The organism is Bombilactobacillus apium (assembly GCF_013385145.1).
Taxonomy (GTDB): domain Bacteria; phylum Bacillota; class Bacilli; order Lactobacillales; family Lactobacillaceae; genus Bombilactobacillus; species Bombilactobacillus apium.
This window is the reverse complement of record NZ_JABZEC010000003.1, coordinates 1-230686: the sequence shown is the minus strand read 5'-3', so window position 1 is coordinate 230686 and position 230686 is coordinate 1. Positions and strand designations below refer to the sequence as shown.

General features: G+C 41.2%; 208 protein-coding genes, 7 tRNA genes, 6 pseudogenes, 2 riboswitches and 2 other annotated features (1 of these 225 cut by a window edge). Of the genes and pseudogenes, 165 read left to right on the top strand and 56 right to left on the bottom strand.

Translation table 11 applies throughout. From position 1 onward, the window contains the following. Positions 1-991, bottom strand: the 5' portion of a protein-coding gene (locus HU830_RS04560) for a glycoside hydrolase family 32 protein (RefSeq protein WP_176942602.1). It extends 395 nt beyond the left edge of the window; only the first 991 of its 1386 coding nucleotides appear in the window; it begins with the start codon at positions 989-991; the stop codon falls past the left edge of the window. 216 nt (positions 992-1207) lie between these two features. Here HU830_RS04560 and HU830_RS04555 point away from each other — a divergent pair, with 216 nt between their 5' ends. The 7 genes from HU830_RS04555 (at position 1208) to trpX (ending at position 5312) form a co-directional block, all read left to right on the top strand. Beyond that, positions 1208-1453: a hypothetical protein gene (locus tag HU830_RS04555; protein ID WP_176942601.1), complete on the top strand. Its 246-nt coding sequence runs from the start codon at positions 1208-1210 to the stop codon at positions 1451-1453. A 274-nt stretch (positions 1454-1727) separates the two neighbouring features. Further along, on the top strand, positions 1728-2012 hold the full coding sequence (locus tag HU830_RS04550) for a hypothetical protein (RefSeq protein ID WP_176942600.1): 285 nt from the start codon (positions 1728-1730) through the stop codon (positions 2010-2012). A gap of 53 nt (positions 2013-2065) precedes the next feature. Then, positions 2066-2449: a hypothetical protein gene (locus HU830_RS04545; protein ID WP_176942599.1), complete on the top strand. Its 384-nt coding sequence runs from the start codon at positions 2066-2068 to the stop codon at positions 2447-2449. 578 nt (positions 2450-3027) lie between these two features. Then, on the top strand, positions 3028-3186 hold the full coding sequence (locus tag HU830_RS04540) for a helix-turn-helix domain-containing protein (protein ID WP_176942598.1): 159 nt from the start codon (positions 3028-3030) through the stop codon (positions 3184-3186). Between the two features lie 57 nt (positions 3187-3243). Further along, a complete protein-coding gene (locus HU830_RS04535; protein WP_176942597.1) occupies positions 3244-3390 on the top strand; it encodes a hypothetical protein in 147 nt (48 codons plus the stop codon). A 98-nt stretch (positions 3391-3488) separates the two neighbouring features. Then, positions 3489-3776, top strand: a complete 288-nt coding sequence (locus HU830_RS04530) for a hypothetical protein (RefSeq protein WP_176942596.1) — start codon at positions 3489-3491, stop codon at positions 3774-3776. 540 nt (positions 3777-4316) lie between these two features. Further along, positions 4317-5312 (top strand): tryptophan ABC transporter substrate-binding protein, encoded by a 996-nt coding sequence (gene trpX / locus HU830_RS04525; RefSeq protein WP_176942595.1) that lies wholly within the window; start codon positions 4317-4319, stop codon positions 5310-5312. A 162-nt stretch (positions 5313-5474) separates the two neighbouring features. Here trpX and HU830_RS04520 read toward each other — a convergent pair whose 3' ends face one another. Further along, a complete protein-coding gene (locus HU830_RS04520; protein WP_176942594.1) occupies positions 5475-7799 on the bottom strand; it encodes an HAD-IC family P-type ATPase in 2325 nt (774 codons plus the stop codon). Positions 7800-7874: 75 nt separating this feature from the next. Here HU830_RS04520 and HU830_RS04515 point away from each other — a divergent pair, with 75 nt between their 5' ends. The 4 genes from HU830_RS04515 to fba all read left to right on the top strand — a co-directional run bounded on the left by HU830_RS04515 (position 7875) and on the right by fba (position 10805). Continuing rightward, positions 7875-8522, top strand: a complete 648-nt coding sequence (locus HU830_RS04515) for an HAD hydrolase-like protein (protein WP_176942593.1) — start codon at positions 7875-7877, stop codon at positions 8520-8522. A 6-nt stretch (positions 8523-8528) separates the two neighbouring features. Further along, a complete protein-coding gene (locus tag HU830_RS04510) occupies positions 8529-9473 on the top strand; it encodes an alpha/beta hydrolase (protein ID WP_176942592.1) in 945 nt (314 codons plus the stop codon). Continuing rightward, positions 9460-9819: an iron-sulfur cluster biosynthesis family protein gene (locus tag HU830_RS04505; RefSeq protein WP_176942591.1), complete on the top strand. Its 360-nt coding sequence runs from the start codon at positions 9460-9462 to the stop codon at positions 9817-9819. The genes HU830_RS04510 and HU830_RS04505 overlap by 14 nt, the downstream gene beginning before the upstream one ends. Positions 9820-9938: 119 nt before the next feature. Then, positions 9939-10805 (top strand): class II fructose-1,6-bisphosphate aldolase, encoded by an 867-nt coding sequence (fba, locus tag HU830_RS04500; protein ID WP_176942590.1) that lies wholly within the window; start codon positions 9939-9941, stop codon positions 10803-10805. A 158-nt stretch (positions 10806-10963) separates the two neighbouring features. On the opposite strand, the gene HU830_RS04495 is transcribed toward fba, so the two are convergent. Further along, a complete protein-coding gene (locus HU830_RS04495) occupies positions 10964-11494 on the bottom strand; it encodes a hypothetical protein (protein ID WP_176942589.1) in 531 nt (176 codons plus the stop codon). 300 nt (positions 11495-11794) lie between these two features. Beyond that, positions 11795-11895: riboswitch (TPP riboswitch) on the top strand. Between the two features lie 77 nt (positions 11896-11972). Between HU830_RS04495 and cytX the strand changes: the two genes are divergently transcribed. Then, positions 11973-13166 carry a putative hydroxymethylpyrimidine transporter CytX gene (gene cytX / locus HU830_RS04490; RefSeq protein WP_176942588.1) on the top strand — a complete coding sequence of 398 codons (1194 nt, stop codon included), beginning with the start codon at positions 11973-11975 and terminating at the stop codon, positions 13164-13166. Between the two features lie 207 nt (positions 13167-13373). Beyond that, positions 13374-13616 (top strand) — a binding site (T-box leader). 54 nt (positions 13617-13670) lie between these two features. Beyond that, positions 13671-14678 carry an aspartate--ammonia ligase gene (gene asnA, locus HU830_RS04485; RefSeq protein ID WP_176942587.1) on the top strand — a complete coding sequence of 336 codons (1008 nt, stop codon included), beginning with the start codon at positions 13671-13673 and terminating at the stop codon, positions 14676-14678. A gap of 158 nt (positions 14679-14836) precedes the next feature. On the opposite strand, the pseudogene HU830_RS09185 reads toward asnA, so the two are convergent. Further along, positions 14837-15028: pseudogene (locus tag HU830_RS09185) on the bottom strand (C40 family peptidase). Next, positions 15004-15171 carry a hypothetical protein gene (locus HU830_RS08870; RefSeq protein WP_228765790.1) on the bottom strand — a complete coding sequence of 56 codons (168 nt, stop codon included), beginning with the start codon at positions 15169-15171 and terminating at the stop codon, positions 15004-15006. Before HU830_RS08870 ends, HU830_RS09185 begins: the two are co-directional and overlap by 25 nt. 5 nt (positions 15172-15176) lie before the next feature. Between HU830_RS08870 and HU830_RS04470 the strand changes: the two genes are divergently transcribed. Both HU830_RS04470 and HU830_RS04465 read left to right on the top strand, forming a co-directional pair. Next, positions 15177-15533: a hypothetical protein gene (locus HU830_RS04470; RefSeq protein WP_176942585.1), complete on the top strand. Its 357-nt coding sequence runs from the start codon at positions 15177-15179 to the stop codon at positions 15531-15533. Between the two features lie 340 nt (positions 15534-15873). Beyond that, positions 15874-16431, top strand: a complete 558-nt coding sequence (locus HU830_RS04465) for a hypothetical protein (protein WP_176942584.1) — start codon at positions 15874-15876, stop codon at positions 16429-16431. An 86-nt stretch (positions 16432-16517) separates the two neighbouring features. Here HU830_RS04465 and HU830_RS04460 read toward each other — a convergent pair whose 3' ends face one another. After that, on the bottom strand, positions 16518-17267 hold the full coding sequence (locus HU830_RS04460) for a LytR/AlgR family response regulator transcription factor (RefSeq protein WP_176942583.1): 750 nt from the start codon (positions 17265-17267) through the stop codon (positions 16518-16520). A gap of 255 nt (positions 17268-17522) precedes the next feature. Here HU830_RS04460 and HU830_RS04455 point away from each other — a divergent pair, with 255 nt between their 5' ends. Further along, positions 17523-18359 carry a helix-turn-helix domain-containing protein gene (locus HU830_RS04455; protein WP_176942582.1) on the top strand — a complete coding sequence of 279 codons (837 nt, stop codon included), beginning with the start codon at positions 17523-17525 and terminating at the stop codon, positions 18357-18359. 89 nt (positions 18360-18448) lie between these two features. Here HU830_RS04455 and HU830_RS04450 read toward each other — a convergent pair whose 3' ends face one another. Continuing rightward, positions 18449-19825, bottom strand: a complete 1377-nt coding sequence (locus HU830_RS04450) for a hemolysin family protein (RefSeq protein ID WP_176942581.1) — start codon at positions 19823-19825, stop codon at positions 18449-18451. A gap of 176 nt (positions 19826-20001) precedes the next feature. Here HU830_RS04450 and HU830_RS04445 point away from each other — a divergent pair, with 176 nt between their 5' ends. Beyond that, positions 20002-20724 carry a GntR family transcriptional regulator gene (locus HU830_RS04445; protein WP_176942580.1) on the top strand — a complete coding sequence of 241 codons (723 nt, stop codon included), beginning with the start codon at positions 20002-20004 and terminating at the stop codon, positions 20722-20724. Positions 20725-20821: 97 nt separating this feature from the next. Next, entirely contained in the window at positions 20822-23188 is a 2367-nt protein-coding gene (locus HU830_RS04440) for a phosphoketolase family protein (protein ID WP_176942579.1), read from the top strand. A gap of 154 nt (positions 23189-23342) precedes the next feature. On the opposite strand, the gene HU830_RS04435 is transcribed toward HU830_RS04440, so the two are convergent. Further along, entirely contained in the window at positions 23343-24167 is an 825-nt protein-coding gene (locus tag HU830_RS04435; protein ID WP_176942578.1) for a tyrosine-protein phosphatase, read from the bottom strand. A 134-nt stretch (positions 24168-24301) separates the two neighbouring features. Here HU830_RS04435 and HU830_RS04430 point away from each other — a divergent pair, with 134 nt between their 5' ends. From HU830_RS04430 to HU830_RS04375, 12 genes are all read left to right on the top strand, one after another. After that, positions 24302-24763, top strand: a complete 462-nt coding sequence (locus HU830_RS04430) for a universal stress protein (RefSeq protein WP_176942649.1) — start codon at positions 24302-24304, stop codon at positions 24761-24763. A gap of 63 nt (positions 24764-24826) precedes the next feature. Next, positions 24827-25879, top strand: a complete 1053-nt coding sequence (locus HU830_RS04425; protein WP_176942577.1) for a lipoate--protein ligase — start codon at positions 24827-24829, stop codon at positions 25877-25879. Between the two features lies 1 nt (position 25880). Continuing rightward, complete coding sequence (locus HU830_RS04420; RefSeq protein ID WP_176942576.1) at positions 25881-27269, top strand: lyase family protein; 1389 nt, start codon at positions 25881-25883, stop codon at positions 27267-27269. Next, positions 27269-27592, top strand: coding sequence for a glycine cleavage system protein H (locus tag HU830_RS04415; protein ID WP_176942575.1), 324 nt, complete (start codon positions 27269-27271; stop codon positions 27590-27592). Before HU830_RS04420 ends, HU830_RS04415 begins: the two co-directional genes overlap by 1 nt. Positions 27593-27885: 293 nt before the next feature. Continuing rightward, positions 27886-28380 (top strand): hypothetical protein, encoded by a 495-nt coding sequence (locus HU830_RS04410; RefSeq protein ID WP_176942574.1) that lies wholly within the window; start codon positions 27886-27888, stop codon positions 28378-28380. Positions 28381-28455: 75 nt separating this feature from the next. Continuing rightward, positions 28456-28974, top strand: coding sequence for a GNAT family N-acetyltransferase (locus tag HU830_RS04405; protein ID WP_176942573.1), 519 nt, complete (start codon positions 28456-28458; stop codon positions 28972-28974). A gap of 65 nt (positions 28975-29039) precedes the next feature. Next, a complete protein-coding gene (locus tag HU830_RS04400; RefSeq protein ID WP_176942572.1) occupies positions 29040-30317 on the top strand; it encodes a metallophosphoesterase family protein in 1278 nt (425 codons plus the stop codon). A gap of 73 nt (positions 30318-30390) precedes the next feature. After that, complete coding sequence (locus HU830_RS04395) at positions 30391-31662, top strand: carboxylate--amine ligase (protein ID WP_407647480.1); 1272 nt, start codon at positions 30391-30393, stop codon at positions 31660-31662. A gap of 20 nt (positions 31663-31682) precedes the next feature. Further along, entirely contained in the window at positions 31683-32159 is a 477-nt protein-coding gene (locus HU830_RS04390) for a universal stress protein (protein ID WP_176942571.1), read from the top strand. Between the two features lie 23 nt (positions 32160-32182). Then, complete coding sequence (locus tag HU830_RS04385; RefSeq protein WP_176942570.1) at positions 32183-34126, top strand: M13 family metallopeptidase; 1944 nt, start codon at positions 32183-32185, stop codon at positions 34124-34126. Between the two features lie 135 nt (positions 34127-34261). Next, the gene (locus tag HU830_RS04380; protein ID WP_176942569.1) at positions 34262-35659 is read left to right on the top strand and encodes a glycoside hydrolase family 1 protein; all 1398 of its coding nucleotides are present in this window, start codon (positions 34262-34264) and stop codon (positions 35657-35659) included. Beyond that, positions 35643-36992 carry a PTS transporter subunit EIIC gene (locus tag HU830_RS04375; protein WP_176942568.1) on the top strand — a complete coding sequence of 450 codons (1350 nt, stop codon included), beginning with the start codon at positions 35643-35645 and terminating at the stop codon, positions 36990-36992. The genes HU830_RS04380 and HU830_RS04375 overlap by 17 nt, the downstream gene beginning before the upstream one ends. Before the next feature lie 60 nt (positions 36993-37052). Here the strand turns inward: HU830_RS04375 and HU830_RS04370 are convergent, their stop codons facing one another. Genes HU830_RS04370 through menB form a run of 3 tightly spaced genes read right to left on the bottom strand, consistent with a single transcriptional unit; the run spans position 37053 to position 39915 of the window. After that, complete coding sequence (locus HU830_RS04370; RefSeq protein WP_176942567.1) at positions 37053-37580, bottom strand: DUF308 domain-containing protein; 528 nt, start codon at positions 37578-37580, stop codon at positions 37053-37055. A 41-nt stretch (positions 37581-37621) separates the two neighbouring features. Further along, entirely contained in the window at positions 37622-39076 is a 1455-nt protein-coding gene (locus HU830_RS04365; RefSeq protein ID WP_176942566.1) for an o-succinylbenzoate--CoA ligase, read from the bottom strand. Positions 39077-39096: 20 nt separating this feature from the next. After that, positions 39097-39915 (bottom strand): 1,4-dihydroxy-2-naphthoyl-CoA synthase, encoded by an 819-nt coding sequence (menB, locus tag HU830_RS04360; protein ID WP_176942565.1) that lies wholly within the window; start codon positions 39913-39915, stop codon positions 39097-39099. Positions 39916-39947: 32 nt separating this feature from the next. On the opposite strand from menB, the gene HU830_RS04355 reads away from it, so the two are divergent. Then, on the top strand, positions 39948-40319 hold the full coding sequence (locus HU830_RS04355) for a PaaI family thioesterase (RefSeq protein WP_176942564.1): 372 nt from the start codon (positions 39948-39950) through the stop codon (positions 40317-40319). 108 nt (positions 40320-40427) lie between these two features. Here the strand turns inward: HU830_RS04355 and HU830_RS04350 are convergent, their stop codons facing one another. From HU830_RS04350 to HU830_RS04325, 8 genes and pseudogenes are all read right to left on the bottom strand, one after another. Further along, positions 40428-40757 carry a hypothetical protein gene (locus HU830_RS04350; protein ID WP_176942563.1) on the bottom strand — a complete coding sequence of 110 codons (330 nt, stop codon included), beginning with the start codon at positions 40755-40757 and terminating at the stop codon, positions 40428-40430. Positions 40758-40872: 115 nt separating this feature from the next. Beyond that, positions 40873-41750 (bottom strand): annotated as a pseudogene (locus HU830_RS04345) (shikimate dehydrogenase). A 53-nt stretch (positions 41751-41803) separates the two neighbouring features. Beyond that, positions 41804-42313: a hypothetical protein gene (locus HU830_RS08865; RefSeq protein ID WP_324196304.1), complete on the bottom strand. Its 510-nt coding sequence runs from the start codon at positions 42311-42313 to the stop codon at positions 41804-41806. Next, complete coding sequence (locus tag HU830_RS08860) at positions 42277-42903, bottom strand: FAD-dependent oxidoreductase (RefSeq protein WP_228765788.1); 627 nt, start codon at positions 42901-42903, stop codon at positions 42277-42279. The genes HU830_RS08865 and HU830_RS08860 overlap by 37 nt, the downstream gene beginning before the upstream one ends. Positions 42904-43103: 200 nt before the next feature. Then, the gene (locus HU830_RS08855) at positions 43104-43481 is read right to left on the bottom strand and encodes an FMN-binding protein (RefSeq protein WP_228765786.1); all 378 of its coding nucleotides are present in this window, start codon (positions 43479-43481) and stop codon (positions 43104-43106) included. A 15-nt stretch (positions 43482-43496) separates the two neighbouring features. After that, positions 43497-44261 (bottom strand): type I 3-dehydroquinate dehydratase, encoded by a 765-nt coding sequence (aroD, locus tag HU830_RS04335; protein ID WP_176942562.1) that lies wholly within the window; start codon positions 44259-44261, stop codon positions 43497-43499. Positions 44262-44513: 252 nt separating this feature from the next. Beyond that, complete coding sequence (locus HU830_RS04330; RefSeq protein WP_176942561.1) at positions 44514-45086, bottom strand: SH3 domain-containing protein; 573 nt, start codon at positions 45084-45086, stop codon at positions 44514-44516. A 114-nt stretch (positions 45087-45200) separates the two neighbouring features. Further along, positions 45201-45641 (bottom strand): Fur family transcriptional regulator, encoded by a 441-nt coding sequence (locus HU830_RS04325; protein WP_176942560.1) that lies wholly within the window; start codon positions 45639-45641, stop codon positions 45201-45203. Between the two features lie 163 nt (positions 45642-45804). On the opposite strand from HU830_RS04325, the gene HU830_RS04320 reads away from it, so the two are divergent. From HU830_RS04320 to HU830_RS04310, 3 genes are read left to right on the top strand one after another with little or no spacing between them, the layout of a single operon-like run. Next, positions 45805-46641: a metal ABC transporter solute-binding protein, Zn/Mn family gene (locus tag HU830_RS04320; RefSeq protein ID WP_176942559.1), complete on the top strand. Its 837-nt coding sequence runs from the start codon at positions 45805-45807 to the stop codon at positions 46639-46641. Then, complete coding sequence (locus HU830_RS04315; protein WP_176942558.1) at positions 46641-47270, top strand: metal ABC transporter ATP-binding protein; 630 nt, start codon at positions 46641-46643, stop codon at positions 47268-47270. Before HU830_RS04320 ends, HU830_RS04315 begins: the two co-directional genes overlap by 1 nt. Continuing rightward, on the top strand, positions 47270-48058 hold the full coding sequence (locus HU830_RS04310) for a metal ABC transporter permease (RefSeq protein WP_176942557.1): 789 nt from the start codon (positions 47270-47272) through the stop codon (positions 48056-48058). Before HU830_RS04315 ends, HU830_RS04310 begins: the two co-directional genes overlap by 1 nt. Before the next feature lie 248 nt (positions 48059-48306). On the opposite strand, the gene HU830_RS09180 is transcribed toward HU830_RS04310, so the two are convergent. From HU830_RS09180 to HU830_RS04295, 3 genes are all read right to left on the bottom strand, one after another. After that, a complete protein-coding gene (locus HU830_RS09180; protein ID WP_407647479.1) occupies positions 48307-48741 on the bottom strand; it encodes an HAD hydrolase-like protein in 435 nt (144 codons plus the stop codon). 306 nt (positions 48742-49047) lie between these two features. Beyond that, positions 49048-50046, bottom strand: coding sequence for a D-2-hydroxyacid dehydrogenase (locus tag HU830_RS04300; RefSeq protein ID WP_176942556.1), 999 nt, complete (start codon positions 50044-50046; stop codon positions 49048-49050). Between the two features lie 19 nt (positions 50047-50065). Then, positions 50066-51241: an aminotransferase class I/II-fold pyridoxal phosphate-dependent enzyme gene (locus HU830_RS04295; RefSeq protein WP_176942555.1), complete on the bottom strand. Its 1176-nt coding sequence runs from the start codon at positions 51239-51241 to the stop codon at positions 50066-50068. Positions 51242-51723: 482 nt separating this feature from the next. Between HU830_RS04295 and HU830_RS04290 the strand changes: the two genes are divergently transcribed. The 26 genes and pseudogenes from HU830_RS04290 (at position 51724) to HU830_RS04165 (ending at position 77392) form a co-directional block, all read left to right on the top strand. Continuing rightward, complete coding sequence (locus HU830_RS04290) at positions 51724-53115, top strand: amino acid permease (RefSeq protein ID WP_176942554.1); 1392 nt, start codon at positions 51724-51726, stop codon at positions 53113-53115. Between the two features lie 25 nt (positions 53116-53140). Continuing rightward, positions 53141-54226, top strand: coding sequence for a S66 family peptidase (locus HU830_RS04285; protein ID WP_176942553.1), 1086 nt, complete (start codon positions 53141-53143; stop codon positions 54224-54226). A 459-nt stretch (positions 54227-54685) separates the two neighbouring features. Next, positions 54686-55387, top strand: coding sequence for a MerR family transcriptional regulator (locus HU830_RS04280; protein ID WP_176942552.1), 702 nt, complete (start codon positions 54686-54688; stop codon positions 55385-55387). A 328-nt stretch (positions 55388-55715) separates the two neighbouring features. Then, positions 55716-56405, top strand: coding sequence for an ABC transporter ATP-binding protein (locus HU830_RS04275; RefSeq protein WP_176942551.1), 690 nt, complete (start codon positions 55716-55718; stop codon positions 56403-56405). Next, the gene (locus HU830_RS04270) at positions 56395-57663 is read left to right on the top strand and encodes an ABC transporter permease (protein ID WP_176942550.1); all 1269 of its coding nucleotides are present in this window, start codon (positions 56395-56397) and stop codon (positions 57661-57663) included. The genes HU830_RS04275 and HU830_RS04270 overlap by 11 nt, the downstream gene beginning before the upstream one ends. A gap of 477 nt (positions 57664-58140) precedes the next feature. Continuing rightward, positions 58141-59193, top strand: a complete 1053-nt coding sequence (locus tag HU830_RS04265) for an SIS domain-containing protein (protein ID WP_176942549.1) — start codon at positions 58141-58143, stop codon at positions 59191-59193. A gap of 12 nt (positions 59194-59205) precedes the next feature. Further along, positions 59206-59652 carry a PTS sugar transporter subunit IIA gene (locus HU830_RS04260; RefSeq protein WP_176942548.1) on the top strand — a complete coding sequence of 149 codons (447 nt, stop codon included), beginning with the start codon at positions 59206-59208 and terminating at the stop codon, positions 59650-59652. Then, a complete protein-coding gene (locus HU830_RS04255; RefSeq protein WP_176942547.1) occupies positions 59630-60103 on the top strand; it encodes a PTS sugar transporter subunit IIB in 474 nt (157 codons plus the stop codon). Before HU830_RS04260 ends, HU830_RS04255 begins: the two co-directional genes overlap by 23 nt. A 15-nt stretch (positions 60104-60118) precedes the next feature. Next, complete coding sequence (locus tag HU830_RS04250; protein ID WP_176942546.1) at positions 60119-60919, top strand: PTS mannose/fructose/sorbose/N-acetylgalactosamine transporter subunit IIC; 801 nt, start codon at positions 60119-60121, stop codon at positions 60917-60919. Further along, positions 60912-61730 (top strand): PTS system mannose/fructose/sorbose family transporter subunit IID, encoded by an 819-nt coding sequence (locus HU830_RS04245; RefSeq protein WP_176942545.1) that lies wholly within the window; start codon positions 60912-60914, stop codon positions 61728-61730. Before HU830_RS04250 ends, HU830_RS04245 begins: the two co-directional genes overlap by 8 nt. 186 nt (positions 61731-61916) lie before the next feature. After that, positions 61917-63686 carry a BglG family transcription antiterminator gene (locus HU830_RS04240; protein ID WP_176942544.1) on the top strand — a complete coding sequence of 590 codons (1770 nt, stop codon included), beginning with the start codon at positions 61917-61919 and terminating at the stop codon, positions 63684-63686. Positions 63687-64046: 360 nt separating this feature from the next. Beyond that, positions 64047-64889, top strand: coding sequence for an aldo/keto reductase (locus HU830_RS04235; protein ID WP_176942543.1), 843 nt, complete (start codon positions 64047-64049; stop codon positions 64887-64889). 22 nt (positions 64890-64911) lie between these two features. Next, positions 64912-65319, top strand: a complete 408-nt coding sequence (locus HU830_RS04230; protein ID WP_176942542.1) for a MerR family transcriptional regulator — start codon at positions 64912-64914, stop codon at positions 65317-65319. A gap of 384 nt (positions 65320-65703) precedes the next feature. After that, positions 65704-66303, top strand: a complete 600-nt coding sequence (locus HU830_RS04225; RefSeq protein ID WP_176942541.1) for a TetR/AcrR family transcriptional regulator — start codon at positions 65704-65706, stop codon at positions 66301-66303. A gap of 56 nt (positions 66304-66359) precedes the next feature. After that, the gene (locus HU830_RS04220; RefSeq protein WP_176942540.1) at positions 66360-66590 is read left to right on the top strand and encodes a flavodoxin family protein; all 231 of its coding nucleotides are present in this window, start codon (positions 66360-66362) and stop codon (positions 66588-66590) included. Between the two features lie 182 nt (positions 66591-66772). After that, on the top strand, positions 66773-67282 hold the full coding sequence (locus tag HU830_RS04215; RefSeq protein ID WP_176942539.1) for an MFS transporter: 510 nt from the start codon (positions 66773-66775) through the stop codon (positions 67280-67282). A 33-nt stretch (positions 67283-67315) separates the two neighbouring features. Continuing rightward, on the top strand, positions 67316-67801 hold the full coding sequence (locus HU830_RS04210) for a hypothetical protein (RefSeq protein ID WP_176942538.1): 486 nt from the start codon (positions 67316-67318) through the stop codon (positions 67799-67801). A 187-nt stretch (positions 67802-67988) separates the two neighbouring features. Continuing rightward, positions 67989-68696 (top strand): MgtC/SapB family protein, encoded by a 708-nt coding sequence (locus tag HU830_RS04205; protein ID WP_176942537.1) that lies wholly within the window; start codon positions 67989-67991, stop codon positions 68694-68696. Between the two features lie 232 nt (positions 68697-68928). After that, the gene (locus tag HU830_RS04200; protein WP_176942536.1) at positions 68929-69939 is read left to right on the top strand and encodes an AI-2E family transporter; all 1011 of its coding nucleotides are present in this window, start codon (positions 68929-68931) and stop codon (positions 69937-69939) included. A gap of 86 nt (positions 69940-70025) precedes the next feature. After that, positions 70026-71417, top strand: a complete 1392-nt coding sequence (locus HU830_RS04195; RefSeq protein WP_176942535.1) for a hypothetical protein — start codon at positions 70026-70028, stop codon at positions 71415-71417. A gap of 89 nt (positions 71418-71506) precedes the next feature. Continuing rightward, a complete protein-coding gene (locus tag HU830_RS04190; RefSeq protein WP_176942534.1) occupies positions 71507-72196 on the top strand; it encodes a 2,3-diphosphoglycerate-dependent phosphoglycerate mutase in 690 nt (229 codons plus the stop codon). A gap of 348 nt (positions 72197-72544) precedes the next feature. Then, a pseudogene (locus HU830_RS04185) lies at positions 72545-74362 on the top strand (glycosyl hydrolase family 18 protein); the annotation flags it as partial. A 416-nt stretch (positions 74363-74778) separates the two neighbouring features. After that, positions 74779-75342 (top strand): elongation factor P, encoded by a 564-nt coding sequence (efp, locus tag HU830_RS04180; RefSeq protein ID WP_176942532.1) that lies wholly within the window; start codon positions 74779-74781, stop codon positions 75340-75342. Continuing rightward, positions 75320-76156 (top strand): PfkB family carbohydrate kinase, encoded by an 837-nt coding sequence (locus tag HU830_RS04175; protein ID WP_176942531.1) that lies wholly within the window; start codon positions 75320-75322, stop codon positions 76154-76156. The genes efp and HU830_RS04175 overlap by 23 nt, the downstream gene beginning before the upstream one ends. Beyond that, a complete protein-coding gene (locus tag HU830_RS04170; protein WP_324196296.1) occupies positions 76149-76700 on the top strand; it encodes an ECF transporter S component in 552 nt (183 codons plus the stop codon). The genes HU830_RS04175 and HU830_RS04170 overlap by 8 nt, the downstream gene beginning before the upstream one ends. After that, entirely contained in the window at positions 76700-77392 is a 693-nt protein-coding gene (locus HU830_RS04165) for a hypothetical protein (protein WP_176942530.1), read from the top strand. The genes HU830_RS04170 and HU830_RS04165 overlap by 1 nt, the downstream gene beginning before the upstream one ends. A 527-nt stretch (positions 77393-77919) precedes the next feature. Beyond that, positions 77920-78010: riboswitch (TPP riboswitch) on the bottom strand. A gap of 56 nt (positions 78011-78066) precedes the next feature. Here the strand turns inward: HU830_RS04165 and HU830_RS04160 are convergent. Further along, the gene (locus HU830_RS04160) at positions 78067-78573 is read right to left on the bottom strand and encodes a DNA-3-methyladenine glycosylase I (RefSeq protein ID WP_176942529.1); all 507 of its coding nucleotides are present in this window, start codon (positions 78571-78573) and stop codon (positions 78067-78069) included. 91 nt (positions 78574-78664) lie between these two features. Between HU830_RS04160 and HU830_RS04155 the strand changes: the two genes are divergently transcribed. The 3 genes from HU830_RS04155 (at position 78665) to HU830_RS04145 (ending at position 81859) form a co-directional block, all read left to right on the top strand. Next, the gene (locus HU830_RS04155) at positions 78665-79825 is read left to right on the top strand and encodes an aminotransferase class I/II-fold pyridoxal phosphate-dependent enzyme (RefSeq protein WP_176942528.1); all 1161 of its coding nucleotides are present in this window, start codon (positions 78665-78667) and stop codon (positions 79823-79825) included. Between the two features lie 15 nt (positions 79826-79840). Continuing rightward, complete coding sequence (tyrS, locus tag HU830_RS04150; RefSeq protein WP_176942527.1) at positions 79841-81100, top strand: tyrosine--tRNA ligase; 1260 nt, start codon at positions 79841-79843, stop codon at positions 81098-81100. Positions 81101-81262: 162 nt separating this feature from the next. Then, complete coding sequence (locus HU830_RS04145) at positions 81263-81859, top strand: DUF975 family protein (RefSeq protein ID WP_176942526.1); 597 nt, start codon at positions 81263-81265, stop codon at positions 81857-81859. Between the two features lie 110 nt (positions 81860-81969). Here HU830_RS04145 and HU830_RS04140 read toward each other — a convergent pair whose 3' ends face one another. Continuing rightward, entirely contained in the window at positions 81970-82623 is a 654-nt protein-coding gene (locus tag HU830_RS04140) for a metal-dependent transcriptional regulator (protein ID WP_176942525.1), read from the bottom strand. A gap of 173 nt (positions 82624-82796) precedes the next feature. On the opposite strand from HU830_RS04140, the gene HU830_RS04135 reads away from it, so the two are divergent. Beyond that, positions 82797-82869: transfer RNA gene (locus HU830_RS04135), tRNA-Thr, on the top strand. A gap of 140 nt (positions 82870-83009) precedes the next feature. Then, positions 83010-83681 carry a hypothetical protein gene (locus HU830_RS04130; RefSeq protein WP_176942524.1) on the top strand — a complete coding sequence of 224 codons (672 nt, stop codon included), beginning with the start codon at positions 83010-83012 and terminating at the stop codon, positions 83679-83681. Positions 83682-83755: 74 nt separating this feature from the next. On the opposite strand, the gene helD is transcribed toward HU830_RS04130, so the two are convergent. Next, entirely contained in the window at positions 83756-86038 is a 2283-nt protein-coding gene (gene helD / locus HU830_RS04125; RefSeq protein WP_176942523.1) for an RNA polymerase recycling motor HelD, read from the bottom strand. Between the two features lie 490 nt (positions 86039-86528). On the opposite strand from helD, the gene HU830_RS04120 reads away from it, so the two are divergent. The 17 genes from HU830_RS04120 to HU830_RS04040 all read left to right on the top strand — a co-directional run bounded on the left by HU830_RS04120 (position 86529) and on the right by HU830_RS04040 (position 105499). Further along, complete coding sequence (locus tag HU830_RS04120) at positions 86529-86744, top strand: hypothetical protein (RefSeq protein WP_176942522.1); 216 nt, start codon at positions 86529-86531, stop codon at positions 86742-86744. 323 nt (positions 86745-87067) lie between these two features. Further along, positions 87068-88087, top strand: a complete 1020-nt coding sequence (trpS, locus tag HU830_RS04115; protein WP_176942521.1) for a tryptophan--tRNA ligase — start codon at positions 87068-87070, stop codon at positions 88085-88087. 103 nt (positions 88088-88190) lie between these two features. Continuing rightward, positions 88191-89381 carry an exonuclease SbcCD subunit D gene (locus tag HU830_RS04110; protein WP_176942520.1) on the top strand — a complete coding sequence of 397 codons (1191 nt, stop codon included), beginning with the start codon at positions 88191-88193 and terminating at the stop codon, positions 89379-89381. After that, entirely contained in the window at positions 89378-92545 is a 3168-nt protein-coding gene (locus HU830_RS04105) for an AAA family ATPase (protein ID WP_176942519.1), read from the top strand. Before HU830_RS04110 ends, HU830_RS04105 begins: the two co-directional genes overlap by 4 nt. A gap of 155 nt (positions 92546-92700) precedes the next feature. Beyond that, complete coding sequence (locus HU830_RS04100) at positions 92701-93186, top strand: MarR family winged helix-turn-helix transcriptional regulator (protein WP_176942518.1); 486 nt, start codon at positions 92701-92703, stop codon at positions 93184-93186. Beyond that, positions 93183-94649, top strand: coding sequence for an MDR family MFS transporter (locus tag HU830_RS04095; protein ID WP_176942517.1), 1467 nt, complete (start codon positions 93183-93185; stop codon positions 94647-94649). Before HU830_RS04100 ends, HU830_RS04095 begins: the two co-directional genes overlap by 4 nt. A gap of 2 nt (positions 94650-94651) precedes the next feature. After that, positions 94652-95239: a DUF4811 domain-containing protein gene (locus tag HU830_RS04090; RefSeq protein WP_176942516.1), complete on the top strand. Its 588-nt coding sequence runs from the start codon at positions 94652-94654 to the stop codon at positions 95237-95239. 286 nt (positions 95240-95525) lie between these two features. Further along, a complete protein-coding gene (locus HU830_RS04085) occupies positions 95526-96419 on the top strand; it encodes a Ppx/GppA phosphatase family protein (protein ID WP_176942515.1) in 894 nt (297 codons plus the stop codon). 53 nt (positions 96420-96472) lie between these two features. Continuing rightward, complete coding sequence (locus tag HU830_RS04080; RefSeq protein WP_176942514.1) at positions 96473-97408, top strand: hypothetical protein; 936 nt, start codon at positions 96473-96475, stop codon at positions 97406-97408. Positions 97409-97503: 95 nt separating this feature from the next. Continuing rightward, positions 97504-99510: a methionine--tRNA ligase gene (gene metG, locus HU830_RS04075; protein ID WP_176942513.1), complete on the top strand. Its 2007-nt coding sequence runs from the start codon at positions 97504-97506 to the stop codon at positions 99508-99510. A gap of 10 nt (positions 99511-99520) precedes the next feature. Further along, positions 99521-100300: a TatD family hydrolase gene (locus HU830_RS04070; protein WP_176942512.1), complete on the top strand. Its 780-nt coding sequence runs from the start codon at positions 99521-99523 to the stop codon at positions 100298-100300. Further along, positions 100287-100856 carry a ribonuclease M5 gene (gene rnmV / locus HU830_RS04065; RefSeq protein WP_176942511.1) on the top strand — a complete coding sequence of 190 codons (570 nt, stop codon included), beginning with the start codon at positions 100287-100289 and terminating at the stop codon, positions 100854-100856. Before HU830_RS04070 ends, rnmV begins: the two co-directional genes overlap by 14 nt. Beyond that, positions 100846-101736, top strand: coding sequence for a 16S rRNA (adenine(1518)-N(6)/adenine(1519)-N(6))-dimethyltransferase RsmA (rsmA, locus tag HU830_RS04060; protein WP_176942510.1), 891 nt, complete (start codon positions 100846-100848; stop codon positions 101734-101736). Before rnmV ends, rsmA begins: the two co-directional genes overlap by 11 nt. Before the next feature lie 74 nt (positions 101737-101810). Further along, positions 101811-102044 (top strand): Veg family protein, encoded by a 234-nt coding sequence (locus HU830_RS04055; RefSeq protein WP_176942509.1) that lies wholly within the window; start codon positions 101811-101813, stop codon positions 102042-102044. 108 nt (positions 102045-102152) lie between these two features. Then, the gene (purR, locus tag HU830_RS04050) at positions 102153-103013 is read left to right on the top strand and encodes a pur operon repressor (RefSeq protein ID WP_176942508.1); all 861 of its coding nucleotides are present in this window, start codon (positions 102153-102155) and stop codon (positions 103011-103013) included. A 72-nt stretch (positions 103014-103085) separates the two neighbouring features. Then, positions 103086-104474, top strand: coding sequence for a bifunctional UDP-N-acetylglucosamine diphosphorylase/glucosamine-1-phosphate N-acetyltransferase GlmU (gene glmU / locus HU830_RS04045; RefSeq protein WP_176942507.1), 1389 nt, complete (start codon positions 103086-103088; stop codon positions 104472-104474). Between the two features lie 47 nt (positions 104475-104521). Next, entirely contained in the window at positions 104522-105499 is a 978-nt protein-coding gene (locus HU830_RS04040) for a ribose-phosphate diphosphokinase (RefSeq protein ID WP_176942506.1), read from the top strand. A gap of 264 nt (positions 105500-105763) precedes the next feature. Here HU830_RS04040 and HU830_RS04035 read toward each other — a convergent pair whose 3' ends face one another. The 4 genes from HU830_RS04035 to HU830_RS04020 form a co-directional block, all read right to left on the bottom strand. Further along, a complete protein-coding gene (locus HU830_RS04035; protein ID WP_176942505.1) occupies positions 105764-110899 on the bottom strand; it encodes a mucin-binding protein in 5136 nt (1711 codons plus the stop codon). An 874-nt stretch (positions 110900-111773) separates the two neighbouring features. Further along, a complete protein-coding gene (gene mscL, locus HU830_RS04030; RefSeq protein ID WP_176942504.1) occupies positions 111774-112130 on the bottom strand; it encodes a large conductance mechanosensitive channel protein MscL in 357 nt (118 codons plus the stop codon). A 24-nt stretch (positions 112131-112154) separates the two neighbouring features. Further along, positions 112155-113492: an HD domain-containing protein gene (locus HU830_RS04025; protein WP_176942503.1), complete on the bottom strand. Its 1338-nt coding sequence runs from the start codon at positions 113490-113492 to the stop codon at positions 112155-112157. A 12-nt stretch (positions 113493-113504) separates the two neighbouring features. After that, on the bottom strand, positions 113505-114308 hold the full coding sequence (locus HU830_RS04020; RefSeq protein ID WP_176942502.1) for a lipoate--protein ligase family protein: 804 nt from the start codon (positions 114306-114308) through the stop codon (positions 113505-113507). A 76-nt stretch (positions 114309-114384) separates the two neighbouring features. Between HU830_RS04020 and HU830_RS04015 the strand changes: the two genes are divergently transcribed. The 7 genes from HU830_RS04015 (at position 114385) to HU830_RS03985 (ending at position 119954) form a co-directional block, all read left to right on the top strand. Continuing rightward, positions 114385-114816, top strand: coding sequence for a DUF1934 domain-containing protein (locus HU830_RS04015; RefSeq protein WP_176942501.1), 432 nt, complete (start codon positions 114385-114387; stop codon positions 114814-114816). Between the two features lie 95 nt (positions 114817-114911). Next, entirely contained in the window at positions 114912-115430 is a 519-nt protein-coding gene (rpoE, locus tag HU830_RS04010) for a DNA-directed RNA polymerase subunit delta (protein WP_176942645.1), read from the top strand. A gap of 188 nt (positions 115431-115618) precedes the next feature. Beyond that, positions 115619-117232, top strand: coding sequence for a CTP synthase (locus HU830_RS04005; protein ID WP_176942500.1), 1614 nt, complete (start codon positions 115619-115621; stop codon positions 117230-117232). Between the two features lie 73 nt (positions 117233-117305). Then, the gene (locus HU830_RS04000; RefSeq protein WP_176942499.1) at positions 117306-118574 is read left to right on the top strand and encodes a UDP-N-acetylglucosamine 1-carboxyvinyltransferase; all 1269 of its coding nucleotides are present in this window, start codon (positions 117306-117308) and stop codon (positions 118572-118574) included. 97 nt (positions 118575-118671) lie between these two features. Further along, complete coding sequence (locus HU830_RS03995) at positions 118672-118920, top strand: type B 50S ribosomal protein L31 (protein ID WP_176942498.1); 249 nt, start codon at positions 118672-118674, stop codon at positions 118918-118920. A 154-nt stretch (positions 118921-119074) separates the two neighbouring features. Next, positions 119075-119326, top strand: a complete 252-nt coding sequence (locus HU830_RS03990; RefSeq protein WP_176942497.1) for a LacI family DNA-binding transcriptional regulator — start codon at positions 119075-119077, stop codon at positions 119324-119326. A gap of 172 nt (positions 119327-119498) precedes the next feature. After that, positions 119499-119954: a substrate-binding domain-containing protein gene (locus tag HU830_RS03985; RefSeq protein ID WP_176942496.1), complete on the top strand. Its 456-nt coding sequence runs from the start codon at positions 119499-119501 to the stop codon at positions 119952-119954. Positions 119955-120114: 160 nt separating this feature from the next. On the opposite strand, the gene HU830_RS03980 is transcribed toward HU830_RS03985, so the two are convergent. After that, positions 120115-120750 carry a DUF389 domain-containing protein gene (locus tag HU830_RS03980; protein WP_176942495.1) on the bottom strand — a complete coding sequence of 212 codons (636 nt, stop codon included), beginning with the start codon at positions 120748-120750 and terminating at the stop codon, positions 120115-120117. A 251-nt stretch (positions 120751-121001) separates the two neighbouring features. After that, positions 121002-122195, bottom strand: a complete 1194-nt coding sequence (locus HU830_RS03975; protein WP_176942494.1) for a multidrug efflux MFS transporter — start codon at positions 122193-122195, stop codon at positions 121002-121004. Between the two features lie 95 nt (positions 122196-122290). Between HU830_RS03975 and HU830_RS03970 the strand changes: the two genes are divergently transcribed. The 14 genes and pseudogenes from HU830_RS03970 (at position 122291) to HU830_RS03910 (ending at position 136093) form a co-directional block, all read left to right on the top strand. After that, entirely contained in the window at positions 122291-123664 is a 1374-nt protein-coding gene (locus HU830_RS03970; RefSeq protein WP_176942493.1) for a UDP-N-acetylmuramoyl-tripeptide--D-alanyl-D-alanine ligase, read from the top strand. A 160-nt stretch (positions 123665-123824) separates the two neighbouring features. Next, a complete protein-coding gene (locus tag HU830_RS03965; protein ID WP_176942492.1) occupies positions 123825-125321 on the top strand; it encodes a DEAD/DEAH box helicase in 1497 nt (498 codons plus the stop codon). Positions 125322-125377: 56 nt separating this feature from the next. Next, positions 125378-125740: a holo-ACP synthase gene (acpS, locus tag HU830_RS03960; RefSeq protein WP_176942491.1), complete on the top strand. Its 363-nt coding sequence runs from the start codon at positions 125378-125380 to the stop codon at positions 125738-125740. Positions 125741-125745: 5 nt separating this feature from the next. Next, positions 125746-126855: an alanine racemase gene (alr, locus tag HU830_RS03955; RefSeq protein WP_176942490.1), complete on the top strand. Its 1110-nt coding sequence runs from the start codon at positions 125746-125748 to the stop codon at positions 126853-126855. Between the two features lie 55 nt (positions 126856-126910). Next, the gene (locus HU830_RS03950; RefSeq protein WP_176942489.1) at positions 126911-127174 is read left to right on the top strand and encodes a hypothetical protein; all 264 of its coding nucleotides are present in this window, start codon (positions 126911-126913) and stop codon (positions 127172-127174) included. Further along, positions 127158-127502, top strand: a complete 345-nt coding sequence (locus HU830_RS03945) for a type II toxin-antitoxin system PemK/MazF family toxin (RefSeq protein WP_176942488.1) — start codon at positions 127158-127160, stop codon at positions 127500-127502. Before HU830_RS03950 ends, HU830_RS03945 begins: the two co-directional genes overlap by 17 nt. Before the next feature lie 195 nt (positions 127503-127697). Continuing rightward, positions 127698-128405: an ABC transporter ATP-binding protein gene (locus HU830_RS03940; RefSeq protein ID WP_176942644.1), complete on the top strand. Its 708-nt coding sequence runs from the start codon at positions 127698-127700 to the stop codon at positions 128403-128405. A gap of 6 nt (positions 128406-128411) precedes the next feature. Then, the gene (locus HU830_RS03935) at positions 128412-130946 is read left to right on the top strand and encodes an ABC transporter permease (RefSeq protein ID WP_176942487.1); all 2535 of its coding nucleotides are present in this window, start codon (positions 128412-128414) and stop codon (positions 130944-130946) included. Between the two features lie 304 nt (positions 130947-131250). Beyond that, positions 131251-132738 carry an aminotransferase class I/II-fold pyridoxal phosphate-dependent enzyme gene (locus HU830_RS03930; protein WP_176942486.1) on the top strand — a complete coding sequence of 496 codons (1488 nt, stop codon included), beginning with the start codon at positions 131251-131253 and terminating at the stop codon, positions 132736-132738. Next, complete coding sequence (locus tag HU830_RS03925; protein ID WP_176942485.1) at positions 132739-133962, top strand: beta-ketoacyl-[acyl-carrier-protein] synthase family protein; 1224 nt, start codon at positions 132739-132741, stop codon at positions 133960-133962. Between the two features lie 29 nt (positions 133963-133991). After that, the gene (locus HU830_RS03920) at positions 133992-134552 is read left to right on the top strand and encodes an NAD(P)H-dependent oxidoreductase (protein ID WP_176942484.1); all 561 of its coding nucleotides are present in this window, start codon (positions 133992-133994) and stop codon (positions 134550-134552) included. A 477-nt stretch (positions 134553-135029) separates the two neighbouring features. Further along, positions 135030-135338 (top strand): annotated as a pseudogene (locus tag HU830_RS09175) (BspA family leucine-rich repeat surface protein); the annotation flags it as partial. Between the two features lie 114 nt (positions 135339-135452). After that, a complete protein-coding gene (locus HU830_RS08845) occupies positions 135453-135833 on the top strand; it encodes a hypothetical protein (protein ID WP_228765784.1) in 381 nt (126 codons plus the stop codon). Beyond that, positions 135806-136093 carry a hypothetical protein gene (locus tag HU830_RS03910; protein ID WP_176942483.1) on the top strand — a complete coding sequence of 96 codons (288 nt, stop codon included), beginning with the start codon at positions 135806-135808 and terminating at the stop codon, positions 136091-136093. Before HU830_RS08845 ends, HU830_RS03910 begins: the two co-directional genes overlap by 28 nt. A 243-nt stretch (positions 136094-136336) precedes the next feature. Here HU830_RS03910 and cbpA read toward each other — a convergent pair whose 3' ends face one another. The 3 genes from cbpA to HU830_RS03895 form a co-directional block, all read right to left on the bottom strand. Then, positions 136337-137002 (bottom strand): cyclic di-AMP binding protein CbpA, encoded by a 666-nt coding sequence (gene cbpA / locus HU830_RS03905; RefSeq protein WP_176942482.1) that lies wholly within the window; start codon positions 137000-137002, stop codon positions 136337-136339. Positions 137003-137115: 113 nt separating this feature from the next. Continuing rightward, on the bottom strand, positions 137116-137256 hold the full coding sequence (locus HU830_RS03900) for a hypothetical protein (protein ID WP_176942481.1): 141 nt from the start codon (positions 137254-137256) through the stop codon (positions 137116-137118). Between the two features lie 121 nt (positions 137257-137377). After that, positions 137378-138346 (bottom strand): L-lactate dehydrogenase, encoded by a 969-nt coding sequence (locus HU830_RS03895; RefSeq protein WP_176942480.1) that lies wholly within the window; start codon positions 138344-138346, stop codon positions 137378-137380. 154 nt (positions 138347-138500) lie between these two features. Here HU830_RS03895 and pth point away from each other — a divergent pair, with 154 nt between their 5' ends. From pth to msrA, 22 genes are all read left to right on the top strand, one after another. Beyond that, positions 138501-139058 carry an aminoacyl-tRNA hydrolase gene (pth, locus tag HU830_RS03890; RefSeq protein WP_176942479.1) on the top strand — a complete coding sequence of 186 codons (558 nt, stop codon included), beginning with the start codon at positions 138501-138503 and terminating at the stop codon, positions 139056-139058. 10 nt (positions 139059-139068) lie between these two features. Continuing rightward, complete coding sequence (gene mfd, locus HU830_RS03885; protein WP_176942478.1) at positions 139069-142575, top strand: transcription-repair coupling factor; 3507 nt, start codon at positions 139069-139071, stop codon at positions 142573-142575. 1 nt (position 142576) lies between these two features. Then, positions 142577-144130 (top strand): polysaccharide biosynthesis protein, encoded by a 1554-nt coding sequence (locus HU830_RS03880; RefSeq protein WP_176942477.1) that lies wholly within the window; start codon positions 142577-142579, stop codon positions 144128-144130. Next, complete coding sequence (locus tag HU830_RS03875; RefSeq protein WP_176942476.1) at positions 144117-144359, top strand: RNA-binding S4 domain-containing protein; 243 nt, start codon at positions 144117-144119, stop codon at positions 144357-144359. The genes HU830_RS03880 and HU830_RS03875 overlap by 14 nt, the downstream gene beginning before the upstream one ends. A gap of 78 nt (positions 144360-144437) precedes the next feature. Continuing rightward, positions 144438-144830, top strand: coding sequence for an FtsB family cell division protein (locus HU830_RS03870; RefSeq protein ID WP_176942475.1), 393 nt, complete (start codon positions 144438-144440; stop codon positions 144828-144830). Between the two features lie 16 nt (positions 144831-144846). Further along, positions 144847-145281 carry a S1 domain-containing RNA-binding protein gene (locus HU830_RS03865; RefSeq protein WP_176942474.1) on the top strand — a complete coding sequence of 145 codons (435 nt, stop codon included), beginning with the start codon at positions 144847-144849 and terminating at the stop codon, positions 145279-145281. After that, a complete protein-coding gene (gene tilS, locus HU830_RS03860; RefSeq protein WP_176942473.1) occupies positions 145256-146635 on the top strand; it encodes a tRNA lysidine(34) synthetase TilS in 1380 nt (459 codons plus the stop codon). Before HU830_RS03865 ends, tilS begins: the two co-directional genes overlap by 26 nt. Positions 146636-146645: 10 nt before the next feature. Continuing rightward, positions 146646-147182 (top strand): hypoxanthine phosphoribosyltransferase, encoded by a 537-nt coding sequence (gene hpt, locus HU830_RS03855; RefSeq protein ID WP_176942642.1) that lies wholly within the window; start codon positions 146646-146648, stop codon positions 147180-147182. Between the two features lie 61 nt (positions 147183-147243). Next, on the top strand, positions 147244-149337 hold the full coding sequence (gene ftsH / locus HU830_RS03850; RefSeq protein ID WP_176942472.1) for an ATP-dependent zinc metalloprotease FtsH: 2094 nt from the start codon (positions 147244-147246) through the stop codon (positions 149335-149337). Between the two features lie 77 nt (positions 149338-149414). Continuing rightward, positions 149415-150242: an Hsp33 family molecular chaperone HslO gene (locus HU830_RS03845; RefSeq protein ID WP_176942471.1), complete on the top strand. Its 828-nt coding sequence runs from the start codon at positions 149415-149417 to the stop codon at positions 150240-150242. Positions 150243-150308: 66 nt separating this feature from the next. Further along, positions 150309-151313 carry a tRNA dihydrouridine synthase DusB gene (dusB, locus tag HU830_RS03840; RefSeq protein ID WP_176942470.1) on the top strand — a complete coding sequence of 335 codons (1005 nt, stop codon included), beginning with the start codon at positions 150309-150311 and terminating at the stop codon, positions 151311-151313. 12 nt (positions 151314-151325) lie between these two features. Then, on the top strand, positions 151326-152855 hold the full coding sequence (gene lysS, locus HU830_RS03835; RefSeq protein ID WP_176942469.1) for a lysine--tRNA ligase: 1530 nt from the start codon (positions 151326-151328) through the stop codon (positions 152853-152855). 225 nt (positions 152856-153080) lie between these two features. Further along, positions 153081-153153, top strand: a tRNA-Lys gene (locus HU830_RS03830). Positions 153154-153198: 45 nt separating this feature from the next. Further along, positions 153199-153270 (top strand) — tRNA-Gly (locus HU830_RS03825). Between the two features lie 12 nt (positions 153271-153282). Then, positions 153283-153368: transfer RNA gene (locus HU830_RS03820), tRNA-Leu, on the top strand. A 3-nt stretch (positions 153369-153371) separates the two neighbouring features. Beyond that, positions 153372-153445, top strand: a tRNA-Arg gene (locus tag HU830_RS03815). Positions 153446-153474: 29 nt separating this feature from the next. Next, a tRNA-Gly gene (locus HU830_RS03810) sits at positions 153475-153546 on the top strand. A 7-nt stretch (positions 153547-153553) separates the two neighbouring features. After that, a tRNA-Pro gene (locus HU830_RS03805) sits at positions 153554-153627 on the top strand. A gap of 125 nt (positions 153628-153752) precedes the next feature. Further along, entirely contained in the window at positions 153753-156227 is a 2475-nt protein-coding gene (locus HU830_RS03800) for an ATP-dependent Clp protease ATP-binding subunit (RefSeq protein WP_176942468.1), read from the top strand. A gap of 210 nt (positions 156228-156437) precedes the next feature. Continuing rightward, positions 156438-160082, top strand: a complete 3645-nt coding sequence (gene rpoB, locus HU830_RS03795) for a DNA-directed RNA polymerase subunit beta (RefSeq protein ID WP_176942467.1) — start codon at positions 156438-156440, stop codon at positions 160080-160082. Positions 160083-160096: 14 nt separating this feature from the next. After that, the gene (rpoC, locus tag HU830_RS03790) at positions 160097-163741 is read left to right on the top strand and encodes a DNA-directed RNA polymerase subunit beta' (RefSeq protein ID WP_176942466.1); all 3645 of its coding nucleotides are present in this window, start codon (positions 160097-160099) and stop codon (positions 163739-163741) included. A gap of 97 nt (positions 163742-163838) precedes the next feature. After that, positions 163839-164360: a peptide-methionine (S)-S-oxide reductase MsrA gene (msrA, locus tag HU830_RS03785; RefSeq protein ID WP_176942465.1), complete on the top strand. Its 522-nt coding sequence runs from the start codon at positions 163839-163841 to the stop codon at positions 164358-164360. Here the strand turns inward: msrA and HU830_RS03780 are convergent. Then, the gene (locus HU830_RS03780) at positions 164338-165042 is read right to left on the bottom strand and encodes a prepilin peptidase (protein ID WP_176942464.1); all 705 of its coding nucleotides are present in this window, start codon (positions 165040-165042) and stop codon (positions 164338-164340) included. The genes msrA and HU830_RS03780 overlap by 23 nt on opposite strands. 210 nt (positions 165043-165252) lie before the next feature. Further along, positions 165253-166065: a 2-keto-4-pentenoate hydratase gene (locus tag HU830_RS03775; RefSeq protein ID WP_228765782.1), complete on the bottom strand. Its 813-nt coding sequence runs from the start codon at positions 166063-166065 to the stop codon at positions 165253-165255. A gap of 214 nt (positions 166066-166279) precedes the next feature. Next, positions 166280-166516: a binding site (T-box leader), on the bottom strand. A 318-nt stretch (positions 166517-166834) separates the two neighbouring features. Between HU830_RS03775 and rpsL the strand changes: the two genes are divergently transcribed. The 5 genes from rpsL to HU830_RS03750 all read left to right on the top strand — a co-directional run bounded on the left by rpsL (position 166835) and on the right by HU830_RS03750 (position 173093). Next, a complete protein-coding gene (gene rpsL, locus HU830_RS03770) occupies positions 166835-167248 on the top strand; it encodes a 30S ribosomal protein S12 (protein ID WP_176942462.1) in 414 nt (137 codons plus the stop codon). A gap of 47 nt (positions 167249-167295) precedes the next feature. Further along, positions 167296-167766, top strand: coding sequence for a 30S ribosomal protein S7 (gene rpsG, locus HU830_RS03765; RefSeq protein ID WP_176942461.1), 471 nt, complete (start codon positions 167296-167298; stop codon positions 167764-167766). 33 nt (positions 167767-167799) lie between these two features. After that, complete coding sequence (fusA, locus tag HU830_RS03760) at positions 167800-169890, top strand: elongation factor G (RefSeq protein WP_176942460.1); 2091 nt, start codon at positions 167800-167802, stop codon at positions 169888-169890. Between the two features lie 144 nt (positions 169891-170034). Continuing rightward, positions 170035-171570, top strand: a complete 1536-nt coding sequence (locus tag HU830_RS03755) for a BspA family leucine-rich repeat surface protein (protein ID WP_176942459.1) — start codon at positions 170035-170037, stop codon at positions 171568-171570. A gap of 170 nt (positions 171571-171740) precedes the next feature. Continuing rightward, on the top strand, positions 171741-173093 hold the full coding sequence (locus tag HU830_RS03750) for a cytosine permease (RefSeq protein ID WP_176942458.1): 1353 nt from the start codon (positions 171741-171743) through the stop codon (positions 173091-173093). Between the two features lie 62 nt (positions 173094-173155). On the opposite strand, the gene HU830_RS03745 is transcribed toward HU830_RS03750, so the two are convergent. The 4 genes from HU830_RS03745 to asnB all read right to left on the bottom strand — a co-directional run bounded on the left by HU830_RS03745 (position 173156) and on the right by asnB (position 176844). After that, positions 173156-173608 (bottom strand): HIT family protein, encoded by a 453-nt coding sequence (locus HU830_RS03745; RefSeq protein WP_176942457.1) that lies wholly within the window; start codon positions 173606-173608, stop codon positions 173156-173158. Positions 173609-173755: 147 nt separating this feature from the next. Further along, complete coding sequence (locus HU830_RS03740; RefSeq protein ID WP_176942456.1) at positions 173756-174094, bottom strand: hypothetical protein; 339 nt, start codon at positions 174092-174094, stop codon at positions 173756-173758. 131 nt (positions 174095-174225) lie between these two features. Beyond that, entirely contained in the window at positions 174226-174627 is a 402-nt protein-coding gene (locus HU830_RS03735; RefSeq protein ID WP_176942455.1) for a hypothetical protein, read from the bottom strand. Positions 174628-174885: 258 nt separating this feature from the next. Further along, positions 174886-176844, bottom strand: coding sequence for an asparagine synthase (glutamine-hydrolyzing) (asnB, locus tag HU830_RS03730; protein WP_176942454.1), 1959 nt, complete (start codon positions 176842-176844; stop codon positions 174886-174888). Between the two features lie 667 nt (positions 176845-177511). Here asnB and HU830_RS09020 point away from each other — a divergent pair. The 4 genes from HU830_RS09020 to HU830_RS03715 all read left to right on the top strand — a co-directional run bounded on the left by HU830_RS09020 (position 177512) and on the right by HU830_RS03715 (position 180179). After that, positions 177512-177646, top strand: a complete 135-nt coding sequence (locus HU830_RS09020) for a hypothetical protein (RefSeq protein ID WP_267463537.1) — start codon at positions 177512-177514, stop codon at positions 177644-177646. A 153-nt stretch (positions 177647-177799) separates the two neighbouring features. Continuing rightward, complete coding sequence (locus tag HU830_RS08840) at positions 177800-177997, top strand: PTS transporter subunit EIIC (RefSeq protein ID WP_228765780.1); 198 nt, start codon at positions 177800-177802, stop codon at positions 177995-177997. A 28-nt stretch (positions 177998-178025) separates the two neighbouring features. Then, on the top strand, positions 178026-178445 hold the full coding sequence (locus HU830_RS03720) for a sterol carrier protein domain-containing protein (protein ID WP_176942453.1): 420 nt from the start codon (positions 178026-178028) through the stop codon (positions 178443-178445). A 69-nt stretch (positions 178446-178514) separates the two neighbouring features. Continuing rightward, positions 178515-180179 carry a peptide ABC transporter substrate-binding protein gene (locus HU830_RS03715; RefSeq protein WP_228765778.1) on the top strand — a complete coding sequence of 555 codons (1665 nt, stop codon included), beginning with the start codon at positions 178515-178517 and terminating at the stop codon, positions 180177-180179. Positions 180180-180248: 69 nt separating this feature from the next. On the opposite strand, the gene HU830_RS03710 is transcribed toward HU830_RS03715, so the two are convergent. Both HU830_RS03710 and HU830_RS03705 read right to left on the bottom strand, forming a co-directional pair. Further along, positions 180249-181100, bottom strand: coding sequence for an aldo/keto reductase (locus HU830_RS03710; protein WP_176942452.1), 852 nt, complete (start codon positions 181098-181100; stop codon positions 180249-180251). 21 nt (positions 181101-181121) lie between these two features. Continuing rightward, complete coding sequence (locus HU830_RS03705) at positions 181122-181592, bottom strand: nucleoside 2-deoxyribosyltransferase (protein WP_176942451.1); 471 nt, start codon at positions 181590-181592, stop codon at positions 181122-181124. Between the two features lie 45 nt (positions 181593-181637). Between HU830_RS03705 and HU830_RS03700 the strand changes: the two genes are divergently transcribed. From HU830_RS03700 to HU830_RS03690, 3 genes are all read left to right on the top strand, one after another. Then, positions 181638-182495 carry an RluA family pseudouridine synthase gene (locus HU830_RS03700; RefSeq protein ID WP_176942450.1) on the top strand — a complete coding sequence of 286 codons (858 nt, stop codon included), beginning with the start codon at positions 181638-181640 and terminating at the stop codon, positions 182493-182495. A 340-nt stretch (positions 182496-182835) separates the two neighbouring features. Beyond that, positions 182836-184197 carry a PTS sugar transporter subunit IIC gene (locus HU830_RS03695; RefSeq protein WP_176942449.1) on the top strand — a complete coding sequence of 454 codons (1362 nt, stop codon included), beginning with the start codon at positions 182836-182838 and terminating at the stop codon, positions 184195-184197. Between the two features lie 201 nt (positions 184198-184398). Beyond that, entirely contained in the window at positions 184399-184833 is a 435-nt protein-coding gene (locus tag HU830_RS03690; protein ID WP_176942448.1) for a DUF3284 domain-containing protein, read from the top strand. A 78-nt stretch (positions 184834-184911) separates the two neighbouring features. On the opposite strand, the gene HU830_RS03685 is transcribed toward HU830_RS03690, so the two are convergent. Continuing rightward, positions 184912-185535 carry a phosphatase PAP2 family protein gene (locus HU830_RS03685; protein ID WP_176942447.1) on the bottom strand — a complete coding sequence of 208 codons (624 nt, stop codon included), beginning with the start codon at positions 185533-185535 and terminating at the stop codon, positions 184912-184914. A gap of 241 nt (positions 185536-185776) precedes the next feature. Here HU830_RS03685 and HU830_RS03680 point away from each other — a divergent pair, with 241 nt between their 5' ends. Both HU830_RS03680 and HU830_RS03675 read left to right on the top strand, forming a co-directional pair. Further along, the gene (locus tag HU830_RS03680) at positions 185777-186313 is read left to right on the top strand and encodes an ABC transporter ATP-binding protein (protein ID WP_228765776.1); all 537 of its coding nucleotides are present in this window, start codon (positions 185777-185779) and stop codon (positions 186311-186313) included. Between the two features lie 3 nt (positions 186314-186316). Beyond that, a pseudogene (locus HU830_RS03675) lies at positions 186317-187027 on the top strand (ABC transporter permease). A gap of 410 nt (positions 187028-187437) precedes the next feature. Here HU830_RS03675 and HU830_RS03670 read toward each other — a convergent pair. The 5 genes from HU830_RS03670 to HU830_RS03650 all read right to left on the bottom strand — a co-directional run bounded on the left by HU830_RS03670 (position 187438) and on the right by HU830_RS03650 (position 192405). Beyond that, positions 187438-187668 (bottom strand): hypothetical protein, encoded by a 231-nt coding sequence (locus tag HU830_RS03670; RefSeq protein ID WP_176942446.1) that lies wholly within the window; start codon positions 187666-187668, stop codon positions 187438-187440. A 303-nt stretch (positions 187669-187971) separates the two neighbouring features. Then, positions 187972-189897, bottom strand: a complete 1926-nt coding sequence (locus HU830_RS03665) for an FtsX-like permease family protein (RefSeq protein ID WP_176942445.1) — start codon at positions 189895-189897, stop codon at positions 187972-187974. After that, on the bottom strand, positions 189897-190658 hold the full coding sequence (locus HU830_RS03660; RefSeq protein WP_176942444.1) for an ABC transporter ATP-binding protein: 762 nt from the start codon (positions 190656-190658) through the stop codon (positions 189897-189899). Before HU830_RS03660 ends, HU830_RS03665 begins: the two co-directional genes overlap by 1 nt. A gap of 72 nt (positions 190659-190730) precedes the next feature. Continuing rightward, positions 190731-191732, bottom strand: coding sequence for a sensor histidine kinase (locus tag HU830_RS03655; RefSeq protein ID WP_176942443.1), 1002 nt, complete (start codon positions 191730-191732; stop codon positions 190731-190733). Further along, a complete protein-coding gene (locus HU830_RS03650) occupies positions 191722-192405 on the bottom strand; it encodes a response regulator transcription factor (RefSeq protein ID WP_176942442.1) in 684 nt (227 codons plus the stop codon). The genes HU830_RS03655 and HU830_RS03650 overlap by 11 nt, the downstream gene beginning before the upstream one ends. Before the next feature lie 833 nt (positions 192406-193238). On the opposite strand from HU830_RS03650, the gene HU830_RS03645 reads away from it, so the two are divergent. Beyond that, a complete protein-coding gene (locus tag HU830_RS03645) occupies positions 193239-195602 on the top strand; it encodes an SdrD B-like domain-containing protein (protein ID WP_176942441.1) in 2364 nt (787 codons plus the stop codon). 232 nt (positions 195603-195834) lie between these two features. Here the strand turns inward: HU830_RS03645 and HU830_RS03640 are convergent, their stop codons facing one another. Then, positions 195835-196944, bottom strand: a complete 1110-nt coding sequence (locus tag HU830_RS03640; protein WP_176942440.1) for an SLC13 family permease — start codon at positions 196942-196944, stop codon at positions 195835-195837. A 206-nt stretch (positions 196945-197150) separates the two neighbouring features. Here HU830_RS03640 and alsS point away from each other — a divergent pair, with 206 nt between their 5' ends. From alsS to HU830_RS09010, 8 genes and pseudogenes are all read left to right on the top strand, one after another. Continuing rightward, positions 197151-198830 carry an acetolactate synthase AlsS gene (alsS, locus tag HU830_RS03635; protein ID WP_176942439.1) on the top strand — a complete coding sequence of 560 codons (1680 nt, stop codon included), beginning with the start codon at positions 197151-197153 and terminating at the stop codon, positions 198828-198830. Positions 198831-198841: 11 nt separating this feature from the next. Beyond that, entirely contained in the window at positions 198842-199552 is a 711-nt protein-coding gene (gene budA, locus HU830_RS03630; protein ID WP_176942438.1) for an acetolactate decarboxylase, read from the top strand. A 70-nt stretch (positions 199553-199622) separates the two neighbouring features. Further along, positions 199623-200171 (top strand): LemA family protein, encoded by a 549-nt coding sequence (locus HU830_RS03625; protein ID WP_176942437.1) that lies wholly within the window; start codon positions 199623-199625, stop codon positions 200169-200171. 13 nt (positions 200172-200184) lie between these two features. Continuing rightward, positions 200185-201093 (top strand): zinc metalloprotease HtpX, encoded by a 909-nt coding sequence (gene htpX, locus HU830_RS03620; protein WP_176942436.1) that lies wholly within the window; start codon positions 200185-200187, stop codon positions 201091-201093. A gap of 78 nt (positions 201094-201171) precedes the next feature. Beyond that, positions 201172-202356 (top strand): NupC/NupG family nucleoside CNT transporter, encoded by a 1185-nt coding sequence (locus tag HU830_RS03615; RefSeq protein ID WP_176942435.1) that lies wholly within the window; start codon positions 201172-201174, stop codon positions 202354-202356. A gap of 516 nt (positions 202357-202872) precedes the next feature. After that, positions 202873-203304 (top strand): annotated as a pseudogene (locus HU830_RS08835) (family 1 glycosylhydrolase). Positions 203305-203374: 70 nt separating this feature from the next. Next, complete coding sequence (locus HU830_RS09015; protein ID WP_176942433.1) at positions 203375-203743, top strand: family 1 glycosylhydrolase; 369 nt, start codon at positions 203375-203377, stop codon at positions 203741-203743. A 28-nt stretch (positions 203744-203771) separates the two neighbouring features. After that, a complete protein-coding gene (locus HU830_RS09010) occupies positions 203772-204017 on the top strand; it encodes a family 1 glycosylhydrolase (protein WP_176942432.1) in 246 nt (81 codons plus the stop codon). A gap of 607 nt (positions 204018-204624) precedes the next feature. Here HU830_RS09010 and HU830_RS03590 read toward each other — a convergent pair. Further along, entirely contained in the window at positions 204625-205254 is a 630-nt protein-coding gene (locus HU830_RS03590; RefSeq protein ID WP_176942431.1) for an HAD family hydrolase, read from the bottom strand. 80 nt (positions 205255-205334) lie between these two features. On the opposite strand from HU830_RS03590, the gene HU830_RS03585 reads away from it, so the two are divergent. The 5 genes from HU830_RS03585 (at position 205335) to HU830_RS03565 (ending at position 210642) form a co-directional block, all read left to right on the top strand. Next, a complete protein-coding gene (locus HU830_RS03585) occupies positions 205335-206291 on the top strand; it encodes a GDSL-type esterase/lipase family protein (protein ID WP_176942430.1) in 957 nt (318 codons plus the stop codon). A gap of 242 nt (positions 206292-206533) precedes the next feature. Next, entirely contained in the window at positions 206534-207034 is a 501-nt protein-coding gene (locus tag HU830_RS03580) for a PTS cellobiose transporter subunit IIC (protein ID WP_176942429.1), read from the top strand. Beyond that, positions 207031-208389, top strand: coding sequence for a PTS cellobiose transporter subunit IIC (celB, locus tag HU830_RS03575; RefSeq protein WP_176942428.1), 1359 nt, complete (start codon positions 207031-207033; stop codon positions 208387-208389). Before HU830_RS03580 ends, celB begins: the two co-directional genes overlap by 4 nt. 21 nt (positions 208390-208410) lie before the next feature. Next, positions 208411-209841, top strand: a complete 1431-nt coding sequence (locus tag HU830_RS03570; protein ID WP_176942427.1) for a 6-phospho-beta-glucosidase — start codon at positions 208411-208413, stop codon at positions 209839-209841. A 63-nt stretch (positions 209842-209904) separates the two neighbouring features. Continuing rightward, positions 209905-210642: a GntR family transcriptional regulator gene (locus tag HU830_RS03565; RefSeq protein ID WP_176942426.1), complete on the top strand. Its 738-nt coding sequence runs from the start codon at positions 209905-209907 to the stop codon at positions 210640-210642. A 260-nt stretch (positions 210643-210902) separates the two neighbouring features. Here HU830_RS03565 and galE read toward each other — a convergent pair whose 3' ends face one another. Next, entirely contained in the window at positions 210903-211898 is a 996-nt protein-coding gene (gene galE, locus HU830_RS03560) for a UDP-glucose 4-epimerase GalE (protein WP_176942425.1), read from the bottom strand. A gap of 213 nt (positions 211899-212111) precedes the next feature. On the opposite strand from galE, the gene HU830_RS03555 reads away from it, so the two are divergent. Beyond that, the gene (locus HU830_RS03555) at positions 212112-213461 is read left to right on the top strand and encodes an NCS2 family permease (protein ID WP_176942424.1); all 1350 of its coding nucleotides are present in this window, start codon (positions 212112-212114) and stop codon (positions 213459-213461) included. A gap of 75 nt (positions 213462-213536) precedes the next feature. Here HU830_RS03555 and HU830_RS03550 read toward each other — a convergent pair whose 3' ends face one another. Further along, entirely contained in the window at positions 213537-213899 is a 363-nt protein-coding gene (locus HU830_RS03550) for a hypothetical protein (protein WP_176942423.1), read from the bottom strand. An 83-nt stretch (positions 213900-213982) separates the two neighbouring features. On the opposite strand from HU830_RS03550, the gene HU830_RS03545 reads away from it, so the two are divergent. The 4 genes from HU830_RS03545 to HU830_RS03530 all read left to right on the top strand — a co-directional run bounded on the left by HU830_RS03545 (position 213983) and on the right by HU830_RS03530 (position 218431). After that, entirely contained in the window at positions 213983-215149 is a 1167-nt protein-coding gene (locus tag HU830_RS03545) for an MFS transporter (protein WP_176942422.1), read from the top strand. After that, entirely contained in the window at positions 215150-215911 is a 762-nt protein-coding gene (locus tag HU830_RS03540; RefSeq protein WP_176942421.1) for a flavodoxin family protein, read from the top strand. Between the two features lie 197 nt (positions 215912-216108). After that, entirely contained in the window at positions 216109-217689 is a 1581-nt protein-coding gene (locus tag HU830_RS03535) for an alpha-glucoside-specific PTS transporter subunit IIBC (protein WP_176942420.1), read from the top strand. A gap of 19 nt (positions 217690-217708) precedes the next feature. Next, a complete protein-coding gene (locus tag HU830_RS03530) occupies positions 217709-218431 on the top strand; it encodes a phosphatase (protein WP_176942419.1) in 723 nt (240 codons plus the stop codon). 1 nt (position 218432) lies between these two features. Here the strand turns inward: HU830_RS03530 and HU830_RS03525 are convergent, their stop codons facing one another. The 4 genes from HU830_RS03525 to ahpC form a co-directional block, all read right to left on the bottom strand. Beyond that, on the bottom strand, positions 218433-219173 hold the full coding sequence (locus tag HU830_RS03525) for a MurR/RpiR family transcriptional regulator (protein ID WP_176942418.1): 741 nt from the start codon (positions 219171-219173) through the stop codon (positions 218433-218435). 214 nt (positions 219174-219387) lie between these two features. Further along, on the bottom strand, positions 219388-220086 hold the full coding sequence (locus HU830_RS03520; RefSeq protein ID WP_176942417.1) for a CPBP family intramembrane glutamic endopeptidase: 699 nt from the start codon (positions 220084-220086) through the stop codon (positions 219388-219390). A 177-nt stretch (positions 220087-220263) separates the two neighbouring features. After that, positions 220264-221802 (bottom strand): alkyl hydroperoxide reductase subunit F, encoded by a 1539-nt coding sequence (gene ahpF, locus HU830_RS03515; protein WP_176942416.1) that lies wholly within the window; start codon positions 221800-221802, stop codon positions 220264-220266. A 10-nt stretch (positions 221803-221812) separates the two neighbouring features. Then, positions 221813-222376, bottom strand: a complete 564-nt coding sequence (gene ahpC, locus HU830_RS03510; protein ID WP_176942415.1) for an alkyl hydroperoxide reductase subunit C — start codon at positions 222374-222376, stop codon at positions 221813-221815. Between the two features lie 228 nt (positions 222377-222604). Here ahpC and HU830_RS03505 point away from each other — a divergent pair, with 228 nt between their 5' ends. From HU830_RS03505 to serS, 7 genes are all read left to right on the top strand, one after another. Next, a complete protein-coding gene (locus HU830_RS03505) occupies positions 222605-222961 on the top strand; it encodes a DUF5839 family protein (protein ID WP_176942414.1) in 357 nt (118 codons plus the stop codon). Positions 222962-223167: 206 nt separating this feature from the next. Then, complete coding sequence (locus tag HU830_RS03500) at positions 223168-223851, top strand: WxL domain-containing protein (RefSeq protein ID WP_176942413.1); 684 nt, start codon at positions 223168-223170, stop codon at positions 223849-223851. Between the two features lie 115 nt (positions 223852-223966). Then, positions 223967-225025: a DUF3324 domain-containing protein gene (locus tag HU830_RS03495; protein WP_228765796.1), complete on the top strand. Its 1059-nt coding sequence runs from the start codon at positions 223967-223969 to the stop codon at positions 225023-225025. A 70-nt stretch (positions 225026-225095) separates the two neighbouring features. Next, complete coding sequence (locus HU830_RS03490; protein ID WP_176942411.1) at positions 225096-226106, top strand: WxL protein host-binding domain-containing protein; 1011 nt, start codon at positions 225096-225098, stop codon at positions 226104-226106. A 34-nt stretch (positions 226107-226140) separates the two neighbouring features. Then, the gene (locus HU830_RS03485; protein WP_176942410.1) at positions 226141-227130 is read left to right on the top strand and encodes a DUF916 domain-containing protein; all 990 of its coding nucleotides are present in this window, start codon (positions 226141-226143) and stop codon (positions 227128-227130) included. Between the two features lie 323 nt (positions 227131-227453). Then, positions 227454-228941, top strand: a complete 1488-nt coding sequence (locus tag HU830_RS03480) for a helix-turn-helix domain-containing protein (protein ID WP_176942409.1) — start codon at positions 227454-227456, stop codon at positions 228939-228941. Between the two features lie 296 nt (positions 228942-229237). After that, the gene (gene serS, locus HU830_RS03475; RefSeq protein ID WP_176942408.1) at positions 229238-230515 is read left to right on the top strand and encodes a serine--tRNA ligase; all 1278 of its coding nucleotides are present in this window, start codon (positions 229238-229240) and stop codon (positions 230513-230515) included. Positions 230516-230686 lie beyond the last annotated feature (171 nt).

Here is a 230686-nt window from a genome sequence, read left to right as displayed (position 1 = left end):
TTAGTTGGCAATCTTGCAAAAGTTCTTGCCGCAAATCTTGTAATTCCGCTATTGGGTGCATGAACAGGTGACCCTCCTCAAAGGTTAACTCTCGAGGCAACATTAAAGACCGGGTCGTTTCACAGGCTTGGTTAGAAGTCGGATCATTGTCTAGCCAGCCCATGATTAGGTAACGCCCATCAGGTGCAAGTAAAGTTTGGGTAATCCCTGAGTTGTGACCGAAATCTAAGCGCTGCCACTCTGGTTTTTGGAAGCTGACTTGTTGGTAATTTAAATTGCCGTAACAATAGTAACTCTGGGTATGATGCTGGCCGTGTTGATCTTTGGCCCCGAGATAAGAAACAAGTAGAATATCTTTACCGTTAAGGTGGAGCAGATTAAGATATTCAACCTGGGCCTTAGCCTTGAGGGGCAGAGGTAAAATGGCACCTAAATAAAGCCAGTGGTGTAAGTTATTAGCGGTGTAAATTAGAGCCTGTTGCTGCTGGTGATCGTCGACTCCTTTTAAGAGGAGAAAATATTTACCATCGTGCTCCCAAATTTGTGGATTACTCAGTTTTCGCCAGTGAAGTTGATCTGCTGAGCTAAGTACTGGATTATGATAGTCAGGGGTGAAGGTCACTGCGTCCCGGCTAAAAGCGATATTTTGATTATAGGTTAAGCTATAGTTACTATTTTGTTGGGTACTAGTATAAATTAAGTAGAGAACATCTTTTTTAATCAGGACACTGCCCGCAAAGTATTGTCCAGTAAAGGATTGATTCTTGACGGGTAAATCAATCGGAACTGTTTGCCAGTAAACTAGGTCCCGGCTACGCAAATGTCCCCAAACTAATTGATGGAGGTCACCGGGAAGAAGACGGTATTGATAAAATAAATGGTAATAACCTTCATAATAACAAAAACCGTTGGGACTATTAAAAATACCGCGCATTGATTTGACATGGTAACTGGACCCCGGAAAGGGAATCATGTTTTCGTTAGTTAGCATCGCCATTTTCTTCCTCAATTTAAATAATATGTCAGTTATTAATTAATCACTTAGTTAATACTTGCTAAAGGTAATTGTTGCATAGAGTCTGTCAAAAACATTCTATGTTTCTATATAGAATAATGTTATCTGTAAGCGATAATGTCATAGATATCCAGTAAGGAAAAGTGTCACTTAATCTAGTATCCTCTGAAGTATATTTGAGAGGGGTCTTTTATGAAAAAGGTGGAATTATCTATAGATCAAGAACAACATTATCGTTTGATTAAACGCATAGCCAATCAACCAACTGCAATCTTAACGGCAGCAGTTAAACTTGACTGCTTGTCACGAACCATCTATCGTCTCCGCAATAAATATTGGCAACAAGGTAAAGCTGCTTTTGTTCATGGCAATACCAATCATTCTCCCGCAAATAAACTTCCGCCGGCTTTGACGCGAAAGTTTATCTCAGGGCTTTAACTTTGATCACTTTCGTGAATTTCTCTTAGAACGAGAACAGATTTCCATCTCTGAATTAACTCTCCGAAAACTCTTTCGCCAACACCAGATTCTAGCTCCCAAGGCTTGAAAAGCTACTCGTAGTCATGTTCGTTCCGAATTACGAGCTAAAGAAAAAAGAAACCATAACTTATCTCAACAAGCTCACATTACCTTAGCTGCAATTTCTGAAATTGAATCGGTTAAAGCTCATCCAGAACGTCCACGGAAGAAATATGCAGGTGAACTAGTTCAAATGGATGCCTCCAAGGAAATTTGGTTTGGATCCCACAAAGCTACCTTACATCTAGTGATTGATGATCATTCAAGAATGGTTGTCGGAGCCCACTTTGCAGCTGAAGAAACCCTTCAAGGTTATTACCACGTCCTTGTCCAAATCTTACATGATTTTGGCGCTCCGGCAAAATTTCTCACCGACAATCGGCTCACCTTTAATTATGTTAAAAAACGGGTGCTCCCGCAAAGGATCACCCGCTCACACGTTTTAGTTATGTCTGAAAAACTCTCGGTACTGAACTAAAGACGACTAGTATCTCCCAAGCCAAAGGGCGAGTAGCACGTTTAGTCCAAACGATGCAAGATCGTCTCCTAAGTGAACTACGTTTAACCACAATTAAAACTATTAGCGCTGCGAACAACTTCTTACCCAAGTTTATTCAACGTTTTAATCAACGCTTCGCAGAGCCCATTGACCCTAGCACGCCTGTTTTTGAGAAGCAACTAATTCCGCGTGAAATTGATCAAATTTTAATTATTGCCAATGAACCAATCATTAATTCAGGTCATTGGCTCAGTTTTGAAAATAAACGTTACTTGCCAATCCGTAATGGAGAATACGTTTATCTCAAACCACATACTAAAGTGCTCGTAATCAAGAGTTTCACTGGAAAGTTATATTTAACCACTGATCAAGACGAAGTTTATGATCTTTTCTGCATATCCACATATCAATTTTAATCAGCGTTATTTGATTCCGAATCAACCGTTAAATCCCCAGTAAAACGATCTCGAGTTCCGAAAATCACCCATCCTTGGCGATGTTTAAATTACCAAGACTATCTAGCTTCATTGAACTTTAATCGACTAGAAGCAGAAATTTTAGCCGAACAGCGATATCCATACCGCAGAACCTATGCTTAATCAAAATATGCGTCCTTCAACAGGACGCATATTTTGGAAAATCAGTGACAAAACCTAATTTAGGTCTGAGGTGCTTTCTTAGAGAAAAGATTGAATTCAATCTTATAATTACTTTAAAAGTGACAAACGATAGCTTTATTATAGCATGGAGGTTCTCTAATTACACGAATAAATTAAAAAATAACGGTAAAAGAGTTCATTTTGAATTTTAAGTAAAAGGAAATTCAAGTAAAAAGAATTTTAATTTAAATTACATTTTATTAGTAAATTGGCGAGCGATAAACTATTATAATATTAAGTAAAGGTTGGCTTGGGGAAGACAACCGGAGTTTGTGGAGAGGTAAAGGTGACCCAAAAGATGGTGACAATTGGACAACTACTGAAGAAAGGCTGCAGTGGGAGTTAACTCAAAAGCAGATGGTTCAGGGGGGATTTCAACTTCTTTTTATTCAAAAGTTGAGACCAGTAAGACGGATATTAACGCCGATGATTTATTACGAATTTTAAACCTTAATGGGATTAATAAAGTGGCCAGCGAATTGATGGATCCCTAGTCCCAATTAGCATCTTTGCGTGACTTGGGCTATTGTTGTTGGTGTGATCAGGATGTGATGCGATTACGCGAGTTACAATATAAAATCCAGCTCTTACCGCAGGATAAACCATTTGTCCAAGAATTAGCTTTGGATTGTGTTTGGGCACAAGCTGTTTTGCAACATAATCCGTTGCCCCATCACAACAGCAGCGAACGCTTTTAAGAGGGCGCTTACTTCAAGAGACAACCTATTACAGCTCTTGAGTCGTTCTTTAAAATTATTTAATTTAACGACCGCAGAAAGAATTATGAATCAAGTTAATGTGTGTGCGTTATAAACCTGATCGTAGTCTAAGTTATCAACTTGATTTTGTAGCGGTCTTAGCTAATTTTGTTCATCATTGTTATCAAGAGGATCACCTGATTTCGGCGACGACAGAAGTTCATTATTTATGTCAGTTGAGAGCACAACCCGAATTTTTCTTCTATCGCTTGGTGGGGTATTACTATGAGGCACTTTTACAACAAGATTTTGATTTCTCTAAGCAAATTGTTCAAATATTAGCAGATACAAAAGCAGAAAAATTAGCAGTAAGTTTTTTTAAATAACATTAATTAACTCTTCATCTAAATTTTCTTTGATAAATTAAGTTTCAAATTGGAAATTCGAATTTTTCTGGATAAATAAAAGTCTAGAATCGAATTAGTTGATGATTTTCCGAGGGAAATTGAAAACTAAAATTATTTTGCTTTTAAATTGTCACATTTCGTCAGATGTGAACTTGCTTCTTGAGGGGAATAATTGTTAATCAGAAGCTAATAATTTAAAGTCAACTAAAAAATCGTCTTCCAAGAGGCGTTTTTTTAGTTGACTTTTTCTCATAATCGGGCGTAAAATTCTAACAATAAATTAAAGGAGTTTGATTCAATGCGAGATTATCGGATCTTTCAACTAAATAAAAGCTGGCAAAGCTGGTAACTCGGATTGACCGCAAGCGCGGATTCGGTCTGAGACTTTTTCAGATTGGATCTGTGCCGGCTAACCCAGTAATCATGGAAGCTCGTACGGATTTAACGTACGGGTTTTTTTTTCTTGGCTTAAATAGTTTTTGATGGACAGAATTTTTGAAGAAAAGAGGTCATTTAATAATGAAAAGAATGTATACCGTAATTGCACTTTTACTTTTGTGTTTAGGAATAGGTTACTTCCAAAAGGGTAATCAACCCGCAAATAAAATTTCGAAACCGCGAGTAGGTGTCTTAACTTTAATGCATCATCCAGCTCTGGATCAGATTTACGCCGGTTTTCGTAAACAGATGGCTCGTGAAGGCTATCGTGATGGTAAGAATGTAACGATTGCCTACCAGAACGCGCAAGGTGATCAAAGCAACCTGCAAATGATGGCCCATAAATTAGTCAGTGATCGAGCAGATGTTTTATTCGGGATTACGACCCCGGCTTCACAAGCCTTAGCTAACTCCACAACCAAGATTCCGGTAGTTTTGGGGGCAGTAACTAATCCTCAAGGAGCTGGCTTAGTGAAAAATAATCAGCGTCCCGGAGCTAATATTACGGGAGTGAGTGATCGGGCCCCGATTAAAGAACAGTTTCGGCTGATTTTGAAGTTTTTACCGCATGTTAAAACGCTAGGAATTATCTATACTTCTAATGATAATTCTGCAGTTACTGAAGAAGCGGAATTTGTTAAAGAAGCTAAACGTCATAATGTGGAATTAAAAGCATATTCAATTGCTAATAGTAATGATTTGAATCAGGTTTCCCAACAAATGCTAACCGAAGTGGAAGGAGTCATCGTGACTACCGATAATACGGTCGCGGGGGCGATGCAGACTTTGGTAAAAAATGCCGATGCCGTTCACAAACCGATTTTTCCAGCGGTCGATACGATGGTTAAACAAGGTGGCGTCGCGGCCTATAGTATTAATCAATATCGGTTGGGTGAAGAAAGTGGTAAATTAACAGCCGCCATTTTACGGGGCGACAAAAAGCCAGCCACCACAGCGATTAGATATCTTAAACATGGTGAACCAGTCTTGAATCTCAAGCAGGCCCAAAAGTTAGGCTTAAAAATTCCGGCAGACTTTCAAAAAGAAGCCGAAACATCCGGAAAGGTTTTTCACTGAAAAAAATTAATCACCGAAAAAAGTTCCCTGAATAAAATTAAAAAGAGCGCCTCATTTCTTCGTTATTAAGTGTCCTGATCTCAAAGTTAGATTTTGGGTCTAGTTTTTGGGAGTTACTACAAGGACAGCGAGAAAGTTGAGGAGCTCTTTTATTGATTTAAGCTAGCGTTTTACTCGTAAAACATAGCGAACAATTAGCTCGCGGACAATTAAAAAGATTGGATAAAAAGCTAGGAGTAAGATTAAAATCGGTTCTCGCAGTTGAGGGGAGAAGATGGCGCTAATTTTGAAGAACCGCCCCCACCAACTAAAGATAGTTAGGTTGAGCAAGAAGAGCCCGAGAAATAAAGAGACATTGGCTCGATTCCAAGGACGAGAAGTTGTCCATAAAGCCGCAAAACTGACCAAGCTAATGACCCAGACTGATAAAGTTGAGGTTTGGCTAAAGGACCAATTGAATCCGCGCCCACAAGCGATGATTCCCATGACTAAAGCCGTAATTTCTAGAGCTGCGGGCAAGGCGACTTGCAAAACGTTACGAAAGAAGCGGCCCTCAGGAGGACGAAAATCTGGTTGCAAAGCTAGGAAGAGAGTCGGGATGCCCACGGTAATAGCATTAACCGGCGTCATTTGCGCCGGATAAAAAGGATAACTGGTATGAATCAAAATAAAGAAAATCGTTAAAGCAGCTGAATACATGGTTTTGATTAAATATAGGGCAGCGACACGTTCAATATTATTGATCACCCGTCGTCCTTCTTTAAGAACCTCAATCAAGGAATCAAAGTCCTGATTGAGCAAGACAAAATCGGCGGCACTTTCGGCAGCATCACTGTTGCCGGCAATCGCAATCCCACAGTCTGATTGGCGCATCGCCAAGACGTCGTTAACGCCATCTCCAGTCATTGCGACCTTGTGCTTTTGGTTTTGCAGAGCGGTAATTAGTTCTTGTTTTTGGTTGGGGAGAGTCCGGCCAAAAATTGTATACTTTTCGACGAGATCATTAAAGTCAGTGGTGGCACCGATTTCTGACATATCGACATACTGCTCAGCTTGGGGTAACTTAACTTGTTGCGCTACCTTGGATACAGTTTGAGGATCATCACCAGAAATAACTTTGAGGGTAATTCCCTGCGTCCGTAGATAGCTAAAGGTATTTTGGGCAGTGGGTCGGACCTCATCGTTAATCAGGAGGAAACCTTGAAGTTGCCCGGAAGTTAAATGACTCTGAATTTCTTGACTGGCTTGCACGAGGGCCAAAACCCGAAAGCCTTGTTGCGCGTATTGCTGAGCTTGTGCTAATTCTTGGGGATCAGTTAAGAGGAAAGTTGGCGCCCCTAAGGCCCAGTAATTTTGATCAACAAAGTTAGCTGCCAACCATTTTCGTTCCGAGGAAAAAGGCACCACACTCAAGATCTGTTGGAGATCAAGCTGGAAGGAACAATTCTTTAAAATAGCTTGGGCGGTCTCATTTTGTTCCTGAGTTGCTAACATAATTTTCTGTGCCCGAATCAGTAATTGATCTGAAGAAATAGCTGCGGTGGAGATAACTTCATGCAGCCGTAAATCACCCGTGGTGATCGTGCCAGTCTTGTCGAGGCAAAGGGTATCGACGCGTGCTAAAGATTCTAGAGCAGTCATCGATTTAACGAGCACTTGGTGTTTGCTCAAGTGCATTGTCCCGACGGCTAAAGCCACCGAAGTTAAAAGAACTAATCCTTGGGGAATCATGCCAAGCATCGAAGCTGAAGTGCCAAGGATAGCAGAATTTAGTTGATGGTGGCGGCCATAGACGGTTAAAAATAAAATTAAGCCCAAAGGAATAATAGTATAGGTAACTAATTGGATAATGCGGTTGATGATCTGCAGTAGTTGGGAAACTTCGTGTTTTTGATCGCGAGCATTGGCGGCTAATTGGTTGGCAAAACTTTCAGAGCCAACTGCGGTCAATTGCAGCCAAGCTTGGCCACCGGTGATAATGCTTCCAGAAAGAAGTTGCTCGCCAACTTGCTTGGCAATTGCTCGCGATTCGCCCGTTAAGTTAGATTCGTCAACTTCAATTTGTTGAGTTTGGCGTACTAAAGCATCTGCTGGAACTTGATCACCGCGTTTTAAGTAAACTAAGTCGCCGCGAACCAGTTCGTCTTGAAAAATCGGGACTTCCTGGCGGTTACGACGGGTAGTAACTTGTTGGCGATTGAGAAAAGTCATTTGGTCGAGTTCTTTTTTGGCTTTGACTTCTTGGTAGGTTCCGATTAAAAAATTGGCAACAACGGGGCCTAAAAAGAGCAGATTAGCGTAACTACCGGTTGTAAAAATTAAGACTGCCAAAACTAGGTTAATCAAGTTGAATAATGTGCAGAGATTTTTTGATATAATCATAGTTACTGGCGTGGAATTGTTCGGAGTTTGGTTTAACTGTCCCGCTTGCTTTTGCGCTTGCACTTGAGCGGTAGTTAAACCAGTTGTGAGATTAGTTTCTTCCATGATTACACCTCAATATTTTCACTGTCAGAATCACTAATATTATATAATAAAATAATTGATGAAAGAGGAATAAGATTGACTCAAAATTTGTTTTTTGATTTAGATGGCACCATTATTAATAGCGCCCAAGGGATTATGAATACCTTGCGTAAGATTTATCAACAAGAGAATTTAACGGTTCCTTTAGATAATGTTTTGCGAAAGTTTATTGGGCCGCCCTTGACGGAAAGTTTTGAAAAATACAGTCAAATTAAGGCACAAAGTCCCTTGGCGCATAAATTAATTAAAGATTTTCAAGTAGAATATGGTCGTCAGGGTTGGCAGGAAATGGAGCTTTACCCGCAAGTTGTCCCTATGTTACAGCAGTTGCAAGAACGGGGCAAGAACTTGTATATCGCTACCGCTAAGCCGGAATCTTTCGCACACCAAATTATTGATTACTTAGAGTTGAATGTTTATTTTACCGGAGTTTATGGTTCCGATTTATCGGAGACAATGCATAAAGCAGATGTGATTGCTCACGCAATGCAAGCGGAAAAATTAACAGATCCGCAAGATATTTTGATGGTTGGCGATCGTGATACCGATGTTTTAGGTGCCCGAGAAAATCAAATTGCGACCATTGGTGTTTTGTATGGCTTTGGCTCAGCTGAAGAGTTAACAAATGCTGGTGTAGTCAGCTTAGCCCAGACACCATTGGATGTTGTAGAACAGGTTAAGTGATAATTAATGAAAAAGAAATTTTGGAAAATTACTTTGGGAACCTTGATTGTTTTACTAGTTGGAGCTGACTTGGGTGGAGCCTACTACTTGTTTAACTTTGCTTTCAAAAAGGGCGGCTATAGTTCTCGGGGCTCTGATGCGTCGGAAACGAGTACTCAACGCTGGGCCCGTCAACAAAAACAGGAAAGATGGACCCAAACTAGTTTTGATGGTTTGAAAATGAAGGCCCGTTATTATCCGGCCCCGCAGCCGACTAAGAAAACGATTGTCGTTGTCCATGGTTATGGAGATAATAGTTTAACCGTGGGTCAGTATAGTCAATTATTCCATGAGGCTGGTTATAATGTTTTAACACCTGATGGTCGGGCCGCAGGGATGAGTCAAGGCAAGTATCTTGGTTACGGCTGGCAAGATCGGGACGATTTGGCCTGGTGGATTAAACAAGTCCAAAAAAGACAAGGTCCGCAGGGAGAAATTGGTTTGTATGGCTTAAGTATGGGCGCCGCTGAGGTTATGTATTATCTGGGCTTGAAGGTGCCTAAACAAGTGAAGTTCGCGATTACAGATTGTGGTTATGCCTCCATCAAGGGCGAATTGCAACATGAATTACAATCTTTATTCCATCTGCCGAGTTTCCCTTTATTGCCGACCGCTAATCTCTTCGCGAAAACGATCGCTCATTATGACTTTTATGCCGCTGATACTAAAAAAACCTTGCGCCAGAACCGAATTCCCCTCTTTATTATTCACGGGACCAAAGATGACTTTGTTCCTACCAAACATGCCCGTATAAATTATGATAATAATCACGGACCAAAGAAACTCTGGTTAGTTTCTGGAGCCAAACATGCCCAGTCCTACCAAATGCAGCCCCAAAAGTATCGCCAAAAAGTTATCCAATGGACACAAAAATATTTTCAAAATGAGGTCAAAAATCATGGTACAAATTAATTTTCAACCCGAAGTAGTCGCTAAGTTAGAGCAAAAAGATTTAAGCAAGTATCATATTTTACTGGATTTGGAGGACGGGACCGCTTTTGATGAACGGCATGCCCTCAGTTGTTCCTTCGATGTTAATTTCCGCCTTCTTTTAGTACCCAAGGAAGTCTCCTTACCCGATTTTTATTTAATGGTCGATTCTAATTTGGGGCCGATCGGGGTCAAGAAGAATTCCCAGATGTATCTGGATTCGAATTTAAAATTAACGCAAAAAGCCGGTTCATCAGCAATTATTTTACAAAATGATTCGGGGATTATTGATAGTAATGTTCCTGTGAAAATCGTCTCTGGAGAATAAGTTTCGACTTTCTGAAAGTAGAAATCGATTACATCTCTTGAATTGGTGTTCAGGGTTTTACTTTTGCGGTAAAATAGCTTTGTACGTTAAATCTATGATTCTTTTTTAGGAGGATTAACATGGCTTTAGTAAATGGAACCGAAATTTTTGACAAAGCTCGTGCTGGTAAATATGCTGTCGGTGCTTTCAATACCAATAACTTGGAATGGACCCGGGCAATTTTAGGTGCTGCTCAAGAAACTAAGACCCCAATCTTGATTCAAACATCAATGGGTGCTGCTAAGTACATGGGTGGCTATGAACTTTGCTTACATTTGGTTCAAGACACTATCAAGTCAATGGGAATTACCGTTCCTGTTGTTATGCACTTGGATCACGGAAACTACGAAGCTGCCAAAGAATGTATCGAAGTTGGTTACAACTCTGTAATGTTCGATGGTCATGACTTACCATTCGAAGAAAACTTAGAAAAAACTAAAGAAATTGTTAAATTAGCTCATGCTAAGGGAATTTCTGTTGAAGCCGAAGTTGGTTCCATTGGGGGAACTGAAGACGGAATTACCGGTGATGGTGAATTAGCTAGCGTTGAAGAAGCTGAAACTTTAGCTGCTACTGGCGTTGACTACTTGGCTTGTGGAATTGGTAACATCCACGGTGTTTATCCAGATGACTGGACCGGTTTGAACTTTGACCGTTTGCAAGAAATTGCTGCTGCTGTGAAGACTCCATTAGTCTTGCATGGTGGTTCCGGTATTCCTAAGGAACAAATCGTGAAAGCTGTTTCCATGGGTATTTCCAAGGTTAACGTGAACACTGAATGTCAATTGGCCTTTGCTAAAGCAACCCGCGAATACATCGAAGGTGGTCATGACCAAGATGTTGACGCTAAAGGTTACGATCCTCGTAAATTATTGGCTCCAGGAACTGAAGCAATCAAGGATTGTGTCAAAGAACGGATTGCTTGGTTCAACACACCTTCTATCTAAATTACAATTTAAATTAATTAAAAAATGGCGCCGATTAAATTCGGCACCATTTTTTTGTTTAATTAGGGATGATTTTAAGCGGATCCCTAGTTGGACTTATTGTCTTAGGGTTGAGGGCCCGTTCCTTTGGCTTTGGATTTGTTTCTCAGAAAATATTTTTAGGGATCTTGTAAAAGGGTTGCAATCTGAGTTTTCCAAAAATTCCAAGGATTTACCCGGTGATTTTGAATTGCTTGGCTAATTAGGAAATTCTTTAAATTTTCTTTTTCGGGACGATCAAGAAAAAAGTAACTTTGGGGGATGGTCAGTGGCGGATAGTATTCTTGTAAAGTGGAACGAGCAATTGGCGCCAGCTGGCTGACTTCTAAAATTGGTAACGCATAACCTTGCAGGTGGCCAGCAAAATAACTTTCAATTTCGTCTAGTGGATCTTGCTGAAGAAGAGTTCCGATCTGCTTTAGTTTAGTGATTGAAGTTTTGATAGGGGGAGCAGTATGTAGGAAAAGAGAGACAGCGCCTTGTTTTCCAGTTGTATAAGTGAAGATTTGACTTTCCCGGCGCGAGAATCGTTTGCGATATTCGATAATTTTCTTTCCACTACTGATGGTCGTGCTTGCTTGCGGATGAAGGGCTAGAAAAAGGGTGGGCAATTGAGGATTATAAAGATTTTGGATGGTTTCTAAAGTCATTATTTTCTCCCCCTAGTTTTAGCAACCAATTTAAAGTTAGAGTAGAAAAATTCTTAATTAATTTCAAAAGAATAAGGACCGACTAAAAGTCGGCCCTTATTTCCACCCAAATACGACAACTAACTTTAGGAATTTCCTCTTAAAATTAGTATGGTTATAAGCTAGCACATAAATTAGCAATTGACAAGAAATTTGACTCAAATTCTTTTTCAAATTAATAATTGGAGAAAAATGCTTTTTGGAAAAGAAGAAATTTTCACTTGTTTTTAGAAGAAAGAGTTGCTAAACTGAATTTGATAACGCATACACTAGGGGTGCTCAAAAGAGCTGAGATGGCAAAAAGCCAATCCCTTTGAACCTGTTAAGTTAAGACTTGCGAAGGAAAGTGTAGTTCTCCATTAATTTTTAAAATTCGGGGACTTTCTGGGCTCAGGTCGGGAAAGTTCTTTTTTTGAGAAAAATGGAGGCAATGAGGATCATGGGTGAAAGTAAATCTGGGAGTTTATTCTTACTTTGGCTAGGGGCGGCAATTTCAATTGCCGAAATTGTAACCGGAACTTTAATAGCCCCTTTAGGATTTGGGCGCGCGTTGGGGGCGATCTTTCTAGGACATTTTATCGGCTGTTTTCTTTTTCTCTGGCCGGCCGGCTATCTATCGGCCCGCTACCATCGGACGGCAATTCAAGCTACAGGGCTAGCCTTTGGAAAGACGGGGATCCGTTTGTTTTCGGTTTTAAATGTCCTCCAACTTTTGGGCTGGACAGCGGTAATGATTGTTAATGCTCAATTGGCGATGAATAGTCTATCCCAATCATTATTTAACTACCAATCGGTGTTGATGATGTCGGTTATTGCCGCGGTTTTGATCATTTTGATCTTGTCTTTGAAACAAAATTGGTTATTAAAAGTTAATAATTGGCTTGTGCTCTTACTAGCCGGTGCGATGCTTGTTTTTCTGGGAACTCTGCTTCTTCGTAGTCCGCAGACCAGCCAGGGAGCACTGCCGAAAATCACTTTTGGCAATGCCGTGGAGTTAAATGTAACCATGGCTTTATCTTGGTTACCGTTGATTGGTGACTATACCCAACAAACGCGTCAGCCCCGCAAGATCAGCCTAGTTAGTGTTAGTGGCTACTGTTTGGGTAGTTTGGTGATGTTTATTTTAGGATTAGTGATCGTTCAATTCACGGGGCAAAGTGATTTAAGTCGAGCTCTGGCTCAATCCCAATTAGGATTAGGCGCACTTTTGATTGTCGTCTTTTCAACGGTCACAACCACTTTTATTGATGCCTATTCGGCGGGCGTAAATCTGCGGAACTTGTTTCCCCGGATCAATCCCCATTGGGCAGCGATTGGGATTACTCTTCTCGGACTATTAATTGCGCTCTTAGTTTCGATGAAGTATTATGAGAGTTTCTTGTACGCTATCGGGGCCGTTTTTGCACCGCTGTTTGCGATTGTCTTCGTTAGTGTTTTTGTTCTTCACCAACGCTTATCGTGGACGGTTAACTTTATTTGGTGGCTAATTGGCGTGGTCGGCTATTATGGTTTACAAAAAATTAACTTCTTCTTGGGCCCAACCTGTTTATTATTGATCTTATTAGGATTGGGGATTTACTTGTCCAGTTTAATAACTCCCAAGTATCCTCTGGGGTCAAACCAGAATAGTTAGGTGATAACAGCTGTTGTTTTTGCCAGCTAATAGCGTACTGATACCTATTTATTACTAGATTTCGGCGGAAACTCTAAATTTAGCGAAGATCGTCAGCAGTCGGAAAAAAGACAGTTTTAAAAATTTTCAGTTATTAATCTAAAACCAATCTTTTTAATAAAAAGCTTGCTTTTTGGATTCGACTCGTTATAATGAGTCCATAGTTAAATGAAAGCTAATCGGAAAGACGAGTAAGATAGGGCAATACTGATAGTGAATTGGTGCTAGTGGAAAACCAAACAGTGATTGATATCTGAATAACACTTTCTGGAGTTGCTCAGTTGTGTCGTTAATTAATGCAAAATTGAGTCGGTACCAGCCCGTTATCTTTGGTCGCAGATGTTAGTCTGTGAAATAAGTTGGCTACGTGCGTAGCAACTAGGGTGGTACCGCGAGTTCTTCGTCCCTTGAGAGGGAAGAAGGGCTCTTTTTTTCGTTAATGATTTGCTCAGAGGAGGATTTTTCATGCAGTTAGTAATTCCTAAGGACTATGATCCCAAGCTCTCCTTGCGGGAAACTGAAGCCGCAATTCGTTATATTCGGGAAACTTTTCAAACCGAAATTGGTCAAAAATTAAATTTAGAACGTTTATCGGCACCAATGTTTGTTGATCGAGCTACGGGTTTGAATGACAACTTGAATGGGATCGAACGTCCGGTATCCTTTACCATGCCGGAATTACCGGGAGCAACTTTAGAAATTGTCCATTCCTTAGCGAAGTGGAAACGCTATGCTCTCCAGAAATATGACTTTCAAGTTCATGAAGGTTTGTATACGAACATGAATGCCATCCGAAAAGATGAAGAATTGGATAACCTCCACTCAGTCTACGTTGACCAGTGGGATTGGGAGAAGGTAATCACTAAAGAAGAACGGACCTTGACCACTTTGAAACAAACTGTTAAACAGATTTTTGCAGTAATTAAGCATTTGGAACACGAAGTTTGGTATCGGTACCCGAATGCAATTTATCGTCTACCTGAAGAAATTCATTTTGTGACCACCCAAGAATTGGCTGATCAATATCCTGAGTTAACGGCTAAGCAAAGAGAAGATCGAATTTGTCAGGAATATGGTGCTGTCTTTGTCATGCAAATTGGGGGCAAGTTGACCACGGGAGAACGTCATGATGGTCGAGCACCGGACTATGATGACTGGCAATTAAATGGCGATATTTTGTTCTGGTATGAACCACTTCAACGAGCTTTGGAAATTTCCAGTATGGGAATTCGAGTCGATGAAGATGCCTTAGTGCGTCAATTGGCCGACTTAGATGCCCAAGAACGGCTCCAGTTGCCTTTCCACCAAATGATCTTGCATCAGCAGTTGCCATATACGATTGGTGGGGGAATTGGGCAATCTCGTTTATGTATGTTGTTATTAGGTAAAGCGCACATCGGAGAAGTCCAAGCTAGTGTTTGGCCGGAAGAAATGTTGGCGGAATGCGAACAACACCAGATTCATATCCTGTAAGATAATTTAAAATTAGCAATAAAAAATCCGACTAGGGAATTAGTCGGATTTTTCTTTGGATTAAGGTTTATTTAAATAACACGACGAGCAAAACTAGGATACCAAGCATAGATACTTTGAATCGTTACTGTTTGTCCTGGCTGCGGAGCATGAATATATTAATTATAGCCTAAATAGATAGCGACATGATAGGCACTGCCTTGACCATCCCAGAAGAGGAGGTCACCGGGTTGCAGACTGGAAAGAGAGACACCCTAACCAGCATTACTTTGTTGCTGAGAAGTCCGAGGAACCCAAACGCCAGCTTGACCAAAGACGTATTGAACTAAACCGGAGCAATCAAAACCAATTGAGGGACTTGCTCCACCCCAAGCATAGCCGTAACCGGCATCGCACCGCGCAATGTTCGCAATTTGTTGTCCTTTGTTGCTAGGATTGGCACTGCCAGAGTTGCTACCACTGCTAGAACTACCGCCGTTGACGACAGCAACATAGCAGGTGCGTCCCGATCCAGCGGCCGATTCTAAACAGCAGTCGCCTGTAGCTGAAGGTGATTCACAAGCACCAGCTAATAAGACCACTGATTCTACCGCTCCGGCAACGCCTAATGCTCCGGCTAATAATAAGCAACAACAGCCAGCTCAACAGCAAGGAGAAACGCAAACCGGGGCAACTGCAAGTAATGCTAACTGGAAGGCTAATTTTGAAAAAAGTCTCAAAGATAACTACAATGTAACTCCAAGTAAGTATGTCAATATTGGAAATGGTTACTGGCAAGTTTGGGTTAAAGAAGCCGATACGGGTGCTTATCCATACATAACAGTCAACCAGAATACGGGTAATTGTCACGGCTAAAGTTGGCTTAGAAAACTACAGCTAGGTTAACTTACCTAATTAAAGTAAATAGCTAGAAGAAAATAATTATTGTACCGACCCTCAAAAGTTAGATTTTTGGTCCAACTTTTGAGGATCACTACATATTTTCTTCTAGCTATTTGTGACGGGCAGTCTATTTTTAATGAAAGTTTTCCTAAAATCCTAAGGATTAGTTATCAATAAAAGATTAATTTTTTGAAGACTAAGGGTAATTTGAAACCCTCATAAAAGATGGTACAATTTGAACAGGGGGAGAAAGACCCCAGATATCTTAAAAATCAGGGATCAGCTATAATATCAACTAAAGGAGATCAGTACAATGAAAAAATTAATGACTTTTTTAGCAACTTTAAGTGTCCTAGGATTGCTTACAGGCTGTAATTTTCCAGGACATTCTGATTCGGAAAAATCCCAGGTTTCTACAACTAAGGTAAAAACAAAACAGCATCACAAGAAGAAAAAGTCTAGTTCTAAGAAGAAGGAAGCCATCCAAAAACAGACTGAACAACAAGCTAGTTCTCAGTCTTCAACACAGTCTCAGTCAGCGGCTAATTCATCACCAGCTGCAGATAATTCGGCGGCTAATCAGCAAGAACCGGCCAACAATAATGGAACGACAACAAATAAGACGAACAATGACTCCCCTAAGGCTCCGGCTCAAGGACAGCAGGACTCGGCTAGTCAACCGAAAAATAATGTTCCAGCTAATTGGCGCGTGAATTTTGAACAAGACCTTAAAGCAACCTACCATGTAACTCCTAAGGAATACGTCAACGTAGGTAATGGTAAATGGGGCGTGTGGGTAAATGAGGTTGATACCGGAACTGTACCCTATGTGACGGTAGATGAAAATACGGGTAGTTATTATCGTCAATAAGCGTCCGGTAAAAAAGTGAAAATAATTCTTTCTAGAACCACCGAATGAACTTAAAATCATTCGGTGGTTCATTAATCTGAACAGTCTTACCTAGGGGTAAGTGCTAAGACTTGTTTGAGAGCCTTAATTTTTTTGCGAGGTAGGTAACATTCCTTTTGGTCCGCAAAAATAATTTTGGCAGCATGAGCATCAATGATTCGAATATTATGCAGATTGACCACTAAACTTTTACTAACCCGATAAAGTTCCGCGGCTTGCTGGACAACATCACTAAGATTTCCTCGGAATTCTTGGCGTTGCTGATTGGTAACGAGAATGATTTTATGCGGGTTCGGTGAGGTTTCTAAAAAGTCAACTTGCTCTAAGGATAAGACATGAGTCTGTGCCCCTGTCTGGTAAATGAAATGAGTTTGCGGGTCCTTTTCAAATTGTGAAGCCAAGGCAATCCGAATATCTTGAATAACTTGTTCATGAATATGCTCCCAAGTTTGATCTTTTAATATGTAATCGAGCGGTTCTACTTTGGCTTCAATACTGCGGTAAGCGAATTCCTTGTGTTTGGTGATGAAGACGATCTTAGCTCGATGATCATTACAGCGAATAGTTTCAGCAAGTTGTAATCCTCGAGTTGGAGCAGGGGAGAAGCCCAGATCCAGAAAATAAAGTCCTGCTAAATGCGGGTTAGCGGCGATAAAAGTTTCTAAGCGCTGCGGATTATTGAGCGCTAAAATTATCTGCATATTCTTTTCTGGGTACGAGCTAGCATAATCTTTAATTAACATTTTGTATAAAGTCAAAACCTGTGGGTTTTGGGCACATAAAAAAATATTTAGCAATAGAATCCTTCCTTAATGGTTTTAGGAATTAGAAATTAAAAAAAGTGCGAGGCAAACAAACCATAAATCCTATGGGGTTTATTTGGGTGGCACACTCGGATAACCTTTTAAAATGCTTACAAGATGTCTTTAAAGTAACATACTTCATAAAGTTTGTGATAAATCCGTCGCGAAAATAACATTTCTAATCCCAAAAATATAATATAGAATATGGTAATATGTAATAAAACTATAAATTAATCGGAGTTGAAGAAAATGTTTCAAAGCCAAGTGATCTATGAAACCCGGCGAGCCAAAAATTTAACCCAAGTTGAGTTAGCTGCTGGGATCTGTACGCAAAATACAATTTCTAAGTTGGAGAATCATAATATTGCTCCTACGGTGAATATTTTAACCAAGATTTGTAGCCGTTTGGAGCTCACCTTGAACGATGTTTTTACTGAATTTTCCCAAGATCCCCAAGATGATTTGGAGCTGACCTTAAATGATCTTGAAGAAAGTTATTATAACGGAGAATTGGCCGAAGTAAAGACCAAATTACGGGCCCTTAACAAAGTGAAAGCGGCGAAGACCAATCCCCGAACTTTCTTATTGAAAGCTTATCTCCTACTGGACCAAGGAGAATTAGATAACGCCTCCTTCCAAGTTGATTTATTATTGAATCAGATCCAGGCGCAAGAAGACGAAGATTTGGCTTTGATGTTGGCTTATGCTTTAAAAGGTTATATTTATAGCCAAAAGCAGTTGTTAGATCCTGCTGAATACTATTTTAACGAAATTATCAAAAAAGTTAATGCCGCTCAGCATGAAACTTACTCTGATTTAGATATTAAACGTCTTTTATTCTTGTGTAAGAAGTGTAGTGGCCATTATTGTAAGATTGATAATAAAAATAAGGGCTTAAAGATTGCGCAACGCGGATTACAAATTAGTCAAAGTCATCGTAGTAGTCTGTTTGTAGAAGATTTCTATCTGACTTTAGCTCATTTCCAACCAGAGACTAAAGGTCAATTCTTAAAAACGGCCCAAGTCTTTGCTGAATATAATCAAGATCAGATGGTTGTGGAGAAGATTAACGCCCAACTTCAGTAAAATAAAAATAAATGAGTAATTAAAAAATGTGGACTAGAACTTTCTTGATTGAGATCGGAAAGTTCTAGTCCATATTTTTATTTAATTAACTATTGTTCGGTGTTGTCTTTCAAAGCCACTAGATTTTGGTTGTTAGAACTCTTGGCAGCGGCCGGAATAGTTACTAAGAGTTTGTCGGCATAAGAATGTTCAAACTCGGTCACCTTCAGGCTAAATTGATCGAGTTTGATTTGACTATTGAGATGTAATTCAGGATACTTGTCAATCAAATAACCCGCTAAAGTTACACTATCAGATTCCTTGAATTCTTGAATATCGGTTTTAAAATAACGTTGAAAATCATAGAGAGTTGTTTTTCCACTAACCGTATAGGATAAATCACTATTTTTAATAATATACTCTTCGGAAACATTGTCGACTTCGTCTTTGACAGTTCCAAATAGTTCTTCGTAAATATCCTTGTCGGTAACAATCCCACTTGTTCCGCCGTATTCATCAACAACGACGACAATTGGTGTTTGTTTAGCAATCATTTGTTTTAAGATATTTTGAATGGGCATACTTTCGGGAACAGTTACAATAGATCTTAAGATATGACTAATGGATAATTGATCATTAACTTGGCTTTGACGCACAAAGTCATAAGCGTAAACATAGCCGAGAATTTTATCTTTATCGTTTTCAGCTACAACCGGAAAACGAGAGAAACCTTGTTGCAAGTAATCTTTGATGACATCCTTAATAGTATCGGTGATATCGACCACATAGAGACGGGTCCGGTCGATCATAATATCTTTGGCCACCTTGTCATTGAGGTCAAAAGCCCGTTGCATGTAAAGAAGGTCATTTTTATCTAACTGCCCACTGGTTACGGAAGCCTGAGACAAACGGAGAATTTCCGATTGGGTGAAGACTTCACTCTCCGTGTCCGCTGGTTTCATCCCTAACATTTTCACGATCCCGGTAGCGGAGATATTGAGTAACCAGACGAAAGGATAGGCAATGGTATGAAAGACGTGTAGAGGGGTAACGGTCAGATTGAGCATTTTCAGGGGTAAATCAATACTAATATTTTTGGGGACGATTTCAGTCAAAACAACTTGTAAATAGGTGAGTAGTAATAAGGCCACGACCGAACTAACCGCCTTCAAGCTGGTTGAATTTTGGAGAGAAATCCCTAAAATATGGTTAAAAAAAGACCGCAACGTATCTTCGCCAATCCAACCAAGAATTAGGCTGGTAGCGGTCGTTCCGACTTGAGTCGTGGATAAATATTCATTAAGGTTGTTCACCATATGCAAAGCTAATTTAAGTCGCTTCGGATTTCCCTTCTTTTGCGCCAGAGCATCTTCAATTTGGCTGGATCGCGTTGAAACTAGCGCAAATTCCGCTAAAATAAAGAAGAAAGCTAAAACGAAAATAATGACAATCCAAACTAAATTAAATAGTATCTGCGAATCAGACAACTGTTATTCCTCATTTCTAAAACTTTTTCAAGTTAAATTATACCAGTGATAATTGAAGAATCCCAATTTTAATCGGAATTAATCCCTATTAATTGCCAACTAGCTTTAGACTACTAACTAAAGTTATTCAAGTCCAAGAAAGATAAAGTTTTAATTTTTAATGTGGAGACTAAAAGATGAAGAAACCAATTTATGTCCAAATTGCCCAAACTATTCGCGACAATATTATTCATGAACATTATCCAGAACTGAAGTTACCGGATGAAAGGACGCTGACCCAGACTTTTGCGGTGAGTCGGAGCTCGATCAAACGGGCCCTGCAATTATTGGCCGATCAGGGAATCGTTTTTAAAAAGCAGGGGTCAGGAAACTTCATTAATCCCTTATTTTTAAAACAGCAGACGGCCTTGAATTACAATGGTGATAATGTGGGTTTGACTACTTCGATGGTGACCCCCGGCCATGAACAACATATTGAAGTTTTATCCTTGGATGTTGTTTTACCGACCCCTGAAATTCAGCAGAATCTTTTCTTAACTGCCGATGATTTTGTTTACAGCTTTCAGCGCTTGCGAAGCATTGACACAACCCCCATTCTAATTGAACAAAGTTATATTCCCGTTCGTTTATTCCCTAATCTATCCCGCCAATTGTTAAAGCAATCCTTGTTTAACTACTTGGAAAATCAGGAAAATCGGCTTATCAAACGAGCCTATTTAAATTTTCAAGCTGAACCTTCGACACAAAACGATCAAGAACGCTTGCGCCTAGAAAACTGGGAACCCGTGGGAGTAATTACCGGGATTTTTCTGCAAGATGATGGGACGCCGTTCGAATATTCTAGTATGCGTTTGCATTATCAATATTTAAATTTTGCCACTTTAGTCGATTTATCTTGAAAAATTGGAGCGTACCAATTATTATATTGGTTGAAGGCAAGTTGAAATGAAAGTTAAGAATAACTTTCAGGTAGAGAAAAAAGGAGATTTTTGAGCAATGACAGACTACAATAGCTCCGCCTACTTCAAGTTAATGCAGCGCTATTTTGAAGCCGCTAATTATATTTCTGTAGGTCAATTATATTTAAAAGCTAATCCTTTATTAAAGCATCCTCTCACCGCTAGTGATGTTAAAGTCCATCCGATCGGTCACTGGGGCACAATCGCCGGACAAAACTTTATTTATACCCATTTGAACCGGTTAATTAAGAAAAATAATTTAAATATGTTCTACATCGAAGGTCCTGGACATGGTGGCCAAGTGATGGTCTCTAATTCCTATTTAGATGGCAGTTACAGCGAAATTTATCCCGAAATTAGTTCTGATGAAGCCGGAATGGCTCGCTTGTTTAAGCAATTTTCTTTTCCTGGTGGCGTAGCTTCTCATGCCGCACCCGAAACTCCCGGTTCAATTCATGAAGGTGGGGAATTAGGTTATTCCTTATCCCATGGAGTAGGGGCTATTTTGGATAATCCCGACGTTATTGCCGCCGTAGTTGTCGGTGATGGTGAAGCGGAAACCGGTCCTTTAGCCACTTCTTGGTTCTCGAATGTTTTTATCAATCCAGTAAACGATGGCGCGGTACTCCCCATCTTGAATCTCAATGGTTTCAAGATTTCTAATCCGACAATCTTGTCGCGCAAGACTGACCAAGAATTGAGTGAATACTTCCGGGGAATGGGTTGGGAACCATTCTTTGTTGAAGGTGATGATCCAACCGTCATGCATCCGCAAATGGCGCAAGTTATGGATCAGGCTCTGGCACGAATTCAAGAAATTCAAACTCAGGCTCGAAAAGCTGGTGCTGATCAAGCTCAACGTCCAGTTTGGCCAGTAATTATTCTCCGAGCTCCTAAAGGTTGGACGGGTCCGAAAACTTGGGATGGCGCACCGATTGAAGGTTCCTTTAGAGCCCATCAGATTCCAATTCCCGTTGATCAAAAGCATCTCGAACACGTTGGAGCTTTAACTGCCTGGTTGAAATCTTATCATCCCGAAACGGCATTTGATGCTCAAGGTCACTTAGTTCCCGAATTAAAGGCCTTGACGCCAGAGGGTAAGCAACGGATGGCCATGAACCCGATTACCAATGGGGGCCTAGATCCGCAGCCTTTGCAGCTCCCAGATTATCGGAAGTACCAGTTAGCGATTGACCAACCGGGAACTAGAACGGCACAAGATATGATTGAATTCGGTAGTTACTTGCGAGATTTGATTAAATTAAATCCGCATAATTTCCGTCTCTTTGGTCCTGATGAAACGATGTCCAATCGTTTGCAACATATTTTTGAAGCCACTGATCGTCAATGGCTAGAGCCAATTCATGAACCTAATGATCAATTTGAAGCTCCGGCAGGTCGGGTTTTGGATGCTCAGTTATCTGAACATCAGGCTGAAGGTTGGCTGGAAGGCTATACTTTAACTGGTCGACACGGGATCTTTACCAGTTACGAAGCTTTCTTGCGGGTGGTAGATTCGATGTTAACCCAGCATTTCAAATGGCTCCGCAAAGCTGATGAACAAGCTTGGCGGCAGAAGTATCCAGCTTTGAATGTAATTGCCACCTCGACTTCTTTCCAACAAGATCACAATGGCTATACGCACCAAGATCCAGGAATTTTAACTCATTTAGCAGAAAAGAAATCGCAGTATATTCGCGAATATTTACCAGCAGATGCCAATACTTTACTAGCTGTCGCTGATCGGGTCTTGAATGATCAGGAAGTAATTAACTTGATCGTAGCTTCCAAGCAGCCACGTTTACAATTTTATTCCATGGCTGAAGCGGAAAAATTAGTTGATCAAGGCTTGAAGGTTATTGATTGGGCTTCTAATGATCAAGGGCAAAAGCCAGATTTGATTTTTGCGGCTGCCGGTACGGAACCGAACTTAGAAGCTTTAGCAGCGATTGATCTTTTACACGCCCAATTCCCTGATTTGAAGCTGCGTTTTGTTAATGTCGTGGACTTATTGAAATTACAAATTCCAAGTCAAAATCCTCGGGGATTAACTAAAGATCAATTTGAAACGATCTTTACGCCCGAAGTGCCAATTATCTTTGCTTTCCATGGTTATGAGGGCTTGCTTCGCGATATCTTCTATGACCGGCAACGACCACAAATGTACGCTCATGGTTACCGGGAGAATGGGGATATTACGACCCCATTTGATATGCGGGTGGTTAACGAAATGGATCGTTTCCACTTGGCTCGCCATGCAGCTCAATTGGTTTATGGTAGTCAAGCTCAAGACTTTGTGACCACAATGGATCAAAAACTCCAAGCGCATCACGATTATATTCGCACTTACGGTGATGATTTACCGGAAGTGGAAGCCTGGCAATTTCACGGCTTTCAAGATTAATTCTTTTAATAGTTGTAATTAAAAAGGAATCAGTTGGAAAACTTTCGTTTTCGACTGATTCTTTTTTGTGGTCTCTAGAAGAGAATTATTGCTATTAATTTAAGACAAATTAGGCATAGATTATTGACAGACCAATCGGGATAAATAATTATCCTTATTTGGCTTCTAAATAGATGGATCGCAATTGGGCAATTTGCGCATCATCAACTTTGAGGACCTTTTGGAGATAATTAAACCAACTGCCGGACATTTTTTGAACCTCTTCGTCAGCAGCCTGTAAATATTCTTCGTGGACGGTCAAAAGAGATTTGACTGAATCATACATTTGATCGCTGACATTATTGACAGTACTTAACTTTTGGAGGGTTTCATTGATAAAAGGCTTGGAAGTCGTATTAGTTAGTAGGTAATCTTGGACGATGGTTTCACGATCAACGCCTAAAGCTGTCAAAATAAAGATGGCTCCCATTCCGGTCCGGTCTTTACCAGCAGTACAGTGGAACAAAAGGGCGTGGCCTTCTTGGTCATTGGCTAGGAGTTTATCGAAGAAAGTTCGGTAAGCCTTTTGTGCTGAGCTATTAGTAATTAATTCCCGATAAGTTTGAATCATTTGGCGGTGACCATTCAAAGGAACTTTAGACATTCCTTCGATATCGTGTTCCGGTTGTTCTTCCGGCTGATCATCCGCAAATTTTGAAGCCTGAGTTAAATCTTCCCGAAAGACGGGGTTGAAGACATATTCAGCTGAATCTGGAACCCGATCGGGAACTTGTTGACTTTCTTCACTGGAACGAAAATCAATATCATAGGCGATTTGATAATTGTTTAAAAAATCTAAGTCAGCCGGGGATAGATGACCCAGACTGGCCGAACGAACTAACTTATGACTTTTAATCTTTTGACCAGTTTGGGTTTGGTAACCGCCTAATTCCCGAAAATTGATCCCAGCTTCTAATTTTAAAGTTTGCTTAGATTCCATTTTAAAATACCTCCGCAATTTATTCTCCTTATTCTAGCAAAAAAATTCCGAAAAAAATATCCTAAATATTTAGAAAGAATATTTGAAATTCCTCATCGGGAGACGTATTCTGTAATAAAGTAGAGAGGGTGAAGATAATGCATGAATATCAGAGAATTTTAGTTCCTGTTGATGGTTCCAAAGAAGCAGATTTAGCGGTCACTCGCGCCGTCCAAATTGTCCAGCAGAATCAGGCGACACTTGATATTTTAAACGTTTTAGATACCCGGCAATTTTCTGGATCCTATGGTAATTTGTTGACTCATGATGTGATTTACCGGATTGCAGAAGATTCCAAATCTTATTTAGATGAAATGCAAAAAAAGGCTTTGGCTGCGGGTCTCAAAGAAGACCAAGTGAAGATTCATAGTCGTTTTGGCGATCCCAAGACCGTAATTGCCTTAGATTTTTTGAAAGATTATCATGAAGACTTGATTGTTATTGGTTCAACTGGTCTCAATGCGGTGGAACGTTTATTAGTCGGTTCAGTTTCCGCCTATGTGACGCGAAACGCATTGACTGATGTCATGGTTGTGCGTCCAAGTCGAGAAGAATAGCTGGGGTAACCCAGTTTTATTTTGGTAATTGTTGGAAACGATTTGGAAGATGGGGAAGAATTTATGTTATATATTGATTTATCAAACGGGGCGGAGTACTTAAAGTACCCCTATATCAGTCAAGCAATGTCGGAATTTTTTGAAAGTGAGACTCAGTTTGGCGATCAAACTTTACTGTACTTCTTTCATCCGATTCAAAAATTTGTAATTTGTGGAGTTAATCAGGATTTAGAGGCCGAATTAAATTTAGATTATATTCATGAGCATGATATTACGGTAATGCGTCGCGGAGCTGGTGGTGGAGCTGTCTATGTCGATCCGGGTAATTTGACCTATTGTTTTGTCGACACGGATCGGGGAAATAATTATCAAAATTTTGCTTACTATGCGCAGACTGCGCTAGCACTTTTACAGGAATTAGGAGTTCCCGCAGAAATGGGAGGTCGCAATGATTTAACGGTGGACGGGAAAAAGTTTTCAGGGATGTCCTCTGCGCGAGTCGGGGATCGTTTCTCTTGCGGGGGAACCTTGATGGTCGATGTTGATTTGGACGCTGCCTCTTTGGCCTTACATCCCCTGAAAGCCAAGTTACGCTCGAAGGGTGTCAAATCGGTCCATAGTCGGGTCACCAATTTGCGGCAGTATTTTGCCCCGCAATATCAAGATATTACCCTAGAGGAGTTACAAACTTTATTCATCAAAAAAGCTTTTGGGGTTACTGATTTAGCCCAAGTTCCTACCTATCGTATGCAGACTGCTGATTGGGAACGGATGTTAGCTCTAGCTAAAAAGAAATATGGTTCCCCAGCTTGGATCCAAGGACCAAAACGCCCGGGAACCCAGTTTCATGCCCGTCATTTTGCGGGACTGGGAACAGTCGAAGCTAGTTTTTCGGTCGAAAAAGGGATCTTAACTCAGTTGAAACTATATGGGGACTTTTCTTTAGCCTCTGGGAATCTGCAGCTAGTCGAAGCCCAATTGTTGGGGGTTCCTTTCCACAAAGAAAATTTAGTTGAAGCCTTGCAACAAGCCGACTTAAAGCATAATTTAGGCGCTTTTCAACCAGCAGAATTAGCAGAAATGTTGCTCGAAACTCAATATGATGAGGAGGTCTAAGATGGCTGGCGGAGAAATGCTCAGTTCAATTTTTAACCAAAATGAATATTCGACAGCAGCAATGCGGGCAGTTTGGACTGATGAGAGCCGTTTGCGATGTATTTGTCGCTGTGAAACAGCTTTGGCTCAGGCTATGGCTTCCCAGCAATTGATTCCCGCAGCTGCGGCCCAAGAAATCGCTCAAGTTCTGCAGCCGAAAACCTTTAATCTGCGAAAATTGCGGCTGTCAGTTGCTCGTCGAGGCCACTATTTAGCCGGCTTAATGGCTTATGTGCAACCGCGTTTTCAAAATGGAGGTGAACAATATCTCCACCAAGGAGCAGCCAGTGAAGATATTGAAGATACGGCCTACGTTTTACAATTGCAGGCGGCCCACCCCATTTTAATCCGTTATTTAGAGATTGTGATTAAACGGTTGGCACAATTGACTCGGCGTTATCAATCTTCCTTGACGGCTTGTGTAACTCACCGGATTTATGGTTCTTATACAACTTTGGGCTTCAAACTGGGAATTTTTTTAAACGAGTATGAGCATCTTTTAACGGCTTTGGAAAAGCAGACACAGCAGACTTTTTGTGGGAGTTTAGCCAATGCGGATGGTTTGTCGCAGATGATTGGTCCCCAATATCAAGCGGTGGAAGCTAAATTTTGCGAATTACTGGGGCTTGGTGTTCCGGAAATGTACTGGCATACTCAACGCGAGCGTTTTGTTGATTATACTCATTTAGTCACGGAAATTGCGCAGGTGGGAGGCCGTTTGGGGCAAGAGTTGCTTTATATGAGTCAGACTTTGGTGCGGGAGTTTCAAGAACCTTACGCGCCCGAGCGGCAGGGTTCAACCGTTATTCCCACCTCCCGTTGCCCGTATTTATGTGAATCGGTAGTTAACTTAAGTAAGGTGATTCGCAATGAAATGACTTTGATGTATGAACAAATGCAAGTTCATGGCGATAAAGATACCACGGTTTGGCGTAATTTATATGTAGCCCTTCCAGAAATTATGATGTACCTTTCCGGACAGCTGAATTACCTAGGAACTTTATTAAACAAGGGTCAGTTTAACTTAGAGCAGATGCGAGCTAATTTGGATCGCGATGATGGAACCATGTATTCGGGAGCGATTATGAACGCTTTGACACCTCATGTCGGACGTCGACAAGCTCATGCTTATTTGTATCAAGCTCGCTTAACGGCTGAAGCTCAAGGGATTTCCTTGCGAACTAGTATTTTACAAAGTCCGGAGATTACGCAAGTTTTATCAGCGGAGCAATTAACGGATATTATGACTCCCCAAGTAGAACGAATTCCCAATGCGGTCACTAAAGTAGACCAAATTTTACAATTATTTCAAGAGCATCATCAGCAATTATTCCAGGAGGTTTTTAACTAATGCAAACAAATTTAGATTCCACGACGACAACTGATGCCCAATATTTTTGGCAAGAAAAGCAAGCGAACGGCCATTTGCGCCTCGGCTTGAATGCTCAAGGTCAAGATGAAGTTGGAGAGGTCTCCTTTGTTGACTATCCGGATGATTTGACTAGTTTACAAGTTGGTGATGTCCTGGCTTCCGTGGAAAGTTCCAAGTCTGTCTTGGATTTGTATACCCCAATAGCGGGAAAAGTAGCAAAACTCAATGTTGCCTTGTTGGAACATCCCGAGCAACTTAATGCAACTGATCAAAAATTGAATTGGCTAGTTGAATTGTACTAAGATTAAAAGATAAAGATTTAAGATAAAATCAAGACAGGAAAATTACACGGCCAAGGTAAAGGAAACTTAAATAGAGCAAGCAGACGAAGATTCGAATAAAAATAATTTTTGTTCGAATTTTCGTCTGCTTTGAAGTAGATTAGTCTTTTTTCGGTGGTCTTTGATCGAAGACCTTCGAGAGAGATTTTTCTAACGAAGTTTTTGGAGATCAATTAAGCAGGGTAACTAGTCAGCGCTGGGGGAAAAAGCTATAATTGATTTGATTATGGAAAAGCTCCATGGAGGATTCTAAAATGAAAACAGAAGTTTTAAGCCAAGTCGCTGATTGGCTAGAAGAACACAGCACCGCCGTAGCTGATCGAGAAGTACAGCTAGATTGTAACTCAATTTATGCGGCCTTAAATCAACTCCAAGTTCTAAAACGGCCGCTCACGGAATATTGGAAAATGACGGAAGCTAATTATGACCAAACGGAATCTGATCACCGTTTAACTTTACAAAATGATCAGCAAGCATTGGAAGAACTGGCTGATCGAGTTTTAGTCAACCATGTTGATGGTAGTTTAGCCCCCGTCCAATTGAATTTTAGTTATAATCATGAAAATCCGTTTGTAGATGGAGAATATTTGGTGACGACTGATTTACACGTTGTCGAATATGCCTTGTCGGTTTTGGGAGCAGTTGCTGCCAATACTGATGGAACCGTGATTGCCCAGACTTTATCAGCAGATGCGGTCCTTTCGATCGGTTTAGCGGTTCACGCAATTGAAGCTTGGCAACAAGACTAAATAAAGGTTATTTGCAATTTCTGACTAAATTATTTAAGATGATTATTTAAATTAAAATTATTTCGGAGGGTTATCATGGCGATCACTTATGTACGTAAAGTGCGAGCTGCCGAATTAAAGACTGTGGTTCGGATCATTAATGAAGCTAAGCAGGTTCTCCAAAGTCGAAATGTTGATCTATGGCAAAAGGGTTATCCTGATCAAACCGTTTTAAAAGATGATATTGCTCGCCAAATTGCTTACTTTTTAATTTGTGATGAACAAATTGTCGGAGTCGCTGCTTTGGAAGATCAAGGTGAGGCTCATTATGAACAGTTAATTGAAGGGTCTTGGTCCAAAGACTCCAAAGAGCAGTATGCGGTTATTCATCGGGTAGCTATTTGTCAGGGACATCAGGGAGAAGGTCTAGCCTCCACTTTTATTCAACATTTACTCTCGGTCGCCGCCGTGGCGGACTTTAAAGATATTCGGATTGATACCCATGTTGATAATGTACCGATGCAACATGTGATTTTAAAGAATGGTTTTCAACAGTGTGGCCGTTTAGAAGATAGTTTACACACACCTTGTTTTGCTTATCAGAAGTTTATTTGATAAAGTTGGATTGCATAACTCGGGCAGTAGTTAGTTAATTAGTGAGAGGAAGGAGTGATGAATCCGTGCCGATTCGTCTTTGGTCGAAACGAATTTTTCATGATCGTCAACAAGCGCGTTCCGGAGTGGTGCCTGTTACTCATCAGGGACAGGCTTACCAATTACAAAATGCGCGGAATTTTCAAATCCTCTGGCCACTAACTTCGGGGCCGATTTATTACCGTTCACCGTGGCATTGGCGTTGGCAAAAGGTTCCCGCAAATTTACGGAGCTATGTAGCTGATTATTTTCAAGAAGTTACAGCGACTATTGCGCCTCAGTTAGCGCCGGAGTCAGCTACTTTAGCGGTGATCACGGATACCCATATTAAATTTACTCCGAGTCGGAGTTATTACGGCTTTAATGGTTGGCAACATTTACAAGAATTTTTTACTTTAAGTCAAAAATTGCCCAGCGATTTGTTGCTTCATTTGGGGGATGTGATCGATGGTAGTGATAATCCGACCACTGATCGCCAGTTTTTACAACAAGTCGGCCAAAGCTTTGACCAACAAAAAAAGCCCTTCTGGATCTTGAAGGGCAATCACGATGATCATGATAAGTTTGATGAACATCAGCCGGGGCATCGGGCGACCTTCACCGCGGATACTTTTGAACATTATATTGGGAATTTGCAACTTCAACAAACAGCTGTTCAGACAGTTGAGCAAGTTCCGGGTTTTGGCTACTGGGATCATGGATCAGTCCGAGTGATTTTTCTAAATACTTCAGATGTGCCTTTTACGCTAACCCCACAGGGGCGGCGAATTTACGATCATAAATTAGTTTTAGGAATGCAACAGCGCCAGATTCAAGCGCTAATTAAAGTCTTGGAAGACTCTGCCAATCGCACGATTTTAATTTGTAGTCACGCTAATCTAGTGACCGCTAAGGGTCGAAATGGTTTGCAACATAATGGTAAATTAGTCCATGATTTGTTACGAGCTTTTAATCAAGGATTAAGCGGGCGAGTCGATCATCATGAGGCAGAATCAAAGTTTGATGTGCAAGCAAGCTTTGATTTTCGGACGAACCAAACGGGGCGAATTCGAGCTTGTTTAGCCGGACATCGCCATTTAGAAACCAATTTTCAAGTTGATCAGATTAATTATATTATTTTAAATAATTCTGCTTTAATGGGTCGTCGGCATGGTTTGACGACACGTTATAACCGGGCTTGGGATCGCAAGCTAGGGGAAGTATCCGAGTTTGCCGGTTATGTGGTTAATTTGAATCCGCAGACGGGTTGGCTATATGTCTGGGGATATGGGGCTGCCAGCCCTGTGCGAAAATTTAAAGTCTAAATTTAAGTTTAACTTAGATTGAGTACATTTGCTATAATGCAAGTACGTAGACTAACACAAAGGAACGTGAACTATTATCGATAATCAGAGTTTACCTCAATTTACACCTCTCATTTTAGGCAGTGATATTAATGCTTATGGATTTGCGCGTTCATTTTATGAGATTACACATCAACCGGTGCAAGCTTATGCGGAAGAAGCCCTAGCACCCACTAAGTATTCCAAAATCATTGATCTTCATTTACAAGCGGGATTTAAAGAAGATCCCGGTTTTATGACTAAGATGCGGGAATTAATGCGGCAGTATGCAGATCATTTAGAACCAGTTATTTTACTGGCCATGGGTGATGGTTACGCAGAATTAATTGCGAAACATAAGGCAGAACTTGCGCAGGTTTTTATTTGCCCATATGTCGACTATGACTTATTACGAAAATTAAATAATAAAGAATCTTTTTATGAAATTTGTCAACAATATGAATTGCCACATCCAAAGACAAAAATTATCACGAAAGAAATGTATTTAACGCAAACGGATCTTGAAGTGCCATTTGCTTTTCCAGTAGCTTTGAAGCCGACTAATAGTGTTGAATGGCTCTCAATTCGTTTTGAAGGGCGCAAGAAGGCCTTTACAATTCATTCACTGGCAGAGTATCAAGATATTGTGGCCAAGATTTATGACCACGGTTATACTTCCGACTTGATCTTACAGGAATTTATTCCGGGTGATGATTCGCACATGCGAGTGGTTAATGCTTATGTTGACCAGTACCATCATGTGAAAATGATGTGTTTGGGTCATCCCTTATTAGAGGATCCTACCCCGCAATCAATTGGTAATTATGTGGCGATTTTACCGGAATATAATCAAAAATTATACGATCGTCTGCAGCGTTTTTTAGAGGAAATCAATTATACTGGTTTTGCTAATTTTGACATGAAGTACGATGATCGTGATCAAGAATTTAAACTTTTTGAAATTAATCTCCGGCAAGGACGGAGTAGTTTTTACGTTACTTTAAATGGTTATAATTTAGCTCAAATGGTGGTTGAAGATTATGTAACCCAAACTTTAGATCCGGCACCAACGATCTATGGAAATAAAAATAAGGCGCAACACCAACTTTGGTTAGGGGTTCCCGCGGGCGTCTTTAAAAAGTATGCTTTAGAAAATAAATATAAAGAATATGCTTTAGAGCTGTTGCGGCAAGATCGTTATGGAACAACCGTCTTTTTTAAAGGTGATTTAAGCTTCAAGCGCTGGTTGCTGATGAATTATATGTTTTATCGCTATCATGGTCGCTTCCGGCGTTATTTTGCGGAAAACAAGGGACAAGATTTATAAAATAATGGGGGGTATCAACAATGGCTAAGGACGAACAACAACTCAAGGAATATCGGGTTCAGGCCCGGCACTATCACAAGATCTTACTAGCAATTGATGTCGATGATTTTACTTCTTCGCAGCCTGCATTTGATTATGGCTGTAGTTTGGCATTACAAGAACAGGCTGAAGTAGGAATTACAACAGTTGTGGAAAGTCATGATATTAGTGTTTTTGACAGTTTATCACCTGCCAAAATGGATGATAAGCGTTTGGAAGCAGCCCATATTTTGTTGGAGTATGTTAAAAAAGCGCAAGCCTTTGGTTTGGAAGGCGTCCATCCCCTTTTGGCAGAAGGAGTTCCTGAGAAAGCCATTTTGGAAGAGGTTATTCCTGCCTTTAAACCCGACTTGGTAGTTGTTGGTTCGGAAGCTAAGAAGATTAATGGCAAAACCATTGGTTTGCAGGCTGAAAGAATTGCTGAAAAAGCACCGATTAGTGTGCTCGTTGTCCGTTAATAAAGTAAAGCGAGGAATTGAAGATGCAAAAAGCGCAAGTTGCCGGGGGTGTGGGGGATAATGCCCAAGCTCAAGTAAAGAGTTATCAAGATAATTTATACTTAGCCGTGAATGGAAAATGGTTGGAAACAGCCGAAATTCCGGCGGATCGTTCCAGTATTGGGAGCTTTCGAACTTTGGATCTCGGGGTTGAGAAGCAATTGATGGCTGATTTTGCCGCCTTTGCCAGCGGAGACAAAGAAATTCCCAATGCTTTATTAGCGCAAGCGGTAGCTTTGTATCGAATTGCGAGTGACATTTCTCGCCGAGATCAAGCCGGTTTTACCCCAGCGCAGAAGCAGTATGATGTAATTAAACAGACCAACACTTGGGAGCAGTATTTGACCCAATTGCCACAGTGGTTAGCTAGTGCTTATCCGCTTCCTTTCGGAGTCAATGTTGAAGCAGATATGAAAGACACACAACATCATAAATTGTATTTATCTGCTCCCAGTTTGATTTTACCGGATACCACTTACTATGCTGCTGATAATGAACAAGGTCCCCAATTATTAGCTTTGTATCGCAAACTAGGAATCCAATTATTACAAAAAGCAGGTGAAACAGCTACTCAAGCAACCCAATTGCTGGACTTAGCCCTGCAATTTGACCAATCGTTAGTTAAGTATGTCAAAAGTGCGGAAGAACACGCGGACTATGTCAAAGAGTATAATCCACAAACAATGACCGATTTTGCCGCTCAAGGTGGCGAAATTGACTTTGCCACGCTCTTAGATGGTTTAGTTCAGACTTCTGTAGAAGAGGTTATTGTTACTGAACCCCGCTATTATGCGGCCTTTAAGCAACTAGTTAATAAACAAACTTACCCGCAAGTTCAAGCCTGGACTTTAGTTCAATATGTCTTTAGCGTTAGTTCTTACTTGAGTCAAGAACTTCGCCAAATTGCCGGACAGTATAGCCTTGCCTTGAGTGGAGTTCAGGAATTACGCAGTCCAATTAAGCAAGCTTATAGTATTACCAACCAAATGTTTTCCGAACCAATTGGTCAGTATTATGGGCAAACTTATTTTGGAGCGCAAGCTAAAGCCGATGTTGAACGAATGATTCATAAGATGATCGCGGTTTATGAACAACGGATTGAAAATAATACTTGGTTGGGAACGGCGACCAAGCAAGAAGCAATCAAGAAATTGCAGCATATCATTCTGAAAATTGGTTATCCCGAAGAAGTGGAAGCTGTTTATCACCAGCTAAAGGTTGATCCCCAGGCTGATCTATTAACTAATATTCAACAACTCCAGCAAGTCCTTTTGGATGATCGTTGGGCCAGCTATCAGAAACCAGTTGATCGCAAGCGTTGGGATATGCCGGGACACTTAGTCAATGCTTGTTATGATTCTTTGTGTAACGATGTCACTTTTCCGGCCGCAATTTTACAGGCTCCGTTTTACAGTCTGGAACAATCTTCTAGTGAAAACTACGGCGGAATTGGTGCCGTTATTGCTCATGAGATTTCTCACGGCTTTGATAATAACGGCTCGCATTTTGATGAATACGGCAATTTAAATGACTGGTGGACCCCGGAAGACTATGCAACCTTTGAAAAGTTAACCCAAGCGATGGTTGATGAATTTGATGGCTTATCTGTCCATGGTGGTCAAGTAAACGGCAAGTTAACAGTTAGTGAAAATGTTGCTGATGCTGGTGGTTTGAGTTGTGCCTTAGAAGCCGTTAAGAGTGAGGCTGATGTTGATTTGCGAGCCTTCTTCATCAACTGGGCTCGGGTCTGGCAAGTCAAGATGCAGCCAAAATACGGGCAAATGTTACTCAAGATTGATGTTCATGCACCGGATTGTTTCCGGGCTAATGTCCAAGCCCAAAATATGGATGATTTTTATCCGACCTTCAAGGTAACAGAAAACGATGGCATGTGGTTGGCTCCTGAAAAGCGGGTCAATATTTGGTAATAAAATAGGATTTCTTTCCCCTCAAACTAGCAGAAAACTGGTGTGAGGGGCTTATTTTTTTGATGATCCTCGCAGCAAAATTTAAAAATTTGAGTTATAATTTTAATAAAGCGTTAACAATGGAGGTTAAAATTTATGTTTCCAAGCAACTTTCTCTGGGGGGCTTCTTTGTCAGCCCATCAAACCGAGGGGGCAGTCAACGAAGATGGTAAATCACCTTCAGTGCAAGATACCAGACCTCGGAGTAATTCTCAAATTGCCGATTTTACTGTCGCCAGTGATCATTATCACCGTTATCGGGAAGATATTAAATTATTAGCCCAAATGGGAGCCAAGGCTTTAAGGATATCCTTACCTTGGACGCGAATTATTCCTGATGGAGTAAGCGAGGTTAACCAAAAGGCTGTGGCCCACTACCGGAATGTTTTTCAAACGATGCAAGAATATCAAATTCAACCCCTGGTAACGACTTATCATTTTGATCTCCCCCAAGTTCTCCAAGATCAAGGGGGCTGGACTAATCGGGCCACGGTTGACGCCTATGAAAATTATGTGCGCGTCTTATTTCAGGAATTTGGCGATCAAGTTTCCCACTGGCTCACGATTAACGAACCCAATATTATGTTGTTAGCGGATCAGAAGATTTTGGGCTTTCATTACACTCACCAAGAACGTTATCAAGCTTTCTATAATTTAATGATTGCTGAAAAAAAGGCTTTTCAAGCTTGTCACCAATTGGTTCCTGGTGGGCAAATCGGTCCCGTCCCAAATATTTCTTATGTTTATCCCGGAAGTTGTCGGCCGCAAGATATTCGGGCGGCGGCAACCTTTAACGCAGTGCGGAATTGGGGCTATCTAGATTTTTCGGTGCGCGGATTGATCAATCCCTTGTTGCAAGCTTACTTACGAAAAACTGGCGTCGATTTGCAGATTTTACCCGAAGATCAAGAATTAGTGACCCATAATTTCCCGGACTTTTTGGGGATTAATTATTATACAAGTGTCACCGTCGAATATCCGCAAGCTGGGCAAGATCGTCAAAATGGAATTAGTGATCAACAGTCGGAAGATGTTTATGAAAAAGACTTTTACAAGGGTTTGACCAATCCCTATTTGGAAAAAAATGATTTCAACTGGACTGTTGATCCCCTTGGTTTACAAACTACTTTAGAATTAATTAACGATCGTTATCATCGGCCAATTTATATCACGGAAAATGGTCTCGGAGCTTATGATGAATTGACTCCGGACCACAAAATTCATGATCAATATCGGATTGATTATCTCCAAAGTCATTTGGAAAGCATTCAAGAGGCCATGGTTAATGGGGTAGATGTCCAAGGTTACTTGCCCTGGTCGGCAATTGATTTAGTCAGTGTGCATGAAGGAATGAAAAAACGTTACGGTCTAATTTATGTTGACCGAACGGAGGAAGATTTAAAGACTTTAAACCGTTATCCTAAAGATAGTTATTACTGGTATCAAGGAGTGATTGAGCACGGTGAGGTGAACGGAAATGCAACTACTTTTTAAGTTTTTAAACCAATATTTATTTCCCCCGTTAAATAAACTCGCTAATACCAAAGCGATCCGGGGAATTATGAACGCCAGCTTAGCGGCGGTGCCCTTTACGATTGTGGCCTCGATTTTCTTGATCTTGAATAATCTTCCCCAGATTTTGCCTTTTTGGGCGGCCAGTATCCAACCGTTTTTGAATCGTTTTAGTAGCTTTTATATGTTAGGAAATACGATGGCTTTAGGCTCGATTGCCATCTACTATGCTCTAGCTTTAGGCTACTACTATGTTGAAGAATATCGGCGTGCCGGCGAAGAAGAGTTAAATTCATTCACCGGTGCCTTATTAGCCTTATTTGGCTTTCTCTTGACGATTCCCGCTATTACTTGGACTAATCAGGGGGGCCAAGGATTAACCAAGCAATTAGGTCCGCAAAATCAATTAATTGCCGGAATTAATTTTGCCAATGGCTGGTTGACACGTTTTGGTGGTGTCGGAATCTTTATTGCGATTGTCACCGGAATTTTGGTGGTGCAATTGTACCGCGTCTGTATCAATCGTCATTGGACAATTAAGATGCCTGCTGGAGTGCCAGAAGGGGTCAGCCGTTCCTTTGCTTCCTTAGTGCCAGCAATGGTTGTTGCTTTTGTAATGATTAGCTTAAATATTATTTTAAGTTGGTGTCACACCGACCTCCATCAGTTGCTGGCAGCACCCTTTGGCTTCGTCAAAAACCTGACTGGTTCTTGGCTGGGGATGTTGTTGATCTTATTATTGATCCATCTCTTGTGGGTTGTTGGAGTCCACGGGACCGCAATTATCAAAAACAGTTTTATTAATCCAATTTTGTTAGTTGCTTTGACTGAAAATATTAACGGTCACCATAATGTTTTTGCCGGTGATTTTATCAATATATGGGTCTTTATTGGGGGTGCCGGCGGGACCTTAGGGCTAGTAATTTTAATGACTTGGTTCGCGCAATCCCAGCAATTAAAGACTCTCGGCAAAACGGCCTTACTCCCGGCTATTTTTAATATTAATGAACCCGTTATCTTTGGGGCGCCGATTGTTTATAACCCTTATTTGATGGTACCTTTTATTATCAATCCGCTAGTTTTGGCCTCGGTGGCCTATGCTGCCGTTAAATTTCATTTAGTCGGCGTGGTCAATAGTTCGATTGCTTGGATTTTACCCGTCGGGATGGGAGCCTTCTTAGGAACTAGCGGCAATTTAATGGCCGCAGTCGTGGCCTTTGTCAACTTAGCTCTTTCCGTTGTGATTTACTATCCTTTCTTTAAATTATATGATCGCAAGTTAGTTCAACAAGAACAGGCAGAAACAGCCGCATAAGCAAGAGAAAAGACGCCGGTCAACTGCACCAGCGTCTTTTTTAGAAGAAATAATTTAAAGTTATTTATAAATTTTGGTATTGATAAATTCCAGAACGGCTAAAGTAATTAAACCGCAACCCAAAATTCGGAAGAAGAAGCGCAACATATCAAAAGGATTAAAGATTAGAGTGAAACCGACGAAAATCAAGAGAAAAGAATACAGATAATCGAGCCAAGGATTGATGTTAATAAACTTCCGGTCGCTCCAAGCATTGAAGAATTGGTTAACCCCGTTGATTAGGAGAAGCACTCCTAAAATTAAAGGTAAAAGAGGCAAGAGCAGGTGAGCCACGGGAAAGATCAGGAAGGCCAAAATTAGAGAAATTACCGCGGTTGCGTAAGGAGTTGTATTATTACTGTGACTGCGGGTTAGAAGCCAGCCGTCGTGCAGGGCGATTAAGGCTAAGCCCGTTAAATAAAAAGAAATTAAATATAAAATTAGATTTAAACTTCGATCAGGATTAATAACAATAATTGTACCGGCCAAGAATAAAAATAAGATCCGCAACCAACGATACCAATGGAATTGGCGGGTATAACGTTTCATGGATTCACCTGTCTTTAAATTAATTTGATAACGCAACTATTTTAATGAGAAAGAACCTGAAAAGCAAGTTCTTTTAAGTGCGATTTTTGTAACTTACCACTGGCAGTGTGCGGTAAATGCTGCACATGACGAAATTCAACTGGAACTTGGTAATGGGCCAAGTGTTGGCGACCAAATTCACGCAACTGAATGTCAGTTAAAGTAGCTTCTCCGACATAATAGGCAATTGGAACAGCTCCCCATTTGGAATCTGTTTGGTCAGTAACGGCAATTTCTTGGATTCCGGGATAAGTTTGATAGACATTTTCAATTTGATTAGGAAAAATATTTTCTCCGCCGGAAATAAACATTTCATCTAAACGTCCTTGAACATACAAAAATCCTTCTGGGTCAAGATAACCCACGTCCCCCGTTTTGAACCAACCATCGGCAGTCAGCTGCCGGACAAAAAGCTCGGGCTGTTGCCAGTAACCGGGAGTGAGGGCCGGCGATTGAACTTGAATTTCTCCTTGTCCCTGGACGTTGGCTTGAGCAATACGGATTTGGTTGCTGAAAAGAGCCTGCCCACTGGAACCCAATTTCCGCGCGGCGTCTTGGGGCTTAAGGGCAACCACATTAGAGCAAGTTTCCGTCATTCCATAGGATTGGATAGTGGGAATTCCTTGTTGTTGGCACTGTTTTAGGGTTCCGGCATCTAAAGGTCCGCCACCCAAAAACATCAGCCGAAATTGTGAATTGTAAGTTTGTTTTTGGGGATTAACTCGCAAAAGTTCCTTGAGCATGGTCGGAACGACCGACATAATCGTAATTGCTTCTTGAACTAAGAGCTTGTGGCAGCGTTGGGGATCAAATTGTTTTTCTAGATAGATGGGAATCCCGTAGATCAACGACCGCAGCAGAATGGAAAAACCAGAAATATGAAATAAAGGGACGACGCAAAGCCAGGCATCGGCTTGCGTGACTTGAAAGTTCAATAAAGTATTCATGGCTGAAGCCCAGTGATTTCCGTAAGTTTGGAGCACCCCTTTGGGCTTGCCGGTACTGCCAGAAGTATACATCAGGCTAGCGACAGCTTCGAGTTGGACGTCGGCCGGAGTGTAGGCTTGAACCGGTAATTGTGCAAGCATCGCCGAGGTAACCAAGGTTAGTTGCGAACTAGTCGACACTAAGCTGGCCAATTCTGGGCGGTCAACTAAACACCACTTAGCTTGGGACTGTTGAACTTGAGTTTGTAAAGTGGTTTGATCAAGGCGCGGGTTGAGAAAAATAAGGCGGGCCCCCAGCTGTTGCAGAGCTAAGAGGTTAAAATAAGTAGTCCGACTATTAAAACCCAAAATAGCCACGGGAGAATCCTGAGTAATGCCCAAGGAAACTAAGCGCTTGGCTAACTGCCGCGCCTTTTGAGCGACTTCTTGAAAAGTATATTTTTGCCCTTGATAGACGAGAGCAGTCTGCTTAGGTGACAGACGGGCTCGTTTGGTGAGCCAATTTTCCACAGCTGATTCACACTCCTTTTTTAAGGAAACTTAGGAAATTGATCAAAATCGGGATGTCTTTTTTCTAGAAAAGCATCACGACCTTCTTTGGCTTCATCAGATTCATAAAATAACATCGTCGAGTCGCCCGCCATTTGTTGCAGTCCGGCCAAGCCATCAGTATCAGCATTCATGGCGGCTTTAATGAACCGCAGAGCCGTCGGGGATTTCTGGAGGATTTCTTGACACCAAGAAATAGTTTCGGTTTCGACTTGGTCAAGCGGAACGACTTTATTGACCCAACCCATTTGGAAAGCTTCTTGAGCGGTATAAGGATGGCAGAGGAACCAAACTTCTTTGGCCCGTTTGTGACCAATGACCCGGGCTAGATACGCAGAACCATAGCCGGCGTCAAAACTACCTACCTTCGGGCCAGTTTGCATGAATTTGGCATTGTCGGCAGCAATTGTCAGGTCACAGACTAACTGGAGAATATTCCCTCCGCCAACGGACCAGCCGCGCACCATGGCGATTACCGGCTTGGGGATAATTCGAATTAAGTGTTGCAAGTCTAAGACATTGAGGCGGGCAATATGATCTTTGCCGACGTAACCCCCGTTTCCGCGCACCTTTTGATCGCCTCCCGAACAAAAAGCTTCATCACCTTGTCCAGTTAAAATAATGACGCCAATCGTCGCATCATCGCGACAATAGTTAAAAGCGGCAATCAATTCTTGAATTGTGTCGGGAGTGAAGGCGTTGCGGACTTGTGGTCGATTAATCGTGATTTTCGCGATCTTTTCGTGCCGTTCAAAGAGGATTTCTGAATAAGTAGTAATTGTTTGCCAGTAAGTGGACATAAAAAAACTTCCTTTCTCAAATGAGGTGCAAAATGGATTTAATTAAATATCTCGGAATTGAAACAATCGAACTAACTGCCCAAAAGGTCCGTTTACGTTTGGCAGTTACTCCCCAAGTTAGCCAACCAGCGGGGCTAGTTCATGGCGGAATCAACTGTGTGCTTGCCGAAACGGCTGCTAGTTTGGGCGCCAGTTACCAGCTAGACAAAAATCAACAAGCTGTGGGTAGTCAAATTAATACATCCCACTTGTGCGCCGTTCGCCAAGGTTGGTTGTGGGTGCAAGCTACTCCCGTTCGGCAAGGTCGCCGCCAAGAAGTCTGGATAGCTCGAACCTACCAAAAAAGTCCAGCAGAAACGACTAGCTTGAGTACCGTCACTTTGAGCATTATCAACTCAACTTAATTATTATTATACTCAAAAAGTTTAATTTAGGGTTGCTTTTTAAGCTGATTTTCTCTACCAAAAAAGCAGATCACGCGACGTAATTGCGGCATAATCTGCTTTTTTTAATTAACGATCGGGATCGGTGAGCGCTTGTTTTTGATCGCGGTACCACTGTTCCCAAGCAGTGTCGTCTGGGAATTGTTCCAAGTCGATTTGGGCATTAGTAATCACGTCATCTAACAAAGCGGTAATAATTTGCGGATGCTTCTTGACTAATACGGGAACGATATCTTTCATCCGAAAATTTCGATCCTGATTGATAAAGAAATTCAATTCGGTATCGTGATTATCGGTATCGTATTGGGAAACCACCTCTAAATCGTTATCCTGAAAATGATGCACATAAAATTTCAGAAAAGCGGCCATTTCTGTTTCGCTGTATTTCGCTGTCGCCATTATTTTAACCTCTATTCCTTGCGTACTGCCTTTAATCATCTCACGACTTAGAAATATTGTAAAATAAATCGTAAAATTACGCCAAACTTCCTGCGGGATTAAAGAAATGACCCAGTTAATCTTTGTCAGAGAAGAGCAATTGGCGCAAGTAATCGACCGGCATTTCTTGCTTGGTCCAAAGTTTGAAACAAGCTGCTCCTTGTTCAAGCATCATTTCCAAACCATTGAAAATATGGTGCACGCCCGCGGCTTGGACGACTTGCATCAGTTTCGTGGTCCGCGGAGCATAAACGGTATCAAAAACAATCATTTCCGGACGAAAGACTTGGGGATCATTGACCAAAGTCTCGTTTTCTAAAGGTTTCATCTCCACGCCCGTGGCATCGCAGTAGATGGTGCTAGCTTGAATTTCCGTGTGAAAAGTAGTCTGATCTTGCAGATCGAAGAGTTGAGCATGACACTGGGTTTGACTATTAATAACATCGACGGTTCGGACGGCATTGTTCCAAAAACGATCTTTTAAGTTGAAAACAGAAATTTCTCGAACTCCAGCGAGGGCCGACTGGATGGCAATCGCGGTTCCGGCGCCACCGACTCCGGCGAGAGTTATTTTTTCGCCTCGGAGATCAATATTTTCGGCGACCAGAGCTTGAATAAAGCCAATCCATCAGTCGTGTAGCCGGTCAAGACCCCGTGATCATTAACAATCGTGTTAACGGCCCCAATTATTTCGGCAGTCGGATTTAATCTGTCTAAAAGAGGAATAACTGCTTGTTTGTTGGGCATGGAGATATTGGCCCCGCGCATCTCTAGAGTCCGAATGGCTTGCACTGCTTGCGGCAGTTGTTTATTACCAACTTCAAAAGCCAAGTAAGCATAATTAAGTCCCAGTTTATGAGAAGCAGCATTGTGCATTGTAGGGGACATTGAATGGCGAATGGGGATCGCCAAGAGACCAATTAAAATCGTATACCCGTTGAGTTCTTCTAACATGAGTCAAGTCTCTTTTGAATTTAATTTTGGCTAGCTAAATACCTACTAGCAGCTTACCCCGCAACATAAGCAGAAGCGATTGCCCAAGTATTAATCATGCTGGGCATGGAATCGTTACCGTTGACACCCCCGATAATTTCTCCGGCTCCGAAGTAATTGGGAATCAAGGTCTGATCCTTAGTTTGCAGATTTAAATGTTGGGGATCGATAAAATAACCTCCTAAAGTTGTCGCGAAACGATCGCCTTGTTCCATCAAGTAGTAAGTATCACCTTGATAGGCTTGGAGATACTGCGGGTCCCGGTGAAATTCAGGATCGTTTTTTTGAGCCGCATAGTTTTGATAATTAGTAAGAGTTGTTTGGAGCTGACCAGCAGGAATCCGGGCAATCTGCGCGACAGTGGCTAAGGAACCTCGAGCAAAGATTGGTCGTTGATCAGGATGGTCAAAGTAAGCTTGGATTTCACTCGCCGAAAAGTCATGTAAGACTAAAAGCTGGTAAACTACTTCCCAAGTCCGTTGATCCATCAAAAGATAGGCGCGCCGATTGGGCTCTTGCAAGATAGCGCCGCGTAAAGGGGCATAAACATCAGATTCGTTAATGAGCCGTTGGCCCCGCTTGGTTGACGTAAATTGTCCCCCAAATCAGTCGCTTTTTTGGAAGCATAGGTGGTTAATTTGGCCACGCCGGGTTCGACTTCCACACCATGGGGATAAATTTTATACCAATCTAAGTTATGCGTCGCCAAGTTTAGGGGCCTGTTGAAACTATAGGCGTCACTAGTGGAGGTTAAAGGACCATAGTAGTTCAAACCTTGACTTTCTGGTCCTCGCATTTTTTGATTGGCTCCGTGCCCACCCGCCGCTAGAACGACGGTTGTTGCAAATAAGTCATAACTAATATTTTTCCCAAGAGCTTGGACTCCTTGGACTTGTTTTTGATCATCTAACAATAATTTTTCAACCCGGGCTCCGCAAATAAGTTGGCCGCCGTGGTCTTGGAAAGCTTGCGCGACTTTTTGAATAAATTCATAACTGCTGGCGGTTGGAAGTTCAATTTGCCGGGCTAGCGAGTGTTCTGGCGTTTGGGTTTGCGAGGGCAATTGGGCAAAGTCAGCAATAAAGTCCATGGCTGGGCCAATACTTTGGACCATCAAGTGGGTCAAGGCCGGTAGATTAGTGTTCTTACTTTCTCGGGCGACATCTTGGGCTAACTTTTCGGGAGTATCTTCTTGCTGACCAAAAATTTGCTGGGCTAAGCGTTATCTGGTAGCGGTTACATCAGAGCCGTTTAAAATAGTCGCGCCCCCTAGGTAGCTGTTCTTTTCCATTAAGATTACTTGGTGTCCTTGAGCTAAAGCTTGACAATCGCGACCAGACCAGCCTCTCCGCCACCGATAATTAAAACTTCGGTGGTGATCTTTTTGTTTTCTGGAACTGCCGGAGCTGTGGTTCGGGGAGTTATTTGCAGATTATTGTGGGCGAGTTGTTCTTGCGCCGAATCGAGGAGGGTTTGGCTCATGACGGTGGCGCTGCTAATCGTATCGACGGCAAAAGTTTGTTGGTTGAGAACCTCGGCTTTAATTTGGTCAATGACCTGATCAAAGATCCCTTTAGTTTCGGAGTGGTGGGTAATTTTAAAGTCGGTAATCTTCTGATCTTGAACTTCAATTTGATAGTCGATTTCACCGTTATGTGCTTGCGCCTGGCCAGTGATCTTTTGTTTGGTCATCTAATTGCTCCTTTTCTAGCTAGTTAAAGCTAAATCTGCTAAGTCATTTTTCAAACGAGAAAGGCTCATTTGTCCGGGAGCTGAGACGGTTTGGACGGCAGCAAAGGTTAAACAAGAACCGAAAACTTCACCACTAATACGGCTCACCTTACCTAAATCGCCCATCGCCATTGTGATCAACGGAAGTTTTAAAATTTGATGCATATTGTTAGTTGCATTTAGGAGGGTTAAGACTTCCGTTGAATTGTGGGGGGTAACGGCAATTTTGACAATATCGGCTTGCATTTGCGCCATTGTTTGCATCCGCTGTTCTAATTGTTGCTGGTCAGGAGTTCCCTGAAAATCGTGGCTACTCAAGATAACAATTAAATCATGTTGGTGAGCGCGCTGAATCAGTTCTTGAATGATCGTGGGACTTCGAAAGAGTTCTAGATCAATCGCGTCCGCAAAATCATTTTTTAAAAGATCATGATAGATATTCTGGTAAGATAAGTCGCCCAGTTCAACTTTTCCTCCTTCTGGACCGGAGCGTAAGGTAACGATCAAGGGAATATCTCCCAGTAACTGGCGTAACTTGTGCCCATTTGCCGCTAATTGTTCAGCTTTTTGGAGCGCAGAATAAAAATCAAGCCGCCATTCTAAAATATCTGGTTGCTGTTCTAGAGCAGCTTGGGCTTGGTCTAAGAGATCATCATCAGTCGCTCCCGTTAAAGGAACGGCAATTTTAGGTCGACCCGAACCAAGTTGAAGTCGGCGGAGGGTGACGATTTTCTTTTCCATTGAAAAAACACCTTTCTAAAGTATTTGTTAATATTGCTCAATATTTCACTATGAATTATAGCACTTTAAAAATCGAGGAGAAATAAAAATGAATCCGCTTTCTTAAAAGAATTATTGTACAAATCACTAAAAGAGTGGGGTTGAAAGAAGCTTCCTAAAGTGGATGAATATTTCCAATATATAAAAAGCCCAAGAGAATTAGCTTTTTCCTTGGACTTGTGAGCGATGCTTATTATGATGATTTTTTAAATATTACTCCAACGCAATTTCTACATAACAATTTTGCCCCAGAGGGGTAGAATATTTGAGCCAAGTGGAACCATTAGCTTGTAATTGTTCTTGGTAAAAAACCTGCTCCCCTGGATGGTAATATCCGACAATTTTACCTTGGAGACTCGGAGCCAAGCGAATCGCTGCTGGTTCAAGGAATTGGTAACTGCCCGCTGCGGGAAGTCGAGAAGCTGAGGCCACAAGGGATCTGGGAGCAGGAACTTGCGTGGTCATGATCAAGTGATCGCGCAAAGCCACATAGCTAAACTTACCGAGAACATTATAATATTTGAGCCAAGTTTGTCCCCGAGCGTAAATTCGCGCTTGGTAATAAAGAGTTTCTCCCGTTTGAAATTGCCCCACAATAGCGGCATTTAAGTGGGGCTCCGAATAAATATTAGCGGGATAGACGAAACGATAGCTCTTATTATGATTCATGGTGGTCAGAAAAGTATGTTCTGGATGAAAGTCGGTAGCTTTGCTAGTGTTAAATTTTGTTGCGGTCAGGGGTTTGAATTTTCCGCTGACGTTTTTAGATAGTGAATAACTGCCCATGTTATTTTGCTTCCCCAATTTTAAAAAATAAGTATTATTTAACAAAAAAGTGCTTAATTGACGGTAAATTAATTGCAATTATCATAGCTAAAGGGGGGCTAGTTGGCAAGTAAATTAATTTCTGGTGGCTGATTTTATTTGACATTGCTCACAAAGTCCCCAAATTTCTAGATTGTAAGAGTTAATTTGGTAATTTTGTAGTTGGGGCTGCTGAATAAAGTGATCTGGGAGATTGATTGCCAAGGTCCGACCACATTCTTGGCAGATAAAGTGGCTATGTTTTTCGGCTTGAAAGTCACACTGGAATTTAACCCATAAGCCAGAGGGAAACATCTTGGTTTCGACAACCCCCAGAGGTTGCATTTCTTTAATATTGCGGTAGACAGTATCATGACTCATTTTAGGAAATTGTTGCCGCAAGTGGTCGTCTAAGGCGGTCAAGGAGAGATAGTGATCAGCATGCTGGGCTAAGTAAGTTAATAAACAACGACGTTGTTTAGTGATTTTATAATGGTGTTCAGTTAGGACGACTAAGGCAGGATCAATAGTAGTCATTGAATTTCCTCTCTGATGAATAGACATCTGTGCTAAATTATGCTAAGGTTTAAAACGTAATTATTACGATTTAGATTATAAAAGAAAGATGAGGTTTCGTCAATTGCAACGAATAAAGTATTATTTCCTCGCTAGTTTTACATTAATAATAAGTTTTTTAGCATTGGGATGTCAAAGTCAGACACCCAAAAATCCAGCCGCCGCCGCCAAAATTAAGATCGTGGCTTCAACTCCTACTTATGGGCAAATGGCCCAAGCAGTTGGAGGTAAGTATGCTAAAGTAACGACAATTATGAAGCAAGCTGATGCCAACCCGCATGATTTTGAACCCAATGTTCAGCAAGCTAAATTGGCCAGTCAAGCGCAAATTGCCGTCTACAATGGTCTAAATTATGATTCTTGGATGCAGAAGTTACTAGCCAATAATCAAGAGGTTAAAAAATTAAATGTCGGTCGACTGCTGGGACAAAAAACGGGTGCTAATCCCCATATTTGGTATCAGCCGCAGGCTTTAAGCAAGGCTGCCCAAAGTTTAGCGCAACAATTGGGTCAACAGAAACCGAAACAACGCCAGTATTTCCGGAAACAGGCTCAAAAATATCAAGCCCAAGTTCAGCCGGCTCAAGCCACGCTTGCTAAAATTAAAGCCCAGCGAACAAGCAAAATGGTGGCGGTCAGTGAACCGGTTTTTGATTATTCCTTAAAAGCCATGGGTTATCAGATCGCTAATCCCCAATTTGCGGAGGCAATCGAAGCCGGAAACGATCCTTCCCCGCAACAAATTGCCCAATTACAAGCGCAAATTAAGCAGCACCAACTGACTTTTTTCGTTTGGAATCGGCAAGCAAGCAGTAAAACGATTGATAATTTAGTGCGGCAAGCTCGTAAAGAAGGCATTCCCATTGTCCAAGTTCGGGAAACCCAACCGGCCAACCAGACTTATGGTCAGTGGCTCGAAGAAACGTATCAACAAGTCTTAAAAATCGAGGCGAAGCGGTAGTGAAGCCCAACATTTTAATTCAAGCCAATCAGCTTCAAATGAAGTTTGGCAATCAATTAGTTTTTCAACAGGTCTCTTTTCAAGTCCAAAGAGGCGATTTCTTCTCGATTGTGGGGCCTAATGGAGCGGGAAAAACAACTTTGTTGCGTCTCATCTTAGGTCAATTGAAACCTACTCAAGGACATTTACATTTGAACTTAGCCTTACAGAAGATGGGCTATGTTCCGCAATTTCGTAATTTGGATAGCGAATATCCTTTGTCAGCTCAGGCTTTTGTGGAGTTGAAATTAACCCATTCTTACTGGCCGTGGTTGACCGCGAGTGAAAAAAAACAAGTTGCCCAAGCTTTAACCGCGGTTCATTTACAAAATCAAGTTCGTGCAAGAGTTGGGCGCATGTCCGGTGGGGAAAAGCAACGCGTTTATTTGGCCCAGGCTTTAGTCGCTGAACCCGAGTTATTGATTTTAGATGAACCGACGGCCAGTTTAGATACTCAAGCCAAGCTAGAAGTTATGGATGTGGTGGCGGAGTTAAATCAGCGGGGGACCACGGTGATCTTGATTACTCATGATGAAGCTTTGTTAGCACGATACAGCACTAAAAAATTAGTTTTGGGGGCCACTGTCTGATGTTCAAGTTAGCTTTTATGCAAAATGCTTTTTTAGTGGCCACGGTTATTTCCATCCTCTGTGGGGTAATTGGGGTCTTTATTATTGCTCGACAACTGTCATTTTTAACGCATACTTTATCGGAAATTGGGTTCTCGGGGGCTAGCTTTGGTCTTTGGCTGGGCTGGACACCCTTAAATGGGATGTTGAGCTTCACGATCATTAGTGCCTTGGTTGCTGGCTGCTTGGGCCGCGACAAACCGCTTAAAGGAACCGTAATTAGTGTCATCTCAGCTTTCTTTATGGGACTTGGAGTCTTATTTTTGACAACTGCTAAATCTGGCAGTAGTTATGCCACGAATATTTTATTTGGGAGTATTGTCGGAATTAGCTCCCAAGATGTACAACAGATTGTAGTGATTGCGGGATTGGAACTAGTCGTGATGTTCTTTTTGTATCGGCAACTGAAATTTGATTTCTTTGATCCGATCGGAGCGCAAACTAGTTTTCGTCATAGTTGGATCTTAAATCTGATTTTTCTGGTGATGATGTCCTTGAGTGTCAGTGTCGTTTCCCAGATTGTAGGGGCTTTGTTAGTCTTTGCCCTCTTAACTTTACCAGCAGCTTCGGCACAATTTTGGGGCCGTTCAGTGCATGCTTTGACTTTGTGGAGTGTCGGTTTTGCCTTGGTAGGAACTTGGCTGGGTCTAGTTTTGGGCTATTGGACTAACCTGCCGGTAACTTTCTTTATTACCACAATTGAAACGCTGATTTATTTGGTTTCTGCTGGCCTTGGGCGTTTGCGCTAATTACTAATAGGAAGAAACTATTTTTTAAGAAGTAGAAACGAGCATTAAAGTAGAAGATTATTGATTTAAATTAAAAAGGCCCAATTGAAAATCGCTTTTTCAACTGGGCCTTTTTGGCAACTTATCGTTAGTTTTCTTCCTTATCGGTCAGCCGATTTGGGGTGCAAGCAACACTTGTTGTAACTGGGAATAATTTTGAACTTCAAAAGTTGCTTGGTAATTAAAAGGATTACTTTGACCCTGGGGGTTTACCAGACACTGGAAAGACTAACCCTGCAAGCCCCTAAAATATCGAATGGGAGACGATCACCGATCAGAATCGCGTTTTTGGAACTTAAGTGCGGATAGGATTGATAAAGCGGTGTAAAGAAACGGGGACCAGGTTTGGCAAAGCCACTGTTTTCGGAAATGAAAACTTGGTCAAAATATTGTCTGAGACCAGATCCGACTAATCTTTGAATTTGAGTGGTTTGGACACCATTGCTGGCGGCGATGAGAGTTTTATGGTTTTTTCGTAAATTTTTTAGAAGTCGGTCTGCTCCGGGAAGAATTCGAAAATTATGATCGAGTAATTGGCGATACTGTTTTTCTAACTGGGGACCATCCCAAGTAAAGCCTAGCTTTTGTCCGGTGAGCGCAAAACGTCGTTCAAATAGAGGAGTTCGGGGGGAACCGTGTTCGATTTTTTGCCAAAGTTTTTGATTAATTTTTTGATAAGTAGCTAATCCTTGGTCCAGATTACAGATGCCTTGTTCTTAGAGAATCTTTTGGACACCCGCTTTTTCACCAGCTTGAAAATCAAGTAGTGTATCATCTAAATCAAAAATTAAATATTGGAACATAAAGTTAGCTCCTTTCTTTGGTCCGTATAAGATTAGGAAGGATAATCAGCTCTATTTTAAGGCTAAGTACTAGTTAACAAAAGATCAAAAAACAGCTAAAAAGTTAATTTTAGCTGTCTTTTTTGGATGAATAAAAAGGGAGTAAGCTTAAGGATTAACGATATGCTGGCTCGTTTTTCCTTCCATTAAAGCTTTAATATCATCGAGACTGATATCAATCATGTTTTCCACGGCAGTATCAGTATAGAAAGCCATGTGGGGGGTTAAGATGACATTGTCGAGATCTAAGAGATGTTGAAATTGCGGGTCGTTAATCGGTTGATTGCGCATATCGTGAGCAAAGAAGTCGGTTTCTTGCGGCAAAGTATCTATGGCGGCACCGGCGATCTTCTTTTGATCAAGAGCATCGATTAAAGCCTGGGTATCAACAACAGCTCCCCGAGAAGCATTGACCAAGTAGGCGGTTGGTTTCATCTGGCTAAGGGCCTGGGCGTCCAGTAAATTGATGGAAGTGGGGTTTAAGTCGACGTGCAGACTGATAACGTCACTTTCTTGGAGAACTTCTGACAGCGATTTAAAGGTTAAAATATCCTCTAGCTCAGGATTAGGCTTGGTATCATAGGCGATTACGGTTGCCCCCAAGGCGTGGAAGAGACTTGCGGCAAGGCCACCAATCCGTCCAGCGCCGATAATTCCAATGGTCAAGTTGTGAATCTCACGGGCTTGGAGACCAATGTAGCGGAAGTCATGAGCCGCCATCCGCTTGTCAACGAGTTCTAATTGACGAATCAAACGGAAAGTTTGAGTAACTGCCATTTCGGCAACAGAGTGGGGAGAGTAAGCTGGCACGTTGGTAATCACGACGCCGTTGTCTTTAGCGGCTTTTAAGGCGATATTGTCAACCCCAGCAGTTCGGCTGGACATGGTCATAATTCCAGCAGCTTTTAATTGAGGAAAGATTTCAGCGTCTACGGGTTCATTTTGTTGGATATTCAAGGCATCACAGTTCGCAGCGATTTGAGCGACATTTTGCGGATTGAGTTCCTCGGCAACTGTAGCGATTTGATATTCAGGATTTCTTTGGCCCCAAGCCTTAATAGCGGGCATTTCGTCGTCGCGAACTGAAGTTAAAATAATTTTTTTCATTGTTAGTTCCTCCTAATAATTATTGAGCGGCTCGTTGTTTTTGGACATACTCTTGTAAGAGTTTCATTCCGCGTTCAACATTGTCTTGGCTGGTAGCATAGCTGAAGCGCAAGCAGCCTTCTCCACCGGGGCCAAAGTAAGATCCCGGAACAGCTGCCACCTTACCTTCTTGCAAAAGGTCTTGGGCAAAAGCGACATCATCTTGATTTAGGTCTTGGGGAATTTGGGTGAAGATGTAGAAGGCTCCACGAGGTTGTGGTCCGGTGAAACCGAGGTTTGTTAAAACTTGCATAATGTAATCCCGCCGTTTTTGATATTCAGCTTTCATCGGCTGGCAATCATCAGGACCATTTTCCAAGGCTTCACGCGCGGCATCTTGGGTGACCGTTGCGGCAGTTGTGATCGTGAATTGGTGAATCTTACCTAATTCTTGGGTAATGGCTTTCGGGGCACATAACAAACCGATTCTCCAGCCGGTCATCGCGTGAGACTTGGAGACCCCGGTGACTAGAATTGTCTGTTCTGGGAGAGTTTTAGCCAGTGAAGCGTGTTTTTGATCATAGTTTAATTCGCTGTAAATTTCGTCACACATCAAGAAGATATCCCGCCCGCGGACGACATCAGCCAAGGCATTCAATTCTTCTTGGCTGTAGGTGACGCCAGTTGGGTTAACTGGGTAATTCAAAACTAATAAGCGCACACTGTCACTTTCGCGGTCCAAAGTTTCTTGGAGTAAGTCAGGAGTCAATTTGAAGTCGGTAGCTGAAGTGTCAATTAAGACTGGTTGACCACCGGCAATCATCGTATCAGCAATGTATAAGGGGAAGCAAGGAGTGGGAATCAAGACCTTTTCGCCCGCATTCAGGACCGACAAGATAATTGTATAGATGGCTTCGCTCGCACCACAGGTGACGATAATTTCTTCAGGACTGTAATCTTGGTCATACTTTTGTTTCAAGAAGTTACTAGCAGCTTCTTTTAATTCGGAAATTCCATTGGAAGGAGCATAGTGGGAACGATTGGCTTGGATACTAGTAATTGCCGCCTCTTTGACATGTTCCGGAGTTGCAAAATCAGGTTCACCGACGGTGAAATTAACGGCACCGGGAGTTTGGTCTGCCAAAACGGAGAAGCTGAGAATGGGGGAAGGTTTAACTAGTTTAAGCTTTTGATTCATGTGGTCGACAAGGTTCATCTAAAAAACTCCTTTCAAAAATAAAAATCTCCAGATAAGAGAACTCATCTGGAGGTAAACATTGCTAGATTGGGAGCCTCACAGATTAAGTTTTAACCTGCGAGGCGTTAGTTGCAACACGAAACAAACTTTCGTCGTCTCTGGCAGGTGCAAATTAGATTCGTGTTTGCACCTATTAAGAATTAATAGCCACAAACACTAGCTAAAGAAACGAAAGTAATAATGCCAAGTATTCAACTGTCGATTATGTCTGGCTTGCATCATAATTCTCCTTGTGGTTGAATAGCTTTAATGTAATATAACTTAGGGAAACTGTCAACTTTTTTTAATCTTAGTCTCATAGAATTTTTGCTTTTTTTCAAAATTGCCCAATTAAGAAAGAAATTCAGAGACTGTGGCTGAAAAAAACAACTGTTGACAGGCTATAAATTATCATCTATTCTAAAAATTAATTTTTGATTAAAGTAAAAGGAATTGATAATATGTCAGTCTGGAAAAAGATGACGCAAAAGGCGAGTGCGCAACAGTACTTGCAAGAAGACGTCAAGTTCAATAAAACTTTGCGGGCCAAAGATTTAATGGCCTTGGGAATTGGGGCGGTAATCGGCGCCGGAATCTTTATTTTACCCGGAACAGTTGCCGCGACTAAGAGTGGTCCCAGTGTGATCATTAGTTTCTTATTGGCTGCCTTAGTCTGTGCAACGGCCGCGATGTGTTACGCAGAATTTGCTTCCACTCTTCCGGTTGCCGGAAGTGCTTATTCTTATGGAAATATTGTTTTTGGTCAATTCATCGGTTGGGTGATTGGTTGGGCTTTAATCTTGGAGTATATGTTAGCAGTCGCCACGGTTTCGGTTGGTTTTTCAGCTTACTTTAGTTCCTTCTTACAAGGTTTTGGTCTCCATTTACCGCAAGCGATTTCGGGACCCTTTAATCCGGGACAACATACTTATATCAACTTAGTTGGAGTAATTGTCATTTGGTTAATCGCTTTTATGTTATCTAAAGGAATGAGTACTTCCGTTAAAGTCAACGATGCAATGGTGATCGTTAAGATTTTGATTATTATTGTCTTCATTGTTGTCGGCCTCTTCTACGTGAAGCCCAAAAACTGGACTCCTTTTGCGCCCTTCGGTGCTAGCGGGGTCTTCAATGGAGCGGCGACAGTCTTCTTTGCTTATTTAGGTTTTGACGCGGTCTCTTCTTCGGCACCTGAAGTTAAAAATCCGCAACGAAATTTACCCATCGGAATTATTGGAACTTTAGTTGTGGCGACAATTCTCTATATGATTGTTTCTATCGTCTTAACCGGAATGGTTCCTTACAAACAATTAAATGTGGCGGACCCGGTGGCCTTAGCTTTACAACTATCCCACTTAGACTTTGTTTCGGGAATTATTTCCATCGGGGCAATGGCGGGGATGTTAACGATGATGGTGACGATGATTTATAGTAGTTCGCGGCTCGTTTATGCAATTGGTCGGGATGGCTTGTTACCCAAGAGCTTAGGTTCTTTGAATGCCAAACATTTACCCAACCACAGTTTATTAGTCGTAACCATCATCATTTCTTTGATGGGTGGTTTAATTGACCTTGATAAGTTAGCCGAATTAGTAAATATTGGAACTTTAATTGCTTTCGCCTTTGTTTCCTTGGGGATTATTCCTTTACGGAAGCGGACCGATCTAGTTAATGATGGCTTCAAAGTTCCGGGTTATCCAGTTCTACCAATTATTTCCTTGTTACTCTGCTTAGCCTTAATGACGCGCCTTCAAGCAATTACTTGGATTGCTTCTGTCGTTTGGTTTGGTCTAGGAGTCATTATCTATCTGACCTACGGAATTCATCACAGTAACTTGAAAATGGAGGAGTAATTTTTAATTTGGGAAGGTGAGCGTCATGCAAAAGTTAGTGAAACCGAGAAAGTTAGTCGCTGGTGATCGAGTGGCGATTGTTAGTTTATCCAGCGGGATTTTGGGTGAAAAATCCAGTCAGCATCAACTTTGGCTCGGCCTGAATCGTTTACGCAATGAATGGCAACTAAATCCGGTTTTCATGCCGCATACTTTAAAGGGCGTCGCTTATCTGGCCGATCATCCCGAAAAAAGAGCCGCTGATCTTAAACAAGCCTTTTTGGACCCCCAGGTGAAGGCAATTGTCACGGCAATTGGGGGTGAAGATACTTTTCGTTTAGTTCCTTACTTGGCCGAAGATCCAGAATTTCAGCAGGCGGTTCGCACGCAACCGAAAATCTTTACTGGTTTTTCAGATACGACGGTTGATCACTTATTGTTATATCAGCTGGGGTTAGAAACTTTTTATGGACCTAATTTTTTGAATGATTTGGCGGAATTGGATACCCAGATGTTGCCCTATACGAAAGCTGCCTGGCAACATTTCTTTGAAAATCCGCCCCAGACGCAGATCGCGGCCAGTCAAACTTGGTACGAGGAGCGAACGGACTTTTCCCCGATTGCTCTAAATACTCCCAGACAAGCTTATCCAGATACGGGTTATCAGGTTTTGCGTGGTCAAGGAAAGAGTCAGGGACGGTTGTTGGGTGGCTGTCTAGAAAGCCTGTATTCACTTTTAGTTCCCGAGAATTTTACGCAAGAACCCGAGGTGAATTCCCGTTATCAATTATTACCGTTGGCGGCAACTTGGGATGATAAAATCTTATTCTTGGAAACTAGTGAAGAACAAATTCCACCACTGCAATATCAACGGATGATTCAAAAGTTGATTAGGGTGGGAATTATTCCCCGGGTGCGGGCTTTGGTGATTGGTAAACCCCAAAACAAAGTTTATTATGACGAATATCAGCAGATCTTGTTGACCGAAACGGCTCCCTATCAGACGCCAATTTTGTATAATTTCAATATTGGACATGCCTATCCGCGAACGGTTCTTCCTTATGGAGTTCAGGCGGAGATTGACTGGGACCAAGGAACTTTTATTATTTTAGAAAAATATTTTGCAGAATAAAATTAATTAGAAATGACGTCTTTTCCGAAAGGAGAAGGCGTCATTTTTTGATATCAGGCCAAAGGGGATTATGAGGGCTGAATTAGTTTAAGCGAAAAAATTAGTAGTGGAGTGTTTGTTGAAAGTTATTTTTGTTTTAGAAAGTTTTGGATTTAAGTTAAGAAAGTCAGAAAAAAATTAAAATAACCGTGATTTTTTAGGGATTTTTAGGAAGCAGAAGATGGTATAATGAAAATTAATTAATGCTTACAATTTGCTTGCTGGAGGAAGAAAGAATGTCAAGACAAGGATTAAGTTTCAAAAAAATTAAAATAATATTATCATTTTAGCTTATTTATCTGGGGGGTAGTATCCTTTGGAAATCCTAAAAAATTGGGAGCGAGATAATTATTTTGTAATTGGGCTTGACCCTTACCTTAGGTCAGGGCTTATCTTAAAGTTACACGAGGAGGAATGATGATGAAAACCGTAAAGGATGTCAGTGAATTAATGGGAATTAGTGTGCGCACACTTCGTTATTATGATCAAATTGGTTTACTGCTTCCCAGCAAGTATACGGCGGCGGGGTATCGCTTATATGATGCGGCGGCTTTGCGGCGTTTGCAGCAAATCTTATTGTGGCGCGAGTTAGACTTTTCTTTAACCGAAATTAAAGCAATTTTGGCTCAACCTGACAAGGTTCAAAATCAAGCCTTAACCCAGCAAATTGACCGTCTACGCTGCCGTCGCGATCGGTTGAATAATCTTCTAAACTTCGCTCGTGTGATGCAAACTTTAGGAGGCCAAGAAATGACTTTTGATCAAGAAAAAATTAAGACACAAGCTGCTCAAGCCCGGCAAGCCTGGGAGCAAACGAAGATCTATCAAGAATACGAACAGAAAGTTCAAGCTCAAGGTCCCCAGCAACAACAAGTTTGGGGACAGAAATTATTACAACTCTTAGGCCAATTTGGGAAGCTCCAAAAGCTGTCTCCCCAAGATGCGCAGGTTCAAAAGCAAGTAGCAACGGTCCAAACTTTTATTAATGACCAGTTTTTCACTTGTTCTCGGGAAATCTTGGGGCAATTAGGACAGATGTATCAAGTTAACCCTGACTTTCGAGCAAATTTGGAGGAAGCTGGAGGCCCAGGAACGGTGGACTTTATTGCCCAAACTTTTTAAGTTTATTGCCAGCCTAACTAAAAAGAGCTCCAATCCGTAGCTTCTAGTTGCCAGAGTGAAAAAAGTAAAAAGTAATCACGTAAAGCCTGCAGGAAAATTATGCAGGTTTTTGTGTCTCAGTATAGAAGAATTTACCTTTTGGCAGACCTTTTGCGGCCATCGAAGGGCAGCCTAAAATTAAAGCTAATTTGCTTGGGACTGCGTTTTACACAGCACTAGTTTTCTTTAAAAAGAGATTAAAAACCACCTTTTTTCTAATTTTAACTTGCATGTTATTGCATGTCAGTGTACTATATAGCTATTACATGAATACAAGGGAGGACGTACGATGAGTTTACTAACAGCAGAACAAGTTGTTCGAAGCTATGGTAAAGGTGCGACCGAGTTTCAAGCTTTACGAGGTGTCAGTCTGCAAATTGAAACTGGGGAATCTGTTGCCATTGTTGGAAAAAGCGGTTCTGGTAAATCAACGTTAATGCACATTTTAGCTTTACTAGATAAGCCGACTTCGGGCACGATTACTCTGAATGGTCAGCCAACCCATAGTATTAAAGCTAAGGCCTTAAATAAATTAAGAAATGAAACCTTTGGATTTGTCTTTCAGCAATTCTTTTTAAACGCCCAAGATACGGTTTTGGAAAATGTCATGCTACCGCTCAAAATTGCCGGTTTGAAAGGAAGTCAGCGTAAACAACGAGCTTTGGCGGCGATTAAGTCGGTGGGCTTGGAGAGTAAAGCCGATAACAAAGCCAATGACTTATCCGGAGGCCAAAAGCAGCGGGTTTGTATCGCGCGAGCTCTAGTCAATCACCCAAAAATTATTTTTGCAGATGAGCCCACCGGAAATTTGGATTCACGAACTGGAGAAATGATTGAAGATATGTTGTTTAAGTTACATAAAGAACAACAAATTACTTTGATCGTGGTGACGCATGATCCCGAATTAGCGCAAAAGTGTGAGCGGCAAATTGAGATCAAAGATGGGCAAGTAATAGCGGAGGTCAACGATGAAAATTAGTGATATTTTAAATTCAGCTGTCGGGAACCTTTGGCACAATAAGGGACGGACCATTTTGACTGTAATCGCTGTGGTCATCGGGGCTTTAACCTTGGGCTTTACCCTGGGGATCAGAAATGGGGTCAACGATTATGTTAATAAACAAGTCGGAAATATTGGTAATAAGGACCAACTGATGATTTATATGAAATATGATCAGGCGGCAGCTAGTGGTAGCAAACCCCAGAAGTATGATCCAGAAAAAAATACCGCCCAAGACAATACTTTGAAGGCCAAAGATGTGGCGGTAATTAAGAAACAAAAAGAATTAAAAAATATTCAGCCCTTAAAAGATGCTGGTGTTGATTATATTCAAGGGAAAAACCACAGCAAGTATGTTTTTAACGCCACGCCACCTTTAGGAATTGAATACGATCTTAAGGTTGGACGACAGGTAGCGACAAAAGGAACAGCTAAGGAAGTTTTAATTTCCGAAGGCTATGTTAAGGCTTTAGGTTACAAGAATAGTAAACAGGCTTTGGGCAAGACGGTGTCTCTAACGGCGACCGGAAAGGCGACCCAAAAGCATGTTACTTTTAAAGCCAAGATTGTCGGCGTGCGCAATCCTAGTTTGATTGGCGGCAGTCAGTCGGTCTTCAGTCAAGGCTTAACCGATGTGATCGTCAAGGTTAACCAAGAAGGTCTACCAGAAAAATTACAAGAATCTTATATGGATGTTACCGCGGAAGTTAAAAATCCGACCGATGCTCGAATTAATCGAGTAAAAGCCAACTTGGCGAAAAAAGGATACACTGCCGAAACTTTCCAAGATTCAGTCAATCAATTACGGCAAGTGGTTAATTCAGTAACTGGCGTGTTGATGGTCTTTGGGGCAATTGCCTTAATTGCGGCTAGTTTTGGAATTATCAATACCTTGTTCATGTCTGTGCGCGATCGGACCCGCGAAATCGGATTGATGAAAGCCTTAGGCTTGAGCAGGACGAAAGTCTTCCTAATTTTCAGTTTTGAATCGATTTTAATTGGCTTTATTGGTTCGGTTGTGGGCTTATTAGCCGCGATTGGTTTAGGAAAAATTGCCAATCCGATGGCTGCTAAGACTTTCTTAAAAGGCTTAGACGGCTTTACCCTCGTCCAATTTAACTGGAGTTCCCTAATTTTAATCACCGTCATTATCTGTTTGATCGCTTTCTTAGCCGGAACTTTGCCAGCGCGCAGAGCTGCTAAACTAGATCCAATCACTGCTTTACGTTACGAATAATTAAACTTTTCAAAGGTGACCTGCCAGCAAGAAACTCGAGCGGTCGCCTTTTTTGTTATTTTTAAAAATAATTTAGATTGTTTTCTGTTAAGAAGAGATATTATTTGATAAATATCAATAATATCTCTTTTTGTTTTCTGTTATTTATCTGTGATTAATTAAAAATTATTGAAAATAAGATTTGCAAATGATTACGTATAAAAAGATAATTTTAATAAATAATTGACAGTATGAACCTTTAGTTCTTATAATACTTTTAATAGTTGAAATTAACTGCTATTTAGATGATCAATGGCAAGTAATAATAATGCTTAATAATGATCTGAATTTACTTTAACTAATAATTATATATATTTTTTGTTGTATTAATAGCTTTACAGCTACAAAGTGTATTTAATTCCTTAGAGATAAGGAAAATTTTGCAGTGGATATGATTTATTAAGCTGTTAATATAAAAATATAAAGAGGTGATAATTAATGCGGACTATGTTAGAAGTAATCAATAGCATTCCTAAGTTATTAAAAGCCCAAGTTGCCCAGGCGCCGGCCTTAAAAGCAGAATTTTCTGATCTAAAAATGACCCATGTAGTCATGATTGCTTCAGGATCTTCCTATAATGCGGCATTGGGAGCTAAACTCTTTGCTGAAGAAAAGCTTAATTTAAATATTGAATTGTTCTATCCTAATTATTTCTTGCATCATGTTTTCCCACATCGAATTCAAAAAGATGCCTTGTATCTTTTTATTTCCCAAACCGGAAGAACTAAGACGGTTTTGCATATCATTGAACAATTGAATCAAAAGGCGGTGCCCACCGCGGCGCTGACTGAATCCTTGGCTAGTCCGATTGCCCAAGCTGCTCGTTATAGTTTCCCCATTGGATCGCAAAATGAACCTTATTTGTTTCGGACTTCAGGGTATACCCTTTCTTTAGTGACTTTATACATGCTTTTATTGCAATTGTCTGTAAATAACCAACAGTTGACTCAGCCCTATCAAGATTATTATTTAGAGGAATTGAGGATTGTGGGGCGCCGTCTCCCCAAAGTCATTCGGAAGTCGCAAAGATGGTACCACCAACATCGGCAAACCATGCAAAATAGCCAGGCCTTTATTTTCGCGGGCGGCGGAGAACTTTGGGCCACGGCGCAAGAAGCAGAAATCAAATTTATGGAAATGGTCCCGATTATTACGAATAGCTATGAAATTGAAGAACTGATTCATGGTCCGCAGAATTGTTTTCATGCGGGAATGACCTTCTTCTTATTGTCGGAATCTTGGGCTGATGTCAATAAAGCTAATAAAATCCAGGCCTTTATTGAATCCGAAATAACCCCCAATGTGTTCTTGCTTTCAAGACCGATCAAGACTAATTGTTTGGAACCTCATTTTCTGGGGCAAAATTTTACAAACTTAGAATATATTACTTTTTTACAAGTTTTGAGTTATTTAACGGCGCAAGATCACAAACGGGATTTAACGAAGACCATGTTTCCGCGGTTAACTAAGTATTTGAATAAAACAGTTTAAGAAAGGAATCAGATGAATTTTTTAATTGTGACGCACGGCCATTTGGCCAGTGGCTTGCTTTCGGCTGTAGAAGTAATTTTGGGCCCACAAAAACAGGCTCAAGCCCTTGACTTGTATTTAGATCAAGAATCGCTGACCCAAAAATTTGCGCAAGCTCAAAAACAGTGGCTTTATCCAGATCAACCACTCTTAGTATTAACCGATTTATTTGGAGGTAGCGTTAATCAGGCCTTACTTAAATTAGTCGATCTCAAGCAAACTTTGATTTTGACCGGGGTTAATCTACCTTTGGTCTTGGAATTATTAACAACGCCCGCAGAGCAATTAACTTCCGATCAGATTCGGACCATTGTGGCGACCAATCACCAACAAATTATGGTAGTTAATGATCTTTTACAAGTAGCTTCAGCGGGAGATGATTTTGGGGAGGACGAAGATGATTCAATTAGTACGAATTGACGATCGTTTGTTACATGGTCAAGTTGCCTATAGTTGGAAAGGCTACTTGGACTACGAAGCGATTGTGATCGCCAGTGAAGTGGCAGTCAAAGATTCACTGCGGCAGGCGGCCATGAAAATGGCTAAGCCCGATGGAGTTCGCCTAGCGATCCGTGATATACCCGAGGCGATAAAGTTACTGCAAAATCCGCGGATTGCTCACCTAAAGACTTTTGTAGTCACTGACACGGTGGCGGGAGCGGTGGAACTACTAAGGCAATTACCGGCGGGAATTGCCCTAAATATTGGGGGGGTTCAAAAGCAGGAATTTAAGGAAAAGGTAACACCATTTACTTATTTAACTACTGCTGAAAAAATTCAATTGCAGCAGTTAGAAGCGGCAGGGACCGCAATTGATTTTCGCTTAGTCCCTACGGATACACCGCAAAAATTGGGGAATTTAATTAACTAGGGGAGATGAAAGAAGATGACCAACGCCTTCTTGGTAGGTTTAGTAGCAGCATTAATTTGGTTTGTGGAAAAAATGGGCGGCACACCCATGGTCAATCGTCCATTGGTGATTTCAACGGTTGTAGGTTTAGTTTTAGGTGATGTCCGCTCCGGAATTATGATTGGGGCTAGTTTGGAATTAGTCTTTATGGGCGCCATTCAAGTGGGGGCAGCTGTCCCACCAGACGTTTTAGTCGGTGCTAGTTTAGGAACGGCCTTTGCGATTTTATCAGGAAAAGGTTCGGCCGTGGCTTTGACCTTGGCTTTACCAATTGCCTTGCTTGCTCAATCGCTCAAAGTTATTATCTTTATCGTGCGGAGCTGGTTTATGAATTATGCCGTGACTTTGGCTAAACGGACCAATGTCAAAGGTCTTTGGTGGTTGAATATGGGAGGACTGTTATTACAATCTTTGATGTATTTTGTGGTCGTCTTTGTCGCGCTCTTATTTGGATCGCACGCAGTTGATAGTTTTGTTCAAGCAGTACCGAAAGTTATTATGAATGGACTGACAGTGGCCGGAAACTTATTGCCAGCAGTTGGTTTTGGTTTACTATTACTGCCGATGATGAATCGGAAAAATTTCCTCTATTTCTTGCTAGGTTTCTTAATGATTGCTTATGGCAAATTACCAATCGTGGCCGTAACTTTACTCGGGGTCATTTTAGCCTTTGTGATTGTCTTCGAAAAAAAGCCTCGGGAAACTAACAATACCCCGGCTAAAACAGCTGCAAATACCAATCAAGATGATAATATGGAGGATTTATTTGATGCCTAAGTCTAAGTATAGTAAAGAAGAAAAGAAATTTTTTCATGAAATCTTTTGGAATTCCTTTATTTTAGAAAACTCTTATAATTACGAAAGTCAACAATCCTTGGGTTTTGCCTTGGGGATGTGGCCGGCGATTAAACGCTTTTATCAGACAAAAGAAGAACAGGCCCAGGCCTTAGTCCGACATCTAGAAATTTTTAATACGACGCCCCATTTAGTACCGGCAATTACTGGGGTTACGGCAGCTTTGGAGAAAAAAGCCAGTACAGATCCTGATTTTCAAGTCGAGACTATCAACAATATTAAAGTTAGTTTGATGGGGCCTTTCGCGGGGATTGGAGATTCCTTCTTCTGGGGAACTTTACGGATTATCGCGACCGCTTTAGCTCTCCCACTAGCTAAACAAGGTAATATTTTGGGTCCCATCCTCTTCCTCTTGGCCTTTAATATTCCCCATCTGATTATCCGTTACTACGCGGGAGTTTGGGGCTATAGCTTAGGGACTAATTTACTGACCAGCATTTCTTCTTCAGGCTTGTTTGCTAAAATTTCGAAAGCTGCGACGATTGTCGGCTTGATGGTGATTGGAGCAATGAGTGCCCAGATGGTGCTGTTGAAAACCCCGTTAGCTTTCCATTTTGGAAAAACGAGTTTTAAATTACAGACTTATTTGGATCAAATCTTTCCCTTATTACTACCTTTGGGTTACACTTTATTGATGTTTTGGTTATTGAAGAGCAAAAAGAAGAGTCCACTCTTTGTCTTATTGTTAACAGTGGCCATTGGCTTGATGGGTTCCTTCATTGGGATTTTTTAAATAAGTGGATCATAAATTAGGGAGACCACGGATTTTTCCGAGGTCTTTTTTGGCGTAATCTTAACTTAAAAAAGGGGAAGCACGTGATACAAAAAAGATTTTCCAACCGGGAATTATTAACTTTGGAATATTTAAAAAAGAATCCTGGATATGTGACGACAGCCAAATTGGCGGCCTATTTGGGGGGTGACCTCAAAAACAGTTCAAAAAGATTTAAGTCACTTGCGGAGTCAATTAAATCAGAAACATAATTACTTGCAAGCTAAACGCGGACAGGGGTTTCATTTAGCTGATGAATATCAGTTGGCGGCCAGTTCTTTAGAATTGAGTCGGAATAAAGATGTGATTTTAAATAATTATGATCGCCTAGCCTATCTAATCCAGCGTTTGTTACTCCAGCCGCATTATTTGCGGTATGAGGATCTCGCTCAGGAAATTTTTGTGAGCTATTCGACTCTGTCACGCTGTATGAAAAAGGTGCAAGTTCTTTTGCAACAGTATCAATTACAGTTGGTCCAAAAACCTAATCGAGGAACTTGTGTTGTGGGTTCAGAAATTCAGTTTCGCTGTGCAATTGCTGCTTATTTTTACCAAAATTTCTTGAGCTCATTGTCAAATTATCAGCAAGACATCTATGATGCCCATTCCGCCTTATTGGAGCCTATTCGACAAATAATTACGACGCAATCCTTGAAAAGTAAAGTTCATTTTAGTGATCCAATGGTTGCTGATTTGGCAATCCATGTTTTAATTGCGGCCCAAAGATTAGACTTGGAAGAAGATTTGGAATATCCAACTAATTGGATCAGTGATCCTCAGCTTGAAGCGCTCGCGTTGAATATTTTGAGCGCTAGCCAGGCTCTTTTTCCTGGGAAATTGTTTACTCCCCAGACGGTTAATTACTTAGCTTACCATCTAGACTTAAAACAGATCCTCGATACTAAAGTAACCGATTTAACCGGAAAAGTAGACGCAACTTTAGATCATATTTTGGCGGAAATTGCCGATAACTTTGGGATCGATTTTACGGCTCAAAGACGTTTGTTGTCTTTTTTACAACGCCATCTTTACCAATTGCAAAGGCGGGTACAACGGCAGTTATCGGTCCAAAATCTCCGGACGCTAGTCTACTTTCGCAAGTATTTATTTGCCGCGAAGATGGTTATTTCGGTTGCACCTATTATTTCGCGAGAATTATTGGATTATCCTTTGCCTGCCAGTGAATACGGCGCCCTAATTCTTTATTTCCAAAGTGGTCTGGAGGAATTGCGGTTACAACATAAGCAGATAATTGGTCTCTACGCCGAAAACGATTGTGCCAAGGAGTTACTTTTTCAAGCCAAAATCGCTCGGATTACGCCGCCAGCACTGGATTTTCAAATTCTCCATTCGTTGACGACCGAGATTCCACCGGAGATCACCACGATAATTTCTACGCGCGCTTTAAAGCGACCGGTTGCTTTAAAGCGCTTAATTGTTTTGGATGATCTAGAAGAATTAAATTCACAAAAATTATTGCACCAAATTCAAACGATTGCTGACCCCCAGCAAGTCTTGAAGAAGTATTTACGTCCAGAAAGTTTTCTCCAGCTGACGGCACAAACGAAGGATGAAGTCCAATTAGAAATTGGTCGTTACCTTTGTCAGCAAGGTTTTTTCAAAGAAAATCTTGCCGCGCCTTTAGAATATGAGGAAATTGGTAATGGTCTCGTGCATATTCAAGACCTCAATCGAATTATCAAAGTGAATCTGTGCTTGATTGTTTCCCTAACTAAGCCAATTTTATGGGATGATACGGTTATCAAGTTGTTGTTTTTGATTAAAACTAAACGTGATGGCGATCAAGATTTGGAATTCTTGTGCCAAACTTTTTCTCAATTTGCCAATAGCATTCCTAGAATTGAACAAGCTTATCATGCCAAAAATAGTGACGAGCTCCTCCAAGCACTTAATTAAGTGTCTAAAAAGCAGCTTGAAGGAAATCTTATTTAGCTTTCAGGGCTGTTTTTTTGAACTTCGGAGAATGAGACGCTACAATAATGTTCATAAAAGATTGAGTTATGAGGAGGTACCTCGATAACTTTCAATGCCTGCAAATCTTTTAGTTAAGCTAGCTTAGAAGCTAGTTTTTTTATTTGGCTCCTGCTGATCGTTGTTCTAATAAGTACTGTAACTTATTTAAAATCGAATTTTGCCGGAATTAAAAAACAGATCTAGGAAAAAAACTATAGAAATTAAAAAAAGCTTGCCTTGGAGTGCGGACCAGGGTTTAAACTCCAAATTGTTTTCTAATTAGATCTAAAGGTGGGAGTTAAAATGTTACAGGTTCGGTTAAATGATGGTGTAAAAATGCCCCAGTTGGGTTTTGGAGTTTTCCAAATGGACGACCCCAAGGTGGCTGAGCAAGCGGTGGTGGATGCTTTACAAGCCGGCTATCGCTTATTAGATATTGCCAGTTTTTATGGCAATGAAGCCGCTGTCGGTCGAGGAATTGCCCGTAGCAGTCTTGCTCGAGAAAACTTATTTGTGACCAGTAAACTTTGGGTAACTGATACGGGTTATGAGGCTACTAAAAGGGCAATTGATAAGTCTTTGCAATTGTTAGCTTTAGATTATTTAGATTTATATTTAATTCATCAACCTTATGGGGATATTTTTGGTTCTTGGCGGGCAATGGCTGAAGCTCAAGCAGCCGGCAAGATTCGCTCTCTAGGAGTTTCTAATTTTTCACCGGATCGAGTCTTAGATTTGACCTTGTATAGTCAGATAAAACCAGCAATTAATCAAATCGAAATCAATCCCTGGCAGCAACAAGTAACAGCTGTTAATTGGCTCCAAAAATGGCAAATTCAGGCTGAAGCTTGGGCGCCGTTTGCGGAAGGTAAACAGGGAATCTTTCGAGATTCACAATTAGCCCAAATTGGGGACCAGTATGGCAAATCAAATGGACAAGTAATTTTACGATGGTTAATTCAACGGGGAATCGTGGTTTTGGCGAAGTCTGTTCATCCCCAAAGGATGGCGGAAAATTTAGCAGTCACAGATTTTCAATTGACCGCCAAACAAATGCAGGCAATCAGTCAACTAGACCAAAATAAAAGTCAATTCTTCGATCATCGAGATCCTGAATCTGTAGCTAGGATTTTTAAATTACATTAATTAGAGTTGGGAAAGGAAAATTATGAGAATTGAGGCTGTTGCCCAGCAATTTACTTTGACCAAGGATACTTTGCGTTATTGGGAACGAATTGGTCTTTTGCCGGCGATTCAACGCGATGAGCATGGTTATCGAAACTATACCCCGCACGATCTTAACTGGGTTTTTTATATTCAATCCTTACGTAAAGCCGGAATGACGATTGAAAAGTTAATTGAGTTTGTCCAGTTGTACCGGCAAGGATCGACTACCGTGCAGGTTAGAAAGCAACTTTTAGAGGATCAACGCACAGAATTAATCCAGCAAGTAGCAACTCTACAAAAAACAATTAACTATTTAACTTATAAAGTCGATCACTTTGCAGATCATACTCTAACTTATGAACAAGAAAAATTAGCCTATGATCATTTTGATTCTCGAGGAGATTCTTAGAAATGAAGTTCTTAATTTTAGACGCTTGCGGGCGGATCTCCTAAATTGTTGAACAAAACATTTTAAAAGAAGCATCTTTTGCAGACGTTCGCTTAACTTTGAGTTTATATCAGTCGGAACGCTTAGCCACGTTGGACGTTAAATTGTTCGAGAAGTTGCTGCAACTGCTCCTGCAGCTGTGAAAATAGCTTTATTAGGCCAAGATTTGGCCTGGCTGCGTTCGTAGATCCTAGTAAGGCCGGAAGTGAGAGTCTAGAAATTGCTGACCTCAAGACACAAGGATTAACTCGGCTGGTCTTTTGAAAATAGTTTTCTTTAAAAATGACCGTCAGTCATTGTTTTTGAAAGTGTAAACCATTATTATGGAATTGAGGTGATTGGTTGATGGGGAGACGTGAAGATAAAGCTCGGCTTACGCGAGCTAAGTTATTGCAGGCGGCGGAACGTTTAATTGTAGAACATGGTTACGAAAAAGTTACGGTGACTGATTTAGTGGAAGCTAGTGGAATTGCAAAAGGGACTTTTTATAATTATTTTTCTCGTAAGGAAGACTTAATTTTGGAACTCAGTAAACAACATTTTGCTTCAATAGCTCACCAAGAGATTGATTTGGGGCAGACAGCAACCGAAAATATTCAACAATATTTGGTGAATTTTATGACGGTGATTGCTCAAGCTCAAGTGGAATTAGCTCGGCAGTGGCTGCGCTATGTCGCAGTAGCTGAACAACAAGCTAAATGGCAATTTGATACCCGATCTTTAAAGCGACTGTTTCAGCAATTAGAACAAGCGGGAAAATTAACGGCAACCAGTGTGAATTCTGACTTGGCAGATGCTTTATTAACCCAGATGTACGGGCTAATTTTACTGTGGTGTATGTCACCGACAGAACATGATTTGGTAACGGCAACTCAACAATTTTGTATGCAACACTTAGAAGATTTAATAGCCCCTTATCAATTAGCAGCAGGATCAACAAAATGATCCTTTATTTATAAAAAATATGACCGATAGTCATATTTTTAGAAAGAGACTTAGAGATGCGACTCTCCAAAGGACGTGGAGCTCAATCTGATGGCTCTGATACCAACGCACAACAGCCAGCAACTCGGCGGTTAACTTCGACAGCACAAATTTTAATTATTTATTTTTCGCGAACGGGTAATACAGAGTGGCAGGCTCAAAAAGCCCAAAAAAGATTAATGGCCGACAGTTATTACCAGCGACGATTCGGCTTGCTCCCAATTATCCGGTCAATGATCGAGAGTTAGAGAATCACCAGGGCCAATTTCATCAGTGGTTGCAACAATTTAAGTTGAACTAGAAGGAGTTAAAAATGAAATTTTCGATTTTATCAGCGTAAGTAATTACCGCTTCAGCACCAGCTATTAATGCTAATATTCCTATATTCGCCAAGTTTTTTCCCCAAGTACCTTTAGCTCAAGTCTAGTTATTGACGACTATTCCCTCACTCTTCTTGATTGTGGGGTTAATTGGAAGTAATTGGTTAGCTGATAAGTGGGGCTTAAAGCCAATAATTTTGGCAGGAGTAAGTTTAACTGCTCTAGCGGAATTATTACCGCTAGTAGTTAATAATTTTGTAGTTTTAATGATCACGCGAGCTTTATTTGGCTTAGGGGTTGGCTTTTTCAATTCTTTGTTAGTTGTTTTGATTAGTTATTTTTTCACTGGTCAGGAACGGTTGCAAATGCTGGGTTTGCAAAGTAGTTTTGAAGTTTTGGGTGGTGTGTTGAGTACTTTTATTGCTGGGCAATTAGTCCAGTTTAATTGGCACTTGTCTTTTCTAGCCTATGCGATTACTTTGCCAACTTTAATCTTATTTGCTTGCTTCGTACCTGCAGTTCCTTTAACCATCTCCCAAAGAAGACTTAAAGCCAATAGGATAAACCCGCTGGTACTAGTCGTTGTTGGCGTATTTGTTGTTAACCTTTGTCGTGATTAGTTTGTATATGATTATGGGAATTAAATCCCAACTTTGATGGTGCAAGCTGGTTATGGAACGGCAACTAGTGCTAGTTATGTAATCTTGGCGTTAAGTTTGGGGGCAATGCTTGGCAGGGTTCTTTTCGGACCTTTATTCCAAAAATTACAAAATTGGCTCTTACCGTTAGCCTTATTTTTGCTGGCGCTAGCGATGGGGATTATTGTTGGATCACAAAGAATCCTAATCACCGTATTCGCTGGCTTTCTTACCGGTTTAGCGGTCCGACAATTTTTCCTTTGGATTTTAAATGCGATTAATCGTCAGGGAGCTGGAAACACTATTCAAAATTCACTCATTTTGATCGCTTATAACTTGGCCGGAGTCCTATCACCATATACCAGTTTAATCCTACAAAAATATTTTCAGATTCAAGATTTACATTTTTTATTTGTAGTCAATATGCTGGGTTTTCTTATTCTGGTTATCTTAGTAGGGGGAATCTTATGGGGAACAAGGAAAATTATGAAGGGTATTTAAAGAAGGGTGTCATCTATTAAGTTTTTGATTACTTTAGACTTTTATTTTGGAGTTTAGTGGCTGGATTACTGCCACTTAATCTCCGTTTAAATTTTTAATTTAAAGTTAATTTTGCAACTAACCTTTTATTTTACACAAAAAAGTGTATAATCACTGATTTAAAAGTGCTTTTAAAGAAGGTTGTAGTTTGAATTATCATTTATCTTTGTGGGAAATTGTTTTGCGCTTACTCTTGGCTGTTGTTTGTGCAGGTTTAATTGGTTATAACCGCCAGCAGCGTAATCATTCCGCCGGAGTCAGAACGCACGTTTTAGTTTGTGTGGGCGCTTGTATTATCGCTTTGATTCAAAAAGAAATTGGTTTTAATGCTTTGGATGTTGCCACTAAGTATCCTCATTATGCTGGAGTTTTACGGGCCGATGATGCGCGTTTGATTGCTCAAGTTGTTAGCGGAGTTGGTTTTTTAGGTGCCGGGACGATTTTAGTTCATCATCACGAAGTACGAGGCTTAACGACCGCTGCTAGTTTGTGGACGGTGGCTGGACTTGGTTTGGCAGTGGGAATGGGAAACTATGATGTCGCCATTGCCGGAACAATCGTCGTCTTCCTAGTCTTGGGAGCTTTGAAGAGAGTTTTCCATACGTCGCCGGTGAAAAAAATTATGATTCAGTACCAACATAAGAAAGAGACCAAGGGTTTTATTCAAGAATATTTTGATCAAAAAAAAATTACGGTGCGGGATGTTAACTTTAATGTAACCCAAGAGCCGGATAACTTACGTTTATATACCAATGTCTACGAGATTGAAATTCCGACTCAACTTAATACCTCTGATATTATTGAAGATTTATCAATGAATGAAAATGTTGTGGCCATTAAAATGATTACTGTTTAATTAGCAATAGACAAACTAAAAACAAAGGAAAAGCCAGTGCCTTTCATTTGTCTTTTTTTAAAGATTATCAACTGTCTAAAAATTGCTGGATATTTGGTCTGGTCATTTTGCTGCAAAAGAGGTAATTTGAAAATAGAAACTCCAGTTAGTAGATGGTACTGGTTTATTCAGCGGACGGGAGAAGTTTTTTCTGGTAAGATAGCTGTAAAACTGAAAATAGATGGGGGCTCCAATGAATATCTATCGAAATTTTGTGAAGAATGTTTCTTTACGCCGTGTAGTAGTCTTAGCCTTTTGTATTTTTGTCATTTGGTTATTACGAAGTATAATGAGTACAGTTTTATTGACCTTCGTGTTTACCTTTTTATCAATTAGTTTTATTCGTTGGGTTCAAAGACGGATCAAGATCAATCCAATTTGGATTATTACCCCATTGTATATTGTAATTATTGCTTTACTGTATTTGTTCGCGACCCACTACATTCCAGGAATTATCGGTTCTTCGATGCAATTATTTAAGAAGGTTGTTCATTTTTATAATAGTAATCAAGGAAGCCGAAACCCCTTTATCTCTTTCGTGGTGGAAATTTCTCAAAGTATGCAACTTACCTCGCAGTTAAAGACTGGGATTGGAGAAGTCTTCAAGTATATCACGAGTGTTGGGGCGATGGGAGTCACAATTTTTGTTTCTTTTCTGCTGAGTTATTTTTATAGTTTTGAAGTTGATCGTTTGAATGAATTCGGTCGCCTTTTTATGCAGGGGCGGGTTAGTTGGTTCTTCCAAGATATTCGTTATTTTGCCAAAAAATTTGTTAATACCTTTGGGGTAGTCTTAGAAGCTCAAGTTATTATTGCGATTATTAATACGATTTTGACTTCGATAGTCTTAATGCTCTTAAAAATGCCCAGCGTTCCTAGTTTAGCAATTATGATTTTTATCTTGTCGATGATTCCGGTTGCGGGCGTGATTATTTCCCTAGTTCCTTTATCAATTATTGCTTACACAGTTAGTGGATTACAGACCATGTTGTATATTTGGCTAGCAATTGCTTTAATTCATGCTCTAGAAACCTATGTTTTGAATCCTAAATTAATGTCTAGTCGAACCCACTTGCCAATTTTTGTTACTTTTGTAGTGTTATTGGTATCGGAACGTCTCTTTGGGAGCTGGGGACTAATCGTGGGAATTCCGATTTTTACTTTTTTCTTAGATGTTTTGGAAATTCGAGCAATTAAATCCTAAAAAATAAGCTTTTTGTGATTTTGAATTTGCTTGAAAGTGTTATGATACTATTATTAGATTAAACGCAGAGATAGTGAGGATTGGATATGCCGTCATTTAAACGTAAGAAGACCAAATCAGCTCCCACATCGGAAGCTACTCAATCGACCTTTTTTCAAGATATTCCCGATTATAATGCGCCTCAAAAAGCGGCGCCATCTCCAAGCAATTCGGATGAATTTTCTCATTCAAGCTCGGTTGCGCCAGCTCCCTCGACTGATAATTCGGCCGCTGAAAAGGCTCCTTTACCGGCAGAATTAGATGAATGGAAAGTTACGGAACGTAAATTAGAAACTTTGAATTTGCAACAGACCGAATTGAAACAACAATTGCGGAGTCAATTGTTAAGTAGCCGGACTTTTTATAACCATATCTTGAAGATGAAACAACCGGTTGGCGACACTAACGATCTAGCTAGTGAAACTGAGAACATCGAACAGATCAATGAGACCTTACGAAAGTGGTTTGGCACCGACCAAATGTCTAACGAGGTTCTCTTTGATTCACAAAGAAAGTATTTTATTTTACAAAGCAATTTAGACCATGTGGCTGATGCCAAACGACAAGCTTTGGCTAATTTGAATTACTACTTAGATGACTATCAAATTATTCCAGCCGTTGTGAGCTTAAATTATGACTTACATTTATTTGATCGCTGGCAAGAATATCTGGATGATAGTATTGTCAATCCAGAAGCCATGTTATATAACCTTTATCAAAGTTTTCAAATTGACCTGAATAACAATGGTCCGGAAGAAAAAATAGCGATAGATGGCTTAATTGAAATTAGTGCCCAGGCTCATGTTGAAACTGATGAAGAGCACCATGTTGACCAGATTTTTGAACAGGGTCAATTAATTATGCGGGTTGTTAAAGATGAAAATGAGCAACCAATTAATATTTACCATTATCATAATCAAGTCTTATTGCGAGTTGATTTCTTAGATAAGATGGGCTTCAATATGATGACGCAAGTTATGAATCCGAAGAATCCTCAAGCAGTCCAACGAGCTATTTTCTACCGGCGGGATCATTCTTTAGCTCTTTTACAAAGTAATGTTCCGGGTGAACCTTATATCCAAGTCTTCAGCCGAACCAATATTTTGACGCGGATTTTTGACAATCGTTCGGAATTCGTTTCTTGGTGGTTAGATAATAAACTCTTAGATGATTTTTCAACACTAATTATTCCTGCTAGTTCTGACTTAGCAATTCAGTTATTAGAGCAGACTGATTTTGAGCATGATATTTTGGTCGCTGTTGATAATTGGGAACAAGAATCTAATCAGGTTGCTAGTCTATTACAAAAAGAACATAAACATCTAGTAGGTATTTTGGTTCCTGATGAAGAAATCCAACAAAAAGTCGATCAGTTAAGTAATTGTGAAGTTAATGTTTCGGTAGTTTCAGCGGAAGATGATGATGAGGAAGAAGCTTAAACCCGAAATATTAAAGCGCGTTGACACTGTTTTAGGGAACCCATATAATTGGATTGTTGAAAAATAATGAAAAAGAGGTAATTATTGTTATGGCAAAACTGGTTTTCATTCGCCATGGTCAAAGTCAATGGAACTTATCCAATCAATTCACAGGCTGGGTTGACGTCGATTTAAGTGAAGAAGGCGTCAAGCAAGCTCAAAATGCAGGTCATTTGTTGCAAGAAGAAGGAATTGATTTTGATCAAGCCTATACTTCTGTCTTAACCCGGGCAATCAAGACTCTCCACTATGCTCTAGAGGGCTGTGGGCAACTTTGGGTTCCAGAAGAAAAGACTTGGCGTTTGAATGAACGTCACTATGGCGCTCTTCAAGGCTTGAATAAGGAAGAAACTGCTGATAAGTATGGCGAAGAACAAGTCCATATTTGGCGTCGTTCTTACGATACTTTACCACCATTATTGAGTGCTGATGATGAAGGTTCAGCAGCCCAAGATCGGCGTTATGCTGACTTAGACCCGCGGGCTATTCCAGGCGGCGAAAACTTGAAGGTCACCTTAGAAAGAGTTATTCCTTTCTGGGAAGACAAGATTGCTCCTGATTTAATTGCCGGCAAGAATGTAATTATTGCAGCACATGGGAACTCCTTGCGGGCTTTGACTAAGTACATTGAAGACATTTCTGATGCTGATATTATGGATGTTGAAATGGCAACCGGTCAACCAGTGGTCTATGATCTAGATAGTCAATTAAAGATTGTTAACAAGAAAAAATTAGGCTAATAATTATTAGCTAGATTAGGAAAAAAGTATCTCCTTGGGGAGATACTTTTTTTGTGTGGTCAGATCCAAATTAATACTAAAGATTAAATTTGTTAGAAGGCTAAGGGTTAATAAAACTTTAAACTAACTTTTTATGCATAACTAACAGCTATACTATAAAAAGATTAATTTTTTTTTAATTGTAAAAGCGTATTACTGAACTTTTAGATTGAGATGATATATTATTTATATTAGTGAGAGAATGCATTAAAGGAGGGTGTCGCTGAAGAAGGGTAACAAGTACTTATTGGAACTAAATTATCAGATAACACTAGAATTAAATTTAGAAAAGGAGTGGAAACAAAGCTAATGTTGAAATCAAAGAGTAAAGCCTTGTGGACCGGATTACTAATTATTTCGAGCTTAATTGTCGCTTGGATGTGTTCGCAAAACGTGCAAACAGTCCAAGCCACTAGTTCCCCTTATCGAAATGTGATGTACTATGGTGACTGGTCAATTTGGGGCGGACAAGGTAATTTTTATCCCAAGGATATTCCTGCGGATCAATTGACCCATTTAAATTATGCCTTTTTAGACTTTGATAGTCAGGGCAATTTGAAGTTTACCGATAAAGATGCTGCTACCGGTGCTCCGGTTGGACAAGAGGGAGTCCAATGGAATAGCGCCAGTGCTGGCTTATTTAATGCTTTCCAGGATTTGCGAGCTAAGAATCCTAATTTAAAAATTGGGGTTTCCATTGGTGGTTGGTCTAAATCAGGTGATTTTTCAACCGTTGCCGCTGATCCAGCAATTCGCGCCAAATTTGTTAAAAATATTGCCAGTTTTATTAAATATACCGATTTAGATTTTGTGGATATTGACTGGGAATATCCGGCTGCAGTTCGCCAACCTGATAAGGTTGATAATACCAATGATGAAGGAACTCCCAACGCTAAAGCAGCGGATAAACAAAATTATATTAAACTATTGCAAGAAATCCGAAAAGAAATCGATAGCCAAGGTCAAAAATTAGGTAAAACTTACGAATTATCAGTAGCTTTACCAGCAGCGCAATCGAAATTAAAGAACGGAATTGATGTTCCCCAATTGTTTAAGGTAATCGATTTTGCCAATGTTATGACCTATGATTTGAATGGTGCTTGGACACCAAACAGTGCTCATCAAACTGCTTTATACGGTAATCCGAAAGATCCTGATTATGCTAGTGGATTATCGATTGATCAGACTGTAAAATACTTGGAAAAACAAGGAGCTCCGTCGCAGAAGTTAGTTATTGGAGCTGCCTTTTATAGCCGGGGTTGGAATAAAGTCGCTGCCGGGACTGATGCCAGTCATCCAGGACTTTTCCAACCGGCGACAAAGAACAATAAAGATGCTGACCAGACTTTGACTTACGGTGCTGAAAACTACAGTCCTAAAAAAGCCGGTGATGGTGGTCGGGCCGGCGGTGTTTGGCCATATCGCAACTTTGCTGATTTAAAGACGAAGACGCCCGATTTGAAAGAATACTGGGATGATGTCGCCAAAGCTCCGTATATGTATAGTCAAAAAACTGGTGAATTCTACACTTACGATAACCCTCGTTCAGTTGGCTATAAGGCCGCTTATGTTAAGGAACATCACTTAGGCGGAGTTATTTCTTGGATGCAATCGCAAGATAAAGAAACCACTTCTACTAAGCGGGATGCTTTGACGAAAGCCATTAAGAACGGACTCTTTGGTACGAGTGCTTTACCAGCCCGGAAATTAGCTGCACCGCAAGCTAAGATTACCGCGACTGTCGTGCCGTACAAAGAAAATGGTGCTGGTTATGAAATCACGATTCATAATCAAGCTCAAGTTCAAGAAACTGACGAAGTTTTGAAGATGGTTGAAACAGCTGCCGCAACGGTGAAATTGCCGAAGTTGTATCTGCCAGTTAATGGCAGTGAAACCTTGAGTAAGGGCGATTACCGTGCTGGTGATGTGACCGTGAAGGATGGTCAGGTCGTCGTTGACTTAGCTTCCGTTTACGATGCTCATGAAATTGAACCAGGAGCCACTTATACCTTCCGGTTGAAATCCAGTGCTAAAGAAGTTGATGTCAAGCGGATTAGTAAAATTACCTTGGCGCAACGTTTTGCGAAAAATGGTGCTGAACAACAGCAGCAAACCATTTATGGCAAATAATTAAATAAGCTTCTCCTTTGATCCTTGTAATTGGTTACCCTCTAAATCAGTTACAAGGTTTTTTTGTCTCGGCAAAGAAACCATTAATCGGCACTTGAGCAAGTTACCTAATGAATAGTCTCTAGCAGCTTATCAATGAATGTTATTATTTATTTTCCCATCATAATGCTAAGTTATATTTAGATTGGATGAACTTTTTTAAAAGGGATGGACTCCAATCGAGGAGATTAACCCCTAGTTGAAGACTTTTAAATCACTTCTTGAATTCCTTTTAGGATTTGAAGAAGTGATTTTGGTCTCTTTGTGATTAAAAACCGTCTAAAAAGCGGTTTTTCCGGTAATTAGAACTAAAAACTTCCCTACTTTTCTGCTACAATGAAACTACATTTTAATTTTTTAGAGGAGCGTTTATTATGATTTCAGCAGTTGAATTACGGGCTGGTATGACTTTTGTCCAAAACGATAAATTAATTAAGGTCGTCCAGGCCGATCACCACAAACCGGGTAAAGGAAATACAGTGATGCGTTTGAAGTTGAAAAACTTGCGAACTGGCGCGATTACCGATACTACCATGCATCCCGATGTGAAATTGGAACGAGCAATTATCGAGACTAAAGATGTCCAATATTTGTATAGTCAAGATACTAGTGCTGTCTTCATGGATTTGAAAAATTATGAACAGTATGAAGTACCAACAGAATTGATCCAAAATGAAATGTTGTATTTGGTTGAAAATATGAACGTGAAAATCGACTTTTACGGCAATGAAGTAGTCGGAATTAGTTTACCAACCACAGTGGTCTTAGAAGTTACCGAGACGCAGCCATCAATTAAAGGGGCAACCGTTTCAGGATCTGGTAAACCAGCTACTTTAAATACGGGGCTTGTCGTAAATGTTCCCGACTTTATCAATGTTGGGGATAAATTAGAAGTCAATACCCAAGATGGTTCCTATGTCAAAAGAGCCTCCAAGTAGGCCTCTTCCCTCCCAGTTTCTGGTCGCCGAGGATTGGTCTTGTCTAGGAAGAATTTCTTTACAAACCGCGACGACAATTTTTCAAATCTGGGGGCTTCCAACCACGTATTTTCCGGTGCACCTATTAGCAGCGCATCCGGGATGGGATCCCAACGCCCCGCAGTTGGATCTAACTGCGTGGTTAGAAGAAACTTTAACTTATTGGCACAACCGGGTTTTTAAGGGTGCTTATTTGGGTTATTTAGGTAGTATTGCCGTGACTCACTTATGGCAACAATTCTTAGAAGATTGTTCGGGATTGGTTTTACTGGATCCGGCAATGGCTGATCATGGTCAGTTATATCCGGGCTTTGATGAAGATTACGTGCAAGCGCAACGTGAACTTTTGACGGTGGCCGATGTCTTAACTCCTAATCTGAGTGAAGCTGAACTTTTGTTAAAACAATCAATTACAACCGATACTGATTTGACCGCCGCTTTGGTAAGCTTGACCCGGCAAATTCGGGGCGATAAAGTCATCATTACTAGCGTCCATGAAGGTCAACAAATCGGTTGCGCTTACTTAGAGCACCAACAGTTACGCAAAGTTTTGCATCCGCGAAATCCGCATAACTTCACGGGAACGGGTGATTTGTTTAGTAGTCTTTTGGCCTGCTTGCTATTTAGTGGCTGGCAGTGGCAGCAGGCGATTGTCCAAGCTACCGCTTTGACTGCTGAAGCCGTAAATTTGACTCCAGCAACAGCGGTGGATGTTGATTTAACGGCAATCATTCCACGTTTTTGGCGGCTAAAGGAAGTGCGAGAAAGTGACTAAGAAAACTTTAGAAAAAACGATTATGGCTGGTTTATGTGCCGCAATTATTTTTATCGGGATCAGTCTATTTCGAATTAATTTACCGGCGGTCGTGGGAAAACCTTTTATTCATTTTGGAAACACCTTCGCAGTTGTCGGAACCTTAATTTTAGGGGGTCGCTATGGCTCGGGAGCCGCGATGATTGGCTTAGGTTTATTTGATATTTTGAACGGTTATGCCGCTACTGCTTGGTTAACAATTATCGAAGCTTTGGTTTTATGTCTAGTTGTTGCGGGGGTCTTTCGGGTGGTTCAATATCGTCCTGGCCAAATTAAGAAGTTATATTTAGTTTCGGCAGCCGCCGGTTTAATTAAATTGGTAACTTCCTGGATGACGGGGATTGTCGAAAGTATGATGGTCGGAACCAATTTCTTCGTGGCCGCGGTGAATTCCTTTTTGAGTCTGCCCGCAACCGCCATTAATTCGGTAGCAACTTTCATTTTAGTTCCCATTGTTTATATTGCTTTAGAAAAAACGATTTTAAGACGCGTCCACTTGAATTAATGATTGAAGTTAACGGACGTTTACGTCATTTAAAAGCGCGAGAAACGCTGGGTTATCTTTTTCTGTCAATTTGTCTCAATTCTTTAAGCAATGGTTTAACTATTGCGACGAAGATGGGAAGTGCTGTCTGGACGGCCTCAGCGGTTAATCTTCATGGAATCTTGCCCTGGAGTTTAGGAACCATCTTATTTGTTTATGCCATCTTGGTCCAAATTATTAATTTCTTTTTAGAGCAACACTTTTCTGCCGGAATGATTATTAAGAACCTGCTCTTTGCCTTTTGTTTTAGTTATCTGGTTGAGTTAGGAACTCAATTATTTACTTGGTTGCAGGTGCCCCAATTGCCGCTAATGGTCCGAATTTTTTTGGATATCCTCGGGATTTTTGGAATTGCCTTAGCAATTTCCATTTATCAGCGAATTAGTGTTGTGATGCATCCCAATGACGAATTTAGCTATTTAGCCCGAATCCGTTTATTTCATAACCGAGCTTGGTTAGGGCAGTATTTTAGTTATTTGATCCCGGTGCTTTTGGCGGGAATCTGTTATTGGCAAACCGGTCGATTATTGGCAGTTGGCTTTGGCACTATTTTCGCTCTGCTCTTCCAGGGCGGACTAATTGGCTACTTTGACCAGCATATTTTTAAAAGCTTGCATCATCGAATCGCTTATCGGCGAGCAGATAAAGCTTAAAAAAGTAGAAATTTTAAAGCCTCCCGGATTGTTAACTTAATAATTCAGGAGGTTTTTTATGGCTAAATCTTGGCGTTGGTTATCAGAAATAAGGCCGTAATTAATTAGTAAACTACTTTTTTTCAAATTTGGGGTCTGAATAAACGTTGGATTTGACGAAACTTTTCGAGTTTTAAAAAGCGGTAGCAGAGAAAATAAGCCACAGCGCCACCCATGATTGCGGTCCCAATTACATTCACGATGCTGGACGGGGGCTATGCCTTCAATTCGGAACAAGGGTGACAAAATGAAATCTAAAGCAATCATCATCGTTAAAATGGTTAATTTTTTGAGGAGAATACTAGCTAAACTTATCGATTTTTCTTCCTTTCAGAGCAGCTTCTTGGCTCCTAAACAATCGCTAGACAACAAAAAAATTCCTCAATCAAAAATTGACTGGGGAAATTAAAACGAAGCTGATTTTTTTGGGGACTGCAAGAAATCGCTGAACACAAACTAAAAGTCCGCGTAAAATTGATTCCTAAAAGGAGGTTAAGCGGCTACTTTCCCTGCGGCAGTCCTAACTGTATCAGGTTCAATGGGTGTAATCTCAGCCCGTAGGCACCCCCAGTAACTAAATATTTGATTGTCTTAATCATAGTACTTCTGAGAAAATGATGACCAAGAATTATTTTTTACTCGTTGCGGTTGTTAATCATTCCCGCGGCTTCAAGAAAAGAATAAATTGTCGTGGGACCGACAAACTGGAAGCCTCTTTTTTTAAGATTTTGGGTTAATTCTTGGGAGAGAGTTGATTGCGTGGGCCGCTGTTGGTCTTGGTAATAGTGATTAACTTGCGGAGTAAATTGAACCCAAGACCAGAGATAATAGTCAAAGGATTGCTCCTTTTCTAGATTTAAAATAGCTTGGGCATTTTTGATCGTAGCTTTGATTTTGCGTTGATTACGAATGATAGCGGGATTTTGTTGTAAAGTTGCGACTTCGGGAGTCCCCCAACTAGCGACGAGGGGAATTTGAAAATTCGCGAAGGCTTGGCGAAAAGCCGGTCGTTTTTTCAAAACCGTGATCCAGCTTAAACCGGCCTGAAAAATTTCTAAAGATAATAATTCAAATAATTTTTGATCACCGTGAGTGGCCAGCCCCCATTCAGCTTGTAAATAGTCTTGATAAATTTCTTCCATGATTGTTCTCCTATGAAGTTTTGCGGTATAATTAATAATCAAACTCGCGTCTTAATTATGATTACATTAGGCCTGAAGGGAAGCTAAAGCAATGGCAAATTTAGAAAGTAGAATGAATCCTGCCGCAGTGCAGATTAAGCCCCAAGATATTTTCTTATGTAATACGCAAGATCCGCGAATTGTTAATCTGACCGTGGGCGAACCTAGTTTTTCCACGCCGGAACATATTCGGACCGCAGTTCAGCAAGCTCTCGACGAGATGCCGATGCGTTATACCAATCCTCAAGGTGATGCGCGCTTGACCGAGGCAATTGCCAATTATCTCCAGCAAAAATACAATTTAAATTATGATCCTGAAACAGAAATTATTTCGACAATTGGGGTGACTGAAGGGGCCTACACTACTTTACGGGCCATTTTGTGCCCGGGTGATGAGGTTATTTTGCCTACACCTTGTTTTACAATTTATGATCCTGATATTCGCTTAAATAAAGCTCAGCCGGTAATTATGGATACTTCAAAGACTGCTTTCAAGGTAACACCAGCGTCTTTAGAAAAGATGCTGGTCGAGCATCCGCAAGCCAAAGCAATTATCTTTAATTATCCCAATAATCCAACCGGTGTGACCTACGATCGGGCAGAATTAACTGCCTTGGCTGATATTTTACGGCAATATGATATTTTTGTCATCAGTGATGAAATTTATAGTGAATTGGTTTATGACCAAAAACATGTCAGCTTCGCGGAAATTTTACCCGAACAAACAATTTTGTTGAATGGTCTTTCCAAATCTTATTCAATGACCGGTTGGCGTTTGGGCTATATTTGTGCACCTCAAAAGATTGCCAAACATATTTTAGATGTTCATGAGTTAGTCACGACCTCGATTCCGGCTCCTGCCCAAGTTGCTGCGGTAGAAGCTTTGACTCACGGACAAGACGATTCAAAGGCCATGAAGGCCCAATATCAAGAACGGCGGGATGTTTTATACCAGGGTCTTTTGGACTTAGGTTTTGAAATTGCCAAACCTCAAGGAGCCTTTTATATTTTTGCAAAGATTCCGGCGGGGTTAAACCAAGATGATATTCAATTAGCTCAAGAATTATCCGATCAAGCTAAAGTTGCTCTGTTACCCGGAACTTATTTTGGGGCTGGCGGTCAAGGTTATTTGCGCTTAAGTTATGCTTCAAGTTTAGAACAAATTAAGCTAGCTTTAGAACGCTTAAAGACTTTTATTGATCACCAGAAATAAGAAGGAGGAACTTCGATGACAAATATTATTGATGAATTAGCTTGGCGTGGGGTAATTAATCAGCAAACGGATGCTGAGGGTTTAAAAGATTACGTAGATGAGCATAAGATTGCTTTATATTGTGGGGTTGATCCGACCGGGGATTCGCTTCATGTTGGTCATTTAATCACTTTCATGGTGCTTAAGCGTTTCCAACTTTTGGGCCATCAACCAGTGATTTTAATTGGCAGTGGAACAGGTTCAATTGGCGATCCCTCGGGAAAGAAATCTGAACGAGTTTTGCAATCCATGGATCAAGTCCACAAAAACGAAAAAGCAATTACTAAGCAGATGATTAATTTGTTTGGGACGGAAAACTTTGCCGTCGTTAATAACTACGACTGGCTTTCTCAAATTGATTTATTAGGATTCTTGCGCGATTACGGTAAATTATTCAATGTTAATAAGATGTTGAATAAAGAAATCGTTTCTTCTCGTTTACAAGTGGGAATTTCTTACACTGAATTTACCTACCAGATTTTACAGTCGTTGGACTTCTTGACTCTCTACCGACAAAAGCAAGTTCGCTTACAGATTGGTGGTGGTGATCAATGGGGCAATATCACCAGTGGAATTGACTTGATTCACCGCTTGGAAGGTCCCCAAACTAAAGTCTTTGGTTTGACGATTCCGCTCTTGTTGAAGGCCGATGGCACCAAGTTTGGCAAGACCGAAGGTGGAGCTATCTGGCTTGATCCCGAAAAGACCAGTCCTTACGAATTCTACCAATTCTGGTTCAATACTGATGACCAGGATGTTATTAAATACTTGAAATTCTTTACTTTCTTGACCAAAGAAGAAATTGCTAGTTTAGAAGAAACGGTTCAAGATGCTCCAGAAAAACGGCAAGCTCAACGAACTTTGGCCCAAGAAGTGACCCGTTTTGTCCACGGACAAGCGACCGTAGATGAAGCCGAGAAGATCTCTGCGGCTTTATTTAGTGGTGATTTACAAAGTCTAACTGCTGACGAAATTGAACAAGGTTTTCAAAGTGTTCCTTCAGTTGAATACACTGGCGAAGTGTGTGACCTGGTGAAATTCTTAGTTGATGCCACCCAGATTGAACCTTCTCGACGCCAAGCTCGGGAAGATATTCAAAACGGGGCCATTTACGTTAATGGTCAGCGCCAGACAGAGGTCACTTACCAAGTTGATCCTCAACAAGACTTCGACGGTCGTTTCGTAATTATTCGCAAAGGAAAGAAAAAGTATACTTTAGTTCGAGTTACGAACTAGTTTTTTCAGGACGAAAGGAGCTGAATTTTCATTACGGTTGCTAATCGGCAGTTGAAAGAAGCTGCGCGGAGATTAATTCTTTTAAAACCCAAACAGATTTTTCAATTAGGTCTTATTCCAATGCTCTTGGTAATGGGGGCTTTTTGGTTCCTGAGTAATTTTGTGAGTCAAGTTGTGGGTGATGATAGTTCTTTGGCTAATAGTGCCAACTTTGATCAAATCTATGCTCAAGTTTTAAGGGCCGTGACCAATAATCCGCAGTTTAATCTGAATGTCGCCCAATTTTCTTTGGCCTATTTACTAGTGACAACAGGGGTTAGCTTTGCTGTTTTAAGTTGGTTACGTCGCAGTCGTCTAGAACGCCCCTTACAAGCTAGTCTACAAGTGTTTTCCGGCTTGTTTTTCTGGCGGGTGCTTTTTTTAGCCCTAGTTTACTTGGCTATCGAACAAATTGGCTTTGCTTTAATTTACATTGTGGTCTTTTATTTCACCTATAGTTTCCGTCTAACTTTCTTTGTTTTATATGATGCTTCGGCTAAAGGAAAATTAGCTTGGCGGCAGATTTTTAAACCGTTGATGCAAAGTTGGCAGCTAATGCGCGGACAGAGATGGCAACTTTTCTGCTTAGATATCAGTTTTCTGGGCTGGGAATTGTTGAATTTCTTTACCTTAGGCTTGTTGACAATTTTTATTGCACCTTATCGCGTCCTCACTTATGCCTTGTTTTATGAAAATACGGTAACTCGCGGAAAAGATTAGTTGAAAATAATCACAAAAAATCCTCCTAGAACTGCTATGGGCAGTTTTTAGGGGGATCTTTTTATATCAGCTGTCACAAATGTTTACTTGATTTATTGAGAAAAAGTTTTCTATTTAGCTGGTTCGACAAAGATAAAATCGGCTGATTTGCGACTGACGGAAACTTCTTTGCCCGTGCTGGTTTGGATTAAAACTGAGTCATCAAACTGGGAGTGTTGTAAGACAGTAATGATTTGGTTAATTTTTAGGCCAGACATCGTAAAATAATCTAAAAATTCGCGGTCATCAATGACCCGAACAATCTGGACTTTAGTTTGGGGGGCGACCAGGCTTAGGACTAGGTCGTCATCGTCCGTTTCTCCTTGGCCATTGTCGGGAATAACTCCTCCATGGGGGCATTTCTGAGGATAGGCGAGAAATTCATTCAAAGAATTGACTAATTTTTGATCAGTAAAATGTTCTAGATCACCGGCAATTTGGTCCACTTCGTTGATTTGATAGTGGAGTTTATCCACTAAAAAAACTTCCCATAAGCGGTGCTTTTTGACTAAAGCTTCGGCGGTAGTCCGGCCTTTAGAGGTGAGCGAAATAGCAGTATAGGGATTGTACTTTAGATAGCCGGCTTTTTTCAAAGTAAGTAACATTTCGGTCACTGAGGGAGCACTGACATGCATCATTTCTGCAAGGCGTTTATTGGTGACTTTTTGAAAACTATGTTGCAATTCAAAGATACTTTTTAAATAATTCTCTTTACTAGGTGACAAGCTTCGTTTGCTCCCTTCGCTTTTATTAAGTTTATTATACGGTCTGCTTCAGAAACACGCAATTTATTATTGACAACTTAAATGGCAATTCTCCCAGGAAATTTTACAAAAAAAGGTAATTATAGTTGGCAAACATTAGAAGTTCTGTTATACTATCTAAGTGCTTTTGAGTTGCCATCTTAGCTCAGCAGGTAGAGCGCCACCATGGTAAGGTGGAGGTCGTCGGTTCGAACCCGATAGATGGCTTACAGGAAGGAGTTTGAGTCTACGGATTCAAGCTCCTTTTTCTTGCTAAGTTGATTTTGAATTTCCACGAGTCTTAGTTTGAAGCTGATTTTGAGCTAATGTTATAATCAGATTTTAGTAATTTGGATTAGGTGAAGACAATGCGAACATTAAGATCTCCAAAGATTAATATGACTTGGTACCTAATTTGGTTGGGCCTCGTATTTATTTCCCAAAGGTGGGAACAAGCTTGCTTGCGAGCTTCCAGTTTACATTCTTGGAAGACGGCCTGTTTTTTGATTTTTGCAGCCTTAATCAGCTGGTTTATGTTTTCCCGCTATCAACGCGAACAAGGCCATTTTGAACAGCTTGATCGCGGTTGGTCATTGGGGGTAACCCAATTTTTTGGCGTGGTTTTCGGAACTATTTTCGTTTTGGGCCTCTTTATGATTATGATTAGTTACTTAAAGGCGCAAGGCCATTTTACAGGCCTCGTGAATCGAACTGATTATTCAGAAGTAGTTAATTCCAAATTATTTTTCGATCTCTTGGCTACGGGAATTATCATTGGAATGCAACAACAATTTGTGAGCATCGGTTTCTTCTTCAATTATTTCTTTTTAAATAATAGTTTGGGCCAAGCCCTAGGGGGAATCTTCTTTAGTGGGTTAATTTTTGGCTTATTAAATATTGAAAACTTCCATTTGATAAGTTTCTTCTCTTACTGTACGATTGGTTGGTTATTAGCCACCGTTTACTTGGCCACCCAAAACTTTCATTTGAGTTTGACCTTGGGAATTTTTGTCAGTTTATTAAAAGTTATTCTAATTTAAGTCCCAAAAAAAGTTGCTAGTTTCTTCGTCTGCCTGGCAGGTGAAGAAGTTGGCGGCTTTTTATGTTGGTTAATTTATTGAGCAATCCGCGCTTGATAAGTTTTTTGATCAAGTTCTTTTGCCCAGCGAGGTTTATGGGGAGCAGAAATTAATTGTAAGTCATGAAGGGCTCGGGTCGCCAGCGTATAAAGAATCGCTTGGTCACTTTTACTTTGGTAAAAGGGAGCTTGAATCGCGTAACCAATCACGGCATCAAATTCCAAACCCTTAGCCAAGTAAATTGGGACCAGGACAATCCCGGTTGGGATCTGGTGGTCATTTTCTTGGAGAACAGAAACTTTATCTTGGCTGGCCCATAATTTCTGAAGTTCTTGAACTTGAGCGTTAGTTTTAGTAATTACTGCCACGGTTTCGTATTTTTCCCGGGCTTCTTGCGCACAGTGCAAGGTCCAAGCGGCTAGTTGTTCACTAGAAGTTTGCCACCAAGTGGGCAGCACGCCGGGGCGGTTGAAGGCTTGAATTTGTTCTCCTTGAGGAATCAACTGTTTGGCAAAATTAGTGATCGCCGCGGTCGAACGATAGCTTTGCTGCAGGCTAATCACCTTGGTCTTGCGGGCGGTAAAAAGCTCTTCTAGGACCGCAAGTTGGGACTGATCCTGCGATCCTTGATAAAGGTTTTGAGCTAAATCTCCCAAGAGGGTTAATTTTGCTTGGGGAAAAGAATGTTGAATATAAGCCAGTTGCAAGGGAGAGTAGTCTTGCATTTCATCCAAGAATAATTGTTTGATTTGTTGCTGCCGGCCAGTTCCGGTCAAAAGCTGCTGGAGATATAAGACGGCCGTGGCATGGGCGAGAGAAATTTTATGAGTCTCCATAGCCAGTTGATAAGCGGTGATCATGGCCTGCCAAACTTGCGGCTGGGGATAAAGGACTTCTTGAAGAAATTGTTTGTAGAGTTGATAAGGATTATAAAAATAATTATTATAGATGGCCTCATAAACCGGATAATACTTCTGGTGGACTAAGGCTTGAGCTAAGTGTTGTTGTTGGGTGTTAAAATCAGCGGCCCGCAATTTTGGAGTGTTGATAATTTCGGCATATTGCCGCTCGCTGAGATCATCAATGGCAGTTAAAACCCAGTCTTGGTGGGCTTCTTCTTGAAGAAAAGCTTGTAAACGCCGAATTAAAGTATTTTTGAGGCGGACTAACTTATCCGTGGTTAAGAGATTGGTCGGAAATTCTTGATAGATAGCAATCATTTCCGCGGCACTGAAAAAGACTTGTCCTTCAAAAAGGAGAGACTGAAAAGCGCTTGTCAGATCGGCCTTTTTGGCAAAGGCTTCCAGTTGGCGTACAAATTCCAAACTTTCTTGAAATTGCCGTAAAGCTTGGGTCTCTGGATTAGTGGGGGTTTGTTCTTGTTCGAAACGTTCAAAGAGACTTTGGACTTGGAGACCATGGAGTCTTTGGGCAAGAAAGGCTTGTAAGGTTACTTGGCGAAGATTCTTCTCGCCTAAGCTTGGAAGAACGGCGGCAATATAGTTAGAGAAGAGATTATTCGGTGAAAAAAGGAGCATTTGATCGGCATTGACTTGCCGGCGACTGTGGTAGAGGAGAAAAGCAATTCGTTGCATGATTGTCGAAGTTTTTCCTGAACCGGCAGCTCCTTGAACAATGAGAACTTTTGTCTTCACATCGCGGATAATCTGGTTTTGCGCTTGTTGAATGGTGGCGACAATATTGTGCATTTGTGGACTGCTAGCTTGTCCCAGGACTGACTTGAGAATGTTATCACCAATTGTTTCATTAGTATCAAACATATTCTTGATCTTTCCCGCTTGAATAGAAAATTGTCGCTTGCGTTGCAGCTCAACAGTTTGTGGACCGACCGGAGTAGTGTATTGGACTCGACCCAAGGTTCCGTTATAGTAAATTGCGGCGATTGGAGACCGCCAATCATAAACCCAGAAATTTTGGTCATGATCGTTGAGAGAAGCCATGCCGATGTACAAGGTATCGGGTTCACCGTCTTCTTGGATATCAATGCGGCCAAAGTAAGGAGAACCCGCCAAAAGATGAAGTTCTTTTTCCTTAGTAGTCAAGATATCTTCATTGGTCGTTGCTCCAGCTAGGAGTTGCTTTTGTTGTTGCAAGGTAGCATTAGTTTCAATAATATCGTCAGTTTCAATATAGTTAGCTCGAGTATTGGAACTGAAATTGACTTCAACTTTGCGCCGTTCTTGTTGAGCCTTGCTAAGATTTTGGGCAGTAGTAATGAGTTGTTGTTGAATCATAGTTTCAACATGATCGACGCGGGTTTGTTCTGCGGCGCGTGATTCATTGGGAAAGGATGACATGAAAACCTCCTTATTTACAATATAAATTATTTTACAGCCCCTAAGGAAAATGAACAATATAAACTCTTGGAAGAAGCGCGAAAAATAATTTTCCAAAACAGCGGAGATAATGTTTGAGGATTAAGTAAGAAAAGGTCAATTGGAAAACACAACTTGCTAATAATTTTTTAGAAATGGAGAAAATGAAAAGAGCAAGCAAATCAAGATAAAAAATGATTTTTAATGTAAGAAAAAGTTAGACTAGACCTGCTTTTTTAGGGATTTTTAGTAAGCAGAAGATGGTATAATCAAAATTAATTAATGCTTATGATTTGCTTGCTGGAGGAAGAAAGAATGGCAAGATAAGGATTAAGTTTCAAAATAGTTAAAATAATATTATCATTTTCGCTCATTTATCCGGGGTGGGAGTAGTATCTTTAATCTGAACCACCCGGTTCAGGCCAGCGCCAAAGCGGCCCAGCCTAAATTTGCCAAGTTGCCCTTGGACACTTTGGCCCAAACAATTTACCAAGGGTTAGCCCCGGTTCTTAAATATGATCTGAAGAATTCCAATTATTCAAGTAATTTACCAACTAATTCTTTGCAGATAGAAATTGCCAAGGGCGTTACCAAGTTAGGCGCTTATCAGACAACGCTTCACCATACTCTGCAAAATCGGCCAGCTTCACCATCAACCACGGCTCCAGCAATTAAAGTTGGCCACTAAAAAGTCGCCTGCGAAATATTTTTTTGCGAACTGGGAATCCGAATTTGATTGACTTTGGCTAAGCTTTTTTGTAGTATGATGACAATTACAACCTAGTTAAGAGTATTTAAACCGAGGGAAAACAGAGACTAATTGGTAATTGTGAAATTAGCCCGCCGGTTTGAAAAAGTGGGGCTGGGTGAAATGGTTTTGGCGCCTTAAGTCAAGTTAAGCGGTAGATTAATCTACAAAACAGGTGGTACCACGGGAAATCGTCCTATTGTTCTGAGGAACAGTAGGGCTTTTTTATTAGTGGTTAAAGATTATTTCGGAGGAAGATTATTATGACTCAACATACAATTTTGACAGCTGACCGGCCAACCGGAAAGCTACACATCGGCCATTATCTGGGTTCTTTAAAGAATCGGGTTAAGTTACAAAATAGTGGTGATTACAAGACCTTTGTGATGATTGCGGATATTCAAGCTCTAACAGATAATGCGCGTAATCCTGAAAAAGTGCGCAAGAGCTTATTAGAAGTTGCCTTGGATTACTTAGCCGTGGGTATCGATCCTGAAAAAACCACTATTCTGGTCCAATCGCAAATTCCGGCTTTGAATGAACTAACGATGTATTATCTGGACTTGGTTAGTTTGGCTCGTTTGGAACGCAATCCAACGGTTAAGAGTGAGATTCAACAAAAGAAATTTGGCGAGAGTGTTCCGGCTGGTTTCGTGGTTTATCCAGTCAGTGAAACCGCTGATATTACGGCTTTTAAGGCCGATACAGTACCTGTTGGTGATGATCAAGAACCGATGATGGAACAAGCTCGAGAAATTGTTCGGACTTTCAATAATACCTATCAACAAGATGTTTTGGTGGAGCCGCACGGTTATTTCCCACCTAAGGGTCAAGGTCGCTTGCCAGGGATTGATGGTAATGCCAAAATGAGTAAATCTTTGAACAATGCCATCTATTTATCGGATACTGCCGACGAATTACATGCCAAAGTAATGCAAATGTATACCGATCCGAACCATGTTCACGTTAGCGACCCTGGACAAATCGCCGGAAATACAGTTTTTCAGTATTTGGATGCTTTTGGTGATGATCAAGCCAAGATTGCGGAATTGAAAGCCCAATATCAACATGGTGGTTTGGGTGATGTCAAGGTTAAGCAGTACTTGGAAGAAGTTTTGAGTGCCACTTTGACCCCAATTCGTGAGCGGCGGCAAGAATATGCCCAAGATCCTGGTGAAGTTTTGCGGATTCTCGAAAAAGGGAGCCAGAAGGCTAATCTAGTTGCGGAGCAAACCTTGCAAGAGGTTCGGAACGCCATCGGACTGAACTATTTTCAAAAATAAAATTTAAACGATGATCGCCACCGGCGGAAAAGTAATTTTTTCGACCGGTGGTTTGTGCTTGCAGGCCGAATTACAAGTTGCTTTTCGTTAATTGAGGTAAAAAATGAAATTATTACACACGGCAGATTGGCATATTGGACGAACCCTGAATGGCTATTCTTTGTTGGCGGAACAAAAGGCTGTCTTCGCGCAAATTGTCCAAATTGCCCAAGACGAAGAAGTTGATGGGATTGTGATTGCCGGTGATCTATACGATCGGGCGATTCCCAGCCCTGAAGCGGTCACGACTTTGGATCAGATGTTTCGAACTTTGAATTTAGAAAAAAAGATCCCAATTTATGCAATCTCGGGGAATCATGATAGTGCTCGCCGCCTGAACTACGGTCGCAAGTGGCTGGAAGAGACGAATTTTTATTTACATACGCTCTTGGAAGAAGCCTTTACCCCGATTGAAACCCCCACGCTGCAGATTTTCCTGCTCCCCTTTTTTGACCCGCTGGATGCTCGAGTTTATTACCAAAAAAAGGACCTTCCAGCAGAAGATGTCGCCCAGATTAAGACAATTGCGGATGCTTTGGAACTAGTGATCGCTGATCTAGTAGAACTTTTTGATCCCACGAAGAAGCATCTCTTAGTAACGCATTTTGCGGTAACTGCCCACCAAGAGGATTCCCTGGATCTTACGAGTGAAACAACTTCCCAAGTGGGGGGCTTGGCGACAGTGACCACCAAGCAATTTGCGGCTTTTGATTATGTCATGTTGGGGCACATTCATACCCGCCACGCTTCGCCCGCGCCCACGGTACGCTATGCCGGCAGCCCCGTGAAATTTAATGTTAAAGAAGCCCGAGCTAAAAATAACCAAAAATCAGTCGAAATCGTTGATTTTACCGCTCAAAAAATTCAACAAAAAGTCTGCAAGCTGATTCCCCAAACCGATTTAGTGGTTTTAGAAGCCGACTGGGAAACTCTCTGTGATCCTAGCTTTTATCAACAGCAGCCGGTAGGGCAAGCTTGGTTTGCGATTACGATTCAAAATTTTGAACGCAGCGCGCATTTACAGACCAATCTGCGCTCAGAGTTAGAAAAACGCTACGGGACGATCGTGGAACTCGATTATCAAACCAATTCGACTTCGACCTTTGCGCCGCAAGAGTCCACGGATCTCAGAGAGATCAGCCCGGAAAAGATTGTGAATAACTTTTTCCAGACGATTACCGCTTACGAACTTTCTCCTGCACAAAAAGACCTGGTGGCGAAGATTTTTAATGAAGTTGAAAGGGAGCAAAAATGAGACCCTTATATTTAGAGATGAATTATTTTGGACCCCACGAGCATTCGATTGTTGACTTTCAAAAATTAGATGAAGCGCCAATCTTTTTGATCAGTGGGGATACGGGAGCGGGAAAATCAACGATCTTCGATGCCATGACCTACGCTCTGTTCAACGCGACGACGGGAGAGCGAGAAGCCCGGGAAATGCGGAGCCAATTTGCCACTCTTACTCAGACCACGGCAGTTTATTTTTATTTTGAAGAAAATGCTAAGATCTACCGGGTCAAGCGCACTCCGGAACAATTTCAAGCCCGCAAAAAAGGTTCCGGCCAGACTAAGAGAAAAGCCACGGCCAGCCTTGCTCTCGTGGATGAAGTCGGTGGTTTAGAAAAAGCCAGTTTGGCTACTAAACCGGGTGACGTCGCTGCAGCGATTACCGAAATCTTGAATCTGACTGCCGATCAATTTAAGAAAATTGTTCTTCTGCCGCAAAATGATTTCTCGGAGTTTCTGAAATCAAAGACGGTGGATAAAGAAAAGATTCTCAAGAAAATCTTTGGCACCCAGTTATTTACCCAATTTACCGCCAAGTTAAAAGAACATTATCAACAGGCTCAAACTCAAGCCCAGGCAGGGGTCCAAGAATTGACCGCCCAATTGGCAGCCCCGGTTTGGACAGCTGCAGAGCAAGAGCAATTGCAACAGACCCCACGTGAACAGCTAGCTCATCAATTAACCACTTATCTCCAAGAGAAAAAAGCAGCAGTTCAATTGGCGACGCAAAAAGAAACTCGGGATCAACAAATTTGGCAAGCTACTGATCGAGCTTATCAAGCAGGGCAGGCTGTTCAAGCAGATTTTCAAAAATTAGAGCAAACCCAAACTAAATATCAAAAACAAATTAGCGCGCGCCAAGCTGAATTTCAGACTTGGCAGCAGCACTTAGCAGAATTGGAATGGGCCCAACCTCTGCAAAAACTGGTGCAAGACTTGGATCGAAAAGAAAAAGATATTCAAAAAGGCAAGCAGCAAGAGCAAGAATTAACGCACAAGTTGAGGACGGCTCAAGAAAAATTACAAGCTGCGCAAAGTGAATTTCTGACTTTAAAGGCCGCCGAGCCTGAATATGAGGCTCAACAACAGCAGGCGCAAAAATTATTGAGCCTAATTCCCCAAGTGCAAGATGTCGAACGGATTCAAGCCCAGTTAAAAAGAATCCAGCCTCAACTGGCCCAAGCCCAAGAGCAGGCTCAGGCCCAAACGGCTAAATTAACCACGGTTCAGAGTAAGTTGGCCGCCAAAGAGCAAGAATTAGCCGATTTGGCTGATTTTCAAAGCCAAAAAGAAGATTTACGGCAAGAGCAAGATCACTTATTGGAAGTTTTAACCCCGCTAGAGAGTGCTCGGGCTAAGACTCAAGAAAAATTAGCCCAAGTCCAAGATCGTTTGAAAAAACAGCAAGAACAATTGCAGATTCAAGTTGAACTTAATCGCCAAGCCCAAAAAGACTACACTACAAAGATCAAAACGCGTCAACAATTAATGATTGCCCAACTGCAAGCAGAATTAGAGCCTAATCAGCCTTGTCCCGTTTGTGGGTCTCCGGTACATCCCTTGGTCCAACAAGGAAAAGAGCAATCTGAGTCTGTTTTGCGAGCGGCAATGGCCGCCGTTGATGAATCACAAAAGCAGGCTGCGGCTAGCCAAAGTCGCGTGCAAGCTTTAAAAGAGGATGCCCAAAGCTTGACTCAAGATCAAGAGCAAGGACAAGTGGAGTTAAGGCAAACTCAAGCTCAATTGACCCAGCAGTATCAACAACTACAAGAGTCTAGTTCGGAAAAGTTACCGCTAGAATTTAATTTAAAACTGCTTAAAGAACACTTTCAGACAGCTATTCAAGAACTTGATCAACAAATTAAAATTAGCCAAAGTCTAAGTGAAGCAATCCAAGATTTGAAAAAAGAACAAGATCAAATTCAAGTCCAAGTCGATCAAAGCCAAGCTCAAGCAACTCGTCTAGAAACCGAAATTGCAGCTCGCCGACAAGACCTGCAAACTAAAAAACAAGCAAGTGACTTGCCTGCAGAAACTAGTGCTGTTTTGCAGCAACGAGAAAAGAGTTTGACGGATGCTTATCAACAATTTCAAAAGCAGTATCAAAAAGCCCAAGAGACAGTCCACGAAAATGAATTGCAAGAAAGTAAAAATCAAACCAAATTAACGACGATAAAAGAAGATTTAGCGCAGAAAAAAGCTACAGTGCAAAAGTTAACCCTAGACTTGCAGCAGGCACTGAACGATTCTGAAGCTAAGACTAGACAGCAAGCGGAATTGGAGCAATGGTTGACAGAGATCAATCAGGGTCAATTGAAAAAATTACCGGCGAAAATTGCGGAATATCAAACGACCGAAAAAATGTTGATGAACGATCTTACGCAACTGCAAGAAAAGTTGGCTACGACGACTAAACCTGATTTGGACCAACTCCAAGAGAAGTCAAAAGCAACTCAGGCCCGCTGGAAAGTCTCTCTCCAAGAAAAAGGAACTGTCCAGCAGAATTTTCACGAAGCGCAAACTAGTTGGCAAAAAATCCAAAAGATTATGCAAGAACAGGCGAAATTCGCGGATTCCTTAGCCGCGGTGACCAGTTTGTATAATGTAATTAATGGCAAAGATGGTAATGATGACAAGCTAAAATTGGAGACCTATGTCGTTCAAAACTATCTCCGTCAGATTTTGGAATACGCGAATATCACCTTTTTGAATCGCTTATCCAATAATCGCTATGTCTTTAATTTAGCTAGTGAAAGTAACAATCACCGACGAGATCATGGCCTAGATATTAGTGTTTACGACCGAGAGACCAATGCGGTCCGTTCAACGGATACTCTTTCGGGGGGCGAAACTTTTATTGCTGCTCTTTCGATTGCCCTGTCTTTAAGCGAAGTGGTCCAGTCTTCAAGCAATGGGGTTCGAGTCGAGGCGCTCTTTATCGATGAAGGTTTTGGTTCTTTGGACGAAGAAACTTTAGATAAGGCAATGGTCGCCTTACAAGATATCGGCCAAAATCGGATGGTTGGGGTAATTAGCCATATTGATTCGATGAAACAAAGTATCGGCCAGCAACTCTTAGTTCAAAAAGTAGGTAATGGTCACAGCAAAATCAAATTAATCAATAAATAAGTTCTAATAACTAGCGTTGCCTTTTGCTCAAAGGTGACGTTATTTTTTTTGATAATCTTAAAAGCAATCTTGCTCAATACTTAACATCTGTCAACTCTTGACAATTGTTAACATTGAGCTTATGATGTTGTCTATCGCGAAAAAGGAGGGAGCCGATGGAAAAAAAAGCTTGGCGCCAATTTGCGATTACCTTCTTGCGCGGACGACAACGTTTGCTCCAACAATTTATTAAACCTTATCGGATGAATTCCTTTGAGGTGATGTTGATTAGAGCAATTACCCTAAAGCCCGGCATGAGCCAAGAACAGATGGCCCGTCAATTAATGACTAATGAATCTAGTGTGGCTCGCGGCTTACGCAATTTGGAACTTCAAGGTTGGGTTTTACGTCAAGAAGATGCCGCCAATCGCCGTAAAAAATTGGTTTATCCCACGGATAAGGCCCACCGGCTCCACCGAGAACTGGTCGCCATTTTGGATCAATGGGACCATTACCTTTTTCGTTCTTTGACTCCTGCGCAGATGGAGGAGTTTGATCAACTTATCCAACAAATTAATCGAGGTTTTGAAAATTTGGATATGCCTCATTTGTTGGAAGAAATTACCCAAAAAAATAATCAAAATAATGAGGTGGAAAAATGAAGCAAACTCAAGATATTAATGGCCGGCCCTTTAATAAAATCGCTTTGGTCATTACTTTATTGGCGGGGACTTTTTGTACCGTCTTAAACGGAACCATTTTATCAACCGCGTTTCCCACCTTAATGAAGACTTTTAGTATTTCAGTCTCCACAGTGCAGTGGTTAACGACCGGGTTTATGTTAGTTAACGGGGTGATGATTCCAGTCAGTGCTTGGTTAAGCACCCGGATCGACTCGCGCTGGTTATACATCTTTGCGATGACTATTTTTCTCGGAGGAACCGTAATCTGTTATTTAGCTCCCAGTTTTGCGGTCTTATTAGCGGGTCGGTTGATTCAAGGGGTTGCCGTCGGAATTACGATGCCTTTGATGCAGACGATCATGTTAAGTGTTTTTGAACCTGAAAAAAGAGGAATCGCCATGGGGTTGAGCGGACTGGTTATCGGTCTGGCTCCCGCGATTGGACCAACTCTTTCTGGTTGGGTAATTGATAACTGGAACTGGCGTTACTTATTCAGTATTATCATTCCAATTGTGGCTTTAGTGGTCATTGCTAGTTTCTTTACCATGCGGCCAGTTTTGAAAACCAGCCATCAGTCAATTGATATTCCTTCAATTATTGAATCAACGATTGGTTTCGGTAGTTTACTCTACGGCTTCTCAGCTGTGGGGGATGACGGTTGGGCCTCACCGATTGTTCTGGGAACAATCGCTTTAGGGATTGTCTTCATTGCTCTTTTCAGTTGGCGGCAATTTAAACTAGAAGTTCCTTTCTTGGAATTACGAGTTTTTAAATCACCAGAATATTCTTTGTCGGTAGTTTTATCTTCCGTAACAAACATGGCGATGATGGCGATCGGAATGATTTTGCCTTTGTATCTACAAATTGTCAAAGGTCTCTCCGCCTTTCACTCTGGTTTAGTCCTCTTGTTAGGAGCTTTGGTTACGGGGTTCATGAGCCCAATTACCGGAGCAGCTTTTGACCGCTACGGGGCTAAACGTTTAGCAACGACGGGGATGTTCTTCTTGACCATGGGAACTTTACCTTTTGTTTTCATTACCCAACATACCCCAACTATTTATATTGTGATGCTGCATGCAGTTCGGATGTTTGGAGTTTCGATGGTCATGATGCCGATCACGACTTCAGGGATGAATGCTTTACCATTTAATTTGATTAGCCATGGGACAGCGGTTAACAATACGGCCCGGCAAGTCTTTACTTCCATGGGAACCGCGATTTTAATTAGTGTGTTAACTAATGTCACCAATACTCTAAAACCAGCGGCTAGCCTCTTGAAAAAGGCTCCCGTTGATTATCAACAACAATTTTTGAATGCCACGGTTTCTGGTTATCGAGTTTCCTTTGCTTTAGCAGTTGGCTTTTGTGTCGTTACCTTTATTTTGGCCTTATTCTTAAAGGATAAGGAAACGATTGTCGATGCTGATCTGGAGGTGAAGTAATTATGATTTTAGTCTTTTTAGTTATTTTTACTTTGTGTGCCTACTTGGGCGGCGTCTACATTTCCAATCGGAAGCTAGCCAATAGTTTGCGAGCGCTGTTTAGTTTCTTACTATTTTTAACAATTGTCGCGATGATTGGTAATGATACGCAACACTGGGGGATGCGGTCCCAAACGGAAGTTCGAACCACGAATTTGCTTAGTTCGGTCGCTAAGCCGCAAGAACCAAGTTTTCTCTTATATAAGAATTTGGGAACAACAACTAAAGATCAGATCTATTTGTATCGGACCGATACTCGCCCGAAAAAAATCCAACACACTTTGCCCAAGAAAACTACTAATCAGGTTCGAGTGACCACCGGAACGCCTCGTTTAGTGACCAAGACTCAACGTTGGACTTATCAAGGAACTGGTTGGGGTTGGCTCTTTAGTGTTGCCGGCAATGAAGGTCAAAGGATCAAAACCCAAAATACTTTCTACGTTGGCTCTCAATGGCAAGTTTTAACTCCACAAAAGTTAAAACAACTAGCCAAAATGGCCCAAGCTAAAGCGCAAGTCCGGGCTAAGGCGCAAGCAGCTGCCCAAAATTAGCTTGGGTCCTAATCAATGCTCTTAATTTAAATCCTAGTTCAAAAATTACTTCGGTGACGAATGAAAACGAAAATTTTCATTCGTCTCTTTTTATGTAGAGCCGGCTGCAAACTTTCAGCCGTCAAAGTTTGCAGCTGTGAGCAGGACAGTAATTTTTTAATAATTAGTTATTAGTTTTAACACTTTTATTTTAGAGTTATCTACGCTATTCTTGATCTATTATTAAAACTAGTCTAGTTCCTTAAATAAACTTAATTTATAAGATAAACAATGGGAGGCAAATGAAATGCAGGTGGCTTTGATTGATATTGGTTCAAATTCGATTCGCTTGGGATTATATCAACTTGATGCCCAATTTCAGGTTCAAAGTGTGCGACGATATCGTTATTTCGTCCAATTGGGAAAAGATATGACGGCTCAAGGAGCAATCAATGCGACCAATTTTCGCGCGGGAGTTGCGGCCTTAGAAAAGTTGAAGTGGCTTTTGGAACGGGAGTTAGTGGATCAAACGATGGTCACCGCAACCCAGGCGTTGCGCCAAGCCAGTAATCAAGAAGAATTTATTGACGCCGTGGCCCAAAAGACGGGGTTGAAGATTCAAGTCCTCACTGGAAAACAAGAAGCTTATTATGACTACTGTGCCCTGCAAACGCCCCAAGTTCCCGCAACGGGGGCGTTTTTGGATACTGGTGGTGGGAGTTTTGAGTTTGGCGTTTTAGAAGGAGACAAATTATTAGAAGTCGCTAGTTGGCCCTTTGGAGCAGTCCAATTGTTTGATCAACTGCAAGCGCCGGATCCCTTATCAGTTGACCAACAAAAAACTTGGTGCCAACGTTTGCAGGCCAAGTTGCGTGATTTACCCCGTCCCCAAGATCAACGGTTAATTTTACTGGGGGGGGTCCATCAAGTTTTATTCCGGATTTTAAATGCTCCCAATAATCAGTGGCTACCAACGGCACAAGTTCAAGCCCAAATTCAGCAAATTCAAAGACAGACGGTGGACCAAAATCAGTCCTTATTAGCGATTGAAAAACAACGCGCGCCTTTCATGCCCACCGGACTACTCCCTCTTCAAGCTGTTTTGCAGGCTTTTGAAATTCAAGAAGTTTGTTATTGTCACGTTAGTTTGCGCGATGGTCTTTTAGCCCAGTATCGTCAAAAGATGACTGCTTCTAGTTGAAATTTTGCCACGTGCTATAATAATTTTAATATGTAGATGAATGGATGATTGAAATGCAGATTGCAGATTTTGCGTCCGCCACGCAAAACTTATGGCAAGAAGTAGCGGCCCAAGTTCCCGGGCAACTCCACTTTGAGTTTTTGGATCGAAAAGAAGATTGGCTGGCTTTTAATCAGTCGGGGCACCGTTTGACGCCAACCGGAAATCTTCAGATTTTGTTAGTTCGGTCAGCTAATTTAGATTTTACCTTGCAACATGAGTTGCGCCATATCTTATGGGAACTAAATGGTTGGACTAAGGTATCTTTTCCGTTAAGCAGTAGTCAACCGGAACTAGACCACCAGACCCAAGCGACCGCTTTAGCGCTTGTCGGTTGTTTGGAACATTATTTTATTTTACCCCAACAAGTTGCGGCGGGAGAACTGTCTCCCCAGGTCAAAGCGCAATTACAGGCGGGCTTGAAACGACAATTGGCGCAAGTTAAAACGAATCTTGTTGCGCAAATGTTCCTCTATTTAGATGGTTTAATTTTAGAACCAGAAACCAAGCTGGCTCCGGACAATAAAAACACGGCGCCGGTGGCTTTATCGGCCGCGCAAAAGTTATTTCAAGTTTTAACCCAGCGTTTACAGGCCCAGCCTTTAGCTTGGCGGCGGAGTTTGAGTGCCGGTTTGCTGGCTTTCAATGACTTTTTACAAGCCAATGGTTATCAGACCTTACCTTTAACAGAAATGGTCGTTTTACCACCCGTTTTAAGTCCCCGGCAATTAAGGTTACAAGTTCGCCAAGTCTTCCAAATTAAAAATCTGCCGTTTTTATCCCGCCAAACTGGTCAACCGACGCCGATTTTAGTAGAAACTAATAGTCAGCAAAATGCCGGAGAATTAATTTTAGCGGCTAATTTAAAAGCCGAAAATTATCAACAACTTTATCAAGAACCAGTCACCCAATTTTTACAAGAGCAAGGGTTAACTTATTTTCCCCGCTAGTTAGCTCCAACTTAGACAGAAGAGGGTTGGCTGTCTCTTTTTTGCACCTAGTGGCAATGTTATAATTTGATTAAATTCAGGAATGGAGTACGCTTATGTCTCAAAAACCGACTTTTTATGTTACGACGCCCATTTATTATCCTTCAGGAAAATTAACAATTGGTAATTCATACACCACAATTGCGGCCGATACACTGGCTCGTTATAAACGTGCTCGCGGTTTTGATGTTTTCTTTTTAACCGGAACCGATGAACATGGTTTGAAGATTGAACAAAAGGCTGCGGCGCAAAATTTAAAACCGCAGGTCTACGTCGATCAAATGGCTCAAGGAATCAAAAAACTTTGGAAGTTACTCGAAATTTCCAATGATAAATTTATTCGGACTACGGATGCCGATCACGTCGTGGCGGTGCAAAAGATCGTCCAACGCTTAATTGATCAAGGCGATGTCTACTTAGGTGAATACCAAGGCTGGTATTCCGTCGATGATGAAGAATATTTCACCGAATCTCAACTAGCCGAAGTTTATCGCGATGACCAAGGTAAGGTGATTGGTGGTAAAGCGCCATCGGGGCATGAAGTTAAGTTAGTTAAAGAACCATCTTATTTCTTTAAGATGAGTAAATATGCTGATCGCTTATTGCAATATTATGAAGATCATCCCGAGTTTATCCAGCCGGAAAGCCGCAAGAAGGAAATGATTAATAACTTCATTAAGCCTGGCTTGGAAGATTTAGCAATGTCGCGCACCAGCTTTAATTGGGGCGTGCCGATTCCAAGTAATCCCAAGCATGTGGTTTACGTTTGGGTTGACGCTTTATTGAACTATATCACGGCTTTAGGCTATACCAGCGCAGATCAAAGTTTATTTGAACGTTACTGGCCCGCAGATGTTCATTTTGTAGGTAAAGAAATTGTTCGTTTCCATACAATTTACTGGCCAATTATTTTGATGGCCTTAGATTTACCTTTACCAAAACAAATCTACGGTCATGGTTGGCTATTGATGAAAGACGGCAAAATGTCCAAGTCTAAGGGAAATGTCGTGTATCCAGAAATGTTAGTTGAACGTTATGGCTTAGACGCTTTGCGTTATTACTTGATGCGGGCGATTCCTTTCGGTAGTGATGGCGTCTTTACGCCAGAAGATTTCGTTGACCGGATTAACTTTGATTTAGCCAATGATTTAGGAAACTTGCTCAATCGAACAGTTTCGATGATTAATAAATATTTTGCTGGAAAAGTGCCCGCTTTAGCTGACGCCAGTGAGCCCGTCGATCAAGATTTAAGAGCCCAAGCGGCGACGACGATTCAAGACTACTTGACGGCGATGGATCAATTTGAGTTTTCCACAGCTTTGGAAATTACTTGGCGGTTTGTTTCCCGGGCTAATAAGTATATTGATGAAACGATGCCTTGGAAGTTGGCGCAAGATTCGGCTCAAAAAGATCGCTTAGCCGCAGTAATGGCTAATTTGGTGGAATCTTTACGGTTGATGGCGATTTTAATTAGTCCTATCATGACCCATGCGCCGCACAAAATTTTGACTCAATTAGGTTTACCAGAAGAAGCCTTAGAGCAACTGGAATTTGGTCATTTACCACAAGCCCAAGTGGTGGTGCAACCGCAACCAATCTTTCCCCGCTTAGATGTTCCGGCAGAAGTGGCTTATATTAAAGCGCAAATGGTTGCTGATCAAAAGAAGGCTCAACAAACAGGGTCTTTGAAGACTTCTAAATCAGCGGCGGCCAAGGCCAAAGTTACTTCTAAAGCAGAAATTAAAATTGATGATTTTGATAAAGTTCAGCTACAAGTTGTCGAAATTCTTGCGGTCACTAAAGTTAAAGGCGCCGATCGCTTACTCCAATTTACCTTAGATGACGGTAGTGACCAAGAACGAACAATTATTTCGGGAATTGCAGAATTTTATCCCCAACCAGAAGAATTAGTCGGGCAAAAAGTTCTTGCCGTCACTAATTTGAAGCCGCGAAAGATGCGAGGAGTTGTCAGCAACGGGATGCTCCTCTCAGCTGAATATGAAGGAAAGGTTCAATTAGCTACCGTTCCTCAAGCTTTAGTTAATGGTTCTCACGTTGAATAAGGCCGATGACTTGCGTTTTTTTGACGCGCACACTCATTTGAATGATCCCCATTTTGCGGGTCAAACTGTGGTCTATTTACAGCAAGCTCAAGAATTGGGCGTCCAGGAAATGGCGATTGTGGGTTCAAACGCCCAATTTAATCAATCGGCTTTGGAATTGGCCCGGCAATACTCTGGTTTACATGCGGTTATTGGTTGGCACCCAGAATTTGCGGCCCAAGTAACGCCGCAAGTCTTAGCCGAGTTAGAGCAAGAACTGGCAGATCCAGCAGCGGTCGCGGTTGGAGAAATTGGTTTGGATTACCATTGGGAAGAAAATCCGACTCCGGCAATTCAAGAAGCGGCTTTTGTGCAGCAGTTAGAGTTAGCCCAACAGTTGCAATTGCCGGTCAATATCCATACGCGAGATGCTTTTGCCGATACCTATCGGATTTTACAAGCTCATCCGGTAGCGACGGGAATGATTATGCACAGCTTCAATGGATCAGTTGAGTGGTTGAATCGTTTCTTAGATTTGGGCTGTTATGTTTCTTATAGTGGCGTAGTTTCTTTTAAAAATGCTCCGGAAGTTCGCGAAGCTGCCCAGCAGACACCATTAGAGCGGCTGTTAGTAGAAACCGATGCGCCTTATTTGACTCCGGAACCTCACCGGGGAGAAGCTAATCAACCAGGATATACCCGCTATGTAGCGGCAGCTATCGCTCGAACTCGAGGAGTGGAATTAGCAACGATTGCCCAGCAAACTTTGAAAAATACCCGTGAGGTGTACCAATTAAATGACAAAGATTAAAGAAGTTTTGGTGGTCGAAGGGCGCGATGATACTGCCCGTCTCCGCCAAGTTTTAGGTCCGGTAGATACGATTGAAACTCATGGATCAGCTTTGGATGAAGCAACTTTAGCTTTAATTGCTAAAGCTCAAAAAAAGCGGGGCGTGATTGTAATTACCGATCCGGATTTTAACGGAGAACAGATTCGCCATAAGATCGTCGCCGCTGTTCCGGGAGTTAAACAAGCTTTTCTGCGGCGGCAAGATAGTGTTCCGAGCAATCGCCATGGTAGTTTGGGATTGGAACATGCCTCAGCAACGGTAATTAAGCAGGTCCTCCAACAGGTCTGGACCCCAGATTCTCAAGATAAAATGACCATTCCCGCTCAAGTTTTGGTGGATTGTGGTTTAACGGTTGGTCCTCAAGCTCGAAAATTACGAGAATTAGTCGGTGATAAGTTGCATATTGGTTATGGCAATGCCAAGCAATTTGCCCGGCGCTTGAATATGTTTCAAATTACGGAAATCCAGTTGAAAACAGCAGTAGCTAGTGCGAAAGAGGAATTATATGAGCGTTGAGAAGTATGATATTGCGGATCCCATTCGCACAAAGGCGATTTTGGAACGGTATCATCTGCAAGCCAAAAAAAGTTTAGGCCAAAACTTTCTCCGTTCACCGGAGGTAATTGAGGAAATCGTGGCCAGCGCTGAGATTCAGCCAACTGATATCGTCTTGGAAGTCGGCCCGGGAATTGGAGCTTTAACCCAGCAATTGGCGAAGGTCGCCAGTCAAGTCTATGCTTTTGAAATTGACCAAAATTTAATTCCGATTTTAGAGGCGAACTTAGAAGATTACGATAATTTGACTTTGTTGAATCAGGATATTTTAAAAGTCGACTGGCGCAAGTTTTGGCAAGAGCAGCAATTATCTGGGCGCACAGTGAAAGTGGTAGCTAATCTACCTTATTACATTACGACGCCAATTTTACTGCAACTCCTAACCGCTCCCGTAAAATTTACTAGTTTTGTTTTAATGATGCAAAAAGAAGTTGCCCAACGTTTGGGGGCCCAGCCGGGGCACCGGGAATATGGTTCCTTGAGTGTGGCAGTTCAATTACGGAGTCAGGTAGAAGTAGTGCAAACTGTTCCCGCCCAAGCCTTCGTGCCACAACCGAAAGTTGATTCCGCGGTGGTTCGTTTGCGATTGGAATCTCCTTGGATCAAAGAAATTTCGGATTTTCTCCAATTTCAAACTTTCGTGCAAGCTGTTTTTCGGCAAAAGAGGAAGAATCTTTGGAATAACTTGAATGTTTACCTTGCTGGTCAAGCCCAAGTGAAGCCGAAATTGCAGGCGGTTTTTGATGCTTTAGGTTATGAGCATAATGTCCGCGCGGAGCAACTGGCCCTCCCTGAATTAATTGCTTTAAATCAGCAGATCCAAACTGAATTTAATTTGTAACCAAATTTAAATGTTTAAGAGATTGAATTGATTCATGTTTTGTGGTACAATCCTAACCCGAAGGGGTTGATTTTATGCCAGTATCATTTGCTTCAATTAAGCGCGATTTGGATCGCCATTTGGGTGAAGATATCACTATTGTGGCGCAGGCCGGTCGTAAGAGAGTTATTCGTCGTCGCGGCAGATTATCCGAAACCTTTCACTCGGTTTTCGTCGTTGATTTAGACCCAACCGAGAATTCTTTTGAACGTGTCTCTTACAGTTATGCTGACTTGTTAACTAAGTCTATTGAGTTGAGTTTTGATTAAAGATTGCCCGTTGGCAGTCTTTTTTTATTAGAAGCCGAAAATTACTAGTCAAGAAAAAGTGAAATTCGTTATAATAAAACTAAATCGTTACGTAAGTAGGAAAGTAAAATGAAAATACGCAGAAGTGAACGTTTAATTGACCTAACCGATTATTTAGAAAATCATCCTTACCAATTAGTCCCTCTAACTTTTTTTGCTCAACGCTACCAGTCGGCAAAATCTTCAATTAGTGAAGATATTACAATTATTAAAACCGTCTTTAAAAAACGCGACCTGGGAATCGTGGAAACCTTGCCGGGAGCCGGCGGAGGAGTGCGATTTATGCCGGCAATTAGTCGGGAATTGGCGGCCGTTTATTTAGAAAACTTACGGGAAAAACTGGCCGATCCCCAACGGATTTTACCGGGAGGCTATTTGTATTTGTCCGATATCTTAGGTCAGCCCAATTTATTGCGCCAAGTTGGCCGCTTGATCGCGACTCAGTACGCGGGTCAAGAGATTGATGCCATTATGACTATGGCGACCAAGGGAATTCCCATTGCCCAAAGTGCCGCTTACTATTTAAATGTTCCCTATGTGATTGTTCGCCGCGAGTCAAAGATTACCGAAGGTCCGACTTTAAGTGTTAATTATGAATCGGGTTCGGTTCACCGGATTGAAAAAATGGAATTATCCAAACGTAGTTTACCCACGGGTTCACGGATTATCGCTGTTGATGATTTCATGAAGGGCGGCGGAACGATTAGTGGAATGCACAACTTAGTGGAAGAATTTTCCGGTAAGTTGGTGGGAGTGACGGTTTTAGTCGAATCAAATGATGCTCGCGTCGATCAAGCCGAGAAAAGATTTCCCGCAACCTCCTTGTTGAATTTACAAGCAATCAGTGTTGAACAGCAAAAGCTGAACATTGAATTGGGAAATTATTTAGAAGTCACGGATTTTAATCCAGAAAAACAAATTATTGAGTGATTTTCGCTGGTGGGGTATCATTAAAGATGGAATTTTGTTGCGGAAACTAAAACGAATTGAAGGGAAAATTGAATGTCTGAGCGCTATATTGTGATTTTGGCTGCAGGTCAAGGAACGCGGATGCATTCCAAGAGTTATAAAGTTTTACATCCAGTGTGTGGCAAAGCCATGGTTGACCATGTTTTGACACAGGCCGAACAAGTTCATGCGCAAGAGATTGTCACGGTAGTTGGCTGTGGTGCTGAACAAGTCGAAGAGTTGCTGCAAGAAAGAACGCAGTATGCGCTTCAAGAAAAACAATTGGGGACTGCCCATGCAGTTTTGCAGGCGGCCGACCTTTTGGAGGCCAAAGCGGGAACTACCTTGGTGATCAGTGGAGATACTCCCCTGTTTACGGCAGAAACAATTGAGAAGTTATTTACGTATCACGAACAGCATCAGGCTCAAGCCACTGTTTTGACGGCTCAAAATGAGGATCCATTTGGCTATGGTCGGATTATTCGGGATGAAAATCAGCAGGTTCAAAAAATTGTGGAACAAAAAGACGCCAGTGTTGCTGAACAAGCAGTAACCGAAATTAATACTGGGGTCTATTGTTTTGACAATCAAAAGCTTTTCCATTATTTGCACCAAGTCAAAAATGACAACGCGCAAGGAGAGTACTATTTACCTGATGTGATTGAATTAATGCAACAAAACCAAGATCGGGTCCTGGCTTATCAGATGGCGGACTTTAGTGAATCTTTGGGGGTCAATGACCGGGTTGCCTTAGCCCAAGCCACCAAAATCATGCAAGTGCGGATTAATCAAAGTCACTTACGAGCTGGAGTAACTTTAGTAGCTCCGGAGCAGACTTTCATTGATGTGGATGTTCAAATTGGGCCCGATACGACAATTGAAGCTGGGGTAGTTCTAAAAGGCCAAACCACAATTGGTTCAGACTGTTATATTACGTCCGGATCTCGGCTAGTTGATGCGACAGTTGGTGATCAAGTTCGAATTGATAGTTCAACCATTGAAGAAGCAGAAATGCAAGCGGGAAGCAATGTCGGACCGCATTCTCATTTACGACCCCAAGCTTTAATTGGTCCCCAAGTTCATATTGGGAATTTCTGTGAAGTTAAAAATGCGACCATCGGCGCGCGAACCAGACTTGGTCACTTGAGTTATGTTGGTGATGCCACTTTGGGAAGTGATATTAATGTTGGTTGCGGGGTCGTTTTCGTAAACTATGATGGTGTCAAAAAGTACCATACCCATGTTGGTAACCAAGCTTTTATCGGCAGTAATGCTAATTTAATAGCTCCAGTAGAAATTGCAGATCATGCTTTCATTGCTGCGGGTTCCACAATTACTGCTGACTTGCCTGAACGAGCCATGGGGATTGCCCGGGCTCGGCAAGTCAATAAGCCAGATTACTGGGATCGTTTGCCCTTGTCTCAGGATGAAAGTTGGCAGTAGTCGGATTGCAAAAAGATAACTAAATTTGAGAGAAAGTGGAGTGCTCAATGTCTACACAAAAAGCGAATTGTCCAATGAAGATTTTTGCTTTGAATTCCAATCAACCCTTAGCTAAAAAGATTTCCCAAACTTTGGGAATCCCTTTAGGCAAATGTTCCGTCAAAAGGTTTAGTGACGGAGAAATTCAGATTAACATTGAGGAAAGTATTCGAGGATCAGAAATTTTCGTTATTCAATCGACCTCGGCGCCGGTTAACGATAATTTGATGGAACTTTTGATTATGATTGATGCCTTGCGCCGGGCCTCAGCTTTGACCATTAATGTTGTGATTCCTTACTATGGTTATGCTCGTCAAGACCGCAAGGCGCGTTCCCGTGAACCAATTACGGCTAAATTAGTTGCTAATATGCTGACAAGTGCTGGAGCCGATCGAATTTTAGCGATGGATCTCCATGCAGTTCAGATTCAAGGTTTCTTCGATATTCCGGTGGATCATCTCATGGGAGCACCGCTCTTAGCTGATTACTTCTTAGATAATCGTTTGGATGAAAATGCGGTTGTTGTTTCTCCTGATCATGGGGGAGTTGTGCGGGCTCGGCGTTTAGCCGAATTTTTGAAAGCCCCAATTGCAATTATCGATAAGCGTCGGCCGAAGCCTAATGTTTCCGAGGTGATGAATATTATTGGGGATGTGCGGGGAAAACGAGCAATTATCATTGATGATATGATCGATACGGCTGGAACCATTTCTCTAGCTGCGCAAGCCTTAATCGATGCCGGAGCAAAAGAAGTTTATGCTAGTTGTACGCATCCGGTACTTTCAGGTCCGGCAATTTCGCGTTTAGAAGCTTCGCCGATTAAACAATTGATTGTGACCGATACAATTCAACTTCCTGAAGACAAAAAGTTGGATAAATTAGTTGAGATTTCAGTAGCTCCTTTGATGGCGGCAGCAATTGATCGGATTTATAATAATGAACCGGTTAGTCCCTTATTTAATACCCGTTTTCGCCGGCATCAATAAAAAAATTTAAAATTTAAACTAAACCTGGTCAGGATTATTCTGGCTAGGCTTTTTAATTGGGATTGTTGTCGGAGCCATTAAATAAGAAAGATAACTAGCAATAAGCCAATTAAAAGTTATTTTCATTTGAATTATTGGTTAGTTGATAGACTTCTTTACTAAACAAAGAGATTGAAGTTGGTTAAATTATTATTTTGCGGATCTTAAAAAGCCTAACCGCTATTTTTGCGGTTAGACTTTTTAATGATTCTAAAACTTGAGCAATTAAGCCATGTAGTAAACATCAACGACTTGACTTTGACTGGTAATATCAACGGTTTGGGCGGCAATTTCAGTCACATTTGGATGCGAATCAGCGATGGTTGGAACTTGGTAAGCATCCCATTGAGCAGTCGACCAATCACCCTCTTGGCGACTTTGATCAGCTAAGTTAATCTTGACGGTTCTTTGAATCTGAGCAACTTGAGTGATTACTTGCTGGCTTCCATCAGGCTTGTGCAGGTTAATGGTCCGAACAATATTGTAATGCTCAACACTTGCTTGGATTTTTGGAGTTACAGCGACGGTAATGGTTTGCGGCTGATCCGAAATCGTAACCGAATCGCTTGGCTGACCGACTAATTGATAATTTTTCGGAGCTTCATATTGCGGGTAAACAGTTTCGTTTACTTGGCCATTAATTTCTTGTTGACCAACAACTTTTCCGTTAGCGACGTATTGAATTGTAACTTTATTCTTTTGGGCTTGGTAACTAATTTCAACGGTTTGGTTACCCGTGTTTCCATCAACAGTCACAGCGTCAACCTTAGTTTGACTCGGAGTGAAGCCGTTAACTACTGGAAGATCATATTCATCCCATTGGGCAGTTGACCATTTACCAGCGGTTTGCGTTTTGGTAACTAAGTTAGTAGTAATCGTCCGTTGAATTTTGGCAACTTGTTGAATCACCTTTTGCGTTCCGTCAGGTTGATTGATATTGATCGTCCGAACGACATTTTGATGTTCAACGTTGCTTTCCATTTTCGGAGTTATGGCAATAGTGATCGTCTGGGCCTGTTCACCCACTGTAATAGTAGCTGCTGGTTGTTTCACAAATTGATAATTTTGCGGCAGATTGTATTGTGGATGAATAGTTTCATTAACTTTACCACCGACTTGTTGTTGAGCAATGACTTGACCATTAGCTACATATTGGATTGTAACCTGATTTTCTTTGGCGGCATAAGTGATGTCGATGATCTGATCAGTGGTATCTTCGTTAACCGCACTAGCATTAATCTGGGTCTGACTTGGAGTGTAGCCAGCGATCTCTGGGGTAGCGTATTGTTTCCATTGAGCAGTCGACCAAGCACCCTTAGTTTGGGTTTGATCAACAAGATTAGTAGTAATTGTCCGCTGAATTTGGGCCACTTGTTTAATCACTTTTTGCGTCCCATCAGGTTGATGCAGATTAATGGTTCGAGTTACACTCCGTTGCTCTGTGCTATTGGCAAGTTGAGGAGTCACGTTAACTGTAATTGTTTGAGCTTGTTGGGTTAACTTAATACTTGGAATTGTTTGTTGAATTAAGCGATAATTTTGCGGCAGATCATATTGTGGATGGATGGTTTCGTTAACCGCCCCTTGATAGGCTTCGGTGCCAACAACTTTTCCATCAGCCACGTATTGAATAGTCAACTGAGCTTCTTGAGCCGTGTAGGTGATATCTACAGTTTGGTTAGCCGTTTTTTCAGTTACTGCAGTTGCTTCTATCGTGGCTTGACTTGGGTCATAACCAGTGATACTTGGAGTATGATAAGCTTCCCACTGAGCAGTTGACCAAGCACCCGCGGCTTTAGTTTGATCAACCAAATTAGTTTTAATGGTCCGTTGAATTTGGGCGACCTGACTGATCACTTTTTGACTTCCATCTGGTTGATGAACGTTAATCGTCCGCACAGCGTTGTAGTATTCTGTACTCTCTTTAATTTGCGGTTCAATTTCTACGGTAACTGTTTGGGCAGGTTGATCAAGGGTAATATGCGTTGCTGGTTGTTTAACTAATTGATAATTCTTAGGTACCTTATACTGCGGGTAGATAGTTTCATCAATATTTCCATCATATTGTTGTTGAGCAATAACTTTTCCTTGGTAAACATACTGAATAGTTACGGTTGCAGCTTGTGGTTGGTAATCAATATCCACAACTTGATTTTGGGTTTGATCAGTTACCGAAACCGCGGCAACGCTTGTTTGGCTTGGTTGATAACCAGCGATTGACGGAATTTCGTAAGCATCCCATTGAGCGCTGGACCAGTCACCGACGGTCTTGCTTTGATCCACAAGGTTAGTTTGAACAGTCCTCTTAATTTGGGCTACTTGATTAATAACTTTTTGAGACCCATCAGGATTATGCAAATTGATTGTCCGGACAACGTTGTGGTATTCGGTGCTGGATTGAATTTGGGGACTTACTTCAACCGTGATAGTTTGATCCGCTTTAGTTAGAGTAATTTGGTCTGGATTGCTACCTTGAACTTGGTAGTAATGGGGAATTTTATATTGAAGATAAACTTTTTCGTTAACCTGACCGTTAACTTTTTGTTCACCAACAACTTTACCCTGACTGACATACTGAATAGTTACGGTTGCTGATTGAGCTTGATAACTAATATCCACAACTTGGTTCTTTGATTGACCGTTAACCGTGGCGGCGGCAACCTGTTCTTGGCTGGCTTGATAACCGTCAATTGTTGGGGTTTGGTAAGCATCCCATTGAGCAGTAGACCAGTCACCAGCGGTTTTAGTTTGATCGACTAAGTTGGTTTGAACAGTCCGTTGAATTTGGGCCACTTGATTAATGGCTTCTTGGGTCCCGTCAGGCTTATGAATATTAATCGTCCGGACAACATTGCGGTACTCAGTACTGCTTTGAACCTTAGGGGTTACTTCCACGCTAATGGTTTGTGGTTGGGAAGTAATGGTCATGCTTGCTGCCGGTTGATTAACGAATTGATAATTTTGCGGGAGATTGTATTGGGGATAAATCTGATCGTTAATTGCTCCAGAATACTTTTGTTGGCCAATAACTTTACCTTGACTGACATATTGGATCGTGATGGTTGATTGATCGGCTTGATAAGTGATATCGAGCACTTGATTTTTACTGGAACCATCAATAGTTACGGTATCTACGTTCTTTTGACTCGGTTGGAAACCAGCGATTGCTGGGATTTGATAGGCTTCCCACTGAGCAGTAGACCATGCACTTGGGGTTTGAGTTTGATCGACTAAATTAACCTGAATTGTCCGCTGAATTTGTGCTACTTGCTTGATAACTTGTTGGCTACCATCCGGACGATGTAGGTTAATTGTCCGAACCACTTCCCGATATTCTGTGTTTTGTTGAATTTGCGGGGTAATCTCAATCGTGATAATTTGAGGGGCTTCGGTGATGGTTAGAGTGGCATCTGGTTGCTTAACGAAGCGATAATTTTGAGGTAAATTATATTGCGGGTGAATAACTTCTTGGTCTGCTCCCGTAAATTGTTGGCGATTAATTACCTTTCCTTGGGAAATATATTGAACTTCAATAGTTGATTTCGGCAGGCTGTAATTAATATCGATCGATTTATTACCCGATTGTTCGGTAACTTTGGCGACCGCGACCGTGTTTTGACTCGGTTGGTAACCAGTAATGGTGGGAACTTGATATTCATCCCATTGAGCAGTAGACCAAGCACCTGTGCTTCGAGTACCGTCATCATTCAAAGTAATGGTTCGACTGATGGTGGCATTTTGAATCTTAGTTTGCGTACTACCATCAGCTAAATGGAGGTTAATTGTTCTTGTGACAGTCCGATTTTCGGTAGTTGTTCGGAAGAAGGGTTCTTGATCCCATTGGTAAATGGTAATTTGATCTCGGTTACTGGTTTTAACATCCATGGCATTGTACTTACTACCAACGTTAGAACCACTAATTGAAATCCAGGCGGAAGATTTGACCTTATAATAAGGGACTCCAGGAACCTTAGTCCCAATGCGGGGGACGTCGTTTAAATTACTATCAACGCCGAGCTTAGTTTGAGTTCCTAGAATGATCTTCCGCAGGTTATCGGTACTTGTTAACATTCCCGATGTGTTGGCATTGCGGGTGTCGAAGTGGCTAAGATTCAAGCTGATTAAGCTATTACACCAAGCAAACATGGCTTCCATGTCGCGAACATTGCCGGTTTGAAAACCACTGAGGTCTAGGTGCTTGAGTTGCCAAGCCCCCATGAACATTCCACCCATGTCAGTAACTTTGCTGGTATCGATATTTCCAACATTGATCACTAAGGTTCCAGAAGCATCAGAGAACATCTTGGACATTCCTTGAACATTGGAAGTATCCCAGCTACTGATATCAATATATTCTAAGCTATTGGTTCCTCGGAAAACACTGTTCATTTGCTTAACTCTCGAAGTGTTTAAGTTAGCGATTCCAATAATCTTTCGTAAATTGATTAAATGATAGAACAGATAATCGGAAATTTCGTTAGCATAAACTCCTTGATCGAATTGAATCAAGGTTAATTTGTTAATCCAATCTTGATTTTTGTCGAAGACTTGAGAGTCGCCTCCGATAGATCCAAAATCATGTCCTTTGTCAATGAAATATTGTTGTCCGCGACCTAAAGTTCCTTCGTGAAAATGAAGCAGGTAGTCATTTCCTTGTTGAGAAAATTCCCACTTACTGCTTCCCCAAACACCTTGAGCAATTAAGCCCGGATTAGGATCTGGGGCTTTAGCTGGGGGTGTGGGAGTTGTAGTTGCTGTGTTTTCCACTGCTGCGGGAGCTGTAGGAACTACTGGAGTTGGATTTGTACTAGCCTGTTCAGGTTCAGTTGTAGAACTAGAATTAACTTTATCCGTTGCCGCAGGAGCCTGATCTTGTTTCTGATCCGTAGTAGGAGAAACAGTCTCCCCATCTTTGGGAGCAGTTGTTCCTGGTTTGGTTGCTGAATTGGACTTTTCCGTCTCCGGAGTAGTTGTTCCTGGTTTGGATGTTGAATCAGACTGCTTTGTTTCTGGAGCCGTTGTCTTAGTTGGTGTTTGAGCAGTCTGAGAATTACTGGTGGAATCTGCCGTCTTTGTCGATTGATCTGTTGTTGACTGCGGGGCAGGAGTAGTTGAAGTTGTTGCTTTAGCAGTAGTCGCGGTATCTCCCGGAGTGGCAGTAGCTGTCCTAGAGGGAGAATCCGCTGTTGCCGTAGCAGCAGCTGGGGCAATTGATTGAGAAACGGGATTAGGAACCGGGCTGTTTATTTTAGCAGCTTGAGTTTTTTGAGCATTCAAAGCCGCGCCGCAAAGTAAACTGGCACTAGTCAAGGCTAAGGTTAAACCTTGATGTCTTAATCTCTTGGTTAGGGTCTTTTTCATCTGCATCACTCCTAATTATTAACTAATTATGTTGCTTCAATGATTTTAGCACCTATTAACTAAAAAAAATAAGATAAAGCATTATAAATAAATAAATTATCACTATATTAATTAGATAATTGAAATTTTAGTTATATATTTATAATTTTTAGAATATATATTTTGGAAAAACACTTCGATCAAATTTTAAAATGAGAAATTAATTATATTTACTGATCTGAATGTAAAAAAATATAGTAGGAGACGATAGATAAAGAGAAGAATAAGTCAAATAGGGATTGAGACCTTAATTTAGCTTATTCTGGATTAAATTAATTCGTCTGATTTGGGAAGATATTTATTCATTTTCACCAAAAGTAAGAGTCCCTTTACAAGGGTACTATTAGATATCAATTAAAATTATTTTTGGCTAAAGGATATAACGACCTAAGCCGGATAGAAAATAGCAAGAATCAAATATTAAGCAAACTTTTCATTGCGATTACTTCTAATTATTGTTAGCTTTGTTAATCTTAAAAAGATTTTAGCATCTAATGATATTGGTGATAAATGTAAAACTATATTAAATATTAATTTATGTAGTGATGATTTTGGAAAAGGTGAATTTATATAATTTCTATTAGATTATGATATTATTTTGCGGTAAAAGATAATGAAGAACTGAGAGAATGATTTAAGAATAACAATCATTGTTACTTATAAAAATAAAATAAAGAATTCGTTAAAAAACAAAATTTCCAACGGATTCTTTATTTTTGTGGTTGATTTATAGTTTGAAGACTTCCTGATTTGAGCACAAATAGATATTTAAAAGCATACGAAAATAATTTTTTGGGGCTAGTTTCTTTCAAAAAGTGATTGGAAAAGTAGTTAATTATTGTTTTTGAGTTTTTAAGAGATCACGAATTTCTTGTAAATATTTCTCTTCGGCACTTGGCTTCTTAGTAACCACTTTTTTGTGCTGCCAGTGTTGGAAAAATTTTACAATTAGAAAGACGACAAAAGCGATGATTATAAACTCAATTACCGCGTTCAAAAAATCACCAATTCGAAATTTTCCGAAGCGCAAAGACGATAAATCAATGTGACCCAAAAATAAGCCAATAAAAGGATTGAGCAGATATTTAGTTAGGGCAGTGACAATCTTACTAAAAGCTCCCCCAATAATAACCCCGACAGCTAAATCTAAAACATTACCGCGCGTGATAAAGTCCTTAAAATCTTGGAGCATGATCAACTTCCTCCCTTTTTGCTTCTATTGTAGCGCATTGTTTTTAATATGAGCTTGAAAAGCGCTTAGATCGGCTTCAAAAGTATTGCTGAGCGGATTTTGAAACATTTCTTTGGGAAAGTAAAAACGATGATCACCACTCGAACGGCCGCTCAGAGCTTTAACGATGGGGCTAATGGTTGATAATTCTAATAGTTCTCCATCCGCTTGGCGCAATTCAATTTGGGTCTTTGGTTCTGCCGCATGGGGATCATATAGGTCATAAGGAAGGTCGAAACTATTGTTAATCGCCGTATAAAATTGGGCTTGGAAACCAGAATTTTGGGTCCAAGCTTGCATTTGAGTAATTAAATCATGCTGGTCAGGTTTAAAAGTAATTGATTTGAAGGGGCGCCGATCTAAAAAACGACTGGCTAAATCGCGGAGAATCGGATCCGGATAATCACGCCAAAGATTGAAATAGGTATTTAATAGGTAATCATCGAGGCGTAAATAATCATCGACAGTCACTTGATTTTTAAAGAAGGGGATCAAAAGATGGGGCATTTCAGTTTGACTGAGGCTATTATTCTGGTAAAGAAATTGCGCTCTTTGTAGTAATTTAGTGAGCACGACTTCCATTCCTCGAGAAACTGGGTGAAAATAAACCTGTTGATACATTTGAAAGCGGGAAACGATATAGTCTTCAACGGCGTGCATCCCCTCGACGTCAAAGACGATCCCAATTTTATCTGGACGAATGACGCGCATAATTCGGGTGAGATCAAACATTCCGTATTGTGTTCCGGTATAGTAAGCGTCACGCAGTAGGTAGTCCATCCGATCAGCATCAATTTGACTGGAAATTAATTGCACTACTTGCGGATTAGGATAAGTTTTATTGATTACGCTAGCCACTTGTGCGGGAAATTCAGGACTTACTTGACGTAAGATTTGATTAATCTGGGTTTTTTCATCGGTAATAATTCTTTGGGTCCAAGCCTCGTGGTCAGTTTGAAAGATATGTTCAAAGGTATGAGAATAAGGTCCGTGGCCAATATCATGTAATAAAGCAGCACATAAAGCCACAAGCCGTTCTGAATTGTCCCAAAGACCATCACCTAGATTTTGGCTGGGATAGTTACGTTCGAAAAATTCGCAGAGTCGTCTGGTAATTTCGTAGACCCCTAAACAATGAGCAAAACGAGAATGTTCAGCTCCGTGAAAAGTAAAAGAGGTTGTCCCTAGCTGCTTAATCCGCCGTAAACGTTGAAATTCCGGCGTATTGATTAAGTCTAAAATGATAACGTCTTGAACGTGAATATAATTATGAATTGGATCGCGGAGTACCTTTTCGCGGGATAATTGGGCAGGTGATTTCAAATTTTAGTCCTCCTATTTTAAAATTCTATTTAAACGTTGCTGTTGTCTAATTTCGCGATCTAAAATTGAATCATATTCAGAAGATTCACTTAGTTGTTGGGAAGTTAGAATTTTTATTTCCTGGCTTGATTTTAAGACTTGTAACAGGCGCTGCTTAAATTGGGTAACTGAAAACTCAGTTTGAAATAATTGGGAAACCGTGGTCATCGACTGGGGATTGACCTCAGGATAGACGGTTCGATGATCAGAATTAGCCAGCTGGTAAAATTGCTTAATTAATTGTCCGCGAGTTGTTTGGGGACCGGATAGAGCGATATACAACATGACACTAACCGCATCTTGTTGGCGGCGTTGCGCTAGTCCTGCAATTTTTTTACCCTGAACGACAATATCAAAATCTCCGGGGCAATAGGAATCTTCTACCTTATAGTGTTCCAGTTTTAGTTCGGGTAGACACTTCTGTAAGAAATTGAAGGCTAATTGATAAACGGTATCGACTCGGTGTTCACTGGCATTGGGTAAAAAGTAACTCCAGTTGAAGACTCCCGGATCGCTGACGACCGCTAATCCACCGGCGTTTCGAATGATGATTTGATAGTTTTGCTGCCGCAAAAACTGACTTCCAGCCGGCAAATTCGCCAGACGCTTGTCTTGGAGACCCAAGATTACCGTCGGTAGGGTTTGCCAAAAATGAACTAAAGGGCGTTGCAGTTTTTGGACTAAATAAGCTAAGTAAGTAGTTTCCGGAAAAATTGTATCTAGACTAGCAATATTTTGATAATCATGATTATATAAAATTAGTGGTTGGGAGGACATGGAAAACTCCTTAAAATTAATTTAAAATATTTAATATTACCTCTATTATAAGTCTCGTTCAGAAAGGTCGAAAGAGATGACCCCCAAAAAAGTTCAAAAAGTTAATTTAACTTTAACGACAACGATTACCACTCCTGATGCCGTCCCCGAAATTTATCATCTTCGAACCAAAGGCCAGGTCTTTTTGAGTCCGGAAAAATTTTACCTACGTTATCAAGAAGATCCCCAAATAGCAGTAACTTGGAAATGGCAGTCCGACAAACAAAAATTGACGATCCACCGCAAAGCGCCTACAGCTCAAGCTCAGATGATTTTTCGAATTGCCCAAGATCAGGTCTTTGCTTATCACACACCGTACGGAACTTTAGATTTAACGACCAGAACCCGTCAATTACAGGTTAATTGGCAGCCCGGAAATGCTGCAGGTGACTTGCGGGTCGCTTACCAACTTTTAGATTCGCAAAATTCCTTGGGGGAATATAAGTTAAGTTTGCATTTTGACCTTTAAGTAGGTAAGATGAAAGTTAGACTTTTGAAAGGACGTGTCCGAAAGTGGTTTTAGAACTCAAACAATTCGCCGGCGAAAGTAAAAGTGAGTTGGCAATGATTGAAGTTGCCCATGCAATTTTGGAACAAAACGGTGAGGCGATGTCCTTTGCCGATATCGTTAATAATATTCAACAATTTTTAAATAAAAGTGATGCCGAGATTCGGCAAAAATTACCGCAATTTTATACTGACTTGAACGCTGACGGCGGCTTTATTTCTCTCGGAGAGAATGTTTGGGGCTTGCGTACATGGTATCCTTACGACTCTGTTGATGAAGAAGTTAACCATCCGGAAGATGCCGAAGAAGGAAAAGTCCCGGCAATTAAGCGGGTCAATGCTTTCTTGGATGATGAAGCTGAAGATGACGATATTATTGATTATAATGCTCAAGATGCGGTTGATGATGACCATGAGCAAGACCAAGGGGTTCCTGATTTGTCAAAATTTGGGCAAGCTGACTTGTCATTAGACGATGATGATGAAGAAATTCACGGTCGCCCAGATTTAGAAGATGGGCTGGAAGGTGATTTAAGCGAATTTACCGCCAATGATGATGAGGATTTAGATTCTTAAAATCCAGATTTTTTGCATAAACTATTTGACGTTCGTGACTTTTCCTTATAAAATGTTTTTTGGGCGCTTTACAAGTGCGTTGAATCAGGCTCTCTATTCTTATTAACGAATGGAGGCCTTTTTCGTTTATATCCCCCATTTGAACGTGGCAAGATTTAACTTGGAAAACAATCAAAGGAGAATGGTGCATGACCAAATATATTTTTGTAACAGGTGGAGTAGTTTCTTCATTAGGTAAAGGAATTGTAGCCGCTTCTTTAGGCCGGTTATTGAAAAATCGTGGCTTAAAGGTCACTTTACAAAAGTTTGATCCCTATATTAATGTGGATCCTGGAACCATGAGTCCTTACCAACATGGAGAAGTCTTCGTTACTAATGACGGCACCGAAACGGATTTAGATTTAGGGCACTACGAGCGTTTTATCGATATTGATTTAAATAAATATTCCAATGTTACCACGGGAAAGATTTACTCGGAAGTAATCCAAAAAGAACGTCACGGTGAATACGACGGGGCTACGGTTCAAGTAATTCCTCATATTACCAACATGATTAAAGAAAAGATTATGCGGGCTGCAACCACGACAGATTCCGATGTGATCATTACTGAAGTCGGTGGGACCGTGGGCGATATTGAATCTTTGCCTTACTTGGAAGCTTTACGACAGATGAAGTCCGAAGTCGGATCTGAGAATGTAGTTTATATTCATACAACTTTAATCCCTTATTTACGGGCTGCTGATGAATTAAAGACTAAACCGACCCAACACAGTGTGAAAGAATTACGAGGCTTAGGAATTCAACCTAATATTTTAGTCGTGCGGACTGAAAAAGCGATTCCTAATGAAATGCGCGATAAGATTGCCTCTTTTTGTGATGTTGATCCGGCGGCGGTGATTGAATCACGAGATGTACCGAGTCTCTATTCCATTCCTTTAAATTTACAAAAGCAAGGCATGGATCAAATTGTCTGCGATTATCTTCATTTACAAGCTCCGGTAGCAGACATGACCGATTGGAAACGGCTGGAACAACGCGTTTTAAACTTACATCATCAAACTAAGGTCGCCTTGATTGGAAAATATGTGGAATTAAAAGATGCCTATATTTCCTTTGATGAAGCTTTAAAACATGCTGGTTATGCCTATGACTGTGATGTTCAAATTAAGCGTTTGAGCTCTGAAGAAATTACGGCAGAAAATGTAGCAGAAAAGCTGAGCGACGTTGATGGCGTAATTGTTCCTGGTGGCTTTGGTTCTCGTGGTCTTGAAGGCATGATTCAAACCGTAAAATATGCTCGGGAAAATGATATTCCTTTCTTAGGCGTTTGTTTAGGAATGCAGATGGCTTGTATCGAATTTGCCCGGGATGTTGCCGGGATTAGTGATGCAACTAGTGGGGAAGTCGATCCCCAAGCACCGCATAAGATTATTGATTTGATGGAAAATCAAAAGAATATTGAAAATCGGGGTGGCACTCTTCGCTTAGGTTTGTATCCTTGCAAATTGAAGTCTGACACGTTAGCAGGACAGGCTTATAGTAATCAAAGCGTAATCCAAGAACGTCACCGGCATCGTTACGAATTTAACAACGAATATCGTGAGATCTTGGGAGCTAAAGGGTTAGTCTTTTCTGGAGTTTCTCCAGATAATCGCCTAGTTGAAATTGTGGAAGTTCCGAAGAACAAATTCTTTGTCGGTGTGCAGTATCATCCGGAATTTTTATCACGACCAAATCGTCCAGAACCAATTTACAAGCAATTTATTGGGGCAGCTTGTGGTTTAGCGGCTACAGATATCTAATTTAGGTGTACTTTGCCGCCAATTTATATTATTATTTTAGGGTAGTTTTTATTTGAGAAGGGCTGAGAAAATTATGGCAAAAATGATTATTCACGGGGGGACGCGGCTTTCTGGTTCCGTAACCATTGGCGGAGCTAAGAACAGTACAGTAGCAATTATTCCTGCTGCTATTTTGGCCGATACTCCCGTGACTTTGGATTCAGTCCCCCAGATCAAAGACGTTTATAACCTGATGGATATGTTGCAGGATATGAATGTTCCCTCCCAATTTCATGACGATGTTTTGCAAATTGATCCGACAAATATTCAATCGGTACCGCTACCACATGGTAAAGTGACGAGTTTACGTGCTTCTTATTACTTCATGGGATCACTTTTAGGTCGTTTTGGTAAGGCTGTCGTTGGTTTTCCTGGTGGCGATGATATTGGTCCAAGACCGATTGATCAGCATATTAAGGGCTTCAAAGCCTTAGGTGCTGAGGTACACCAAGATGGTTCTTCGATTACAATTGAAGCTCCCAATGGTCTTCATGGAGCCCGAATTTTCTTGGATATGATTTCTGTTGGGGCCACGATTAATATTATTTTGGCTGCTGTTAGAGCCCAGGGGACGACGATAATTGAAAATGTCGCCCGGGAGCCGGAAATTATTGATTTGGCAACTTTTTTGAATAATATGGGAGCCCAGATTCGTGGGGTTGGAACGCAAACCATTCGAATCAATGGGGTTCCTTCGTTGCGGGCGCAAAATGCTCATACGATTATTCCCGACCGGATTGAAGCTGGCACTTATTTAGCTTTGGCGGCGGCGACCGGTGATGGTATTTTAGTGAAGAATATTATTGCAGAACATTTAGATGCCTTTTTAGCTAAATTGCAAGAGATGGGTGTAAACCTTGACGTACGCGAGGATAGTATTTTTGTCTATCCCAATAATCAATTAGTGGGAGTTAAAGTCAAGACCAGTCCCTATCCAGGCTTTGCGACTGATTTGCAGCAACCTTTAACACCTTTAATGCTCCTTGCACAAGGACAAAGTACAATTATTGATACAATTTATCCTAAAAGGACCCGACACATTCCCGAGTTAATTAAGATGGGAGCCAATATTAAAGTGGTTGATGGACAGATTTTAGTCGATCATACCGATCAATTGACGGGAGCGCATGTTACAGCGGGTGAAATCCGCGGTGGGGTAAGTTTGATGCTGGCCGGATTAATGGCTCAAGGAACAACAGAAATTGAACAAGCAGAAAATATTATGCGGGGTTACGACTGCATCATTACTAAATTACAAAATTTAAAGGCCGATGTTTCTTATGTTGGCCCCGAAGTTTTTTGAAACTTGTCAGATAGATAGTTTCATGCTACTATGACTTAATACCAGTAAATTAAACTCTAAATCAGCAGATGATTTAGGGCAGAGGAGTGTAATTATAATGAAACAAGCTATTCATCCAGATTATCACCAGGTTGTATTTATGGATTCAGCTACCGGAAAGAAATTCTTAGCTGGTTCAACTGTTAACTCAAAAGAAACTACGGACTATGAAGGTCAAGAATATCCTTTGATTCGGGTTGAAATCACTTCTGACTCCCATCCTTTCTATACTGGGAAGCAGAAGTTTACCCAAGCTGATGGCCGTGTTGATCGCTTTAATAAGAAATATGGTTTTGCTAATAAGTAGGATTTGTTTTAAGCGACAATTTATCTCAATTAAGTTTTTGCTGAATAAAAAAGACTCAGAATTTAATCCAAATTCTGAGTTTTTTTTATCTTAAAAATTTGATTAAACTATCATAATAAAAATTAATTCTTGAGGGTCAGAAAGGAGTCTTAGTTTGACGGAGCAAAAGATTTCAATTCACAAAATTGCCGAATTTAGCGGAGTTTCAGTGGCCACAGTTTCACGGGTTATGAATGGTAATGGTCGTTTTTCCCCAGCAACTAGAGAGAAAGTTCTCCGAGTAGCGGCAGCAGAAGGTTATGAAACCAAGATTTCCACGAAGAAGAAGTTGTTGCAACAGGAACAAAGTATTGGGGGCATCGTGCCTAATTTGAGTAATCCTTTTTTTAAAAAATTGCTTGAATAGCTAGAGAAAAAATTTTTTACAGCAGGATATTCGACAATTGTTTGTGATGTCTCGCAAATAGTGGGGCGTGATTTAGATTATGCAAGCTCCTTCCGAGATAAGTTAGTAGGGGAACTGGTCATGATCGCTGGTGGACCACAGGATCCCATGGTTAAATTGAAAAAAATTACCCTTGATCTGTATTGATTACCAAGAAGTGGCCCAAGGAATTGTTTCGATCACCTCTAGTAATTATCAAGGTGGGCGCCTAGCAACCCGTGAACTACTGGCCGCTGGAACCAAACCAGTTTTAATTTTAAATAGCCAGAATTCGCCAGTTGATCAAGAGCGCCTGCGTGGTTATAAAGCGGAGTTGGCGGCGGCGAACTTCGACTTTACAGAAATTCATATCTTTCAGCTTAATATGCGTCAAGATGAGACTATCGATACTCGTCGACTTACGATGCGGGGAGTTTTACGCGGATTACCACAAGTCGTGGGAGAGGCACCTTGGGGAACTTTTGCAGTTAGCGCTCAATTGACGGCTGATATCTTATTTGCTGCTCACAGTTTATACTTAAGTGTCTTCGAAGATCTAAAGATTATCGGGTTTGATGATTCGCCCATTGCTCGTTATAGTTTTCCATAGTTAACTACAGTTCGCTAAGATATTCCCGAGATAGCTCGGCGAAGTTGTCAGGCCTTGCTTAAATATTTGCATAATCAAGAGATAAGTTTAGAAAATACCAGCTTAGTAAAAGTTGAATTGATTCGTCGGGATAGTGTTTAAGTTTGGTTTTCGGAAGCAATCAACTGTGACTGATGCCTCGGCTATGAATCAAGGCGAAGGTTCCAACTGCAGCTCCCAGAATAATTAAACTAATATTCATTAAAAATAAGATCCAGGCTCCTTGAAAAATCGGCCAAGACTTTCGCGCTATCCCAAAGCCAATCGTCACCAGAGGTGGCATGAGTGAAGCCGCAATTGCAACTCCCGGAAGAATATTTCCCGAATCTTTCTTTGCGGAACCAATAATTGCGGCTAGACCACCAAAAAGGGCGACAATCGCAATCCCCAAAGACAAATTTGTCCGAGCTAAGAGGGCCTTATTTGCGGCTGAATTATCAATAATTAGGAAATAGATAGTGGCGGTTCCAATGCTGAGGACAATTTGGAGAAATAAAATTAACAGTCCTTTTTGAAACAAGGTCCGATTTTTGATTGCTAGGCCATAGCCGAGACCTAAGAGGGGATCCATCAGCGGTGAAATGAGCATTGAACCAACGATGATCGGCGAGTTTTCCTCACCTAAACCGACACTGGCAATGACAATCGCGCAAAATAAGATAGTAAAATCAGACCAATCGAGCGTTAAATTATCGACGACATGTTTCTTTAAGGCTGAAGCGTGCAAAAATTGTTGACGATTTTTTTGAACCTTCATCAATTAACCCCCTAAAATCAAATAAGAAACTAAAGTCATTATATAAAAGAAGCCTTTCTTTGAGGAAGATTTGCGCTAGCGTTGAAAAAGGAGAGTCGTCAGCGAATGAGGATAACAATTAATAATCAGCTGAACGAGGTTTTTAACTCTGATGTACTTGATTAGGAATTAGGTCGATTTGTCTACCGGTTGGAATGAGTTAATTTGAACTCGCTAAAATGAGAGCTATCTTTTGGTAAAACTTTGGAAAATTAAGAATTTTTAGTGATTTTACGAACGTAAATTAAGTTGCCCAGCTCTAAAATTGAAGTTAAGAAAAAGACAGCGCCATAGCTCCAGACACCAGAAACTGCGGCCCCCAGAAGTGGTCCTGTGAAACTTCCGATGTATTGAAAACTTTGGTTGTAACCAAAAATTCGTCCGGAAACTTGGTGAGGGATATTTTTGGAAAGTAAAGTTTGAACCTGAGGTAGCAAAGCGGCATCAGAAATTCCCACGAGGAAACGAAGCGCAAATAACTGCCAAACGTTAGTCACAAAACTTTGTGGGAAATAGACGATTGCCCCGAGAAGTAATCCGGCTAAAAGAACTTTTTTGGTGCCAATTTGATCCCCCCAGCTACCAAACTTAGTAGATAGGAGAGCGGCGGGAATTCCCGGGATGGCGGTAATCAAACCACTCATTAAAGCCACGTGGCCTTGGTGGTGCATTAATTGACTAACATAGAGGCTAATAATTGGGTTGATTGAATTATTAGCCAGTTGAATAATTAAAGTTGTGAAAAACATTCCCCAAATAATGCTGGAATTTTTTAGCTGTTGGAAAACGAGTCGGAAACTGGGTTGGCGATTTTTGGGAACAGGAGTGAAATCTTCTTTTACAAAAAAGAGACAGAGGAAAAAAGCGCTCATTAATAAGATTCCTGTCAGTAGGAAGGGAAGTCGATAACCCCAAACTTGGGCAATTACTCCGCCGATTAAGGGACCTAAGAGATTTCCGCTGACAGTTCCCATGCTCAAGGTACCCAAAGCCTTACCGACATTTTTTTGCGGAGCTGTAGTAGCAATTAAAGTGTTGGAGTTACTAATATAACCCGCAAAAAAACCCTGTAAGGCGCGCAAAGCTACTAATTGGTAGACATTAGTTACCAGACTCATGCAACCGATTACCAAGCTCATGCCCAAAGAAGCTCGAAGGATAATCAATTTTCGGCCCTTTTGATCCGCTAGTTTGCCCCAAAAAGGTGAAATAAAGGCAGAGACAATAAAAGTTGCGGCGTATGTAATCCCCGACCAGAAGGAAATCTGACTATTACTGAAATGGCCTAACGTGTTAATATATAAGGATAAAAATGGTGTGACCATACTGAAGCCAATTCCGGCAATAAAATTACCGAAAGTTAAGATATACATGTTTTGTTGCCAATAGCTTTTAGTTTTCATCATTATAAGAACTACTTTCTTCTGAAATAACGCAATTATTATAGCACTTTAATAAATCTAAAAATTTTGATTATCCAATTCTAAAGGAGTTTTTTAAGATGCAGATGTTGTTAACTGAAATTCGCCAAGCCTTAGGTTTAACTACGAATTCCCAGTCGCCAACAACAACGGAAATTACCGCCGTAACCTTTGATAGCCGCAAGGTTCAAGCGGGGAGTTTATTTGTTCCCCTAGTGGCTGAGCGAGATGGACATGACTTTGTTGGCGCTGCTTTTCAAAAAGGAGCGCAAGCTACCTTGTGGCAGGCCGATCATCCTCTACCGGCAAATGCTGATGAACGTTATTTAGTTGTAAGTAATACTTTGCAGGCTTTACAAACTTTAAGTCAATTCTATCTACGCAAAGTTGCTCCACAGGTGGTAGCAATTACTGGGAGTAATGGTAAAACAACGACCAAAGATATGACTGCGGCTATTTTGGCCCAGCGTTACCGAGTGGTTAAAACACCAGCTAATTTTAATAATGAAATTGGAGTTCCCATCACTATTTTGTCAATGGATTCCGATACGGAGATTCTAGTTGTCGAAATGGGGATGGATCGAGCCGGACAAGTGGCTAAATTATCGGCCTTAGTCCAACCTGATTTGGCTGTAATCACGATGATCGGGGAAGCTCATATTGAGTTCTTCGGCACCCGAGACAAAATTGCCGACGCTAAAATGGAGATTGTCACGGCTTTGAAAAAACGGGGAACCTTTATTTATAATGGCGACGAGCCCCTGCTCCAAGAACGAGCGCAAACAGTTGTCCAAGCAAAATTAACTTTTGGTCAAAAAGAGACCAATGATTTATATTCCTTAACTTGTCAAGGAAGTCAAAAGCAAATACGTTTTACAACCAATCTTTGGCCCCAATTAGAGTTTTGCTTGCCCTTGCTAGGTGATTATAATGTCCAGAATGCTTTAGCATCCTTATTGGTCGGGCAAAAATATCAAATCTCGCCAGAACAAATGCAAAAGGCGCTAGCAACTTTTCAACCGACGGCTAATCGAACACAATGGCTGACAGCCGCTAATGGCAGTCAATTATTGAGCGATGTTTATAACGCTAATCCCACGGCAATGATTGATGTAATTGCTAATTTCAGTCAGTTAAAAACAAAGGGACGGCGAATTTTGGTCTTAGGAGATATGTTAGAACTTGGTGCCCAAGGTCAAAAGTTGCATCAACAAATTGCGACGGCCATCGATCCAGAACGGATCGCGGCAGTTTATTTAATCGGGGACTTGATGCTATCTTTACAAACTAAGTTGGCCGGCAAGTTGCCAGTCTATCATTTTGCTTCCAGTGAACAAGACCAATTAGTTACGCAATTGCGCCAAGATCTAGATCCAAAAGACTTGGTTCTTTTAAAGGCGAGCAATGGTTTGCACTTAGACCGGGTAGTCCAAGCTTTACAAGCAGAGTGCTAGCTACTTTTCTGGTCCAAGGCTTTATCTTCTTTGCAAAAAATGTTAAAGTTATTGTTCAGTGAAAGTTTCAGAAAATAATTAGTATTGCAAGACGGTGGCAGAATTTCAAAGATCCGACCTGTTTTGTGATCCAGGCTTTCATAATTCTAGGAGGATTTATTTGAAATTTAGTGAACTTAATTTAGATTCTAGCTTATTACAAGCTGTTACCGAAGCTGGCTTTACCGAAGCAACCCCTATTCAGTCAGAAACAATTCCGTTGGTTTTATCTGGAGTCGATGTTATTGGTCAGGCTCAAACCGGAACGGGAAAGACGGCTTCCTTTGGTTTACCAGTTTTACAAACCGTTAATGTGGATAATCCTAATGTCCAAGCTTTAGTGATTTCCCCAACTCGGGAATTAGCGGTGCAAACACAAGAAGAATTACACCGTTTAGGCAAGTATCGCCATGTCAAGGTTCAAGCGGTCTATGGAGGATCTGATATTCGACGTCAGATTAAGCAATTACGTAATCACCCGCAAATCGTGGTGGGAACTCCGGGCCGGTTATTAGACCACATTAAACGGCACACTTTGAAATTAGAGCACGTTCAAAAGGTGGTTTTGGACGAAGCCGATGAAATGCTGGATATGGGTTTTGTAGAAGATATCGAAAATATCTTAAAGACCGTTCCTAGCACCCATCAAACCTTACTTTACTCAGCTACAATGCCTAAGCCTATCATGCGGATTGCTGAGAAATTTATGCAAGAACCAAAAGTTGTCCAAATTAAGTCTAAGGAATTAACCGCGGACAAGATTGAACAATATATGGTTCGTTCCAAGGAATTTGAAAAATTCAATTTGATGACACGGCTATTTGATGTTCAACAACCTGAATTAGCCTTAGTTTTTGGTCGGACCAAACGCCGAGTAGATGAATTAACTCGTGGTTTAAAAGCTCGCGGCTATAACGCTGAAGGGATTCATGGGGACTTATCCCAACAAAAGCGGATGAGTGTTTTACGACAGTTCAAAGCTGGTAAATTAACTTATTTAGTAGCGACCGATGTTGCTGCACGGGGATTAGATATTTCGGGCGTAAGTCATGTTTACAACTACGATATTCCGCAAGATCCTGATAGTTATGTTCATCGAATTGGTCGGACTGGCCGGGCGGGACGTTCCGGAATCTCGGTAACCTTTGTTTCTCCAAATGAAATGAGTTATTTGCGTTCGATTGAACAATTAACTCATGTCCGGATGTTACCTTTAAAGCCACCGACTGATGCTCAAGCCCTAGTTGGTCAAGTAGGCGCTGCAAAGGCTGAGATTGCTAAAGGTCTACAATCTGGGAAGTTAGCCAAGTTTGAAACCGCGGCTGCTGATTTGTTAGAAGAATACGATGCGGCTACTTTAGTAGAATTACTGTTACAAAGTTACAGTAAGGATCCAGAGTCTATTCCTGTCAAAATCACACCTGAACGGCCATTACCAAACCGAAATTCCCGTGATCGAAACTCTAAGTCACGTGGTCGGCGCTACAATGGTCACGGTGGCGGTAACCGGGATCGGCGTTCCAATAATAATTATCGTCGTAATCGGAGCAATTCTTCCCATTCAAGTCGAGGTCCACGTTCTGGTTCCCAAGGTTTTAAGATTCGGCATAAAGATTAATTAGCCAACGGCGTGGCCTCGATTGTGAGATCACGCCGTTTTTAGGAGGAGAGACCATGATAGCGGGATTAGGAATTGATATTGCTGAGATTTCTCGAGTTTGGCAAGCTTTTAAAAGAACCCCCCGATTTTTGGAGAAAGTTTTAACTCCTGCTGAGCGAAAAGTTTGGGAACAGTATCCGACTGATAGTTCAAGACAAAAAGAATTTTTAGCTGGACGCTTTTCAGCTAAGGAAGCTTTTACTAAGGCCCTGGGTACTGGAATCGGTCCAGTAGGGTTCCAAGAGATTACGATTTTAAATGATGTTCGAGGACGGCCCTATATCCAACAGCAGGTTTATTCAGGAACGGTTTGGATTTCAATTTCACATACTGCAGCCGTTGTCATGACGGAAGTAATTTTGGAAGATCAGAGGTAGTTTAAATGGAAGCTTCAAATCATCGCCCAACAAAAATGGTTATCGATCGGCAGGCTCTTAGGCATAATTTTTTGCAAGAAAAGCATTCTTTAAAACCAGAAACCAAATTATTTGCAGTTTTAAAGGCAGATGCGTATAGTCATGGTGTACTCGCAGTAGCTCAGGTTTTGCATGAAGTCCATGTCGATGGTTTTTGCGTGGCAACTTTAGATGAGGCTTTACAAATTCGTCAAGCAGGTTTTCCAGAGACAATTTTGGTCTTGGGAGTTACCCCAGTTTCTCAAGCCAACTTAGCTAGTCAAAATGATATCTCATTGGCAGTCTCTAGTTGTGATTGGTTACGCCAAGTAGGGTCGCAATTAACAACTTCTTTGAAGGTTCATTTAGCCTTGGATACTGGAATGGGACGGATCGGCTTGCGAACACGAACAGAAGTTTTAGAAGCTTGTCAGTTATTACAAGCAGATTCACAATTAATTCCGGAAGGGATTTTTACACATTTTGCCACGGCTAATGAACCGGATACACATTATCTTGAACAACAGATTCAATCTTTTCAGGAGTTGACGGCTGATTTACCGTTGAAATTTGAATATCGACATTGCGCTAACTCTGCTACAGCTTTGTGGCATTCAAAGTGGCAATTTGATATGGTCCGCTTTGGAATAGCTCTCTACGGCTTAAACCCGTCCAATGAGGTGATTAAAGAGGTTCCCTATCAGCTCCAACCCGTACTTAGCCTAGAAACTGAGATTGTCTATATTAAACAGATGACCGCTGGCCAAAAGATTAGTTATGGGGCGACTTATACCGCTCAAGAAAATGAAATTATTGCTACATTACCATTTGGTTATGCTGATGGTTGGCTCCGGCGAATGACTGGTAGTTCAGTTTTAGTTGAAGGGCAACTTTGTCCCATCGTAGGCGATATTTGTATGGATCAAATGATGATCAAGGTTCCCCAACTTTATCCTTTGGGGACCAAAGTAACGATAATTGGGGAGAATAACGGCCACCGATTAAGCGCAACTGATGCAGCCCATTATGCAGGAACAGGGAATTATGAAATAGTTTGCAATTTAACGGACCGAATTTCTAAAAAATACGTGAATTAGCGATTCCATGATGTTATATTAATGATATTAAGATTTCTACCTTGGGGAGGTAATCATGATGGAGTCAAAGCGCAGTATTTCGGTTCGTTTAGATGCTGAAGTTGTTAATCAACTGGAACATCATCGAAATGAAGATTCGTGTGATCTTGATTTGATAGTGGGAGAGATTCTGTTTGATTTTTTTAATCGACCAAACAGTATCATCAATCAGTTGATTCATGGTTATTCGGATATGGCTGATATCAATGAAGAAATAGCTCAAGCTTTTTTGGGCTGTGAGCAGGAGGCAGACAGACAAACAGGTGGTTTTTACAATTAAACGTGGTGACATATTTTATGCTGACCTATCACCGGTTATCGGGTCCGAACAGGGTGGAATGCGACCAGTATTGGTAATTCAAAATAATATTGGCAATAAATATAGTCCAACGACAATCATCGCTGCAATCACTGGTCGGATTGAAAAACCGAAAATGCCGACCCATGTGGGGATTACAACGGCTGATGGTGTCAGCAAAAATTCCGTAGTCTTAACGGAACAGATTCGGACAATTGATAAACAACGTTTAAAGGAACGCGTAACCACTTTATCGGCTGCAAGAATGCAAGAAGTTGACCGAGCTTTGCGAGTTAGTGTCCATCTTTAAATTACCAAAAACAGGAGGAAACTCCTGTTTTTTTGTTAATAATTTTGACTTGCGCTGTGGAAAAGGTTTGCGGTATGATACCTGTCAGAAAGTTATTTTTTATTATTTAACTAAAAAAATCTTAATAATGATTTTTTTTACCGGATTAGCTTTCTATAAAAAAGTGAGATGAGGGGATGTTTTTAAATGACAGAGATGGATCGTTATATTCATCTTGATAATGTTTGTAAGTATTATAATCAAAATCAAGATAATGAAATCCGGGCCAATGACCAGATTAATTTTCAACTTCGTTTAGGTGAATTAACTATGATCGTGGGGGCTTCAGGTGCGGGAAAGTCAACCTTGTTAGATATTTTAGGAGCAATGGATACTGTTACTTCTGGCGCAGTGGTGATTAATAACCAAGACATTGCACATTATACGGCCAAACAGTTAATTGCTTTTCGCCGGGAAAAGATTGGTTTTGTCTTCCAATTTTATAATCTAATTTCGAATTTAACCGTGGCTGAAAATGTTCAACTTGCTGCTCAATTAGCTCCTCATCCTTTGGGAGTTACGGAAGTTTTGGAAGAAGTGGGACTTTTAGATCGTCAGAATAATTTTCCGGGGGAATTATCTGGAGGTGAACAGCAGCGGGTGGCAATTGCCCGGGCGATGGTCAAGAATCCTCAATTACTGTTGTGTGATGAACCTACAGGAGCTTTGGATTACAAAACAGGAAAGAAAATTCTTAAGTTGTTACAAGATTTTTGTCAAACTCAAAAGAAAAATGTTGTTATTGTGACCCACAATCAGATGATTAAACCGATGGCGCATCATGTATTAGAGATTGCCGATGGGCAAGTAATCCAGGATCTTTATAATCAACAGCCCACGCCAGTCGCCGAAATTGCGTGGTGATCAGAAATGAAGACAGGATTATGGAAGAATACCCTCCGGGAATTTCGCTTCTCGCGGGCTCGGTTTCTATCGGTAACAATTCTAGTAATGTTAGGAGTTTTTGTGATGGTGGGCCTGCGGTCTGTTGGTCCAGACATGCGGCAGACTGCCCAGCTTTATTACCAAAAACATCATCTAGCTGATGCTCAACTAAGCAGTTCCTTACCCTTAAACGCCACTGACCGCCAGCAAATTCGCCAAAAAGTTAAAAAAGTTCAACATCTCGAATTTGTGCAACAATTAGATACAAAATTGGATTCAACTGATCGGGTAATTCGTTTGCAAACCATTTCGCCGCAGCTTTCCCGACCACGGCTTACTCAGGGACATTTACCGCGAAACGGTCACCAAGTGCTTTTAAATGCTCGCGAACGGGGACAATATCATTTAGGACAAACGATTCGAGTTCATAGTGGGCAGGCGGCAACTTTGAAAACCCGAACTCTGCAGGTGGTCGGTTTTGGGACGTCAGCAGAATATTTAGATAAAAGTCAATTGGGTGTGACGCCTTTAGGAAACGGGAAAGTAGCTACTTTTGGTTATTTGTCTGTGGAGGCGGTAAAGAAGTTTGAACCGCAATTGGCTCGAGTCCAGTTTTGCTTAAAGTCCCACCAAGCTTATGATTCGCAATATGAAAAACAAGCCCAAGTCTGGGTTCATAAGTCCCAGCCAGCTTTGAATCACTTAGCCAAAAAGAAAACACAGCGAATTCAAAGACAATTGCTGCAATTTCAACAGCTGGCAGCAATTAATCCCAGTGCGGTTAATCCCCAGTTAGAACAACAATTGCGCGCGATTCAGGCTCAAGGACCAATTAAGTATGTTTTTCAGACGCGCAACGATTACAATGATAGTTATCACCTGTTTGGTGAGGATATCAAAAGAATTGAAAGTTTGGCTCAAGTTTTTCCTTATATTTTCTTAGCCGTGGCCTTGATTGTTTGTTTTACGACGATGTTAAGAATGGCCCAGGAGAAGAAAAAAGATCTCGCTGTTTTATCAGGCTTAGGTTACGGACGTTGGCAACAATTACAGGTGTTTTTAGTCTACGGACTCAGCGCGGTAATTATTGGAGCTCTTGTCGGAGCTTACTTTGGCAATCAAGTCTTAACCAAAGAGATCTATCGAGCCTACGGGCAAAGTTTTGTCTTTCCTAGTTTAAAGTTACATTTTGATCTCATTGGATTTACGAGTGTCTTTCTCTTATCCTTATTGGTTATTGTCTTGCCATCGGTGGTTTTAGCTTGGAGGCAATCTTTCCAGGCTCCAGCAGAGTTGCTCCAAGGGCAGACCGTGAAGACAAATTCGCGAATTTTCTTGGAGTATCTGCCTTTTCTCTGGCGCAGGTTTAGCTTTAATTATCAGATTACTTTACGAAATATTTTCCGTTATAAATTGCGGATGTTGATGACGATTATCGGAGTAGCTGGTTGTACGGCCTTATTAATTACGGGTTTTGGAATTCGGGATTCCTTACAGGGCTTAGTTTACGATCAATATACTCGGATTGCTCACTACGATGAATTAGCACAGTTGGCTCCAGATCTAAGTTCTAAAGAAAAGGAAACCACGGTACGGCAAGTCCGCCAACAAGCAGGCGTTAAAAAAGCAGATTTGGTTAATAGTCGGCAATTTTTGGTCGCTGATCGCCAGAGTCCGGGGAATCAAGTCATAACCTTTTTGTCTCCCGCGACAAATCAGGGCTTGCAGACCTACCTGTCACTATACAATCTCGATAATCAGCGACGGTGGCGATTACCCGCTCATGGTGTTGTTATAACTCAGAAATTGGCGCAGTCTTTAAATTTACGAGTTCATGACCGAATGAGTTTTCATGATCATCAAGGGCACCAGTATCGCGCCCCGGTCGCAGCTATTGTCCAGATGTCTACGGGGCACTACTTGTTTGCTTCACCTACTGCTTATCGAGCAATCTTGGGGCATAACTGGCGAGCTAATGGACTGATCGTGCAAAATCGAACGCGGACAAAGCAAGACTTAGATCAAGTGGCTCGCCAATTGAATCAAAAGGAGACAATCGTTGCGGTCACGAGAACCGATGCTGCCAAAAAGGTAATCAATGAAACTTTAGACAGTTTACAAGCTTTGATTTTGATTATTATCTTAGTTTCTTCAGTTTTAGCCTATGTTGTTTTGTATAATTTAACCAATGTGAATGTTTTAGAAAGAGTTCGAGAGTTATCCACAATGAAGGTCTTAGGTTTCTTTGACCGGGAAGTTGATATGTATATTTTCCGAGAAACAATTCTGTTAACGTTAGTGGGGATTGTCGGGGGGTTTATCGGAGGAAAGTATCTGCATAACTATATCATGATGACTGTGACTCCAGAAGTTATCATGCCCCATCTTCATTTACAGGCGACTAATTTTCTTTTCTCGGGCGGTCTAACCATACTCTTTGCCGTAATCGTTCTTTTAATTATGTCGCAGAAGATCCATAAGATTGATATGTTAACGGCTTTGAAGTCGAATAATGATTGATCCAGTAATTTAATTTTAAGGAAAATAAAAAATGAGTCTTGTGAAAAATACGAGGCTTATTTTTATTTTGACTTTTTAGCTGTGAAAATAAATGAGAGATGTTAGGAATCGATAATACTTTATTATTCGCTCTTGAAATTTTTTGTAGTAATTAATAACTAATTTAGATTAAAAAAATATTTATTGTACTGATGGATATTCATTTGCTAAAATGACTTTCAATTTTCAAGAATGCATTTATGAATTTTAAAAAAGAAAAAAAGATTATATTACTCCTAATAATGTTTAGGGAGGAAATAAGTGAATGACAACAAAGTTAAAAGCAATTTTGGCAGAAATTACAGGTGAAGCCGAGTCTCAGATTCGGCCGGAAGATTTTTTGGTCCAAGATTTAGATTTTGATTCTTTAATGTTAGTTGATTTACTAGCGATTTTAGAACAAGAATTTCAGCTTAAAAAACAAGACTTGGATCTCAAATCTTTTAAACAAGATTTAACGGTCCAACAATTGGAACAGTTGATTGCCGCTAAAAGATCAACAACTTCGGGGGCAACTAATTATCCTCAGGATGTAACTCAGATCGCAAATTTTCCTGAAGTTCAAGAATTTACAGCTTATTTAGAGTCGCAAGAGGGACACAATCCCTACTTTAAAACAAATGCGGGTCTGCCCTTAAATCGGATGACAATTGCCAATGAAGAATATATTAATTTTTCGACTTATAATTACCTGGGCTTAAATGGGCAAGCAGAAGTGGTTGCGGCGGGAAAACGGGCGATTGATCAATACGGGACTTCGGTATCTGGTAGTCGCTTATTGAGTGGGCAAATTAAACTCCACCAAGAATTAGAAGAAACTTTAGCCAATTTTATTGGGGTGGATGCGGCTTTGGTGCAAGTCGGCGGTCACAGTACCAATGTCAATATGATCGGAAATATTGTTGGCGAAGAGGATTTAATTATTCATGATCAGTTGGCGCACAATAGTATTGTGGAAGGAGCTCGGTTGTCGCATGCAATGCGACGTTCTTTTAAACATAACGATCTCAAATCTTTGGAACGTATTTTGCAACGCTTACGTGATAACTATCGGCGGGTCTTAATCGTCGTTGAAGGAGCCTATTCAATGGATGGTGACTTGTGTCCTTTACCCGAATTAATTGCTCTGAAAAAACGTTATGGCGCTATCTTAATGGTCGATGAAGCCCATTCTTTTGGAACCGTGGGTTCGCGGGGAGCTGGAGTAACCGATTATTGGCAAGTTGATCCGCATGATGTCGATATTATAATGGGAACTTTGAGTAAATCGTGCGCCAGTTGTGGTGGTTTTATTGCCGGGGAACAAGTCTTCTTAAATTGGCTCCGGTTTACATCTCCAGGATTTATTTTTAGTGCCGGGATTACACCTGCGAATACAGCCGCTGCCTTATCTGCGGTGCAGACTTTTGCAAATGATAGTAGTCGGGTCCAAAAATTACAAGATAATTCACAGTATTTCTTAACTAAGATTCAAGCTCTAGGCTATGAGACGGGAAACAGTCACGATACGCCAATTATTCCTCTAATTGTGGGGGATTCCCAAACAACGCTCGAATTTGCCCAAGAATTATTAGCAGCTAAAATTAATGCTTTGCCGATTGTTGCTCCGGCAGTCCGAGAAGATGAAGCGCGAATCCGCTTCTTCATGTCTAGTTTGCATACCCGAGAAGATTTGGATCAGACCCTAGCTGTTTTGGAAAAGCTCCGGCCAAAATTGACGACCATGACTGCTGCAACAGGAGGCGAAAAGTAATTGGAACGAGTTGTAGTTACAGGTTTAGGCGCCGTTACCCCTTTAGGTAATGATTGGGCAAGTACTTGGGAGCAAGCGGTGCAGTGGCAGCGCCAAATTAAGCATAATTCAGACCTCAATTTAAATTTGAGTCGGGTAGCAGATGACTTTAATCAATCCTTGACAACCAAAGAACGTCGGTATCGCGATCGGGTGACCCAGATTGCTAGCTGTTGTACGCGCGAGGCTTTAGCAGACAGTGACTTTGATCAAATTAGGGATCGAAGTAATTTCGGAGTTTTTGTCGGGACGACAATTGGCGGAGTCAATACTACGGTCCAAGAAGCAAATAAAATTACCAAACTAGCGAATGTAATGAAAGTTGATATTCGAACGATCATTAAAGCTTTACCCAATATGATCGCTGCTAATTTAGCCATTGATCATCAAGTACATGGCCCAATGAATACCTATTCCGCAGCTTGTGCCTCGGGAGCTGTAGCCCTAGGGGAAGCCTATGAGAAGATCCGGGCTGGAGCTTTACCTGGAATCATCGTCGTGGGAGCAGAAGCTTGTCTTAATGATCCGGTTCTAGTAGCCTTTAAAAAGTTGGGAGTCTTGTCGCAAACAGCGGATTTAGACCAGGCGTCCAATCCCTTTGCCCAAGACCGGGATGGCTTTGTCATTGCCGAAGGTGGTAGTACCTTAATTTTAGAAAGTTTAACTCATGCGAAAGCTCGCCAAGCCCCTATTTATTGTGAGCTGACCGGTTATGGAAATTATTCAGATGCTTTTTCAGTAGTTGCCCCGACGACTGCGGGAATGGCTCAAGCAATGCAACAAGCCCTAGCCAGTGCGCAAACTTCTGCTTCAGAAATTGCTTACGTGAATGCCCACGGAACTGCTACCAAGGCTAATGATCAGTGTGAAGCCCAAGCTTTAGCAACTGTCTTTGCAGACTCTGAGGCAGTACATTTTTCTTCTACTAAGGCGATGTTTGGGCATTTGTTGGGAGCTTCTGGCGCCTTAGAAGCGGCTTTATGCGCGCAAATGTTGTCCCAAGGATTGTTGTTAGGACAAGCCGGTACCAAAACTAGCCAAGTTGATCCTCAGTTAGCTTTTACCGATCATTTATTATGGCAAAACCAAGAGCTGACCCGACCGATTAAGCTGATGTCAAACTCCTTTGCGTTTGGGGGAAGCAATATCAGTTTGATTTTAGAAAGCTATCAGCCTGAATCGTAATCTAAAAATATTAGAAGGTGAATCTACAGATGAAACTTTTGGTTATTCAAGGCAGTCCCGATGCCCATTCCTTTTGTTGGGCCAATGCTAATAGTTTTTACCAAACCGCACTGAAACAGGGTCATCAAGCGCAGTTTATCGATTTAGCACGAACCAATTTTGATCCCGTATTACGAGCTGGTTATCGCCAGCATATGGCCGATGAAAGTTTTCCCCGGCAAGTTCAAGCCCAAATCAAGGCGGTGGATCATCTTAGTTTCTTTTTTCCAATTTGGTGGGCTAACGAACCTTCGGTTTTGAAAGGATTCTTGGAACGAGTTTTAACCCCAGGATTTGCCTATCATTATCAAGGCTGGCGCTCAGAAAAATTACTGCGGGGTAAGACCGCGGATCTCTTCATTTCCTGCCATGCGCCTAACTTTTACTATCGGCTCTACGGAGGGCCAATTAGTCGTTGGAAACGGGAAGTGTTAGGCTATTGTGGAATTAAAATTCAACATGTCAAAATTATGGGGCAGATGGAGTCTAAGCATGATACCCTAGCTCGGCGGCAGGAATTCATGCGGCAATGTCAAAAGACTCTGCATTAACTTAAATATCTTTTTAAAAAATGAATCTAAACTTTCTGGCGTTGATGAACTGATCAATACCAGTTTTTTTGTAGTAAGAGCCCCTCTACGAGGTTTTAAACGAGTGAATTACATTAAAGCCGAATTTTAAGAAAATCTCTGATTAAAATCTTTGGGGTATTACTGCAAATCAAGATAAAAAATGATTTTTAATCTAAGAAAAAGTTAGACTAGACCTGCTTTTTTAGGGATTTTTAGTAAGCAGAAGATGGTATAATCAAAATTAATTAATGCTTACGATTTGCTTGTTGGAGGAAGAAAGAATGGCAAGATAAGGATTAATTTTCAAAACAGTTAAAATAATATTATTATTTTAGCTTATTTATCTGGGGTGGGAGGGAGTATCCTTAACCTAAACCAACTGGTTCAGGCTAGCGCCAAAGCGGCCCGGAAATTTCCGGCGCAGCCTAAGTTAGCCAAGTTACCGATCTTAGTTTCTTTGTCAAAGATAATGGAAAACTCACAAAGATTAAACTTAACAACTGGGATGTGTCCCATGTGACTGACATGAGTAGGATGTTCGAAGGATGTTTTGGTTTAACTACTTTGTCGTTAGCCAATTGGGACTCTAGCCAAGTCACTGATATGAGCTATATGTTTGAAAATTGTGAGTGTATATTAAATTTTGACGTTAGTAAATTTGATACATCCCAAGTGACTCATATAAGCTCTATATTCTACGAGTGCACAATTTATATTTTGGATTTGAGAACTTGGGACACTTCCAAAGTTCAAATCGACTTTAGAATGTTAAGTAGTGTTAATCTTTGTCGCATAGTTTTAGGTCCTAAATTTCAATTTGTAGATGCAGATCGTAGCGTATTGCCGAACTCACCTAATGATGGATATGGGTTTCCAATAATGAACGGTTTCTCTCAGATTAGCCGTTCATATAATTGGCAAGAAATCAAAAATGATTCTGATATTTCTGACAAGAATAATCTCATCAGCAGTCCTCTGACCGCGTCTGAATTGATTGATCGTTATTTTTATAATCAAAATCATGGTGGAGTCCACACCTATGTTTGGGAGCCTTACTATCGTGGTTTGCGTTTAGCTGCAGCTCCTCAACAATTCCAATTTCAAAGTTGGAATATCTATAAAGCGGGCAAAGTTCCTCCCCAAACTCCCCTTAGTTTTACCATTGCAGATACCAGACTGGATGCTGATCGGGTAGCTAAGCCGGTAATTACCTTGCAGACCCAAGCAGATCCTTGGCGAAAAAAGATGATAATCAATTAGCACCGACAAATTGGCCGATTCTAACCAAGAATAATCAAGCCTTGAATGTGGGAACGGTGCAAACAATTTACCAAGGGCAGACTCCAGTTCTTAAATATGATCCGAAGAATCTTGACTACCCGGTCTCTTTACCAGTTGATACATTACAAGTTAAATTAACTGCTTTTTCAGCCACTAAGTTAGGTGCTTATCAGACGGACTCTTCACTATATTTTGCAAGATGGGCCAGCGTCATCGTCAACTACAGCCCCAGCAATTAAAGTTAGCCACTAGATTTTTGAACTAAAATTATTTTGGCGACTTATAGCGTCCACAAATAAACTTATTGTTATTGAGGCATCATTGCAACTCACTTTTGAGAAAACAATGATGCTTTTTTAGTTGCTTTAATTAAGGAAAGTAACGTTTAGGAGGCTTTCAGGTGGCAGTATCCGAAAAATAAAAAAGCTGATATTGATGTTGGCATCAATATCAGGCAGTTCAAAACTATCAAGTTCGGGTAATTAAGCTTCGGGCAAGTTGTCGAGAATTACCCCCCGGTGTAAGTCATCAATTTCGGCAACTCGGAAGCTATTGCTCTCCAATTCAGCGACTGTTTCTTGCAAAGTTTGGGGACTGATTCCTTCCTCTAAAGTGAACAAGTTTCGGCGAACTAAGGCACTCTTGCCCGCATCTAGAGTTAAACAGCCCACGATATTAATCCGTTGACCAATGATATTGGACATCGCGGCTAATTCGCCTTTTTGTCCGGAAGAAATGATTGTCAAAACATAACTGGCAGTATTCAGGTTCCAAGCCTCGGATAACATATTTAGTAAACTGGCATGGGTTAAGATTCCGTAGAAATGATTATTTTCATCCAACACGGCAATATAAGGTAAGTCTTTAATGTTAAAGAAAACCTTGAAAAAAGGAGCATTAACCGGAATCGTTTTGGTAGCATTTTTCAGAAGGTAAGTGACCGGAAGGGTCATATCACCTCCACGAGATTTGTGACGATAGATGTGCATTTTATAAATATTGCCCCGGAAGATAGTTCCGGTTTCATCTAAAATTGGCACACAGCGGTAATTAGAATCTTCTAAAATTTTTAAGGCCTCTTCTAGAGTTGCTGATTCTTCGACCGTCGTTAAGACCCGCTTTTTGAGCACTAAAGATTTGATAAGCATTATTTTTACCTCAATTTCAAAGTTATCTAGGCAAATCATAGCACAGCCTGCGCCGTTTAGGAAAGCTTTAAGTTAAAGAAAATTAACTAAATTAAATAGTGGTAGAGGCTAAGTTATTCTTGACTAGCAAAATAAGCTGTCGGCCAAAAAGCAATAAATAAGGGCACGATTCCTAACCACCAGTTGCCCAAAAGCATTCCAACAACCGTACACACTAAACAAATAGCTAAAACCGCAATCATTGTATTCTTCATCAATAAACCTCCTCAAAGTAAACATCTTCAATTCATCTTAGCATAGTTCGAAAAGATGGGACCATTAAAAAAGAAGGTCACTAGAAGCAACCTTCTTTAATTTGATCAATACAAATCTTCTTTAGATTCCAGCTTTAGCAAAGCCATCTCGAGCAACCTTGGTTAGTTGTTCAGCAGAGTGCTTCATCTTAGCTTCTTCATCTTCGCTTAAAGGAATTTCAAAGATTTCTTGGACACCATTGCGGTTAACAGCAGCTGGTGAACCAATATACAAGTCATTAACTCCATATTGGCCATCCATATGAACGGAGAGTGGCAAGATTGTCTTTTCATCGCGAAGCAAAGCTTTACAAATTCGAGCCAAGGCTGTAGCAACACCGTAGAAAGTTGCACCCTTGGTATTGATGATGGCATAAGCAGCATTAACAGTTTGGTCGTTAATTTCAGCTAATTTTTCATCAGTAAATTCAGGATGAGTCTTCCGTAATTCAGCGATTGTTAAACCACCAACGGTTAAGTGAGACCAAGCTGCAAATTCAGTATCACCGTGTTCGCCTAACATGTAGCCGTGGACTGAACGAGGATCGATATCTAATTCTTGACCGATAGCTTTGTGCAAACGAGCAGTATCTAAGGAAGTACCAGAACCGATAACGCGTTCCTTAGGAAAACCAGACATCTTCCAAGTTCCGTAAGTTAAGATATCAACTGGGTTAGCTGCGACAACAAAGATTCCGTTAAAACCAGATTCAACTACTGGGTCAACAATCGTCTTTAAGATGCTTAAGTTCTTGTTAACTAGGTCGAGCCGAGTTTCGCCAGGCTTTTGGGGGGCACCAGCGGTAATCACTACTAAGTCGGCATCTTTAGCATCACTATATTCAGCAGAAAAAACTGACTTTGGATAGGAGAAAGGAGTAGCATCAGCAATATCAAGTGCGTCACCCTTGGTTTTGTCCTTAGCAATATCAACAATGCCAATTTCGTTAGCAACACCTTGCAAAGTTAAAGCATAAGCAAAGGAAGAACCAACCGCACCGTCACCTACCAAAATAACTTTGGTATGATTCTTGTTTGTAATACTAGTCATAAAAAAGACTCCTTTAAATTAATTAAGTAATTAACTAACAAGTACATATTCATTATATCATGCTCTTTTTAAATATGGGAAAAACGTCACAACTAATTTCTAAAAATCAGTTGTGGTATAATCGAAAGACATTAAGATAAAGTAGGCGGATAGGATGAAGGCTATTTTTGGTTTGGGGAATCCCGGACGTCAATATGAACAAACTAAACATAATTTGGGGTTCATGACCATTGATCAGATTGCGGCTCACTATGAAGTCCAATTGACCAAGCAAGAGTTTTCGGCGCAAGATGTTCGGTTTCGCTATCAAGGAGAAACAATATACTTAGTTAAACCACTCACTTTTATGAATTCTTCCGGAGCAGCGGTGCGCCAATTAATGGGTTATTATCAAATTCAACCCGAAGAAATTCTCGTTATTCAAGATGATTTAGACTTACCTTTAGGAAAAGTCCGTCTGCGAGCTCAAGGATCAGCCGGCGGGCACAATGGAATTAAGAGCATCATCGCCGCAACCGGAACGAAGAGTTTTAAGAGAATTAAGATTGGGATTGCCCATCCCCAAAAGCAAACTGTTGTTGATTGGGTGCTAAAACCGTTTACTTCCGAGCAGTTGCCCGTGATTACGTCCGGTATCACTCAAGCTAGTTTAGCGGTTCAAGACTGGATTGAACATGACGATTTCAGTCAAACCATGAATCGCTTCAATTAAGGAGTTGCCCGTGCAGCTAATTGATTTTTGGAAAGATAATCCTTCAATTCAACAATTTATTACCAAATTAAAACCACAAACTTGGCAAATGGTTACGGGATTATTAGCTAGTTCGAAGGCTTTATTTTTGGCTAACTTGGTAGATCAAACTCAGCAGCCGATTCTAGTTGTCGAACCTGATCCTTACCAAGCCCAGCGTTTGTTTGAAGATTTGGGACAGTTTTTATCGAAAGAACAGGTTCACTCGTTTCCAGTAGCCGATTCGTTAGCTACTCAACAGGCGATCAGTTCTCCAGAAAGCTTAGACCAACGTTTACAAACGTTGGATTTTTTGCTATCGCAAAAACCGGGAGTCGTGGTTAGTGCCGGCGTGGGGGTTACTTATCCGCTTCCTTCACCGCAACAGTTTCAAGAAAGCTCTTTAACGCTCGCGGTTGACCAAGAATGGGATCAGGAAACTTTAAGCCGGCGCTTAGTTGCTGCTGGTTATCGGCGAGAAAATTTAGTCACTCACCCAGGGGAATTCGCCCTAAGAGGTGATATCTTGGATTTATATGCTCCTTTGGCTGCTACTGCTTGGCGGTGTGAATTTTTCGGGGACACCATCGAAAGTCTGCACGAACTGGATCCGGCGACTCAGCGTAATCAAGCTGCAGTGTCCGAGGTTCACTTAATTCCAGCGACCGATCGTTTCGCCAGTGAAAAGCAGTATCAAGCAGTCGGAATAAAGATTCAAAAAGATTTAGACCAGCAATTGGTTCATTTAAAACAAACGGAAGATCAAAAAAAATTACGGCAATCTTTTGTTGATGATCTAACCGAACTAGCCGCCGGTCGACCGGGACCGCATCTAGAAAGTTATATCAACTACTTATATTCTTCTAAACAAACGTTGAGTTCTTATTTACCTTCTACAGGAGCCATAGTTTACGACGATTGGGATCGAATTGCCGCTCAGGCCCAAACAACTATGACGGAAAATTTAACTTGGTGGCAGGAACAATTAAATCAAGGTCGAGTTTTAAAAACTACGCTGCCGACCGATCGGTTTTCTAAACACTGGCAACAGGTCGATGTGGCTCAGATTGAGTTAACGGTTTTTGCCCGTCAAAGACGGCATCTAGATCAACTATTATCCTTAACTACTCGGAGTGTGCAGCAATTTTATAGCAATCTGCCAGCTCTCAAAATGGAATTAGAACGTTGGCAACATCAAGAAGTGACCGTTGTTTTATTTCTTAGTGACGCAACGCGGCTTCAAAAGTTCACGCAAACCTTGGCAGATTTTGCGATTTCGGCTCCGACGCGAACTTTAAATGATTTAGAACCGGGGAAAGTACAGTTAGTTGAAGGAAATTTGCAATCAGGGATTGAATTTCCCAACGCAAAATTAGTCTTGTTAACCGAACGGGAATTGTTTAATCGACCACCCCATGCGCGGCCGCCACGCACCCAATTGACTAATGCCCAACGCTTAAAAAGTTATACAGATCTCAAACCCGGCGATTATGTGGTGCACTTGAATCACGGGATTGGTCGTTTTGAAGGTTTGCAGACCTTGACGGTCGATGGAAAGCATAATGATTACTTAACCTTAACTTATCGTGATGATGGCCAGATTTTGGTTCCCGTGAACCAATTAAACTTAGTCCAAAAGTATGTGGCTTCAGAAGGCAAAAAGCCGCGTTTGAACAAGTTAGGGGGACAGGAATGGCATAAGACCAAGCAAAAGGTTCAACAAAATATCGAAGATATTGCTGATGATTTAATTGCTTTGTCCGCCCAAAGAGCTGCCGAACTGGGTTTTGCTTTTCCACCAGATGATGATTTACAAACAAAATTTGAAGACCAATTTCCTTATATCGAAACGCCGGATCAATTGCGCAGTGTTGCGGAAATTAAGCAGGATATGCAACAGCCCCATCCAATGGATCGCTTGCTTGTGGGGGATGTCGGTTTTGGTAAAACGGAAGTAGCTTTGAGAGCCGCTTTCAAGGCGATTATGGGTGGTAAACAAGTGGCTTTTTTGGTACCAACCACAATTTTAGCCCAGCAACATTACCAAACAATTCAAGCCCGCTTTCAAGGCTTTCCGGTCAAGTTTGCGGTTTTGTCTCGTTTTCAAACCCGCGCCCAACAAACCCAAATTAAAGTCGATTTAGCTGCTGGAAGATTGGACCTTGTCGTGGGAACGCATCGTTTATTATCGAAGGATATTAAATTTTTGGATTTAGGCTTGTTGATTGTCGATGAGGAACAAAGATTTGGGGTTAAACATAAAGAACGTTTAAAACAGTTGAAATCGCAAATTGATGTTTTGACGATGACCGCGACCCCAATTCCCCGAACCTTGAATATGTCTCTTAATGGTGTACGTCAACTTTCAGTAATTGAGACGCCACCACCAAATCGCTATCCGATTCAAACTCTAGTTTTAGAACAAAATTATGATATTATCCAAAGCGCGATTCATCGAGAATTAGCCCGGCATGGTCAAGTTTTTTACCTCCATAATCGGGTTGAGGATATGGCTAAAGTTGCCCAACTGCTGCAAGGCTTAGTTCCCGAAGCCCGGGTGGGAATTGTTAACGGTCAAATGACTCAGATCCAATTAGAACAAGTAATGAGCGACTTCTTAGAAGGGCTCTACGATGTTTTGGTAACCACGACGATTATTGAAACCGGGGTCGATTTACCCAATGCCAATACCTTAATCGTGGAAAATGCCGATCATTATGGTTTATCCCAACTGTATCAACTTCGAGGACGTGTAGGGCGTTCCAGTCGTCTGGCTTACGCTTATTTTATGTATCGTCCTGATAAAAATCTAACCGAGGTGAGCGAAAAACGCTTAGCAGCACTCAAGGATTTCACGGAATTGGGTTCCGGTTTTAAAATTGCAATGCGTGATTTATCGATTCGCGGAGCCGGAGATTTGTTGGGCAAACAGCAGCACGGCTTTATCAATTCGGTGGGTTATGACTTATATACTCAGATGCTCCAAGAAGCAGTAACTAAGCGGCAAGGTAAACAGGCTAAGAGCTTGACGACCGATGCCGAATTGAAGTTGGCTGTGGAAGCTTATTTGCCGGATGACTACATTAGTGATTCCCGGCAGAAAATTGAAATTTATAAGCGCTTACGTTTAGTGGGTGATTTAGAACACTTAGAACAATTACGCCAAGAGGTTCGCGAGCGTTTTGGCACTTATCCTGAAGTCGTCGCAAATTTATTCCAGATGACTCAATTGAAGTTGGTGGCTGATCAAGCCTTGGTTGAACAAATTAATCAACATCCACAAGGAGTGCTGGTCCGTTTTGCTCCACAAGCTCAAAAGTATCTTTCCGGTGAAAAGATTTTCCAATTATTAGCTCAAGTTACCTTGAAAGCTCGCGTTGCTAATGAACACCAACAATTTCAAGTTACCTTCCAATTGCCAGCAGCAGAAGACCAGTTATTGCCCGAACTTTTTAAATTTGTCACGGCCTGTGCCCAAGCTGCTCAAGGATCAAAATAATATGAAATCGAGACAGAAATTTTATCACGGGACTTGGATTTTAACGGGAGCTAGCTTAGTGGTTAAAATTCTCAGTGCCATTTATCGGGTTCCTCTCCAAAATATTGTGGGGGACCACGGTTATTTTGTTTATCAGCAAGTCTATCCTTTTTATGGTCTGTGTAGCGCGGTCGCCTTGGTCGGTTTACCGATGTTTGTTTCCCAAATTATTGCAGAAGATCCGACGCATCGCCAGGCTAATTTTATTCGTTTGCAGCAATTGGCCGCTGGTCTGGGGTTTTTAGGGGCTTTGAGCCTCTGGTTTTTGGCGCCCTCCTTAGCTCGAATGATGGGCGATTTTCGGCTGACTCCCTTAGTTCAAGTATTGGCCGGTTTTTATTTAGTCGCTCCGGTGCTGGCAGTTGGGCGCGGTAATTTTCAGGGACAATTGCAGATGGCTCCTTCGGCTGTTTCCCAAGTAGTTGAGCAGCTGATTCGGGTCGGGGTGATTCTTCTGGCAGCGTTCTTTTTTCAAAAGGAAAACTGGAATTGGTATCAGATGGGATTAGGAGCTCATAGTGGGGCCTTATTTGGCGCAGTTGGCGCTTTAATCATCTTGTTTTGTTGGCCGCACCAGGCAAACTTAACTCCGCTGGTTAACTCTTCGGCTTGGCCGGTGAAAACTTTGATCCAGCGTTTTTGGACCTCTGGTTTCTTATTGAGTCTCTACGGTTGTCTCTTGGTCTTATTTCAGTTAGTTGATTCGGTGACGGTTTTTAAATTGTTGTGTCAAGCAGCTTGGACTAATCCCGCAGTTTTAAAGGGAATCTTTGATCGGGGCCAACCTTTGGCGCAGTTGGTACTAGTAGTTGCCGTTTCTTTTGGAACTGCTGTTTTACCGGAACTGGTTGTCCTTAAGAACTCTGCCCGCCAAGAATTAGCAGCGGCTGTCATTCATATCAGTTTATTTTTAGCAACGGCGGCCGCCCTCGGTTTAGCGGCTTTAATGCCGGCCATCAATACCTTGCTTTTTCGGACTGCCACGGCTAGTGGTCCCTTGAGTCTCTATGTTTTAGCGGTGATTTTTATTACTCTAGCAACGATTATGAATACCATCATGAATGCAGAACAGCAAAAGCAAAATTGGGCGCCTTTATTGATTGCTTTATTAGTCAAAATCGGGGCCAATTATTTACTGATTCCTAGTTATGGCTTATGGGGAGTTAGTGGAGCAACTTTTCTCGCTAGTCTAGTTCTTGCGGCTTTAATTTATCGGCGAGCTAAGCTAAAATTAAAGCAAGTTTTGCGTTTGCCCTCCTTTCTCCTTCGCCTGAGCTTGGTGGGAGCGAGCTTGTTTTTCGGAGAAGTCGCTTTTCAGTTTCTCGGCTTGCAACTAGGTCCTTTGACGAGAGTTCTTGCCTTGGGAGAAGTATTCTTGGGAGTTTTGGGTGGAGTTTTCCTAGTTCTATTTCTCAGCTGGCGTTGGCACTTATTAACAGCGGCGGAGTGGGAACTAATTCCCATTGGTTCTTGGCTATTAGGAAAAATGAAGGAGGAGCAAAATGCGCTTAGATAAGTATTTAAAAGTTTCCCGGTTAATTAAACGGCGGACTTTAGCAAAACAAATTGCGGACAAGGGTCGGATTGAAGTTAATGATCGAACCGCTAAGTCTGCTACCGAAGTAAAAGTTGGGGACCAAATCACGATTCACTATGGAGATCGGACGGTCCGGATTAAGGTTCTAGCCTTAAATTTAATCGCTAAAAAAAATGAAGCTCAAGATTTATATCAACGTTTAGATTAGTTTCTGAAGAAAAGATAGACACCTAATATTGTTGTTGTTATACTCATTGTAGGAGCTTTTTGGGTTGGGGGGATCAAATTGCCGCGTCTAAGGCGTTCGCAAGTAAAACAGCCGCTTAATTTAGATAATGCTGATTTGTCAGCAGAGACCCAGTTCAAGCAACGTGTGCAAAAGGTTCATCGGAGACGATTAGGAGCCTTAGCGTTACTGGGAACGCTTGTTTTTGCTTTTTTGGGTGGACATATTTATCAAGCCTATGCGCAAAAGCAAACGTTTCAGGCACAATTAGTCCAGCAAAAACACCAACTTCAGGCTACGAGGAAAAAGGGAGCAGATCTTAAGGTTGAAATCCAACAACTCCATGATCCGGATTATTTAGATGATTTAATCCGTTATCGTTTTAATTATTCTAAAGATAACGAAACCATCTATAATCTACCAGGCTCTACCAATCAAAATTTAAATTTTTAAGGAGTATTTAGATAAAATGACCGTATCAGTAGGAACAAAAGTGACAGGCAAAGTTACTGGGATTAAAAATTTCGGTGCTTTTGTTGATATTGGTAATGGTCAGAGTGGTCTGGTACATATTAGCCAGATTTCTAATGACTATGTCAAAGATATTCACGATAAATTGAGTGTTGGTGATCTGATTACAGCGGTTGTTGTAAGTAATGATAATGGCAAGATTGCTTTATCAATTAAACAAGCAGAAAATCCACAGTCCCAATCTACTAATCATGCTCATACACATGCCAAACCTAATCACGGTCAAAGTCATGTTCATGCTCATAAGCCGGCTCCTGAAGAAGACTTCGATAGTCTTTTAGCCGGTTTTATGAAGCAGAGCCAAGATCGGCTCTCGACTTTAAAGAAGAATACAGAAGGTAAACGCGGTGGCCGAGGAGGTCGGCGTAATTAAGTTCGATTTTAATTCGAACTTTTTTAGTATCATGAAAGATCAAACGGAATCAAAATTTCAAGAAGTGGTTCGCCAAAATAACTACTTTCAAACTAGGGACCGAGTTCTGGTAGCAGTGAGTGGAGGAAGCGATTCCTTAGCACTCTTGGCGCTTTTATTAAGTCTCCCGGCTGATTTAAGACCCCAACTTTACGTCGCTAGTGTTGATTTCCAGTTACGGGCCGAAAGCTCCCAAGAGATTACCTTGGTCCGCACTTTTTGTGAAAAATACCAAGTCTCTTTTTTTACTACCCAATGGGAGCAAGCTCCTACAAAGGGAATGGAAAATGCGGCTCGTGACTTTCGTTATGCTTTTTTTCAGAAGGTGATGGCTCAAGAACACTTGACCAAGCTGGTCACAGCCCATCAAAATGATGATCAACTGGAAACAGTGCTTATGAAGCTGCTTCGTAGTGGTAGTTTTTGGGAAATGAAAGGGATTACGGATCATCGATCTTTGGGAAAACAAAGCTTGGTTCGTCCCTTGTTGACTTTTTCTAAGCTAGAGTTACAGGATTATTTACAGCGCCGGCAGCTTGAATATGCTGTTGATGCGACTAATTTTACAGATATTACTTTACGCAACCGCCTTCGCCGACAGGTAACACCCTTGCTGAAACGAGAAAGTCCCCAACTGGAACAGCATGTGACTAATTTTGTTCAACAAAATCAATTGGCGCAACAATTGGTTGAACAGTATTTCATGCAATTAGAAGAAAAGGCACTCCTTCCTTACGCAGCTGGATATTTGTTAGAGTTCCAACAGGTTACAAGTTTAACACCGGCCCAGCAAGCTTTATGGATTCAGTTTATTTTTCATCAGCGTTTTCACTTAGAATTAAGTGGCCGGCAGCTAAAGCAGATTGAAAAGATACTGCGAGGAGGAAACGGTAAATTAAATTTTGCGACTAATTTAATTCTACAAAAAAGTTATAGCCAAGTTTATCTAGGTCCAGCATGGTCTCCGGTAGAAGACGTTAGTTACCGCTTACAAATTAATCAACCACTCCTTGCAAATCAAGCAAAAAAGGTTACAATAAAGCAGTCTTTACCCACTGCTAAGGAAGCTTTTGGGGTTTGTCGTTGGCCGCAAAAAATTGAATTGCGTCATCCCCGACCCCAAGACCGACTAATCTTAGCTAATGGTCAACAACAAAAATTGACCCGGCGTTTTATTAGTTATCAGCTTCCGCTTTGGCAACGCCAAAGTTGTTGGGTTTTGACCTTCGATGACCAGATTGTCTGGGTAGAAAAGATCTATCGCAATCAGGTTCAACCGAAGAACTACTACTTCAAAGTTGAGATAGGAGAATAATTTAGTGGATCTGAATCAAGATATTCAACGAGTGTTATATACAGCAGAAGACTTAGCTGCAGCCAATCAACGTTTAGGCCGACAGTTAGCTCAGGACTACGCGGGTAAGCAGCCAATTTTTGTCTGTATTCTGAAAGGTGCGGTCGTTTTTTTGACCGATTTAATGCGGCAGATCCCAACCGAATTAAGTGTCGATTTCATGGATGTCTCCAGTTATAATGGGCAAACCAGTTCATCAGGTGCGGTCAAAATTTTGAAGGATCTGGATGTTTCGGTTGCCGGAAGAGATGTTATTTTTGTCGAAGATATTGTGGATACCGGAATTACCTTACAAGCTTTGATGGAATTATTTAAAACAAGAAAAGTTAAGTCGATGAAGTTAGTTGCGATGCTTGATAAAAAAATGCATCGGCAACGAGAAGTGCAGCCAGATTACGTTGGTTTAGAGTGTCCCGATGAATTTATTGTTGGCTACGGCATGGACTATCAAGATAAATATCGTAATTTGCCTTATATAGGAATTTTGAAACCTGACGTTTATAAGTAGAAGCACTTTTTTGAATGTGTTAGCATAGAGTGCAAGCTAGATACTTTGGAGGAAAATCAGATTGAAAAATAATCGAAATGGGCTCCGCAATAACAGTCTATTTTATATCATTATTTTTATCCTCTTAGTCTTGGCAACAAGCTGGTTTGTTGGAGGGCAAGGTTCTGCTCAAACGGAGAATCTCACTTCCAGTGAATTTGTGACCAAGTTAAAGGCTAAGAAGATTAAGAATTTTGCCTTGCAGCCCGCTAATGGGGTTTACCACGTTTCAGGAACTTTGAAAAAAGCGGAATCCCCGAAAAAGACTAATAATAGTGGTTTAGCTATTTTAGGGAAGTCTGCCGCTACGATCCATAAGTCAGATAAATTTAAGGCGACGATTTTGCCGAACGATGCATCTTTGAAAGAAATTAATGCTGCTGCCCAGCAATCAAAGACAAAGATGAATACTGAAGGCGAATCTCAAAATGGGATGTGGCTCAATATTGCTTTGACGATTGTTCCGTTCTTGTTCTTTGCTTTCCTATTGTACTCAATGATGGGGCAAGCTGGTCAAGGTGGCGGTGGTGCCGGTAAGATTATGAGTTTTGGTAAAACTCAAACCAAACCGGTCGATCCCAAGAAAAATAAAGTTCGTTTTTCTGATGTCGCTGGAGCAGAAGAAGAAAAGCAAGAGTTAGTTGAAGTCGTCGACTTCTTGAAAGATCCTCGGAAGTATTTGGCTTTAGGAGCCCGAATTCCGTCAGGTGTTTTACTAGAAGGACCTCCGGGAACCGGAAAAACCTTGTTAGCTCGAGCAGTTGCTGGCGAAGCCGGTGTACCTTTCTATTCAATTTCTGGTTCTGACTTTGTAGAAATGTTTGTTGGGGTCGGAGCTTCCCGGGTTCGCGATTTATTTACGAATGCCAAGAAGAACGCACCAGCGATTATCTTTATTGATGAAATTGATGCCATTGGTCGGCAACGGGGCAATGGTAAAACCGGCGGTGGCAATGATGAACGGGAACAAACCTTGAACCAATTATTGGTTGAAATGGATGGTTTCACGGGTAAAGAAGGAATTATTGTCATTGCGGCTACTAACCGTTCTGATGTTTTGGATCCGGCCTTACTGCGGCCAGGTCGATTTGACCGAAAGATCTTAGTTGGTCGACCAGATGTTAAGGGTCGAGAAGCAATCTTGAAGGTTCACGCTAAGAACAAGCCTTTGACTGAGGATGTTGATTTGAAAGTCATTGCGCAACAGACACCTGGCTTTGTCGGGGCTGATTTGGAAAATGTCCTCAACGAAGCTGCTTTAGTAGCGGCGGAGCGGAACAAGACCAAGATTGATGCAGCGGATATTGATGAAGCGGAAGATCGGGTTATCGCTGGACCGGCGAAAAAAGATCGAGTTATTTCACCAGTCGAAAAAAATACTGTGGCTTACCACGAAGCTGGACACGCAATTATTGGGGTTGTCTTGAGTGACTCGCGAGTAGTCCGGAAAGTTACGATTATTCCGCGGGGGCGAGCTGGTGGATATGCCATCATGTTGCCTAAAGAAGATCAAAACCTCTTAACCAAGAAAGATTTAATGGAACAAATCGCTGGTTTAATGGGGGGACGGACTGCTGAAGAAATCATCTTTGGTAGTCAATCTTCCGGAGCTTCCAACGACTTTGAACAGGCAACCCAAATTGCCCGGGCAATGGTCACCGAATATGGAATGTCGGACCGTTTGGGAATGGTACAATTAGAAAAAGGTGGAGCCCCAGTTGGAGCTTACGGCCAAGCTAATTATTCTCAGGAAACGGCGACCGCGATTGATGAAGAAATTCGCAAGTTATTGGATGAAGGTCATCAAAAAGCGATTGAAATTATTCAGACTCATCGGGAACAACATAAGGCGATTGCGGAAGCTTTGCTGAAGTATGAAACCTTAGATGAGGCTCAGATTTTAAGTCTTTATAACACGGGCAAGATGCCTGAAAAAGATCAAGAAGAATTTCCTTCTGAGAAGGCTTCGACTTTTGAAGAAGCTAAGAAGGCGGCTCAACTTCGTGATGAAGCTAAGCAAGCTCGAGAAGAACAACATGAGCAAACTGAAGCTGATTCTGAAGAAAAAGCAACAGACATCAAGCCGACAGAGGATGATTCTGATCCGAAAGATTAATTAAAATAAGATTTACTAGAAAGCACAGACAATTGTCTGTGCTTTCCTTATGGTTGAAAAGAAGGCAGGAGGATAAAATGAACGATTATTTAATTCGCTGTTTAGTGGCTAAGTCTCAGTTGCGTTTCTTAGCTGTAGATGCTCCGTTGACCGTTCGCCAAGCGCAACTCTGTCATCAACTTCCGGCTAAGTCGGGGGCGGACTTAGGAGCTAGTTTGCTGGGAACTTTACTTTTGCAACAGGTGCTCACTAAAGATGCGGCCCCAGTAGCTGTCAATTTGACCAGCAGTGGAGTCACCATTGTGACGGATGCTGAAAAACCCGGCCAAGTTAGAGGTTATTTAAAGTCGGAAAATAATTCAAAACTAGGGGTAACTTTACCCGGAGTATTAACGGTCAGCCGGTTTGATGATCTCCATCAACCCTTTCGGGGACAGATTGAATTAAGCTCACCAATAATTGCGCCTAATTACACCCAGTATTTGCAGCAATCTGAACAGATTACTTCACAGATGGTTTGTGTCCTAACGCAAGATGAAGCGGGAACGATTATCCACGCGAAGGGACTTTTGCTGCAAGCTCTACCCCAAACGCCAACGAAAGTTTGGCAAGCAGCCCAAATAAAACTCAAAAATCTTACAGCTTCGATTTCAGAGCTGAGTCTGGAAGAATGTCTTAAGCAATTAACCCCAGATCAACCAGCGATCGCGACTACCCGTTTGCCGGTGGCTTGGCAGTGTTCTTGTTCTAAAGAGCGTTTTGAAGCGGGTTTGGCGACTTTAGGTTTAAGTGATTTACAAGATTTAGCGGCGCAAAAGACGGCAGTTGAGACAGTTTGTCCCTTTTGTCGAGCCCATTATGATTTTACGCCCACAGAAATTGCCGACTTGATTGCTGAGAAGTAATTGGCAGTCTGGCGGGAGTTTTGCTATTATGTAATTAGTTTGACTTGAAAAGAAAGGGAGAATTTCATGGAATGGAAAATCGGTTCGGTTACAATTGCTAATCAGGTAGTTGTAGCTCCGATGGCGGGAATCTCAAATTATGCTTTCCGAATGACAGCCAAAGAATTTGGGGCGGGTCTAGTGATTTGCGAAATGGTGAGTGACCGCGGAATTTTACATCACAATCGGCGAACCCAAGAAATGCTGTATGTGAACGAAGAAGAACATCCCATCAGTATTCAACTATTTGGTGGTTCTAAAGAAACCTTGGTACCGGCTATTAAATATGTAGCGGAGAATACGGCAGCAGATATTATTGATATCAATATGGGATGTCCCGTAAAAAAAGTTACCAAAACCGGAGCGGGTTCCAATTGGCTATTGGATCCGGAGAGAATTTATGACTTGGTCCGGGCCGCCAAAGCGGAGATTGATAAACCTTTAACTGTCAAGTTGCGGACCGGCTGGGATCAAGATCATATTCTAGCGGTGGAGAACGCGCTAGCAGCAGAAGCTGGTGGGGCTGATGCTGTTGCCATGCACGGCCGGACCAGAGCCCAAATGTATACGGGACAGGCTGACTGGGAACTTTTGCACGAAGTAGCTCAGCAGCTCACGATTCCTTTCATGGGCAATGGTGATATTAAGACTCCCCAAGATGCGAAGCGGATGATTGAAGAAGTTGGTGCTGACGCCGTGATGGTGGCGCGGGGGGCAATTGGAAATCCCTGGGCACTCAAAGCTATGGCCCATTATTTGGACACGGGTGAATTATTGGCCGAACCAACCCCTATGGAGAAGGTTCGCGTAGCTCAAGAAGAATTGGCTCGCTTGGTCACCTTGAAGGGTGAAAAGATCGGCGTACCCGAATTTCGTCAACAAGCAGCTTATTATTTGAAGGGAATTCCCCGTTCGGCCCGGACCAAAGCCGCGATTAATGAAGTCCAAACCCAAGCTGAAGTCGATACAATTTTAGAAGGTTTTGCCTACCAAGCCCAGAATCGCTTGGAAGAAGTTTCTAGTTCAAAGTAAGGAGTAAAGTAAATGTCGAAGAATAAGAATGCTAATCGCCCTTCGGAGTTAGAAAAGCAAATGCAAGTTCGTCGCGATAAAATGGATGAACTCCGTGCTGCGGGGATTGATCCATTTGGACATAGTTATGAACCGACGGCAACTGCCGGTCAATTACATCAAGATTACGATGATGTAGCTAAGGAAGAACTGGAAGCAAAAGTTGAAACAGTCAAAGTTGCCGGTCGAATGATGTCTAAGCGGGGAAAAGGAAAAGTCGGTTTTGCTGATTTGAAAGATCGAACTGGCCGAATTCAAGTCTACGTTCGTAAAGATGTCGTGGGTGACGATAATTATCTATTATTTAAACGCTCCGACTTAGGTGATATTTTTGGGATGGAAGGCGAGGTCATGAAGACCGACATGGGTGAACTGACTGTCAAAGTTACCCATGTGACACTTTTGACCAAAGCTCTCCGCCCGTTACCGGATAAATATCACGGTTTAACGAATGTGGAACAAATTTATCGGCAACGTTATTTAGACTTGATTGCCAATCCTGAAAGTTTTGCCCGCTTCACCAAACGAACCAAGATAATTTCGGCAATTCGAGAATACTTGGATCAACACGGGTTCTTAGAAGTTGAGACTCCCGTTTTACATGGGCAAGCTGGGGGAGCTTCGGCACGGCCCTTTGTAACGCATCACAATGCCTTGAACTTAGATATGTACTTGCGAATTGCTTTGGAATTGCACCTAAAACGGTTAATCGTTGGGGGCATGGAACGAGTTTATGAAATCGGCCGAGTTTTCCGGAATGAAGGTTTAGATACTAAACATAATCCGGAATTCACCGAGTTAGAAAGTTATGCGGCTTACTTTGATTTTCAAGATGTGATGAATGAGATTGAAGGAATTTTCCAATATGCAGCTCAAAAAGCCCTCGGAACTCAAAAAGTCACTTATCAAGGACAAGAATTAGATTTGGGTCAACCTTTCAAGCGCCAACACATGGTTGATGCCATTAAAGAACAAACCGGCGTGGACTTTTGGCCAGAAATGTCCTTAGAAAAAGCCCGATCTTTAGCTGATGAGCACCATGTTCACTATGAAGACTATTGGCAAGTAGGACATATCATTGATGCCTTCTTTGAAGATTTTGTGGAAGAGAGTATCAAGGAACCGACCTTTATTTATGGTCATCCGATCGAAATTTCCCCCCTAGCGAAAAAGAATGCTGATGATCCTCGCTTCACCGACCGTTTTGAATTATTTATTTTAGGAAATGAATATGCGAACGCCTTTACGGAATTAAATGATCCGATTGATCAACGGCAACGTTTTGAAGCTCAAATGCAAGAACAGGCTGCTGGTAATGACGAGGCCGAATCAATCGATGAAGATTTCGTCGAAGCCTTGGAATATGGTCTTCCCCCAACAGGTGGTTTAGGAATTGGGATCGATCGCCTGGTGATGTTATTGACAGATGCTGCTTCAATTCGGGATGTGCTTTTATTCCCAACCATGCGTCCAGAAGAAGATGCAGAAAATCAAAATAAGTAGTTCTATTCAGGGCTAGTTATCGTTTTTGGAGCTTCAAGCTTGATAAATTTAGGATTCCGTTATGGAATCCTTTTTTTGAGCGGCAGAATGAAAAATAAATCTTCTGAAAATGAAAAAAGCTGTCTGCTGGTGACTAATTGCTGGCAAGCTTTTTGAAAGTTATTCTTGTTTTTCAGATATTTAATTGCTATAATGATACAGTCGTTAGGTAAACTAATGATTGTTGAGTCGCTAGCTCAGCTGGTAGAGCAACGGCCTTTTAAGCCGTGGGTCGTGGGTCCGAGCCCCACGCGACTCATATTAGCTGATCTTGATACTTAATGACACCCTTTCTTATTATTTTGCGGAAGTAGTTCAGTGGTAGAACATCACCTTGCCATGGTGGGGGTCGCGGGTTCGAATCCCGTCTTCCGCTTTACCAGATTTTGCCGGGGTGGCGGAACTGGCAGACGCACAGGACTTAAAATCCTGCGGTGAGTGATCACCGTACCGGTTCGATTCCGGTCCTCGGCATATGCACCTATAGCGCAATTGGATAGAGTGTCTGACTACGAATCAGAAGGTTGTAGGTTCGACTCCTACTAGGTGCATTAATTATCATTTTTTCAGTTTATAATTTGCGGAAGTAGTTCAGTGGTAGAACATCACCTTGCCATGGTGGGGGTCGCGGGTTCGAATCCCGTCTTCCGCTTTTCTTACGGGAAATAGCTCAGCTTGGTAGAGCACTACGTTCGGGACGTAGGGGTCGCAAGTTCGAATCTTGTTTTCCCGATTTTATAGTTTATTGAAGGATTAGCGAAAGCTGATCCTTTTTGCTAACATTTTTTTTCGGAAGAAGAGTGTGGTATACTCTCAATTCAGATAGACGATGTCGTTGCGAGAAAGAAGAGGCTTCTCATGAAAGAATTATTTACTCCCAGTGCTCAAAAATCATTAAAGCTAGCGCAAAATGCAGCGCAAAAGATGCGCCATCATGAAGTCGGGACTGAACATATCTTACTCGGTTTAGCTCAAGAAGGTTCAGGCGTAGCGGCTAAGACACTGAATCAATTACAAGTGAAGACTGAAGATATTCAAGATGAGATCGCGGCTTTGACCGGTTTTGGTCCTAAAGATGATGCGGCAGCCCAGATGCAATATTTACCTTATTCCCCGCGAGCAAGCCAAATTTTAGAAGATTCTACTCATCAGGCTCAGTTATTAGAAGCTTCGCAAGTTGGGACTAGTCATATCTTTTTGGCTTTGTTACGGGATCAAAGCGTCTTAGCTAATCGAATTTTACAAAATTTAGATTTAAGTGTGATTCAAGTTCGAAAATTACTATTGCAAAAGATGGGCGTCACGGGAAAGAAAAATAAGCCTAGTTCTTCCAGTGCTGCTGCAGCTACTGAGTCTACGACTCCAACATTAGATAAATTAGCCCGAAATTTGACGGAAATGGCGAAACGTGGATTAATCGATCCTGTAATTGGCCGTGATTCTGAAATCAAACGGGCCCTCCAAATCATGAGTCGCCGAACCAAGAATAATCCGATTTTCTTAGGTGATCCGGGAGTCGGGAAAACCGCAATTGTTGAAGGCTTAGCCCAACGAATTGTTCAAGGGGATGTTCCTGAAGAACTCTGGTCTAAAAGAATTATGATGCTCGATATTGGTACCCTAGTTGCCGGAACCAAGTATCGCGGCGAATTTGAAGATCGCTTGAAGAAGATCGTTAATGAAGTTTACCGCGATGGCGAAGTCATTTTGTTCATTGATGAATTGCATACTATTATTGGTGCTGGTGGTGCCGAAGGAGCTATTGATGCTTCCAATATCTTAAAGCCTGCTTTATCGCGCGGCGAACTCCAAATTATTGGGGCGACAACGCTCGATGAATATCAGAAGTATATTGAAAAAGATGCCGCTTTTGCTCGTCGTTTCGCGAAGGTTCAAGTTGGCGAGCCGGATGTGACTACCAGTTTGGCAATTCTTAAGGGTCTGCGGCCCAAGTATGAAGAATACCATCAACTTAAAATTCAAGATGCTGCTTTAGAAGCCGCTATTAACCTATCGAAGCGTTATTTGCCCAGTCGCTATTTGCCGGATAAAGCAATTGATTTGATGGATGAAGCTAGTGCGCGGGTGCATATCAAAAATGCGAAAAATGCTGATTTTCAGCGTTTGGAAAGTTTAGAACAAGAACTTAATGAAGCCTTAAAGGAACGCGATCAGGCTTTACAAGAACAAGATTTTGTTCGCGCCGCTCAATTACAAGGTCAAGAGGAAACTTTACAAGACCAACTTAATCAATTATTGGTTAAAACTTCTCAGCGCCGTCCCGGACGCCAACCCCAAGTTAAGCCCGAAGATATTGCCGCGGTAGTTTCCCAATGGACCGGAGTACCAGTCCAACGCTTAACGGCTAAAGAAAGCAAACAATTATTAAACTTAGAGCAAGATTTGCATCGGCGGGTTGTGGGCCAAGAAGAAGCTGTATCAGCAGTTTCGAAGGCGATTCGCCGTTCTCGCAGCGGTTTACAAGATGCTCAACGCCCCATTGGCTCTTTCATTTTTCTAGGACCGACCGGGGTAGGAAAAACAGAACTGGCAAAGGCTTTGGCAACAACGGTCTTTGGCAGTGAAGACAATTTGATTCGAATTGATATGTCCGAATATATGGAGAAGTTTAATACTTCACGCTTAGTTGGTTCAGCCCCTGGCTATGTGGGCTATGAAGAAGGGGGGCAACTGAGTGAGCGAGTTCGAAATCAACCTTACTCAGTCGTTCTTTTAGACGAAGTGGAAAAGGCGCACCCCGATGTTTTTAACTTGTTATTACAAGTTTTAGATGACGGCTTTTTAACTGATGCCAAAGGACGCAAGGTTGACTTTCGAAATACAATCATTATTATGACTTCCAATTTGGGAGCAACCGATCTGCGTGATGAACATAATGTGGGCTTTAATCCCTTGGCAAGTCGGGATCATTATCAAGATTTAAAGCAAAAGATCTTGACTGCCGCGAAGAAGTTCTTCCGCCCCGAATTTTTGAATCGAATTGATAAGCTCTTAGTTTTCCATGAATTAAGCACTACGAATCTCCAAGCAATTGTCAAACTAATGACGGATCAATTAAATCAGAAACTGCAAGCGCAAAAGATCAGCTTGAAAGTCAGCCCTAAAGCCCGGCAATTATTGGCACAAAAGGGTTCTGATAAGGCTTTGGGGGCTCGGCCCTTGCGGCGAACAATTCAAAAGCGCTTAGAGAATCCGATTAGTGATTTGATTTTACAACAGGAATTACAAGCCGATGATCAGCTGAAAGTCGGGGTCGAACAAGGAGAATTAAAGCTCCAAGTCGAGCATCTAGCACCAGTAGTTCATAGTTGACAATTAAAGAATTATAGTTTAACATTAGAAGAACTAATTAGCGTAGCTCAAATACGTATCTCTCCCGAAATCTTGTCCGGGTGGAGATTATAAAAAGCAAAAGTAGCAATTAGCTATTTTTGGTTTTTTTTTGCTCGCAGAGCGCTAATTATGGTTTTGTAATCAAAATGTAATATTTGAGAACTAGATTGTCTTGAAAGGGTGAACAGTTTGACGCAAGAAACAGCTCGTTATCATAATGTTAATTATGGTAAGCACCGAACACGACGTAGTTATGCGCGGATTAAAGAAGTATTGCCGTTGCCAAATTTGATCAACATTCAGACTAATTCCTACAATTGGTTTTTGGATGAAGGTTTAAAGGATATGTTCCAAGATATCATGCCGATTGATGATTTTGCTGGTACTTTATCGCTCGATTACGTGGATTACAAGCTTTTAAAGCCGAAATATAAGGTGGAAGAAGCTCGGGATCATGATGCTAATTATTCGGCACCGCTACACGTGACTTTACGTTTAACCAATCATGAAACTGGGGAAATTAAGACGCAAGATGTTTTCTTTGGTGATTTCCCACTCATGACCCAACAAGGGACCTTTATCATTAACGGTGCTGAACGAGTAATTGTCTCCCAGTTAGTTCGTTCACCTGGAGTTTATTACACGGCTGAAATTGATAAGAATGGCCGGATGATTTACGGAACAACTGTCATCCCTAACCGGGGAGCTTGGCTGGAATTTGATAATGATGCCAAGAATATTTCTTATGTTCGAATTGATCGGACGCGGAAATTACCGATTACAGAATTAGTTCGGTCCCTAGGTTTTGGATCCGACGGTGAAATTATTGACATTTTAGGTGCCAATAGCGATACCTTAAATTTAACTTTAGAAAAAGATGTTCATAAAGATACCAGTGATTCACGAGTAGCTGAATCTCTAAAAGATATTTACGAACGGTTACGCCCGGGTGAACCAAAGACCGCGGAAAGTTCCCGCTCCCTGCTTTATGCCCGCTTCTTTGATCCGAAGCGTTATGATACGGCTCCGGTAGGACGTTACAAAGTTAATAAAAAGTTGAATCTAAAAACTCGGTTAATGAATTTGACCTTGGCAGAGACCTTGGCCGATCCAGAAACCGGAGAAATTATTTTGAAAAAGGACACGAAACTCGATCGTGATGCGATGGCAACTCTAGCACCTTATTTGAAGGATCCAGCTTTTAAAGCCGTCACTTTCCAACCATCAGAAGATGGGATCTTACCTGATCCTGTGACTGTCCAAATGATTAAAGTTTATTCAAACGAAGATGAAGACAAGATCGTCAACATCTTAGGTAATGATCTAATTGACTTAAACGTGAAACATATTACTCCGGCTGATATTTTGTGTGAAATTAATTACTTCTTGAACTTGCAAGAAGGAATTGGCGTAACTGATGATATTGACCACTTGGGTAATCGGCGTATTCGTTCAGTTGGGGAACTTTTACAAAACCAATTCCGTTTAGGTTTATCACGGATGGAACGGGTTGTCCGGGAACGGATGTCAATCCAAGATACGGCGACAGTTACCCCGCAACAATTGATTAATATTCGTCCAGTTGTGGCAGCCATCAAGGAATTCTTTGGTTCATCACAATTATCCCAATTCATGGATCAAAATAATCCTTTAGGTGAATTGACCCACAAACGCCGACTTTCAGCCTTAGGACCGGGTGGTTTAACTCGGGATCGAGCTGGTTATGCGGTGCGGGATGTCCACTATACCCATTACGGCCGGATGTGTCCGATTGAAACTCCTGAAGGACCAAATATTGGTTTAATTAACAACTTGGCCACCTATGGGGTGGTTAATAAGTATGGATTTATTGAAACTCCTTATCGTCGGGTATCTTGGGATACGCATAAAGTTACCGATAAGATTGACTATTTAACTGCTGATGAAGAAGATAATTACGTTGTGGCGCAGGCTAATACCCCGTTGAATCCCGATGGTTCTTTTGCGGAAAAGGCGATTTTAGCACGGCATCAAGATGATAATATTGAAACAACTGCTGAAAAAGTCGATTATATGGATGTTTCTCCTCGACAAGTTGTTTCCGTGGCCACCTCCTGTATTCCTTTCTTGGAAAACGATGATTCTAACCGGGCCTTAATGGGTGCGAACATGCAGCGGCAAGCGGTGCCTTTGTTAAAACCACACTCTCCGTTAGTCGGAACCAGTATGGAATATGTAGCAGCCCATGACTCAGGAACAGCTCTCTTGGCGCAACATGATGGAATTGTGCAATATGTTGATGCTAAGTTAGTCAAGATTCAAAGAGCTGATGGAACTGAAGACACTTATAAATTAATGAAGTATCGTCGGTCCAATGCTGGAAAATGTTATAACCAACGTCCAATTGTGAAAAAGGGTGACCATGTTGATCAAGGCGAGATTATTGCCGATGGTCCCGCAATGCAACAAGGAGAATTGGCCTTAGGTCAAAATCCGTTAATTGCTTTCATGACTTGGAATATGTATAACTACGAAGATGCGATTGTTTTATCTGAACGTTTAGTGCGCGATGATGTCTATACTTCAATTCATATTGAAGAATATGAATCAGAAGCGCGGGATACAAAATTAGGACCGGAAGAAATTACCCGGGAAATCCCCAATGTCGGGGAAGATGCTTTACGCGACTTAGATGAAATGGGTGTTGTCCGGATTGGAGCCGAAGTTCGTGATGGTGACATTTTAGTTGGTAAAGTTACTCCGAAGGGAGTTACGGAATTATCTTCTGAAGAACGACTTCTCCATGCTATCTTTGGGGAAAAGGCTCGCGAAGTACGGGATACCTCCTTGCGAGTTCCTCACGGTGGTGGCGGTATTGTTCAAGATGTTAAAGTCTTTACCCGCGAAGCCGGCGATGAATTAAGTCCTGGTGTCAACACTATGGTTCGCGTTTATATTGCCCAGAAGCGGAAAATCCAAGTGGGTGATAAAATGGCTGGTCGGCATGGTAATAAAGGAACAGTTTCCATTGTGGTTCCCGAAGAAGACATGCCTTACATGCCTGATGGAACCCCAATTGATATCCTCTTGAATCCAATGGGAGTTCCTTCCCGGATGAACATTGGTCAAGTCCTCGAATTACACTTGGGAATGGCAGCTCGGAACTTGGGAATTCATGTGGCTACTCCAGTCTTTGATGGGGCTAGTGATGATGACTTATGGGCCGCAGTTAAAGAAGCTAATATGGCTCGTGATGCCAAGACTGTCTTATACGATGGTCGAACCGGAGAACCTTTCCACAACCGTGTTGCGGTCGGGGTAATGTACTATATGAAATTAGCCCATATGGTCGATGATAAGATCCATGCACGTTCCATTGGACCGTACTCCTTGGTTACGCAACAACCTCTAGGTGGGAAAGCTCAATTCGGGGGTCAGCGTTTTGGGGAAATGGAAGTTTGGGCTCTGGAAGCTTACGGAGCCGCTTATACCCTTCAAGAAATCCTCACCTATAAGTCTGATGATGTAACCGGACGGGTTAACACTTATGAAGCCATTGTCAAAGGTGAAACGATTCCGAAGCCGGGAGTACCCGAATCTTTCAGAGTTTTGATTAAAGAATTAGAATCCTTGGGTCTGGATATGAAGATCTTAAACCATAATCATCAAGAACTTGACTTAGAAGATATGGAAGAAGACAAGACTGACGATGATCTAGACGCTTTAGCTAAGTTAGCCAAAGAACAAGAAGTTAAACGTGCTCAAATGCCAACGCATATGAAAAAGAACGATCCTGAATCAATGATGGGTAGTTTGATTGACCGGATTAACATGCAAAGCAAGAAGAGTAAATAAGAGGAGGTTGCCAGTTGATAGATGTCAATAAGTTTGAAAGTATGCAAATTGGTTTAGCTTCACCAGACAAGATTCGGAGTTGGTCTTACGGTGAAGTTAAGAAGCCTGAAACCATTAACTATCGTACTTTGAAACCGGAACGTGACGGCTTGTTTGACGAACGGATCTTTGGTCCAACCAAAGATTGGGAATGTGCTTGTGGAAAATATAAGCGGATTCGCTATAAGGGAATTGTTTGTGATCGTTGTGGCGTCGAAGTTACCAAGTCTAAAGTGCGGCGTGAACGGATGGGACACATTGAACTTGCTGCCCCGGTAACGCATATTTGGTACTTTAAGGGAATTCCTAGTCGGATGGGCTTAGTTTTGGATATGAGTCCTCGGGCCCTAGAAGAAATTATTTATTTTGCTGCTTACGTCGTAATTAAAGCCGGTGATACTGATCTAGAAGAAAAGCAGTTGCTGACAGAAACTGAATATCGGCAAAAAAGAGAACAATATGGCAAAGCCTTTGACGCCAAAATGGGTGCCGAAGGAATCAAAGAATTATTGCAAGCTGTCGACTTGGAAGAAGAAGTTAGCCAGTTAAAAGACACCTTGAAGACCGCAACAGGACAAAAAAGAACACGAGCAATTCGCCGGTTAGATATCTTGAATGCTTTCAAAGATTCCCATAATCATCCTGATTGGATGGTAATGGATTGCATTCCTATAATTCCACCTGATTTACGGCCGATGGTCCAATTAGAAGGGGGACGTTTCGCGACTTCTGACTTGAACGATTTGTATCGTCGGGTAATCAACCGGAATAATCGTTTGAAGCGTTTGTTAGACTTAAATGCTCCGAATATTATTGTGCAAAACGAAAAGCGGATGTTACAAGAAGCCGTTGATGCTTTGATTGATAATGGTCGTCGTGGTCGTCCCGTTACTGGCCCAGGAAATCGGCCTTTGAAGTCCTTATCGCATATGCTGAAAGGAAAGCAAGGACGTTTCCGGCAAAACTTGTTAGGAAAGCGGGTTGACTACTCCGGTCGTTCGGTTATCGATGTCGGACCAACCTTGAAGTTCTATCAATGTGGTTTACCACGGGAAATGGCTTTGGAACTTTTCAAACCTTTCGTCATGCATGAATTAGTTAAACGCGAATTGGCTTCAAACATTAAGAATGCCAAGCGGAAGATTGAACGTCAAGATGATGCTGTTTGGGATGTCTTAGAAGATGTGATTAAGGAACGGCCAGTTCTTTTGAACCGGGCACCTACCTTGCACCGTTTAGGTATTCAAGCTTTTGAACCTGTTTTGGTTGATGGAAAATCAATTCGTCTGCATCCCCTCGCTTGTGAAGCTTACAATGCCGACTTTGACGGGGATCAGATGGCTGTTCACGTGCCTTTGTCTGATGAAGCTCAAGCTGAAGCGCGGATGTTAATGTTAGCTGCGCACCATATCTTGGCTCCAAAAGATGGAAAGCCAATCGTAACTCCTTCTCAGGACGTAGTTTTAGGAAACTATTACTTGACCTTGGAAGAACGCGGTCGTGAAGGCGAAGGAATGATCTTCAAAGATATTAACGAAGTTGAAATGGCTTATCGCGATGGCTTAGTTCACTGGCATACTCGGATCGGTCTTTCAACGAAGACTTTGACTTCTTTTGCCTTTACTGAAGAACAAAAAGATCGAATCATGATTACGAGTGTCGGGAAAGTTATCTTTAATCGAATGCTTCCTGCTGGCTTGCCATTTTTAAATGAACCGACAGCGAAGAATCTTGAAGAAGCTGTTCCAGAAAAGTATTTCTTGGATGCTGGCGAAGATATCCATCAGCGTTTACAAGATATGCCTTTGACTGATCCCTTTAAAAAAGGCTATTTGAGCGATATTATTGCACAAGTCTTTAAGTTATATAAAGTTCAACGAACCTCAGAATTGTTGGATGACATGAAGGAATTGGGTTACCGGGCATGTACTTTGTCTGGATTAACTGTTGGGGTTTCTGATGTCCCGCAGTTGGATGACAAGCAAGAAATTGTTGATCAAGCTCACCAACAAGTGGCAACAGTTTCCAAGCAATTCCGGCGTGGTTTAATTACTGACGAAGAACGCCATAATCGCGTTATCAGTATTTGGAATGATGCAAAAGATGAAATTCAACAACAATTAATGGATAGTTTTGATCCCAAGAACCCAATTTCAATGATGTCCGACTCTGGAGCCCGGGGAAATATTTCTAACTTTACGCAGTTAGCGGGAATGCGGGGCTTAATGGCCGCTCCTAACGGTGGAATGATGGAAATCCCAGTTACTTCTAACTTCCGGGAGGGTCTGTCCGTCTTAGAAATGTTCATGTCCACTCACGGGGCCCGGAAAGGGATGACCGATACGGCCTTAAAAACCGCGAACTCTGGTTACTTGACCCGGCGTTTAGTTGATGTGGCCCAAGATGTTATTGTCCGGGAAGAAGACTGTGGAACTGATCGGGGAGTTACCGTCGCAGCTATTCGCGATGGTAATGAAATTATTGAACCGTTATACGATCGGTTAATTGGTCGTTACACCCAGAAAACAATCCTTAACCCAGAGACCAACGAAGAAATGTTGGCGCCTAACAGTCTGATTGATGAAGACTTAGCTCGCAAGATTATTGAAGCTGGGGTAACAGAAGTAACAATTCGAACGGCCTTTACCTGCAACACCTTGCATGGGGTTTGTCAAAAATGTTACGGTCGCAACTTAGCTACCGGTGAAGAAGTTGAAGTCGGAGAAGCGGTTGGAGTTGTTGCCGCGCAGTCAATCGGAGAACCAGGAACGCAGTTAACCATGCGGAACTTCCATACCGGAGGGGTTGCCGGGGGTGAAGATATCACTCAAGGGCTACCTCGGGTTGAAGAAATTTTTGAAGCTCGGAATCCAAAAGGTCTTGCGCATATTTCTGAAGTTGATGGAACCGTGACGGCGATTGATGAAAATCCGGCGGAACATACGCGAGAAATTACGGTTGAAGGTCAAACCGATACCCGAACCTACAGCATTCCTTATACAGCTAGTGTTGCTGTAGCTGAAGGTGACCATGTAGATCGTGGTGGTAAACTAACCGAAGGTTCAATCGATCCGAAGCAGTTAATTAAGATTACTGATGTTCGAACAACAGAAGATTATCTCCTGTCCGAAGTGCAGAAGGTTTACCGGATGCAGGGTGTGGATATTAGTGACAAGCATATTGAAGTTATGGTGCGCAAGATGTTGCGGAAGGTTCGGGTCTTAGATCCAGGCGATACCAATGTCTTACCAGGTTCCTTGTTAGATATCGGGCAATTTACTGATAATAATACTGACGCTTTGGTTTCTGGAAAATTACCAGCAACTGGGGCACCAGTTCTCTTGGGAATCACCAAGGCTTCCTTGGAAACTAATAGTTTCTTGTCCGCAGCTTCCTTCCAGGAAACAACTCGGGTCTTAACTGATGCCTCAATTCGGGGTAAAGATGATCCATTAGTTGGTTTGAAGGAAAATGTTATGATTGGGAAACTGATTCCGGCTGGAACCGGAATGGCTAAGTATCAACATATGCAGCCAGAAAAAGTGGGCGTTGTTGTTGATGGAAGCAATGATGATATTGATGTTGATAATTTAGAAGAAAAATTACGTTCTGATAATTAATCTAAAAAGGAATCACGTATCTTGTGGAGGCAAGCTAACGTGGTTCCTTTTTTTGAGAGTAAGTTTTAAAATAGTTTTATGCGAAAGGATGGTTAAAATGGAAAAAACAGAAAAGGCAATCTTTGCTGGCGGCTGCTTTTGGTGCATGGTAGCACCGTTTGAAGAGATGTCCGGAATCAAAAAAGTAACTTCGGGCTATACTGGAGGTCACGTTCCCAATCCCACTTATGAACAGGTATCACATCATGAGACGGGCCATACTGAGGCTGTTGAAATTATTTTTGATCCGCAAGTAATTTCCTATGCGGAATTAGTTGAAATTTATTGGCAACAGACCGATCCAACGGATGCTATGGGCCAATTTCAGGATCGAGGAGATAACTATCGTCCGGTAATCTATGTGCAAAATGAAAGCCAACGGCAGATTGCTGAAGAATCAAAGCAACGTCTGCAAGCTAGTGGTCGCTTTACGGACCCCATTGTAACGACCATTGAACCAGCACAACCTTTTTACCCAGCAGAAGCTGAACATCAACAGTTTTACCAAAAGAATCCCCGACGTTATCAAATGGAAGAAGCCGGCGGTCGGCAAACTTTTATCCAAAAATACTGGTCTTAAGAAACGGGATCACAATACAAAGTAAGAGACTAACTAAAATAAAAGGAACGAAGGGAAGCCGGTGGATCGAATGACCCCCGACTTTTTTGATTGTCCAATAAGTGATTGCCAAGAGGCTAGCTCCCAAGACTAGAAAAAGGCTTGTTAGAAGATCTAAGAAGAGGGCAATTACCAAAAGAACCTCTAAATCTCCGATTCCCCAAGCGTGTCGCTGGAAGAACCAGAAGCTAGTGAGGATAGTCGCTAAAAGTAACCAAGAGAAGAAACGCTCCATCGTCCAAGGAGTCCAGAATACCAGGAAAATTGTAATGGGAATTAAGGTCACCGGCCAGATCGCTAAAAAAAGGTAATCATCCCAAGCGGCTACGGCGACTGTTAGTAGCAGGCCAATTAAGAGATAAGGATTGTATTGATTTTGCCAACTGGCAAGAATTCCACAGCCCAGACCAAAGAGTTCAAAGTAAAAAATCCCCGGTCGAATAGGATATTGGCAAAAGGCGCAGCGGCCGTGAAGAAAGATGTAACTAAAGAGGGGAATTTCTTGGTACCAAAATAGTTGATGCTGACAATGGTCACAATGAGAACGTCCGCGATAAAATTTCTCTCCTTGGGGCAAACGCAGGGCCACTACCCCTGCGAAAGAAGCTAGGCAAGTGCTTAAAAGTAAATTAAAGTAGAGCATCAAGATCACCTCAGTTTATAATTACCCTAAAGTTCGTAAATTTATCGAAAAATTGCTGTTAAAAAGCAGGGGAGATTTTAGCTAGTTCCAGATTTAAGATGGTAGAAAAAATAGAAGCCACAAAAAAACGCCTTGCGGCGTTAATTTTTTTGGCTAAAAGTAGGTATTACGGTTTTTCGAAATTTAATTCACTGCCGACAAGAGCTGGACTTAGTCACCGGTAACTTGGAAGAAAACAGCTCCGAGTCCTTGATCAAAGGTGACTTTCCAATTTCCATTCGTTAGTGATTCGGGAATGAGGAAGGTTCCGCTAGAAACCTTTTGACCAACTTGAAGCGGGTTATCTTGTTCTTCCAGCTTTTCAACTAGCCAGTGCAAAGATTTGAGCGGATTTCCGAGAACTTCCGAGGAAGCACCTTCCTTGAGTTTTTTTCCGTCATGGAATAGTTCACATTTGACGTGCGCCAAATCATCGACCTTTTCAAAAAGCAGGTCTGTATCCACTTCAGGGCCATAAACCACATATCCACTCACCGCGGCATCAGACATCACGAGATATTTAGAAAGGCTAGGGAACCAGTCGCTGAAACGAGCATCAGGAACTTCTACCGCGGGTGCCACTTTAGTTTTATGCATTAAATCTGCCAAAGAATCTTTGCTAGTAAGTTGCTCTTTAGCTGTAAACATCATTTCAACTTCGGCCAAGGGCTCCATCAATTCGCCGCGATGCAAAGTAGCTGGTGATTGGACAAGATGGCTTTTAACTTCGGTTCCGTAAAGCGGGCAGTCGGAATCAAACATATCTTGAGTTTCTTGGCTAGTTAAGGAAACTTTATAACCGCCGACTTCTTCTTGTTTGAGTTCGGTGAAGTGGCTTTGCACGCGATAAGCGGATTCCTCAGTGGTTACCAGACCGTCAAAGTCAGATTTTTCTAGGGGTTCGTGGCTTTGGTAAGCCTGAAATAATTTATCAGCTAATTCGGTTTCGGAAGTTGATAAGGTGGTGGTGGTGGTTTGAGTCATGATTAAATCCTCCATAGATTTTAATTTAGCAATTTTTTGCTCCGAGTCAGAAAATAAAGTTTTACTGGATAAGAAATTCAGGCTTAGGAAACCTGAATTTAAGCTAGCTTCTTGTTTGAGCTCCTAATCTGGGATTCCATAAGCCCTCACCACCTTTAATAGTTTTAATTAGTCCCAAAGAAAAAGCGTCCTTAACTATCCCGCTCATGGGATAGTTAAGGACGCTGCTGCGTGGTACCACCTTGAATTTGTAATCCTATCACTAGAATTACCTCACACGTACGGCTTGTGCGATACGCTGACACAATAATGGGTGTACCCAATGCAATCTAATTGAAGTTTAATCACATAGCTCGGAGATGATAGTCATCTAATCTCATGAATTGCTTCGCACTAACCAGCAATTCCCTGATCACAAGAAAAAGATTACTTTTCTCTTCATCACTTTTTAATTCCTTAACGATCGCCATTAATCTACACCCCCAATTTTTAAATGTCAACCTTTTTAATTTTCTAGAAAAAACGAGCAGTGCGGACGAATAACGAAAACGAATTCAAATTTCGAGGATAAAAATTTTTTTCGAAGATAAAAAACTTCTTGATTAACTGGATGACCTTGGTTGACAGAGTAGATTAAAGGTGATAAGCTAACAATTGTGTTTTTTGAGAGTTAAGTAAGCTTATATGAAGCTCGATTAACGAGGGGTAGTTTCTTTAAAAAAGAACCACCTGGATGTGTGTACTTGAAAAATTTAAGGAGGAACTTTTAATGCCAACAATTAACCAATTGGTACGTAAAGGTCGTAAAACAAGAACTTCGAAGTCCGACTCACCAGCTTTGAACTTCGGCTATAATAGCATGAAGAAGATTGCTACTGATAATCCAGCACCACAAAAACGGGGCGTTGCTACTCGTGTAGGAACCATGACACCTAAGAAGCCAAACTCTGCTTTACGGAAATATGCCCGTGTGCGTTTGTCAAATTTAATTGAAGTTACCGCTTATATCCCTGGAATTGGTCACAACTTGCAAGAGCATAGTGTGGTTCTAATTCGGGGTGGTCGGGTAAAAGACTTACCTGGTGTGCGTTATCATATCGTCCGGGGTGCTTTAGATACCGCCGGTGTTGACGGCCGGATGCAAGGTCGTTCCAAATATGGTACTAAACGTCCCAAGAAATAAATTATTAATTTACTAATTTTAATCATTGAATTTTTAGGAGGATATTCATGCCAAGAAAAGGTAGTGTCTCAAAACGCGATGTTTTGCCAGACCCAATTTATAACTCAAAGCTTGTAACACGCTTAATTAATCACTTGATGGTTGATGGTAAACGGGGAAAAGCTTCAACTATCTTGTATGACGCTTTTGATATTATCAAGGACAAGACGGGAAATGATCCGGTTGAAGTTTTTGATGAAGCAATGAAGAATGTAATGCCTGTTTTGGAAGTTAAAGCTCGCCGGATCGGTGGTTCTAACTACCAAGTACCAATTGAAGTTCGCCCAGAACGACGGACAACTTTAGGTCTACGTTGGATTGTTAACTATGCTCGTTTACGTGGTGAACATACGATGGATGAACGTTTGGCATCCGAAATTATGGACGCTGCTAATAATACCGGTGCTGCTGTTAAGAAACGGGAAGATACCCATAAGATGGCTGATGCAAACCGGGCTTTCGCACATTATCGCTGGTAATCTGCGGATTATTGAGAGGAGTACTATTATCTAATGGCTAATAAACGTGAATTTCCTTTAGAAAAAACACGTAATATCGGAATCATGGCCCATATTGATGCCGGTAAGACAACGACAACAGAACGAATTTTATACTATACAGGTAAAATTCATAAAATTGGTGAAACTCATGATGGAGCTTCCCAAATGGACTGGATGGCCCAAGAACAAGAACGGGGCATCACCATCACTTCTGCAGCTACAACTGCCGAATGGAAAGGCAATCGAATTAACATCATCGACACCCCAGGACACGTGGACTTCACGATTGAAGTTGAACGTTCCTTGCGGGTTTTAGATGGTGCGATTACTGTTTTGGATGGTCAATCTGGGGTTGAACCACAAACTGAAAATGTTTGGCGGCAAGCAACAACTTATAGCGTTCCCCGGATTGTTTTCATCAACAAGATGGATAAATTGGGTGCTGACTTTGATTATTCAGTCCAAACCATCAAAGACCGTTTAGATGCAAAACCAATTTCGATTCAAATGCCGATCGGTGCTGAAGATGATTTCGAAGGGGTCATTGACCTAATCGAAATGAAGGCCGATTTGTATGACGAAGATGAATTGGGCGCTAAATGGGATACCGTTGATGTTCCTGATGAATACAAAGAAGAAGCTGAAAAGCGGCGGACTCAAATGATCGAAGCTTTGGCTGACGTTGATGACGGGATTATGGATAAGTACCTTGATGGTGCTGAAATCAGTAATGACGAAATCAAAAAAGCGATCCGGAAAGCGACAATCAACTTGGAATTGTTCCCAGTCTTAGCTGGTTCAGCTTTCAAGAACAAGGGTGTACAGATGTTGATGGATGCCGTGGTTGATTACTTACCATCACCACTTGATGTCCGTCCATATAACGCTACTGATCCTGAGACTGAAGAAGAAGTAGAATTAGTTGCTGATGACAACAAACCTTTTGCTGGCTTGGCTTTCAAAATTGCTACTGATCCTTTCGTTGGTCGTTTAACTTACTTGCGGGTTTACACCGGAACCTTGGAATCTGGTTCTTATGTTTTGAACGCAACTAAAGATAAGCGGGAACGGGTTGGTCGTTTACTCCAAATGCACTCCAACCACCGGAAAGAAATCCCAGAAGTATTCTCTGGTGATATTGCTGCGGCAATTGGTTTGAAGAATACGACAACTGGTGACTCCTTAACCGATCCTAATCATGCTTTGATCTTGGAGTCAATGGATATTCCGGCACCAGTGATCCAAGTTTCCATCGAACCGAAGTCCAAGGAAGACCGGGACAAGTTAGATATTGCTTTGCAAAAACTAGCTGAAGAAGACCCAACTTTCCAAGCTGAAACGAACCCTGAAACTGGCGAAACTTTAATTGCTGGGATGGGTGAATTACACTTAGACATCATGGTTGACCGGATGCGCCGGGAATTCAAGGTGGACGCTCAAGTTGGGGAACCTCAAGTTGCTTATCGGGAAACCTTCACCAAGAAGGCTTCTGCCGAAGGTAAATTTGTTCGTCAGTCTGGTGGTAAAGGTCAATATGGTGACGTTTGGATCGAATTCGAACCAAACGAAGAGGGTAAAGGCTTTGAATTTGAAGATGCCATCGTTGGTGGGGTTGTTCCGCGGGAATATATTCCATCAGTTGAAGCTGGTTTGAAAGATTCCATGGCCAATGGGGTCTTAGCTGGCTATCCATTGATTGATATCAAGGCTAAGTTATACGATGGTTCTTACCACGAAGTCGATTCCTCCGAAGCTGCCTTCAAGGTTGCTGCTTCCATGGCTTTGCATAATGCGGTTAAGGGTGCTGGAGCAGTTATCCTTGAACCAATTATGAAAGTGGAAGTTGTAACCCCAGACGATTACCTAGGTGACGTTATGGGTCAAGTTACTGCTCGTCGGGGCCGGATTGAAGGAATGGAAGAACGAGGCAATGCTCAATTAGTTAATGCTTTCGTCCCATTATCTGAAATGTTCGGTTATGCAACTACCTTACGTTCAGCAACTCAAGGTCGGGGAACTTTCACCATGACCTTTGATCATTATGAAAAGACACCAAAGAGTGTTCAAGAAGAAATTATCAAGAAAAATGGTGGCAATGCTTAGTTAATAAGCAAAATCCAAAGTACGATTCGAGTTTTCGAATCGTACTTTTTTAATCTCAGAAAATTGAGCTGGCAAACAAAATAATTGAGCTTGGCAGGAGAAATTATTTATAATTAGGGATAGTAAATTAAGGCGGAAAAAATAATGGTGCATGGGAAAAGGCAATTATTCTGGATTGCTCAGATAATTTTACTAATAATTTGCGGGATTGTTTTATTCAAAAATCCTGGACAAGCAGCCGACCAAGGAACTTCTCCGAAAGAATCATCGGCAACAACTGTGGCGACTAGCCAAGAAGATCCGTGGTGGGAAGTTAAAGATGATGTCTTAACCCTTTATCCGCATCAAATTAATCTCCCAGTCATCCAGGGTCGCGGTGATTGGCCCTGGGAGAGTCAACGGGCGACGATTAAAGAAGTGGTTATTAAACCAGGAGTTCAAGTACTAGGCTCAGCTTTTGGGATGTTTGAAGGTTTAACGCAAGTTCAAAAATTTACGGGGCTAACTAATTTAGATACGAGCCAAGTGACGGATATGCACACTATGTTTGCTGATTGTCCCCAGTTGATGGAATTGGACGTCAGTCGGTTAACGACCGATCAGGTACAAAGCTTTTCAGGAATGTTTCGCCAAGATCAGTCTTTGACCAAGTTGGATTTGACTAATTTTCAGACGGGTAAAGCAACTTCCTTGCGGTCGATGTTTAGTGGTTGCCGGCAACTGCAACAATTGGTTGGTCAGCATTTTGATACGCGTCAAGTAACGGATATGGGTTACTTATTCGCGAACTGTGAAAAATTGACGTCAATTGCTTTAAGCCACTGGCAAACTCCCGCGGTCGTCAATTTTGGAGATATGTTTTCCAACTGTCAGGCTGTGCAAAAATTAGACGTGCAACACTTTGATTTACAACAGGCAACGAGTGTTTTAGAGATGTTTGCCGGTTGTCAGAATTTGTTGCAACTTGATTTGTGGTCTTGGCAGATGCCCCGGGTTCAAAAAACGACGCGGATGTTAGAAAAAACTCCGAAATTATGGAAATTAAGTTTGGGTCCCCAAACGAATATTGGGCAAGCCAATTTGCCCGCGGCTCCGGGACAAGGTACCCCATTTCCAGAAGATAATGACTATCTCAGTCAAACGACTAATTGGCAAGCGCTAGGAGCGGGAAGTGATTATCATCCGCAGGGGGCTAAGCTATCAGCTGCTCAAATAATGCAAAATTATCAAGGGCAAACACCCCCACCCAATACGGAGACCTATGTTTGGGAGCCAGCAGCAGCCGAAACTTTTTATTTACAGACGGTTCCCCTTAATTTGACTTTTGGTCACTTTATTGTGGGGCAAAAATGCTTATTATTGACCCCTGATGACCAAAAGATCATCGTGATTGATCAAAGAGCCCAGCGGGCGGGAAAAAAATGGCGGGTGGAGGTCGTGGCGACCCCGTTTCAAACTGATAAGCAACAGCTAGTCGGACAAGCTTTGCAGTATCAAGGACAGTCTCTCGCTCAAGCAGTGACTATTTTTCAGGCGACAAGTAGGGCAGATAAAGAAAGTTATTCTTGGCAAAAGGCTCCCAGTCAAGGAATAGTCTTTAACTCAGCGGCCATTAAAAACGCCTCACCGGGAGAATACCATAGTACGGTAACTTATACTTTAATGAACAGTTTGAATTAATTGCTGATTCAAATTTTATTTGACAACGGGTTTTTTTCTGCTTAAAATGCAACTTAACTGAAAACTTTTTAAGGAAGTCCTGCGAGGCTTCCAAGGGTGCGCTTAATTGAAGTTAAGATTTCATCACGCCCAAAATTTCGAGGCGTGATTTTTTATTTGGAGGAGAAGATATGAAGTTTTTCCAACGTTATGCGGTGCCAGAAGCTGCCCAGCAGATGTCTAATTGGGACCTATTTGCGACTTGGCTGGGGGCTAATGCCAATAATGGGACTTGGTACATTGGTGGGGTTATTGCTGCTTGCGGGCTAGTAACCGCCAGTTCTTTATTAATCGTGACCGGCTGTTGTGCTTACTTATTATTAATGTGTGTTTCTTTGGCGGGCTATCAGACCAAATTACCGACGATGACTTTAATGCGAGGAGCTTTTGGAATTCGTGGCTCAATCATTCCCTCATTAATTAATATCGTGCAGTTCATTGGTTGGACAGCAGTCAATACTTATATTGCCGCCCTTTCGGTCAGTTATATTTTTCAAGAATTATTTCATTGGTCTAAAAATCAACATTGGGGAATTATTATCGGGATTATTATCATGTCGATTCTGCATTTGTTGAGTATCTCTTTGGGAGAGCGTTCAGTCCGCTTAATTGAACGTTTTGGGATGATTCTAGTGACGATTTTCGTCATCTGGGAATCGATCGTTGTTTTAAAAATGGTCCCTTTTTCAGACTTATTAGTTTGGCGTCCTAGTGGACATTTTCGCCTGCCTAGTGGGATAGCAATTGATTCTTTAGCGGCTTTTAATTTGGCTTGGGTGACAGCGGCAGCTGATTTTAGTCGTTATGCCCGGCACCAAAAGGCGGCTACTTGGGCTTCTTTTTGGGGGGCCAATTTAGGCTTGATTTGGTTTGCCTTGATGGGAATTATTGCGACAATTGCGAGCGCGATTTTATTGGGAAAGTTTGATCCCAATAATTCAGATCCGAGCACGGTTGCGGCACAATTAGGGCTCGGGGTTTTAGCTTTGATTGTCATTATGTTGACCAGTACAACCGCCAATGCGGTTAATTTGATGGCTGCCGGGTCAGCGGCAACGAATATTTTTTCCAAATTACCTTTGAAGCCGGCTTTGTGGATTGTAACCATAGCTGCGGCGGTAGTGACTTTTATTCCCGTCTACGTCACAACCTTTTTGGAAACTTTTAAGTGGTTTTTGGATGCGATCGGGATGTTCTTAGGACCAGAAGTAGCCATCTTTTTAGTTGATTACTTTTTGATTCACCACAGTCACTACGCAATTGATGAGTTTGATCAGCCCACGGGACCTTATTGGTATTTTCATGGCTGGCATTTACCGGCTCTGGGAAGTTGGATCTTGGGTGTCGGTATTTATCTGGGACTCAAACAAGTTGCGGGGATTAATCAAACCGTCGGAGCAACTTTCATCACGATTCTGATTACGGCTGCCATCTATTATGCTTGGCGTTCTTGGACTGTCTCGAGAATATCAAGAGCAGAATAATTTTAAAAAAACAAACAGACTGCTGAAATTTTCGGCAGTCTGTTTGTTTACAGTGAAAGTAGCTATTGACGTTTAATTAAGGCTTGGGTTAGTTCTTGTCTTAAAGCGGCGTGTTGTTTGGAATCATATTGGTATTGAGGAGCAGTCCAATGTTCCGGGCTATATAACCAAACGGGTTTGGAAAGTCGTTGAGCGGGCTCACTTTGATAACGAGGGAAAATATGAGCATGGAGGAAATTATCTGTGTTTCCTAAAATATCATAATTAATTTTATGAGGATAACAAACTTTAATTAGCGCGTCACCTACTAGGCTCATTGACAGCAAAAAGGCCGAACGTTCAGGGAGAGTTAGATCATTTAGGCTTGTTACTTGGCGTTTCGGGAGCAGAACTGAATATCCCGGAAGAAATTGGGTATCACCCAAAGCGACAAAACCTCCGGCTAATTCCGCCATGATCATGGGATTAGTTCCGTTAAGAGCAGCCGCAATTCGATTTTGTGACCAAGAAGACATTAAAAGTTCTCCTTTTTGAAGTTCATTTCAGAAAATTATTTTTAAAAAGTAAAGTTCGATTTTTTTATTTTTCTCCAGTAGAGTTACAGCTAGAAGTTGAAGGTCCACGAAGGGTGTAAAAGCCAGTTAATAAGGTGACTAAACCGGCTAAAATAGCCAAGACTTTGTGGGAGAAAGTAAGTTAACGATGGTTAAAAAGAGAGTATTCCCGAGTGGTGCCCCGATTAAAAGGAGGGTTTTGAAGATGGCAATGGTCGAACTGAGATGTTGGGTATCCGCCTGAACAAAGATTTCGCTATGAAGCTGGGGATTAATTTTACCTAGCGGATAAGCCGCTAAAATAATGCTGGCCAACATGAGAACTGGATTTTTCCAGTAAACGAAAGTACTAGCAAAAATTGTGAGAGCACTTGTAGTAATGAAGATCAAGGTTGGCAGAGATAGTTTTTGTCCTCCATCGCCCATCCAAAGAGTGGAAATAGTCATGGCTAGCGAGCTTAAGATGCTGATAGAGGCAATAGTATTACCAAAATTACCTAACCAAAGCTGTGAGGTCGTGGCTAAGAAAACCGCGGCTAGACCATCAAGTGAAGCTCCGAGGAGATTGACAGTGACGGCTAAAGCGAGCGTGATTTTGAGAGTGGGGTGAGCAGTGATAATTTTGCCAGCTTGATGAAGATTTTAAAAAAGCTTTCTGGAGAAAGACTCTGGTTAGGAGACGATTGCTGCTCTGTTTGATCAATCTTTTGGAGAATTTTGCGGTCATGCCACAAAACTGCACCCGCTAAGAAAAAAGAAACCGCGTTGATGAGTCCAAAAAGAACGAAGTTATGATGGAGAAGGACAATTAGGCTAGCTCCTAGGGCTTGAAAAATCAGTGAAATTAGGTTGTTGATTCCGGTCGAAAAACCTAGAGCCATCTGGTAGTCAGCTTTTTGAGTTAAAAACTGTTTTTCGTAATGGAGGATCAGATTGGACGTATAGTCGGCAATTAGATCAGATAGTAAATTGATGAGCAATAAAAAAACAGTAGATATTTTTATTTTACTTCCCAAACTTTGAAAAATAATTTTACTTCTTGCTTGTCCAGAGTCGCTTTTACAAGCAGTAATTTTTATTTTTTAACTCCTCTTAAGAAGATTTAAGGTTGGGTAATCTCAAGAAAGAATAATAGTTTTTTAATAGCTTGGCGACCAAGCTGGGAGTAACTTTTCCAGAAGACAAAAAAAGACCAATGAAGGGAAAATTCATTGGTCGAAGATAAATTGGCGTTGTTTTTAAACGAGGCTTCCATTAGCCATAAATTCCGCGACATCGGGTTGAACGTGACCGTATTCTTGAACAGTTTTTTCGAAATCGATGAAGTAGAGCCGATACCAAGTGAGGAAAGTATAAATATTCCAAATTTGGCGGCGAGCATCAATCTTTCCCGCAAAATTATCATCAAGAAGTTTTAGAATTCGGTCTTGATTGAAGAATTCTGCTACCCATTCTTGTTGGAAAAGTTCCCGGACTACTTGGCAATACTTTTCTTCACGCAGCCAAGTCTTGACTGGAACGGGAAAACCAAGTTTCGGCCGTTGCGCCCAGTCAGCTGGCAAGTGCCGTGAGGCAGCTTTTCGGAAAATATATTTAGTATCTTTACTATTGATGAGCCACTTAGAAGGAATGGAGTTGGCTAATTCGGCCACTTTTCGGTCTAAGAAAGGAACCCGTAATTCCAAGGAGTGGGCCATCGAAATTTTATCTGCTTTTTGTAAGATGTCATTGAGCATAAAGTGATGCAAGTCAATATATTGCATTTGCTTAACGTCTTCAGCATCTTGAACTTTAGCGAAGTCCTTTTGGTAGATGCCATTGACCGTGAGGTCATTTTGATAGTCAACTTGGAGAACACCGTTAGCCTGTTCAGAAGTGAAAATTGTCGGCTGTTGGGGATCATAAATGAAAGCTTCACCAACATAATATTCGCTGGGCTTGGCAGTTTGACTGTAAAATTGGACGCGGCCAGGGAAATTAGGCATCTTTTTTACTCCGCGAGCCAGATGGTAACGAACGGACCGCGGAAGTTTGTGGAGACCACTAGCAAAAATCTTAATTACCATATTTTTGGTATGCATCCCGTAGTTAACGTAACCAGCGAAAAGTTCGTCGGCACCTTCGCCGGAAAGGGCGACAGTGACTTTCTTGCGCGCTAAACGGCACAAATACCAGAGGGGAATTACCGATGGGTTACTATCGGGTTCGTCTAGGTGGTACTGCATTTCGGGAAAATCGCGAAATGCTTCATCACCATCAACTGTTGTTTGGTTGAAATGAAGTCCTTGTTCGTCCGCTAACTCTTTGGCGACACTAGCTTCGTCATAAGGACCGTTATCAAAGTTGACACTGAAAACTTCATGCGGCCGCAAAACGGAAGTTACATAACTGGAATCCACGCCTTCTGATAGGAAGCTACCGACTTTCACATCGGCGATATTGTGGGCTTTAATTGATTCCGTTACAGTTTGATCGATCGCATTAATTGTCTCTTGTGCGGAACGTTGGTGATTGATTTCGTAGTGAGCGTCCCAGTATTCGTGAATCTGGAGATCTTCACCTTGAAGTTCAAACCAATGTCCGGCGGGAAAACGATAAACATTTTTAAAGAAAGTTTCATCTAAATCATTATATTGATTCATTAAGAAAGGTTTCAATGCAGTTGGATTGAGTTCTTTATGAAAATGGGGATGTTTTAGGAAGGCTTTGATTTCAGAGCCGACAATGAAAGTTTCATTTTCATGATAATAGTAAAGAGGTTTAATACCAAAGAAGTCACGCGCGCCGAAAAGCTTTTGCTTATTATTATCCCAGATGAGATAGGCAAACATCCCCCGCACACGTTGCAAGGTGCCTTCCATGCCCCATTCTTCGTAACCATGTAGTAAAACTTCAGTATCGGTCTGCGTTTTGAAAGTATGGCCGGCGCTAACTAATTCGGAGCGTAAATCTTGAAAGTTGTAAATTTCGCCATTAAAAGTAATGACGACAGAATTATCTTCGTTATAAATCGGCTGCTTGCCGCCTTGAAGGTCAATAATACTTAAGCGCCGAAAGCCCAGCGCCACTTGATCATTGAGATATTGACCACTGCCTTGAACATTTGGTCCGCGGTGTTCAATCATTTTCATCATTGACTTAATAGTTGTTTCCTTGTCAGTGATTGTGGGATCGCTAAACGCAATAATTCCGCACATTAATATTTCCTCCTCTGCACTGATATCCTTAGTTTAATGAAAGGGACTAAGGGTGTCAATTTGCAAACGAATCTAAGTTGTGAAAAGAGGTAAAAAAGCGCTTTTAGACAAAGCAAAACGGTTACATTTTGACTTAGTTGCCAAAAAATTGGTCTAGGATCACGGAATTTAATTTAAGTGGGGGAAAAAGCTGCTCCATCTATTAATTGAGAAAGCCTAGACATTTTTTAAAATAAGCTTGATTATTAATTGAAAACGTTTTATTATATTTTTGGACAAAGTTTTCTTGGAGGAGGACGAAGATGTAAAAGCATTGATGAATTGGTTTCAAAAGCAAATAATTCCTTTGATGACTAAAGTGGGAAATAATAAATATTTAGTAGCAATCCGGAATGGTCTAGTCCTGACCTTGCCGGTTCAGTGTTTTTGATTTTTAGCAATCTATCGATTTCTGCCTGGCAGCAACTGATCAAGCCTTATGGTGATTTGATTAGTGTCGCAGTCAACGGATAGTTTGGGATTATTTCGCTCTTGGCGGTCGTGGGGATTGGTTATGAATTAGCCCAGTCTTTAAAAATTGATCTCTTTCTTCTTCAGGCTTGTTTACAGCGATTATTACCGCTTTAATTACGGTTATTATTTTTGATTTTTTGTTCGTCATCATTTCGTGATTAAATTACCAGCCGGGGTTCCCGCTGCAGTCTCCAATTCTTTTGTGGCCTTATTGCCGGGGATTTTGGTTTATACTTTCTTGGTCAGCCTCTTGTGGGTTTGTGGAATTCATGGCGATATGGCCTTATAGGGAATTGCGGACCCTATTTTTCTCTAACTTCTGGCTGCCAATGCCCCGGCTTTAGCGCATCATCAGCCACTTCCGTATGTGACAGCCTCTGGTTTTTCTAGTTTGTTGGTCAATGTTGGCGGGACCTGAGCGACGATCACTTTGGTCGGATTGATGCTTTTTAGTAAAGCCAAAACTTATCGGGATTTAGGGCTGGTGGCCTTTCCTAGTGCCCTATTTGAAATTAATGAACCGGTAATTTTTGGTTTTCCGATTGTCATGAATCCCTTGACGATGCTGCCCTTTATTTTTATCCCGTTAATTTTAGCCGCTAGTTCTTCACTATTGGTTGGATTAATGCACCTTCAGTGATGGTTCCCGTGGACTATGCGGCCAATATTTGCTTCAATTTGTGAGTCATCATTGGAATACTTTTAATAAATTTACTTCGATTACCCCTAGTTCCAGATATCATAACAATTGGCTGGCGGATCCGGCTATTTTGACAACACAAATTAACCCCTACATGATGGTGCGAATTGTCAATTTGGCTGATTTTTTGGAGCGTTACCCTTATCAAAAATCAGAATTTGAACCGATTACTTTAGTGGTCCAAGATGCTAATCTGCCGGAAAATACGGGAGTTTGGCAAATTCAACGGGTAGCCGGTCAAACGCAATATCAAAAATTAAGTGCCAAAGCAGAAACCAAAGGAATTTCTATTCAACGCCTTACCTCAGTCTTATTAGGGAGTACAAAATTACAGGATTTAAGGCGAACGGGAGAAAATCCCTGGTCACCAACTACTACTCAGCATTAGCACAGATAGTGGCCACTGAACCGCCAGAGTTTAATGATTATTTTTAAATTCTTTTGATGGAGGAATAAGATGACTATGAATTATTCGATAAAAGATAACTTGTTTACAATAATAACCGTTTTACTTTTACCCTTGACCCTTAGTGCTTGTGGAAAACAGTCTACTTCTTCTCAATCCAAGGCGAAAATCCAGACAACTGCTAAATTATCGGCCAATTATCCAATTACAACTCTGGATATTTCGACAGCTCGTGGTTTTGACCAAGCCAGCAATCTAAATGACAGTTTGTTATATCTCAATTCAAAGAAAGAACCGGTACCGGCTTTAGCAGAGAAGGTAACCGTCGCTAACTCTGGGAAAACTTATACTTTCAGAATCCGCCGGGGAGCTCAATTTAGTAATGGGGATCCGATTACGGCGCAGAGTTTTGTCTATTCTTGGCGGCGAACTTTGAATCCCCAGACCAAGTCTTTGCATACCTACCTTTTTGAGGGCATTACCAATGCCCAAGCCGTTAGTTCTGGAAAAATGGATCCTAGTGCTTTGGGAGTCAAGGCTCTAGATGATCACACTTTACAGGTTCGACTAGATTATCCGATCGCTTATTTTAAGAAATTGCTTACCTATTCTGTCTTTGCCCCCCAAGATCGAAAGATTGTGGAAAAGTATGGTAAAAGCTATGGACAATCCAAACAGACCACTGTTTTCTCAGGACCTTATGTTATTGAAAAGTGGTCACCGGAAGCCCATAATTGGATTTTTAAGAAAAACCCCCGTTACTGGGATCGCCAAGTGGTCCGTACGAAACGAATTGAAATGTATTTGGCTAGCGATCCCCAGACAAGTCTGATGATGTATCAATCGAAGAAATTAGATTTTACGATTATTAAGGGCGATCAAGTGACTCAATATGCGCAGAGTAAGGAATTATATCGCGGTCCATATTCGTATATGAACTATCTAGAATATAATCAAAAGGTGGCTGATCCACAGTTACGTCGTGTTTTTCAAAATCGAAACCTCCGACGAGCAATCTCTTTGACAATTAATCGGCGCCAAATCGCCCAGAAAATCTTAGATGGTTCTGCTTTAGTGCCCTCAGGACTAGTTACGCGTTATTTAGCCAATAACCCACGAACTCAAAAAGACTTTGCCGATGATCAAGCTGGCAGTCAAAGTGTAGCCCATGATATCACTCTGGCGCGTAAATTGTGGCGGCGGGGGTTACAAGAAGTGGGTACGCAAAAGGTGGCTTTTACTTTAACCTTATCTGATGATTCTAATAATAAAAAGGTAGCGGAATATCTTAAATACGTCACGGAAAAGAATCTCTCAGGCCTAAAGATCACCTTGCAACCAGTTCCCAGCAATTTGGCTTATCAACGGAGTGTTACCCATAATTATGAAGCTGAATTGGCAGGACGAGGAGCTGACATTGCTGATCCAATAGCCTTCTTGCAACCGTTAATGACTAATAATCCCCTTAATCGAAATCAATGGTCGAACAGGAAATATGATCAATTGGTCCGGGAAGCTAGTTATACCAACAATCAAGATCAAAATATCCGTTGGCAAAAGATGTTAGCTGCGGAGAAGATCTTGCTGGATCAACAAATTGTGACCCCCCTGTATCAAAATTATAATAGTTATTTGAAACGTCCCTATGTCCACGGAATTACCCATAATACAACGGGGCCACAGTGGAACTATAAGTACTTATATCTAAAAAAATAAAATAATCTAAAATGATCCGTTGAAAAAATTATTTTTCAACGGGTCATTTTAGTATTCAGAAAACATAGTTTAGTAGGGGAGGGGACGATTGTGGAGCTCCTGTAAAAATTGGGGATCATCAGGCTTGACACCGTTGGGTTGATTTCGATCTAAATGACAGATCTGTTGCATTTCTTGTGGGGTCAGCTGGAAATCAAATAACTGGTAGTTTTCAATTAGCCGATCATGGTGAATTGATTTAGGAAAAATAATTGTTTGCCGTTGTAGATGCCAGCGCAAAATGATCTGAGGAACGCTCTTTTGATACTTTTCAGCCAGATCTTGTAATAAAGGTTCTTGGAGTAGTTCAGAGTTTCCTTGACCGAGTGGTCCCCAAGCTTCCCAAGCAATATTATTAGCTTCTAAATATTGTAAGAGGTCAGGGCGTTGTAAATAGGGATGTAATTCAATTTGGTCAATTACTGGATTAACCTTTTGAATCACCCGGAGATTTTCCAAGTGAGAAATAAGAAAGTTAGAAACCCCAATGGTGCGCACTTGACCAGTTTGAAAAAGTTTTTCCAAATCTAGCCAAGCTTGCTGATATCCGGGAGCTGGCCAGTGAATTAAATATAGATCCAAGTAATCTAAGCCGAGGCGCTTTAAGGAATCTTGGTAAGCTTTTTGGGGATCAGAGAATTGGCTGGGCCAAAGCTTGGAAGTCAGAAATAGTTCTTCACGCTGAATTCCGGCTTGGCGAATCGCTTCTCCTAACCACTTTTCGTTACCGTAGATTGCAGCTGTATCAAAATGCCGGTAGCCGATTTCTAGAGCCCATTGAAAAGCTTGTTTAAATTCTTTTGGGTCTTGCATTTTAAAAACACCCAAACCTAATTGGGGGATTTCAACTTGATTATTTAAAATTACTTTAGGTACGGTCATTGACTTATTGACCTCTTTCCTTTAAATAATTGGTCCTGAATATAGTCTAGTCGGAATGAGGTCAAAGTCAAAATCTTTTAATTCGTCTAAGTCCTGCAAATAAGTTTTGATGCTTTTAACTAGCATTAAATTTAGACCTTCTTTTTGGAGGTCATCTTCACAAAAGAGGACAATCGGCTTTTGAGCAGCATACATATAACCCATCTCCCAAGCGGTTCCGGTATCCGGAAGGATATTATCCCAAGCAACGACAATTAAATCGGCCAGTTGCATGGCTGTGATATCATTATTATAAGTTTCCGTAGCCCATTCATAACCTCCAAAAAGCCCTTCGGGATCGTGGTCGGCACTAATGCCTTTATACTGGTGATCGCGGGGACTATGCAAGTAATTAACTGTTGGATTGGCTTTCAGTTGAGCCTCAATGCGATCTAATAGTTGGTTTTGTTTTGGAGTGAAAAATCCTCCAGCAAGATAAATATTTTTCGACATTGTTTTACTCCTTTAAATAATTAATCAGAAAGTATGGATTGAAAATTGCAAATAACTTTAATTAACTCCCAGGCCCAAGCTTTAACTCTGAAGAAATTTTTGACCCAGCAGGGAATTAGTCACCGTTTTTACAAGCAACTCCGGCAGACTGCCACTCAGTTTCAAGTTGATGGTCAGCCATACCGACCGGCAAGCTTAATTGCTCCACAGGCCCAAGTTAGCTTCATTTTACCAACTGAAGCGGCTGATCCGCAAGTTGCAATCAGTGATCAGCCCGTGCAGGTCGTCTATGAAGATGAAAATTGGTTAGTCGTCAATAAACCCGTGGGTTTAAGTTCGGTTCCTGGGCCGAGTAATCGTCAAGACACTTTAGTCAACCGGATTAAGGGTCATTGGTTGGAATTACGATCAGAAAATTTAGTTCCGCATATTATTACCCGTTTGGATCGCGATACACAAGGTTTAGTTTTAGTTGCCCGCCACCGTTTGGCCAACAGTTGGGCCAATCAGCAATTAGCGCAAGGTCAGATTCAAAAATATTATTACGCCAGAGTGCAAGGTCAATTAGCATCAGATCATGGGGAAATTTCGGCGCCGATTGGTCGGGTAGGCGACCAAATTGCGCGTCAGGTAACCCCCACCGGGCAAAAAGCCTTAACTGAGTATTGGGTTCAAAGTCGAACTGCCCAGCAAACTTTAGTGCGAGTTCAGTTACATACTGGACGAACACACCAAATCCGGGTTCATTTTGCTTCAATCGGTCATCCCTTATTGGGTGATCGGTTATATGGTGGACCTCTAGATCAAGGTTTTGACCATCAAGCTTTACAGGCTTACTCCTTGAGTTTTGAGGATGAGTTTACCCAACAAAGACGCCAATTTGAATTGGCTCTAAATTTATAGGAAAGAAGATTAGGTAAGGGGTTTGAGAATTATGCCCCTAGACGTTGGCTAGTGACTTCTAAGATTAGGCGGAGAAACTTAAATTATTAGAATATGCTGGAATTGAAGGCCATTTACAAAATATTAAGATCGCTTTCATAAATTTTTATGAAAAATTAATGTGAAAACTCCTTTGGAAAATTCTAACCTGGAAAAGACTTGAGGAAAGACTTAAATCCTTAAAATAAAATTAATTTGCAATCGTTTTCTGCAATCGCTTTACAATTTAGACAATTATTGTATAATTGGAATATACCAATCAGTTGAGAGTTGAGACTGATAAATTTAAGGAGTGACACATATGAATGGTGTTATTAACTGGTTAAACAAGTATTTGGTACCAGTTGCAGTCAAAATTGGTTCAATTCGTTGGCTGGTAGCTTTGAGAGATGCTTTCATTGCTATTATGCCAGCAACGATGGCTGGATCAGTAGCGACCGTGCTGAATGCTTTATTGCGAGACATTCCAACAAAGTTTGGTTGGACCGGCTTTGTCGATGCAATGCAACCTGTAATTGCGGTCAATGGTCAAGTTTGGACCGGATCGTTGGCAGTTTTAGGTTTAATTTTTTCCTTTATGTTCGGTTACCAATTAGGTAAGGGATATAAAGCTGAACCAATCGCCGCTGGGATTGTGACTTTGGGAACTTTCTTAATGTCCTTACCACAGTCATTCAGTTTGACTTTAAGTAAAGCGCTAACATCGGGCGATGCCAAGATTTTGACTAAAGCTGGAGCCGTAGTTGACGGTAAAACCGTCACCGGATATGGTTATTTCAGTTTTAGTAATTATTTTGGCGCAAATGGCTTCTTTACTGTTATGATTATGGGTGGAATCGCGGCTTCGATCTACATCTACTTAATGCACAAAAACATTACTATCAAGATGCCTGATTCTGTCCCACCTGCAATCGCCGCCGCTTTTACCGGAATTATCCCGGCAACTGTTGCTTTGTATGTTTCCGGAATTATTACTTATCTCTTTAACACTTACGCTAAGTTAAGTGTGATTGAATTTATTTCGAAAACGATTCAAGATCCGTTGTTACACTTATCCCAAGGTTACGGAGCAGTCTTATTGATGACTGTCTTAGTCCAAGTCTTCTGGTTCTTCGGAATTCATGGAACTAACGTTTTAGGTCCAGTTTTGGACGCTATCTGGTTAACTGCCCAAATTGCTAATACCAATGCTTTCAATGCTGGCAAGGCTTTACCTTATACTTGGACCCGGAATGCCTTTGACTTGTATGCTTGGATTGGTGGGGCTGGTTCGACCTTACTTCTCTTAATTGCTATTTTAATCTTTAGTAAACGTGATGATCAGCGGGCAGTGGCGAAAGTAGCGATTGCTCCAGGATTTTTCAATGTTAATGAACCAGTAATGTTTGGTTTACCAGTTGTCCTTGATGCCATTTACTTTATTCCCTTTGTTTTGGCACCAGTGGTCATGGTTTCCATTGCCTACTTTGCCTTATCTGCTGGTTGGGTTTCCCCAATCAAGGCGCAAATTGTTTGGTCAATGCCACCGATCTTAAACTCCTTAGTCGGAACGATGGACTGGCGGGCTCCAATTTTACAGATTGTCAATGCAATTATTGGCTTCTTGATTTATGTACCATTTGTCAAGGCAGCTAATAAAGTTAATGTGAAAGATGTCCAGTAAAAGCCTATGAAATCGCAACAAAAGCGAAATCTCGTTGTCCTCACGGGAGGATTATTAATTATTATGCTCAGTCCATTTTTTCAGGCCTATTCAGCAGGGTTCTACTATACTTTTATGCTTGCAGGTTTAGTTCTCGCTGGAAGAGGTCTGTATGGATTGTACACAACTCGAAAACCCAAAAATCAAAAGAAGGATAAGTAGATGCAATTAGAATTTAATTTACCGCTTCCCGCTGATTATTTCTTTTCGCGCTTAATTGAATCTTCCATTTATGACTTAGAACAACAAACTCAAAAAAAGATTCTACCGCAACAATTACGAGGCTTTTCTTGTCAAAAGACTTTAAGTAATGGGGCAAAGAGTGTTTTTACGGTTACGGATTATCAACCGAATCAAAAATACGGCTATTCCTTGAAAACCGGGCGTAATTTATATCAGGTCTTGTATGAGGTAACTTCCATGGGTCCAGAAACAATGCTTTTTACTTACACAGAAGGATCCCAAGGACGATCAAATACGATTCAGGCTAACAATACGGTAACGCATTTTTTAATGGGGTGGTTTCGTAAACGGCGTTTTAAGAAAATGACGCGCCAAATTGTCGCTGATTATCAGGCTCAATCAGGACAAGAGTAACGTGCACATTAGGAGCCCTAAACAGTAAATCCCTCTCAGAATAAAATTCTGAGGGGGATTTTTGAGTTAAATTGAAGCTTAGAAAGAGGTCCGAAATTTCTTTCTTAAATAATTTCCCAAGAAAATGTAGGCGAGAGCTAAGAAAAATCCGGCTAAAACGTCCGAAGGAAAGTGATTATGGAGATAAACGCGGGAATAAGCTACAATAATAATCCCGATCAATCCCAGACTGCTGACCAGAAACCGTTTGGGGAACGTCGAAAGTCGCGGAAGCAGCAGCAAAATTAAAATAAGAATTAAAGTCGTGGTTCCAAAGGTATGCCCACTGGGAAAACTAAAGCCACTTGCGGCCATCAATTGTTGACTGGGGCGAGGGCGAGCGATGCTGTTTTTGATTAGAATCACGGCCAAAGCCCCCAAGGATTGAAAACTGGCAATTTCTAAACTCAAGATTCGTTGTTTTCGCAACCATAAATAAATACAGAGAAGAACTGTCAAGATAACAACCGATCTGGGACTACCAAGAAGAGAAATGGTTTGTAAGATAGCAGTTTTAAGGGGCGTAATGGTTTGGGTTGCCAGCTGTAAGCTATGGTCGTCGAAAGTTTGGAGCCCTGAAAACCGGTAAATGACGCCCAGCGCTAACAAGCCAAAGATGCTTAAGCAGCTGAGACCAGAAAAAAGAAGGGTTTTGCTTTTCATTAAAAAAGCCTCCGTAATTAGGATTAAAGTTTATCATTAATATTATAAACTGAAAATTGCCCAAGTTCGCGGAGATGATCAAATTAGTATTTTAGAAGTGGATGTTTTAAATTAAAAATAAAAAAGGATCAAAACTAATGACCGTCATTCTTACACTAAATCAAGTGGGATATCGGTTGAAGATAAGCAAATTCTTGAGAAGATTAATTTAAATGTTCCTGAAAATGCCTTCTTAACGCTTATGGGACCTTCGGGTTCAGGGAAAAGCACGCTCTTGCGGTTAATTGCCAGCTTGATTACCCCCACGACTGGAACTATTAAATATCAAGGACGTCCCCAAAGTCAATGGGCTAAGCCCCAGTATCGCCAAGCGGTTTCCTACTCTGTTCAACAACCAACTCTTTTTGGAGAAACGGTCCAAGATAATCTGGCCTTTCCCTTTATAATTCGCAATTTAGACTTTGATCGCTCCCGCGCCGAGTCGGCTTTAGATCAAGTCGATTTGGTTCCACAAAGGTTGAAGGCGACAATCAATTCGCTTTCCGGGGAAGAAAAACAAAGGGTGGCTCTAGTTCGTAACTTACTCTTTTTACCCCAAGTGCTCTTATTAGATGAAGTTACAACGAGATTAGATTCGGCGACCAAGTCCTGTATTCACAAGCTCTTAGCCCACTACCACGAGCAAGGATTGAACATTTTCTGGGTGACGCATGATGAAAGTGAAATTCAAGCTGCAGATCAGTTCCTGCTGATTAAAGTTGGTCATTTGGAGGCTTAAGAAGTGAAAAACCTAATTGTCACACCAACCGCCCTAATCATTAATTTACGAGAAAAAATTGGTCTGGAAAAAGATATGCTTGTTGGCGTCATCCAGACTTTAATCCAGTTAACCGTTGTTGGTTACGTCTTAACTTATATTATTAGGATCGATCGCCTTTGGTTAACGGGACTGTGGCCCTAATTATTTTTAATGCGGCTTTAAATGCGCGTAAACGGGCCAATGGCCTGGGCCATGTTTTTGGAATCAGTCTGCTGGCAATCTCTACGGCCACCGTCTTAACGATTGTTTTATTGTTTTGGATGCGAGCGGTGCGTTTTACTCCCAGTCAGATTATGCCAATTTCGGGAATGATTGCTTCCAATGTGATGGAGGCTATTGGCCTAGCTTATCGTAGTATGAATACTAATTTTCACGATCAACGATCGATAGTTTTGGAACAGTTGGCCTTGGGCGCTAATTTAAAACAGGCTTCTAGTCAAATTGTGCGCAAGGCGATTCGAACCGGAATGGCTCCAACTATCGATTCTGCAAAGACAGTGGGAATTGTCAGTTTACCGGGAATGACGTTAGGCTTAATTTTTGCGGGAGTAGATTCAACTAAAGCAATCATGTATCAAATCATGTGACTTTCATGTTATTAGCAGCGTCTTAGCTTGTTATTTGACTTATGCCCAGTTTTATAATTTCGATCTCCAGTTACGTGAGCGTTAGGAAAATAGTTTAAAAAATGACTAAAAAGATCGTGGTTCTTATTTTGAACTCAACCTTTATTTTAAATGTCAAGAATCTACTAAAACGGCTGCTAGCCATTTTAGTAGATTCTTTTTTAGGTAAGAGATATTTTTAATTATCCTAGTTGGTTGTGTCCTTAAGCTATTGAGTCACTAATTGTTGGACGGTAATAGATACATGGATAGATGTTTGGAATTTTTGCAGCGCATGATTTCTAGTGGTGGGATTCCCGCGCCCCTTGAATAAGGAATCTAAGGCAGTTAAGTTGCTAACGTATATTTGATTAAGATAGCTGCGGGGAACGATTCAGGCAACTTTGACATAACTTCCTTTGTGGTAAACCATGACTTAGGGGGTTTTAACCCCTGGATTGAGACCTGTAGTTAAGGTTAACTTGGTCCATTCGCTCCCCATGGCGTTGTCGCTAAACCAAGCAGTCCAATAGCCTTTATTCTTTTATTTTGGGGAGAAATTTCTTTTTCACCGGGTAATTTAGTGTAGTCCATCGTGTAGAACAAAAAGGGATTTACGCGGTCAATAGTCTCAATTCCTTTAGAATAACCCACAAATAAAACACCCAGGTTAATAATAACTAGGGCAATCAAGCCGCCTAAATCCAAGGTTCATCGCCGGTAGTTTTTTTTTGAGTTGCACATCGAAGCTCAAATCGTACTTCCTTCTAAATCATAATTAAGAATCTAGATTCATCCTAACAAGAATTACGGCTGCTAGTCACGTAAATATTGCTTGCGCAGGGATGTTATAGGGGAAAATAGGAAATTTGACCCAGCAAAAAATCTGTACAAAAATTAAATTTTCATACAGATCTCTTGAATCTTAGAGGGGATTATTTATCTTAGGTGCTGAGCTTATTAAATAGAAAAATTTTTCGGAAAGAAAATTTTTAGGGCGAGAGCAGGATTTTAATTAGCTGCTGGATTTTCAACAATCCGCCGATAAATGGTGGTGGTTGCTGAGTAAATCAGTAGATAGCTGATAATTAAGATGCCAATAGTAATTAGACTGACAGTTAACAAAATCTTCGAATCATACATAGAGAAGATCGTCAGAATGCTCTTAATTGCCGGCAAAGCAAAGATCAGATTGAGGATTGCCCCAATGATCGGCAGAGCGAAAACTGTTAAGATCTGACTTTGAATAGCCTTTTTGCTTTCTTTTTTACTTAAGCCAATTTTGGTCATAATCTGATAATGATTTCGGTCGGCGTATCCTTCGGAAACTTGTTTGTAGTAGATAATCATGGTTGTTGCGCAGATCATGACGATACTGATTAAAATACCCATAAATAGTAAGCTACCAAACACAGTTTTGAATAAATCGCCTAGAATGGGTTTGGCGGTAAAATTCCCGGGATCAATCTTGAGAGCCACTTGGATTGCTTGGGCAAATTGCTTTTGATGTTGTTGACTCCCGTGCGTATTAAAACCCTGAACGTAAAGGGAAGGTTGCGGATTAAGTTCTCGAGCAACTTTTTTATTGGCAGTGACAACGAAGATAGATTTATAGGTACTATTGCCGTAAACAAACCTTCCCTTAAATTCATGGATCGGTTTAACTTGATAGGTTTTTCCTTGCACCTTTAAAGAGTGTTGGGAATAATGACTTCCGGGAGCATACATTAAGATCTCGTTATCTTGGAGCTGATAGTTAGTCTTTTGTAAATGATTATATTGTTGGATATCTAAAGAGGATAGGGTGTATTCAGTTTTACCATTGAGTTTGGTCTTAAAATGATTACCGACTAAGTTCCCCATAACCGGAGTCGTTACCGTCACCGTTTGTGGTTGACTTATGCTAACTTGATAATGATCAGCAAATTTGTGAATAGTTTGTTGGTCGGCTTGTGAAAGCGGGGCCTTCGCGACAATTTGCACGTCTCTGGAACTCCAAAGATTGAGCAAGTCTTTTTGTCCGGCAACCAGCGATACGGAGGCAATTAAAGCGACCAGAATTGCAGTACATAATAAGCTGATTGAGGCCAGCCCGGCCCCGTTTTGTTTCATCCGGTAAAGTAGGTTGGAAACGGAAATAAAATGATTGGGTTGGTAATAATAGTTGCGCTTCTTTTTAAGAATTTTGAGTAGACTGATACTAGCTGTGATAAAGACTAAATATGAGCCGACAACCACCAAGATAATAGCAATTATAAACTGTCCGAAGGCAGTTACAGTTGGTTTAACTGTTGCCGAAATATAGTAACCGATCACCAAGATGACCAATCCCGAAAGAGCTAACAAAAAATGGGACCGGGGTTCTTTTTCGGGTTGGGAAGCTTGGGACCAGAGGTTAATCGGATTGACTTTTCTTAGACCCCAGAAATCAAAAAGAATAATCAAGATAAAGATTGCGGCAAAAATCGCAGCAACATAGATCAGGGGGAGCAAGGTGAAGTTTTGCTGGAGGGGAGTAGCTCCTAAAAGAGATTTTAAACTCATAAAAGCTAATTTAGAAAAGGTTATTCCGAAGATCCCGCCGATAATGAGGCAGATGAGATAAAATAAACTATTTTCTAGTAAAATAATTTGCCGCAGATGGCGTTTAGTCAGACCGAGCATGCTGTAAAGACCTAGCTCTTGAGTTCGTTGTTTACTCAGAAGACGTTCAGCATAAAATGTCGACAGAGCCGCAATTAGAATGACAAAAACTAAGCCTAGTCTTAAAACATAATTGGCTACAATTCCGTAAGGAGTATTTTTAATATTTGTGTTATAGATCATGGAGAGAAAGATATAAGTAATAATCACCCACATCGAGTTTGAAAAAATAAAAGGTAAACTTTGATTTTTTCTTTTGAGTAAATTATGCAAGGCAAGTTTTAGTTGAATCATTAGTCGACCTCCCTGTTATTTTCCAGAGCGGTCAAACTATCGTTAATTTTTTGCAGATACTGACTTTTGCTCTGGTTACCACGGTAAAGTTCGTTGTAAATTTTGCCATCTTTGATAAATAAAGTCCTTTGGGCGTAACTGGCCGCTTGGGCACTGTGGGTGACCATGAGAATTGTTTGCCCACGTTGATTAATTTGCTCAAAAGTACTAAGAATTTTTTCACTGTTATTCGAATCGAGGGCCCCAGTTGGTTCATCGGCCAACAATAGTTGCGGATTGACGATTAAGGCCCGAGCAATGGCGACCCGTTGTTTTTGACCACCGGAAACTTCTGAAGGTTGGCGATCCAAAAGTTGTTCAATTCCTAAGGCTTTACTGAGGGGTTTTAGTTGCTCCGCCATGAATTGAGGGGATTTCTTGGCGAGAACTAAGGGGAGATAAATGTTATCGCGGTTATTAAAAGTATCTAGCAAATTGAAACTCTGAAAGACAAATCCCAATTGCTCGCGCCGAAACTGAGAAGATTCATTTTCCGATAAACGACTGAGGTCAATGTCGTTCAGTTTAATTTCGCCGCTAGTCGGTTGGTCCAAGGTGGCAATGATATTTAATAAGGTGGATTTTCCTGAGCCAGATTCCCCCATGATGGCGACGTAATCGCCTTTTTCCACCGGAAAGCTGATATCTTTTAAGGCCTGAACCTCACTTTCACTGCCGGTTGCAAATACTTTTTTAATGTGTTTTAAATTTAATAAGCTCATTTTTTTCCTCCGCAAGATTACTTGATAAGGTTAGTATAAAAAGGATCCCGCGAGCTGGGTAGTTACAATGTGTTAAGGAATCTTACAATTTGTTATTTTGTGCGGATTGAACCTCAGCTTTACTTTTGTTCCCACGTTTTCGGTGGAGGAAATTTCAATTTTGATATCAAGGATTTTTGCAATTCTTTGCGTCATATATAGCCCCATCCCGGTGGCTTCTCCATGAGTGCGGCCGTTACTGCCGGTAAAGCCCGGTTCAAAAACGCGGGGAAGATCACTGGCGGCAATTCCGATTCCGTGGTCGGTAATCGTCAGGGTATCATCCCTAAATTCGATTTGAATCAAGCCCTTTTTCGACGAATACTTGACGGCATTGATCAGAACCTGCTCTAAAATAAAGGCCAGCCATTTGGCGTCCGTTAGTATTTTGACTGGCGAGTCAGCAATTTGTGGTCGAACTTTATGAGCTAAAAAGAAAGCAGCATTTTCTTGGATCACTCTTTTAAGACAAGGGAAGAGGTCAATCTTTTCGAAAACTAAGTCATGGTTAAAATCGTCCAAACGGTCGAAAGTTAGGAGCTGTTTGAGCTGATAATTAACTAATTCAATTTTCTCAGAAACTTCTTCGCTGGCGACAGTGGCATTATTTTCAGCAAGCATTAATAAAGAGGTGAGAGGAGTCTTCATTTCGTGGCTCCACAAAGTTAAGTAGTCTTCCCGATTTTTAAGAGCGGCTACTAATCTTTTATTTTCGGTTAACTTTTGTTGCATCACCTTTTGTAGGGCTTGAGCATACAAATGCCCATAGAAACCATGAAGTTGAATTTGTTGGAAATTACCTTCTTTAATCAGCCGCTTAATGGTTTGGGCTTGGCTGTACTTGGCCGAAACTTGAAAAATAATGACTATTAAAAACGGTAAGATCGTGTAGCGAATCAAATCAACAAGAATATTGAAGTTTATTTTGTAAAGAAGACAGATAAAACTAAAGAACAGTAAGAAGAAGAGATAAATAAGCAGATGGGGTCCTTCAGAAATAAGGGCTTTAAAAAGCAGTTTTAGTTTATTTTTCATCGGCTAATAACCTGTAACCTTTACCATACTCGGTGACAATTTGCCGGGCTAAACCGCACGGCCCCAGTTTGTCGCGCAGTCGGCTCAGGTTGACGTTTAAAATATTTTCATCAGTAAAATCGCCATTTTGCCAGATTGATTTGATGATTTTCTTTTTAGAAATCAGCTGATTAGGATTTAAAAATAAGAGGCGCAAAATAGTTCCTTCTGTAGCAGTTAATTTAACAGATCCTTGGGGAAACTGCAGTAGATTGGTAATGATATTTAAGGAGTATTCAGAAAAATTAATGGTTTCTGACAGATAATCGCTCGGCTGGGTTCGGCGTAAAATCGCCTGAATTTTGGAAACAAAAACAGCAATGGAAAAGGGTTTGGTTAGGTAATCATCGGCGCCAATAGATAGCGCGCGAATAGCGTTGGGATCCATTTCTGCGGCAGAAACAAACATGATCGGAACTTGGGAAAATTCTCGAATCTTCTGGGTCCAATAAAAACCGTCAAAAAAGGGCAAAGTGATATCCATGACCACTAGATCGGGGGATTTCTGTTGGATTTCCGCAGCAATGTTTTGAAAATCTTGGACCCCCGTGGTCTGGAACTTCCATTTTTTTAAAGATTGGGCCATCTCTTGGCGAATAGTTGGATCATCTTCGATCAAAAAGATTTTTTGCATTACTTTTTTCCTCCACTTACGAATCTTAGCTTAGATGATAAAATTCTTTGCTTAGCCGAATGTTAACTGGTGCTTGCCTAAAAAGGCGTGAAATTTGCTAGCGACCGGCAGTTTTTATTTCCAACCGCTTTTAATTATAGTGGATTTGCAAGGTCAAACTAATAAAATTAGTTGAACAATTATTGAAATCAGTTTGGATTAGTTCAATAAAGACAATCGCAGCTTTATAAAATCTGATCTTGGTTTCTCTGCTGAAGATCAATCTTACTCGGCTAGGGCTTAAGTGGTCCAGCTGTTTTTTTATAATCCAGCCTAACCGTTATTCATTATTATTTGAATTATCTTAAATATGTGACAGATTCTAAATAGATTCATATCTGTAAATTATGTTCATTGTGAAAATTATAACTGATACGCTTAACCTACAATATCAAATTGCCCTTGAAATTTTTAGAGTCTATTTGGATTAGAATCGTAATCTACCAAAATAAAAATATCGATCAAATTAATACAATAAATGATTGTCAAGGTAAGAAAAAATCATATTAAAGACTGTTTTTTAGAGATTTTTAGTAAGTGGAAGATGGTATAATGAAAATTAATTAATAATTATGATTTGCTGGCTGGGGGAAGAAAGAATGTCAAGACAAGGATTAAACTTCAAAATAGTAAAAATAACATTGCTATTTTGGCTTATTTTTCTGGGGGAGGGGTGTAGTAACCTTACTCTAAGCCACGCAGCGACGCCGGTCTTAAAGGCTAAGCTGCCACTAAATCCCATTTCGAAGTTAGTGCGATCAGAAACTCAAGTTATTCAAGCGGGAGATTTCCGCTTGAATACTAGCTATTCGGCGACTGAGAAAGCGGTGAAGTTAGACTGGACTGATTTGAAAACCCAGTTAAGTGGGGGCTATCACTTACAGCGGGTGACTAGTCCAGATTTGACCAAGCCCGCGAGCCAGTGGGCTTGGCAAGATATTGCTTCCAAATATGGGCAGAAGATCAAAGTGTTGAATGTTTTTCCAGTCCCGATTCGTGGCGGGGGTGACCATTGGTCTCTAAGTGGAAATATGTTAAAGTCTTGGCTGCAAAAAACTAGTGAAGGACAAACTGTTGATAAAGGTTTGGTCCAAGTTGATGAAGCACCCTTAAATATCACCGGTGATAGTACTGCTGGTCCTGATCCTGATATTGATGCAGGAAAGAAGCCGGTTTATAATTCTACCAATCCCAGTTTCAATGATGATCCTGATCGTTATCTCAAAGATGCTCAAGGTAATTATCGTTACGATGCTTTGTACTTTGGCTCGCTAGATTGGAATAATCACCAAGACTTAAGTCGGCGAGCGCAAGCAGCAGTGGCTAAATTTGGCGATAGCGGTCGAGGATTAATTTTTGGACATGATACGATAATGGGAAATGAGGGACTGCGATTCCATCAAAATTTTGTCTCCTTTGCGGCTAAAACCGGTTTAACTGTTTATGGCGATGATTCACCGAATATTGTATCACTAGGAAATACGCAAGTTAAACTAACACCGGATATTTCAGGTGGGGGCTTAACCATTTATCCTTGGCGGCTGCAAGAAGATGCGATTTATAATATTTCCATGTGTCATACTTATGGTCAATATTATATGTATAACGGCGGTGGTCAACGCTGGATGACTTTTGCGGAACCGCCTACTTGGGGCGATAAAAAGTATCTCAAAGATGCTCAAGACAAGGTCATTGGGGATAATAATTTCTATTTGGTTACCAAAAATAATTATGCCATGATTCAAACTGGGCATACAACTCGGGAAGCGACTGTTGATGAAGCTAAACTTAACCTCAATGCCCTCTACTATGTTTCCCAATTATCCAAAGTCAATCACGGTCAAGATCCCTTAGCGGTCGACCAAGCCCAACCGAGTCAACCGGCCATTCAATTGGCGGGGAGTGCTCCTGACAATGTCACGGGAGATCAATTGACCTTAAAGCTGACAACGCAGGACTTGGGTTCAGATTATTATTACCGAGTCAATGCCGAAACCTGGCCAACTTATCAAACTTCCGACGTGGTGCGTCAAACCGTTACTAGTGGAATCAAAGGTTTTGTCTATTCTCTAGACAATAACCCCAATGGCACGCCTCCAATCCAAAAGGATGCTTATGGCCAAGTTACTAATGCGACAGCACCCAATGATACTACGGCTCCGGCACCATTGTGGCGGCTACAGTTGTCTCTCAATAAGTGGGATCATTTTCAACAATATTTGCACGTGGTCAGTGTTGATCAGGCCAATAATGTTTCGCAAGTTAAAACGGTTGCGCTGAAAGATTTCCTGAAAACGGATCTCCAATTAGCCGGTTATGCTTTTGCAGATGAAAATGGTAATGGTTTAGCCGAAGCGGAAGAAAAGCGCTTCTCTGGACTGCAACCCCGATTATATCGGGTCACAGATCAAGGCCAATTGGTTTTGGTCACCCACGACACTACCGGGGCGGCTTTGCCGACTGTGACAACTGATACCCACGGAAACTATTGTTTTCAAAATCTCCTCAGTGGTCGTTATCAAATCGGTTGGTCAAGCATCCCAGCAGGATATTTTCCAACTTTATTCCAACAGGCGACCACGAAGCAAAATAATTCGCAGTTAGCCTTACAAGCTCCGGTGACAGATCCGACTGGTCAAAAGGTGGCGGTGACCCGGACCATTGCGCTTGCCAGCAGCCAAACCCAGATTCATGCGGGCTGGGCGAACCAACAAAATTATCTACATTTACAAGTGCCGGATCTGAATTTCGGTAGTCATAGCTTGGACTACCGGCCCCACCAATACGCCACGACCGATCCGGGGACGATGAATCAGTTGCGGGTTTGGTACCAACAAAGTCCACAAACGCCGACACCTCCTTCCGGCTACCGAATAGCTTACCAAGTACAGGCCGAGTTGAGTCCTTTCCAAAAAGGTAGTCTGACTGATTCCGGTAGCAGCTTAAGTTTCACCCAAGGCCAACAAACCCAAACCTTAATGACCAATACGGCAACAACCTTGTGGCAAAAGCAATTAACACCGACTAATGGGGTGATTGCCCAAGATCAGCAACAATATGATCAAATTAAATTAGCGGTCCCCGTGGCGACTATGTTGAAGCTTGGTACGGGGCAATATCGAGCGACGATCACTTACACTTTGGTGCAAGGACCCTAAAGCAAGTTATTAGTTAAAGTCTGGGTAACCGCGAGTGCCTCATCAATGTAGATAACTAGGAAGAGTTTGTAGGAATGCGACTGAAGTGCTCCTAATGGTTAGATTTATGGCTAACTGTTAGGAGCACTTTGTAATTGCTGGAATAAATTGAAGAGTCTTATCGTCGTAACTTAAAACAGCACCCACCAACTATTTTGGTAGATGCTGCTTTAAGTTCTTATTGAACTAGACTTTAACAGAAATGAAGGATTACCAACCAGCTGGCGATCGCTGTAATTAGCAAGAGGATTAGATTCAAAATAATTGAATGGCTCAAATATTTTCCCGGCTGACGTTGAGCGGAAAAAGTCATGTATTGTTTATAAGCCAGAAGATTGCACATTGAAGCCACAGTAGTTCCCAATCCCCCGACGTTCGAACCGAAGAATAATTCGGGAATGTTCGAGGTAAACTTAGCAATAAGAATTGTGGAAGGAACATTGCTGATGAACTGGCTTAAAAAGATAGAAGTTAAAAAGGTAGAAAGTTTAGTATGGACGAAAAAGCGAATTAGATGAGCGATTCCCTCGAAACGGCTAATATTGCCAACCGCAATAAAGAAGCAGACAAAGACTAGAATGGTTGCGTAATCAACCCGAAATAAAATTCGATAGTCTAAAACGAGCGCGGCGGCGACAGCGACCAGTCCGGCAATCCAAATGGGGATAACCTTGAAAATGCCCAAAAAAATAACCCCGGTAACAAGTAATGCGATTAGTAACGGAAGGGGGTTTAAGGGGGAAGGACTGATATCTACTTTAATAGAATGTTTAGGATTTAAAAGTAAAGTGGTAGCGCTTAAGATTACTAAACCCACAACTAAGTAGGCCAGAGACATTTTGAAAAAGGTCGCCAAGTCTAAATTATAATGGGATAACAAAAATAAATTATGGGTATTACCAAAAGGAGTTACCGCACTCCCAAGATTAGCAGCGACTGTGATTAGGATCACACCGAGAATTTGATTAGTATTTCGATTTTTGTCAGCTTGGAAAAAAATCGGAATCATGATTAAAACTGTGACATCATTAGTTAGGAACATAGCGCCAACAAAAGCTAACAAGGTGAACGTTAACATTAGTTGACGGGTGTTGGTGACTCGGGTAGTAACACTTTTTGAGAGATACTGAAGTAAACCCAGATGTTCAAAAATCTGCACCAAGATCATCATCGAAAGCAGAGAATAAATGGTGTGAAAATTGATATCATCAACCCGAGGAGTACTGACAAGAGTTGTAAGAAGTGCCGCGGCCGTAGCAATCCACAACATCTTATCCGCAAAAATATTTTTGATAATTGCCATTAAATAACCCTCTTAAATGAAAATATTTCTATGGATAAAACACCGTAACTATTATACGTTAATTATCCCATATAATGAAGACTTAGTTTCTAATCTTCTTGTGAAATTACGAATAATTGACATTGTCTACCGAATTAACTATGCTGGATTATGTTAAATTTCCGTCATTGAACGAAGATTCAATAATTTCACAAAGGAAGATTAAAATGACTCAACAAACAGGGGCCAAAGCCCTCCTCGAAACAATGATGAATTATGGAGTCCAATATGTATTTGGGATTCCCGGTGCCAAAGTTGACTTACTCTTTGAAGAAATGGAGCAAAGTCAAGATCCGCGGGTACCAAAATTAATCGTCGCTCGACATGAACAAAACGCCGCTTTTATGGCCGGAGCAGTCGGTCGTTTAACTGGCAAACCCGGGGTGGTTGTTGTAACTTCGGGACCCGGAGTAGCTAATTTAGCTACCGGCTTAGTAACTGCAACTTCCGAAGGCGATCCTGTAATTGCCCTCGGAGGACAAGTCCAAAGAGATGACTTATCTCGTTTGACGCACCAAAGTATTCCTAATCAAGGAATCCTAGCTCCAGTTACGAAGCAAAGTATTGAAGTTGAAGATCCTAATAACTTATCCGAAGCCTTCGCTAACGCTTACCAAACTGCTGTGAGTGCTAAAAGTGGGGCCGTTTTTATTTCTTTACCGCAAGATGTGGTTAATGGTTCAACGATTCGACCAGTAATGCAACATAACTTAGCTGTTGCTCAAGGGGTTCCGGCTAAGGAACGTTTGCAACAATTTGCTGATCGGATTCATCAAGCTAAATTGCCCGTGATTTTGGCGGGAATGCGAGCTTCTGATGAACCAACCACAAGTGCTTTACGGACCTTTTTGAAAAAAGTTCCTGTCCCAGTCGTGGAAACTTTCCAAGGAGCAGGAGTTATTTCCCACGAATTAGAACAACTTTACTTTGGTCGGGTAGGTTTGTTCCGCAACCAAACAGGGGATATCTTGTTGAAGCGGTCAGATCTCGTAATTACAATTGGTTATGATCCAATTGAATATGAAGCTCGGAATTGGAATAAAAATCGCGCAGGAGCCATTATTAATCTCGATAGTGTTGCTCCCGAGTTGAGCCAAGATTATCAACCAGATATGGTCTTACAAGGTGATTTAGCTGATACTTTAACTGAATTAACTGATTTATTTAGCGAACAATATACGATGAAAGATAGCACAAAAGAAAAATTAGCGGCAATTAAAGCCGAATTTGATCAAAGTGATCTTCCACCGCATGCTAGCTCCGAGAAGCGGGCTGAAGTTCATCCTTTAGCTGTCGTGCAAGCTTTACAAAAGCACGTTGATGACTCGATGTATGTTACGGTTGATGTTGGGAGTCATTATATCTGGATGGCGCGCCACTTCCGTAGTTATGAACCCCGTCATTTACTCTTTAGTAACGGAATGCAGACTTTGGGCGTTGCTTTACCTTGGGCAATTAGTGCGTCCTTATTACACCCGGATCACCAAATCGTTTCGGTTGCCGGTGATGGTGGCTTCTTGTTCTCAGGACAAGAGTTAGAAACGGCAGTTCGTTTGCAAGCTAACATTGTCCAACTAGTTTGGGTGGATGGCTACTACGATATGGTTCGTTTCCAAGAACAATCTAAGTATGGTCATGAAGCAGGAGTTGCTTTTGGTCCGGTTGATTTTGTCAAATATGCGGAGAGTTTTGGTGCTCATGGTCTGCGAGTTGACCAAGATCATGATCTAGATAGTATTTTGGATCAAGCTTTCCAAACTGCGGGTCCAGTGATCGTGGAAATCCCAGTTGATTACTCGCACAACCATGAATTGAATGAAAACTTATTAACGGATCAATTTAATTAAGAGGTGGTTTGATGACTAGCGTTTTATATCAACACGGAACTTTAGCTTTGTTAGTTCCTGGTTTGTTAAAGGGAACAATGACCATGGGAGAGTTATTAGAACATGGTGATTACGGAATTGGAACCGGTGAAGGATTAGACGGTGAATTAATTATTTTGGCGGGAAAAGCCTATCAGGTTAATGGTGCTGGTCAAGTTAAGTTATTGTCCCCAGATTTCACAGTTCCCTTTGCTTCAGTTCATCAAGGTGACTACCAAGTTTTAGCCACTTATCAGGATTTAGCGGCCGCTGATTTTTATCAAAAAGTAACGACGGCGCTAGCGAGCCCTAATGTATTTTATTCGCTTAAAGTTCAAGGAACTTTTCGGAAGATGAAGACTCGGGCAGTAGATAAAACCCAACCGCCTTACGCTACTTTAGTGGAAGCTTCCGAAAAGCAAAGTATTTTTGAAGGCGAAAATATTGCGGGAACTTTGATTAGTTATTATTCGCCCGAACTTTTCCATGGAGCTGCTGTTGCTGGCTACCACAGTCATTTCCTGGCTGCTGACCATTCCATGGGTGGTCACATCTTAGATTTTGAATTAGCAACGGGTCAAGTTGAAGTCCAAGTCTTTGATACCTTGGAACAGCATTTCCCCATCACAGATGCTGATTATATGAGCCATGATTTTGGAGAGGATGAAATTGGAAACTCAATTTCAACTGCGGAAGCGGAGTAATTGCCACCTTTTCGATTACTTGAAGCCTTTTATATGGTAAGATGATGGAAAATCATTAAAGGAGCGGTTTATGTTAATTGCAATTATTGTAGTTGTCGTTTTAGTTTTAGCTGTAATTTATGCCGTTTTGTACAATGGCTTAGTTCGCAGCCGAAATCAGGCCCAAGAATTTGAAAGTCAGATTTCTGTCCAGTTAAAACGGCGGACAGACTTAATTCCCAATTTGGTTTCGACGGTTAAAGGCTATGCTCAACATGAGAAATCAACTTTAGAGGAAGTTGTAAAATTACGAAACTCAGTGGTTAGTGCGGACTCGTTACAAGATAAAGTGACCGCCGATGGTCAATTGAGTGGTGTCTTACGGCAAGTTTTTGCATTGGCAGAAAGTTATCCTGATTTAAAGGCTAATCAAGAATTTGGCAAATTAATGGAAGAACTAACCAACACGGAAAATAAGGTTGCTTATTCGCGTCAGGCTTATAATAGTGCAGTTCAGTACTATAATACAGGAACCCAGACTTTTCCTCGTAATTTGGTCGCTAACTTGCATCACTTCCAAAAGATGGATTACTTGACGATTCCTGAAGCAGAGACTAAAGTTCCCGAAGTGAAATTTTAAGAGGTAATCCAGCATGCTATATCAACAGATTGCGCGTAACAAAAGAAAAACGTATCTAGTTTTTGCTGTTTTCTTTGCCTTGTTAGGAACTATCGGTGGCGTTATTGGTCAGTTATGGTTTCAAAGTGCTATTTCTGGGGTTGTGATGGCGCTAGTGATTACAATTTTTTATGCTTTAGGGACTTATTTTCAATCCACCAGTCTGGTAATGCAAATGAATCATGCTCAGGCAATTAAATCTTCTGATCAGGCGCCACAACTTTGGCATATTGTGGAAGATTTATCTTTGGTTGCCCACGTTCCTCAACCGGATTTATATATCATTGATGATCCCAGTCCCAATGCTTTTGCTACGGGCCGTGATCCGGAGCATGCGGCGGTTGCGGTGACCAGTGGCTTGTATGAAATGATGGATCGCTCAGAGTTGGAAGGTGTCTTGGGACATGAATTGTCGCATATTCGCAACTATGATATTCGAGTTTCGACAATTGCGCTAGCTTTATCTTCGGCTATTGTCTTTATTTCCTCGATGCTCGGAAATATGGCGCGTTGGGGTTGGCTTTTTGGTGGCGACCGGAATGATCGCGATGGTGATCGGAATGGTGTCTTACAATTAGTTTTGTTTATTGTTGGTTTATTATTTTCAATTTTAGGACCAATTATTGCCACGATCGTTCAGCTCGCAATTTCGCGAAATCGCGAGTATCTTGCTGATGCTTCCAGTGTGGAGTTAACGCGGAATCCTCAAGGATTAATTGATGCTTTGCAGAAGTTAATGACTTTTGAGCAACCGATGAAGAATGTTGATGAGGCTAGTGCGGCTTTATATATTTCTGATCCTTTAAAAAAGCGATCGGGGGCCCATCTTTTTGATACCCATCCACCTTTAGCCGATCGGATTGCTCGCTTAGAAAAGATGTAACCGGAAAATCAGCTGTCAACTACGGCTGATTTTTTGTTGTGAGAACTTGTTTAAAAAGATTGAGGAGTAAATGAAGAGATGAGATTTGTTTTTTTGATAACTGGATTAGCGCTAGTTTTTGCCATCAGTTGGTTAGTAAGTTATGATCGGCACCATATCAAGTATCGCCGAATTGCCATCTTATTAGTAATGCAATTTGTGATTTCCTTTTTGTGTCTGCATACTGCCGGAGGAATTCAGATTATGGCCCAAATTTCCACCTTCTTTAGTTGGTTGATGGATCAAGCCGCTGCCGGAGTAAGTTTTGTGTTTGGCAACATTGTGATTAAGCCCGGCCAAACGGTCTTCTTCTTTAATGTTTTAATGCCGATTGTTTTCATTGCCGCTTTGATCGGGATATTGAATTATTTGAAAATTCTTCCTTTTGTGGTCAAATGGGCTGGCCGAGGTCTGAATAAAATTGTCGGGATGGGAGAATTGGAAAGTTACTTTGCGGTTTCCACAGTTTTCTTAGGGATGCCTGAAGTCTTCATTACGATTAAAGATCAGCTTACCAAATTAGATCAAAAAAGATTATATACGATTTGTGCTTCGGCAATGAGTGCTGTTTCTGCTTCGCTTTTGGCTTCCTATATGAAAATGATTCCCGGAAAGTTTGTTCTCGTAGCAGTCTTTTTGAATATTCTTTCCGCTCTGATTATTTCTTGTATTATTAATCCTTATGATTTGAGCGCTGCCGATAATCAGGCTGTAACGCCAACTGCTTCCGAAGAAGATTCTTTTTTCCAGATGTTAGGAAATTACATCATGGATGGTTTTAATATTGCGATTACCGTAGGAGCCATGGTGCTTGGTTTTGTCGCTTTAATTGCTTTCTTGAATAACTGTTTGACGGCCTTAATTCATATTTCATTTACCGAAATCATTGGTTACGTCTTTGCGCCGGTTGCTTGGTTGATGGGAGTTCCGCAAAAAGATATCGTTCAAGCCGGAAGTTTGATGGCCACGAAATTATTCACCAATGAATTTGTCGCTATGGCTGATTTACAAGCAGCTCATGGCTTAACGGCCAAGACTACGGCGATTATTTCTACCTACTTGGTTTCTTTTGCGAACTTTGGTTCGATTGGAATTATTACCGGTTCAATGAAGTCAATTGGGGAAAAGCAGGGAGCAATCGTTGCTAAATTTACAATGAAGCTCTTGTTGGGGGCAACCTTGGCTTCAGTAATTACTTCCACAATTGTGGGTGTTTTCTATTAAAAAAGATGATGATCCCCAAAATAAAAGACTGCGAAAGTGAAATCTACTTTCGAAGCCTCTTTTATACAATAGTTAGAAAGCAGTTCAAATAATGTAAAATGGGGGCTAGTATCGAAATGATTTAGTTACTGAGGGATATTATTGAAAGTTAGTTTTGCTCTCGTTTACTTATTTAAAACATGGTAAATGAGGACAAGCAGATTATCTTTGTGGACCAAAAAAACTGGTATTGATCGGGTGTATCAATACCAGAAAGTTGGAACTAATTTTCTTCCAACCGAATGGAAGCTCAAGTTTTTTGGTGTCTGAAGAAATTGTTCAATTGTTTATTTTTACTCTTCTTGTCTGATAATCATTTGATACGGTTTGGAGAGGTGTTGTAGGTAGGACGTGACCTTTGCTGGTGGCACTGCTGAGAAGTCGAGAATTTTTCATGAACATGCCCAAGATAATGTCTATTTTCCATCCCACAAGACAAGTGCTGGTTACGAACATATTGATGAAGACATTAAATTAATGGCAGAAATGGATTTTAAGATGTATTGGCTTTCAATCGCATGGACTCGCATCTTTCTCAATGGAGATGAAACCCAACCAAATCAGGCTGGACTGGATTATTACCGCCATGTGTTTGAATTCTGTCGAAAGTATGATATTGAACCTCTTGTAACAATATCACATTACGAAATTCCATATTATCTAAGCAAATAGTACGGTGGCTGGGCCAGTCATCAGACGATTGATTTTTATCTCAATTATACGAGAACGCTTTTCAGTGAATATAAGGGACTTGTGAAATACTGGATAACATTTAACGAAAACAATATTCCTTTAATGTTGGCCAACGATATGTCTTTGGGAAAGAAAATGAAAGACGGCCAGGAGATTATGTTGCCGGAACAAACTGATTCGGAGCTCCAGAATACATTGACTAGCCTTCATCATTAGTTGGGTGCAAGTGCCAAAGCAGTCCAGCAGGGACATCACATTGATACCCAGTTTCAAATTGGCTGCATGATTGCGGGCCAGGTATACTATCCTCTTACTTAGTGACCCGAAGGATATTTTAGCTGCCCAGAAAATCACCAATTTGCGTAATTACTACTGTGGGGATGTACAAGTGCGTGGAGCATATCCAGTGTTCGCGAAACGGTACTGGGGTGAACATAATATTCACTTAGATATTACTGATGAGGATTGGGATAAGTTAAAGAAAGGAACCGTGGATTTTTATTCCTTTAGTTACTACAGTTTATCTGCAGAAACTGCTGATCCAACAAAACGAGTTTCAACAGGTAATTTGAGTTTTGGTGTAAAGAACCCTTACCTTAAATATAGCGAATGGGGAGTTGGTCGACTGATCCGGATGGACTACGCTGGTATCTGAATGATTTAGCAGGACGGTAGGAGAGGTTGTGGGGAACGGACTCGGTGCCCGCGATGAAGTAACATCTGACAGGAAGATTAATGATGATTATCAAATTTCATATTTGGCTGAGCATATTGAAGCAATGGTCAAAGCAATTAAAGATGGTGTAAATCTGTTAGCTTACACTTCTTGGGGTTGGATCGATCTTGTGTCGGCCGGTACCGGTCAGATTGCCAAACGATATGGATATGTATATGTGAATCGTAACGATCAAGGCAATGGAGATTTTTAGCGAATTCCCAAAAAGAGTTTTTATTGGTACAAGCGGGTTACTGCGACTAATGGAGAAGATTTATCACACGAAGTTGATTATTAATTTAAAAAATATAGAAATTTTTAGCGACAACTTATTGTCAGGCTTTGTTCTTCATCAAGCTTTTACTTGGGAGGATAAAAAAGCCTGAACGTGAAAAACTAATTCTATAAAGGCTGGAAAAAGTGGCTGCACATTTAATAAATTTGCATAAATGTATTTTATAGGATAGACAAGTCTATTTAAGTCAAAATAATCTAAAGGAGCATCATGAACTGTCCTATAATTGTTAGATAAATAAACTAATGATTGTTGGGTATTTTTACGATTAAATGGGCAACCAAGAACTAATTTAAATTATACATATAAATCAGATCACCAAAAAGTGAACAGGCGTACTCATTTAACCAAGCACTGGCTGATCTAATCTTTTGCGACGTGGTAGTCATGTCTTAGGTAATTACTAAATCTTCCGTTCTATTTTTACTGCTTATGATAACATTATTTGAATTATTTCCTAATTATTATAAATAAAAAAAGATTGATGATTTTTCATCAATCTAGATGTATTTAAATGCAATAGAACTTAATTTAAAGTCGCTAAAATTTCTTGGGGAGTTTGAAATTGATATTCAGCCTCCGTAAAATCTTGGCTGGAGTTGGCTCCCCAAGTTGCCAGCCCAAAAGCAACATCAGCGTGATGGGCGCTCCCGATATCGGTTGCCGCATCGCCAACAAAGAGAGTTTCTTCAGGGCGAGCTTCTAGTAATTCTAAGGCCTTGAGGGTCGGTTCGGCAGCTGGTTTAGGATGGGAGACTTGATCAGCGGTGACAAAGTGGTGAAAGTAGGGACTAATCGAAGTTTGGAGAAAAATATCTTCTAATTCATCTCGAGTTTCGGAAGTCACCACGGCCATCGGCACTTGCCGGTGATTCAATTCAGCTAGTAAGAATTTAATTCCAGGGAAGGGTTTAACTTCATCGGTGAATTCAAAGGCATTGCTGGTAACTTTTTGGGCCATTGAAGTATATTCTGATTCAGGAATTTGATATTTTTTAAAAACTTGGTCAGCAGTACTGGAAAAGGCAAATTCCAATTCAGCGATTGTTTGTTTGATGTTATATTCTTCTAAAAGCGTCTTTTGAAGAGCAGCTAATCCGGCTTCTTTAGTGTCTAATAAAGTCCCATCAATATCAAAAATAATATTTTTCACCATAAGATCATCCTCTACAAACTAGTTAATTGTTATAATGGTAACATGGAATTTGAAGCTGAAACAAGAAGGAGTCTTAAAAAATGAACTTGAAACAAGTTGATGCGAATTGTGACTTTCCGGTCCACTTAAGTGGTCGTTGGGCCCAAACTGAACATGGAGCTTATACGACTAATTTAGGCGCTCAACTTTGGACGCAGATTGAACAGAGTTCTCAGGTAACTTTTAATTTTTCTAGTGCTGCCAATAATGCTGGGGTCTGGCTAGCTTATCAAGTGGACGATCAGCCCATGCAGCGCTGTGACTTAACGCAGATGCCGTTAACTTTGACTTTTGAATCGGACAAAACTCATTTAGTGCAGATCTTTTATAGTGGAAATACGATCCAAGATAATGTTTGGAAGCGTCATGAAGGTCTCTACTTTGATGGTTTAACTTTAGATCCTCAAGGGAAAGCTCAGCCAGTCCAACCAGATGGACCAGCCTTAACTTTTATTGGCGATTCGATTACTGCTGGTTCTTGGCTGCACGGAAAGACAGCCGGACGTGATTATTGTGCGGAAAATAATTATGCGGCTCAAATTGCGCGCCGGTTGAATTGTGAGGATCTGCGAATTGCCTATCCGGGAGCGGGAATTGTTCAGCCAGGGACTGGTGGAGTACCGGTAGCCGGTCAATTTTTCCAAGAGGTGGCGGCAGGGTATCCTTGGAAGCCGCAAGTTAGCGCAGCGGTGATTATTAATTTGGGAACCACGGATAAGAAGGTCAATGAATTAGAGTTTCGGGCACAATGGGAACATTTTCTGCAACAGATTCGCTTAGCTTATCCAAAAACGCCGCTGATTGTTTTAGTTCCCTTTAGTCAGCGACATGCCGCCGTCATTCGGGAAGAGGCAGCAGAGTATCCGCAAACCCAAATTATTGAAACGGCTGCTTGGCCGATCTCTTATACGGATGGTTTACACCCCGATGCTGCCGGGACAAAAGTAATTGTTGAGCGTCTATTGCCACTCGTCCAAGAAATTTTTGCTGGAAAGTAATTCCTCAATTTAAATAAGATTTAACTATCTTTTAGGTAGCTGATAACCGATTCTAAGCGGAAATCAGTTGCCTATTTTTATGCAAAAAATTCGATCATGATCATAAAGAAGTTTTATTTTTTTAGAAGGTGTCTGCTCAAAAGATTGAATCGCTTTCATTTTGTGCTATACTGAAATTGTTTTCAGAAGTCATTCGAATGAATTTTTAAGAATTCCTAATTAGGAAATGAGGGGAAGACAGGATGCAAGCACAATCTAAATTGACAGCCAGAACTTGGCAAAGACAAGGATTGGCTTTTTCACGTTTTTGGGTGGTTCGTTATGGAACCGCAGGCTTTTTCTTCACTAACTTGTACTGGGCCTTTTTGAGTTTGACTTCGAAGACTGGGATATTGCCCTGGAGCTTAGTTTTCGTTGATTTAATCATGATTGTTGAACAAACAAAAAAATATTGGCAACCCAGTTCTACTTTGCCGAAAACCCGTTGGGGCTATCGGCTACAATTAGTTTCTAATTTAATCTTGTTGTTAGGCAGTAATTATTCTTGGAGCCAGCAGTTTGTGCCTTTTTTCTCAACCCCAGCGCAAAGTTTGTGGAAATTGTTATTAATCGGTGGCAGTATCAGCTGTTTTCTTTTGTTAATTCACATTCACAGAATTGAGCGGAAACAAGATGCCTATTATCAAAGGATGCAAGATCTAATAGCTAAGTCTAATTTTGAAAGTAAGGAGGACAGATCATGAATAATCAAGATAGTAAAATGTTTCAATTCTTGAGTAAACATTTGATGCGACCAATGGGAAAATTAGCCCAGTTGCGAATTGTGCGAGCCGTAATGGCGGCGGGGATGGCTTCAATTCCCTTTACGATTGTCGGATCGATGTTTTTAATTATTAGTGTGATCCCCCAAAGTTTTCCAGTTCTCAAAGGCCTTTGGGCAACCTCTTTTGATCGTTTGACTCCGTTATATATGTTGGCAAATACAGCGACAATGGGAATTTTGGCTTTATATTTTGGCTTAGTTTTCGGTTATGAATATACGCGGATTCAAGCTCAAGAAGAAAAGATAGATTTGAATCCCCTTAATGGAGCTTTGTTATCGCTCTTAGCCTTCTTTATGTGTGTTCCTGAATTAGTTTTTAAAAATGGGGCGATGACCTTAGTTAACCAAAATGCTCAGGGATTAAAAATTCTCGATGGTTGGGAAATGAACAATGGTGTGACTCGCCTAGGAACAACGGGGATTTTTACCGCCATTATCATGGCAATCTTAGCTGTCAAAATCTATGCTTTTTGTGTGCAGCACCACTTTACAATTAAATTACCCGAAACAGTTCCCGCGGGAGTTTCCAATTCTTTTACGGCTTTGATTCCCACTGCCTTAATTGCCTTAGTGGTGATTATCATCAACGGAGTTTTAGTTAGCTGTCAAACTGATATCTTCAAGATTATTTCTTATCCCTTCAGTTTTGTAACGCAGCTCACGAATACTTGGTTGGGATTATTAGTTGTTTACTTTATCATGCATGCGCTTTGGATTGTCGGGATTCATGGGGCAACAATTGTGACTTCTTTTTTAACCCCGATCGTTTTAGCCAATATGGCTACTAATCAGCATGGAGGCAATATACCCTTAGCTGGTGAATTTAATAATTGTTTTGTCACCATTGGTGGTTCGGGAGCAACTTTAGGAATGGTAATTTTTATTGCCTTTTTTGCTAAATCAGTTCAATTGAAAACAATTGGCAAAGCTTCGGTGGTTCCAGCTTTCTTCAATATCAACGAACCGATCCTCTTCGGATTACCGATTGTCTATAATCCCTATACCGCAGTTCCCTTTTTCTTAGCCCCGATGGCTTCAATGTCTTTGGCCTACTTTGCAATCAAGTGGCACTTGGTCAATCCCCCGATTGCGCAGGTCGCTTGGCCGACGCCCGTGGGCCTTTCCGGTTTCTTAGGGGCTGGAGGAGATTGGCGAGCCGCTGTTTTAGCTCTAGTTTGTGCCGGAGCCGCTTTTATAATTTGGCTACCGTTTATTAAGTTTTATGATCAAAAGTTAGTTCATGATGAAAAAGCTAGCGCGGCAAGCGCAGCTTAAATTTAGAGGAGGAAGTAGATTATGACGACATTTCCGAAAGATTTCTTATGGGGGGGAGCAGTTGCTGCCCATCAATTAGAAGGAGCCTGGCAGGCTGAAGGCAAGGGAGTTAGCTTGGCCGACGTGATGACAGCGGGAAGCAATCAAACTCCCCGCAAGATTACGGCTGGAGTGCAAGCTGGGGAAAACTATCCGAATCATACCGGAATCGACTTTTACCATCACTATAAGGAAGATATCAAACTGTTTGCGGAATTAGGTTTAAAGTGTTTTCGGACGAGTATTGCTTGGACTAGGATTTTTCCTCAAGGTGATGAAGCCAAGCCCAATGAAGCTGGTTTGAAATTTTACGACGATCTATTTGCGGAATTATTGAAGTATGATATTCAGCCAGTGGTTACTTTATCTCACTTTGAGATGCCTTATCATCTGGTGACTGAATATGGTGGTTGGCGCAATCGGAAGTTAATTGATTTCTTTACCAAATTTGCACGGGTGGTTTTCCAACGTTATCGCCAGCAAGTTAAATATTGGATGACTTTTAATGAAATCAACAATCAGGCGCAATTAGATGATTGGTTTTTGTTCACTAATTCGGGTTTGCAGGTTCAACCGGGGGAAGATGCGGCGGAGTTAATGTATCAAGCAGGCCACTACGAATTGGTCGCTAGTGCCTTGGCAGTTCAAATTGGTCACCAAATTAATCCCGATTTTCAAATCGGGGGGATGTTTGCGATGGGTCCCAGTTATCCGGCCAGCCCTGATCCGCGGGATGTGATGAAAGCAGAAAGAACCATGCAAGCCAACTACTGGTTCACTGATGTTCAATGTAAGGGGAAGTATCCGGCTTGGTTAAAGCAATACTGGAACCGCCAAAATTATCAGTTGGATATTACTTTAGAAGATGAAGATGTTTTGAAGGCAGGAACCGTCGACTATATTGGCTTTTCTTACTATGCTTCGCATGTGGTTCAAGCGACAGACGCTGAAGCCGATGATTTCATGACCCAAGCTAGTGATACCCAAGTTACTAATCCGACTCTGCAGGCTTCTGCTTGGGGTTGGTTGATTGATCCGGTTGGTTTACGTTATGCTTTAAATTGGTTCACCGATCGCTACGATTTGCCTTTATTTATTGTAGAAAATGGTTTGGGAGCGGTGGATAAGTTTGCAAAGGGTCAGATCCATGATCCTTATCGAATTGCTTACTTGCGTGATCATATTCAACAGATGGCTTTAGCGATTGCCGTGGATGGCGTCAACTTAATCGGCTATACTCCTTGGGGAATTATTGATTTAGTTTCCGCCGGAACCGGTGAAATGTCCAAACGCTATGGGGTAATTTATGTTGATAAAGATGATCAAGGTCAGGGGACTTTAAAGCGTTGGAAGAAAGATTCGTTCACTTGGTTCCAACACGTAATTGCTACTAATGGCCAAGATTTGACTTAGAGGAATTGATTATTGCAAATTAAAAGAATTCAAAGTGGATTCGGGAGAAAAAGGCGAAATTAGATGGTTAGACGAGCAAGTAGTTTAACCGTTAGAGAATTAGTGGAACAATTGATTGACGATATTCGAGCCGGAGTTGTTGGTGATCAAGAAAAAAAGTTACCCACTGAGCTGAGCTTAATGCAACGTTATCAGGTAACGCGTTATACTCTGCGGCAGGCTTTAGCTCAACTAAGTAATTTAGGTTATCTCTATCAAGCTCAAGGTCGGGGAATTTTTGTTCGACCGCAAGTTGAAGAGTACGGGATGGCCTTGCAGGATTGGGGTGGGTTAGCAGCTGCTTTTCAACGACAGGGCAAGCAGCTAACCACTAAAACGGCAACAATTACCCCTATTTTAGCTGGCCAAGCCCAATTTCAACCTTTAAAGGGTTTGCTTGAGCCAACGACTCCTTTATGGTCGGTTCATCGCCAGCGCTACTTAGATGGTCAGCCCTATTTAGATGAACGATCATATTATCTGCGGGATTTTGTTCCTAAGATCCCCCCAGAGGCCTTATTTGGTTCCCTCTTTAAATTTATGCAAGCTCAAGTTCCTCAAGCTTTGGGTTTTCAAGACAAGGTTTTGACAGCGACAATTGTGACTCCTGAATTAGAAAAATTCTTTCAATTACCCATAGGGAGTCCCGTTCTAACAATCAGCGATGATTCTTATTTTAACTCTGGTCAGCTCATCGCTTTTTCTAGCCTGAACTGTGATTTTCGCAAGACCCAATTATTTTTATTTAAAAAGTTATCTTAGCTAGCTTGGTAATTAGCTGACCTGGAAACTAACTTTCAAATTTAAGACAAAAAAACACCGCCAATTACTTGGCGGTGTTTAATTTAAATATTGAGGGGAATTCAAAATTTAAATTTTTGGGGGGGAGAAGAAGCGGGCGTGCGTCTAACGCCTCGCCTCAACTACAAGAAACATTATAATCCCAACTTATGAACTGCGAACAATGAAAGTGTGAAGAATTATTGAAAAATACTTATTAAAAGCATAAGTTTTATCGAAAGTTAATCTTGGTAACCTTGAGGATGCTTTTGTTTCCAGTTCCAAGCGGTTTGAATGATATCTTCAACATTATCATAACGTGGCTTCCAGCCCAGAATTTTTTTGGCGCGGGTATTATCGGCAATTAAAATGTCGGGATCACCGCCTCGGCGGGGAGCGACTTGAGCTGGAATCGGTTGACCCGTAATTTTACGAGCTGCTTGAAGAATTTCTTTGACGGAAAAACCGGTACTTGAGCCTAGATTGAAGCAAGTGCTGGCTTGTCCGGCTTGCAGGTATTGCACAGCCAGGAGATGGGCTTGGGTCAAATCCATGACATGAACGTAATCCCGAATGTTGGTGCCATCAGGAGTCTGATAGTCATCTCCATAAATCTTTAACTCCGCTTGTTCTCCGACCGCTGTTCGGAGAATAATGGGAATTAGGTGAGTTTCTGGTCGGTGATCTTCACCAATCGAACCATCCGCTAAAGCTCCGGCGGCATTGAAATAACGTAAGGCAACAAATTTAATCCCGTAGGCTTGATCAACCCAACGCATCATATATTCCATAATTAATTTACTTTCACCGTAAGGATTAATCGGATCTTGCGGATCAGTATCACCAACTGGAATTTTAGTCGGATTGCCAAAGGTTGCAGCGGTTGAAGAAAAGATAATGTAATGAACGTCGTGTTTTTGCATGGCTTCGAGTAGGGTCACCATGCCGATAACATTGTTATCAAAATATTTTAAAGGTTCTTGGACTGATTCGGGAACAATCGAAAAAGCATCCATATGAATTACAGCGGTGATTTTTTCCTGACTAAAAACTTTTTCTAGAAATTGCCGATCGCGAGTATCGCCCTCGTAGAAACGGGCTTGGGGATTAACTGCCTGCCGATGTCCCGTAGAAAGATTGTCGACAATCACGACATCATAATTTTCTGCTAATAAAGTTTGGACCATGTGAGAACCAATATAGCCAGCCCCACCGGCCACCATAATTGTTGTTGTCATTAACTTACTCCTCGTTGTGAAATTCGTAATCAGAGTTAAACTCCTTATTCCTATCTTAGCATTGAACCATCGACAGGCAAGTGGAAAAAATAATTAAAGCAAAAAACGAATATTAGAGAATTATTCTATCTTTAATATTAATAAAAACTGGTAAAATAAAAGAAAATCGGTATAATATAACTGCGATTAAATTTTATTAGTGGAGGCTTGTATATGGGAAACCATCCCACAGCTGCCAAAAAGGAATCGAAACTCGATCACTTTTTTGAACTAACTCAAAATAAAACTAATGTTCGGCGAGAGGTTATGGCTGGACTGACAACTTTTATTGCGATGTCTTATATTTTATTTGTAAATCCGAATACCTTAGGAGCCACCGGAATGCCGAAGGGAGCAATTTTTGTAGCCACGGCACTCTCGGCGATTATTGGCTGTTTGATGACGGCCTTCTTCGCCAATTATCCGATCGCGATTGCTCCTAGTTTAGGGAGCAATGCTTTTTTTGCTTATACGGTAGTTTTAGGAATGAAGGTTTCTTGGCCAACAGCATTAGCGGGCGTTTTCGTCGCTTCTTTAATTTTCTTGGTGGTCACCTTGTTTAAAGTGCGCGAAAAGATTATCAATAATATCCCTAGTGACCTGAAATCGGCGATTGCGGCGGGAATTGGTCTGTTTGTGGCCTTTGTTGGTCTGCAAAATGGGGGCCTAGTTCAGACAAATAAGTCGACGCTTTTGACAATCACTAATTTTCAAGATCCGACGGTCTGGTTAACAGTCTTTGGCCTAGTTTTGACTTTAATCTTATTGGCAATGAAAGTTCCGGGAAATATGTTACTGGGAATGGCCGGAACTTCGATTTTGGGAATTATGACCGGCTTGATTAAATTGCCGACGGCAATAGTGGCTCCCATTCCGAGCTTGGAACCGACTTTTGGTCAAGCATTGACCCATTTAGATGCTGTTTTTACCCCGCAAATGTTAACCGTTATTTTAATTTTCTTCCTCGTCGCCTTCTTTGATACAACGGGAACAGTGGTTGGTTTAGCTGAGCAGGCGGGCTTTATTAAACGGGGGGAAAATGTTCCTCCACGAGTGGGCAAGGTTTTGTTGAGTGACGCGACGGCAATGATTGGATCTTCCGTTTTAGGAAGCTCACCAACAGCCGCTTATGTCGAATCCTCAACGGGAATCGCAGCCGGTGGGAGAACCGGCTTGACATCTTTGACCGTGGGTGTCTTTTTCACGATTAGTCTCTTCTTTTCACCGCTCTTGGCGGTCGTAACCTCGCAAGTAACCGCCCCGATTATGATTATTGTAGGGTCATTTATGGTGAAATCTTTGGGCAATATTGATTGGAGTAAATTTGAAAGTGCTTTCCCAGCTTTCGTGACAATTGTCGGAATGCCTTTATTTTATGATATCTCTTATGGTTTTGCCTTTGGGGTGATGTCTTATGTCATTATCCAAGTCGCTCAAGGTCAAGCCAAAAAGGTTCACCCGGTGATGTATATTGCTTTCTTGGTCTTCTTAGTAATGTTAGTGGCCCTCAATCAGGCCCACTGACCAATTTAATTTTTCTAATAAATAAAAAATCTTTTTTCTAGTAGTTTTTAGGCTACGGGAAAAAGATTTTTTTGCTTAGTGATTACTGGTTCGGTAGTGCGGTTGACTGTGGTGTTTACCGGCTCGATGTTGATAAGCGGTCTGTTGGTGGGGGCTGATTTGTCCGTGACGCATTTGTAGATTACTGGAGGTTGAACTTAAACGCTTGTTGGGCCACTGTTTGAGGGCTTGAACCATTGTTTGAGCTTTGCGGGCTCTTTGGGGTTGATGCTCAACTTTTAAAGCATAGGGAATGATTTCTTCTTCCAGATATTTAATTTGTTTTTGGTTATAGGCGATTAATTCTGGCGTCAGGGGGGCATTCAAATATTGGTTGATTAATTTTTCCAAATAACGTAAGGCATCTTTAGTATCTTGGGGTTGATAATTTGGGGACATAAATTTAATTTCCGCCCTTTCTAAATCAGATAAGGAATACTATAGTAATTAGTAAATGAATAAATTTTAAGGAAGTGATTAAATTGAAGACTATTCGGCTCAAACCGCTTTTACTGGTCGCTTTTTTAAATGAGACAGGTTACAGCATGATGTGGCCTTTAGCCACGATTTATATTAATCGGATCTTACATCAATCTTTGACGACGGCTGGACTAGCCTTATTTATCTTTTCAGTCGCTAATGTTTGCGGTTCCGTAATTGCGGGTAAATTATATGATCGCTTCAATCAATTTTACTTAACCTTAGCTGGTTTTTGTGGAGCCTTGGCTAGTTGTGGAGCCGGACTAATTTATAGTGGCTGGCCAGACTATGTGCTTGTTCTTAGTGGATTAGGCTTAGCCACCGGTTGGCTAACGACGGCAGTTAATGTCTATGGAACTTTAATTACCGGAATGTCAACTAGCAAGGTCTTTAATGAACTCTACTTAGTGATCAATGTGGGCCTCGTTTTGGGAACGATCTTAATTAGTGAGCTTTTTCGAAAGTCCTTAGTTCCAATATTTGCCTTAATGATCGGCTTTTATTTAATCTCTTTGGTCTTGGGCTGGCTTTATTTCCCACGGCAAAAGCTAACCTACGCTAGCGGCCTGGCAACTTCGGCTTCCCCCAAAAAGCCAGCTAGTCTCAAAATCAGCTGGACTTTTGGTCTTTGCCTAGTTACTTTGGTAATTATGTGGACGATGTATACCCAATGGGAATCCAATTTTTCTGTTTATTTACTTGATCGCGGCTTTCCTTTACAAGTTTATAGTCTATTATGGACATTGAATGGTATTATAATCATTATTGTGCAAGGTGTTTTCGCTAAGTGGCCCCGTTTAATGGCTAATTTGCACCAAAGAATTTGGTGGGGCTTAGTTCTCTTAACTCTGTCTTATTTTATCACGGTCTGGCGTCCGCAGTTGTTTTTTATTTACGGCGGGATGGTTTTATTGACCGTGGGTGAGGCCTTGTACATTCCTTCGGTTCCGGTCGTGATTGATCAGGAATCAGCTCCAGCAGTCAAAGGACGAAATCAAGGTTTAATCAATGGTTTTTCTTCGCTAGGGCGAGCTTTGGGACCCCTGTTTGGTGGCTTAGTGATTGATCACGCTTCTTTTCAAATCTTGTTTTGGTTGGCCGGAGGATTAATGCTGGCGGTAACGATAATTAATGGCTGGTCGGGCCAAATTCAGCGGAAGGTTAATTGAATGAAAATATTAGGTATTTTGGGTTCCCAATCACAAACGGGAATTACAGCGCAAATGTTAGCTCAGGTATTAGACCATGTGAGTCCGGGAGTTGAAGTGGAACGGGTCTTTTTAGAAGATTATCAGATTCATCCGGCGGGAGTAAAAGAGGACAATGATTTGGATGAATTAGTCGCCAAATTGGCTGCTAGTGATGTTTGGGTCTGGGCCGCCCCAACTTATTGGCGGGGAATCTCCGGAATCATGAAAAAATTTTTGGATTGCTTGCGGCCTAAATTGGTCTATATTAAGGCCAATGGGGATACAATTCCGGGAGATTTTAAAAATAAACATTACTTAACCCTCACCAATTGTTATGCCTCGACCACCGAGAATTGGTTGACGGGCGTCACGGACGAAACTTTTAAGACAGTTGATCGCGTGATGACGGCCGCTGGAGTGATTAAGGTCGGAGAAATCGTTTGTCCCAACACCTTGAAATTAGAACAGCTTCCCCTAAAGAAACAACAGTTATGTGCTCATTATGGCCCAAAAATTTCCCATCAAGAACGAAAGGATGATTCCACAATGAAACGTTACCTCCAATTATTTGTGATGATTGCCGTGATGGCCTTTTTGACCATGGGTATTCAACAATTACTACGAAATTTAATGCCGTGGTGGAACTTTTGGCTAAATTATGTCAGTTTTACCTTGATTTTCTTTGTTTTATTAGCGGTGATTTTACACTTTGTCACCTTTGTTAAACATCGCCGGCGTTAGCCCAAGCAGTGTTTCTAGAAACCGTCCTGAGGGGCGGCTTTTTTGGTTGCGGTCCAGAAAAAGGGCTCTTGAAAAAAATTTCAAAAATTGAATTTTTATTCTAAAGTTAAATAAGACTCAATTACGAAAACGGTTTATTTACTTAGAGCCCAGCTTTTATATAATTAAAGATGGAAATCTAGGAGGGAGGATTTAAGGTGAAAGAGAAAATTCAAAAATTTGGTGGGGCGATGTTCACTCCAGTCATGCTCTTTTCTTTTTCGGGGATTATCTTAGCGTTAACGATTATTTTTATGAATCCGATGATTATGGGACCTTTAGCTCAACCGGATACGGGATGGTACAAATTCTGGGATATTGTTAGTTCCGGGTTTTGGACGGTCTTCAATAATCTTGAGCTATTATTTGTGATTGCTTTACCGATCGGTTTAGCCAAGAAATCACTAGCTCGAATTAGTATGGAATCTTTTGTGATTTATACTTCTTTTAATTACTTTACCGGTTCAATTTTGAAGTATTTCGGAAAAAGTTTTGGAATTAACTATAATCACGAGGCAGTTCCGGGATCGGGAATGAAGATGATTGGGGGAATTAAAACTCTCGATACGGGGATTGTTGGGGCAATCATCGTAGCCTTGATGGTTGTTTATATCCATGATCATTATTTTGATAAAAAAGTTCCTGATTGGTTGGCGATGTTTAACGGTTCGTCATTAGTCGTCTTCATTGGGATGTTAGCTTCAATTATTCTAGCAGTTATTTTTTGTCTAATTTGGCCTTTATTCCAACAAGGGATGGCTTATACCCAATCTTTCTTTGTCCACAGTGGTGGATTCGGGATTTGGTGTTATTCGCTCTTGGAACGTTTACTCTTGCCGACTGGATTACATCATTTATTAACCCAACCCTTTAGTTACGGCCCGGTTATCGTGGATAATGGGTTGACCACTTATTGGCTGAATCATTTGGTCAAGTTCAGTAAGTCAACCCAATCTTTAGCTCAGTTAGCACCCGGCATGGGCTTTAAACTTTATGGTCAAAATAAAGTCTTCGCAGCTCCGGCTGTAGCTGCGGCCTTATACATGACAGCTAAGCCTAAGAACCGGAAGAAAATTGCAGCGATTGTGATTCCAGCCGCTTTATCAGCTGTTGTCGGCGGAATTACCGAACCACTTGAATTTACTTTCTTATTTGTAGCCCCAGTTTTATATGTTATTTATGCCGTTCTTTGCGCAACTTTAACCACGGCGATGTATTTAATTGGCTTACGGGGAGATTTTACCAGTGGAATAATTACTTGGTTGGCCAAAGACTGGATACCACTCTGGCCGAATCATTACAAAGAATTTTTAGCACAAATTGCAATGGGCTTATTGTTCACGGTGATTTTCTTCGTGGTCTTTTACTTCGTTATTAAGAAGTTTGACTTTCAAACTCCGGGACGGCAAGACGATGGTGAAAATAAACTCTATACCAAAAAAGATTACCAAGCGAAGAAAAAGGCTAGTGCAGATGATGTATCCGCTTCCACTCGGAATAGTTTTCAAAGACAAGCGCAAGCTTGTTTAGAAGGGCTGGGTGGTCCGGAAAATATTGTCAGTGTAACTAATTGTGCAACGCGCTTACGGGTTACTGTCCAGGATTTAGAGCCCGTCCTACCTGATGCCTATTTTATGGAGCAGGGAGCTTTGGGGGTCGTGCACAAACAAAAAAATATTCAAGTAATTATTGGAGTTAGTGTTCCCCAAGTTAAAGATGAATTTGATAAATTATTATAATGAGGAGTGGTAATGAGAAATGTTAACGGTCAAAGTTGATACACATACCCATACTTTAGCTTCTGTCCATGCTTACAGTACTTTATGGGAAAATATGCAGGTCGCTCAAGAAAAGGGTCTCACTGGCCTAGTAGTAACGGATCATGCTCCAGGTTTAGGCTTAGGTGATACTTTTCCCAAGACTTACTTCGGTAATATGCGGAAAGCGATCCCCCAGACAGTCGAGGGCTTTCGAATTTTCAAGGGAGTCGAAGCTAATATCCTCGATTATGACGGAAATCTGGATCTACCGACAACTACTTTGCAAAAGTTAGATGTCGTAATTGCTTCTTGTCACCGGCAGGTGGTTAAACCAACGACCTTAGAACAACAAGATCAATTGTGGCTCAAGGTGGCTCACAATCCTTACGTGGATATTATTGGCCATCCAGGGGATGAGCAATTTCGATTTTCTTTTGCGAAAGTTTTACCAGAATTCAAAAAATATCACAAAATTGTTGAGATCAATTCATCCTCATTTCCTTATCGGCAGAATGCCCGGCATAATTGTCGAGAAATTGCGCTCTTGTGTAAAAAGTATCAAATTCCAATTACGGTTAGTTCTGATGCTCATTTCTGTACCGAAATCGGTAATTTTCAGGAAGCCTTAGCCATGTTAACGGAGATTGATTTTCCCCAAAAATTAATTATGAACCGCGATGTGGCGACTTTAACAGCGGCTTTACCTCATTGTCAAAAATAGTTTAAGGGTTTAGATTTAGAAAGCGCTTAACAATTAAATCTAAAATTAAGCAAAGTGGGACATAGGAAGTGTAAACCTCATCGGTTTTGGTAGTTTCGAGATACAAATTGATCGCGGCTAAACTTGCGAGGGGATTAACGATAAAGCGCGTAATCGAAACGATAATAATTCCTTTGGCTTTTAAAATTGGGAGAGTACTAAGAACCGTATGGGCCTGCCCACTCATGGAGACGACAAATAAAATGTCGTCTTTTTGCATTACGGAACTATTAAGTTTGAGTTCAATACTGGTGGGGAAAGAAATAATAGCCTTTTTAGCACTGATCATCCCCCGCTTGAAATCTTCTAGGATATTTTTGGCTCCATAGCCGGTTGCATAAGTATAAATATGGGCAGCTTGTTGCATTTGCTGACATAAGTCATCCAATTGTTCGATTTTTAAAAGGGCTAAAGTTTCCTGAAGACTAGCTTGGTTGGCTTGTAAAAGGTCTTGGCTGCTGAGAGTATTTGTTGCGTGTTTAGATTCCAATTTCAGTTGATATTTAAATTCGCTATAACCGGAAAAACCGATTTTTTTACAGAGGCGAATTAAGAAAGATTGGGAAACCGAAGTCTGATGGGCCAAATCTGCGAGAGTTAAGTTAGTAAAGGTTGATTTTTGAGCGAGAATTTGGGAGAGAACTTTTTTCTCCGTTAAATTTAAGATCTGATAGTTTTGATTGAAGGCTCGTTCGATTTCCATAACTTGTGCGACTCCTTTAAGTATACCTAAGATTAATGATTCTTTTCGACCCGTTTCCTCTTAATTTTACAATTTCTCGCTGCTCATTTGCGTCTTTCAGCAGAAATATTTTTATTTTGAATTTTCTAAAGCCAAAATAAAACTCTTATCGAAAATTATTTTTCAATAAGAGTTTTATTTAATCAGGAACTTAAGTTAAATAGAAATCGAAAAATTAGAACTGTCCGATCGTAACCGCAAAGTCCCAAAACCAGTGTAAACCAATAGCGGCACTTAATTTACCGGTTGATCTTAGAACCATATAGAAGCCACTTCCCAAAATCATGGTGGTGACAAATTGAATACAACTTTGCAGAATAGGAGCTCCCGCCACAATATTAGGTAAATGCCAAAGTCCAAATAAGAAAATGGAAATTAGATAAGATTGACCTTCGCCGTGTGTTTTCCGGGCCTCTGTCAGAGCAAATCCCCGAAAAACACTTTCTTCGAGGCAGCCGACAAAGCCGGTTCCAATGAAGATCGCAAGCAGTCGAAGCAAAGCGTCAGGTCCCCAATGATTGGCCAAAATATCTCGCAAACTGCCCCCAAAAATCCAAAGAGCAAAGATAATCATCAAGATCGGAATGATGATAAAAGTTGCCTTGACAGCGCCAGAACGTAATGGTGGTTCCTGCCGGAAATAGATTTGGTTAATGCGGCCCATTTTAGCCATCAGGACAAGGAAAATAATCAGCGTTAGACCTACGGGAACGACAACGTGCCAGAAAACGGTCGAACTATTGTGGAAAAAGTCGTCATAGCCCGTAGGAGAGACGACCGAAAGTAAACGGGATGTTCCTGTCCAAATAAAAGAAAAAATAATGGTGATTAACGCAATTCCACCAAACCTTTTAGTTGATGCTGGTTGACTCATATGCGATAGCCTCCTTTGATATTACAATTATTCTAACAAAAAAGACTTAGATGAGTGGAATTTATGCTAGTTGGGATTTATATAAAATAAATATTTATTAAAAATTACAAGATTATTTGTAAAAATAATAAGACTCTATTCTCTTGGAATAGAGTCTTATTATTAATCAAAAATTAATTATTGTTGACGAACTAAATCATCAAAAGCACTTAAGGCTGCGGTAGCCCCAGAGCCCATCGAAATAATAATTTGTTTGTAGGCTGAATCAGTGCAATCGCCGGCGGCATAAATATGAGGGAGATTAGTAGCACCGTGATCATCAACGATAATCTCATGACGTTCATTTAAAGCAACTGTATTTTGAATCCAGTCGGTATTTGGCAGGAGACCGATTTGAACAAAAATTCCGTCTAAAGTTAATTGATGTTCGCTTTGGTCAGTCCGGTCGAGATAAGTTAGGCCTGTGACGTGACCAGAACCGATAACTTCCTTGGTTTGAGCTTTAGTAATCAGATCAACGTTGGCTAGAGAAGCGACTTTCTCTTGGAGAACTTTGTCAGCGTTAATAGCATCACCAAACTCAAGAACAGTTACATGATGGGCAATTCCGGCCAGATCAATAGCGGCTTCAATTCCCGAGTTTCCACCACCGACAACGGCCACGTCTTTACCCTTATATAAGGGACCATCACAGTGCGGGCAGTAGGCAACTCCTTTATTGCGAAATTCCTCTTCACCAGGAACCCCTAATTGTCGCCAATGAGCTCCCGTGGCAACAATAATAGTTTTGGCTTGGAGTTGGTCGCCACTAGCTAATTGGACTTGAACAGGTTCTCCCGGAATAATTTGGGTTACTGTCTGTTGATCAATTAGGTGAACTTGATATTTTTGCAGTTGAGCTTGAATATTTTGCATCAACTGTTCACCTTCAATATAGTCAGTTCCAATGATGTTTTCGATACCTACGGTTTCTAAAGGTTGACCCCCGAAATGGTCGGCAATAACTCCAGTAGTCAAACCCTTCCGAGCAGTATAGATGGCCGCAGCTCCTGCTGCTGGACCACCACCAATCACTAAAACATCATAGAGTTGGTCTTTAGTTGTTTGATCTAAAGCTACGGCTTTTTGACCATTTAACTTAGCCAGCAATTCGGCTAAAGTAGCGCGACCATTATGCCATTCATTTCCATTTAAGAAAACGGTAGGAACGGCCATAATATTTTTAGCGGTAGCTTCAGCTTGATACATCCCGCCTTCAATCATGGTGTGTTTAATATGCGGATTTAAAACACTCATGATATTTAAAGCCTGAACAACATCTGGACAATTATGACAGCTCAGACTAGCAAAAGTTTCAAATTGAAGATCCGTAGTAATCTGGGAAATTTCTTGCTTCAATTCCGGATCGATTTTTGGTTCATGTCCGGAGACTTGGAGGACGGCGAGGACAAAAGACTCAAATTCATGGCCTAGGGGCAAGCCTGCAAACTCAATTCCCGAAGATTCTTGGTTGGCAGCATTGACGGCAAAACTAGGTTGGCGACTTAAATTGCCTTTTTGCCAAGTTAATTTTGGAGATAGGGCACAAACTTCTTCCAGAAAAGTTTGGACTTTCTGGCTGTCAGCGTCATCTTGAAGATCAGCAGTGAAAACAATTGCTTCTTCAAGTAATTGAAAATATGATAAGAGTTGCTTTTTTAAAGCTTCGTTTAACATTAAATCCTCCCTAAATCTTCCCGACTAGATCAAGTCCTGGAGTTAAGGTTTCACTGCCTTCTTTCCACTTAGCGGGGCAAACTTCGCCGGGATGGCTTTCAACGTATTGGCCAGCTTTAACTCGATCTAAATATTCACTAGCATTCCGCCCAATTCCATCGGCATTAACCTCGAGGGATTGAACCATGCCATTTTTATCGAGGATAAAAGTTCCCCGTTGAGCTAAACCAGATTCTTCGTCTAAAATGTCAAACATCCGAGCTAGTTGATGCGAAGGGTCACCAATCATGGTATAAGTAATCTTCCCTACAGCTTCTGAATCGTCATGCCAAGCCTTGTGGACGAAATGGGTATCTTCTGAAACGGAGTAAACTTCGACGCCTAATTCTTTTAAAGCGGCATATTGTTCTTGTAAGTCTTCCAATTCAGTCGGGCAAACAAAAGAAAAGTCTGCCGGATAGAACATCACGATGCTCCAATGGCCTTGTAAATCTTGCTCGCTAACTTCGACAAAGTCACCGTTGCGGTATGCTTGGGCCTTAAATTCTTCAATCTTTTTTCCAACTAAACTCATGTTCATAGCCTCCTAAATTTTTCTATAGACTCATTCTACATTATAACCATTCTAATTAAAAGCTTTGACCAAAAATATTTTTTCCCAAGTCGGGAGAAAAATAGTACTTAGTTAAGAATTAGTATGAAGTTTGTGTGTAATTATTGTGATTGTCTTTACAAACTTTCAAACTCGTAATACGCTAGGTATCTGTTATGTGGATGTTAACTTTTTGAGGAGGTGTAGGATTTGTCACTAACCCCCAATCGGGCTAACTTAGCTTCCGTACGGCGCGTAGTTGTTTGTCGTCATTTGAACCAAAATAAAACTACTAAGGAGTATCAGCTTTCTGAAAAGAGTTATAACTGGCGCTTATCAACGCATACCTTAGATAGTCGAGGACAGGTATTTACTTTACCAGAGGTTCCCATTGGTCAAATTATTTTAGTTAAAACGGCTTATGGTTTAAAGTCGGTAGTTGTGGTGAAGAATATGCAGGTCACGGGATTAGTCGCCCGCAAAGTGGCCCGGGCTCTGCGGCGCGTAGTTACAGTTACTGATCAGAAATTAAGTGATCTAGCACCGGAGTTACTAGCTGTACTTTAAGTCCTTTTCCTGCTCAGGGAAGCTCTTAAGAAAAGCGTGATTCTTCGATTTTTTATTGTAAACGTTGTAAACTAAACTTGATTTTTAAAGTTGACTTTAATAAGTAAGATTAAGATCGTAATTATCAGGTCAACGTTTAATCGAACTTGAAGTTCACTTTGCTCAAACTGAACAAAATGAAGATTTTGAAGGGAGACTTTATAATTATGAAATTACGTTTAATGTCAACTTTACTGTTATTGTCAACGTTAGGACTGACCGCTGGGCAGACTGTAAATTACGTTCAGGCTGCAGAAAATGAGCCCGCCGTGGTTAGTGAAGCTAATGGGAATAAGGCCGTGAAATATTCGGATGCGAGCGTTACGGTTGATGACGGAGTTTTGTCCTTAGATGCTGTGCCTGATTTTAAGTTTTCGCGAACTCCAGCGGGAAAGAAAGCCGGCTTAGAAAGCAATGCTTCTAGTATTAGCGATGATTCAACCCAAGGTTCAGGACTCCTGCGGATTACAGATTCGCGGGTCCACCAAGATAGTCAGGCAGGATCTCCGGAAATTTATGGTTTGGGTTATAATTTAAGTCTATCTTTAAGTGATTTTAAGAAAAATGAAGTCGCAGTTACCGGATTTCAGATGGGCTTTCCACAAGTTAATGCTGCTAATCGAGACAATAATGGAAAAATTTCTACCATTAAGCAAACAATTGCTGCCGGTAGTAATGATCATACTTTAGTTCAAGCTCCTGCTGGTTCGGGTTATGGAGAAACTGACTTTAATTTGGACAATGGAAATGCCGCGGTAGCTCGGGACATGTTTTTAACAGTTCCTGTTCGGGCAACTGCCGGTGACTATCAAGCCGTCTTGACTTGGACCTTAACTCCGGCTGCTAAATAAATTAAAATAATTAAGCCAGTAGATTAATTACTGGCTACTTTTTTGTATTATAAATCTATTAGTAATAAAATTATGAATGATTGTAAAATTATAGTCGTGGGGGAAGAATTCGGTGATGAAAAGAATTCGACTGAGTAGTTTAATTTTATTCCTATTCCTAGCTTGTATTAATAGTAAAGCTAATGCTGCTGCTAATAATTATGGTTTAAAACCAATTTACGGCGCTAATCAAATCGCCAAAAATGGTCAACTGGATATCTTTGGGGATCCCGGAAGCCAGCAAATTATTACGTTAGGGATTTTGAATCAGGATCAGAAGGCGCATCGCTATACAGCTCGCTTTTATACAGCCTATACTAGTGGTAGCGGGAACTATGCTTATTATCGTCAACGTAAGATAGATCCTAGTCTTCGCTTAAATCTGCGGCATTATGTCCAGCCGAAGCAGAAGACAGTTAAAGTGGCAGCCAATCAACTACAAAATGTCAGTTTTCAAGTTCAAATCCCGAAAAGTTCGATCAATGGTTATTTGATGGGGGGAATTGTCGTAACTCCAGCAAAGGGGGAAGCAATTAGTCGGACGGTCTCTCAAAATGGAATCTTGTTAAAGAATCAGTTTCGCCAAGGAATCCCCGTTAAGATTCGTCAAGATAAGAATTTAAATCGCCAACCTGAATTTCGGGTTCGCCAAATTGTGCCGACAGTTAATCGGGCCATGAAAGTTAGAGGAGTAAAAGCTAATCTACAAAATTATGTTGCCGGATTTAATGGCGATATTGCTGCCGTAGCAACTGTCACTAAGCGTCCTGATAAGCATCAATTTAAAAAAGTAAGCCGCCAAACTCATCTTTCTCCAGCCCCTAATTCAAATTATAATTATCAAATTGATTGGGGAGATTCACCTCTGCAAGCTGGTGATTATCATCTCAATTTGAAACTAAGAAGTGCGGATCAGACTCGTTCTTGGGTCATTAATAAAAACTTTACAATCAATAATTCCCAAGCTAAAAAATATAATCAGCTCTCGGGGATTGAGCCCAATTATCTTTGGCTCTGGCTAAGTATTGCGCTGTTAACTTTACTTTTAGTTTTAGGAATCGGGATTTACTTTGGTCGGCGTAGCCAACAAAAAATTCAACAACAATTTTTAAAAGAACAGAAAAATAAGAATTAGTTGAAATATTTGGAGTAATTTGATTATAGTAATGTTTTTGGTTAAATGAGATAGGTTGGTAGGGTTAAAATTGAGTAAAAAAAGACAATTTCAGCTTTTACTACTACTTTTATTTCTGGGGGGATTACTGCAAGGAGGAATTTTCAGGGTTCAGGCCTCCTTGAAGGATGTGACGATGACGCCAATCGTTTCTTCAGCAACAGTTACCGATCGCTTTCAACTCCAAGGAAAATCCCACAATAACTATCGCTTACAGCTAGCGGTAACTAACTTTGGTCCGGAAACTATGGCAATCAAGATTCAACCAACAAGGGCCACTACTAGTAGCCAAGGACAATTACTTTACCGACCGAGTGCAGAAGATGCTCCAGCGCCCATCGATTTTTCTAGTCTAACTTCAGCCCAAGTACTTGATTTACATCCCGACCAGACCCGAATTGTGACCTTTACGATTCGTTTAGGAGCTGTAAATTGGACGGGATTAGTTTTAGGAGGACTATATCTAAGCGACATTCATCAGCCGCAAGTTCAGGGTCCACAAGTTCCAGTGGAAATTCGTTTTCTTCCGATTAATCAAAGTGGAGCTTTGAAATTCCAAGACTTTACTCCACAAGTACAGGCCCAACGACCTGTTATCCAAGCACGATTAGTTAACCAGCGTCCGGTTTTAATGCACAATACAAAAATTGATTTTCAACTTAGAAAAAGGGGTTTCTGGGAGCTATTTGGCTTAGGTTTTAAGCCCCAAACGCAAAAACAAACTTATTCTTGGATTGCCCCCAATTCACTAGTCCCAATAGTTTTTGAGCAACGCTTACAGGCCATTAGACCAGGAACTTATTATCTAAAGGGAACGGCACGAACGGGAAAGAAACAGTGGCATTTTTCTCAGAGGGTTCGAATTACGGCTGCTCAAGCGCGTAAGATCAACCAAACTAGTCGAAAAGTGATTGTTGATTATACAGAGCTTTATTTAGGGCTGATTGGATTACTGCTGGGATTAGTGATCTTAGTTAGTGTTGGATTATGGCGTCAAAAGCGACGAAATCAAATTCTTTTAAGTCAAGCATCATCTGAATAGTAAGCAGAATCTGAGCTAGGGAGACTGATAGTTCATGCGAAAAATTTATTTTTTCATCTGCTTGACCTTGCTGCTGGTTATCAGTGGACTTCAGGTCGAGAGTAAAATGAAAATTAGTTTCGCGGCAGTTTCAGCTAATACTTATACTGTAAAAGCAATTTTGCCGGTCAATCAAGTCGATTCCCAAGCTAGTTTTTATAATTTACGGGTTCGATCTGGAAAAAGGCAAACTTTAAAATTACGAGTAACTAATTTGGCAGATCAAATCCTAATAGTTAAAACTCAGATTAATGATGCTTATACCTCTAATAATGGAGTCGTTAATTATGACCGAACTCAAGTGACGCCGGTTCGAAAAGATCAACCCGTGCTTTCGCGGCTAATTGTCGGCACGCGAACCCAAAAATTGCATTTAAAGGCTCGAAGTTCGAAGCTGGTGAAGTTTACTTATCAAGCTCCCAAGAAGCATTTTACGGGGATAATTTTAGGAGGAATAACCACTGTTGCCAAGGTAGTGGATCGTTCAGTTGCAACTCCGCAAATTAATCCCAGAATTCGTTATGTAACTGGAATTGTGTTGCATCCCCAGCTTGAGTCGAATCAAATTCGTCCGCAAGTAAGTATGAGACGAAATTTTCCTAAGATTAGTAAAAAGGGGCTCCAACTAAAATTACAAAATCAAAAGTTGATCAATTTAAGTCCGATTCAGCTCCGGGTTGCTTTATATCGTGGGCAGCGAAAAATCCGCCAGCAAAAGTTCAACAATTGTCAACTAGCGCCCAACTCGAATTGGGTAATTAACTTACCATGGACGAATTTAACTCCGGGAAATTACCAAGTACGAGTTAATTTAAAATCTCCTAGTTATCGGCGGTCTTTTCGACGTAATCTAATTATCGGAGCGCAGCAAGACTCAGAAGGATCGTTGATAAAGTTATTAACTATCAAGGTTAGTTTAATAATCTTAGTTATTGTCGTTGTATTAAATAGCTATCGATTTTTAAAAAAGAAATCAACTAATTAATCATCAATATAAATCAAAAATATATTCAAAAAGTAGCAATATTACTCTCTTGCGATGATCTTTTTTGAGTAGCTAGACCTGTTACAAAAAATTTACACAATATTCATAGTTATTTAAAGATTTATTTAGCTAACTGTATGGTAATTTTTATGGTTTTATTACATAATATACAATGCAACGTCTATGTTATATAAATCATTACTTTAATGACTATGATATTTGGATAAAGTGGAGGATCTAAATTGGAAAAACCGCAGGACTTGTTTTTATCCATATCTAATATGGAAAAATTACATTTATTTGAAAAAGTTAGGCAGTATAAAATGCTGGAACGCACCAATAGAGATAGCCTGAAGGCTTATGAAAATCTCGACTTGGAAGTTACTGATATTAACTTACGTCAAGCTGCGCTGCAGATGCATAAAAGTTACGGCAGTATCTACAATACCTATGACGGTATTCAACAGGATATGCAGCAGCTATTAGGGAAAGATGAGCCTACAATTCAGGAGATTTTCTCGGTCTCGCCTGATCATTATCATTATTTCTTGGTGAAGAAATCTGATACTTATAATTTTGTCCAAGCAATTTTACAAAGTGACGATCATTCTTTTACTGATTTTTATCAAAGCCGCGGAAATAGTAAGGCCACGTCTCTACGACATTTAAAGACTCTACGTCTATTTTTAAAACGCTTCAATGTTCGCATAGCTTATGAACCGATGCGTCTCGTAGGAAAAGAAGCTGATATTCGTTTGGCATTATCGATTATTTATTGGAGTGCGACTCGTGGTTATGACTGGCCATTCACCACTTTGACTAATCAACAAGCCAACTGGTTAGTAGAATCAATTTTGGAGTCTTTCCGGTTACCAATTCCTAACGAGGTCACAAAAAGTTTATACGCTGTCTTTATGACGATTAATGTTTTGCGAATTTCTGAAGGACATTTGGTTCGTGATGAAAAGATTCTACGCTACTCACAGTATTCTTATAGTAATCTCTTTGATGAATTAAGTTTGAACGAAATTGAATCAAAATTCGAAGATACCTCTTTTGAGGAGATTATGAATCGAATTAAACAATTGCCGACCCCTGAACTAAATGTTGAGTCAATTTGCTTATACAATTTAGCTAGCTGTTCTTTAAGCGTGGTCCCTTATCCGAGTGACCAAGCTGAATTTATTTTACAACAGCTTCGGGGTTACAATATTACCATCAATGACTTCTCCAAGCAGATTGTGCGGCGGCTACCGTTTAATATTCAAAAACGGTTGGCTGTAAATGAAGAAGCTATCAAGTCTTTAGAAATTAATATTAATCGAGCAATTATTGGTGGTTTAACTTTTGGGGATAGTTATCTTCAACTATTGAACTACTATATCTATAACGATAATATTAATTTCAATATGTTACCGGAATATCGTAAGCAAATGCGTAATTTGTTACGTCATTTAGTTCGGGAAAATGAGTTTGCTGAATTTACAGATCAGTTAGATTTATTAACTGATTTAATTTATTTTGCGTCCTTGAGATTGATGATCCTAACTTCGAGTCATTTTGCTGTTAAAGTATATTTAGAAATTGAAGAAGGTTTCCTCCTATATACTGATTTGGTTAATACTTTGGTGGCCTTACCCAATGTAAAGTTGGTTTCCCAGCCGGAATTGGCAGATTTGATTGTCACCTCAAGTGAACGCTTTGATAATAGTAACATTAATCCTAGCAGCTATGTCTTTAAGTGGTCAATTAATGGTGGAAGTACGCAATTCGGCCAGTTAATGGCCGCTATTCAAGAAATTTGGCTCTAATGGAAATTGCTTTTTAGGCTTTTTTAGACTATTATGAAGCTAAATTAATAAACACGATAAATACCTTTAGAGCACATACAGAGAACTAGAATAAAGCTGAGATTCTAGGTGCTTACCTTCCAGTATTTAAAGTGGTTAACAATTGAAGTTATCCGGTTGCCCCGCGTTATGGGGTTAGTTAAGTGCAAAATAATTTTCGGATTATTTTGAATTTGGGTGGTACCGCGAACAGCACTTCGTCCCGATTAGAGGATGAGGTGCTGTTTTTTGGTATTTTAATAAAGGAGAGTGGAACGATGTTAGATATTAAGGTAATTAGAAAAGATCCCGCTGCAGCCAAGACCAGTTTGGCTGCTCGAGGTGTCAAAGCTGAGGAAATCGACAAGCTTTTGGATTTGGATCAACAACGGCGGACGGTTTTGACGCAGACGGAAAAACTGAAAGCTCAAAGAAATGAAAAATCAAAGCAGATTGCTCAAGCTAAACGCAATCAAGAAGATGCCCAAGACCAAATTCAGGCGATGAAAGTAGTCGGCGAGCAGATTAAGAATTTAGACGCAAAGCTAGCTGAAATTGATCAAGCAATGGAATATATTTTAGTGCGTTTACCTAATTTTCCCGATGCTTCAGTCCCAGTTGGTCCGGATGAATCTTATAATGTCGAAGTGCGAAAATGGCATGAACCGCGGAAGTTTGATTTTGAACCGCAGGCGCATTGGGATCTAGGAGAAAATCTCGGGATCTTGGACTTTGAACGAGCATCTAAAGTAGTTGGTAGTCGTTTCGTCTATTACATGGATCAGGGTGCTAAACTGGAACGGGCCGTTTATAATTTCATGTTAGATGAACATGAAAAAGATGGCTATACCGAAGTCATTCCACCTTATTTGGTGAACGCTGATTCAATGTTTGGCACTAGTCAATTCCCTAAATTTACCGAAGATGTTTATACCATCATCGACGAAGATCGCCCCCTGACCTTAATTCCGACGGCGGAAGTTCCTTTAACCAATTATTATCGCGGCGAAATTCTCAGCGAAGATCAACTGCCCACGTATTTGACCGCTTTGACCCCTTGTTTCCGTTCCGAAGCGGGATCCGCTGGTCGAGATACTCGAGGCTTAATCAGAATGCACCAATTCAATAAAGTGGAAATGGTTAAGTATTGTAAGCCAGAAGATTCCTTTGCTGAACTGGAGAAATTAACAGCTAATGCTGAAAGTATTCTTCAAAAGTTGGAACTTCCATATCATGTCGTTGCTTTAGCTGGTGGTGATGCCAGCTTTAGTTCCGCGAAGACTTATGATATTGAAGTTTGGATGCCACAACAAAAGACTTATCGAGAAATTTCTAGTTGTTCAAATTGTACTGATTTTCAAGCTCGGCGGTCCCAGATCCGTTATCGCGATGCTCAGGGTAAGCTTCATTTTGTCCACACTCTGAATGGCTCGGGGCTTGCTGTTGGCCGGACGGTGGCTGCTATTTTGGAAAATTATCAATGTGCTGATGGAAGTGTCGAAATTCCTAAAGTACTAGTTCCTTACATGAAGGGAATAACTAAATTGTCCAAATAGAAAAAAAGTTTGGTAAATTTGTTGACATAGGTCGTAAATCCTGATAAGATATCTTCTGTTGTCAGCGAGGCGAAGAGCTAAGCGATGAGGGCCGAAAAAAAGTTCTTGACAAGCAACAAGACAGATGATAAAATAAACGAGCTGCTGTCAAAGCGGTTCAAACTTATCAAG

Coding starts and splice junctions, on each gene's coding strand:
- HU830_RS04555 (WP_176942601.1), top strand. CDS start 1,208: ATGAAAAAGGTGGAATTATCTATAGATCAAGAACAACATTATCGTTTG.
- HU830_RS04550 (WP_176942600.1), top strand. CDS start 1,728: ATGGATGCCTCCAAGGAAATTTGGTTTGGATCCCACAAAGCTACCTTA.
- HU830_RS04545 (WP_176942599.1), top strand. CDS start 2,066: ATGCAAGATCGTCTCCTAAGTGAACTACGTTTAACCACAATTAAAACT.
- HU830_RS04535 (WP_176942597.1), top strand. CDS start 3,244: ATGCGATTACGCGAGTTACAATATAAAATCCAGCTCTTACCGCAGGAT.
- HU830_RS04530 (WP_176942596.1), top strand. CDS start 3,489: ATGTGTGTGCGTTATAAACCTGATCGTAGTCTAAGTTATCAACTTGAT.
- trpX (WP_176942595.1), top strand. CDS start 4,317: ATGAAAAGAATGTATACCGTAATTGCACTTTTACTTTTGTGTTTAGGA.
- HU830_RS04520 (WP_176942594.1), bottom strand. CDS start 7,799: ATGGAAGAAACTAATCTCACAACTGGTTTAACTACCGCTCAAGTGCAA.
- HU830_RS04510 (WP_176942592.1), top strand. CDS start 8,529: ATGAAAAAGAAATTTTGGAAAATTACTTTGGGAACCTTGATTGTTTTA.
- HU830_RS04505 (WP_176942591.1), top strand. CDS start 9,460: ATGGTACAAATTAATTTTCAACCCGAAGTAGTCGCTAAGTTAGAGCAA.
- fba (WP_176942590.1), top strand. CDS start 9,939: ATGGCTTTAGTAAATGGAACCGAAATTTTTGACAAAGCTCGTGCTGGT.
- HU830_RS04495 (WP_176942589.1), bottom strand. CDS start 11,494: ATGACTTTAGAAACCATCCAAAATCTTTATAATCCTCAATTGCCCACC.
- cytX (WP_176942588.1), top strand. CDS start 11,973: ATGGGTGAAAGTAAATCTGGGAGTTTATTCTTACTTTGGCTAGGGGCG.
- asnA (WP_176942587.1), top strand. CDS start 13,671: ATGCAGTTAGTAATTCCTAAGGACTATGATCCCAAGCTCTCCTTGCGG.
- HU830_RS08870 (WP_228765790.1), bottom strand. CDS start 15,171: ATGTTGCTGTCGTCAACGGCGGTAGTTCTAGCAGTGGTAGCAACTCTG.
- HU830_RS04465 (WP_176942584.1), top strand. CDS start 15,874: ATGAAAAAATTAATGACTTTTTTAGCAACTTTAAGTGTCCTAGGATTG.
- HU830_RS04455 (WP_176942582.1), top strand. CDS start 17,523: ATGTTTCAAAGCCAAGTGATCTATGAAACCCGGCGAGCCAAAAATTTA.
- HU830_RS04445 (WP_176942580.1), top strand. CDS start 20,002: ATGAAGAAACCAATTTATGTCCAAATTGCCCAAACTATTCGCGACAAT.
- HU830_RS04440 (WP_176942579.1), top strand. CDS start 20,822: ATGACAGACTACAATAGCTCCGCCTACTTCAAGTTAATGCAGCGCTAT.
- HU830_RS04435 (WP_176942578.1), bottom strand. CDS start 24,167: ATGGAATCTAAGCAAACTTTAAAATTAGAAGCTGGGATCAATTTTCGG.
- HU830_RS04425 (WP_176942577.1), top strand. CDS start 24,827: ATGTTATATATTGATTTATCAAACGGGGCGGAGTACTTAAAGTACCCC.
- HU830_RS04420 (WP_176942576.1), top strand. CDS start 25,881: ATGGCTGGCGGAGAAATGCTCAGTTCAATTTTTAACCAAAATGAATAT.
- HU830_RS04415 (WP_176942575.1), top strand. CDS start 27,269: ATGCAAACAAATTTAGATTCCACGACGACAACTGATGCCCAATATTTT.
- HU830_RS04410 (WP_176942574.1), top strand. CDS start 27,886: ATGAAAACAGAAGTTTTAAGCCAAGTCGCTGATTGGCTAGAAGAACAC.
- HU830_RS04405 (WP_176942573.1), top strand. CDS start 28,456: ATGGCGATCACTTATGTACGTAAAGTGCGAGCTGCCGAATTAAAGACT.
- HU830_RS04390 (WP_176942571.1), top strand. CDS start 31,683: ATGGCTAAGGACGAACAACAACTCAAGGAATATCGGGTTCAGGCCCGG.
- HU830_RS04385 (WP_176942570.1), top strand. CDS start 32,183: ATGCAAAAAGCGCAAGTTGCCGGGGGTGTGGGGGATAATGCCCAAGCT.
- HU830_RS04380 (WP_176942569.1), top strand. CDS start 34,262: ATGTTTCCAAGCAACTTTCTCTGGGGGGCTTCTTTGTCAGCCCATCAA.
- HU830_RS04375 (WP_176942568.1), top strand. CDS start 35,643: ATGCAACTACTTTTTAAGTTTTTAAACCAATATTTATTTCCCCCGTTA.
- HU830_RS04370 (WP_176942567.1), bottom strand. CDS start 37,580: ATGAAACGTTATACCCGCCAATTCCATTGGTATCGTTGGTTGCGGATC.
- menB (WP_176942565.1), bottom strand. CDS start 39,915: ATGTCCACTTACTGGCAAACAATTACTACTTATTCAGAAATCCTCTTT.
- HU830_RS04355 (WP_176942564.1), top strand. CDS start 39,948: ATGGATTTAATTAAATATCTCGGAATTGAAACAATCGAACTAACTGCC.
- HU830_RS04350 (WP_176942563.1), bottom strand. CDS start 40,757: ATGGCGACAGCGAAATACAGCGAAACAGAAATGGCCGCTTTTCTGAAA.
- HU830_RS08860 (WP_228765788.1), bottom strand. CDS start 42,903: ATGGTCCAAAGTATTGGCCCAGCCATGGACTTTATTGCTGACTTTGCC.
- HU830_RS08855 (WP_228765786.1), bottom strand. CDS start 43,481: ATGACCAAACAAAAGATCACTGGCCAGGCGCAAGCACATAACGGTGAA.
- aroD (WP_176942562.1), bottom strand. CDS start 44,261: ATGGAAAAGAAAATCGTCACCCTCCGCCGACTTCAACTTGGTTCGGGT.
- HU830_RS04330 (WP_176942561.1), bottom strand. CDS start 45,086: ATGGGCAGTTATTCACTATCTAAAAACGTCAGCGGAAAATTCAAACCC.
- HU830_RS04325 (WP_176942560.1), bottom strand. CDS start 45,641: ATGACTACTATTGATCCTGCCTTAGTCGTCCTAACTGAACACCATTAT.
- HU830_RS04310 (WP_176942557.1), top strand. CDS start 47,270: ATGTTCAAGTTAGCTTTTATGCAAAATGCTTTTTTAGTGGCCACGGTT.
- HU830_RS04300 (WP_176942556.1), bottom strand. CDS start 50,046: ATGAAAAAAATTATTTTAACTTCAGTTCGCGACGACGAAATGCCCGCT.
- HU830_RS04295 (WP_176942555.1), bottom strand. CDS start 51,241: ATGAACCTTGTCGACCACATGAATCAAAAGCTTAAACTAGTTAAACCT.
- HU830_RS04290 (WP_176942554.1), top strand. CDS start 51,724: ATGTCAGTCTGGAAAAAGATGACGCAAAAGGCGAGTGCGCAACAGTAC.
- HU830_RS04285 (WP_176942553.1), top strand. CDS start 53,141: ATGCAAAAGTTAGTGAAACCGAGAAAGTTAGTCGCTGGTGATCGAGTG.
- HU830_RS04280 (WP_176942552.1), top strand. CDS start 54,686: ATGAAAACCGTAAAGGATGTCAGTGAATTAATGGGAATTAGTGTGCGC.
- HU830_RS04275 (WP_176942551.1), top strand. CDS start 55,716: ATGAGTTTACTAACAGCAGAACAAGTTGTTCGAAGCTATGGTAAAGGT.
- HU830_RS04270 (WP_176942550.1), top strand. CDS start 56,395: ATGAAAATTAGTGATATTTTAAATTCAGCTGTCGGGAACCTTTGGCAC.
- HU830_RS04265 (WP_176942549.1), top strand. CDS start 58,141: ATGCGGACTATGTTAGAAGTAATCAATAGCATTCCTAAGTTATTAAAA.
- HU830_RS04260 (WP_176942548.1), top strand. CDS start 59,206: ATGAATTTTTTAATTGTGACGCACGGCCATTTGGCCAGTGGCTTGCTT.
- HU830_RS04255 (WP_176942547.1), top strand. CDS start 59,630: ATGATTCAATTAGTACGAATTGACGATCGTTTGTTACATGGTCAAGTT.
- HU830_RS04250 (WP_176942546.1), top strand. CDS start 60,119: ATGACCAACGCCTTCTTGGTAGGTTTAGTAGCAGCATTAATTTGGTTT.
- HU830_RS04245 (WP_176942545.1), top strand. CDS start 60,912: ATGCCTAAGTCTAAGTATAGTAAAGAAGAAAAGAAATTTTTTCATGAA.
- HU830_RS04235 (WP_176942543.1), top strand. CDS start 64,047: ATGTTACAGGTTCGGTTAAATGATGGTGTAAAAATGCCCCAGTTGGGT.
- HU830_RS04230 (WP_176942542.1), top strand. CDS start 64,912: ATGAGAATTGAGGCTGTTGCCCAGCAATTTACTTTGACCAAGGATACT.
- HU830_RS04225 (WP_176942541.1), top strand. CDS start 65,704: ATGGGGAGACGTGAAGATAAAGCTCGGCTTACGCGAGCTAAGTTATTG.
- HU830_RS04220 (WP_176942540.1), top strand. CDS start 66,360: ATGCGACTCTCCAAAGGACGTGGAGCTCAATCTGATGGCTCTGATACC.
- HU830_RS04200 (WP_176942536.1), top strand. CDS start 68,929: ATGAATATCTATCGAAATTTTGTGAAGAATGTTTCTTTACGCCGTGTA.
- HU830_RS04195 (WP_176942535.1), top strand. CDS start 70,026: ATGCCGTCATTTAAACGTAAGAAGACCAAATCAGCTCCCACATCGGAA.
- HU830_RS04190 (WP_176942534.1), top strand. CDS start 71,507: ATGGCAAAACTGGTTTTCATTCGCCATGGTCAAAGTCAATGGAACTTA.
- efp (WP_176942532.1), top strand. CDS start 74,779: ATGATTTCAGCAGTTGAATTACGGGCTGGTATGACTTTTGTCCAAAAC.
- HU830_RS04175 (WP_176942531.1), top strand. CDS start 75,320: ATGTCAAAAGAGCCTCCAAGTAGGCCTCTTCCCTCCCAGTTTCTGGTC.
- HU830_RS04165 (WP_176942530.1), top strand. CDS start 76,700: ATGATTGAAGTTAACGGACGTTTACGTCATTTAAAAGCGCGAGAAACG.
- HU830_RS04160 (WP_176942529.1), bottom strand. CDS start 78,573: ATGGAAGAAATTTATCAAGACTATTTACAAGCTGAATGGGGGCTGGCC.
- HU830_RS04155 (WP_176942528.1), top strand. CDS start 78,665: ATGGCAAATTTAGAAAGTAGAATGAATCCTGCCGCAGTGCAGATTAAG.
- tyrS (WP_176942527.1), top strand. CDS start 79,841: ATGACAAATATTATTGATGAATTAGCTTGGCGTGGGGTAATTAATCAG.
- HU830_RS04130 (WP_176942524.1), top strand. CDS start 83,010: ATGCGAACATTAAGATCTCCAAAGATTAATATGACTTGGTACCTAATT.
- helD (WP_176942523.1), bottom strand. CDS start 86,038: ATGTCATCCTTTCCCAATGAATCACGCGCCGCAGAACAAACCCGCGTC.
- trpS (WP_176942521.1), top strand. CDS start 87,068: ATGACTCAACATACAATTTTGACAGCTGACCGGCCAACCGGAAAGCTA.
- HU830_RS04110 (WP_176942520.1), top strand. CDS start 88,191: ATGAAATTATTACACACGGCAGATTGGCATATTGGACGAACCCTGAAT.
- HU830_RS04105 (WP_176942519.1), top strand. CDS start 89,378: ATGAGACCCTTATATTTAGAGATGAATTATTTTGGACCCCACGAGCAT.
- HU830_RS04100 (WP_176942518.1), top strand. CDS start 92,701: ATGGAAAAAAAAGCTTGGCGCCAATTTGCGATTACCTTCTTGCGCGGA.
- HU830_RS04095 (WP_176942517.1), top strand. CDS start 93,183: ATGAAGCAAACTCAAGATATTAATGGCCGGCCCTTTAATAAAATCGCT.
- HU830_RS04090 (WP_176942516.1), top strand. CDS start 94,652: ATGATTTTAGTCTTTTTAGTTATTTTTACTTTGTGTGCCTACTTGGGC.
- HU830_RS04085 (WP_176942515.1), top strand. CDS start 95,526: ATGCAGGTGGCTTTGATTGATATTGGTTCAAATTCGATTCGCTTGGGA.
- HU830_RS04080 (WP_176942514.1), top strand. CDS start 96,473: ATGCAGATTGCAGATTTTGCGTCCGCCACGCAAAACTTATGGCAAGAA.
- metG (WP_176942513.1), top strand. CDS start 97,504: ATGTCTCAAAAACCGACTTTTTATGTTACGACGCCCATTTATTATCCT.
- rnmV (WP_176942511.1), top strand. CDS start 100,287: ATGACAAAGATTAAAGAAGTTTTGGTGGTCGAAGGGCGCGATGATACT.
- rsmA (WP_176942510.1), top strand. CDS start 100,846: ATGAGCGTTGAGAAGTATGATATTGCGGATCCCATTCGCACAAAGGCG.
- HU830_RS04055 (WP_176942509.1), top strand. CDS start 101,811: ATGCCAGTATCATTTGCTTCAATTAAGCGCGATTTGGATCGCCATTTG.
- purR (WP_176942508.1), top strand. CDS start 102,153: ATGAAAATACGCAGAAGTGAACGTTTAATTGACCTAACCGATTATTTA.
- glmU (WP_176942507.1), top strand. CDS start 103,086: ATGTCTGAGCGCTATATTGTGATTTTGGCTGCAGGTCAAGGAACGCGG.
- HU830_RS04040 (WP_176942506.1), top strand. CDS start 104,522: ATGTCTACACAAAAAGCGAATTGTCCAATGAAGATTTTTGCTTTGAAT.
- HU830_RS04035 (WP_176942505.1), bottom strand. CDS start 110,899: ATGAAAAAGACCCTAACCAAGAGATTAAGACATCAAGGTTTAACCTTA.
- mscL (WP_176942504.1), bottom strand. CDS start 112,130: ATGCTCCAAGATTTTAAGGACTTTATCACGCGCGGTAATGTTTTAGAT.
- HU830_RS04020 (WP_176942502.1), bottom strand. CDS start 114,308: ATGTCCTCCCAACCACTAATTTTATATAATCATGATTATCAAAATATT.
- HU830_RS04015 (WP_176942501.1), top strand. CDS start 114,385: ATGACCCCCAAAAAAGTTCAAAAAGTTAATTTAACTTTAACGACAACG.
- rpoE (WP_176942645.1), top strand. CDS start 114,912: ATGATTGAAGTTGCCCATGCAATTTTGGAACAAAACGGTGAGGCGATG.
- HU830_RS04005 (WP_176942500.1), top strand. CDS start 115,619: ATGACCAAATATATTTTTGTAACAGGTGGAGTAGTTTCTTCATTAGGT.
- HU830_RS04000 (WP_176942499.1), top strand. CDS start 117,306: ATGGCAAAAATGATTATTCACGGGGGGACGCGGCTTTCTGGTTCCGTA.
- HU830_RS03995 (WP_176942498.1), top strand. CDS start 118,672: ATGAAACAAGCTATTCATCCAGATTATCACCAGGTTGTATTTATGGAT.
- HU830_RS03980 (WP_176942495.1), bottom strand. CDS start 120,750: ATGAAGGTTCAAAAAAATCGTCAACAATTTTTGCACGCTTCAGCCTTA.
- HU830_RS03975 (WP_176942494.1), bottom strand. CDS start 122,195: ATGATGAAAACTAAAAGCTATTGGCAACAAAACATGTATATCTTAACT.
- HU830_RS03970 (WP_176942493.1), top strand. CDS start 122,291: ATGCAGATGTTGTTAACTGAAATTCGCCAAGCCTTAGGTTTAACTACG.
- acpS (WP_176942491.1), top strand. CDS start 125,378: ATGATAGCGGGATTAGGAATTGATATTGCTGAGATTTCTCGAGTTTGG.
- alr (WP_176942490.1), top strand. CDS start 125,746: ATGGAAGCTTCAAATCATCGCCCAACAAAAATGGTTATCGATCGGCAG.
- HU830_RS03950 (WP_176942489.1), top strand. CDS start 126,911: ATGATGGAGTCAAAGCGCAGTATTTCGGTTCGTTTAGATGCTGAAGTT.
- HU830_RS03940 (WP_176942644.1), top strand. CDS start 127,698: ATGGATCGTTATATTCATCTTGATAATGTTTGTAAGTATTATAATCAA.
- HU830_RS03935 (WP_176942487.1), top strand. CDS start 128,412: ATGAAGACAGGATTATGGAAGAATACCCTCCGGGAATTTCGCTTCTCG.
- HU830_RS03930 (WP_176942486.1), top strand. CDS start 131,251: ATGACAACAAAGTTAAAAGCAATTTTGGCAGAAATTACAGGTGAAGCC.
- HU830_RS03920 (WP_176942484.1), top strand. CDS start 133,992: ATGAAACTTTTGGTTATTCAAGGCAGTCCCGATGCCCATTCCTTTTGT.
- HU830_RS08845 (WP_228765784.1), top strand. CDS start 135,453: ATGAACGGTTTCTCTCAGATTAGCCGTTCATATAATTGGCAAGAAATC.
- cbpA (WP_176942482.1), bottom strand. CDS start 137,002: ATGCTTATCAAATCTTTAGTGCTCAAAAAGCGGGTCTTAACGACGGTC.
- HU830_RS03900 (WP_176942481.1), bottom strand. CDS start 137,256: ATGAAGAATACAATGATTGCGGTTTTAGCTATTTGTTTAGTGTGTACG.
- HU830_RS03895 (WP_176942480.1), bottom strand. CDS start 138,346: ATGACTAGTATTACAAACAAGAATCATACCAAAGTTATTTTGGTAGGT.
- pth (WP_176942479.1), top strand. CDS start 138,501: ATGAAGGCTATTTTTGGTTTGGGGAATCCCGGACGTCAATATGAACAA.
- HU830_RS03880 (WP_176942477.1), top strand. CDS start 142,577: ATGAAATCGAGACAGAAATTTTATCACGGGACTTGGATTTTAACGGGA.
- HU830_RS03875 (WP_176942476.1), top strand. CDS start 144,117: ATGCGCTTAGATAAGTATTTAAAAGTTTCCCGGTTAATTAAACGGCGG.
- HU830_RS03865 (WP_176942474.1), top strand. CDS start 144,847: ATGACCGTATCAGTAGGAACAAAAGTGACAGGCAAAGTTACTGGGATT.
- HU830_RS03845 (WP_176942471.1), top strand. CDS start 149,415: ATGAACGATTATTTAATTCGCTGTTTAGTGGCTAAGTCTCAGTTGCGT.
- dusB (WP_176942470.1), top strand. CDS start 150,309: ATGGAATGGAAAATCGGTTCGGTTACAATTGCTAATCAGGTAGTTGTA.
- lysS (WP_176942469.1), top strand. CDS start 151,326: ATGTCGAAGAATAAGAATGCTAATCGCCCTTCGGAGTTAGAAAAGCAA.
- HU830_RS03800 (WP_176942468.1), top strand. CDS start 153,753: ATGAAAGAATTATTTACTCCCAGTGCTCAAAAATCATTAAAGCTAGCG.
- msrA (WP_176942465.1), top strand. CDS start 163,839: ATGGAAAAAACAGAAAAGGCAATCTTTGCTGGCGGCTGCTTTTGGTGC.
- HU830_RS03780 (WP_176942464.1), bottom strand. CDS start 165,042: ATGCTCTACTTTAATTTACTTTTAAGCACTTGCCTAGCTTCTTTCGCA.
- HU830_RS03775 (WP_228765782.1), bottom strand. CDS start 166,065: ATGACTCAAACCACCACCACCACCTTATCAACTTCCGAAACCGAATTA.
- rpsL (WP_176942462.1), top strand. CDS start 166,835: ATGCCAACAATTAACCAATTGGTACGTAAAGGTCGTAAAACAAGAACT.
- rpsG (WP_176942461.1), top strand. CDS start 167,296: ATGCCAAGAAAAGGTAGTGTCTCAAAACGCGATGTTTTGCCAGACCCA.
- fusA (WP_176942460.1), top strand. CDS start 167,800: ATGGCTAATAAACGTGAATTTCCTTTAGAAAAAACACGTAATATCGGA.
- HU830_RS03755 (WP_176942459.1), top strand. CDS start 170,035: ATGGTGCATGGGAAAAGGCAATTATTCTGGATTGCTCAGATAATTTTA.
- HU830_RS03750 (WP_176942458.1), top strand. CDS start 171,741: ATGAAGTTTTTCCAACGTTATGCGGTGCCAGAAGCTGCCCAGCAGATG.
- HU830_RS03745 (WP_176942457.1), bottom strand. CDS start 173,608: ATGTCTTCTTGGTCACAAAATCGAATTGCGGCTGCTCTTAACGGAACT.
- HU830_RS03740 (WP_176942456.1), bottom strand. CDS start 174,094: ATGACTATTTCCACTCTTTGGATGGGCGATGGAGGACAAAAACTATCT.
- asnB (WP_176942454.1), bottom strand. CDS start 176,844: ATGTGCGGAATTATTGCGTTTAGCGATCCCACAATCACTGACAAGGAA.
- HU830_RS08840 (WP_228765780.1), top strand. CDS start 177,800: ATGCTTTTTAGTAAAGCCAAAACTTATCGGGATTTAGGGCTGGTGGCC.
- HU830_RS03715 (WP_228765778.1), top strand. CDS start 178,515: ATGACTATGAATTATTCGATAAAAGATAACTTGTTTACAATAATAACC.
- HU830_RS03710 (WP_176942452.1), bottom strand. CDS start 181,100: ATGACCGTACCTAAAGTAATTTTAAATAATCAAGTTGAAATCCCCCAA.
- HU830_RS03705 (WP_176942451.1), bottom strand. CDS start 181,592: ATGTCGAAAAATATTTATCTTGCTGGAGGATTTTTCACTCCAAAACAA.
- HU830_RS03695 (WP_176942449.1), top strand. CDS start 182,836: ATGAATGGTGTTATTAACTGGTTAAACAAGTATTTGGTACCAGTTGCA.
- HU830_RS03690 (WP_176942448.1), top strand. CDS start 184,399: ATGCAATTAGAATTTAATTTACCGCTTCCCGCTGATTATTTCTTTTCG.
- HU830_RS03685 (WP_176942447.1), bottom strand. CDS start 185,535: ATGAAAAGCAAAACCCTTCTTTTTTCTGGTCTCAGCTGCTTAAGCATC.
- HU830_RS03680 (WP_228765776.1), top strand. CDS start 185,777: ATGGGACCTTCGGGTTCAGGGAAAAGCACGCTCTTGCGGTTAATTGCC.
- HU830_RS03665 (WP_176942445.1), bottom strand. CDS start 189,897: ATGATTCAACTAAAACTTGCCTTGCATAATTTACTCAAAAGAAAAAAT.
- HU830_RS03660 (WP_176942444.1), bottom strand. CDS start 190,658: ATGAGCTTATTAAATTTAAAACACATTAAAAAAGTATTTGCAACCGGC.
- HU830_RS03655 (WP_176942443.1), bottom strand. CDS start 191,732: ATGAAAAATAAACTAAAACTGCTTTTTAAAGCCCTTATTTCTGAAGGA.
- HU830_RS03650 (WP_176942442.1), bottom strand. CDS start 192,405: ATGCAAAAAATCTTTTTGATCGAAGATGATCCAACTATTCGCCAAGAG.
- HU830_RS03640 (WP_176942440.1), bottom strand. CDS start 196,944: ATGGCAATTATCAAAAATATTTTTGCGGATAAGATGTTGTGGATTGCT.
- alsS (WP_176942439.1), top strand. CDS start 197,151: ATGACTCAACAAACAGGGGCCAAAGCCCTCCTCGAAACAATGATGAAT.
- budA (WP_176942438.1), top strand. CDS start 198,842: ATGACTAGCGTTTTATATCAACACGGAACTTTAGCTTTGTTAGTTCCT.
- HU830_RS03625 (WP_176942437.1), top strand. CDS start 199,623: ATGTTAATTGCAATTATTGTAGTTGTCGTTTTAGTTTTAGCTGTAATT.
- htpX (WP_176942436.1), top strand. CDS start 200,185: ATGCTATATCAACAGATTGCGCGTAACAAAAGAAAAACGTATCTAGTT.
- HU830_RS03615 (WP_176942435.1), top strand. CDS start 201,172: ATGAGATTTGTTTTTTTGATAACTGGATTAGCGCTAGTTTTTGCCATC.
- HU830_RS03590 (WP_176942431.1), bottom strand. CDS start 205,254: ATGGTGAAAAATATTATTTTTGATATTGATGGGACTTTATTAGACACT.
- HU830_RS03585 (WP_176942430.1), top strand. CDS start 205,335: ATGAACTTGAAACAAGTTGATGCGAATTGTGACTTTCCGGTCCACTTA.
- HU830_RS03580 (WP_176942429.1), top strand. CDS start 206,534: ATGCAAGCACAATCTAAATTGACAGCCAGAACTTGGCAAAGACAAGGA.
- celB (WP_176942428.1), top strand. CDS start 207,031: ATGAATAATCAAGATAGTAAAATGTTTCAATTCTTGAGTAAACATTTG.
- HU830_RS03570 (WP_176942427.1), top strand. CDS start 208,411: ATGACGACATTTCCGAAAGATTTCTTATGGGGGGGAGCAGTTGCTGCC.
- HU830_RS03565 (WP_176942426.1), top strand. CDS start 209,905: ATGGTTAGACGAGCAAGTAGTTTAACCGTTAGAGAATTAGTGGAACAA.
- galE (WP_176942425.1), bottom strand. CDS start 211,898: ATGACAACAACAATTATGGTGGCCGGTGGGGCTGGCTATATTGGTTCT.
- HU830_RS03555 (WP_176942424.1), top strand. CDS start 212,112: ATGGGAAACCATCCCACAGCTGCCAAAAAGGAATCGAAACTCGATCAC.
- HU830_RS03550 (WP_176942423.1), bottom strand. CDS start 213,899: ATGTCCCCAAATTATCAACCCCAAGATACTAAAGATGCCTTACGTTAT.
- HU830_RS03540 (WP_176942421.1), top strand. CDS start 215,150: ATGAAAATATTAGGTATTTTGGGTTCCCAATCACAAACGGGAATTACA.
- HU830_RS03530 (WP_176942419.1), top strand. CDS start 217,709: ATGTTAACGGTCAAAGTTGATACACATACCCATACTTTAGCTTCTGTC.
- HU830_RS03525 (WP_176942418.1), bottom strand. CDS start 219,173: ATGGAAATCGAACGAGCCTTCAATCAAAACTATCAGATCTTAAATTTA.
- HU830_RS03520 (WP_176942417.1), bottom strand. CDS start 220,086: ATGAGTCAACCAGCATCAACTAAAAGGTTTGGTGGAATTGCGTTAATC.
- ahpF (WP_176942416.1), bottom strand. CDS start 221,802: ATGTTAAACGAAGCTTTAAAAAAGCAACTCTTATCATATTTTCAATTA.
- ahpC (WP_176942415.1), bottom strand. CDS start 222,376: ATGAGTTTAGTTGGAAAAAAGATTGAAGAATTTAAGGCCCAAGCATAC.
- HU830_RS03500 (WP_176942413.1), top strand. CDS start 223,168: ATGAAATTACGTTTAATGTCAACTTTACTGTTATTGTCAACGTTAGGA.
- HU830_RS03495 (WP_228765796.1), top strand. CDS start 223,967: ATGAAAAGAATTCGACTGAGTAGTTTAATTTTATTCCTATTCCTAGCT.
- HU830_RS03485 (WP_176942410.1), top strand. CDS start 226,141: ATGCGAAAAATTTATTTTTTCATCTGCTTGACCTTGCTGCTGGTTATC.
- HU830_RS03480 (WP_176942409.1), top strand. CDS start 227,454: ATGCTGGAACGCACCAATAGAGATAGCCTGAAGGCTTATGAAAATCTC.
- serS (WP_176942408.1), top strand. CDS start 229,238: ATGTTAGATATTAAGGTAATTAGAAAAGATCCCGCTGCAGCCAAGACC.